The organism is Klebsiella sp. GFKo11 (assembly GCF_056490265.1).
Genome location: NZ_CM151369.1, coordinates 1,606,723 through 1,835,423 on the forward strand (window position 1 = coordinate 1,606,723; position 228,701 = coordinate 1,835,423).

General features: G+C 52.9%; 211 protein-coding genes, 7 tRNA genes, 1 other RNA gene and 7 pseudogenes (2 of these 226 only partly in view). 152 read left to right on the top strand and 74 right to left on the bottom strand.

What is annotated here, in order from left to right; genetic code table 11:
• Positions 1-1,045 carry the 5' portion of an ROK family transcriptional regulator gene (locus tag AC07P6_RS07835; RefSeq protein WP_181485314.1) on the bottom strand. The gene continues 149 nt to the left of window position 1, outside the view, so only the first 1,045 of its 1,194 coding nucleotides appear in the window; its start codon is at positions 1,043-1,045; its stop codon lies off the left edge, out of view.
• A gap of 115 nt (positions 1,046-1,160) precedes the next feature.
• On the opposite strand from AC07P6_RS07835, the gene AC07P6_RS07840 reads away from it, so the two are divergent.
• The 7 genes from AC07P6_RS07840 to AC07P6_RS07870 all read left to right on the top strand — a co-directional run bounded on the left by AC07P6_RS07840 (position 1,161) and on the right by AC07P6_RS07870 (position 11,335).
• Positions 1,161-4,442 carry a DUF5107 domain-containing protein gene (locus AC07P6_RS07840; RefSeq protein ID WP_478315973.1) on the top strand — a complete coding sequence of 1,094 codons (3,282 nt, stop codon included), beginning with the start codon at positions 1,161-1,163 and terminating at the stop codon, positions 4,440-4,442.
• A gap of 140 nt (positions 4,443-4,582) precedes the next feature.
• On the top strand, positions 4,583-5,566 hold the full coding sequence (locus AC07P6_RS07845; protein ID WP_182240427.1) for a substrate-binding domain-containing protein: 984 nt from the start codon (positions 4,583-4,585) through the stop codon (positions 5,564-5,566).
• Between the two features lie 33 nt (positions 5,567-5,599).
• Positions 5,600-7,114 (top strand): sugar ABC transporter ATP-binding protein, encoded by a 1,515-nt coding sequence (locus AC07P6_RS07850; protein WP_182207561.1) that lies wholly within the window; start codon positions 5,600-5,602, stop codon positions 7,112-7,114.
• A gap of 27 nt (positions 7,115-7,141) precedes the next feature.
• Entirely contained in the window at positions 7,142-8,140 is a 999-nt protein-coding gene (locus AC07P6_RS07855; protein ID WP_181485318.1) for an ABC transporter permease, read from the top strand.
• Positions 8,141-8,157: 17 nt separating this feature from the next.
• Positions 8,158-9,219: a zinc-dependent alcohol dehydrogenase family protein gene (locus tag AC07P6_RS07860; protein ID WP_181485319.1), complete on the top strand. Its 1,062-nt coding sequence runs from the start codon at positions 8,158-8,160 to the stop codon at positions 9,217-9,219.
• A gap of 9 nt (positions 9,220-9,228) precedes the next feature.
• Entirely contained in the window at positions 9,229-10,110 is an 882-nt protein-coding gene (locus AC07P6_RS07865) for an aldose 1-epimerase (RefSeq protein WP_434662071.1), read from the top strand.
• Between the two features lie 91 nt (positions 10,111-10,201).
• Entirely contained in the window at positions 10,202-11,335 is a 1,134-nt protein-coding gene (locus AC07P6_RS07870; RefSeq protein ID WP_181485321.1) for a 3-phenylpropionate MFS transporter, read from the top strand.
• On the opposite strand, the gene csiE is transcribed toward AC07P6_RS07870, so the two are convergent.
• Complete coding sequence (gene csiE, locus AC07P6_RS07875; RefSeq protein WP_182207558.1) at positions 11,332-12,609, bottom strand: stationary phase inducible protein CsiE; 1,278 nt, start codon at positions 12,607-12,609, stop codon at positions 11,332-11,334. The genes AC07P6_RS07870 and csiE overlap by 4 nt on opposite strands.
• Before the next feature lie 124 nt (positions 12,610-12,733).
• Here csiE and AC07P6_RS07880 point away from each other — a divergent pair, with 124 nt between their 5' ends.
• The gene (locus tag AC07P6_RS07880) at positions 12,734-13,372 is read left to right on the top strand and encodes a DUF1007 family protein (RefSeq protein WP_434662072.1); all 639 of its coding nucleotides are present in this window, start codon (positions 12,734-12,736) and stop codon (positions 13,370-13,372) included.
• The gene (locus AC07P6_RS07885) at positions 13,363-14,343 is read left to right on the top strand and encodes a nickel/cobalt transporter (protein ID WP_478315974.1); all 981 of its coding nucleotides are present in this window, start codon (positions 13,363-13,365) and stop codon (positions 14,341-14,343) included. Before AC07P6_RS07880 ends, AC07P6_RS07885 begins: the two co-directional genes overlap by 10 nt.
• Positions 14,344-14,399: 56 nt before the next feature.
• Here AC07P6_RS07885 and AC07P6_RS07890 read toward each other — a convergent pair whose 3' ends face one another.
• Positions 14,400-15,284: an alpha/beta hydrolase gene (locus AC07P6_RS07890; protein ID WP_478315975.1), complete on the bottom strand. Its 885-nt coding sequence runs from the start codon at positions 15,282-15,284 to the stop codon at positions 14,400-14,402.
• Positions 15,285-15,459: 175 nt separating this feature from the next.
• Positions 15,460-16,263 (bottom strand): inositol-1-monophosphatase, encoded by an 804-nt coding sequence (suhB, locus tag AC07P6_RS07895; protein WP_182207554.1) that lies wholly within the window; start codon positions 16,261-16,263, stop codon positions 15,460-15,462.
• 120 nt (positions 16,264-16,383) lie between these two features.
• On the opposite strand from suhB, the gene trmJ reads away from it, so the two are divergent.
• The 11 genes from trmJ (at position 16,384) to sseB (ending at position 25,278) form a co-directional block, all read left to right on the top strand.
• Complete coding sequence (trmJ, locus tag AC07P6_RS07900) at positions 16,384-17,121, top strand: tRNA (cytosine(32)/uridine(32)-2'-O)-methyltransferase TrmJ (RefSeq protein ID WP_110272089.1); 738 nt, start codon at positions 16,384-16,386, stop codon at positions 17,119-17,121.
• A gap of 206 nt (positions 17,122-17,327) precedes the next feature.
• Positions 17,328-17,819, top strand: a complete 492-nt coding sequence (gene iscR / locus AC07P6_RS07905) for a Fe-S cluster assembly transcriptional regulator IscR (RefSeq protein ID WP_112215455.1) — start codon at positions 17,328-17,330, stop codon at positions 17,817-17,819.
• A gap of 178 nt (positions 17,820-17,997) precedes the next feature.
• Complete coding sequence (gene iscS, locus AC07P6_RS07910) at positions 17,998-19,212, top strand: cysteine desulfurase (protein WP_142513083.1); 1,215 nt, start codon at positions 17,998-18,000, stop codon at positions 19,210-19,212.
• A gap of 26 nt (positions 19,213-19,238) precedes the next feature.
• Entirely contained in the window at positions 19,239-19,625 is a 387-nt protein-coding gene (gene iscU, locus AC07P6_RS07915) for a Fe-S cluster assembly scaffold IscU (protein ID WP_005120408.1), read from the top strand.
• Positions 19,626-19,640: 15 nt separating this feature from the next.
• The gene (gene iscA / locus AC07P6_RS07920) at positions 19,641-19,964 is read left to right on the top strand and encodes an iron-sulfur cluster assembly protein IscA (protein ID WP_110272092.1); all 324 of its coding nucleotides are present in this window, start codon (positions 19,641-19,643) and stop codon (positions 19,962-19,964) included.
• Positions 19,965-20,037: 73 nt separating this feature from the next.
• Positions 20,038-20,553, top strand: coding sequence for a co-chaperone HscB (gene hscB / locus AC07P6_RS07925; RefSeq protein ID WP_181485330.1), 516 nt, complete (start codon positions 20,038-20,040; stop codon positions 20,551-20,553).
• Positions 20,554-20,568: 15 nt separating this feature from the next.
• Positions 20,569-22,419, top strand: a complete 1,851-nt coding sequence (gene hscA / locus AC07P6_RS07930; protein ID WP_478315976.1) for a Fe-S protein assembly chaperone HscA — start codon at positions 20,569-20,571, stop codon at positions 22,417-22,419.
• A 1-nt stretch (position 22,420) separates the two neighbouring features.
• Positions 22,421-22,756: an ISC system 2Fe-2S type ferredoxin gene (gene fdx, locus AC07P6_RS07935; protein WP_110272096.1), complete on the top strand. Its 336-nt coding sequence runs from the start codon at positions 22,421-22,423 to the stop codon at positions 22,754-22,756.
• Position 22,757: 1 nt separating this feature from the next.
• On the top strand, positions 22,758-22,958 hold the full coding sequence (gene iscX, locus AC07P6_RS07940) for a Fe-S cluster assembly protein IscX (protein WP_110272097.1): 201 nt from the start codon (positions 22,758-22,760) through the stop codon (positions 22,956-22,958).
• A 104-nt stretch (positions 22,959-23,062) separates the two neighbouring features.
• Positions 23,063-24,349 (top strand): aminopeptidase PepB, encoded by a 1,287-nt coding sequence (pepB, locus tag AC07P6_RS07945; RefSeq protein ID WP_478315977.1) that lies wholly within the window; start codon positions 23,063-23,065, stop codon positions 24,347-24,349.
• A 152-nt stretch (positions 24,350-24,501) separates the two neighbouring features.
• Positions 24,502-25,278, top strand: coding sequence for an enhanced serine sensitivity protein SseB (sseB, locus tag AC07P6_RS07950; protein WP_304252790.1), 777 nt, complete (start codon positions 24,502-24,504; stop codon positions 25,276-25,278).
• A gap of 39 nt (positions 25,279-25,317) precedes the next feature.
• Here the strand turns inward: sseB and AC07P6_RS07955 are convergent, their stop codons facing one another.
• The 6 genes from AC07P6_RS07955 to AC07P6_RS07980 all read right to left on the bottom strand — a co-directional run bounded on the left by AC07P6_RS07955 (position 25,318) and on the right by AC07P6_RS07980 (position 31,737).
• Positions 25,318-26,289, bottom strand: a complete 972-nt coding sequence (locus AC07P6_RS07955; RefSeq protein ID WP_478315978.1) for a tetratricopeptide repeat protein — start codon at positions 26,287-26,289, stop codon at positions 25,318-25,320.
• 214 nt (positions 26,290-26,503) lie between these two features.
• On the bottom strand, positions 26,504-27,331 hold the full coding sequence (locus tag AC07P6_RS07960; RefSeq protein WP_478315979.1) for a hypothetical protein: 828 nt from the start codon (positions 27,329-27,331) through the stop codon (positions 26,504-26,506).
• Positions 27,332-27,524: 193 nt separating this feature from the next.
• Positions 27,525-28,169: a DUF5066 family protein gene (locus AC07P6_RS07965; protein WP_478315980.1), complete on the bottom strand. Its 645-nt coding sequence runs from the start codon at positions 28,167-28,169 to the stop codon at positions 27,525-27,527.
• Between the two features lie 166 nt (positions 28,170-28,335).
• Entirely contained in the window at positions 28,336-29,181 is an 846-nt protein-coding gene (gene sseA, locus AC07P6_RS07970) for a 3-mercaptopyruvate sulfurtransferase (protein ID WP_478315981.1), read from the bottom strand.
• A 124-nt stretch (positions 29,182-29,305) separates the two neighbouring features.
• Positions 29,306-30,490 carry an amidohydrolase gene (locus AC07P6_RS07975; protein ID WP_478315982.1) on the bottom strand — a complete coding sequence of 395 codons (1,185 nt, stop codon included), beginning with the start codon at positions 30,488-30,490 and terminating at the stop codon, positions 29,306-29,308.
• Between the two features lie 35 nt (positions 30,491-30,525).
• Positions 30,526-31,737: a hypothetical protein gene (locus tag AC07P6_RS07980; protein ID WP_478315983.1), complete on the bottom strand. Its 1,212-nt coding sequence runs from the start codon at positions 31,735-31,737 to the stop codon at positions 30,526-30,528.
• A gap of 403 nt (positions 31,738-32,140) precedes the next feature.
• On the opposite strand from AC07P6_RS07980, the gene AC07P6_RS07985 reads away from it, so the two are divergent.
• The 17 genes and pseudogenes from AC07P6_RS07985 to AC07P6_RS08065 form a co-directional block, all read left to right on the top strand.
• Entirely contained in the window at positions 32,141-37,087 is a 4,947-nt protein-coding gene (locus AC07P6_RS07985; RefSeq protein ID WP_478315984.1) for an alpha-2-macroglobulin family protein, read from the top strand.
• Entirely contained in the window at positions 37,088-39,412 is a 2,325-nt protein-coding gene (gene pbpC, locus AC07P6_RS07990) for a peptidoglycan glycosyltransferase PbpC (RefSeq protein WP_478315985.1), read from the top strand. It abuts the gene before it with no gap.
• A gap of 160 nt (positions 39,413-39,572) precedes the next feature.
• The gene (ndk, locus tag AC07P6_RS07995) at positions 39,573-40,004 is read left to right on the top strand and encodes a nucleoside-diphosphate kinase (RefSeq protein ID WP_478315986.1); all 432 of its coding nucleotides are present in this window, start codon (positions 39,573-39,575) and stop codon (positions 40,002-40,004) included.
• Between the two features lie 288 nt (positions 40,005-40,292).
• On the top strand, positions 40,293-41,459 hold the full coding sequence (gene rlmN, locus AC07P6_RS08000) for a dual-specificity RNA methyltransferase RlmN (protein ID WP_112215468.1): 1,167 nt from the start codon (positions 40,293-40,295) through the stop codon (positions 41,457-41,459).
• Positions 41,460-41,733: 274 nt separating this feature from the next.
• Positions 41,734-42,723: a cytoskeleton protein RodZ gene (gene rodZ, locus AC07P6_RS08005; protein ID WP_182240395.1), complete on the top strand. Its 990-nt coding sequence runs from the start codon at positions 41,734-41,736 to the stop codon at positions 42,721-42,723.
• 26 nt (positions 42,724-42,749) lie between these two features.
• Positions 42,750-43,871: a flavodoxin-dependent (E)-4-hydroxy-3-methylbut-2-enyl-diphosphate synthase gene (ispG, locus tag AC07P6_RS08010; RefSeq protein ID WP_142513075.1), complete on the top strand. Its 1,122-nt coding sequence runs from the start codon at positions 42,750-42,752 to the stop codon at positions 43,869-43,871.
• 91 nt (positions 43,872-43,962) lie between these two features.
• Entirely contained in the window at positions 43,963-45,237 is a 1,275-nt protein-coding gene (gene hisS / locus AC07P6_RS08015) for a histidine--tRNA ligase (RefSeq protein WP_182207542.1), read from the top strand.
• Positions 45,238-45,271: 34 nt separating this feature from the next.
• Entirely contained in the window at positions 45,272-45,892 is a 621-nt protein-coding gene (locus AC07P6_RS08020) for a YfgM family protein (RefSeq protein ID WP_112215472.1), read from the top strand.
• 10 nt (positions 45,893-45,902) lie between these two features.
• The gene (bamB, locus tag AC07P6_RS08025; protein WP_110272112.1) at positions 45,903-47,081 is read left to right on the top strand and encodes an outer membrane protein assembly factor BamB; all 1,179 of its coding nucleotides are present in this window, start codon (positions 45,903-45,905) and stop codon (positions 47,079-47,081) included.
• Between the two features lie 115 nt (positions 47,082-47,196).
• A complete protein-coding gene (gene der, locus AC07P6_RS08030) occupies positions 47,197-48,675 on the top strand; it encodes a ribosome biogenesis GTPase Der (RefSeq protein ID WP_182207541.1) in 1,479 nt (492 codons plus the stop codon).
• A 228-nt stretch (positions 48,676-48,903) separates the two neighbouring features.
• Positions 48,904-50,157 carry a tyrosine-type recombinase/integrase gene (locus AC07P6_RS08035; RefSeq protein WP_478315987.1) on the top strand — a complete coding sequence of 418 codons (1,254 nt, stop codon included), beginning with the start codon at positions 48,904-48,906 and terminating at the stop codon, positions 50,155-50,157.
• A gap of 24 nt (positions 50,158-50,181) precedes the next feature.
• Entirely contained in the window at positions 50,182-51,150 is a 969-nt protein-coding gene (locus AC07P6_RS08040; RefSeq protein ID WP_478315988.1) for a hypothetical protein, read from the top strand.
• A 117-nt stretch (positions 51,151-51,267) separates the two neighbouring features.
• Positions 51,268-51,486: a helix-turn-helix transcriptional regulator gene (locus tag AC07P6_RS08045; RefSeq protein ID WP_478315989.1), complete on the top strand. Its 219-nt coding sequence runs from the start codon at positions 51,268-51,270 to the stop codon at positions 51,484-51,486.
• Positions 51,486-51,902, top strand: a complete 417-nt coding sequence (locus AC07P6_RS08050) for a hypothetical protein (protein ID WP_478315990.1) — start codon at positions 51,486-51,488, stop codon at positions 51,900-51,902. Before AC07P6_RS08045 ends, AC07P6_RS08050 begins: the two co-directional genes overlap by 1 nt.
• A pseudogene (locus AC07P6_RS08055) lies at positions 51,892-52,260 on the top strand (DNA primase); the annotation flags it as partial. The gene AC07P6_RS08050 and the pseudogene AC07P6_RS08055, both read left to right, overlap by 11 nt.
• A 181-nt stretch (positions 52,261-52,441) precedes the next feature.
• Positions 52,442-52,885, top strand: a complete 444-nt coding sequence (locus AC07P6_RS08060) for a single-stranded DNA-binding protein (RefSeq protein WP_087847302.1) — start codon at positions 52,442-52,444, stop codon at positions 52,883-52,885.
• Positions 52,886-52,921: 36 nt separating this feature from the next.
• Positions 52,922-53,232 (top strand): annotated as a pseudogene (locus AC07P6_RS08065) (phage portal protein); the annotation flags it as partial.
• Between the two features lie 33 nt (positions 53,233-53,265).
• Here the strand turns inward: AC07P6_RS08065 and AC07P6_RS08070 are convergent.
• The 3 genes from AC07P6_RS08070 to AC07P6_RS08080 form a co-directional block, all read right to left on the bottom strand.
• Positions 53,266-53,874: a hypothetical protein gene (locus AC07P6_RS08070; RefSeq protein ID WP_478315991.1), complete on the bottom strand. Its 609-nt coding sequence runs from the start codon at positions 53,872-53,874 to the stop codon at positions 53,266-53,268.
• Positions 53,864-55,192: an AAA family ATPase gene (locus AC07P6_RS08075; protein WP_478315992.1), complete on the bottom strand. Its 1,329-nt coding sequence runs from the start codon at positions 55,190-55,192 to the stop codon at positions 53,864-53,866. Before AC07P6_RS08075 ends, AC07P6_RS08070 begins: the two co-directional genes overlap by 11 nt.
• Before the next feature lie 471 nt (positions 55,193-55,663).
• A complete protein-coding gene (locus AC07P6_RS08080; RefSeq protein WP_478315993.1) occupies positions 55,664-56,209 on the bottom strand; it encodes a hypothetical protein in 546 nt (181 codons plus the stop codon).
• Positions 56,210-56,351: 142 nt separating this feature from the next.
• Here AC07P6_RS08080 and AC07P6_RS08085 point away from each other — a divergent pair, with 142 nt between their 5' ends.
• From AC07P6_RS08085 to AC07P6_RS08125, 9 genes are all read left to right on the top strand, one after another.
• The gene (locus AC07P6_RS08085; protein WP_478316957.1) at positions 56,352-56,504 is read left to right on the top strand and encodes a PerC family transcriptional regulator; all 153 of its coding nucleotides are present in this window, start codon (positions 56,352-56,354) and stop codon (positions 56,502-56,504) included.
• 63 nt (positions 56,505-56,567) lie between these two features.
• A complete protein-coding gene (locus AC07P6_RS08090; protein ID WP_478315994.1) occupies positions 56,568-57,014 on the top strand; it encodes a hypothetical protein in 447 nt (148 codons plus the stop codon).
• Between the two features lie 163 nt (positions 57,015-57,177).
• Entirely contained in the window at positions 57,178-57,348 is a 171-nt protein-coding gene (locus tag AC07P6_RS08095) for a hypothetical protein (RefSeq protein ID WP_042934036.1), read from the top strand.
• Positions 57,348-57,674: a hypothetical protein gene (locus AC07P6_RS08100; protein ID WP_004213174.1), complete on the top strand. Its 327-nt coding sequence runs from the start codon at positions 57,348-57,350 to the stop codon at positions 57,672-57,674. Before AC07P6_RS08095 ends, AC07P6_RS08100 begins: the two co-directional genes overlap by 1 nt.
• Positions 57,675-57,681: 7 nt before the next feature.
• Entirely contained in the window at positions 57,682-57,906 is a 225-nt protein-coding gene (locus tag AC07P6_RS08105) for a hypothetical protein (protein WP_478315995.1), read from the top strand.
• Between the two features lie 35 nt (positions 57,907-57,941).
• On the top strand, positions 57,942-59,369 hold the full coding sequence (locus AC07P6_RS08110) for a hypothetical protein (protein WP_478315996.1): 1,428 nt from the start codon (positions 57,942-57,944) through the stop codon (positions 59,367-59,369).
• A 216-nt stretch (positions 59,370-59,585) separates the two neighbouring features.
• Complete coding sequence (locus tag AC07P6_RS08115) at positions 59,586-59,741, top strand: HGGxSTG domain-containing protein (RefSeq protein ID WP_478315997.1); 156 nt, start codon at positions 59,586-59,588, stop codon at positions 59,739-59,741.
• A 204-nt stretch (positions 59,742-59,945) separates the two neighbouring features.
• Positions 59,946-60,317, top strand: coding sequence for a hypothetical protein (locus AC07P6_RS08120; RefSeq protein WP_478315998.1), 372 nt, complete (start codon positions 59,946-59,948; stop codon positions 60,315-60,317).
• A 158-nt stretch (positions 60,318-60,475) separates the two neighbouring features.
• Entirely contained in the window at positions 60,476-60,667 is a 192-nt protein-coding gene (locus AC07P6_RS08125) for a hypothetical protein (RefSeq protein WP_478315999.1), read from the top strand.
• Between the two features lie 7 nt (positions 60,668-60,674).
• Here the strand turns inward: AC07P6_RS08125 and AC07P6_RS08130 are convergent, their stop codons facing one another.
• Complete coding sequence (locus AC07P6_RS08130; RefSeq protein WP_478316000.1) at positions 60,675-61,106, bottom strand: hypothetical protein; 432 nt, start codon at positions 61,104-61,106, stop codon at positions 60,675-60,677.
• 464 nt (positions 61,107-61,570) lie between these two features.
• A complete protein-coding gene (gene xisR, locus AC07P6_RS08135; RefSeq protein ID WP_478316958.1) occupies positions 61,571-61,813 on the bottom strand; it encodes an excisionase family protein in 243 nt (80 codons plus the stop codon).
• 661 nt (positions 61,814-62,474) lie between these two features.
• Here xisR and AC07P6_RS08140 point away from each other — a divergent pair.
• Positions 62,475-62,642 (top strand): annotated as a pseudogene (locus tag AC07P6_RS08140) (lysis system i-spanin subunit Rz); the annotation flags it as partial.
• A gap of 13 nt (positions 62,643-62,655) precedes the next feature.
• Here AC07P6_RS08140 and AC07P6_RS08145 read toward each other — a convergent pair.
• The gene (locus tag AC07P6_RS08145) at positions 62,656-62,904 is read right to left on the bottom strand and encodes a hypothetical protein (protein WP_478316001.1); all 249 of its coding nucleotides are present in this window, start codon (positions 62,902-62,904) and stop codon (positions 62,656-62,658) included.
• Between the two features lie 63 nt (positions 62,905-62,967).
• On the opposite strand from AC07P6_RS08145, the pseudogene AC07P6_RS08150 reads away from it, so the two are divergent.
• Positions 62,968-63,291, top strand: a pseudogene (locus tag AC07P6_RS08150) (hypothetical protein); the annotation flags it as partial.
• 18 nt (positions 63,292-63,309) lie between these two features.
• On the opposite strand, the gene AC07P6_RS08155 reads toward AC07P6_RS08150, so the two are convergent.
• On the bottom strand, positions 63,310-63,537 hold the full coding sequence (locus AC07P6_RS08155; RefSeq protein WP_478316959.1) for a hypothetical protein: 228 nt from the start codon (positions 63,535-63,537) through the stop codon (positions 63,310-63,312).
• Positions 63,538-63,642: 105 nt separating this feature from the next.
• On the opposite strand from AC07P6_RS08155, the gene AC07P6_RS08160 reads away from it, so the two are divergent.
• The 5 genes from AC07P6_RS08160 to AC07P6_RS08180 all read left to right on the top strand — a co-directional run bounded on the left by AC07P6_RS08160 (position 63,643) and on the right by AC07P6_RS08180 (position 65,763).
• On the top strand, positions 63,643-63,732 hold the full coding sequence (locus tag AC07P6_RS08160) for a DUF2280 domain-containing protein (RefSeq protein ID WP_478316002.1): 90 nt from the start codon (positions 63,643-63,645) through the stop codon (positions 63,730-63,732).
• A 73-nt stretch (positions 63,733-63,805) separates the two neighbouring features.
• Positions 63,806-64,234 (top strand): hypothetical protein, encoded by a 429-nt coding sequence (locus AC07P6_RS08165; RefSeq protein WP_478316003.1) that lies wholly within the window; start codon positions 63,806-63,808, stop codon positions 64,232-64,234.
• A 342-nt stretch (positions 64,235-64,576) separates the two neighbouring features.
• The gene (locus tag AC07P6_RS08170) at positions 64,577-64,954 is read left to right on the top strand and encodes a TonB family protein (RefSeq protein ID WP_478316004.1); all 378 of its coding nucleotides are present in this window, start codon (positions 64,577-64,579) and stop codon (positions 64,952-64,954) included.
• 62 nt (positions 64,955-65,016) lie between these two features.
• Positions 65,017-65,406: a cell envelope integrity TolA C-terminal domain-containing protein gene (locus tag AC07P6_RS08175; RefSeq protein WP_478316005.1), complete on the top strand. Its 390-nt coding sequence runs from the start codon at positions 65,017-65,019 to the stop codon at positions 65,404-65,406.
• A gap of 138 nt (positions 65,407-65,544) precedes the next feature.
• Positions 65,545-65,763, top strand: a complete 219-nt coding sequence (locus tag AC07P6_RS08180) for a zinc ribbon domain-containing protein (RefSeq protein WP_304252759.1) — start codon at positions 65,545-65,547, stop codon at positions 65,761-65,763.
• A 6-nt stretch (positions 65,764-65,769) separates the two neighbouring features.
• Here the strand turns inward: AC07P6_RS08180 and xseA are convergent, their stop codons facing one another.
• Entirely contained in the window at positions 65,770-67,140 is a 1,371-nt protein-coding gene (gene xseA / locus AC07P6_RS08185; RefSeq protein ID WP_478316006.1) for an exodeoxyribonuclease VII large subunit, read from the bottom strand.
• Between the two features lie 158 nt (positions 67,141-67,298).
• On the opposite strand from xseA, the gene guaB reads away from it, so the two are divergent.
• The 4 genes from guaB to AC07P6_RS08205 all read left to right on the top strand — a co-directional run bounded on the left by guaB (position 67,299) and on the right by AC07P6_RS08205 (position 74,004).
• Positions 67,299-68,765: an IMP dehydrogenase gene (gene guaB, locus AC07P6_RS08190; protein ID WP_110272117.1), complete on the top strand. Its 1,467-nt coding sequence runs from the start codon at positions 67,299-67,301 to the stop codon at positions 68,763-68,765.
• Between the two features lie 68 nt (positions 68,766-68,833).
• Positions 68,834-70,411, top strand: a complete 1,578-nt coding sequence (guaA, locus tag AC07P6_RS08195) for a glutamine-hydrolyzing GMP synthase (protein ID WP_110272118.1) — start codon at positions 68,834-68,836, stop codon at positions 70,409-70,411.
• 308 nt (positions 70,412-70,719) lie between these two features.
• The gene (locus tag AC07P6_RS08200) at positions 70,720-71,928 is read left to right on the top strand and encodes a tyrosine-type recombinase/integrase (RefSeq protein ID WP_166707648.1); all 1,209 of its coding nucleotides are present in this window, start codon (positions 70,720-70,722) and stop codon (positions 71,926-71,928) included.
• A 102-nt stretch (positions 71,929-72,030) separates the two neighbouring features.
• Positions 72,031-74,004, top strand: coding sequence for a tetratricopeptide repeat protein (locus AC07P6_RS08205; RefSeq protein WP_181737355.1), 1,974 nt, complete (start codon positions 72,031-72,033; stop codon positions 74,002-74,004).
• Between the two features lie 143 nt (positions 74,005-74,147).
• On the opposite strand, the gene AC07P6_RS08210 is transcribed toward AC07P6_RS08205, so the two are convergent.
• Entirely contained in the window at positions 74,148-75,158 is a 1,011-nt protein-coding gene (locus tag AC07P6_RS08210) for a LuxR family transcriptional regulator (RefSeq protein ID WP_243846771.1), read from the bottom strand.
• A 128-nt stretch (positions 75,159-75,286) separates the two neighbouring features.
• Here AC07P6_RS08210 and AC07P6_RS08215 point away from each other — a divergent pair, with 128 nt between their 5' ends.
• The 9 genes from AC07P6_RS08215 to AC07P6_RS08255 all read left to right on the top strand — a co-directional run bounded on the left by AC07P6_RS08215 (position 75,287) and on the right by AC07P6_RS08255 (position 81,491).
• Positions 75,287-75,466 (top strand): helix-turn-helix transcriptional regulator, encoded by a 180-nt coding sequence (locus tag AC07P6_RS08215; RefSeq protein ID WP_431739768.1) that lies wholly within the window; start codon positions 75,287-75,289, stop codon positions 75,464-75,466.
• 19 nt (positions 75,467-75,485) lie between these two features.
• Positions 75,486-76,325, top strand: a complete 840-nt coding sequence (locus AC07P6_RS08220) for a helicase RepA family protein (RefSeq protein ID WP_431739769.1) — start codon at positions 75,486-75,488, stop codon at positions 76,323-76,325.
• Positions 76,315-77,223 (top strand): replication protein C, IncQ-type, encoded by a 909-nt coding sequence (repC, locus tag AC07P6_RS08225; RefSeq protein WP_166708961.1) that lies wholly within the window; start codon positions 76,315-76,317, stop codon positions 77,221-77,223. Before AC07P6_RS08220 ends, repC begins: the two co-directional genes overlap by 11 nt.
• Positions 77,224-78,379: 1,156 nt before the next feature.
• The gene (gene trbJ, locus AC07P6_RS08230; RefSeq protein ID WP_181737362.1) at positions 78,380-79,156 is read left to right on the top strand and encodes a P-type conjugative transfer protein TrbJ; all 777 of its coding nucleotides are present in this window, start codon (positions 78,380-78,382) and stop codon (positions 79,154-79,156) included.
• 2 nt (positions 79,157-79,158) lie between these two features.
• Positions 79,159-79,356: a hypothetical protein gene (locus AC07P6_RS08235; protein WP_000790452.1), complete on the top strand. Its 198-nt coding sequence runs from the start codon at positions 79,159-79,161 to the stop codon at positions 79,354-79,356.
• A gap of 2 nt (positions 79,357-79,358) precedes the next feature.
• Positions 79,359-80,654 carry a P-type conjugative transfer protein TrbL gene (trbL, locus tag AC07P6_RS08240; protein ID WP_166707652.1) on the top strand — a complete coding sequence of 432 codons (1,296 nt, stop codon included), beginning with the start codon at positions 79,359-79,361 and terminating at the stop codon, positions 80,652-80,654.
• Between the two features lie 55 nt (positions 80,655-80,709).
• Positions 80,710-80,907: a hypothetical protein gene (locus AC07P6_RS08245; RefSeq protein ID WP_001076797.1), complete on the top strand. Its 198-nt coding sequence runs from the start codon at positions 80,710-80,712 to the stop codon at positions 80,905-80,907.
• Positions 80,908-80,927: 20 nt separating this feature from the next.
• Entirely contained in the window at positions 80,928-81,182 is a 255-nt protein-coding gene (locus tag AC07P6_RS08250; RefSeq protein ID WP_166707654.1) for a hypothetical protein, read from the top strand.
• A gap of 72 nt (positions 81,183-81,254) precedes the next feature.
• Entirely contained in the window at positions 81,255-81,491 is a 237-nt protein-coding gene (locus tag AC07P6_RS08255; RefSeq protein ID WP_166707655.1) for a type I toxin-antitoxin system ptaRNA1 family toxin, read from the top strand.
• A 51-nt stretch (positions 81,492-81,542) separates the two neighbouring features.
• Here the strand turns inward: AC07P6_RS08255 and AC07P6_RS08260 are convergent, their stop codons facing one another.
• Positions 81,543-84,128, bottom strand: a complete 2,586-nt coding sequence (locus AC07P6_RS08260) for an AAA family ATPase (protein ID WP_166707656.1) — start codon at positions 84,126-84,128, stop codon at positions 81,543-81,545.
• 619 nt (positions 84,129-84,747) lie between these two features.
• Positions 84,748-85,944: an MFS transporter gene (locus AC07P6_RS08265; protein WP_478316962.1), complete on the bottom strand. Its 1,197-nt coding sequence runs from the start codon at positions 85,942-85,944 to the stop codon at positions 84,748-84,750.
• A gap of 72 nt (positions 85,945-86,016) precedes the next feature.
• Between AC07P6_RS08265 and AC07P6_RS08270 the strand changes: the two are divergent.
• A pseudogene (locus AC07P6_RS08270) lies at positions 86,017-86,933 on the top strand (LysR family transcriptional regulator).
• On the opposite strand, the gene AC07P6_RS08275 reads toward AC07P6_RS08270, so the two are convergent.
• Positions 86,930-87,832, bottom strand: a complete 903-nt coding sequence (locus AC07P6_RS08275) for a LysR substrate-binding domain-containing protein (protein ID WP_478316007.1) — start codon at positions 87,830-87,832, stop codon at positions 86,930-86,932. The pseudogene AC07P6_RS08270 and the gene AC07P6_RS08275 overlap by 4 nt on opposite strands.
• Before the next feature lie 111 nt (positions 87,833-87,943).
• Here AC07P6_RS08275 and AC07P6_RS08280 point away from each other — a divergent pair, with 111 nt between their 5' ends.
• Positions 87,944-88,768: an alpha/beta fold hydrolase gene (locus AC07P6_RS08280; RefSeq protein WP_478316008.1), complete on the top strand. Its 825-nt coding sequence runs from the start codon at positions 87,944-87,946 to the stop codon at positions 88,766-88,768.
• Entirely contained in the window at positions 88,761-89,657 is an 897-nt protein-coding gene (locus tag AC07P6_RS08285; protein WP_478316009.1) for a DMT family transporter, read from the top strand. Before AC07P6_RS08280 ends, AC07P6_RS08285 begins: the two co-directional genes overlap by 8 nt.
• A 13-nt stretch (positions 89,658-89,670) precedes the next feature.
• Here the strand turns inward: AC07P6_RS08285 and AC07P6_RS08290 are convergent, their stop codons facing one another.
• Positions 89,671-89,862, bottom strand: a complete 192-nt coding sequence (locus AC07P6_RS08290) for a YfgG family protein (RefSeq protein WP_182207662.1) — start codon at positions 89,860-89,862, stop codon at positions 89,671-89,673.
• Between the two features lie 369 nt (positions 89,863-90,231).
• On the opposite strand from AC07P6_RS08290, the pseudogene AC07P6_RS08295 reads away from it, so the two are divergent.
• A pseudogene (locus tag AC07P6_RS08295) lies at positions 90,232-92,451 on the top strand (sensor domain-containing phosphodiesterase).
• Positions 92,452-92,494: 43 nt separating this feature from the next.
• Here AC07P6_RS08295 and ppx read toward each other — a convergent pair.
• The 4 genes from ppx to purM form a co-directional block, all read right to left on the bottom strand.
• Positions 92,495-94,042 carry an exopolyphosphatase gene (gene ppx / locus AC07P6_RS08300; RefSeq protein ID WP_478316010.1) on the bottom strand — a complete coding sequence of 516 codons (1,548 nt, stop codon included), beginning with the start codon at positions 94,040-94,042 and terminating at the stop codon, positions 92,495-92,497.
• A 3-nt stretch (positions 94,043-94,045) separates the two neighbouring features.
• A complete protein-coding gene (ppk1, locus tag AC07P6_RS08305) occupies positions 94,046-96,106 on the bottom strand; it encodes a polyphosphate kinase 1 (protein WP_110272135.1) in 2,061 nt (686 codons plus the stop codon).
• 179 nt (positions 96,107-96,285) lie between these two features.
• Positions 96,286-96,927, bottom strand: coding sequence for a phosphoribosylglycinamide formyltransferase (purN, locus tag AC07P6_RS08310; RefSeq protein ID WP_478316011.1), 642 nt, complete (start codon positions 96,925-96,927; stop codon positions 96,286-96,288).
• A complete protein-coding gene (gene purM, locus AC07P6_RS08315) occupies positions 96,924-97,961 on the bottom strand; it encodes a phosphoribosylformylglycinamidine cyclo-ligase (RefSeq protein WP_478316012.1) in 1,038 nt (345 codons plus the stop codon). Before purM ends, purN begins: the two co-directional genes overlap by 4 nt.
• Positions 97,962-98,225: 264 nt before the next feature.
• Here purM and bglK point away from each other — a divergent pair, with 264 nt between their 5' ends.
• From bglK to AC07P6_RS08340, 5 genes are all read left to right on the top strand, one after another.
• Positions 98,226-99,119 (top strand): beta-glucoside kinase BglK, encoded by an 894-nt coding sequence (bglK, locus tag AC07P6_RS08320; RefSeq protein WP_478316013.1) that lies wholly within the window; start codon positions 98,226-98,228, stop codon positions 99,117-99,119.
• A 13-nt stretch (positions 99,120-99,132) separates the two neighbouring features.
• Entirely contained in the window at positions 99,133-100,563 is a 1,431-nt protein-coding gene (locus AC07P6_RS08325) for a 6-phospho-beta-glucosidase (protein WP_434662126.1), read from the top strand.
• Between the two features lie 182 nt (positions 100,564-100,745).
• Complete coding sequence (gene upp, locus AC07P6_RS08330; protein WP_110272141.1) at positions 100,746-101,372, top strand: uracil phosphoribosyltransferase; 627 nt, start codon at positions 100,746-100,748, stop codon at positions 101,370-101,372.
• Between the two features lie 95 nt (positions 101,373-101,467).
• Positions 101,468-102,757, top strand: a complete 1,290-nt coding sequence (uraA, locus tag AC07P6_RS08335; RefSeq protein ID WP_110272142.1) for a uracil permease — start codon at positions 101,468-101,470, stop codon at positions 102,755-102,757.
• A 95-nt stretch (positions 102,758-102,852) separates the two neighbouring features.
• Positions 102,853-103,554, top strand: coding sequence for a DnaA inactivator Hda (locus AC07P6_RS08340; protein ID WP_220022280.1), 702 nt, complete (start codon positions 102,853-102,855; stop codon positions 103,552-103,554).
• Between the two features lie 42 nt (positions 103,555-103,596).
• Here the strand turns inward: AC07P6_RS08340 and arsC are convergent, their stop codons facing one another.
• Entirely contained in the window at positions 103,597-103,956 is a 360-nt protein-coding gene (gene arsC / locus AC07P6_RS08345; protein ID WP_110272144.1) for an arsenate reductase (glutaredoxin), read from the bottom strand.
• Between the two features lie 9 nt (positions 103,957-103,965).
• On the bottom strand, positions 103,966-105,429 hold the full coding sequence (bepA, locus tag AC07P6_RS08350; RefSeq protein WP_478316014.1) for a beta-barrel assembly-enhancing protease: 1,464 nt from the start codon (positions 105,427-105,429) through the stop codon (positions 103,966-103,968).
• Positions 105,430-105,658: 229 nt separating this feature from the next.
• Between bepA and AC07P6_RS08355 the strand changes: the two genes are divergently transcribed.
• Complete coding sequence (locus AC07P6_RS08355; protein ID WP_434662131.1) at positions 105,659-106,735, top strand: AI-2E family transporter; 1,077 nt, start codon at positions 105,659-105,661, stop codon at positions 106,733-106,735.
• Between the two features lie 79 nt (positions 106,736-106,814).
• Here AC07P6_RS08355 and bcp read toward each other — a convergent pair whose 3' ends face one another.
• On the bottom strand, positions 106,815-107,285 hold the full coding sequence (gene bcp / locus AC07P6_RS08360) for a thioredoxin-dependent thiol peroxidase (protein WP_112215491.1): 471 nt from the start codon (positions 107,283-107,285) through the stop codon (positions 106,815-106,817).
• A gap of 3 nt (positions 107,286-107,288) precedes the next feature.
• Complete coding sequence (locus tag AC07P6_RS08365) at positions 107,289-107,858, bottom strand: glycine cleavage system transcriptional repressor (RefSeq protein ID WP_478316015.1); 570 nt, start codon at positions 107,856-107,858, stop codon at positions 107,289-107,291.
• Positions 107,859-108,011: 153 nt separating this feature from the next.
• On the opposite strand from AC07P6_RS08365, the gene dapA reads away from it, so the two are divergent.
• From dapA to ypfH, 6 genes are all read left to right on the top strand, one after another.
• The gene (dapA, locus tag AC07P6_RS08370) at positions 108,012-108,890 is read left to right on the top strand and encodes a 4-hydroxy-tetrahydrodipicolinate synthase (RefSeq protein ID WP_112215492.1); all 879 of its coding nucleotides are present in this window, start codon (positions 108,012-108,014) and stop codon (positions 108,888-108,890) included.
• Positions 108,891-108,906: 16 nt separating this feature from the next.
• Complete coding sequence (bamC, locus tag AC07P6_RS08375; RefSeq protein ID WP_478316016.1) at positions 108,907-109,941, top strand: outer membrane protein assembly factor BamC; 1,035 nt, start codon at positions 108,907-108,909, stop codon at positions 109,939-109,941.
• Between the two features lie 108 nt (positions 109,942-110,049).
• Positions 110,050-110,763, top strand: coding sequence for a phosphoribosylaminoimidazolesuccinocarboxamide synthase (purC, locus tag AC07P6_RS08380; protein ID WP_110272150.1), 714 nt, complete (start codon positions 110,050-110,052; stop codon positions 110,761-110,763).
• Between the two features lie 119 nt (positions 110,764-110,882).
• A complete protein-coding gene (gene ypfJ, locus AC07P6_RS08385; protein WP_478316017.1) occupies positions 110,883-111,752 on the top strand; it encodes a KPN_02809 family neutral zinc metallopeptidase in 870 nt (289 codons plus the stop codon).
• Positions 111,753-111,764: 12 nt separating this feature from the next.
• Complete coding sequence (locus AC07P6_RS08390; protein WP_478316018.1) at positions 111,765-113,768, top strand: tRNA(Met) cytidine acetyltransferase TmcA; 2,004 nt, start codon at positions 111,765-111,767, stop codon at positions 113,766-113,768.
• Between the two features lie 77 nt (positions 113,769-113,845).
• Positions 113,846-114,544 (top strand): esterase, encoded by a 699-nt coding sequence (ypfH, locus tag AC07P6_RS08395; protein WP_182240287.1) that lies wholly within the window; start codon positions 113,846-113,848, stop codon positions 114,542-114,544.
• A 204-nt stretch (positions 114,545-114,748) separates the two neighbouring features.
• Here the strand turns inward: ypfH and AC07P6_RS08400 are convergent, their stop codons facing one another.
• The 3 genes from AC07P6_RS08400 to AC07P6_RS08410 are packed head-to-tail and all read right to left on the bottom strand — an operon-like array spanning position 114,749 to position 116,464.
• A complete protein-coding gene (locus tag AC07P6_RS08400; protein WP_110272153.1) occupies positions 114,749-114,952 on the bottom strand; it encodes a YpfN family protein in 204 nt (67 codons plus the stop codon).
• Between the two features lie 27 nt (positions 114,953-114,979).
• Positions 114,980-116,107: a succinyl-diaminopimelate desuccinylase gene (gene dapE / locus AC07P6_RS08405; RefSeq protein ID WP_478316019.1), complete on the bottom strand. Its 1,128-nt coding sequence runs from the start codon at positions 116,105-116,107 to the stop codon at positions 114,980-114,982.
• 3 nt (positions 116,108-116,110) lie between these two features.
• Positions 116,111-116,464 (bottom strand): ArsC family reductase, encoded by a 354-nt coding sequence (locus tag AC07P6_RS08410; protein ID WP_110272155.1) that lies wholly within the window; start codon positions 116,462-116,464, stop codon positions 116,111-116,113.
• A 384-nt stretch (positions 116,465-116,848) separates the two neighbouring features.
• Between AC07P6_RS08410 and ypfM the strand changes: the two genes are divergently transcribed.
• Positions 116,849-116,908: a protein YpfM gene (ypfM, locus tag AC07P6_RS08415; RefSeq protein ID WP_100181659.1), complete on the top strand. Its 60-nt coding sequence runs from the start codon at positions 116,849-116,851 to the stop codon at positions 116,906-116,908.
• A gap of 137 nt (positions 116,909-117,045) precedes the next feature.
• Here the strand turns inward: ypfM and acrD are convergent, their stop codons facing one another.
• Positions 117,046-120,159 (bottom strand): multidrug efflux RND transporter permease AcrD, encoded by a 3,114-nt coding sequence (acrD, locus tag AC07P6_RS08420; protein WP_478316020.1) that lies wholly within the window; start codon positions 120,157-120,159, stop codon positions 117,046-117,048.
• Between the two features lie 382 nt (positions 120,160-120,541).
• On the opposite strand from acrD, the gene aegA reads away from it, so the two are divergent.
• The 3 genes and pseudogenes from aegA (at position 120,542) to AC07P6_RS08435 (ending at position 124,313) form a co-directional block, all read left to right on the top strand.
• Complete coding sequence (gene aegA / locus AC07P6_RS08425) at positions 120,542-122,524, top strand: formate-dependent uric acid utilization protein AegA (protein ID WP_478316021.1); 1,983 nt, start codon at positions 120,542-120,544, stop codon at positions 122,522-122,524.
• 58 nt (positions 122,525-122,582) lie between these two features.
• Positions 122,583-123,180, top strand: a pseudogene (gene nudK / locus AC07P6_RS08430) (GDP-mannose pyrophosphatase NudK).
• A 65-nt stretch (positions 123,181-123,245) separates the two neighbouring features.
• Positions 123,246-124,313, top strand: a complete 1,068-nt coding sequence (locus AC07P6_RS08435; RefSeq protein WP_478316022.1) for a DUF1176 domain-containing protein — start codon at positions 123,246-123,248, stop codon at positions 124,311-124,313.
• An 8-nt stretch (positions 124,314-124,321) separates the two neighbouring features.
• On the opposite strand, the gene tkt is transcribed toward AC07P6_RS08435, so the two are convergent.
• Positions 124,322-126,325 (bottom strand): transketolase, encoded by a 2,004-nt coding sequence (tkt, locus tag AC07P6_RS08440; protein ID WP_478316023.1) that lies wholly within the window; start codon positions 126,323-126,325, stop codon positions 124,322-124,324.
• A gap of 288 nt (positions 126,326-126,613) precedes the next feature.
• On the opposite strand from tkt, the gene maeB reads away from it, so the two are divergent.
• Positions 126,614-128,893: an NADP-dependent oxaloacetate-decarboxylating malate dehydrogenase gene (gene maeB / locus AC07P6_RS08445; protein ID WP_110272161.1), complete on the top strand. Its 2,280-nt coding sequence runs from the start codon at positions 126,614-126,616 to the stop codon at positions 128,891-128,893.
• 622 nt (positions 128,894-129,515) lie between these two features.
• Positions 129,516-131,168, top strand: a complete 1,653-nt coding sequence (locus AC07P6_RS08450; protein WP_478316024.1) for a sulfatase-like hydrolase/transferase — start codon at positions 129,516-129,518, stop codon at positions 131,166-131,168.
• A 43-nt stretch (positions 131,169-131,211) separates the two neighbouring features.
• Here the strand turns inward: AC07P6_RS08450 and AC07P6_RS08455 are convergent, their stop codons facing one another.
• Positions 131,212-132,453, bottom strand: coding sequence for an anaerobic sulfatase maturase (locus AC07P6_RS08455; RefSeq protein WP_478316025.1), 1,242 nt, complete (start codon positions 132,451-132,453; stop codon positions 131,212-131,214).
• Positions 132,454-132,857: 404 nt separating this feature from the next.
• Between AC07P6_RS08455 and AC07P6_RS08460 the strand changes: the two genes are divergently transcribed.
• From AC07P6_RS08460 to eutR, 21 genes are all read left to right on the top strand, one after another.
• Positions 132,858-133,133 (top strand): YtcA family lipoprotein, encoded by a 276-nt coding sequence (locus AC07P6_RS08460; protein WP_478316026.1) that lies wholly within the window; start codon positions 132,858-132,860, stop codon positions 133,131-133,133.
• 19 nt (positions 133,134-133,152) lie between these two features.
• Positions 133,153-134,184 (top strand): multidrug transporter subunit MdtN, encoded by a 1,032-nt coding sequence (gene mdtN, locus AC07P6_RS08465; RefSeq protein ID WP_182240267.1) that lies wholly within the window; start codon positions 133,153-133,155, stop codon positions 134,182-134,184.
• The gene (mdtO, locus tag AC07P6_RS08470) at positions 134,184-136,232 is read left to right on the top strand and encodes a multidrug efflux transporter permease subunit MdtO (RefSeq protein WP_478316027.1); all 2,049 of its coding nucleotides are present in this window, start codon (positions 134,184-134,186) and stop codon (positions 136,230-136,232) included. The genes mdtN and mdtO overlap by 1 nt, the downstream gene beginning before the upstream one ends.
• Positions 136,229-137,689 (top strand): MdtP family multidrug efflux transporter outer membrane subunit, encoded by a 1,461-nt coding sequence (locus tag AC07P6_RS08475; protein ID WP_478316028.1) that lies wholly within the window; start codon positions 136,229-136,231, stop codon positions 137,687-137,689. Before mdtO ends, AC07P6_RS08475 begins: the two co-directional genes overlap by 4 nt.
• 223 nt (positions 137,690-137,912) lie before the next feature.
• Positions 137,913-138,248, top strand: coding sequence for an ethanolamine utilization microcompartment protein EutS (gene eutS, locus AC07P6_RS08480; protein WP_110272167.1), 336 nt, complete (start codon positions 137,913-137,915; stop codon positions 138,246-138,248).
• 12 nt (positions 138,249-138,260) lie between these two features.
• Positions 138,261-138,740, top strand: coding sequence for an ethanolamine utilization acetate kinase EutP (gene eutP, locus AC07P6_RS08485; RefSeq protein WP_110272168.1), 480 nt, complete (start codon positions 138,261-138,263; stop codon positions 138,738-138,740).
• Positions 138,718-139,410, top strand: a complete 693-nt coding sequence (eutQ, locus tag AC07P6_RS08490; protein ID WP_142513059.1) for an ethanolamine utilization acetate kinase EutQ — start codon at positions 138,718-138,720, stop codon at positions 139,408-139,410. Before eutP ends, eutQ begins: the two co-directional genes overlap by 23 nt.
• Positions 139,407-140,210, top strand: a complete 804-nt coding sequence (eutT, locus tag AC07P6_RS08495) for an ethanolamine utilization cob(I)yrinic acid a,c-diamide adenosyltransferase EutT (protein ID WP_182207516.1) — start codon at positions 139,407-139,409, stop codon at positions 140,208-140,210. The genes eutQ and eutT overlap by 4 nt, the downstream gene beginning before the upstream one ends.
• Positions 140,207-141,223, top strand: a complete 1,017-nt coding sequence (pta, locus tag AC07P6_RS08500) for a phosphate acetyltransferase (protein ID WP_181485373.1) — start codon at positions 140,207-140,209, stop codon at positions 141,221-141,223. The genes eutT and pta overlap by 4 nt, the downstream gene beginning before the upstream one ends.
• Before the next feature lie 39 nt (positions 141,224-141,262).
• Complete coding sequence (gene eutM, locus AC07P6_RS08505) at positions 141,263-141,556, top strand: ethanolamine utilization microcompartment protein EutM (protein WP_110272172.1); 294 nt, start codon at positions 141,263-141,265, stop codon at positions 141,554-141,556.
• A 106-nt stretch (positions 141,557-141,662) separates the two neighbouring features.
• The gene (gene eutN / locus AC07P6_RS08510; protein WP_110272173.1) at positions 141,663-141,950 is read left to right on the top strand and encodes an ethanolamine utilization microcompartment protein EutN; all 288 of its coding nucleotides are present in this window, start codon (positions 141,663-141,665) and stop codon (positions 141,948-141,950) included.
• Between the two features lie 11 nt (positions 141,951-141,961).
• Positions 141,962-143,365, top strand: coding sequence for an aldehyde dehydrogenase family protein (locus tag AC07P6_RS08515; RefSeq protein ID WP_478316029.1), 1,404 nt, complete (start codon positions 141,962-141,964; stop codon positions 143,363-143,365).
• Between the two features lie 12 nt (positions 143,366-143,377).
• On the top strand, positions 143,378-144,217 hold the full coding sequence (eutJ, locus tag AC07P6_RS08520) for an ethanolamine utilization protein EutJ (RefSeq protein WP_478316030.1): 840 nt from the start codon (positions 143,378-143,380) through the stop codon (positions 144,215-144,217).
• Positions 144,207-145,394, top strand: a complete 1,188-nt coding sequence (gene eutG, locus AC07P6_RS08525; RefSeq protein ID WP_478316031.1) for an ethanolamine utilization ethanol dehydrogenase EutG — start codon at positions 144,207-144,209, stop codon at positions 145,392-145,394. Before eutJ ends, eutG begins: the two co-directional genes overlap by 11 nt.
• Positions 145,395-145,588: 194 nt before the next feature.
• Complete coding sequence (gene eutH, locus AC07P6_RS08530; RefSeq protein WP_478316032.1) at positions 145,589-146,821, top strand: ethanolamine utilization protein EutH; 1,233 nt, start codon at positions 145,589-145,591, stop codon at positions 146,819-146,821.
• Positions 146,818-148,221, top strand: a complete 1,404-nt coding sequence (gene eutA / locus AC07P6_RS08535) for an ethanolamine ammonia-lyase reactivating factor EutA (RefSeq protein ID WP_478316033.1) — start codon at positions 146,818-146,820, stop codon at positions 148,219-148,221. Before eutH ends, eutA begins: the two co-directional genes overlap by 4 nt.
• Before the next feature lie 11 nt (positions 148,222-148,232).
• A complete protein-coding gene (eutB, locus tag AC07P6_RS08540) occupies positions 148,233-149,594 on the top strand; it encodes an ethanolamine ammonia-lyase subunit alpha (RefSeq protein ID WP_112212898.1) in 1,362 nt (453 codons plus the stop codon).
• 20 nt (positions 149,595-149,614) lie between these two features.
• Positions 149,615-150,508 (top strand): ethanolamine ammonia-lyase subunit EutC, encoded by an 894-nt coding sequence (gene eutC / locus AC07P6_RS08545; RefSeq protein ID WP_182240877.1) that lies wholly within the window; start codon positions 149,615-149,617, stop codon positions 150,506-150,508.
• A gap of 9 nt (positions 150,509-150,517) precedes the next feature.
• The gene (gene eutL / locus AC07P6_RS08550; RefSeq protein WP_478316034.1) at positions 150,518-151,177 is read left to right on the top strand and encodes an ethanolamine utilization microcompartment protein EutL; all 660 of its coding nucleotides are present in this window, start codon (positions 150,518-150,520) and stop codon (positions 151,175-151,177) included.
• Positions 151,178-151,187: 10 nt separating this feature from the next.
• Positions 151,188-151,670 carry an ethanolamine utilization microcompartment protein EutK gene (gene eutK / locus AC07P6_RS08555; protein WP_110272181.1) on the top strand — a complete coding sequence of 161 codons (483 nt, stop codon included), beginning with the start codon at positions 151,188-151,190 and terminating at the stop codon, positions 151,668-151,670.
• 48 nt (positions 151,671-151,718) lie between these two features.
• Entirely contained in the window at positions 151,719-152,771 is a 1,053-nt protein-coding gene (eutR, locus tag AC07P6_RS08560) for an HTH-type transcriptional regulator EutR (RefSeq protein WP_181485382.1), read from the top strand.
• 290 nt (positions 152,772-153,061) lie between these two features.
• Here the strand turns inward: eutR and AC07P6_RS08565 are convergent, their stop codons facing one another.
• From AC07P6_RS08565 to amiA, 3 genes are all read right to left on the bottom strand, one after another.
• Positions 153,062-154,333, bottom strand: a complete 1,272-nt coding sequence (locus tag AC07P6_RS08565) for a DUF1963 domain-containing protein (RefSeq protein ID WP_478316035.1) — start codon at positions 154,331-154,333, stop codon at positions 153,062-153,064.
• Positions 154,334-154,507: 174 nt separating this feature from the next.
• Entirely contained in the window at positions 154,508-155,407 is a 900-nt protein-coding gene (gene hemF / locus AC07P6_RS08570; protein ID WP_478316036.1) for an oxygen-dependent coproporphyrinogen oxidase, read from the bottom strand.
• Entirely contained in the window at positions 155,407-156,279 is an 873-nt protein-coding gene (amiA, locus tag AC07P6_RS08575) for an N-acetylmuramoyl-L-alanine amidase AmiA (RefSeq protein WP_182240247.1), read from the bottom strand. Before amiA ends, hemF begins: the two co-directional genes overlap by 1 nt.
• 211 nt (positions 156,280-156,490) lie before the next feature.
• Between amiA and AC07P6_RS08580 the strand changes: the two genes are divergently transcribed.
• The 4 genes from AC07P6_RS08580 to AC07P6_RS08595 all read left to right on the top strand — a co-directional run bounded on the left by AC07P6_RS08580 (position 156,491) and on the right by AC07P6_RS08595 (position 158,983).
• Complete coding sequence (locus AC07P6_RS08580; protein ID WP_004104360.1) at positions 156,491-156,916, top strand: GNAT family acetyltransferase; 426 nt, start codon at positions 156,491-156,493, stop codon at positions 156,914-156,916.
• A complete protein-coding gene (locus AC07P6_RS08585) occupies positions 156,903-157,352 on the top strand; it encodes a DUF2919 domain-containing protein (RefSeq protein ID WP_182240245.1) in 450 nt (149 codons plus the stop codon). Before AC07P6_RS08580 ends, AC07P6_RS08585 begins: the two co-directional genes overlap by 14 nt.
• A gap of 61 nt (positions 157,353-157,413) precedes the next feature.
• Positions 157,414-157,989, top strand: coding sequence for an RpoE-regulated lipoprotein (locus AC07P6_RS08590; RefSeq protein ID WP_478316037.1), 576 nt, complete (start codon positions 157,414-157,416; stop codon positions 157,987-157,989).
• Positions 157,990-158,083: 94 nt separating this feature from the next.
• Positions 158,084-158,983 (top strand): Dyp-type peroxidase, encoded by a 900-nt coding sequence (locus tag AC07P6_RS08595; protein WP_478316038.1) that lies wholly within the window; start codon positions 158,084-158,086, stop codon positions 158,981-158,983.
• 161 nt (positions 158,984-159,144) lie between these two features.
• Here the strand turns inward: AC07P6_RS08595 and AC07P6_RS08600 are convergent, their stop codons facing one another.
• A complete protein-coding gene (locus AC07P6_RS08600) occupies positions 159,145-160,509 on the bottom strand; it encodes an IS4 family transposase (protein WP_478314718.1) in 1,365 nt (454 codons plus the stop codon).
• Positions 160,510-160,721: 212 nt separating this feature from the next.
• Between AC07P6_RS08600 and AC07P6_RS08605 the strand changes: the two genes are divergently transcribed.
• Together AC07P6_RS08605 and AC07P6_RS08610 are read left to right on the top strand one after the other, a co-directional pair.
• Positions 160,722-161,021, top strand: a complete 300-nt coding sequence (locus AC07P6_RS08605; protein WP_478316039.1) for a transposase — start codon at positions 160,722-160,724, stop codon at positions 161,019-161,021.
• A gap of 11 nt (positions 161,022-161,032) precedes the next feature.
• Positions 161,033-161,866 carry an IS3 family transposase gene (locus AC07P6_RS08610; RefSeq protein WP_478316965.1) on the top strand — a complete coding sequence of 278 codons (834 nt, stop codon included), beginning with the start codon at positions 161,033-161,035 and terminating at the stop codon, positions 161,864-161,866.
• A 7-nt stretch (positions 161,867-161,873) separates the two neighbouring features.
• Here AC07P6_RS08610 and AC07P6_RS08615 read toward each other — a convergent pair whose 3' ends face one another.
• The gene (locus AC07P6_RS08615; protein ID WP_478316040.1) at positions 161,874-162,227 is read right to left on the bottom strand and encodes an endonuclease domain-containing protein; all 354 of its coding nucleotides are present in this window, start codon (positions 162,225-162,227) and stop codon (positions 161,874-161,876) included.
• A gap of 199 nt (positions 162,228-162,426) precedes the next feature.
• On the opposite strand from AC07P6_RS08615, the gene cysP reads away from it, so the two are divergent.
• From cysP to cysM, 5 genes are all read left to right on the top strand, one after another.
• The gene (cysP, locus tag AC07P6_RS08620; protein ID WP_181485390.1) at positions 162,427-163,443 is read left to right on the top strand and encodes a thiosulfate/sulfate ABC transporter substrate-binding protein CysP; all 1,017 of its coding nucleotides are present in this window, start codon (positions 162,427-162,429) and stop codon (positions 163,441-163,443) included.
• The gene (gene cysT / locus AC07P6_RS08625) at positions 163,443-164,276 is read left to right on the top strand and encodes a sulfate/thiosulfate ABC transporter permease CysT (RefSeq protein WP_434662167.1); all 834 of its coding nucleotides are present in this window, start codon (positions 163,443-163,445) and stop codon (positions 164,274-164,276) included. Before cysP ends, cysT begins: the two co-directional genes overlap by 1 nt.
• Positions 164,276-165,151: a sulfate/thiosulfate ABC transporter permease CysW gene (cysW, locus tag AC07P6_RS08630; RefSeq protein WP_110272190.1), complete on the top strand. Its 876-nt coding sequence runs from the start codon at positions 164,276-164,278 to the stop codon at positions 165,149-165,151. The genes cysT and cysW overlap by 1 nt, the downstream gene beginning before the upstream one ends.
• On the top strand, positions 165,141-166,235 hold the full coding sequence (cysA, locus tag AC07P6_RS08635; RefSeq protein WP_478316041.1) for a sulfate/thiosulfate ABC transporter ATP-binding protein CysA: 1,095 nt from the start codon (positions 165,141-165,143) through the stop codon (positions 166,233-166,235). The genes cysW and cysA overlap by 11 nt, the downstream gene beginning before the upstream one ends.
• A 136-nt stretch (positions 166,236-166,371) precedes the next feature.
• Positions 166,372-167,283 (top strand): cysteine synthase CysM, encoded by a 912-nt coding sequence (gene cysM, locus AC07P6_RS08640; protein WP_110272192.1) that lies wholly within the window; start codon positions 166,372-166,374, stop codon positions 167,281-167,283.
• Here the strand turns inward: cysM and AC07P6_RS08645 are convergent.
• The 4 genes from AC07P6_RS08645 to ptsJ form a co-directional block, all read right to left on the bottom strand.
• Positions 167,280-167,687, bottom strand: a complete 408-nt coding sequence (locus AC07P6_RS08645) for a YybH family protein (RefSeq protein ID WP_112212906.1) — start codon at positions 167,685-167,687, stop codon at positions 167,280-167,282. The genes cysM and AC07P6_RS08645 overlap by 4 nt on opposite strands.
• Positions 167,688-167,709: 22 nt before the next feature.
• Positions 167,710-168,084 carry a YfeK family protein gene (locus AC07P6_RS08650; protein WP_478316042.1) on the bottom strand — a complete coding sequence of 125 codons (375 nt, stop codon included), beginning with the start codon at positions 168,082-168,084 and terminating at the stop codon, positions 167,710-167,712.
• Between the two features lie 91 nt (positions 168,085-168,175).
• A complete protein-coding gene (locus AC07P6_RS08655; protein ID WP_478316043.1) occupies positions 168,176-168,883 on the bottom strand; it encodes a type 1 glutamine amidotransferase in 708 nt (235 codons plus the stop codon).
• A gap of 14 nt (positions 168,884-168,897) precedes the next feature.
• Positions 168,898-170,196, bottom strand: coding sequence for a MocR-like B6 salvage transcription factor PtsJ (gene ptsJ / locus AC07P6_RS08660; RefSeq protein ID WP_478316044.1), 1,299 nt, complete (start codon positions 170,194-170,196; stop codon positions 168,898-168,900).
• Between the two features lie 82 nt (positions 170,197-170,278).
• Between ptsJ and pdxK the strand changes: the two genes are divergently transcribed.
• Together pdxK and AC07P6_RS08670 are read left to right on the top strand one after the other, a co-directional pair.
• Positions 170,279-171,145 carry a pyridoxine/pyridoxal/pyridoxamine kinase gene (pdxK, locus tag AC07P6_RS08665; protein WP_287858931.1) on the top strand — a complete coding sequence of 289 codons (867 nt, stop codon included), beginning with the start codon at positions 170,279-170,281 and terminating at the stop codon, positions 171,143-171,145.
• Positions 171,142-171,381 (top strand): cytoplasmic protein, encoded by a 240-nt coding sequence (locus tag AC07P6_RS08670; RefSeq protein WP_478316045.1) that lies wholly within the window; start codon positions 171,142-171,144, stop codon positions 171,379-171,381. Before pdxK ends, AC07P6_RS08670 begins: the two co-directional genes overlap by 4 nt.
• A gap of 42 nt (positions 171,382-171,423) precedes the next feature.
• On the opposite strand, the gene crr is transcribed toward AC07P6_RS08670, so the two are convergent.
• The 5 genes from crr to cysZ all read right to left on the bottom strand — a co-directional run bounded on the left by crr (position 171,424) and on the right by cysZ (position 176,285).
• On the bottom strand, positions 171,424-171,933 hold the full coding sequence (gene crr / locus AC07P6_RS08675) for a PTS glucose transporter subunit IIA (protein ID WP_000522253.1): 510 nt from the start codon (positions 171,931-171,933) through the stop codon (positions 171,424-171,426).
• Between the two features lie 42 nt (positions 171,934-171,975).
• Positions 171,976-173,703 carry a phosphoenolpyruvate-protein phosphotransferase PtsI gene (ptsI, locus tag AC07P6_RS08680; RefSeq protein ID WP_181485397.1) on the bottom strand — a complete coding sequence of 576 codons (1,728 nt, stop codon included), beginning with the start codon at positions 173,701-173,703 and terminating at the stop codon, positions 171,976-171,978.
• A 44-nt stretch (positions 173,704-173,747) separates the two neighbouring features.
• On the bottom strand, positions 173,748-174,005 hold the full coding sequence (ptsH, locus tag AC07P6_RS08685) for a phosphocarrier protein Hpr (RefSeq protein WP_002913505.1): 258 nt from the start codon (positions 174,003-174,005) through the stop codon (positions 173,748-173,750).
• A gap of 381 nt (positions 174,006-174,386) precedes the next feature.
• A complete protein-coding gene (gene cysK, locus AC07P6_RS08690; RefSeq protein WP_181485398.1) occupies positions 174,387-175,358 on the bottom strand; it encodes a cysteine synthase A in 972 nt (323 codons plus the stop codon).
• 165 nt (positions 175,359-175,523) lie between these two features.
• A complete protein-coding gene (cysZ, locus tag AC07P6_RS08695; RefSeq protein WP_112212915.1) occupies positions 175,524-176,285 on the bottom strand; it encodes a sulfate transporter CysZ in 762 nt (253 codons plus the stop codon).
• Positions 176,286-176,515: 230 nt separating this feature from the next.
• Here cysZ and zipA point away from each other — a divergent pair, with 230 nt between their 5' ends.
• The 3 genes from zipA to AC07P6_RS08710 all read left to right on the top strand — a co-directional run bounded on the left by zipA (position 176,516) and on the right by AC07P6_RS08710 (position 179,836).
• Positions 176,516-177,526: a cell division protein ZipA gene (zipA, locus tag AC07P6_RS08700; protein ID WP_478316046.1), complete on the top strand. Its 1,011-nt coding sequence runs from the start codon at positions 176,516-176,518 to the stop codon at positions 177,524-177,526.
• A gap of 74 nt (positions 177,527-177,600) precedes the next feature.
• Positions 177,601-179,625, top strand: coding sequence for an NAD-dependent DNA ligase LigA (gene ligA, locus AC07P6_RS08705; RefSeq protein WP_434662187.1), 2,025 nt, complete (start codon positions 177,601-177,603; stop codon positions 179,623-179,625).
• Positions 179,618-179,836 (top strand): DUF3820 family protein, encoded by a 219-nt coding sequence (locus tag AC07P6_RS08710; RefSeq protein WP_110272204.1) that lies wholly within the window; start codon positions 179,618-179,620, stop codon positions 179,834-179,836. Before ligA ends, AC07P6_RS08710 begins: the two co-directional genes overlap by 8 nt.
• Here the strand turns inward: AC07P6_RS08710 and AC07P6_RS08715 are convergent.
• Complete coding sequence (locus tag AC07P6_RS08715; RefSeq protein WP_181485402.1) at positions 179,833-180,831, bottom strand: bile acid:sodium symporter family protein; 999 nt, start codon at positions 180,829-180,831, stop codon at positions 179,833-179,835. The two genes, AC07P6_RS08710 and AC07P6_RS08715, sit on opposite strands and share 4 nt — an antisense overlap.
• 89 nt (positions 180,832-180,920) lie before the next feature.
• Between AC07P6_RS08715 and AC07P6_RS08720 the strand changes: the two genes are divergently transcribed.
• Entirely contained in the window at positions 180,921-181,847 is a 927-nt protein-coding gene (locus AC07P6_RS08720) for a LysR family transcriptional regulator (protein WP_434662188.1), read from the top strand.
• Positions 181,848-181,878: 31 nt separating this feature from the next.
• Here AC07P6_RS08720 and AC07P6_RS08725 read toward each other — a convergent pair whose 3' ends face one another.
• Positions 181,879-182,643: a nucleoside-specific channel-forming Tsx family protein gene (locus AC07P6_RS08725; protein WP_182240215.1), complete on the bottom strand. Its 765-nt coding sequence runs from the start codon at positions 182,641-182,643 to the stop codon at positions 181,879-181,881.
• 274 nt (positions 182,644-182,917) lie between these two features.
• Between AC07P6_RS08725 and xapA the strand changes: the two genes are divergently transcribed.
• The 3 genes from xapA to AC07P6_RS08740 all read left to right on the top strand — a co-directional run bounded on the left by xapA (position 182,918) and on the right by AC07P6_RS08740 (position 186,062).
• Positions 182,918-183,751, top strand: coding sequence for a xanthosine phosphorylase (gene xapA / locus AC07P6_RS08730; protein WP_112212920.1), 834 nt, complete (start codon positions 182,918-182,920; stop codon positions 183,749-183,751).
• Positions 183,752-183,821: 70 nt separating this feature from the next.
• Positions 183,822-185,078: a nucleoside permease gene (locus tag AC07P6_RS08735; protein ID WP_304252550.1), complete on the top strand. Its 1,257-nt coding sequence runs from the start codon at positions 183,822-183,824 to the stop codon at positions 185,076-185,078.
• 99 nt (positions 185,079-185,177) lie between these two features.
• Positions 185,178-186,062 (top strand): LysR family transcriptional regulator, encoded by an 885-nt coding sequence (locus AC07P6_RS08740; RefSeq protein ID WP_304252548.1) that lies wholly within the window; start codon positions 185,178-185,180, stop codon positions 186,060-186,062.
• 139 nt (positions 186,063-186,201) lie between these two features.
• On the opposite strand, the gene AC07P6_RS08745 is transcribed toward AC07P6_RS08740, so the two are convergent.
• From AC07P6_RS08745 to AC07P6_RS08765, 5 genes are all read right to left on the bottom strand, one after another.
• A non-coding RNA gene (locus tag AC07P6_RS08745) (RtT sRNA) lies at positions 186,202-186,327 on the bottom strand.
• A 29-nt stretch (positions 186,328-186,356) separates the two neighbouring features.
• Positions 186,357-186,432 (bottom strand) — tRNA-Lys (locus AC07P6_RS08750).
• A gap of 4 nt (positions 186,433-186,436) precedes the next feature.
• Positions 186,437-186,512, bottom strand: a tRNA-Val gene (locus tag AC07P6_RS08755).
• 46 nt (positions 186,513-186,558) lie between these two features.
• Positions 186,559-186,634: transfer RNA gene (locus tag AC07P6_RS08760), tRNA-Val, on the bottom strand.
• A 43-nt stretch (positions 186,635-186,677) separates the two neighbouring features.
• Positions 186,678-186,753, bottom strand: a tRNA-Val gene (locus AC07P6_RS08765).
• A 259-nt stretch (positions 186,754-187,012) separates the two neighbouring features.
• Here AC07P6_RS08765 and gltX point away from each other — a divergent pair.
• Positions 187,013-188,431, top strand: a complete 1,419-nt coding sequence (gene gltX, locus AC07P6_RS08770) for a glutamate--tRNA ligase (protein ID WP_182240207.1) — start codon at positions 187,013-187,015, stop codon at positions 188,429-188,431.
• 54 nt (positions 188,432-188,485) lie between these two features.
• On the opposite strand, the gene AC07P6_RS08775 is transcribed toward gltX, so the two are convergent.
• Positions 188,486-188,881: a YfeC-like transcriptional regulator gene (locus tag AC07P6_RS08775; RefSeq protein ID WP_304252544.1), complete on the bottom strand. Its 396-nt coding sequence runs from the start codon at positions 188,879-188,881 to the stop codon at positions 188,486-188,488.
• Positions 188,882-188,885: 4 nt separating this feature from the next.
• On the bottom strand, positions 188,886-189,239 hold the full coding sequence (locus AC07P6_RS08780; RefSeq protein WP_110272213.1) for a YfeC-like transcriptional regulator: 354 nt from the start codon (positions 189,237-189,239) through the stop codon (positions 188,886-188,888).
• 216 nt (positions 189,240-189,455) lie between these two features.
• Here AC07P6_RS08780 and AC07P6_RS08785 point away from each other — a divergent pair.
• The 3 genes from AC07P6_RS08785 to AC07P6_RS08795 all read left to right on the top strand — a co-directional run bounded on the left by AC07P6_RS08785 (position 189,456) and on the right by AC07P6_RS08795 (position 192,035).
• Positions 189,456-189,531: transfer RNA gene (locus tag AC07P6_RS08785), tRNA-Ala, on the top strand.
• A 39-nt stretch (positions 189,532-189,570) separates the two neighbouring features.
• Positions 189,571-189,646, top strand: a tRNA-Ala gene (locus AC07P6_RS08790).
• A 208-nt stretch (positions 189,647-189,854) separates the two neighbouring features.
• Positions 189,855-192,035: an EAL domain-containing protein gene (locus AC07P6_RS08795; protein WP_478316047.1), complete on the top strand. Its 2,181-nt coding sequence runs from the start codon at positions 189,855-189,857 to the stop codon at positions 192,033-192,035.
• Between the two features lie 42 nt (positions 192,036-192,077).
• On the opposite strand, the gene AC07P6_RS08800 is transcribed toward AC07P6_RS08795, so the two are convergent.
• Positions 192,078-193,280 (bottom strand): NupC/NupG family nucleoside CNT transporter, encoded by a 1,203-nt coding sequence (locus tag AC07P6_RS08800; protein WP_110272215.1) that lies wholly within the window; start codon positions 193,278-193,280, stop codon positions 192,078-192,080.
• Between the two features lie 345 nt (positions 193,281-193,625).
• On the opposite strand from AC07P6_RS08800, the gene AC07P6_RS08805 reads away from it, so the two are divergent.
• Entirely contained in the window at positions 193,626-194,861 is a 1,236-nt protein-coding gene (locus AC07P6_RS08805) for an Nramp family divalent metal transporter (RefSeq protein WP_478316048.1), read from the top strand.
• 40 nt (positions 194,862-194,901) lie between these two features.
• Here AC07P6_RS08805 and AC07P6_RS08810 read toward each other — a convergent pair whose 3' ends face one another.
• Both AC07P6_RS08810 and mgrA read right to left on the bottom strand, forming a co-directional pair.
• Positions 194,902-195,252: a DUF2502 domain-containing protein gene (locus AC07P6_RS08810; protein ID WP_181485411.1), complete on the bottom strand. Its 351-nt coding sequence runs from the start codon at positions 195,250-195,252 to the stop codon at positions 194,902-194,904.
• Between the two features lie 130 nt (positions 195,253-195,382).
• Entirely contained in the window at positions 195,383-196,375 is a 993-nt protein-coding gene (gene mgrA / locus AC07P6_RS08815) for an L-glyceraldehyde 3-phosphate reductase (protein ID WP_182240199.1), read from the bottom strand.
• Between the two features lie 175 nt (positions 196,376-196,550).
• On the opposite strand from mgrA, the gene AC07P6_RS08820 reads away from it, so the two are divergent.
• Positions 196,551-198,212, top strand: a complete 1,662-nt coding sequence (locus AC07P6_RS08820) for an alpha-keto acid decarboxylase family protein (protein ID WP_478316967.1) — start codon at positions 196,551-196,553, stop codon at positions 198,210-198,212.
• On the opposite strand, the gene AC07P6_RS08825 is transcribed toward AC07P6_RS08820, so the two are convergent.
• Positions 198,209-199,444 (bottom strand): ion channel protein, encoded by a 1,236-nt coding sequence (locus AC07P6_RS08825; protein ID WP_434662196.1) that lies wholly within the window; start codon positions 199,442-199,444, stop codon positions 198,209-198,211. The two genes, AC07P6_RS08820 and AC07P6_RS08825, sit on opposite strands and share 4 nt — an antisense overlap.
• A gap of 263 nt (positions 199,445-199,707) precedes the next feature.
• Here AC07P6_RS08825 and glk point away from each other — a divergent pair, with 263 nt between their 5' ends.
• Entirely contained in the window at positions 199,708-200,673 is a 966-nt protein-coding gene (glk, locus tag AC07P6_RS08830; RefSeq protein ID WP_478316049.1) for a glucokinase, read from the top strand.
• Positions 200,674-200,714: 41 nt separating this feature from the next.
• Here the strand turns inward: glk and AC07P6_RS08835 are convergent, their stop codons facing one another.
• The gene (locus AC07P6_RS08835; RefSeq protein ID WP_182240875.1) at positions 200,715-201,455 is read right to left on the bottom strand and encodes a LytR/AlgR family response regulator transcription factor; all 741 of its coding nucleotides are present in this window, start codon (positions 201,453-201,455) and stop codon (positions 200,715-200,717) included.
• 11 nt (positions 201,456-201,466) lie between these two features.
• A complete protein-coding gene (locus AC07P6_RS08840; protein ID WP_478316050.1) occupies positions 201,467-203,164 on the bottom strand; it encodes a LytS/YhcK type 5TM receptor domain-containing protein in 1,698 nt (565 codons plus the stop codon).
• A gap of 380 nt (positions 203,165-203,544) precedes the next feature.
• Between AC07P6_RS08840 and alaC the strand changes: the two genes are divergently transcribed.
• The gene (gene alaC, locus AC07P6_RS08845; RefSeq protein ID WP_181485415.1) at positions 203,545-204,783 is read left to right on the top strand and encodes an alanine transaminase; all 1,239 of its coding nucleotides are present in this window, start codon (positions 203,545-203,547) and stop codon (positions 204,781-204,783) included.
• Between the two features lie 45 nt (positions 204,784-204,828).
• On the opposite strand, the gene ypdK is transcribed toward alaC, so the two are convergent.
• The 4 genes from ypdK to AC07P6_RS08865 all read right to left on the bottom strand — a co-directional run bounded on the left by ypdK (position 204,829) and on the right by AC07P6_RS08865 (position 208,067).
• The gene (gene ypdK / locus AC07P6_RS08850) at positions 204,829-204,900 is read right to left on the bottom strand and encodes a membrane protein YpdK (protein ID WP_077777854.1); all 72 of its coding nucleotides are present in this window, start codon (positions 204,898-204,900) and stop codon (positions 204,829-204,831) included.
• An 801-nt stretch (positions 204,901-205,701) separates the two neighbouring features.
• Positions 205,702-206,565, bottom strand: a complete 864-nt coding sequence (locus AC07P6_RS08855) for a hypothetical protein (protein ID WP_434662198.1) — start codon at positions 206,563-206,565, stop codon at positions 205,702-205,704.
• A gap of 462 nt (positions 206,566-207,027) precedes the next feature.
• Positions 207,028-207,099: transfer RNA gene (locus AC07P6_RS08860), tRNA-Arg, on the bottom strand.
• 74 nt (positions 207,100-207,173) lie between these two features.
• Complete coding sequence (locus tag AC07P6_RS08865; RefSeq protein WP_478316051.1) at positions 207,174-208,067, bottom strand: formate/nitrite transporter family protein; 894 nt, start codon at positions 208,065-208,067, stop codon at positions 207,174-207,176.
• 257 nt (positions 208,068-208,324) lie between these two features.
• Between AC07P6_RS08865 and mlaA the strand changes: the two genes are divergently transcribed.
• Positions 208,325-209,086, top strand: a complete 762-nt coding sequence (mlaA, locus tag AC07P6_RS08870; RefSeq protein WP_110272228.1) for a phospholipid-binding lipoprotein MlaA — start codon at positions 208,325-208,327, stop codon at positions 209,084-209,086.
• Positions 209,087-209,147: 61 nt separating this feature from the next.
• Here mlaA and fadL read toward each other — a convergent pair whose 3' ends face one another.
• A complete protein-coding gene (gene fadL, locus AC07P6_RS08875) occupies positions 209,148-210,512 on the bottom strand; it encodes a long-chain fatty acid transporter FadL (RefSeq protein WP_304252530.1) in 1,365 nt (454 codons plus the stop codon).
• Between the two features lie 371 nt (positions 210,513-210,883).
• Between fadL and AC07P6_RS08880 the strand changes: the two genes are divergently transcribed.
• The 4 genes from AC07P6_RS08880 to sixA all read left to right on the top strand — a co-directional run bounded on the left by AC07P6_RS08880 (position 210,884) and on the right by sixA (position 215,477).
• Positions 210,884-211,168 (top strand): YfcZ/YiiS family protein, encoded by a 285-nt coding sequence (locus AC07P6_RS08880; RefSeq protein ID WP_304252529.1) that lies wholly within the window; start codon positions 210,884-210,886, stop codon positions 211,166-211,168.
• Between the two features lie 159 nt (positions 211,169-211,327).
• Positions 211,328-212,638 (top strand): acetyl-CoA C-acyltransferase FadI, encoded by a 1,311-nt coding sequence (gene fadI, locus AC07P6_RS08885; protein WP_478316052.1) that lies wholly within the window; start codon positions 211,328-211,330, stop codon positions 212,636-212,638.
• On the top strand, positions 212,638-214,782 hold the full coding sequence (fadJ, locus tag AC07P6_RS08890; protein ID WP_478316053.1) for a fatty acid oxidation complex subunit alpha FadJ: 2,145 nt from the start codon (positions 212,638-212,640) through the stop codon (positions 214,780-214,782). Before fadI ends, fadJ begins: the two co-directional genes overlap by 1 nt.
• A gap of 209 nt (positions 214,783-214,991) precedes the next feature.
• Positions 214,992-215,477 (top strand): phosphohistidine phosphatase SixA, encoded by a 486-nt coding sequence (sixA, locus tag AC07P6_RS08895; protein ID WP_110272233.1) that lies wholly within the window; start codon positions 214,992-214,994, stop codon positions 215,475-215,477.
• Between the two features lie 20 nt (positions 215,478-215,497).
• Here the strand turns inward: sixA and smrB are convergent, their stop codons facing one another.
• Positions 215,498-216,049 carry an endonuclease SmrB gene (gene smrB, locus AC07P6_RS08900; RefSeq protein WP_112212942.1) on the bottom strand — a complete coding sequence of 184 codons (552 nt, stop codon included), beginning with the start codon at positions 216,047-216,049 and terminating at the stop codon, positions 215,498-215,500.
• Between the two features lie 167 nt (positions 216,050-216,216).
• On the opposite strand from smrB, the gene prmB reads away from it, so the two are divergent.
• The 6 genes from prmB to AC07P6_RS08930 are packed head-to-tail and all read left to right on the top strand — an operon-like array spanning position 216,217 to position 220,771.
• Positions 216,217-217,149, top strand: a complete 933-nt coding sequence (gene prmB / locus AC07P6_RS08905; RefSeq protein WP_478316054.1) for a 50S ribosomal protein L3 N(5)-glutamine methyltransferase — start codon at positions 216,217-216,219, stop codon at positions 217,147-217,149.
• A gap of 41 nt (positions 217,150-217,190) precedes the next feature.
• A complete protein-coding gene (gene aroC, locus AC07P6_RS08910) occupies positions 217,191-218,276 on the top strand; it encodes a chorismate synthase (RefSeq protein ID WP_478316055.1) in 1,086 nt (361 codons plus the stop codon).
• A gap of 3 nt (positions 218,277-218,279) precedes the next feature.
• Positions 218,280-219,104, top strand: a complete 825-nt coding sequence (gene mepA, locus AC07P6_RS08915) for a penicillin-insensitive murein endopeptidase (protein ID WP_478316056.1) — start codon at positions 218,280-218,282, stop codon at positions 219,102-219,104.
• Positions 219,104-219,913: a sulfite exporter TauE/SafE family protein gene (locus tag AC07P6_RS08920; RefSeq protein ID WP_182240169.1), complete on the top strand. Its 810-nt coding sequence runs from the start codon at positions 219,104-219,106 to the stop codon at positions 219,911-219,913. The genes mepA and AC07P6_RS08920 overlap by 1 nt, the downstream gene beginning before the upstream one ends.
• Complete coding sequence (locus AC07P6_RS08925) at positions 219,913-220,461, top strand: elongation factor P hydroxylase (RefSeq protein WP_112212946.1); 549 nt, start codon at positions 219,913-219,915, stop codon at positions 220,459-220,461. Before AC07P6_RS08920 ends, AC07P6_RS08925 begins: the two co-directional genes overlap by 1 nt.
• A gap of 31 nt (positions 220,462-220,492) precedes the next feature.
• Positions 220,493-220,771 carry a YfcL family protein gene (locus tag AC07P6_RS08930; RefSeq protein WP_110272239.1) on the top strand — a complete coding sequence of 93 codons (279 nt, stop codon included), beginning with the start codon at positions 220,493-220,495 and terminating at the stop codon, positions 220,769-220,771.
• Positions 220,772-220,824: 53 nt separating this feature from the next.
• Here the strand turns inward: AC07P6_RS08930 and mnmC are convergent, their stop codons facing one another.
• Positions 220,825-222,813 carry a bifunctional tRNA (5-methylaminomethyl-2-thiouridine)(34)-methyltransferase MnmC2/FAD-dependent 5-carboxymethylaminomethyl-2-thiouridine(34) oxidoreductase MnmC1 gene (gene mnmC / locus AC07P6_RS08935; RefSeq protein ID WP_478316057.1) on the bottom strand — a complete coding sequence of 663 codons (1,989 nt, stop codon included), beginning with the start codon at positions 222,811-222,813 and terminating at the stop codon, positions 220,825-220,827.
• Positions 222,814-222,971: 158 nt separating this feature from the next.
• On the opposite strand from mnmC, the gene fabB reads away from it, so the two are divergent.
• Complete coding sequence (fabB, locus tag AC07P6_RS08940) at positions 222,972-224,189, top strand: beta-ketoacyl-ACP synthase I (protein WP_110272240.1); 1,218 nt, start codon at positions 222,972-222,974, stop codon at positions 224,187-224,189.
• A 207-nt stretch (positions 224,190-224,396) separates the two neighbouring features.
• Positions 224,397-225,572, top strand: coding sequence for an MFS transporter (locus tag AC07P6_RS08945; protein WP_434662214.1), 1,176 nt, complete (start codon positions 224,397-224,399; stop codon positions 225,570-225,572).
• A 46-nt stretch (positions 225,573-225,618) separates the two neighbouring features.
• Here the strand turns inward: AC07P6_RS08945 and flk are convergent, their stop codons facing one another.
• On the bottom strand, positions 225,619-226,578 hold the full coding sequence (gene flk / locus AC07P6_RS08950) for a flagella biosynthesis regulator Flk (protein WP_478316058.1): 960 nt from the start codon (positions 226,576-226,578) through the stop codon (positions 225,619-225,621).
• A gap of 99 nt (positions 226,579-226,677) precedes the next feature.
• Between flk and pdxB the strand changes: the two genes are divergently transcribed.
• Positions 226,678-227,814 carry a 4-phosphoerythronate dehydrogenase PdxB gene (pdxB, locus tag AC07P6_RS08955; protein ID WP_478316059.1) on the top strand — a complete coding sequence of 379 codons (1,137 nt, stop codon included), beginning with the start codon at positions 226,678-226,680 and terminating at the stop codon, positions 227,812-227,814.
• A gap of 62 nt (positions 227,815-227,876) precedes the next feature.
• Positions 227,877-228,701, top strand: the 5' portion of a protein-coding gene (locus AC07P6_RS08960; RefSeq protein ID WP_478316060.1) for an aspartate-semialdehyde dehydrogenase. The gene runs 189 nt beyond the window's last position; the window shows 825 of its 1,014 coding nt (coding positions 1-825); it begins with the start codon at positions 227,877-227,879; its stop codon lies off the right edge, out of view.

Here is a 228,701-nt window from a genome sequence, read left to right on the forward strand (position 1 = left end):
TGATGGTATTTAGCCATTCCTCGCCAAAGCCGCAGCTGCGACCGTACAATAAGATATTGTTTATATTTAATATATTGAGGAAGTTGTAGAGGCTAAGCCCGATGGCATTTGCCGAGTCCTCAACCCATGTATGCAGCCGGGAATCACCCTGCTGCCATTTTTCAATTAAGGCATCGATGGTGAGCGCTTCCGGATTATCCGCGAGGTCGGGCTGTGTTTTAAGCCACATCCTTGCCTGTTTTTTTAAGGCGCTGAGGGAGGCCACGGTCTCCAGGCAGCCGTATCGCCCGCAGTCGCAGGCCACACCATCAGGATTGATAATCGTGTGGCCGATTTGTCCACTGCCGTAAAGGCTACCGCGCCAGACCTGGTCGTTGATAACGAATGAGGAGCCAATACCGTAATCAACGTTGATCACGCAAAAATCCCGGTACTGCCCGTCGTTTTGCCATTTTTCCGCCAGCGCCAGCATCACGCAGTCGTTATCGACCATGACGCGCACATTGAGCTTTTCCTCCAGCAGATATTTCATCTCCACGGGCTGCTTCCAGGGAGCCTGCGGCATGGTTTGTGAGACTCCCGTTCCCGCATCAACCTGTCCATGAACCGCCAGCGCCAGATTGATTTTGCGATTTGGCCAATGCTTACGGAACTGATGCCAGCATTTCTCAATGGCAGCCAACAATGCCTGAGGGGTAGGGGCATCAATGGCATGGTATTCCACATCACCTTTCGCGCTCAGGCAGGCGTTACCAAGCTGACACTCGATGCTGGTTGGCGTGATGTTCATGCACAAGGTCCAGTCGCCATCGGGTGCGATAAGCCAGGCTCCGCTGCTATGCCCGCGCGACAGACGATCGTCCTGTACGTTAACGACGCGTCCTTCCTCCTCCAGCTCCTGGAGAATATTGCTGACCGCAGGGATAGAGATTTGCGCCAGCCGTGCGAGTGTCGATTTACTAGCCCGTTTCTTGCGATACAGGTATTCCAGTAGTACGCCTTTGTTGTAATGACGAATCTGCTGATTGTTAATACAGGCTTTCATAAACTAAACCTTGTTAACTGAATTGCGTGATTATTGTGCGTAAAAGCCGTGATTCTGTCTATTAAACTGCTCTCATTATTTCACTTCAGTATGTCTTGTTAACTTTGAGGGCATTATGAGTTCAGTAAACGTTTGGCAGGAAACGGTACAGATTCCAACCTATGAAACGGGGGCACAGGATACTCACCCCATGTTTCTGGAGAATCGGGTTTATCAAGGGTCTTCCGGGGCAGTGTATCCCTATGGTGTGACGGATACGCTGAGCGAGGATAAAACGCTGAAGGCCTGGCAGGCCGTATGGCTGGAAAACGACTATATCAAGGTTATGATCCTGCCCCAATTAGGGGGGCGCGTACATCGTGCCTGGGATAAGGTCAGACAGCGCGATTTCGTTTATCACAATGATGTCATCAAACCTGCTCTGGTGGGACTGCTTGGTCCATGGATCTCAGGGGGAATAGAGTTCAACTGGCCGCAGCACCATCGTCCGACGACCTATATGCCGGTGGACTTTACCATTAGCGAAAATGATGATGGTTCAAAAACCGTTTGGGTTGGCGAGACCGAGCCAATGCATGGGCTGCAGGTCATGACCGGATTTACGCTGCGCCCGGAGCGTGCGGCGCTGGAAATTGGCAGCCGGGTCTACAACAGCAATGCTACCCCGCGCCATTTCTTATGGTGGGCGAATCCAGCTGTAAAAGGCGGCGACGGGCATCAAAGCGTATTCCCGCCGGATGTGACTGCGGTATTTGATCACGGCAAACGTGCGGTTTCAGCCTTCCCGATCGCCACCGGCACTTATTACAAGGTGGACTACTCGGCTGGCGTCGATATCTCACGCTATAAGAACGTCCCGGTCCCGACCTCCTACATGGCTGAAAAATCAGAGTACGATTTTGTCGGTGCCTGGTGCCATGATGAAAATGGCGGGCTGCTGCACGTTGCGGATCATCACATTGCGCCGGGGAAAAAGCAGTGGAGCTGGGGCTATAGCGAATTCGGCCAGGCATGGGACAAAAATCTGACCGATGAGAACGGGCCGTATATCGAACTGATGACCGGTATTTTTGCCGACAACCAGCCTGACTTTACCTGGCTCGATCCGTTTGAAGAAAAACGCTTCGAGCAATATTTCCTGCCTTATCATTCACTGGGTATGGTGCAGAACGCTTCGCGTGATGCGGTGATTAAGCTGCAACGCGAAGACGGCGGCATTGCATGGGGGGTCTACGCCATTTCTCCCCTTACCGCACATCGCCTGACCCTTCGTGAAGAGGGCAATTCGCATCCGCTGCTGGATGAAATGATTGAGCTGATGCCATGCACCGCCGTTCAGGGCGCGCTAGCCGGTATCGATCCTGCTCGCCTGACGATGGAATTGCTCGATAGTCATGGCAAGTGCGTTTTGCGTTATCAGGAGCATCAACCGCAGGAATTACCGTTGCCAGAAGTGGCGATAACGCCGTTAAACGCGGGCGAGATAAACAGCGTCGATGAGGCGTGGTTTATTGGTCAGCACCTGGAGCAGTATCACCACGCCAGCCGTTCACCTTTCGACTATTACCTTCGCGGCATTGAACTGGATCCACAGGATTACCGCTGCAACCTGGCGCTGGCGATGCTGGAATATAATCGCGCAGACTACCCACGAACTATCGATTATGCGACTCGGGCGCTGACGCGTGCCCATCAATTGAATAAAAACCCCCAGTGCGGCCAGGCCAGCATGATCCGCGCTAGTGCCAGAGAGCGTCTACAGCAATGGCACGATGCACAAGAGGATTTTTGGCGTGCGGTGTGGAGCGGCAACAGCAAAGCGGGTGGATATTATGGGCTTGCCAGGCTGGCTACGCGAAACGTGCGTTATGACGATGCGTTGAGTTTCTGTCGGCAAAGCCTGCTGGCGTGCCCGACTAACCAGGACGTGCTGTCTCTGGAAACCTTGTTACTGCATCTCACTGGGCGTCGCCGCGAGGCACAGCAGCAAGTCGAGGAACTGCTGCGCGATTATCCTCTGAATCCCACGCTCTGGTGGATAAAGGCGACGCTATCAGAAGCGGAGCCGGATTACGCGCAATGGGTTGGCGTCTGCCAGTCGCGGGATATTAACGCCCTGCAAACTGCCGGATTATTGCTGAGCTGGGGAATGGCCAACCGGGCGAAGGCCGTGCTGGCCAGGCTTAACTGTCAGAAAACGTTGCCGCTCTATTTACAAGCCAGCTTGAGCGAGGGGAATGAGCGCACTGCGCTGATAAATCGCGCTCGCGAGGTATTTCCTGACTTTGTGCGTTTCCCCAATTTGCTGGTGGAAGTGGCGGCGCTGGAGAATATCACCGAGTGCTATTTTGCTCAGCACCTGCTCGCCTGCTTCCACTATAGTCGCCGTAACTACGAGAAAGCGACTCATCTATGGCATCGCTGCGTTGAAATGGCCCCTGATTTTGCCGATGCATGGCGAGGGCTGGCAATTCATGCATGGAATAAGCAAGGTGATGCTGAACTGGCGGCAGAGTATCTGGATAAAGCCTGTACTCATCAGCCAGAAGACGCTCGTTTGCTTTTTGAACGCGATCTGCTGGATAAGTTGACCGCTGCGGAGCCGGAAAAACGTCTTTCCCGGCTGGAAGCCCATCTCGCAACGGCGTTGAAGCGTGACGATTTAACCGCGGAGTTGCTGCATCTTTGGCATCTTACCGGGAAAACTGAGCAGGCAGCCAGCGTGCTCTCCTCGCGTAAATTTCACCCCTGGGAAGGCGGTGAAGGAAAAGTAACCAGTCAGTTTGTTATCAACCAACTATTGCGTGCCTGGCAGCATATTCATCAGCAGCAACCGCGGCAGGCAGAAGCGCTGCTGTTATCGGCACTGCACTATCCGGATAACCTTAGCGAAGGGCGACTACCGGGACAGACCGATAACGATATCTGGTTTTGGCTGGGAGTCTGCGCCAGACAGCAGGGGATGGAAGAGCGCGCAGTCGAATGTTTCCACAAGGCGGCGTTGGGTGACCGGACGATCAATATTCATAGCTATTACAACGATCAGCCGGTGGACTATCTCTTCTGGCAAGGCGTAGCTCTGCGGATGCTCGGCGATCCCCAGGCCAGTGAAAAGCTTTTTACTGAAATGTTGCAGTGGGCTCAGCATATGGAAACGGCGCAAATCGAGGCCGATTTCTTTGCGGTATCCCAGCCGGACCTGCTGGCGTTATATGCCGATATCCAAAAACAACATCAGGAGAAGTGTCTGTTTGTGCGCACTCTGGCAACGGCAGGATTAGGGGGCGGATCGCAATACGAACAGGCGCTTTCCGAACTAGAAATGCTGGATCCAGCCTGGGCAAAAGCAGCGTTGTTCCGAAAGGCAATGCCGTTTGTACTGCACCTCATTAACTAAAGAGTGTTTACTGTAATCTTTGAGCGGCCTGACCCGCCGCTTTTCCTGAGATGTTTAGAATATGTGAAATCGTTCGGCGGTATGCCCATCTGCCGCCGGAATTAAACAACAATAAATGCCTGACCCTACAGGAGGCACGTATGTCTAAAAACAAAGTAGTCTCATTTTTTTCATGTTTACTGTTAACGTTGTTGAGTATTTCATTCCCAGGTTTTAGCGCAGAAAAAGAGATCACCGTTGGGGCCATCTACCTTGATACGCAGGGCTATTATGCAGGCGTCCGGCAGGGCGTTCAGGATTCAGCAAAAAGCACCGAGTCGAAAATCCAACTGATTGAAACCAACGCCCAGGGCGATATCTCTAAAGAGAGTTCATTTATCGATACGCTGGTTGCGCGTAATGTAGATGCCATCATTCTTTCCGCTGTCTCAGAAAACGGCAGTAGCCGTGCAGTTCGCCGGGCCAGTGAAGCCGGTATTCCGGTGATTTGTTACAACACCTGCATCAATGAGAAAGGCGTAGATAAATATGTCTCTGCCTATCTGGTCGGCGACCCGCTAGAGTTCGGTAAAAAACTTGGTGATGCCGCAGCCGATTATTTCATTGCCAATAAAATCAGCGCGCCGAAAATTGCGGTCATCAACTGTGAAGCATTTGAAGTATGCGTACAGCGGCGGAAAGGCTTTGAAGCGGCGCTGAAGGCACGCGTTCCGGATATGCAGATCGTCGCGAATCAGGAAGGCACCGTTCTTGATAAAGCCATCTCAGTTGGCGAGAAATTGATTATCTCCACCTCTGACCTCGACGCCATTATGGGTGAGTCTGGCGGTGCGACGCTGGGGGCCGTCAAAGCGGTTCGTAATCAGGGTAAAGTGGGTAAGATCGCCGTGTTTGGCTCTGATATGACGACGGAGATCGCTCAGGAGCTGCAAAGCTATCAGGTGCTGAAAGCCGTCGTGGATATTTCCGGCAAGAAAATGGGCAATGCCGTTTTCGCGCAAACCATGAATGTCATTAACAAAACCCCGCCAGCCAACAAAATTATTCCAGTAGATATCGATACCTACGTTAAATCTGAAGACGGTAAGCAGTGGCTGGCTACGCACGTCGACGGTCTGCCTTGATAACCCCTGTCAGTTAACTGAGGTAGAGATGTCATGACGGTAATAGAAAAAACGTCGACGCCGGTTGCGAAGATCGTCGGGGGGAATAAGCGTTACCCTGGGGTTGTGGCGCTGGATAACGTTGATTTTACGCTCTCAAAAGGTGAGGTTCGGGCGCTATTGGGAAAGAATGGTGCAGGAAAATCCACTTTAATCCGCATGTTGACCGGCAGCGAAAGCCCGGATAGCGGCGAAATTTGGTTGAACGGAACCCGGCTTGAGGGTAACGATGCAACGCTGACGCGGCGCGCAGCAGAGTTAGGGGTCAGAGCCGTATATCAGGAGCTGAGCCTGGTTGAAGGATTAACGGTTGCGGAGAATCTCTGCCTTGGCCAGTGGCCGCGCCGTAATGGCATGATTGACCAGGGCATCATGGCCCGCCAGGCCAGGGAAGCGTTGGCGGCGCTCGGTGTTGACGTCCCAGCGGATGCGCTGGTCGACACGCTTAGCCCGGCGCAAAAGCAGCTTGTTGAAATTGCTCGCGTGATGAAAGGTCAGCCGCAGGTCGTCATTCTTGATGAGCCGACCAGTTCACTGGCGAATGCGGAGGTCGAACTGGTGATCAACGCGGTGAAGCAAATGTCTGCGCTGGGCGTTGCCGTGGTTTATGTCAGCCATCGCATGGAGGAGATCCGCCGCATTGCTTCATGCGCCACGATTATGCGCGATGGTCAGGTTGCTGGCGATGTCACGCTGGAGAGTACGACAACGCAGGAAATCGTATCGCTGATGCTGGGAAGGGAGCATGTTGATCTTCCACTCGTGAAATCTGCAGAACTGCTGACAACCCCGGTTCTACAGGTAGCTCAGTTGCGTCATCCGCCCAAGCTTCACAATATCAATTTTACATTGCACCGTGGTGAAGTGCTGGGTATTGCCGGACTGCTGGGCTCGGGCCGTAGTGAGTTACTCAAGGCTATCATCGGCTTAGAAACGTTTTCTGATGGAAAAATCACGCTGAATGGTGCCAACATTTCACATCCGCAATATACCGCGATGCTCAAGAGCGGCGTGGGTTATACCCCGGAAAACCGTAAGGAGGCGGGAATTATTCCGCTGCTGGGCGTGGATGAAAATACGGTGATGACCAACCGGCACAAAGTTAGCCGACGTGGCGTATTGAACTGGCAGCGGATTCAGGAGTTGACCGCGGCGGTCATGAGTCGCATGACGGTCAAAGCCGCAAATACCGAGACCGCAATCGGGACATTATCGGGCGGTAATCAGCAAAAAGTGGTGATTGGTCGCTGGGTTTACGCTGAAAGCGAAATTTTGCTACTTGACGAGCCGACGCGCGGAGTCGATATCGAAGCCAAGCAGCAGATATACCGTATCGTGCGGGAACTGGCCGCCGAAGGTAAAAGCGTCATATTCATTTCCAGTGAAATAGAAGAGCTGCCTTTAGTCTGCGATCGTATTTTGCTGCTGCAAAACGGCGAGTTTACCCGCGAGCTTTTAGCCCCTGTAAATGTCGATGAATTAATGTCGGCAATTTTATCCACGCATTAGTCATTACGTTTATTGAGGAATTAAAAGATGTCTGCCTCATCACTAACGCTGCCGCAAGGCAAAAATGCCACACCCAAGCAGTTCATCAGCCGCCATATTAATGAAATTGGTCTGCTGGTGGTGATTGCTATCTTATATCTGGTCTTTTCTTTTAACGCACCAGGATTTATTTCTTTAAACAATCAAATGAACGTGCTGCGCGATGCTGCGACGATTGGTATTGCTGCATGGGCCATGACGCTGATTATTATCTCCGGCGAGATTGATGTCAGCGTGGGTCCAATGGTGGCGTTTATCTCTGTCTGCCTGGCCTTCCTGTTGCAGTTTCAGGTACCGCTTAGCATTGCCTGCCTGCTGGTGTTAATACTGGGCGCTGCGTTGGGCACGCTCGCCGGGGTTTTGCGCGGCGTATTCAGCGTTCCTAGCTTTGTCGCGACGTTAGGTTTATGGAGCGCATTGCGTGGTATGGGATTATTCATGACCAACGCGCTGCCGGTCCCCATCGATGAAAATGAAGTACTGGACTGGCTTGGTGGGCAGCTCTTTGGCATCCCAATATCGGCATTAATTATGCTGATTCTGTTTGTTCTCTTTGTCTTTATCAGTCGTAAGACCGCTTTTGGCCGCTCTGTTTTTGCCACTGGCGGCAACGCTACTGCAGCGCAACTTTGCGGGATTAACGTCAAGCGAGTGCGTATTTTGATTTTTACGCTTTCAGGCTTGCTGGCTGCGATTACCGGTATTCTCCTGGCGGCGCGGCTTGGCTCGGGTAATGCGGGTGCTGCAAACGGTCTGGAGTTTGACGTTATTGCCGCCGTGGTGGTCGGCGGAACCGCACTGTCCGGTGGGCGAGGTTCGCTATTCGGCACTTTATTAGGCGTACTGGTTATCACCCTTATTGGTAATGGATTAGTGCTTCTGGGAATTAACTCATTCTTCCAGCAGGTCGTTCGTGGATTAATTATTGTGGTGGCTGTCCTGGCAAATATATTGCTGACCCAACGCAACAGTAAACTTAAACATTAATTTGTATAGAGGGAATTATGAAAACAATGTTGGCTGCTTATTTACCAGGAAACTCAACCGTTGAACTTCGGGAAGTTCCTGTACCCACGCCGGGGATTAACCAGGTCCTGATTAAAATGAAGTCTTCAGGAATTTGCGGTAGCGATGTCCATTATATTTATCATCAACATCGCGGCACCGCTGCAGCACCGGACAAACCACTGTATCAGGGTTTTATTAATGGTCATGAGCCTTGCGGGCAAATTGTTGAGACGGGCGCAGGGTGTCGCCACTTTAAAGCGGGTGACCGGGTGCTGGTTTACCATATTTCCGGCTGTGGTTTCTGCTCCAACTGTCGCCGTGGTTTTCCTATCTCCTGTACCGGAGAGGGCAAGGCGGCCTATGGTTGGCAGCGCGATGGTGGACACGCGGAGTATTTGTTGGCGGAAGAAAAAGACCTGATTCATCTGCCGGATGCGTTGAGCTATGAAGACGGCGCGTTTATTAGCTGCGGCGTGGGGACGGCGTACGAAGGTATTCTGCGCGGTGAAGTTTCCGGAAGCGACAACGTGCTGGTTGTCGGGTTAGGGCCTGTTGGCATGATGGCTATGATGCTGGCAAAAGGCCGCGGTGCGAAACGCGTTATTGGCGTGGATATGCTGCCGGATCGCCTGGCGACGGCAAAGCAGCTGGGTGTGATGGATAATGGTTTCCTGGCGACAACGGAGAATCTTCCGGCGCTGATTGCCGAACTGACTCACGGAGGGGCAGATGTGGCGCTGGATTGTTCCGGTAATGCGGCAGGTCGTTTGTTGGCATTGCAGTCTACAGCGGATTGGGGAAGGGTGGTTTACATCGGGGAAACCGGAAAAGTTGAGTTTGAAGTCAGCGCCGATCTGATGCACCACCAGCGACGCATTATCGGTTCCTGGGTGACCAGCCTGTTCCATATGGAAAAATGCGCCCGCGACCTGACCGACTGGAAGCTGTGGCCACATAGCGCCATTACCCATCGTTTTTCTCTTGATCAAGTAGGGGAGGCTTACGCGCTGATGGCGAGCGGTAAGTGTGGCAAAGTGGTCGTTAACTTTCCCGATTAAGGAGGCCTGATGACGCTTTATACGCTGGAAAATGAAGATCTGCGGCTTCAGGTTACGGATCAGGGCGGCGCGATTGAGGGGCTATGGTGGCAGCATCAGGGGAAAATGATCCCTGTGCTGCGCCCGGGCCTGAACAGCGGGGTGGCGGTGGAGTCTTCATGCTTCCCGCTGGTACCGTTTGGTAATCGGGTGAGCGGTAATCGGTTTCAATCGCCAGCAGGAGAGCATCAGCTACAGCCCAACGTTGAATGGGACAGTCATTACCTTCATGGTGACGGCTGGCTGAATCTCTGGCGCTGCGTTGAGCAATCGCCCGCACAGCTTAAGTTAGAGTATGTCCACCGCCAGGGCATCTATCATTATACCGTGCAGCAGATCTTTACCTTAAGCGAAAGCGGGGTTGAGGTGGAGTTGGTCGTGACTAATGATGGCGATGCGTTGCCGTTTGGTCTCGGCTGGCACCCTTATTTTCCGCTGTCGCCGGAAACTCGGGTACAGGCGCATACCACCGGCTACTGGCTTGAGAGAGAAGGCTGGCTAACCGGGGAGTATCAGGAGCGTTTGCCGCAGGCGCTGGACTTCAATCAGTCCGCGCCGTTACCTGAGCATTGGGTGAATAATGGCTTCTCCGGTTGGGATGGTGTAGCGACGATCCAACAGCCAGGGCTTGGCTATCAGCTCTCTATGACGACGGAGCCTCCTGCACCCTGTTATTTTGTTTTCGTTTCCGATCCGGCATTTGATAAGGGCTATGAGTTTGATTTCTTCTGTTTCGAGCCAATGAGCCATGCGCCGGACGATCATCATCGCCCGGCCTTTGGTCAGTTGACCATGCTGTCATGTGGTGAAAGCATACGGCAAAAAATGGTGCTGAAAATCCGTTCTGTTTAAACCTGACCTGCCCGGAGACGGGCAGGGATAACTTCATCTTGCACCCGCCCCGCTTTATCGCCAGACTGTCGCCTCCATTCGGGAGGAAATCATGGTCTTGCACTCCACGCGCTGGCTGGCGCTTAGTTATTTCACCTATTTTTTTAGCTACGGCATCTTCCTGCCATTCTGGAGCGTCTGGCTCTCCGGGCAGGGTCTGACGCCGGAAACGATCGGCATGCTGCTTGGCGCCGGACTGGTGGCGCGTTTTCTTGGCAGCTTGCTGATTGCGCCACGGGTCAGCGACCCCTCCCGGCTGATTTCGGCGCTGCGTATTCTGGCGCTGCTGACGCTTCTCTTCGCTATCGCCTTTTGGGCCGGAAACCGCGTGGCCTGGCTGATGGTGGTGATGGTCGGTTTTAACCTCTTTTTCTCACCGCTGGTACCGCTGACCGACGCGCTGGCGAATACCTGGCAAAAACAGATAACGATGGACTACGGGCGCGTGCGCTTGTGGGGGTCGATAGCCTTTGTGATTGGCTCGGCGCTGACCGGCAAACTGGTCAGCCTGTATGACTCGCGGATGATTCTGGTGATGCTCAGCCTTGGTATTGCTTCAATGCTGCTCGGCATGCTGATTAAACCCTCGGTGCAGCCGCAGGGGGAATCCCGCCAGCAGGAAGCGGCGGGGCTGTCGGCCTGGCTCGCGCTGGTGCGGCAGAGCTGGCGCTTCCTCGCCTGCGTCTGTTTGTTGCAGGGGGCGCACGCCGCCTACTATGGCTTTAGCGCTATCTACTGGCAGGAGGCGGGGTATTCGGCCTCTGCCGTGGGCTATTTATGGTCGCTGGGCGTGGTGGCGGAAGTGGTGATTTTCGCATTGAGTAAAAAGGTGTTCCGTCGCTTCAGCGCCCGCGATTTGCTGCTGCTTTCTGCGGTGTGCGGGCTGATCCGCTGGACGCTCATGGGCTGGACCACGGCGCTGCCGTGGCTGATTGTCGCGCAAATCCTGCATTGTGGGACCTTTACAGTGTGCCACCTGGCGGCGATGCGCTATATCGCCGCTCGTCAGGGTAGCGAGGTGATCCGTCTCCAGGCGGTTTACTCCGCCGTGGCGATGGGCGGCAGCATTGCGGTCATGACGGTATTTTCCGGTTTTCTCTATCAGCACCTGCACCAGGGCGTTTTCTGGGTCATGGCGCTGGTGGCTTTACCGGCGCTGGTGCTGCGGCCAAAAGCAGTGTCTTAACCCTCCAGCATTTTGCAAATCTGCTGCCGCTGATGATCGCTGAACGTCTCTTCAGCATGAAACAGCGGTGGCGAAAACAGCGGCAGCGCCGTGGTATAGGGCGTGACGATAAGTGTTATCCCCTTCGGCGCGCCCTCCTTCTGAAAAGTCCTTACGCTCAAATATTTAATATTGAGCGGTAGCAGGGTCAGCTCGCGCAGCTGTTGTTCCAGCGACTGTTCAAGACCTGGATCATCATCGGTAAGCAGGACCACCTGTTTCTCCTGCAAGTCGCCTTTTTGCATCAGCCATGCACCGAAAATTACCGCGATTAATCCGACTTCATCCTGACTAAAATGCACCTGCCAGGCAGCTTCAAAATCTTCCAGCGCAGTCTGAGTCGTGCGCATTAATCGTGGATAAAGACGGCCGATCTCCTCCGGTAGCGCGTTATCGATGCCGATAGCAAACACGCTGCGGTGCAATGCCTGAGATAGGTGGATATAGAGCTGATCGCTCAGCCCCTGCTCGTCGCTAAACGGGCGGCCCGCCAGGTTCTGGAAGCGATGAATTAATCCCGAGATCGCCAGATGCAGGCGACGGTCCTGCTGATGACCATCGCGGATCGGGTCGGGCGTTTTCAGCAGCATAAACAGCAGGGCCAGAAACAGCTGTTCCCCCGCATGCGGTGAGGCGGCAACCCGCCGCTGCCAGTGGCGGACAATCTCTTCGGCGAGAGAGAACTCGGCGGCGGTTTGCGCCCAGCGCTGTTGCTCAAGGGTAAAAGAGGGAGTCTGTCCAAGATGGTGTTGCAGCAGGCAATACTGTAAATAGAGACGCAGAAAATGCACATCGCGGCAATCAAACTGGCGGTTCATGGTCCGTGCGCAGCGGTTAACCAGCGCCTGAAGGTTGGTGTCGTCGTACAGCGTGCGTGCGATACCCTGCTGTTTAAGCTGCGTTTTTAATGCCGGGGTAAAATGATGGCTAATAAAATGCGGGCACAAGCGCAGCCCGCGGCGTAAGCCTTGCAGCAGACACAGGCGTTGATCGAGCGCGGCACCTTCCATCCGATAGCTGCCGTCCGCCTGTGACGCAAGGGTCAAGCGGTGATAACGCTGAATTTCGCGTCCTGTCTCCGCGATGTCCTGCCTGGCGGTATCCTCATCAACCTGAGTGAGGCTACCCAGCCATTCGGGCGTCACGCTTTGCCCTGGCAGATAAAACATCAGGAGCACCTGGCTACGGCGCTGTGGACTGGAAAGCACAGATGGTGGTTCAATCACTGTCATCATCCGGTTAGTTCCAGTTAGGGTTTTCGTTAAGAGTAGTTAATGTATTTAGGGTGAGCAGGGCAGTCCCGCGTCTTTACATCAGGATTGCTGGCGAGGTTCACAGAATTTTTCACGTGAGGAACAGATGAAGAGAGTGAAACAATGCGTCAGCGCGGCGTTTTTCATGTTTTTATCGCTATCAGCGGCGGCGCATCCGCACAGTTTCATCAGTTTGCAAACGGAGGCCGTGGCGGAAAACGGTCTGCTCACCGGATTTAAAATGCGCTGGACGATGGATGAAATCACCTCCGCTGACCTGCTTTACGATGCCGGTAACGCCAAACCCGGTAGTGAAATCTGGAAAAAGCTGGCGGCGGAAGTGATGGCGAACGTGCTGGGTCAGCACTATTTTAGCGAGTTGTGGCATAACGGTCAGCGGGTCAAGTTTGATAATCGCCCGGACGGCTATGGGCTTGAGCGTAGCGGTCTTCAGGCGGTGCTAACCTTCACTCTGCCGTTGGCGAAGCCGCAGCCTCTGGCTGGGCAAACCTTCACCTTCTCGACATACGATCCCACTTATTATGTTGATATGTATTACGACAAAGATTCTGACTTCGCCCTGCCAGTTGCGATAAAGGCGACGTGCGCGGCGAAAGTCATGACGCCGAAGCCCAACGAAAAAATGCTGTCCTACGCCCAGTCGCTGGATAAAGCGGATGCGCCGCCGGAAGATATGGAACTGGGGAACTACTTCGCGCAAAAGGTCACGCTGCAATGTCACTAATTTTCGCTCAAACCGGCCGTTCCTCGCGATGGCGTCAGCTGTGGCCGTTGGTGCTTTTTATCCTGCTGGCCGCAGGCATGGGCTTCTGGCTATGGTGGGCCTGGCCTGAGGTGCTGCTGCAAAGCACCGTCTGGCAGCGGGCATTAAATCTTGAACTGAGCCGTCTGCTGCAGGCGGTGGCGGAGAACCCGTCAGCCGCGGGACTCTCGCTGCTGGGGTTTAGCTTTGCTTACGGTATTCTGCACGCACTGGGGCCAGGGCACGGCAAGGTGGTGATTACCACCTGGCTGGCGACCCATCCCTCGAAGCTGAAATCGAGTATTGGCCTGACTCTGGCGGCTTCACTGTTGCAGGGGATGGTCGCTATCGCTCTGGTAGTGGTGGTGCTCACGTTGCTACAGCTTCCGGCAAGGCAGCTGCATCAGAGTAGCTTCTGGCTGGAGAAGGGGAGCTACCTGCTGGTCGGTGCGTTGGGATTGCTGCTGTGCTGGCGGGCGCTGAAAAAGCTGCGGGCGCTGCTGCGACGGCCGAAATTTACCGCGTTTACCCCGCACCATGTACATGATGCTAACTGCGGCTGCGGGCATCAACATATGCCGGGGCCGGAGCAGATGCAAAGCGGCGACGACTGGCGCGCGCGGCTGGTGATTGTACTGTCGATGGGGATGCGACCCTGCTCAGGGGCGATTATGGTGCTGCTGTTCAGTAAGGTCATCGGCGTATTTAGCTGGGGGATGGCGGCGGCGCTGGCGATGGCGGCGGGAACCTCGCTGACGATTAGCGCTCTGGCGCTGCTGGTCCACGGTTTTCGTCAACTGGCGGTCAGGTTGAGCGCCAGGCAGGCTCCGGCGCTGTGGAAGCAGGTTGGCTGGGCAACGCTGGCGCTCGCTGGCGGCGTGATATTACTGACGGCGGCGGTAGTGATGTGGAGCAGCGCGGTGCCGGTGGGGCGGGGGTTAAGGCCATTTTAATCGGCTTTACCGGGCTGAAACCTGAAAATATCGGTGGGTGATTGTGTCATCCTTGCTTAATTCTTAGCATCCTGCAGCGCGTTTTGCATAAAGCTCACCATCGCATCCCGGTAGCGCTCGCCGTGGCGTTCGGAGAATGCATCAATATGCTCGCCATCCGGAATAAGGATTTCTTGTTTCGGCTGAGCGGCCAACTGGTAGAGTTTTTCACTGTGTTCCCAGGGAATAACGTGGTCCGCTTTACCATGAATAATCAGCACCGGGACAGGGCTGATAGAGGCGATATTACGGTCTGCGCTATAGCTATCATTGAGCAAAAAACCGCTGCCGGGGATCATTTTATTGGCGATAGCCGAATAGGAGGAAAAGGTTGAGTCGAGAATAACGGCGCGGATACCTGAGCGATCCGCTGTACGTTCGTTGACGCAATCCATGCAGGAGCCAATCGCGGCAAGGATGTTATTGCCTCCCAAGCTTTGCCCCAGCAGCACCAGACGTTGCGGGTTCACATCGCTGCGGTGGCGCACATAGTTGATGGCGCTTTTCGTATCGTCATATAAGCCCTGCTGCGAAGGCGTGCCTTGCGATTCACCAAATCCGCGATAGTCGAACATGAAAAGATTGTAATTGCGTTCTGGTAGCCAGCCGACTAACGGCCAGTGTGCCGACATATTTCCCGCGTTGCCATGGGCATGTATCACCGTAGCTACCGCGTTCTCTGCGGGGCCGGTGGTTGAGGGAATAAACCAGCCGTGCAGGCGGGTGCCATCTTTAGTGGTAAAAGTAACGGATTCGGCAGGCCAGGGATCCGGGCCATAGACTTTGTTATCCGGATAGTAAAAAGCATTGATGGCGACGCGAGGCAGCAGATAAACGCATACCACCGCAATACACAGGATGAAAACGTATTTGGCGCCGTGCTTGCCGCCGGGAAAAGTCATGAGTGTTTCCTTACCGCTTCCCGCTAACAGCCGTGTGGGAAAGTCGCAGTTCAATCCGTTGATAAAAGAGGAACAATCGTGTGAGAGGGAGATGCGAAAGTAAAGCGTCTGGGATCAATTTCAGAAAAGGACAGGGAAAATAACGGGTAAGCGTGCGCCTACCCGTTGAGAGGAATTAACGCTTCAGCGCTTCGCTCAGTTGTTCGCGCATATTCGCCAGCATGGCTTTTACGACGCGCGGGTTGCCTGCAACGATGTTGCCGGACATCAGATAGTTATGGCCGCCGGTAAAGTCGCAAACGATCGCGCCTGCTTCACGGGCGATCAGTTCGCCTGCCGCGAAATCCCACGGTTTCAGCGCGATTTCAAAGTAGCCATCAACGCGCCCTGCGGCAACGTAGGCCAGATCCAGAGCCGCGGAACCGGTACGGCGGAAGTCCGCACATTCGGTAAACATGTTGCCGAGGATATTCATGTAAGAGGCTGCGTGCTGCTTCGCTTTGAACGGGAAGCCGGTGGCGATGATGGTGCCATCCAGATCGCGAGCGCTGCTGCCGCGCAGACGGTAGCCGTTCAGCTGTGCGCCCTGACCGCGGGTTGCGGTGAACAGTTCGTTACGCATTGGATCGTAAACCACAGCCACTTCAGTACGGCCTTTAATGCGTACGGCGATGGATACGGAGAAGTGTGGCAGACGTTTTACGAAGTTGGTGGTGCCATCCAGTGGATCGATAACCCATTGAACATCCTTATCTTCACCCTCGTGTTCACCGCTTTCTTCGGTGATGATGGTGTGCTGCGGGTAAGATTTGCGAATGGTTTCGATAATAATCGCTTCAGCGGCTTTATCGACGTTAGTCACAAAATCATTGCTGCCTTTCTGGCTGGTTTCTACGGAGTCAGGGGTTTCGTAGTGTTTGGCAATTAAATTACCCGCTTTGCGCGCTGCGCGCACGGCGATGGTCAGCATCGGATGCATCGGTCTCTCTCACTGGATGTTAAAGAACGGGAAAAAACGGCGCATATAGTAACAGTGAAATCTGCCTATGTCTCCGTTTTATGATAGCATGCATGAATAATCTTTAGCCGAAGAACCATAATGCTGCAAAATATTCGAATCGTACTGGTAGAAACCTCACACACCGGCAATATGGGCTCCGTCGCCCGCGCAATGAAAACCATGGGGTTAACCAACCTCTGGCTGGTCAACCCGCTTGTTAAACCCGATTCCCAGGCCATCGCCCTGGCGGCCGGTGCCAGCGATGTGATTGGCAACGCAAACATCGTTGATACCCTTGATGAAGCGCTGGCGGGCTGTAGCCTGGTGGTCGGTACCAGTGCGCGCTCCCGCACGCTGCCGTGGCCGATGCTCGACCCGCGTGAATGTGGCCTGAAAAGCGTCTCTGAGGCACAGCATGCGCCAGTCGCGCTGGTATTTGGTCGCGAGCGCGTTGGCCTGACTAACGATGAGTTACAGAAATGCCACTACCACGTAGCGATTGCGGCGAACCCGGAATACAGCTCGCTGAACCTGGCGATGGCGGTGCAGGTTATCTCCTACGAAGTGCGTATGGCCTGGCTGGCGGCGCAGGAACAAGACGAACCCGTCGTTGAGCACGAAGAGACCCCGTACCCGCTGGTGGATGATTTAGAGCGCTTCTACGGCCACCTCGAGCAGACGCTGCTGGCGACCGGTTTTATCCGCGCCAATCATCCGGGACAGGTGATGAATAAGCTGCGTCGTTTGTTTACCCGTGCGCGCCCGGAAAGCCAGGAGCTGAACATCCTGCGCGGGATGCTGGCGTCGATTGAGCAGCAGCAAAAGAATAAAGAGTGATCTCCCTCCTTCTCCCTGTGGGAGAGGGCCGGGGTGAGGGCATCAGGCCGCGCTGAGGTATAACGGCACTGAAAGCCAAATACTTGACTAAAACAGTCAAGTAAATAGTTGACCAATTTACTCGGGAATGTCAGACTTGCCCTTGCTATGCAATACCCATATTAATAAAAAGCCCGGGCAGGGGCGAGTTTGAGGTTAAGTAAGACATGAGACTGACATCTAAAGGGCGTTATGCCGTGACCGCGATGCTTGACGTTGCGCTCAACTCTGAATCGGGTCCGGTTCCGTTGGCTGATATTTCAGAGCGTCAGGGAATTTCGCTCTCCTATCTGGAACAGCTGTTCTCTCGCCTGCGCAAAAACGGCCTGGTATCCAGCGTCCGTGGCCCAGGCGGCGGTTATCTGTTAGGTAAAGAAGCGGGTAGCATCGCGGTTGGCGAAGTTATCAGCGCAGTAGACGAATCCGTTGACGCCACCCGTTGTCAGGGTAAAGGCGGCTGCCAGGGTGGCGATAAGTGCCTCACTCACGCGCTGTGGCGCGATCTGAGCGAGCGGCTGACCAGTTTTCTGAATAACATCACGCTGGGCGAACTGGTGAATAACCAGGAAATCCTTGATGTTTCCGGTCGTCAGCATAGTCATGAATCCCAGCGTAATACCCGTGTTCAGGACGCTATCGACGTTAAACTGCGCGCGTAGTCCTCACTTCGTTTCATCTTGCGGCTACCTGGCTGCAAGCTGAAACAGGCAGGGGAAAAGATTATAAAAAAGATTTTCGAATCAGGCCGGGATGTTTCGATATCCCGTCTACTCGGTCGTACATCCAACCGGTAGCCTGGTTCATTGCATTGAAGCGATGTACGGAGTTTATAGAGCAATGAAATTACCGATCTATCTCGATTACTCCGCAACCACGCCGGTGGACCCGCGTGTTGCCGAGAAAATGATGCAGTGTTTAACCCTGGACGGAAACTTTGGTAACCCGGCCTCCCGTTCACACCGTTTTGGCTGGCATGCTGAAGAGGCGGTAGATATCGCCCGTAATCAGATTGCCGATCTGGTCGGTGCTGACCCGCGTGAAATCGTCTTTACCTCCGGTGCGACTGAGTCCGACAACCTGGCGATTAAAGGTGCAGCCAACTTTTATCAGAAAAAAGGCAAGCACATCATCACCAGCAAAACCGAACACAAAGCCGTGCTGGACACCTGTCGTCAGCTCGAGCGCGAAGGGTTTGAAGTGACTTACCTCGCTCCGCAGCCTAACGGCATTATCGATCTGAAAGAACTCGAAGCGGCGATGCGTGATGACACCATCCTGGTCTCCATCATGCACGTTAACAACGAAATCGGCGTAGTGCAGGATATTGCGACCATCGGCGAACTGTGCCGTGCCCGCGGTATCATCTATCACGTTGATGCGACTCAGAGCGTGGGCAAACTGCCTATCGATCTGAGCCAGCTGAAAGTTGACCTGATGTCCTTCTCTGGTCACAAAATTTATGGTCCGAAAGGCATCGGCGCGCTGTACGTGCGTCGCAAACCGCGTATCCGTATCGAAGCTCAGATGCACGGCGGCGGTCACGAGCGCGGCATGCGTTCCGGTACTCTGCCTGTCCACCAGATCGTCGGTATGGGTGAAGCTTACCGTATCGCGAAAGAAGAGATGGAAACCGAGATGGCGCGTCTGCGCGGTCTGCGTAACCGTCTGTGGGAAGGCGTGAAAGATATGGAAGAGGTGTATCTGAACGGTGACCTCGAGCAGGGCGCGCCGAACATTCTCAACGTCAGCTTTAACTACGTTGAAGGCGAGTCGCTGATTATGGCGCTGAAAGACCTGGCGGTTTCCTCCGGTTCTGCCTGTACGTCTGCAAGCCTTGAGCCATCCTACGTGCTGCGCGCGCTGGGCATGACTGATGAGCTGGCGCACAGCTCCATTCGTTTCTCTTTAGGTCGTTTCACTACCGAAGAAGAGATTGACTACACCATCAAGCTGGTTCGTAACTCCATCGGCCGTCTGCGCGATCTTTCTCCGTTGTGGGAAATGTTCAAACAGGGCGTGGATATCAACAGCATTGAATGGTCACATCACTAATTCGGCACCAATAAGGAGAATTCATCATGGCTTACAGCGAAAAAGTAATCGATCATTACGAAAATCCACGTAACGTGGGTTCTTTCGATAACAGCGACGAAAGCGTCGGTAGTGGCATGGTCGGTGCACCGGCATGCGGCGACGTGATGAAGTTGCAGATTAAAGTCAACAATGAAGGTATCATTGAAGACGCGCGTTTCAAGACCTACGGCTGCGGTTCCGCCATTGCCTCCAGCTCCCTGGTCACCGAGTGGGTGAAAGGGAAATCACTGGACGAAGCACAGGCGATTAAAAACACCGATATTGCAGACGAGCTTGAACTGCCACCGGTGAAAATTCACTGCTCTATCCTGGCGGAAGACGCGATTAAAGCCGCGATTGCGGATTACAAAAGCAAACGTGAAGCGAAATAATTAAGAGGTTATTGTATGTCGATTACTCTTAGCGACAGCGCAGCGTCGCGAGTTAATACCTTCCTGGCCAACCGTGGCAAAGGCTTTGGCCTGCGTTTAGGTGTTCGCACCTCGGGCTGTTCAGGCATGGCCTACGTGCTGGAATTTGTTGACGAGCCGGCGGCAGAAGACACCGTGTTTGAAGATAAAGGTGTCAAGGTAGTGATCGACGGCAAAAGCCTGCAGTTCCTTGACGGCACTCAGCTGGACTTCGTCAAAGAAGGTCTGAACGAAGGGTTTAAGTTCACCAACCCTAATGTGAAAGACGAGTGCGGCTGCGGCGAAAGCTTTAACGTGTAATCGGTTATCCCTGACCCCACCGTAGCCTTGCTATGCGTGGGGTTTGCTTTATCTCGTTAACCCTGAGGTTGCTATGGACTATTTTACCCTCTTCGGGTTACCGGCCAGCTATACCCTTTCATTAGAACCCCTGGCTGCCCGGTATCAGGATTTACAGCGCCAGTACCACCCCGATAAATTCGCCAACGGCAGCGCAGCTGAACAGCTTGCCGCGGTGCAGCAATCTGCGACTATCAACCAGGCATGGCAAACCCTTCGCCATCCGTTGACCCGCGCCGAATATCTCCTTTCGCTTCACGGTTTTGATCTCGCCAGCGAGCAGCACACCGTGCGTGATACCGCGTTCCTGATGGAACAACTGGAACTTCGCGAAGAGCTCGATGAGATAGGCAAGGCGCAAGATGAAGCGCGTCTGGAAAGTTTTATCAAGCGGGTAAAAGCGCTGTTTGATACCCGCCATCAGCTGATGGTTGAACAACTGAATAACGAGGCGTGGGATGCGGCAGCGGATACTGTACGCAAGCTACGTTTTCTCGATAAACTGCGAAGCAGTGCGGAACAACTCGAAGAAAAACTGCTCGATTTTTAATTTTCGGAAGCAATTATGGCCTTATTACAAATTAGTGAGCCTGGTCTGAGTGCCGCGCCGCACCAGCGTCGTCTGGCGGCGGGTATTGACCTTGGCACCACCAATTCACTGGTTGCTACCGTGCGTAGCGGCCAGGCTGAAACGTTGGCCGATAATCAAGGGCGCTATCTTCTGCCGTCGGTTGTTAACTATCAGGCCTCAGGTTTGACGGTAGGCTATGACGCGCGACAAAACGCGGCCCAGGACCCGGTCAACACCGTCAGCTCCGTCAAACGCATGATGGGGCGTTCTCTTAGCGATATTCAGGCGCGCTACCCACATCTGCCTTATCAGCTGCAGGCAAGTGAAAACGGCCTGCCGATGATTCAGACCGCTGGCGGCCTGCTCAACCCGATTCGCGTTTCAGCCGATATCCTGAAGGCACTTGCCGAACGCGCTACCGAAGCGCTGGCGGGCGAGCTTGACGGGGTGGTGATTACCGTTCCGGCCTACTTCGACGATGCCCAGCGTCAGGGGACTAAAGACGCGGCGCGTCTGGCGGGCCTGCACGTGTTGCGTCTGCTGAACGAACCGACCGCGGCGGCGATTGCCTACGGCCTGGACTCCGGTCAGGAAGGGGTGATTGCGGTTTACGACCTCGGCGGCGGCACTTTTGATATCTCCGTGCTGCGCTTAAGCCGCGGCGTGTTTGAAGTGCTGGCGACCGGCGGCGATTCCGCGCTCGGCGGCGACGATTTTGATCACCTGTTGGCCGATCATATCCGCGAACAGGCGGGTATTGCCGATCGTAGCGACAACCGCCTGCAGCGTGAACTGCTCGATGCGGCTATCGCTGCGAAGATTGCCCTAAGCAATGCCGATGTGGCGCGCGTGGACGTTGGCGGCTGGCAGGGCGAAATTACCCGCAACCAGTTTAACGATCTCATCTCCGCTCTGGTGAAACGCACTTTGCTGGCCTGCCGTCGCGCATTGAAAGATGCGGGCGTTGAGGCGCAAGAGGTGCTGGAAGTGGTGATGGTTGGCGGTTCAACCCGCGTACCGCTGGTCCGTGAACGCGTGGGCGAGTTCTTTGGCCGCACGCCGCTGACCTCTATTGACCCGGACAAAGTCGTTGCCATCGGCGCGGCGATTCAGGCGGATATCCTGGTCGGCAATAAGCCGGACAGTGAACTGCTGCTGCTTGACGTTATCCCGCTCTCTCTTGGGCTGGAAACTATGGGCGGCCTGGTGGAGAAAGTCATCCCGCGCAATACCACCATTCCGGTGGCGCGCGCGCAGGAGTTCACCACCTTCAAAGATGGCCAGACGGCGATGTCTATCCACGTGATGCAGGGGGAGCGCGAGCTGGTGCAGGACTGCCGCTCCCTGGCGCGCTTTGCGCTACGTGGGATCCCGGCGCTACCGGCGGGCGGGGCGCATATTCGCGTCACCTTCCAGGTGGATGCTGACGGCCTGCTGAGCGTGACGGCGATGGAAAAATCGACCGGCGTTGAGGCCTCCATCCAGGTGAAACCGTCCTACGGTCTGACCGATGGCGAGATCGCCAACATGATTAAAGATTCGATGAGCTACGCCGAGCAGGACGTTCAGGCGCGTATGCTGGCTGAGCAAAAAGTCGAAGCCGCGCGCGTTCTGGAAAGTCTGGTAAGCGCGCTGGCCGTCGACGCCGCGCTGTTAAGCGCCGCAGAGCGTCAGGCTATCGATGACGCCGCGGAGCAGGTTCGTTCCGCAGCGGTAGGCGATGACGCCGATGCTATTAAAGAAGCGATTAAAAATATCGACACACAAACCCAGGAATTTGCCGCTCGCCGTATGGACCAATCGGTCCGTACCGCGCTGAAAGGCCAATCCGTGGACGAGGTTTAAAATGCCAAAAATTGTTTTTCTGCCCCACCAGGACCTGTGTCCGGATGGCGTAGTTGTGGAAGCTAAGATCGGTGAGACTATCCTTGATGCTGCCCTGCGTAGCGGTATCGAGATTGAACACGCCTGCGAAAAATCCTGTGCCTGCACCACCTGCCACTGTATCGTGCGTGAAGGCTTTGACTCGCTGGCTGAAAGTACCGAAGATGAAGACGACATGCTGGATAAGGCCTGGGGGCTTGAGCCCGACAGCCGTCTGAGCTGCCAGGCGCGCGTGACTGATGACGATTTGGTCGTCGAAATTCCGCGCTACACCATCAACCACGCACGCGAGCATTAATATGGGACTGAAATGGACCGATAGTCGTGAAATCGGCGAAGCGCTGTACGACGCTTTCCCGGATCTCGACCCGAAAACCGTTCGCTTCACCGATCTGCATCAGTGGATTTGCGAGCTGGAAGAGTTTAATGACGATCCAAACGCATCCAATGAAAAAATTCTGGAGGCGATTCTGCTAGTCTGGTTAGACGAAGCAGAATAATTTTCGCGTCATGATTTATGCGGCTTTAAGTCGGATGAATCAATGAGCGAAAGAACTTTACGGGCTGCCATACGGTGGCCCGTTTGCTAAGAAGGATAATGATAATGACCGAAGCTATGAAGATTACGCTGACCGCTCAGCCAGCCGATGCGCGCTGGGGAGAAAAAGCGTCTTACAGCATTAATAACGACGGCATCACCCTGCACCTGAACGGCAAAGACGACCTGGGTTTGATCCAGCGCGCGGCGCGTAAAATTGACGGCATGGGCATCAAACACGTCGCGCTCGATGGCGAAGGCTGGAATACAGACCGCGCGTGGGCGTTCTGGGCGGGTTATAAAGGTCCGAAAGGCAGCCGTAAAGTTGAGTGGCCAACTCTGGACGACGCGCAGAAAAGCGAGCTGGATAGCCGCCTGAGCATTATCGACTGGGTGCGCGACACCATTAATGCCCCGGCTGAAGAGTTAGGGCCGGAGCAACTGGCGCAGCGCGCGGTTGACCTGCTGTGCAGCGTCGGTTGTGACAACGTTTCTTATCGTATCACCAAAGGCGAAGACCTGCGCGAGCAGAACTACCTCGGTCTGCACACCGTTGGTCGCGGCTCCGAGCGTCCGCCAGTCCTGCTGGCGCTGGACTATAACCCAACCGGTGATAAAGCCGCTCTGGTTTACGCCTGCCTGGTGGGCAAAGGCATCACTTTCGATTCCGGCGGCTACAGCATCAAGCAAAGCGCCTTTATGGACTCAATGAAGTCCGATATGGGGGGTGCGGCGACGGTAACCGGCGCGCTGGCGTTTGCTATTACTCGCGGCCTGAACAAACGCGTGAAGCTGTACCTGTGCTGTGCTGATAACCTGATTAGCGGCAACGCCTTCAAGCTTGGCGACATTATTCGCTATCGCAACGGCAAAACCGTTGAAATCATGAATACTGATGCCGAAGGTCGTCTGGTGCTGGCGGATGGCCTGATTGATGCTTGTGCACAGAAACCTGAGCTGATTATCGATGCTGCTACCCTCACTGGTGCCGCAAAAACCGCGCTGGGCAATGATTATCATGCGCTATTCAGCTTTGATGACAATCTGGCGAATCGTCTGCTGGCAAGCGCTCAGGCTGAGAACGAAGCGTTCTGGCGTCTACCGCTGGCAGAGTTCCACCGTGGCCAGCTGCCGTCGAACTTTGCGGAACTGAACAATACTGGCAGCGCGGCCTATCCGGCGGGTGCCAGCACGGCGGCAGGTTTCCTGTCCCACTTTGTCGAGAACTATCATGAAGGCTGGCTGCATATCGACTGCTCAGCGACCTACCGCAAATCTGCCGTTGAGCAGTGGTCGGCGGGCGCGACAGGCCTCGGCGTGCGCACCATTGCGAATTTGCTGACTGCGGAATAACCTTTTCCCCTCACCCTAACCCTCTCCCCAAGGGGAGAGGGGACTGTCCGGTTTTCTCCCCCATATCGCGGATTGGGGGACTGTCCGGTTTTATCCCTCGCCCCTTGAGGAAAGGGCCGGGGTGAGGAGGGATCCACCGATCTGGAACCACTATGTCTGAAATCAAAAACGAACTCGAAACTCTGCTGGAGAAGGCGGCCACCGAGCCAGGCCATCGTCCGGCGTTTTTCCGCACGCTGCTGGAAGCCACCGTCTGGGTGCCTGGCGCAGGCGCGCCGGGCGAGCAGGTCGTCGAAGACAGCGTGCTGGATTTGCAGCACTGGGAAAAAGATGACGGCACGTCGGTTATTCCTTTTTTCACCTCGCTGGAAGCGCTGCAACAGGCCGTGGAAGACGAGCAGTCTTTTGTGGTGATGCCGGTGCGCACGCTGTTCGCTATGACCCTCGGCGAGACGCTGTATCTCAATGCCAAACTGCCGACCGGCAAAGAGTTTGCGCCGCGTGAGATTAGCCACCTGCTGGGCGAAGAAGGTAGCCCGTTGAGTACCCAGACCGTGCTCGAAGGCGGCGCGCCGCTGCTGTTGTCCGAAGTTGCTGAACCGCCTGCGCAGATGGTTGATTCGCTGACTACGCTGTTCAAGACGCTGAAAACGGTGAAACGCGCGTTTTTATGCTCGATTAAAGACAGCGCCGATGCGCCAGCTAACCTGCTGATTGGTATTGAAGCGGAAGGCGACATCGAGGAGATCATTCAGGCAACCGGCAGCGTAGCGACCGATACGCTTCCCGGCGACGAACCAATTGATATCTGCCAGGTGGTGGAGGGCGAAAAGGGCATCAGCCACTTTATGATTGCCCACATCACGCCGTTCTATGAAAAGCGCTGGGGCAGCTTCCTGCGCGACTTTAAGCAGAATCGTATTATCTGAACTGCACGGGGCTTGCGCCCCGTTTTCGAACCAACAGCGCTAATTCTTCATATAGGGAGCCATGCTCTCAACCATATATTGCGATGCACCATCGCCTTGCGCCGCCGAACGTTTATACAGTTCGTAAGCTTTTTGATAATCAGGTTTCATGCCCTTACCTTTTTCATACATAAAGGCCAGCGCGCGGATAGCAACGGTATAATCCTGATCTGCTGCCTTTTCGTACCAGAATTTTGCTTTAACATAATCGACATGTTTATCGCCACCATCATCATAAGAAGCGGCTAACTCGTATTGTTCACCGGCGTCCACAGGATTAGCGAGATCTGGCGCAGGGGCCAGGGCGCGTTTTGCTTCCGGGGTTTGCAGCGCGCTCTGGCAGGTGGGATCGTTTTGGATTTCTTCCACTCCCCGTAGAGCTTTCGATGTCGCGGATTTTTGATACAACTTGATTGCCTGCAGGCAGTCTTTATCGACCCCTGTACCGGTGTGGTACATACTAGCTAGCTTGTCTTCGGCAGAGTCATAACCTTGGGTGGCAGCCTTTTTAAGCCAGCTTAAAGCATTCTGATTATCGTTTTTGTTAAGATATCGCAAGGCAAGGATGTATTGTGATTTCGGATAATTATGCTGTGCCGATTTTTCAATCCAACGTTCTGATTCCTGAGCATCTTTTGCAACGCCAATACCTTCGGCGTAAAACCCGGAGATTTCATATTCTAATTGCGCATTTCCTTCCTGGTAATGCGACATAATAAAACTGAACGCTTCCTTCGCTTCCGGTCCGTCATATTTCAGATTGTCACCGCTGGTGCTGATAATCGCACGATAGCGCCAGGCTAAATCATTTAAAGCATCAATATCACCCTGACGAGCCTTCTCTTTGAGTGGTTCAATTTTTGTTTTAAAAAGTGTTTCATAATCATTGGCATAACAGTGGGAGGTGCTAAATATACTGAGCACAGAGAAAAGCGATGCGCAGATTAAACTGCGCATTGTTAAATATTTCATATAATTTCCTTATAATAAAAATCCATTGTTTAAATACAAAGAAGGCTGCCATTAATGGCAGCCTTCTATTGAGAAACTGTCTGAACGAAACGAATAATTATCTACTGCGCCGGTTCTTCATGGCTTACCAGCACGTTTGATCACCAGCGGATCGAAACGGCCGTCAAAATCATCTTCAGTTTTTAGGCCCGGCAAAAATACGAGCATATGCCATTTATTTCAAGTAATACGATACAAGGCCAAATACAGCTTTTCCCGTCACACTCAAAATAACCACACCGTTAAACAGCGCAAACTGCCCGCGCCACGCCCGGCAATTTTCGTCGCCCAGAATCCGGCGCACTCCCCAGGCCAGTACGGCGGTCAGTAAAAAAGCCAGCAAAACGCCGACCATCAGCGCGGCGGTAATGCACCATCCCTCTGGCATAAGATCAAAACCACGTGCGGTGAGTAAGGTGATTTGTACAGGCCAGAAGAGCTGAAATCCTAATATCAGTACCACTGGCAGACGCAGATTGCTCAACGGCGCGTCAGGAGAGCCCGCTAGCCGCCAGGCATCGCGCACCAACAATCCGCCTAATACAACAGACGCCAGAATGCTAACGTGCTGAAGAATAAAGCTATACATGCTTAGTGTGGTGTTAGAGACATAGTGTAAAAATAACACGTTGCAGAAAACAGTTACCAGCAGGCCGCACTTTAGCACCCAGGCGCGCAGTATCCAGTTAAAAAACGTTCTACCCGACGGGTGGTTATGTAACATCAAGGCGGCAATCGGTAGTTTACCGTAGTTGGGAAATAGAAATATCAGGAGAAAGCCAAAAAGGACCAGCTTGCCGTATACTGCTAGCGGAATCTCTGCTAGGTCAATATCCTTAACCGTCATATACGGCGACATCTCCTCAGGGAGGTTACCAGGCCACCAGTGAGTCCACTCTGACCAGTAATAGAGCATCGTCAAACCGACCGCCAGACCAACAATCCCGCCGAACCATGGAAAACCTTGCCCCTCAACGCGGCTATTTCCTGATACTATCGCCATTATTACTCCTTGTAGTAATACATTCCTGAATCAATAACTAATTAAATACTAGCCAGGTATAATAATATTTAATCATCAAAATACAACCCGATATATCGATTTACCTGGGCCAGCCGGTAAAGTCTCTATTGTTTCCGACAAATGCGTATTATCTAAAACCATCGGCGCGATTTTCGCGCCGTTATTAAGCAATTTAGTCGGCGAAATCTTCCAGTTTGTCGAAGAGATCGTGGTGGATATACTCTAGCTCCAGTAGTGCTCCATCGCGTATTTCGTTGGCTTTTTTCCGTGCTTCCCACTCAGGCCGAGTTTTTCGCTCGTTAGAAAATATCCCATGTAGATACTCAACCAGCGATGATTCCGCGAGCCATAGTTCATGGTCATCCTGACGAACAATTGGGTATTCACCATTTTCATCACGTTCAGTGATATAAATAAAGACGCCCTGGTCGCCAATATGGTCGATGCGAATCAACGCCGGAAGGCAAGGGTCGTTATTCCAGATAGGGCTGCATTCCTCAATTGATTTTCCCGACTCATCCATGCCGAGGCGGTAGTATATGTCTTCGTCGATATAATCAGAATGCAATACGCCGTCATCATCAATCTCCATTTGCAGTGATTCAATGACGGGCTGACTATGAGGGCTAATAAGCTGGCGATCGTAAGCTAGCAATGCTTTCAAGCTTTCCGGTAGTTCAACGGTTTCTTCATTCTGCGGGTTGCGGTATTTTCTGACGCGCAGCTGAGAGATTTCATTTTCAGGCATCGGGTTAGGGGATTTATTCCGATTGTTTTTTTCAACTAATTCCATTAAGTCTTTTAATGAATATTCCATTTGTATTTCCATATTAAATACTTATCGATAATAAAAGAGACATTAACTTATCAACTGACAAAATAATTCACCAGATGATATCCCGGATAAATGAACAGAAAAATCAGAGTTTATGCAATCATTGCGGAGTACAGGGCTCCGCAATGATTATTATCAGGTCGTTTTATTACTGCGCCGGTTCAATCGGCAAATCCGTCCGTGCGCCCCATTCGCTCCATGAGCCGTCATACAGGCAAACGCCGTTGACGCCCAGGGTCGTTAGTGCCAGTACAACTACGGATGCCGTCACGCCGGAGCCGCAGCTGGCAATGATGGGGCGTTCAAAATCCACGCCCTGACGCGCAAAGATCTCATTTAGCTCATCGACGGTTTTCAGCTCGCCGTTTATTACCAATTCTGTCCACGGCACGTTTAATGCACCGGGGATATGCCCGCTGCGCAAACCAGCGCGGGGTTCAGCCACGAGACCATTAAAGCGCCCTGCCGGGCGAGCATCAACGATCTGCGCCGATCCTTCATGGCTTACCAGCAGCACATCGGTCAGACGCTTGATCACCAGCGGATCGAAGCGGCCGTCAAAATCACCTTCCGGCAATTCAGGAAGACTTTGCTCCAGCGGTAGCTCATCGCGACGCCAGCCTTCGAGGCCACCCGCAAGTATCGAAACTTTTTCGACACCGAAAGTACGCAACATCCACCATGCGCGCGGTGCGGAGAAGAGATTACCTTCATCGTATACCACCAGATGCCTATCACTGTTGACGCCAAGTTCACGCATTGCAACGGCAAAAGCCTCCGGGCGCGGCATCATGTGCGGTAGCGGGCTGGTGTGGTCTGACAGGGCTTCAATATCGAAAAAAACGGCGCCAGGAACATGGCCTGCCAGGTACTCGGCGTTAAGGTCCCGATCCTCCTGCCCCGGCGGCGCCATGCGCGCATCGATAATTTGGATTTCCGGGTCATCAATATGTTCCGCCAGCCAATCGGCAGCGACAAAAAACGAGGTAGACATAGGTGCCTCCGTGTCATCAACAATAGAGTGATTGTTGTTGTTTTTAACGATATCGACAAGGCATTTTCAAGAGGATACGGCGGGAATGTGATATTCCCCCGAACGGCGTCGGGGGAGTAGCCTGTTAAAACTGGGTTTGCTGCAGGTAGCGCCAGGCGTACTGTGCATACAGCTCAGCGCCGTTTTTCATCACCTGCTCATCAATATTAAAGCAGCCATGATGGTGCGCATAATCGCTGCCTTTCTCTTTGTTACCTGAGCCGAGCAGCGCGAAAGCACCGGGGATATTCTCCATATAAAAACTGAAGTCCTCGCCGCCGGTGGTGGGCTTTTCGTTGAAAAGAACCTTGTCGCCAAACGCATCGCGGATAACCGACTGCGCCAGCAGCGCGCTGCGCTCCTCGTTGATCACCGGCAGCGTACCGTAGCAGTAGTCAACCTGAGCGGTCGCGCCGTAGACTGCGGCGGTATGCTCTGCATAGCGGGTAATTGCCGCCTCCAGACGCTGACGCGCTTCAATGCTAAAGCAGCGCACTGTACCGTCTAAAACGGCGTTTTCGGCGATGACGTTAAAGCGCGTGCCGACGTCCATTCTGCCGATGGTTACCACGGCGGACTCCAGCGGCGAGGTCTCGCGCGCCACGATAGCCTGGAGGTTCATCACGAAAGCGGAAGCGACAACCGCCGCATCGACGCACGCTTCCGGCATCGAGCCGTGACCACCGCGGCCGCGAAACGTCACCTTGAGTAAATCCGCGGAGGCAAATGACGAACCTACGTTGCATGAGACTTTACCGGATGGCGTGCCCGACCAGATATGCATCCCAAAAACGTTGTCCACGTTGTCGATGGCTCCCTGCTGGATCATTGCTTTGGCCCCTTCAGCAATCTCTTCCGCAGGCTGAAAAATCAAGCGTACGTTGCCCGTAAGCTGCTCGCGGATTTCATACAGCGCGTGGGCAGCGGTCAGCAGCATGGCGGTGTGGGCGTCATGGCCGCAAGCGTGCATTTTACCTGTGGTTTGTGATTTGTAGCTGAGCTGGTTGTTGAGTTCCAGCACCGGCAAGGCGTCCATGTCGGCGCGCAGAGCCACGGTTTTACCCGGCTGACCGCCAATAATATCGGCGATAATTCCGGTGGGTTGGGTGCGACGAAAGGGGATGCCGATGGCTTCCAGTTCAGCGGCGACGCGATCGGTGGTGCGCTTCTCCTCCCACGGCAGTTCCGGATGGGCGTGCAGGTCGCGACGAAAAGCGATCATTGCCGGTTCTTCTCTGGCAATAATCTCGGTAATGGCAGGGTTAATCATCAATGACTCCATAAATAGCTAATAATTCAACGCGCTCAACCGGCAACCGGCGTCAGGTAGCCGACCAATATTCCGGCTAATACCACCGAAACCATGGTGACGGAGACGAACCCACCGACCAGCATTGGGCCCAGCATATGGTGAGTCAGCATCTGGCGCTCTTTTTCATCATGGGTGAGGGCGTTGATGGCCTCGTTGGTAATAATGTAGTCCGCAGGAAAACCATAAAGCGCGGTCAGGGAGATGGCGAATGACATCGGGCCGCTGACGCCAAGCAGTTTCCCAACCAGCCAGGAGACGATAAACATGCCGACAACCGCCGTGGCGATGAGCACCACCATCGGGAAAAGCAGGCGCAGCAGCATCTCCGGAGTCGCTTTATTCAGGGTATCAAAAATGAATAGCATTAATGCCATGATCGCGAAACCAAAACCGTTAGCTTTATGCAGGGTGTGCTTTTCGAGGAAGCCTAAGGAGGTAAAGACCACGCCAAAAAACAGGCACAGTACAAACGGGCTGATATTGACTATCGGCTTGGCAAGGTCAGCAACAAACCAGGCCAGACAGCCGACCAGCGCCAGTCGCAGGAATTTAAAGTAGTTGCTGTTATAGCTGCCGGGGATTTTGCTGAACAGGCGCGGCATTTTCTCTTCCCCGACCGCCAGCATCGCGTGTTCATCCGGGATGTCATCAGCACGGTGCTCTCCGCTGCGGTAGCGGGCAAGCAGCGTTTTGCCTTCGCGTTGCAGCATAATGGCGGTCAGCGGATACCCGGCAAACCCCTGCATCACGTAGATCAAAATGGCAAATACCGACAGATCGACCAGACCGGCGTTGCTTGCGCCTTGCGACATAATCAGCGAGGAAACAATGCCGCCAACCAGCGGAGGAATGGTAACCAGCGCGGTATTGCGGTCAAACATCACCATGCATACCGCAAAAACGGCGGCCGTGATCCCGGCAATACCGGCGAGAGAAATGACCACGGTTTTCCACTGTTGCACTAATTCTTTAAGCGACAGCAGAGTACCCATATTGGTGATTAACAGATACATCAGCATTATGGCAACCGGCGTACCGATTCCGGCCCGGCTGATAATATCCGCAGGAAAAAATGTCCAGTAGCCAACCAGAAACAGAACTGCGCAGACAAATACCGAGGGAATCCAGGCTTTTGTGCGGGTAGAAACAACGTCGCCGATATAAAGAATAAAAACAATAATCGACAGTGCGACCATTTGTGACATAAATAACTTCCATATTATTTATCCCATATATGTTTATGGGACGGGTGGATGTTGTGTTATCAGGTAACTGCGGAACGTGCAGATAATATCTTCGCCATGAGGTCATTTATGCTTTAGAGGCGTTGATATATATCAAATAATTGAAAATGCGAGAGTTGTCAATTTATATAGATTTGCTTTTGAGGAATGCTCAAAATAACAAGACAGCAATAAATTCCTTTTTCAGAGGAAGTAAGAAAAATCCTGGTTAATGCTATTTGATTAATTTATGAGTTCTGATACTCAGTCCTAATGTATCTTTTGCCGGACATTGTTAACGAGCGCGCTATTGGTAATTCTGCCGTTCACGCATAATAATGTGTTCACTGAATGTATCTGGCTCTCGGGCCGAGGGGTTAGAAGGATGAAACCATTTCGTTTAGCGGCGCTATCTCTGGCGCTACTTACTGCGTTATCGTTGACCGGCTGTGACGACAGCGGCAAACCACAGGCGGCTGCCCCAGCGGCCTCCACGGCGGCGGATAAAGACAATGCGAAACCGGATAGCGCCCAGTTGGCGGCGCTGGCGGAAAAAAGCAAAGGCAAGGCGCTAACGCTGCTGGATGCCTCGGAAGTGCAGCTTGACGGCGCGGCGACGCTGGTGCTGACCTTTTCTATCCCTTTACAGCCGGATCAGGATTTCTCCCGCAGTGTACATCTGGTCGACAAAAAGAGCGGCAAAGTGGACGGTGCCTGGGAGCTGGCGCCAAATCTTAAAGAGCTACGGTTGCGCCATCTGGAGCCAAAACGTGAGCTGATTGTTTCGGTTGACCCAACCCTTGCGGCGCTGAATAAAGCGACTTTTGACAGCAGCTTCGAAAAAACCATTACCACCCGCGATATTGCCCCAAGCATTGGTTTTGCCAGCCGCGGCTCGCTGCTGCCGGGGAAAGTCGTTGCCGGACTACCGGTGATGGCACTGAATGTTGATAACGTCGACGTGAACTTTTTCCGCATCAAGCCGGAATCACTCTCCGCTTTTGTCAGCCAGTGGGAATACCGCAATTCGCTGAGCAACTGGGAGTCGGATGAGCTACTGAAGATGGCCGATCTGGTCTATACCGGCCGTTTCGACCTCAACCCGGCGCGCAATACTCGCGAAAAATTGCTGCTGCCGCTGGCGGATATCAAGCCTCTGCAAGAGCCGGGCGTCTATATTGCGGTGATGAATCAGGCAGGCCACTACAGCTACAGCAACGCCGCGACGCTGTTCACCCTTAGTGATATCGGCGTATCCGCACACCGTTACCACAACCGGCTGGATGTCTTTACCCAGAGCCTCGAAAACGGTGCTGCGCAGTCCGACATTGACGTTCAGCTGCTGAATGCCAAAGGGCAAACCCTGGCGCAAGCGAAGAGCGATGCTCAGGGACACGTCACGCTGCAAACTGATAAAGACGCGGCGCTGCTGCTCGCGCGCAAGGACGGACAAACTACCCTGTTGGACCTCAAACTCCCGGCGCTGGATCTGGCGGAGTTTTCGATTGCCGGAGCGCCGGGCTTCACTAAGCAACTGTTTATGTTCGGCCCGCGCGATCTCTATCGACCGGGCGAAACGGTGGTTCTCAACGCGTTACTGCGCGATAGCGATGGCAAACCGCTGGCCGAGCAGCCGGTGAAGCTGGAAGTGGTGCAGCCGGACGGCCAGGTGATTCGTTCGACGGTAAGCAAGCCCGTTAACGGTCTGTACCAGTTTACGTATCCGCTCGATAGCGGCGCGGCAACCGGGATGTGGCATATCCGCGCCAGCACTGGCGACAACCAGCCGCGCGAGTGGGATTTCCACGTTGAAGATTTTATGCCCGAGCGCATGGCGCTGAACCTGACGCCGCAAAATTCGCCGATTGCTCCCGCTACTGATGTCAGTTTTGCCGTGACCGGCGCTTATCTGTACGGCGCGCCGGCCAGCGGCAACCAGCTACAGGGCAAGCTGTTCCTTCGCCCGCTGCGCGATGCAGTGCCAGCGCTGCCGGGCTTCCAGTTTGGCGATATTGCCGAAGAGAACCTTTCCCGCAGCCTGGATGAAGTACAGGCCACGCTCGATGAGCAAGGTCATGCGCAAGTGACCACCGCCAGCCAGTGGCAGGAGAGCCACTCGCCGCTGCAGGTAATTTTGCAGGCCAGCCTGCTGGAATCTGGTGGCCGCCCGGTGACCCGTACTGTCCGGCAGCCTATCTGGCCTGCCGACGCGCTGCCGGGCATTCGTCCGGAGTTTGCCCTGAAAGAGATTTACGACTATCGCACCGACAGCACCATCAAGCAGCCGGTGGTGGATGAAAACGGCAACGCCGCGTTTGAGATCGTCTATGCCGACGCCAAAGGCGAGAAGAGGGCGGTCTCCGGGCTACAGGTCAGGTTGATCCGCGAGCGCCGCGACTACTATTGGAACTGGTCGGATAGCGAAGGCTGGCAGTCGCAGTTCGATCAAAAAGATCTTCAGGAAGGAGAGGAGTCGCTGGATCTGCCCGCTGGGCAGACGGCGAAAGTGAGCTTCCCGGTTGAGTGGGGCCCTTATCGACTGGAGGTCAGAGGGCCGGACGATGTTGTCAGCAGCGTGCGTTTCTGGGCCGGATACAGCTGGCAGGATAACAGCGATGGTCAGGGGGCCGCGCGTCCGGACCGCGTTACCATGAAGCTGGATAAACCAGCCTATAAACCGGGTGACACTATCAAGCTGCACATTGCCGCGCCGGCAGCCGGTAAAGGCTATGCGCTGGTGGAATCAAGCGAAGGGCCGCTGTGGTGGCAGGAAATTGACGTTCCGGCGGAAGGCATGGATTTGTCGATTCCGGTGGATAAAGCCTGGAATCGCCACGACCTGTATCTCAGCACCCTGGTGATTCGTCCGGGGGATAAATCACGCTCCGCGACGCCAAAACGGGCAGTGGGTCTGTTGCATCTGCCGCTTGGTGATGAAAATCGCCGTCTGAATCTGGCGCTGGAAGCGCCGGATAAAATGCGCCCGAACCAGCCGCTGACGGTTAAAGTTAAAGCCAGCGTCAAAGAAGGCGAGACGCCGAAGCAGGTTAACGTCCTGCTCTCCGCCGTCGATAGCGGCGTTTTGAATATTACCGACTACGCGACGCCGGATCCGTGGAACGCTTTCTTTGGTCAGAAGCGCTACGGTGCGGATATTTACGATATCTACGGTCAGGCCATTGAAGGACAGGGGAGGCTCGCCAGCCTGCGCTTCGGCGGCGATGGTGATGAACTCAAGCGCGGCGGTAAACCGCCGGTCAATCATGTGACGATTATCGCCCAGCAGGCGCAGCCGGTGGTGCTGGATGAGAAAGGCGAAGGCACGGTAACGTTGCCGATTGGCGATTTTAACGGCGAACTGCGGGTGATGGCCCAGGCGTGGAGCGCTGATGATTTCGGCAGTAGTGAAGATAAAGTGATCGTTGCAGCGCCGGTAATTGCCGAGCTGAACATGCCGCGCTTCCTCGCCAGCGGAGATACTACTCGCCTGGCGCTGGATCTCAGCAATCTGACCGACAAGCCGCAAACGCTCAATGTTGCGCTGAACGCCAGCGGTCTGCTCCAGCTTGAAGGCGGGGAAGTACCGCCGGTACAGCTGGCTCCTGGCGCGCGCAGCACTTTGTTTGTGTCCGTTCGCGCGCAGGACGGTTTTGGCGACGGCCAGGTGAACGCCACTATCAGCGGTCTGAACCTGCCTGGCGAAACCTTCACCCCGATGCAAAAACAGTGGACGCTGGGCGTGCGTCCGGCGTTTCCGGCACAAACCGTGAATTCCGGCGCGGTATTACAGCCCGGTGAAAGCTGGCAGGCTCCGGTGACGCAAAGCCAGGGTTTCTCGCCCGCCACGCTGCAAGGGCAACTGGTATTCAGCGGTAAGCCGCCGCTGAATCTGGCGCGCTATATTCGTGACCTCAAAGCTTATCCCTACGGCTGCCTGGAGCAGACCACCAGCGGGCTGTTCCCGTCGCTCTATACCAACGCCGTCCAGCTAAAAGCGTTGGGGATCAGCGGAGACAGCGATGAAAAACGGCGCGCGGCGGTGGATATCGGCATTTCGCGCCTGCTGCAAATGCAGCGCGATGATGGCGGTTTCGCCCTGTGGGATAAACAAGGACCGGAAGAGTACTGGCTGACTGCTTACGCGATGGACTTCCTCGTGCGAGCGGGAGAGCAGGGCTATAGCGTGCCGACGAATGCTATTAACAACGGCAACCAGCGCCTGCTGCGTTATTTACAGGAACCGGGGCTGATGACCGTTCGCTATAGCGATGATGCCCAGGCCAGCCGCTTTGCTGCTCAGGCCTATGCTGCGCTGGTGCTGGCGCGGCAGCAAAAAGCGCCGCTCGGCGCGCTGCGCGAAATCTGGAATCGCCACGAGCAGGCGCGTTCTGGTCTGCCGTTGTTGCAGTTAGGCGTTGCGCTGAAAGCGATGGGCGATGCGCCTCGCGGTGACGAAGCTTTGAAGCTGGCAATGTCTACGCCGCGTCAGGACGCAAATCGCTGGCTTGGCGACTACGGTAGCGAGCTGCGCGACGATGCGCTGAAGCTGGCGCTGCTGGAAGAGAACAAGCTGCTGCCGGAGGCGCAAAACAGGCTGCTAAGCAACCTGGCGGAAGAGGCTTATGGTCAGCGCTGGCTCTCAACGCAGGAGACCAACGCGCTATTCCTTGCCGGGCGCTCGTTGCAGGATGTTCCTGGCAACTGGCAGGTACAAACCTCGCTGCAGGCCGAACCGCTCTCCGGTGACAAAGCGCAAACTCGCAACCTGACCGGCGACCAGTTGGCGGCGCTGCAGGTGACCAACACCGGTCAACAGCCGCTGTGGCTACGTCTCGACAGCAGCGGGTATCCGCAGAGCGCTCCACAGCCTGGCGGTAACGTGCTGGGTATCGAACGGCAAATTTTCGATACTCAGGGTCAGCAGAAATCGCTCTCTTCACTGCGCAGCGGCGAGCTGGTACTGGTGAAGCTGGAAGTCACAGCCAAACGCAACGTACCGGACGCGCTGGTGGTCGATTTACTTCCGGCAGGGCTGGAGCTGGAAAACCAGAATCTGGCCAACAGCAGCGCTAGCCTGCAGGAGAATGGCGAGGTGGTGCAGAATCTGCTCAACCAGATGCAGCAGGCGGATATCCAGCACATTGAATTTCGCGACGATCGTTTTGTCGCTGCGGTGGCTATCAACGAAGGACAGCCTGTGACCCTGGTTTATCTGGCGCGGGCGGTGACGCCGGGGACTTATCAGGTTCCGCAGCCGCAGGTGGAGTCGATGTATGTGCCGCAATGGCGGGCAACCGGCGCGGCCAGCGGCCCGCTAACCGTCACCCCGTAAATGCGCGGATTGAGTGGTATAAAACGCCGCTGGCGCTGGCTGGCGGCGTTCTTTTTTCTGCTGTGGCTTGCGGTGCTGGCGGCTGACAGACTATGGCCGCTGCCGCTGCATGAGGTTACGCCCGCAAGGGTTGTGGTGGCGGAAGACGGGACGCCGTTGTGGCGCTTTGCCGATGCGCAGGGCGTCTGGCGCTATCCGGTGACGCTCGGTGACGTCTCACCGCGCTATTTGCAGGCGCTGATCCAGTACGAAGATCGCTGGTTCTGGGATCATCCCGGCGTCAATCCCTTTTCTATCGCGCGTGCCGCCTGGCAGGATCTGACCTCCGGTCGGGTGATCTCCGGAGGCAGTACGCTGACCATGCAGGTGGCGCGTCTACTCGATCCTCATCCGCGTACTTTTGGCGGCAAGCTGCGCCAGCTATGGCGGGCGCTACAGCTGGAGTGGCATCTGTCGAAAAGCGATATTCTCACGCTATACCTCAACCGGGCGCCGTTTGGCGGCACGTTACAGGGCATTGGTGCGGCGAGCTGGGCCTACCTGGGTAAACCGCCCGCGCAGTTGAGTTACGGCGAAGCGGCGCTGCTGGCGGTACTGCCGCAGGCACCAAGCCGTCTGCGTCCCGATCGTTGGCCCGAGCGGGCTCAGGCAGCGCGCGATAAAGTGCTGCTGCGGATGCAGAGCCAGGGCGTGTGGCCTGAAAAACCGGTGCGTGAAGCTATCGAAGAACCAGTGTGGCTCTTTCCACGCCAGATGCCGCAGCTGGCGCCGCTTTTTTCCCGCCGCGCTCTGGCGAGCAGCCGTGAAGATAAGGTAGTGACGACGCTGGATGCCGGACTACAGCGGCAGCTGGAAGATCTGGCGTTAAACTGGAAATCGCGCCTGCCGCCGCGCAGCTCGCTGGCGATAGTCGTGGTCGATCATACTAATATGAAGGTGCGCGGCTGGGTGGGATCGGCGGATATTACCGATGATAGTCGCTTTGGTCACATTGATATGGTGGCGGCGATTCGCTCACCTGGTTCAGTACTTAAACCATTTGTTTATGGCATGGCGCTGGATGAGGGGCTGATTCATCCGGCTTCTTTACTGCAGGACGTGCCGCGTCGTTTTAGCGACTACCGGCCGGGCAATTTTGACAGCGGTTTTCATGGGCCGGTGAGCGCCAGCGAAGCGCTGGTTCGTTCGCTGAACCTTCCGGCGGTGCAGGTACTGGAGGCCTACGGGCCGAAGCGGTTTGCCGCTAACCTGCGCAACGCTGGTCTGCCGCTGATGCTGCCAGCGGGCGCGGAGCCGAATCTGTCGCTGATCCTTGGCGGCGCCGGGGCGAGGCTGGAGGATATCGTGGCGGCGTATAGCGCATTTGCCCGTCACGGCAAGGCCGGGCGATTGCGTATCACCCCTGACGCTCCGCTAGTGGAAAGACCGCTACTGTCGCCGGGCTCAGCCTGGATTGTGCGGCGTATTCTTGCTGGTGAAGCGCAGCCTGTTCCTGATGCATCGCTGGTGCAGGTGGTACCGCTGGCGTGGAAAACCGGCACCAGCTACGGCTATCGCGATGCCTGGGCGATCGGCGTTAATGCCCGCTATCTGATCGGCATCTGGACCGGGCGACCCGATGGCACGCCGGTGGTCGGGCAGTTTGGCTTCGCCAGCGCGGTGCCGTTGCTTAATCAGGTGAATAATATGCTGCTGGCGCGACCCGCGATGGGCCGCGGCGGATTGCCGACCGACCTGCGTCCACCGTCGGTCAGCGCCGGGAACATTTGCTGGCCCGGCGGGCAGCATCTAGCGTCAGGAGATGCGAACTGTCGCCGACGGTTGGCAACCTGGCTGCTGGATGAGAGCCAGCCGCCGACGCTGCTGCTGCCCGGTCAGGAAGGGATTCGCGGTATTCGTTTCCCGGTATGGATGAATGACAAAGGGCTGCGGGTGGCGGCAGATTGCCCCGGCGCGGTGGAAAAAAATATCGACGTCTGGCCGCTGCCGCTCGAACCCTGGCTCCCCGTTGGCGAACGGCGTCGCGCCAGACTGCCTGCAGTATCGGCTGATTGTCCGCCAGTACAAACCGCGGACCCCGCGCCGCTGGTGCTATCCGGCATTCGCGAGGGATCGGTGATTAAACGCCTGCCCGGTGAGCAGAAGGTTATGCTACCGCTGCAAACGACCGGCGGGGAAGGGCGGCGCTGGTGGTTTCTGAACGGCGAACCACTGGTGGTGGAAGGCGTTAACGCAACCCTCAGCCTGGAACGCCTCGAAAATTATCAACTGGTGGTGATGGATGAGGCCGGGCAAATTGTTGCCGCGAATTTCACCGTACAATAAGCGGAGCTGTCATAGATTGGTCGGATTTGTTGTTTAAAGTCGCTTTTTTTTAAAAAAATGTTACCTAAACACATAGGCAACCGCTGTAGATGATGATTATAATTCGCGCCGTATTTATCTGCTCATCTGCAAAACAGAACAACACATATAAGAGGTTATCATGGCTATTGAACGTACTTTTTCCATCATCAAACCAAACGCGGTGGCAAAAAACGTTATTGGCGGCATCTTTTCTCGCTTTGAAGCTGCAGGGTTCAAAATTGTCGGCACCAAAATGCTGCACCTGACCGTTGAGCAGGCTCGCGGTTTTTATGCTGAGCACGAAGGTCGCCCATTCTTCGACGGCCTGGTTGAATTTATGACTTCCGGCCCGATTGTCGTATCCGTGCTGGAAGGCGAAAATGCGGTTCAGCGTCACCGTGACCTGCTGGGCGCAACCAACCCGGCGAACGCGCTGGCAGGTACCCTGCGCGCTGACTACGCTGACAGCTTCACCGAGAACGGCACCCACGGTTCTGATTCTGCTGAATCTGCTGCGCGCGAAATCGCGTTCTTCTTTGCGGAAGGCGAGGTTTGCCCGCGCACCCGCTAATCCTCGTCGTCTTTTCGACCGTCGCGGTGTTGGCTGCGCGCGTTCACCCCGGTCACATAGTTATCTATGCTCCCGGGGCTTCACTTGCTTGCCGCCTTGCGACAATCGAAAAGCCATAGAGGATTAAGTATGTGGTTACGATTTTTTTATCATTGACTGCGTGCAAGCGTGGTATTGATGCGCCAGACTTTGTAGAATACAGCGCCCCGGACGAGCAGTTGCTCCCGGGGCGTTTCTTTTTCAACCCTCCAGGGGCCATAACGTGTAATAACGAGGCCGGGATCAATTATGTCTGAACAAATAGTCACACCTGATAGCGCCGCTCTGACGGTGCCGAACAAAGATGCCAAAATCAACCTGCTGGATCTGAACCGTCAGCAGATGCGCGAGTTTTTCAAAGATATGGGCGAAAAGCCTTTCCGCGCCGATCAGGTGATGAAATGGATGTATCACTACTGCTGCGATAACTTTGATGAGATGACCGACATCAACAAAGTCCTGCGCGGCAAACTGAAGGAAATCGCGGAGATCCGCGCACCCGAAGTTGTTGAAGAGCAGCGCTCCAGTGATGGCACTATCAAATGGGCGATTGCCGTTGGCGATCAGCGCGTTGAAACCGTGTATATCCCGGAAGACGATCGCGCCACCCTGTGCGTCTCTTCCCAGGTTGGCTGTGCGCTGGAGTGCAAATTTTGCTCTACGGCGCAGCAGGGCTTTAACCGTAATCTGCGGGTATCGGAAATTATCGGCCAGGTCTGGCGTGCGGCGAAAATTGTCGGCGCGGTGAAGGCAACGGGCGTGCGTCCGATCACCAACGTGGTAATGATGGGGATGGGCGAACCGCTGCTGAACCTGACCAACGTGGTTCCGGCGATGGAAATCATGCTCGACGACTTCGGCTTTGGCCTGTCCAAACGTCGCGTGACCCTGTCGACTTCAGGTGTGGTACCGGCGCTGGATAAGCTTGGCGATATGATTGACGTTGCGCTGGCGATCTCCTTGCACGCGCCGAACGACACCATTCGTGACGAAATCGTACCGATCAACAAGAAATACAATATCGAGACCTTTCTGAACTCGGTGCGTGGCTACATTTCGAAGTCCAACGCCAACCAGGGCCGCGTGACTATCGAATACGTTATGCTGGATCACGTCAATGATGGTACCGAGCATGCGCATGAGCTGGCCGAGTTGTTGAAAGATACACCATGTAAGATCAACCTGATCCCATGGAACCCCTTCCCGGGCGCGCCGTATGGCCGTAGCTCCAACAGCCGTATCGACCGTTTCTCCAAAGTGTTGATGGAGTACGGTTTTACCACGATTGTGCGTAAAACCCGTGGCGATGACATTGATGCTGCCTGCGGCCAGCTGGCGGGTGATGTCATCGACCGCACCAAGCGCACGCTGCGTAAGCGTATGCAGGGTGAAGCGATCGACGTTAAGGCAATCTGATAAATGATGCAGCGCGCAACCAGGGTTGTGCGTTGCATATTTATGTTGAATAGCCGGGCGAAATACACTGGTTTGGTTAATAATTACGGTGCGTTTTTGTCGACTTTGAGGCAGTATGTAGCGGTACAACAACCGCTTAGCATTCAATATTGATAAGTCTCTGTGATAGTACGTCATACGGCCTTATACTGTTTGTCTGACGTTGAGCAGATGTCTCGCGGCGCGGGGTTACCGGCGCTGAACTTTAAATTTCACGTACCAGTAATTGTAGCGAATGAATACTGAAGCCACTCAAGACCATCAAGAAGCAAACACCACGGGCGCGCGTCTGCGTACGGCCCGCGAACAACTCGGACTCAGCCAGCAAGCGGTGGCAGAGCGCTTATGCCTGAAGGTTTCCACGGTTCGTGATATTGAAGACGATAAGGCCCCAGCCGATCTTGCTTCAACCTTCCTGCGCGGCTATATCCGTTCTTATGCTCGCCTTGTGCACATTCCCGAAGAAGAACTGCTGCCAATGATGGCGAAACAGGCTCCCATTCGCGCGGCAAAAGTTGCGCCGATGCAGAGTTTCTCGCTGGGCAAACGTCGTAAAAAGCGTGATGGCTGGCTGATGAGCTTTACCTGGCTGGTCCTGTTTGTGGTGATCGGACTCAGCGGCGCCTGGTGGTGGCAAGACCACAAAGCGCAGCAGGACGAGATCTCCACCATGGCCGATCAATCCACCGCTGAGCTGAATTCTGGCGATAATAATAGCCAAAACATTCCTCTGGATAATGATTCGGCGAATTCTGCACCGGACGCTGTTGCTAACAGCGCGCCGGTAGAGACTTCTACTGCGCCAGCGGCGTCAACCCCGGCTCCGGCCCCGGTAGATAACAACGCCGTTGTTGCGCCTTCTCAGGCGAATGTCGACACTGCGGCAACTCCAGCGCCTGCAGCGGTAAATCCAACCTCTCCACTACCTACCGATCAGGCAAACGTGGCCGCTACGGCGGCTTCAGCTCAGGATCTGGTGCTGAACTTCTCCGCTGATTGCTGGCTGGAAGTGAGTGATGCTACCGGTAAAAAGCTGTTCAGCGGTTTGCAACGTAAAGGTGGTAACCTGAATCTGAGCGGTCAGGCACCTTATAAGCTGAAAATTGGTGCACCGGCAGCAGTACAGATTCAGTATCTGGGTAAACCCGTCGATTTGAGTCGTTTTATCAGAACTAACCAGGTTGCGCGTCTGACCCTTAATGCCGAACAATCACCGGCGCAGTAATAGACGGGTAACGCGGGAGATTTTTCATGCATAACCAGGCTCCGATTCAACGTAGAAAATCTAAACGAATTTACGTTGGGAATGTGCCGATTGGCGATGGTGCACCTATCGCCGTACAGTCGATGACCAATACTCGCACCACTGACGTGGCGGCGACAGTCAATCAAATTAAAGCGTTAGAACGCGTTGGCGCAGACATTGTCCGTGTTTCCGTGCCGACAATGGACGCGGCTGAAGCATTCAAGCTTATCAAACAGCAGGTTAATGTCCCGCTGGTTGCCGATATCCACTTTGATTACCGTATTGCGCTGAAGGTTGCGGAATACGGCGTCGATTGCCTGCGTATTAACCCAGGTAATATCGGTAATGAAGAGCGTATTCGCATGGTAGTGGACTGTGCTCGCGATAAAAATATTCCCATTCGTATCGGGGTGAACGCCGGTTCTCTGGAAAAAGATCTCCAGGAAAAATATGGTGAACCGACGCCGCAGGCGCTGCTGGAATCTGCCATGCGTCATGTCGATCATCTCGATCGTTTGAACTTTGATCAGTTCAAAGTCAGCGTAAAAGCTTCCGATGTATTCCTGGCTGTTGAATCCTATCGTCTGCTGGCGAAGCAGATCGATCAGCCTCTGCACCTGGGGATCACCGAAGCCGGTGGCGCCCGCAGCGGTGCGGTGAAATCGGCTATTGGCCTCGGTTTGCTGCTTAATGAAGGCATTGGCGACACCCTGCGTGTTTCGCTGGCGGCGGATCCGGTTGAAGAGATCAAAGTCGGATTCGACATTCTGAAGTCTCTGCGCATTCGCGCGCGCGGCATTAACTTTATTGCTTGCCCAACCTGCTCGCGTCAGGAGTTTGACGTTATCGGCACCGTTAATGCGCTGGAGCAGCGTCTGGAAGATATCATTACGCCGATGGATATTTCGATCATTGGCTGCGTGGTAAACGGTCCTGGTGAGGCGCTGGTATCTACGCTCGGCGTAACCGGCGGCAATAAGAAAAGTGGCCTGTACGAAGATGGCGTACGTAAAGACAGGCTGGATAACGACGATATGATCGATCAGTTAGAAGCGCGTATCCGTGCCAAAGCATCGATGCTTGATGAAGCGCGTCGTATCGATATTCAACAGGTTGAAGCAAAATAACGTGTTGGGAAGCGATACGCTTCCCGTGTATGATTGAACCTGCGGGCGCGAGGCGCCGGGGTTCATTTTTGTATATATAAAGAGAATAAACGTGGCAAAGAACATTCAAGCCATCCGCGGCATGAACGATTATCTGCCGGGCGAAACCGCTCTCTGGCAGCGCATTGAAGGCACACTGAAGCAGGTGCTCGGTAGCTACGGTTACAGCGAAATCCGTATGCCGATTGTAGAGCAGACCCCGTTATTCAAACGCGCGATCGGTGAAGTCACCGACGTGGTTGAAAAAGAGATGTACACCTTTGAGGACCGCAATGGCGATAGCCTGACGCTGCGTCCGGAAGGTACGGCTGGCTGCGTACGCGCCGGTATCGAACATGGTCTCCTGTACAATCAAGAACAGCGCCTGTGGTACATCGGGCCGATGTTCCGCCATGAGCGTCCGCAAAAAGGGCGCTATCGCCAGTTCCACCAGATTGGCGCGGAAGCGTTCGGTCTGCAGGGGCCGGATATTGATGCCGAACTGATTATGCTGACCGCTCGCTGGTGGCGTGAGCTCGGTATCTCCAGCCATGTTGCGCTGGAGCTGAACTCCATCGGTTCGCTGGAGGCTCGCGCCAACTATCGCGATGCGCTGGTGGCTTACCTTGAGCAGTTTAAAGATAAGCTTGATGAAGACTGTAAACGCCGCATGTACACCAACCCGCTGCGCGTACTGGATTCCAAAAACCCGGACGTACAGGCGCTGCTGAACGACGCGCCAGCGCTTGGTGACTATCTTGACGAAGAGTCTAAAGAGCACTTCGCTGGGTTGTGCGCTCTGCTGGATGCCGCCGGTATCAGCTATACCGTGAACCAGCGCCTGGTGCGTGGTCTCGACTATTACAACCGCACTGTGTTTGAGTGGGTAACGACCAGCCTTGGTTCACAGGGCACTGTTTGTGCCGGGGGCCGTTATGATGGTCTGGTTGAGCAACTTGGTGGTCGCGCAACCCCTGGCGTGGGTTTTGCTATGGGGCTGGAACGTCTGGTTTTACTGGTCCAGGCAGTAAATCCGGAATTTAAAGCAGATCCTGTTGTCGATATATACCTGGTAGCCTCCGGAACCGATACCCAGTTTGCTGCTATGCGTCTGGCTGAACAGGTTCGCGATGCGTTACCCGGCGTTAAGCTGATGACCAACCACGGCGGCGGCAACTTCAAGAAGCAGTTTGCCCGTGCGGATAAATGGGGCGCTCGTATTGCTCTGGTGGTGGGTGAGTCAGAAGTCGCTGACGGAAACGTGGTAGTGAAAGATTTACGCTCAGGTGAGCAAACTACCGTAACGCAGGATAGCGTTGCCGCGCATTTGCGCACACTTCTGGGTTAATCTCCCGGGAATCATTAGTCAGGAGAAGGACTGCGTGGAAACTTACGATAACGAAAACGATCAGGTCGATGCGCTGAAGCGTTTCTTTGCCGAAAATGGCAAAGCGCTGGCCGTCGGAGTGGTTTTGGGCGTTGGCGCACTGGTTGGCTGGCGCTACTGGACATCCCATCAGTTGGACACTGCCAGAGGTTCGTCTCTGGCCTATGAGAATGCGATTTCCGCGCTTAAATCGGATAAGCCAGAAGCACTGAACGCGGCGCAGAAATTTGCCGCTGACAGTAAAAACACCTATGGTGCGTTTGCGTCTCTTGAGCTGGCGCAGCAGTTTGTCGATAAGAACGACCTGCAGAACGCTGAAAAGCAGCTTCAGCAGGGGCTGACAGCCGCTTCTGATGATAACCTGAAATCGGTTATCAATATGCGTCTTGCTCGCGTTCAGCTGCAGCTAAAGCAGCCTGATGCCGCGTTAAAAACCCTTGATGCCGTTAAAGGCGAAGGTTGGACCTCAATTGTCGCTGATTTGCGCGGTGAGATCCTGCTGAGTAAAGGCGATAAGCAAGGGGCTAAAGCGGCCTGGGAAGCGGGCGAGAAAAGTGATGCTTCACCAGCGCTCAGCGAAATGATGCGTATGAAAATAAATAATTTGTCCATCTGAGAGGGACTCGATGCAATTGCGTAAATTACTTTTGCCAGGGCTGCTTTCCGTTACTTTATTGAGCGGTTGTTCGCTGTTTAATAGCGAAGAAGATGTGGTGAAAATGTCACCATTGCCGACGGTGGAAAACCAGTTTACGCCGTCCACGTCCTGGAGCACCTCAGTTGGCGGCGGTATCGGCGAATTTTACTCTAATCTTCACCCGGCGTTTGCCGATGGCGTTGTCTATGCCGCCGATCGGAAAGGCACCGTTAAAGCTCTGAATTCAGGTGACGGTAAAGAAGTATGGTCGGTTAACCTGGCAGAGAAAGACGGCTGGTTCTCCCGCGCGCCTGCACTGCTTTCCGGCGGCGTGACCGTTTCTGGCGGTCATGTTTATATCGGTAGTGAAAAAGCCAAAGTCTTTGCGCTGAATACCAGCGATGGCACCGTCGCGTGGGAAGCTAGCGTGGCGGGTGAAGCCATTTCTCGTCCGGTGGTGAGCGACGGCATGGTTCTGATTCATACGACCAACGGTCAGTTGCAGGCTCTGAACGAGGCTGATGGTGCAGTAAAATGGACCGTCAACCTTGATATGCCAGCGCTCTCCCTGCGTGGTGAATCCGCTCCCGCTACCGCCTACGGTGCTGCCGTTGTTGGTGGTGACAACGGTCGCGTAAGCGCTGTGCTGATGCAGCAGGGCCAGATGATTTGGCAGCAGCGTATCTCTACCGCGACCGGCCCGACTGAAATCGACCGCCTTAACGACGTCGATACAACTCCGGTTATCGTTAACGGCGTCATTTATGCGCTGGCCTATAACGGCAACCTGACGGCGCTGGATCTGCGTAGCGGCCAGATTATGTGGAAACGCGAGCTGGGTTCAGTGAACGATTTCATTGTTGATGGCAACCGTATTTACCTGGTTGACCAGAATGACCGTGTGCTGGCGCTGACCACTGACGGTGGCGTGACGCTGTGGACGCAAAGCGATCTACTGCATCGCCTGTTAACTGCGCCGGTGTTGTATAATGGAAATCTGGTCGTCGGCGATAGCGAAGGCTATATGCACTGGCTCAACCCGGAAGATGGTCACTTTGTGGCCCAGCAGAAAATGGATAGCTCCGGCTTCCTGACCGACCCGGTAGTTGCCGACGGTAAACTGCTGATTCAGGCCAAAGACGGCACGCTGTACGCAGTTACGCGTTAAGTACAGCAGTAGTTTGTTTTTGAGAAACGGCCCCTGGCAGACAGGGGCCGTTTTGACTTTTTTAGAAACGTCGTGAAAAGCGACGTTGTATCGATTTTTGTAAGAGGCATTTAACATGATACCTGTGGTCGCGCTTGTCGGGCGCCCTAATGTTGGAAAATCCACGCTTTTCAACCGTTTAACGCGCACTCGTGATGCGTTGGTCGCGGATTTTCCGGGGCTGACTCGTGACCGTAAGTACGGTCGTGCTGAAGTAGAAGGTCGCGAATTTATCTGTGTCGATACCGGCGGGATCGACGGTAACGAAGAGGGTGTAGAAACGCGGATGGCAGAACAATCGCTGCTGGCGATTGAAGAAGCGGACGTGGTGTTGTTTATGGTCGATGCGCGCGCGGGCTTGATGCCTGCGGATTCAGCAATCGCCAAGCATCTGCGCTCTCGCGAAAAACCGACTTTCCTGGTGGCGAACAAAACTGACGGTATCGATGCCGATCAGGCAGTTGCTGATTTCTGGTCATTGGGTTTGGGTGAAATTTATCCGATTGCTGCTTCGCATGGTCGCGGTGTGACCAGTTTGCTGGAGCACGTCCTGCTGCCGTGGGTTGACGAAGTAAACCCGCCAGAAGAAGTGGACGAAGACGCAGAATATTGGGCAAAGTTTGAAGCTGAGCAGAACGGCGAAGAAATTGAAGAGCCGGAAGATGACTTTAACCCGCAGGATCTGCCGATCAAGCTGGCAATTGTTGGTCGCCCGAACGTCGGTAAGTCAACGCTCACCAACCGCATTCTGGGTGAAGACCGCGTGGTGGTCTACGATATGCCCGGCACCACTCGCGACAGCATTTATATCCCGATGCAGCGCGATGAGCGTGAATACGTACTCATCGATACCGCGGGCGTGCGTAAGCGCGGCAAAATCACTGATGTCGTAGAGAAATTCTCAGTTATCAAAACCCTCCAGGCGATTGAAGACGCCAACGTGGTGATGTTGGTGATTGATGCCCGCGAAGGTATTTCCGATCAGGATCTGTCCCTGCTGGGCTTTATTCTCAACAGCGGCCGTTCGCTGGTGATTGTCGTCAACAAATGGGATGGTCTGAGCCAGGAAGTCAGAGAGCAGGTTAAAGAAACTCTGGACTTCCGTCTGGGCTTTATCGACTTTGCTCGCGTGCACTTTATCTCCGCACTGCACGGTAGCGGCGTAGGCAACCTGTTTGAATCCGTACGCGAAGCGTATGACAGCGCAACCCGTCGTGTGGGTACCGCGATGCTGACCCGTATTATGACCATGGCGGCAGAGGATCATCAGCCGCCGCTGGTACGCGGTCGTCGTGTGAAGCTGAAATATGCTCATGCCGGTGGTTATAATCCGCCAATTGTGGTCATCCATGGTAACCAGGTTAAAGACCTGCCGGATTCTTACAAACGCTATCTGATGAACTACTTCCGCAAATCGCTGGAAGTGATGGGCACGCCGATTCGTATCCAGTTCAAAGAAGGGGAAAACCCGTTTGCTAATAAACGTAATACCCTGACGCCGAACCAGATGCGTAAGCGCAAGCGCCTAATCAAGCACATCAAGAAAAGCAAATAAGCTATCAGGACGATTCACCCACCAGCACGAACCCCCCAAAGCCCGCATATGTCGGGCTTTTTTGTTATCATGGGCTATCATAAAGACGCAACAAAGCGCATGATTGGCGTGTACACAGAGGTGTGCCCATAATGAAAATCTGTGATTTTGGGTATACCTCCAATCATTTTGGGTACCTTTCACTGTGTACCCAGCCGGATAACAGTAAGGTTTTTCAGGTGTCGGCACATGACAAAACTCACAGACATGCAGATCCGCGCGTGGATTAAAAGCGACGAACGATTCGAGGGGCGGGCCGATGGCGACGGCCTATATCTGAGGTTTCGAAAAGAGGATAAAACTCCTTTTTGGCGGTATCGGTACAAGCTGGTGGGGAAGGCCCGCACCATGATGATCGGTTCTTATTCCGATTTCTCACTGGCAAAAGCCCGAGATATAGCGAAAGAGCTATCCGCACGGGTTGCGCTCGGGTATGACGTAGCCGCAGAGAAGCAGGAACGCAAAGCTGAGGCAATAGCGAAGATTGAGGCCGAGAAGAACGCCATACACGTTTCAGAGCTCGCAGCTGAGTATTACGCCCGCCAGATAGAAACCACCTACAAACACCCGGAGCTTTTCCGCAGCAGCCTGCAAAAAAATATCGTTGCGCTCATCGGAAAGATGAAGGTAGAGGACGTTCGCCCGCGGCACGTTGATAGCGTCCTGCAGGATGTTTTAGAGCGGGGATCTCCCACTGTAGCCAATGATGTACTTCGTATGCTCAAACGCTTGTTTGATTACGCCGTAGTGCGCGGGATGATTGAAGTGAACCCAGCCATATCATTTGGCTCGAAAGACGCTGGTGGGAAAGAGCAGGGGCGAAAACGCGCATTAAGCCGTGATGAGCTGGTTATGTTCTTCAAGGCGCTACGCCGTGGCCGCGGAATCAGTAGAGAGAATGAGCTGACGTTCAAGATTATTCTGGCGCTTGGGGTGCGTAAAATGGAGTTGTGCGCCGCCGAATGGTCGGAGTTCGACCTTGATAATGAGGTATGGCGCCTCCCTGGCTCGCGGGCAAAGAATGGCGATGACATCGATATTCCGCTGCCGGCGCCAGTGATCGAATGGATTAAAGAGATTCGACTTTTTGCCGGTGATAGCCGCTGGTTAATCCCGGCCAGACGAGCCAGAACAACGGCGCATGTTAGCCGGGCCACGCTGAATATGGTTATGCCGTCCGTTCTGAAAGAGATGGCTGACGTAGAGCCGTTCAGTATCCACGACCTGCGGCGAACCATGCGCACCCAGATGGCCGCGATAGGCATTGACCCGGTGATAGCCGAACGTTGCCTTAACCACAAAATACCCGGGATAGAGGGCATCTATAACAGGCATCAATACTTTGACGAGCGCAAAGCTGCGCTGGCGAAATGGGCCGATCTGCTTGTTGCCCTAGAAAGCGGAGAAGAATACAACGTTACTCCTATTCATCGCGCTAAATAGTCATAACACTTAGTGGGAAAGCGAATGAACACATCCGAGAAAAAAACTAAATATCTCCCTCTTGAATTCTGCCATGTTGATAAAGCGGCTTCTATGTTGGGTTGCGGTATCGATGACATTTTCCATTGGGCTGAGGTCGGCTCGATTCGACTTAGCGTGCGGCTTGAATACTTCCCTAGCTTCCTTTCATTCAAATCATTAACTGAAATTTCAAGCGAGAATTTATTCGATTCTTTGCTGACCAGTGAGAATGAGGTGAGACTCAGTGGATCTCGTAGGGTTACTTACTTTTACCCTGACCGCTTGGAAACTGAAATATATAGGGATGATAGCAAGTTGTATGTTAAGGGGTGGGCATGTGGTTTGTGGGCTATTCCCAAAAAGGATGTAAGCAAATTGTATATGAAGGGAGAGATCGAAATTGACTCCCTGCTTTACCCTGATGAACATAGGGAATTATATTTAAATAATGGAATTCTGGCCTTTCTTAGACCACATGAGGTTTTTAAAGAAAAAACACTCCCCATGGTTGTTAAGGCAAAAGAATTGACTCCAGAGGAGATCGTGAATGCTCTTAATAAAAAATTAACATATCAATCAATTACTGTTGCCGATGTTTATGTTTCCAGGTATTGGTTAGGGAAGCTATACAACCATATTGAGAACGGGGCTGAACTAATAAACTCCAACGATCTTGGCAATATCTTGGATGACGTAGATGAGGCCGATAGCATGAAAGGCGCTGAAGAAATTAAGCCCCACGGCAATATAGAAGTGTCGGCAAGGAAGAGGGAGGAAGTCTATAAAGCAGCCATCTACTGGCTGCTTAAAGACCCTGAATCATGCAAAGGTAAAAGAGGGGATGTTACTCAAGTGGCATGGGCTAAACGGATAGTGGAAGGTAGGAATGAGAAATCAGTATCCTTAGGGGAGGACAAGATTGTTAAATGCCTTCGAGATGCTATGAACGGAACAAACTCTGAAGAGAGTTAGGTAGATAAAATAGAAACCTACAAAAACAATTTTCAGACACTTACCCATCATTATACCTGCTGTATAGCATAAGCCCTGTAACGACGCATAAACCGAAACAGAGGGGTTACAGGGCATATGCAAGAGCAAGAAACACATAGCGTAACAATTCCATCCAGTGGTTATATTCGACGCTTCCGCTTGGCTCAGCACCTCGGCATTCACGTAGCCACGCTGGATCGCTGGGTTCGCGATAAGCACATTCCATCTCCCGTTAAGTTGGGGGAAAAAATCACTGCTTTTAATGCGGTAGAGATTAACAACTGGCTGGCAGAGCGCCGCGGGAAGGTGGTCTGATGCAAAAAGAAAACCGCCCATTACAGGCGGCTAACACAGATACTCGCGGATCTGATGTTACGCCACCAGCCTGCACCGTTCAAGTCTCAAAGCGCATTCCGAAGAAACACCGTGCCCGTACCTACATGCTGCGCTGTGGGGCTGGTGGGTGGACAGAAAATGATATCCTGCGTTACTGCCGGCTCTCATCTGGCCGCAACTATGCGAGCGAGCTTGAGCGCGAGCTTGATATCTGTCTGGAACGCCTGGAAGAGAAAAACCCTGATGGTATCGGTGCGCACATGCGTTACCGGTTTGCGTGTCGTGGTGACGTACTGAAGGTGATTCAGTTTGTGAACCACATGGCCGCAGTCAACCAACACTACGGGCTTTCTAAGCAGGATGTCGCCGACATTCTGAACCTCTACCGGCAATAAAGAGCATCAGCAGATTATCGAGCAGACCGAGGCATTTCTGAACGCCTACGGCATGAGCCGCTTTGCACCGTTCCCGTATGACCCAACCAGTCTGCCCATCTCCAACATGGCGGGATACCGGCAGAAAGGCGGCCATGATGCCGACCCAATGGTGTTCTACACCTTCCCGGCAGCCTTCGAAGGGGAGATAGCCCGCGGCTTTAACTCCCGCCAGTTTGCAGAGGTACTGAAGAAAGCCGGCATGCTGACACCGCCGACTTCAGGCCGGGGGTTCCAGAGGAAGTCACCACGCATTGATGGGCGACAGATTCGGGTTTATGTCCTGCAGTATCTGCCGGACGACGACCAGCCAGAGTAAAAGCATTCTTCCATGTGTGTAGTTTAGGTGTTGGTTCAGTTGGTTCAGTTGCCTCAGTAGTTATATATATCTGTTTAATAAGATTTCATGTTTAAAAAATGAACCAACATTGAGGCAACAAACTACCATTTTGAACCAACACTGAATCAGGTACAGGGCATCAGAAGAGAGGATCACAGCGATGACAGCTCAAATTTCAGCATACGGCCGGCTGGTGGCCGACCCGCAGACCAGAACAACGGGTAAAGGTACGAACATGGCTATGGCCCGCCTGGCGGTAGCTCTGCCCTGTAATGCGGCAGACAACGGAGAGGCTACTTTCTGGCTGGGTGTCATTGCCTTTGGTAAGCAGGCTGATGCGTTGGCCAAACATCGTAAAGGCGATCTTGTCAGCGTGGCGGGCAATATGCAGCTCAATCAGTGGACTGGTCAGGATGGCGGTACACAGCAAGGCTATCAGGTTATTGCGGACAGTGTACTCAGTGCCAGAACGGTACGCCCAGGCGGTAAAGCAGGTCAACAAGGACAGGCTACTGATGCCCTACGTCGGGCCCATGAGCAGCAACCGCCCGCGACCGGGTATGAAGGATACGACCAGACGCCGCCGTATGACGATGATTTTTAGATAGTAAGCTGAATGCTAGGCACTTGAGTGCTCCCTGACTTTCGCAACTTGTTTATGTACTCGTCCAATGGCAAAAGACAGCATTCAGATCATCCCATTGTAGGAGGTTACGGCAAAGGATGAGTTTTCGAACATCAAGAACGTGAGCCGCGATGACATGATGGCGGCGCACCGCATTCCGCCGCAGATGATGGGGATTATGCCGAGTAATGTTGGGGGGGGATGTGGAGAAGGCAGCTAATGTATTTGTAAGGAATGAGTTACTACCATTACAGAAACGACTGGAAGAAATGAACAGTTGGTTTGGAGAGAAACTAATAAGATTCGACGCGTATTTATTGAACTAAAAGTAAAGGCTGTGAAAATCCACAGCCTCAACTTCACATAGTAAAATCGTTCACGCAACTATTATCAGCAGAGCTAATCTGTATACGCACCACTCTTCCGCAAGTAACTTTATGTAAGAATTCAAGAATCCTTTGAGGAGAATCTTTCACCAATGCTTTAGTTACCAAGAAGCCTTCGATATTCTTCAAATTGAACTTGTTAGATATTGCTTCTAGATCTTGTAAAAAGCCTTCTCGGCCTTTTGCTCGGAAATCACGCATGATGACAGTGTAACGAATATCCAATTTAAAGAATTCGTCGCGAGAAATATCAGGAAGATGCTTCAAAACAAAGCAAAATAACGTCGTTATACCTTCGTGAATCTTCATGCGAATATCATCTTTTTTAGGCTTACCTTCTTTGAACTCAACAAAATAAAGAATATCATCGACCAAAAAAAGACAATCTGGAGATTTTTCCTTTCTGCCATCCGGATGGCACGCAGACAAGTTATAGACCTTGTCAAAATTAAACCCAACTTCTTCAGAGATGATAAAATGTTTATTACCATCCGAATTAAAACTCAAACTAGAAACATCTTCCAATGCACCAGGATACACTTCACACAACTTATTATAAATTCTTTGAGAATTAGAAATCATCGAAGTCATCCTTGCTAAGAACCCTCAATGGTTCAGCTAACAAATCAATCGCATGAGATATATCATCGCTAATATTAACGAAAGTTGTCAGATGTTCACCAGGATATTTAGTTGCCAGATAGAAACTATTTTCAATTCTCTTTTTATCTGCATAATGCTTAAGAGCATCGATTACATATGGGCTATGGGTTGTAATTATAACATCCACACCCGAATACACTAAATCACAAATTAACTCACAATATAAAACCTGCCATTTTGGATGGAGGTTAACCTCTGGTTCATCAAGTATTAAAAGCTGATTACTCTCGGCATGCCCACCTTTCAGCAGCATATCAAGAATCCCCAAAGACTTAACACCAGAAGCGACATTTGATGAAGATACCGTATAGTTTTCTCTAGTTAAAAGGAAATCATATTTTTCACTATCGTAAGTAATTTCACCATCAAATGCATTATTTATACGCGTAGAGATAGTACTATGAATGTCAGGTTCAATTTCAAAAAGATCGTTGAAAGCATAAAGATTATATATCGAATCACTCAACTTATTACTCAAGTCCTTAATGTGAAGAGGCACTGTTGCCCTTCCATTAACCCCTTCTTTAATTTCGAATAGGGTTTTCGACATTTGAGCTAAATTATGATACTGAATGATGGCTGGAGATTCAACATAAGTCGCGTCGCTATATCCTAATTCATCATTGAAATCAAACTTGAACTTGGTGTCGCTTATCCAATTAATGCCTATTAACGGCGTTGCACCATCTTTTACCCTAACTACTGGTTTAAGTGAATCACTATTTCCCCTCGGCACAATTTCACCTCGAAATTCCGAAAAGAAAGCCTTGCTGATAGCTCTATTCATAACAGAAAGACGATCATCTGGCTCTTCGATAAGCTGCCTCATTTCTTCAAGTTTAGAACTCGCACTTGAATACATTAATTCAGAGATATCATTTCTATCCATCAACTCATTTAAAACATTGTATCTTTCTTTTAATGCCGATATTGGATCTACTTTTATGTGAGTTATGAATTTTTTCGGATGAAACAAATCTCTAACGTGAGGATTTACTGTAATATTAATAGTTCTTCGAATAATCGAAAAGTACAACGTCTCTGCTAAGGAAAGTAATCTGGCATCCTTATCTTCTTCTAAATCAAATTCATAACGAGCAATAGCTTTAACTATAGAAAAAAGGATTTTCCCTATAGTACTCTTGCCCGTATCGTTTTCGCCAGTAATAACGGTCAATCCACCTATGTGTACATGTGCATCGGCAATAGTACCAAAATTCTTAACCTCAATATCCATAAGTAGCTCTTATTTAGTTTAATAATCCTTTGATTCTACCATCACTCAATGTGTGTTTGGTAGTTCGCGATACTATCTCATTCTCAAAAGAGCAAAAATGATGCATAGGGTTTCGTTAACATAGTGTAGCGCGCGCTCGTATCCCCGCCACGCCTGCCCGCTTTATGTAGAGGTTTTTTTGGCAATCAGAATGCGAACTAAGTGTAAAAGACTACCGGTTCGTGTCCTACCTGACGGCAATTGCTACCTGGCCAGTCACGCTGACGCTGATTGGTCTCTCTGCAGGAGTGTCTCTCTATACGAAGTGCAGGGGGCTGGGTGTTGTCCCTATCATTCTGTTCATGCTGGTGGCCGTTGCTGCGTGGAAGTTTGAACGCTACATGTAAAATCATACCTCCCCATGAAATGCCTATATCTTATTTATAGGCAGAAGTGACGTGTTTTGCCCATGAGTGTTGGTATCTCTTAGTGTTAACCAGCTGCGCTGGGAGGGGTCGGGTATCTCAGGTCGATTTGTGGCGCATCACTTAGAAGCCGGCCAGATCTTGCCATCAGGTATCCGGCGATTTCTTCAGGCGTCAAATCTACATGGAGCATATCTTCATTCTGGAACCATTCATTAGGCCAGTAGATGAGATCGGACGGATTGGCATCAAAGTTTTTCTCCAACAATCCCAGCGCGTAGCTTTGTTCCGATTCCTTGCCTTCAGCATTGCACACGAAACTAATTATCTGAACTAGCTCATCCCAGGTTAAATCCGCAACGTATTTCTCCTGATTAAATGCCATCTGGGTAAAGTTCTTGGCGTCGGTCCATGAGGAAAAATCACGGAAATCAGAGAATTCATACGGATTAACGACCTGCCTGTTCCAGTCATCAATTATTGCTTTTAGCTCTTCATCATCTTCGTCAGCGCCGTTATCAATTTGCGACAGTATCTCTTTGGCCATATCCGCCAGTTCCTTAAGTTTCTGACGGCTGATTTTGGCTGGTTTCATGCGTTCAGGTAATGGCATCGGGGTCTTCCTTGTTAGGTTGAGGCATGGCTGCGGCAGATCGTTAGACAATCTTCGCCAAAGGTTCATCCAAAGTCCATAAACAATCGATTCCATTTCTGATAACGATCGGGAGTGGTTAAAGTGACGTTGTGATGAATGCCTGGAGAAGGTAAAACGCCCACTAGCCCGTGCAGAAGATTTTGGTGGGCTTCACAAGGCAGCGAAAGAGACACAGCACCGCATGGGGATAGCGCAGCCAAATGGTGAGGCTTTCAGAATCAAGGAGAAGAAAGTTGAGCATTCAGATAGGTAGTTTGCGTTTTGCTGGAATATTAGGTGATAGGATGTTTTCTATTCGGGGATGAAGGGAAAAATAATGAGATACCTAGCGGGGTTCTTGGTCTTATCGGCTCTGGTCGTAGCAGGATGTGGTGACCCTCCGGACGAGAAGATTATCAGCGATGTTAAAGCGAAAATTACGGATTATTTCGAAATTAACAAAGGGAGGTGCGACGCATGGCGCTTCATGAGCGATGCTAAAGACCCTCATTTTAGAAACGCATATTTCATAGAGTGTGATACGCGAATTAGTCCTATCGATCTGACATTCTCAGACGTGAAAGTGTACAAAAATGGCGGCATAACGGCTGTTTGTGGTGTTGTTTCAGGGCATACCGATATTAGCCGTCAGGGTATGCGTTTTGTTCAACTATGGAACAAAAAGGACTGGGTATATCTTAGGTCTCGATATAGTGGAGGAAAGCAGCCACCTGGCGAAGCGATGTCATTCTGGAACTTCCATAATAAATATTGCAAAAAATAAGACAACTAACCCGCCAAGGCCCCGTTATTCGGGGTTTTTTATTTTCTGAAGATAAGAGAAATCGATCCTGATGATAAAGTAATCGTTTCATATTTTGCATTAGATGTGATGAGTGTTGATAAAATTGCAAGTATAATTACTGTATAAATATCAGGGGTGCGCAATGGCAACACCATCCGTAAAACCCGTTCTTCTCAGCCTGGAGCAGATCGAGAAACTCCGGACGCTGCAGGAAAATGAACGGAAGAAATCACCGCTGGGCATTGCTCCCACCATCCACGTTATCGCGCGTCAGTTGATGGAACGCGCTTTAAGCACACAAATGGAGGCGTAATGGAACAACTACAACGACTGGCAGAGGCTATTGCTGAAACCTACATCCGCGATCTGCGCCGGGAAACAGGAGATAATGTCATTACCGTTGATGGCGTCAGCGGCAATGTTGAAACGCACCTTTTAGCCGCGGGGCTGGTGGATAACTCAGTTTCAGCAGCCAAAAACCAATACGGGGCGACATTTGAACGTGAGGCATATCAAATGTTACTGCGGTTAATTTCACTCGATGGCCCGGAGTATCGTCTGACTGAACATGGTGCTTACGTCATTACCTTCATGACGACTAAGGCTTTAAAAAAACAGTCTTCCACGACAGTACACTGAGGTGCGTATGAGTAATAATTTTGGCAATTATTACATTGAAATTGACGCTGATGTCTTACCGTTCCTCAAGGGGATGGACAAGGTACAGAGTACTCTTGATGCTCTTTCGGCTGATTCGAAAAATGGAAGTAAAGCCTTCGATAATTTGAGCTCGTCCGCATCGAGTGCCGGAACCTCATTTAATGAACTTGCTGGCTACGCCCGCTCAATGGATGGCTCACTGAGCTGGTGAGAGTCGCAGGAGAAGCACAGATTAATCTTGCCGCTATGAAAAAAGAGGTAGATAACCTAACTTCTGGCCAGAAGAATCTCATCAAACAGTCTGAACGTAATTTAGCACTGTCTAAGTTACAGGGTGAAGCGCGCGCGAGGCTACAGGCGCAATATGCCGCCGAGGATGCAGGGTTTGATAAAGACGATCCGTACGCCAGGAAGATGGAAGATGATGCCGCCGCAACGTACAAAAACACGCAGGCGCAGAAGGCTATACAGTCTGAGCATAAAAAAGGTTCAAATCAGGCCGAGTCTATCGCCCAGAAGCTCGCCAACCTGAAACAGCAATCGGAACTGGCGGCTGACTCAACTAAAGAGCTAAGCAGAGAGCAAGCCATTCTGACTGCGCAACAGTCACTCGGCAAAGGTGCAACGCAGGAGCAGATCGCACTGGCCGGGAAATATGCAGCGGCCACCTGGGACTCAGCAAACGCTCTGAAAGCGAAGCAGCAGGCAGAGCAAGGAACGAAGTTTGCAAAGCAGGAGATAGCCTCTGCGCAGTCCACGATTGATCCGGCAACCGGGCAGGCTGTTGACCCTGTGGCTCAGGTAAACCTGCAGGAACAACAAAAACTGGAGGCTCTCGCTAAATATCAGGAGATTGATAAGCAGAACACGCAGCTTTATGAGGATGCAAAGACGGCGATTACTCAAAGTGCCTCTATGCAGCGCCGACAAATCCAGGACGAAGAGAGCGACAGGCAACAACAGAACATGTCGCAATTACTCGGATCTTCATCTCAGTTTTTCGGCGAAATGGCTGGGCTGGTTGGTGACTACGCCGGGGAATCCAGCGCCGCTTACAAAACACTCTTTGCGGTCAGCAAGGCGTTCTCTATCGCTCAGGCGACCATGAATATGGTCATGGCAATCAGTAACGCAGCAGCCCTGCCGTGGCCCGCCAACATTCCGGCAATAGCGGTTGCCGCCGCTCAGGGGGCTAACCTCATAAGCCAAATAAGGGGTTCCAATTACGGCGGTGGTCGGGAACATGGCGGACCTATGACTTCTGGTGTCATGTACCGGGTTGGTGAAGGTAACAAGCCTGAGCTTATGCAGACCTCCAAAGGCATGTTTATGGTGCCCGGTGAAAAAGGTCGAATGTTCAGCAATAAGGAAGTTACCGGCGGCGCCCAGACCATCAAAAAGGCATCGACAGGTAGTGAATACCTTAGCCAGAGAAGCAGCACTGGAGCCAACAATAATGACCTTAAAGCAGGCGGAAACGGAAGCTCCTCTCCGAACATTCAGATCATTATTCAGAATAATAACGGAAGTGATGTAAGGGCGTCAGCTTCTAAGGGGCTCTCTGGTGAGGACGTGATTAACATCATTGTCAATGACGCTTATAACTCCGGCCCTGCGACACGAGCCATTGCCGCCAGAACCGGTAACAGACTTATGGCTACTGGCGATTACTAAGCAAGAGGGAAACAAAACATGGGGGATGGCGAAAGATTAGCCTACCCCATGAGAATGTGACAAAAGCTGACATTGAAAGGCGGTTCCGTGACTAACGACGAAAAGCGAAAACTATACCGTGCGTGGGCTGATGATATCGGCGGCGGAACACCTTTCCCGGAAGCCTGCAGGGATATGAAGTGCGGAGCGACGACGAGGAAAGGGACACCCTGCAAAATGACAGCCCTGTACGCTTCTGGCCGCTGTAAGTTACATGGCGGCATGAGCACCGGCGCAAAGACGCCAGAGGGTAAGGCGCGGCAGTTAGAGGGATTCCGCCGCTGGCTGGAGAGAAAGCGGCAGTCCACCAGCCAAGATGATGGTTCGCATTGAGGTTCGCACCGAAAACGGCCTTAAAATATTGGACTGTACTGGACGGATTTAAAACGCGGGCATACTTAAACTCGCGCCAGTAGCGGGCTAAGAACAACAATGAGAATTGAGCCGTCAAAGTTTTTAGGTTCGCAGTACGCAGCACGGTACGCAGCAAAATGAAGGTTTTTTCAGTGCGTACCAGACAAAGATAAGAGGTGATAAATGGGCATCAAAGGCAGGGGAATGAACAAAATCCGGAGCAACATGAATGCGCTGGTGAGGGACATTACCGGGCGGCGCTTACCGCGTGCAATGACAGCTGCTCTGTATGAAGGCGGGCTGGTAGCCGCTATCTATACGCCAGTTGATACCAGCACCCTGATTAACTCGCAGTTTAAAGAGGTTATTACTAACGGGACGCGCATCACTGGCCGTATCGGATATTCAGCGAATTACGCAATCTATGTAGCAGATCCGAATATCCCGCAGAAGTTTACTCTCCCCAGAGCCAGGAAAGAGTTTTTGCAGCATGGTGTTGCTGATGCAAAACCGCAGATGGATGCTGCTTTCCTGCGGGAGTTATCAAAGGCATAATTGCGCAGAAAACGAAACCGATATATGCACAGAAGCCGCTTACCCCATGAGCGCACTAATATTGCCCTAATGCCTACCCCATGAGTGGGGCAAGATTGCGGCAAGATTGACTCCGGCACTGAGCCAGCCGGTTGAGAGCTATGAACAGGAGCGTTTCCATGTTAGACCGTCACAAGCTTGAATTAACGTTGCTCGAGATGACCAGGCAGAGCGGTGGAGGAGTGGACGGTCACACTCTTTACACCATTCGCAACGGCGTGGCGCAGGTGCTGCAGGCCAAAGAGCGCCACCGCTGCAGGATGAATGTGCCAGCCTACCAGTGGAAGAAGCCCGCCGCGCCGCGCAGATAAACCAGAGCTACGATTGTAGCGTTGCCGATAGCTTCTCAGCGTTGCGCCCCTGACGCTTCCAGGCGCTGTCGATGTCCTTATCCCACGCCTTGCCTGTTTTCGTCTGATAACCGGCCTCATTGAGCCGCTCAGCGATAATTCGGCCATTGTCGAACCCTTCCCTGATAGTGTCAGCAACAATCCCGATTACAGCTGCTTCATTGTACAGGGTTGGCGGAATCCCCTGCTTACCACCCGCCAGCGCAGCAGACGCCACTTCCATTCGCTCCACCAGCTCAAGCATGCGCAGCTGAGGGTTGCTCTCTGGCTGGTTCAGTTTGCTGCGTAGGGCGTCGAGAAACCATGCTGTTTTGTCTCCACCGGCCGCCGCTACAGCCTGATTAAATGCGTCATGCAATTCCGTCGGAACGCGGAATGCTACCAGATTGGATTTGCTCATGAGGGGCCGCCATATCAGTGTTTTCGGTCTATACAGTATACCACTGTATAACACTGTTATACGGATGAGGTTTCGTATTACTGACTGTTTTCTCCATCCATCCTCGCTTTTGGTGTGAGGCGCTGGTGGTCATAAATTTTGGAATACTTTGGAAATTTGGGAGGTATCGACGGCTGAAGGAACCGCGCTGCCGATAGTCTGAAGTTGAAATATTTACCAGGGTCATCCAAAAAAGATGCGTGTTAAATTTATACTGTTTGATACGGATTTGGATTGCGCTGATTGGCAAACATGCGTCCTGGTTGGCGCTGCATACTATAGGGGCGATCGGTCGTATTAAATTTGCCGGGACCACACATACGGGAATATCCCGTATGTAGAACCGACTCACTAGCTTCGCGAGACAGTATCCAAACGTGAGGTATCCCGGCTGGTATCCACCGAAAAACTAACTTTTCGGAGACTTATCTATATCGCCGGGGCCGAGCAATGGACTGTAGTTCAATCCATCGATCAATTTCGTCAATGTTATAAAAGCATGGGCTGTTGTCCCAGGGTTCGCAGTCGAAAGACACGTGACGGTATTCCTTCCCTTCGAGAAAGGTGTTTTCACGAGCTTTCTTCAGCGTCCCTTTTTTGATTCCCTTCAGTGCTATTAACTGCTCCTCCGCGACCCATTTCCCAGGGTAGGCGATTAAATTTATGATTTGTGGCTCTGAGTCTTTTCCCACAGATATCTCCTGTTTTAAATGCTTTCTTGAGTGTTTATGTAAGGTTCATCGTTGACCTACCTTTTGTAACAGGGCGCAGCATGCCGTTGTGCAAGATCAATATTGACCAATGTTTCAATGAATACCTTCGTTGTTCATCTACATCTCAGAGATGGTCAAAGAATGGCATCAACAGAATCTGTAACGGTAATGACCGGCTGAATTTGTGATTTTGATATTTGAATCACAGCGAATGTTGGTTCATCCAGCTAAATGTTGGTTCAAAATCAGGTGGTGTTGGTTCACTTTTTTGAAAAATAATCAAACAAAACAATGGTCTTTACGTTTTGAGGCAACTGAACCAACCGAACCAACACATTTTGCATGTATATAGAGAAAATTTTCCGCACATAAATTTGGGCGTGATTTTGTACCGGTGGATATTACCGACATGTGAGAAGGTACCCTGAGCCCCAAATTGCACGATAAATAGTCAATTCTCATCCGCAGAAAAATATATGGGGGCACATTTAGGGGTATGTATGATTTTCGTAACCTACATAGTTAAATAAAATCAGTTCGTTATGTGTTTATATCGAATCCTGTACAGGCTCAAATTTCAGCATACGGCCGGCTGGTAGCCGACCCGCAGACCAGAACAACGGGGAAAGGTACGACCGGCGCCGGCGACGTGGGCGATGTTTCCAGCCCCCGACTTACTGACTCCGCTGAGCGGGATTATTGGAGTCTCCGTGCCGGAATCGCCACCATCACAGGGCAAGTGAGCTACCTGCAGGAATACATCCGCACGCAGTGTATAAAATAGTTACTTTAGGTAACTATTTCTTGCCTAATAGATGAATGGCCTGAGTCTTTAGTTCATTAAAGTAATCCTCGTCATGGTGAAATTCCGCATTAAATTTAAGACTGCTTTCAACTTCACTGGACATCAACTCCGGGACCTTCACAATGCCATCGTTGATTACTGTTGAAATGGTGACAATTGCTACTTGAAGAGCATGGATATCAAGACGCATTTTTTCATTTTCAATTTCTAGCTCTTTAATTCTTTTCTCTAAATCAGACATTAGCTTCCTCCTTGTCGTTGAAAGATTAATGTATCACAAAGTTAAATTTGTAGTGAGGCAGCCATGATAAAGCCCGACCGGGAGGCCATCGAAACGGCGTACCGGGCTGGGGTGATGTCCCTCCGTGAAATTGCATCGCAGCACAGCATCAGCCACGTATTCATTAACAAGCGGGCAAAGAAAGAAGGGTGGGAGAAAGACCTATCCGCAAAAGTGAAAGCAAAGGCTGATACGCTGGTTAACAAAAGAGAGGTTAACAGCAAAACAGCCTCTCAGAATCTGTTAACCGAGAGGCAGCTAATTGAGGCAACAGCCGAGGCTATCGCTAATGTCCGCATGGAACATCGCGGTGACATTAGGCGGGCTAGGGAGTTAACGCACTGGCTCCACACATAGCCGCGGCATTCAGCCAACCCGCACGCACGCGCCTGATATCGAATTATCAGCGCCACTGGTATCACGTATTACCCGGCACCATCCCGGAAGACCATAGCGCACAACGTTACACCAGACCACGGGAGAATCCGCGTTACTCTGCGTGGTGTTTTGCCGTTGCTCGTACACCGTCACCCTTTCCAGGTTATCCGGCTCAAAGTAGCTGAGTATCGTCTTTTTACGGTTGGTCGGGCCTATGCAAAACGGGATCTGCAAAGGATTAAGAAGCGCAGTGTTCCGGGGGCGTGATTTGCTGGCTGGTGGTTGCGAGAATTTAGGACAGGTTAGGACGGATGGTGAAGTATGGCGGCATTAAAACCAGAGGTTAAAGCTTTCATAATTCAATATGTTGCGTGTTACGAAACACCTAGCAAGTCGCTGATGCCGTCCTAAATGGCACGCTGTCCCGGTAGACCGTAGCGCAGGTTTCTGCTAAAGCTAATGATTTGAGGGAGGTATACGACAAATGGGCGAACCGATTCAAATTGAAGGGACTACCCTTACGTTCGGTCTACCGTATATTCTGGTTGTCAAAAAGCTGCATAAATCAGTGTCTAACAACCGGCGGCGATTCAGTTACTCCTTGCGATATGCAAATCATGATCTCGCATGGATAGGACCGGAAGTGTTGATTCGAGAGAAGGATTTCAAAATTCTGCTGGAGAATTCCCAACGTTTCCCCTCGCATGATATCAGTGGAATGAAGTTTCGCTTCTGGTTGTACCACTCGGAAAATCATACCTACTACTGGGATCTGCTAAAGATGGTTGCGGAATTTGAGTGTATTTGCTTAGCGAGCAATCAAATAGATTATCGTGATACGGCGGGAGTAATGGAAAGCACAACATACTATTACTACAAAACCGGAGTAATAACCGGTTCTGCCGGGGAGTGATTTTAATCACTGATAGGCATTGTATTGAGTAGCGACCATTGACTGATAATCGCACAGAGCAGATGAGCACATTTGTTTTTCGTGTACACAAGGGTGTGCACAAGTTTTTTATATAAATAAAAAATTACTTATAAATCAAGAAAATTATCCTTTATTTGTTATTCATATCAAGAAAAGCAAATAAGCTATTCGCCTGAATGAAGACCCTAAAGCCCGCATCTGTCGGGCTTTTTTATTTCTCGGGATCGCCAAATCGCTGATTAACAATAAACCTACTTGAGGCCGGCGTATAAATGTGCGAAAAATTAATCAGGATTAATACTTCTATGACATGAGGTCAAAATGAAAAGATTTTTAGCTCTCCTGATATTGTTTATTATCCCCATAACGTATGCCGCTGAATCACAACCCATTGAGCCTCGTATTAAGCCTGTTTATCCAGCTAAAGCTGAGAGAAAAGGGATCTCAGGTCAGATTAAGGCGCAATTTGATGTAGACGATAATGGCCTTGTCACTAACGTTCAATTGTTAAGCGCCGACCCTTCCGGAATGTTTGATAACGAGGTCAGGGCCGCCATGAAAAAATGGCGATATGTTAAAGGCAAGCCCTCCAGGAATAATATTATTACCATTAACTTCAGGCCGGGGCCGTCTTCCATAGAAGTACCAGCGCCAAACCAGCCGGGTAGCATTCAAAGCCGAGGAGTCCCCTTTAGATAAAAATAATGTACCCGAAATAATGTTTGGAGAATCATTTAAAAGAAGGAATCAGGAACAGGGATATGAAAAAGATAATAATGGGTATTTTGGTCACCTTTACCAGCGGCTGTGCGCCGCTTCATCCTGCGGATTGCCATAAAACAACAGCGCTTGGGGACTGCAGTTCCGGGCGTTTCACTGACAAAGATGAGTATGGCAGGCAGGCGAGGGCGATTAAAGAGTCTATAGAGTCCCAGCTACCCGATCGCTACGGATGGACGGGCAAAAAATGCAGGATACACGTGAGTTTTAGCTACGATGGACAACTGAATAGCATCAGAACAAGTGAAGGTAACAAACAATATTGTGCCGCGCTGGTTGATGCCGCTAAACGGGCCACTTTTGCGCCGTTTACCAATGAGAAAATCTATGATGCGTTTTCTCAGTCGCGATTCAGCATGCAGGGTGAATAAAACGAAACTCGGTAGCTCGGCGGTGGACGGATAGCCTGTTTGTTATTAATGATCCTCAAGTTGCAACAACAGCTGCTCGGTCCCCACTCGCTGCAAACGTGATAAAATGGTGGAATATAAACGTCGTCAGGAGTCACTATGGAATTTAATTGCCCCGTTTGCCATACGCCGCTTGATGTACAAGCCAGTATCGCGCACTGCGATCGTTGTGCTAAAGATTTTATTGTGGAAGCACGCTGCCCGGACTGCCACAAGCCGCTGGAAGTTTTAAAAGCTTGTGGCGCGGTAGATTATTTTTGCCAGAACGGACACGGACTCATTTCGAAAAAACGCGTGGAGTGGGTGGCTGTAGAGTAATCGATGTTACTTTTTCTTCGCCCGGGTTTTCTTCACGGATGTCACCGTTTTTACCTCGCTCTCTACCCAGCCGTCGTTGAGGCGGGTAGTGAGTAAATCCCCCTCTTGTACCTGTTTGGTTTGCTTCAGGACTTTGCCGTCGCTGGAGGACGTTACGCTATAGCCGCGAGCAAGAGTGGCCAGTGGGCTGACGGCTTCCAGGTGAGTCACCATATTACCGAAGCGCTCGCGCTGATCGCTTAAACGGGCGCGGATGTTTTCCGTCAGCCGGTATTCCAGTTGCTGAATACGGCTCTGGGTGCGATGAATACGCGGCTGTGGGTTTTGTTGATTCAGGCGTTGCGTGGCACGCTGCTGGCGCTGGTCGGCGCGTTTTATCTGCGCCTCAAGAGCGAAACGCATGCGCTGACGCAATCTTTCCAGCTCTGTTTGCTGACGGGCCAGGCGTAGCTGGGGATGCTGTTGCTGCAAGCGATGAAAAATCTGGGTAAAGCGACGATGCCGGTTGGCAAGGAAGTAGTCCATCGCCATCTCCAGACGTTGCTGTCCGGATTGTAGCTGGCGCAGTAGCTCCTGCTGATTACGGCTGACAATCTCTGCGGCTGCGGAAGGCGTTGGCGCGCGCAGATCGGCGACAAAATCAGCAATGGTCACATCGGTTTCATGACCCACAGCGCTTACTACTGGAAGACGACTGGCAAAAATAGCCCGGGCTACCCGCTCGTCGTTAAAGCTCCACAAATCTTCCAGTGAACCGCCGCCGCGCCCGACAATTAACACATCGCATTCATTACGTGCGTTGGCAAGCTCAATGGCTCGAACGATTTGCCCCGGAGCGTCCTCGCCCTGAACGGCGGTCGGGTAGATAATCACCGGCAGGGAAGGGTCGCGACGTTTGAGCACGTGTAAAATATCGTGCAGCGCGGCCCCGGTTTTCGACGTAATGACGCCGACACAGTGTGCTGGAGCGGGGAGTGCTTGTTTATGCTGTTGATCGAACAGTCCTTCCTCAGCCAATGCTGCCTTAAGCTGTTCATATTTCTGCTGAAGCAGGCCTTCACCCGCAGGCTGCATGCTTTCGACAATGATTTGATAATCACCGCGCGGTTCATACAACGTAATGTTGGCGCGAACCAACACCTGTTGCCCATGCTGCGGACGAAACGTCACGCGGCGGTTGCTGTTGCGGAACATCGCGCAGCGAACCTGGGCGTTATCGTCTTTTAAAGTGAAGTACCAGTGACCTGAAGAGGGCTGGCTGAAATTCGAGATCTCGCCGCTAATCCACACCTGACCCATTTCACGTTCCAGCACCAAACGAACCGACTGGTTTAGGCGGCTAACCGTGTAAATTGAGGGGGATTGAGATGGCAACATGTGAGCAAGATCAAATTCTAAATCAGCAGGTTATTCAGTCGATAGTAACCTGCTGAGAGGGGAGCGCAAGTATTATTTGCAAAAAAGGGTAGATGCAATCGGTTACGCTCTGTATAATGCCACGGCAATATTTATCCACCCAGGTCGAGATATTGCCCATGCTACGTATCGCTAAAGAAGCCCTGACGTTTGACGACGTCCTCCTCGTTCCAGCACATTCAACCGTTTTGCCAAATACCGCCGATCTCAGCACTCAACTGACGAAAACCATTCGTCTGAACATTCCTATGCTTTCCGCTGCAATGGATACCGTGACTGAAGCGCGTCTGGCGATTGCCCTGGCACAGGAAGGCGGCATCGGCTTTATTCATAAAAACATGTCCATTGAGCGCCAGGCTGAAGAAGTTAAGCGCGTGAAAAAACATGAATCCGGCGTGGTTTCCGACCCGCAGACTGTCCTGCCGACGACCACTCTGCGTGAAGTCAAAGAGCTGACCGAACGCAACGGTTTTGCCGGTTATCCGGTAGTAACTGAAGACAATGAATTGGTTGGTATCATCACCGGTCGTGACGTGCGTTTCGTTACTGACATGAACCAGCCAGTCAGCGTTTATATGACGCCGAAAGAGCGCCTGGTCACCGTGCGTGAAGGTGAAACCCGCGAAGTAGTGCTTGCCAAAATGCACGAAAAGCGTGTTGAGAAAGCGCTGGTTGTGGACGATAGCTTCCATCTGCGCGGCATGATCACCGTTAAAGACTTCCAGAAAGCAGAACGTAAGCCAAACTCCTGTAAAGATGAGCATGGTCGCCTGCGCGTAGGCGCGGCGGTTGGTGCGGGTGCAGGCAACGAAGAGCGTGTTGATGCGCTGGTTGCCGCGGGCGTTGACATTCTGCTGATCGACTCTTCCCATGGTCATTCTGAAGGCGTGCTGCAGCGTATCCGTGATACGCGTGCCAAATATCCTGACCTGCAAATCATCGGCGGTAACGTGGCTACCGGCGCAGGCGCACGTGCCCTGGCGGAAGCGGGCTGCAGCGCGGTCAAAGTGGGTATCGGCCCAGGTTCCATCTGTACGACTCGTATCGTGACCGGCGTGGGCGTTCCGCAGATTACCGCCGTTTCTGACGCGGTTGAAGCGCTGGAAGGCACCGGTATTCCGGTTATTGCTGACGGCGGAATCCGTTTCTCTGGCGATATCGCCAAAGCGATTGCCGCAGGCGCTGCTGCCGTGATGGTTGGCTCCATGTTGGCCGGTACCGAAGAGTCTCCGGGCGAAATCGAACTCTATCAGGGTCGTTCCTACAAATCTTACCGCGGTATGGGTTCCCTTGGCGCGATGTCCAAAGGGTCTTCCGACCGCTACTTCCAGACCGATAACGCCGCCGACAAACTGGTACCGGAAGGTATCGAAGGTCGCGTCGCTTATAAAGGTCGCCTGAAAGAGATCATTCACCAGCAGATGGGCGGCTTGCGCTCCTGTATGGGTCTGACCGGTTGTGGTACCATCGACACCCTACGGACCAAAGCGGAATTCGTGCGCATCAGCGGCGCGGGTATCCAGGAGAGCCACGTTCACGACGTGACGATCACCAAGGAATCGCCTAACTACCGCATGGGCTCCTGATTTTCTTCGCCCGGCCATGCGCCGGGCGATTTATTTAACCTGTATCACTTGCCTCGGAATTATCGTCAATGACGGATAACATTCATAAACATCGTATTCTTATTCTGGACTTCGGTTCTCAGTACACCCAACTGGTGGCGCGTCGCGTTCGTGAATTAGGTGTCTATTGCGAACTGTGGGCATGGGACGTCACTGAAGCTCAAATTCGTGAGTTCAACCCTAACGGCATTATTCTTTCCGGCGGCCCGGAAAGTACCACTGAAAATAACAGTCCGCGCGCGCCGCAGTATGTGTTTGAAGCTGGCGTACCGGTATTTGGCGTGTGCTACGGCATGCAGACCATGGCGATGCAGCTGGGCGGCCACGTTGAAGCCTCTAATGAGCGCGAATTTGGCTATGCGCAGGTTGAAGTTCAGACCGATAGCGCGCTGATCCACGGCATTGAAGATGCGCTGAGCGCAGATGGCAAGGCTATGCTGGACGTCTGGATGAGCCACGGCGATAAAGTGACCGCCATCCCGTCTGACTTCGTCACCGTTGCCAGCACCGAAACCTGCCCGTTTGCCATTATGGCTAACGAAGAGAAGCGTTTCTACGGCGTTCAGTTCCACCCGGAAGTGACTCACACCCGTCAGGGTTTGCGTATGCTTGAGCGCTTTGTGCTTGAGATCTGCCAGTGTGAAGCGCTGTGGACGTCGGCAAAAATTATCGAAGATGCCATCGAGCGCATCCGTCAGCAGGTTGGCGACGATAAAGTGATCCTCGGTCTGTCTGGTGGTGTGGACTCTTCTGTCACCGCGATGCTGCTGCACCGCGCGATCGGTAAAAACCTGACCTGCGTATTCGTTGATAACGGCCTGCTGCGCCTGAACGAAGCCCAGCAGGTGATGGACATGTTCGGCGATCGTTTCGGCCTGAACATCGTTCATGTTGAAGGCGAAGAACGTTTCCTGAGTGCGCTGAAAGGCGAAAATGACCCGGAAGCAAAACGTAAAATCATCGGACGCGTGTTCGTTGAAGTGTTCGACGAAGAAGCGCTGAAGCTGGAAGATGTGAAGTGGCTGGCACAGGGGACTATCTACCCTGACGTCATCGAGTCTGCCGCATCTGCAACCGGTAAAGCACACGTCATTAAATCCCACCACAACGTGGGTGGCCTGCCGAAAGAGATGAAGATGGGCCTCGTTGAACCGCTGCGTGAGCTGTTCAAAGATGAAGTACGTAAGATTGGTCTCGAACTGGGCCTGCCGTACGACATGCTGTATCGCCACCCGTTCCCGGGACCAGGCCTTGGCGTGCGCGTGCTGGGCGAAGTGAAGAAAGAGTACTGCGACCTGCTGCGCCGCGCTGATGCCATCTTCATCGAAGAGCTGCACAAAGCTGACCTGTACAACAAAGTAAGCCAGGCATTCACCGTGTTTCTACCGGTTCGTTCCGTCGGCGTCATGGGTGATGGCCGTAAGTACGACTGGGTGGTTTCCCTGCGTGCTGTCGAAACTATCGACTTTATGACCGCGCACTGGGCGCATCTGCCGTACGATTTCTTAGGCCGCGTGTCTAACCGTATCATCAATGAAGTCAACGGCATTTCCCGCGTGGTGTATGACATCAGCGGTAAACCGCCAGCGACCATTGAGTGGGAATGATCACACGTTAGGCATTAGCTGGTACTAACTGGCATTAAATGATACTTAAGCCCATGTTTTCATGGGCTTTTTTATATTTATGTCTGGCAGTGTTTGGCAACTGATGGCAGCGGGAAGCACCGCTTGAGCGTGGTATCCAAGGTGGTATTATCGAGACATGATGCCATGAGTGATAGCCGATACCATGCTGCTTGATCTTGTGTGTTCATGGTATCGAAATTGTTTAACTAACTGTTTTTATTGGTTTTATGGCCTGATTTTCGGGTGATCTTCCAGCATGGTATTGGAATCGAAGAAGGATAAGACTCTTGCTGACCGATACCAAGCTGCGCAACCTCAAGCCGAGGGATAAACTCTACAAAGTGAATGACCGGGATGGCCTCTACGTGGCCGTCACTCCTGCCGGTTCTATCTCATTCCGTTACAACTACTCGATCAATGGCAGGCAAGAGACAATCACCTTTGGCCGCTATGGCGTTGGGGGTATCACTCTGGCAGAAGCCCGTGAGCGGCTTGGTGAAGCCAAGCGGATGGTCGCCGATGGAAAGTCGCCAGCGAAGGAGAAGGCCCGAGACAAGGCGCGTGTTAAAGGGGCTGAAACCTTTGGTGCCTGGGCGGAAAAGTGGCTACGTGGCTATCAGATGGCCGATTCTACCCGTGATATGCGCCGCTCGGTTTATACGAGAGAGCTAGAAACGAAATTCGGCAATCAGAAGCTGACCGAAATCACCCACGAGGACTTGCGAGCATTAACCGACGCCATCGTAGAGCGCGGTGCACCTGCTACGGCGGTTCATGCGCGTGAGATTGTACTCCAGGTATACCGCTGGGCGACTGAGCGAGGCCAGAAGGTTGAGAACCCGGCAGACCTGGTGAGGCCCGCAAGCATTGCCAGGTTTGAGCCGAGAGATCGAACCCTGACGCCCGAAGAAATCAGGATCATGTACCAGTACATGGGGCGTATTGGTACATCACCATCGATCCGGGCAGCGGTAAAGCTACTGTTGTTGACGATGGTGCGTAAAAGCGAGCTGACGAATACCACTTGGAGTGAGATCAACTTCAGCGAAGCGCTCTGGACGATCCCCAAAGAACGGATGAAGCGGCGAAACCCTCACCTGGTGTTTCTATCCAGGCAGGCCATGGACATCCTCATCGCTTTGAAGACGTTCTCCGGAGGATCGGAGTATGTTCTGCCGTCACGCTACGATTCTGACGTCCCTATGAGTAGTGCCACGCTGAACCGGGTAATGACGATGACTTACAAGCTGGCTCAGAAAGAGGGGCAACCGCTTGCCAAATTCGGCCCGCACGACCTGAGACGAACAGCCAGTACCTTGCTCCATGAAGCCGGTTACAACACCGATTGGATAGAGAAATGCCTGGCACATGAGCAAAAAGGTGTGAGGGCGATATATAACAAAGCCGAGTATCGTGATCAGCGTACATCTATGTTGCAGGACTGGGCTGATATGATTGACGAATGGACTGCTAAAGATGCTTGCGGACCCATTTAGCTAAACGCATAGGTATTCGGGCACATGCTTAAAATATATTGTCGAAGGTAATTGGCAACTTACAGCATGGAATTTTTACCTCATTGAGGACAATAAACAGAAATGGCTGACGATATGGAATGCTTTGATGACCTTCCAGAGCGAGCCTCCAATCATGTCACGGAGGAGAAGGCAGAGACGGCATTTCAGAAATGCCTAACAGAGAGTGGTCTTTTTATCCTTCAGCGTGCTGACCGAAAGGACTATGGTACAGACTGCGAGATCGAAGTTGTCGAGGATGGGAGAGCCACCAACATTAGGATTCACGTTCAGCTTAAGGGCACTGAGCGTGCACTGAATGCGGACGGCTCTCTAAGCGTTGAAATTAGTCGCACAAACCTGAATTATCTACTGATGCATCCGCATAGTTTTTATGCTGCCTACCACGTCCCAACGGCGACGCTACGCATCTGCCTCGCTGAGACCGTTCTCCGTAAATATGAGCATGCTGGAAAGAACTGGACCCAGCAGCAATCACTTACAGTTAACTTCACGGAAGATCTGACGACAGAGCGGTTGGGCCGACTTGCTGAATTGTCCAGTTCTGCAACTCGAGCGGCACGTAATCGTCGCGTCGAACAGTCCCGGGCAGCACCAGGAGATTTGATTGGTCTCCTTCGCCGAGCTGTACCGGAAGTTCATGTTCCTGATGATCCAGACTCAGCTCGACAACTCTTGGAACACTTATATGACCAAGATGCTGATGAGGAAATTAGTGCCGCCTTTGACCGATTCATGGCCGTGCTTGGACCAGAAGACGATGCCATGGGCTGCGCTTATATGTCAGAAATTAACTTGGGCATGTCTGAGAGAAGCCGGTTTCCTGATCGGATCGAAGCAGCAGTGATCCATTTTAAGAGGCAGCTTAGTAGTGGGCGCTACGAGCAGGGAAGCCTGCATTACACAATCGGTAATGCCTACTCGGCGCTCGGCCGGGAGGATTGCGCCACAGAGGCTTATAAGGCAGCGTTGCTCGAACCTGCATTCGCAAATTCGTCAAGTCTGGCATCCCAAGGCCATAAGAATCTCGGGACGAGCTTTGAGCGGCTCGGAGATGAGGTGCGAGCAGTTAACCACTATCGTGAAGCCTTGCGAATGAATCCTCTCCTTCCTGAAGCCCATTATGCCTTAGCCCAATTCTACGTGCGTAAGGGCGAGTGGAAGAGCGCTCTTGAGCATCTGGATCAGGCCGTCTTCACAGATCCTATATATGCTAAAGCAGCTGGAGTTGCGGGTTGGCGAGCTAACGTTCTTTTCAACATGGGTGAGGGGATTGCTGCGTTCCGCGAAATTAACAATGTTCTTGCCCAGGCCGACCGCGAGCCATGGGTTTGGCCGTTTTTTGCGCGGCTAGTAGCTAGTTTCGGTCGGGCTACGGCTGAAAATGCGCGTCAGGCGCAAGGGTTCTGGCATCGCTATGTAGACGCTCATCCTGATACATCTGGAGGTCGTCGCGAGATGTTATTGGCTACCTTATATTTACGGGCGGAAGGCCAAGATATAGGCCAAACCTACATGGAGTTTCTGGATAAGTTTGTTAGGCATATAAAGCACATTGATAATACGGAAGAAGCCGCGTTTTTGTGGGATCGCCTTGGACACTGGGCACAGGATGAGGGCAACTGGCTAGAAGCGGAGCGCTGTTTTCGGATGGCCTACGATCTCGCAGGAGGGCACTACGGATACTGTCTAGGAACCGCTCTTAACTTTCTTGGAAGGTTTGAAGATAGTTTGCCGATCCTGCTTGAACAGGCAGAGCATATCCAGCCTGATGCAATGAGCTGGTTTCAGCTTGGTGCAGCGTACGGTGACCTTGGCCAATCAGAGCAAGCTATTAAATCCTATGAGAAAGCGTTAAATCTTGATCCAGAATACGACTTGGCGATGTTCAATCTAGGTGGTGTCTATTGGAATAGAGGGAGCATAGTCGAGGCTTTGGATATTTGGAGAAGGGCGATTGAGCGTTTTCCAGATCATGAGCTTACTGCCAAACTTCAACGGGATTTTCCGCAGTTCTTTCCTCGGGATATCGACTAGCAGCATGAAAACCTGATTTTGATGTTGTTGGTTTACCTGTTTAGCATTAGTAATTTGGTGTCGTAAGTCGGGTATGGTAATGGAGTCGGTTTCAAGCCCCGCATTTTAGCGGCTAAAATTTCTCTTGATAGCTTTCTAGGTTCTTAGGTTCCTAGCAGGAACTCCTTTCGAACTGACGCCAACGCTTTAGACACGGCTTGGCGTGTCATTGGCTGCTGCTTGGCGTTCAGTATTTGCTTTCCGATTTCTGTCTGGTTAAATCCGTCTCGCTTGAGTACCAGCATTTTTTTCTTGGTATCTGATAGCTTAGAGTCCACCATCCTTCGGGCTAGATTGCGTAATTCGGCCTTGTCTGCTGGTTGTAAAGTTTTGCCTAGCATCAAGTAAAGGAAGTATTGATCGACCAGTGTATCGCCAGACATTAAAGGTCTAGAGCGATTGGCGCATTGTTTGTTTATTCTTTCTAATTCAATGTCAAACTGCGCGATAGAGCGTGTTGCCTGCTTATATAAAGGATTCCAAGCTCCATTTGGTAATTTTGGTTGGTGATTTGTGCAGTACAAGTTGCTTAGACGTAGAACGTCATTGCTACCACGCAATTGGGATTTGTTATCCGAGAATGATGTTAGCGTAGTCGGAGAACCACAGAAACGACAAAAGCTGTGGCGGCGCTTGTCATTTAGCCCTCTAGATGTTCCGTTGATGCATCGCATTGAAGACTTTACCGGTTGCTTGCATGCACAGTCCTGAACTAATTCAATCAGTGATTCATGTGTTGCGATAAACCTTTGATCTGTCTTGGTCTGTTGGTCTTTTGTTTTTATGAACGCTCTTAGCAGGTGGCGTTGTAGGCGGACCGCTGCATCAAACCCGACCAGCTGAGCCATCTCGCTGAAAGATACCTCTGTTGAACCTGGCATGTGTACCAGGTAGTCAGGCGGGAGTGTTTCCCTGTATGCGGTTACAGCAGGGTCTATCAGCTCATGTATTAGCCGATGAATGGGGTAGCGCCGGGATGCTGCGGAATATGGTTTCCAGCTATCTCGGAACTGGCGGATGGCGCTGGCAATATCTGGATCACAACCATTCCAGATAGCTATATAGTAATTGCCAAGTCGCTTCTTTGCTTGCTCTTCACTTTCCATGTCAACCATTTTATCCAATTTATAGGCTTAATCAAGTGGCATTGCTGGGCACCATAGAGCTTTCATAAGTAAGTGGAGGCACAAGTATGCAAGCAATGGCAAACAAGACACTGATCAATCGAAAAGTGCTATTGGAGATGATTCCGCTCTCCTCACGGACAATTTATAACTTGGAGAAGCGGGGTGAGTTCCCTCGCCGAATTGCACTTACCAGCAGAAACGTCGCGTGGGACCTGTCGGAAGTAGAGCAGTGGATTGAGGAGCGTAAGTCTTCAGGAAACCAGGCTACTCGGCCTGGCAACACCATAGGGGCCTAACATTATGGCCCTTGATCTTATGGCGGCCTTTTCGGAAACGCCGCCGCCTCTTGATTATGTTTTACCTAACATGGTTTCCGGTACGGTAGGGGCCTTGGTTTCACCAGGTGGTGCCGGAAAATCCATGCTGGCCTTACAGCTTGCCACGCAGATCGCTGGAGGCCCAGACTTGCTGGAAGTCGGAGAATTTCCTGTTGGGCCAGTTATCTATCTTCCTGCAGAAGATCCTCCCGCTGCTATCCATCACCGATTACATGCGCTTGGAGCGCATCTCACCGCCGAGCAGCGGCAAGCTGTTGCTGAAGGCTTGCTGATTGAGCCGCTGATAGGAAGGTGCCCCAACATTATGTGTCTCGATTGGTTCGATGGCCTTAAGCGAGCGGCTGCGGGTCGCCGCCTTATGATCCTGGATACCTTACGTCGTTTCCACATCGAAGATGAAAACGTTAGCGGTCCTATGGCGCAAGTGATCGGACGTATGGAAGCCATCGCCGCCGATACAGGGTGCTCTATCGTATATTTGCACCATGCCAGTAAGAGCGCCGCCATGATTGGTGCGGGTGACCAGCAACAGGCCAGCCGTGGGTCGTCTGTTCTGGTCGATAACATTCGCTGGCAATCGTACCTGTCTGGCATGACGCAAACCGAGGCTGAGGAATGGGGTGTTGATGATAGTCAGCGTGGGTACTTCGTTCGCTATGGCGTGAGCAAGGCGAATTATGGCTCTCCTTTCGCAGAGCGTTGGTTCCGGCGTCACGAGGGCGGTGTGCTCAAACCTGCCGTGCTGGAGAGGCAGCGCGTAGCCAATGGCGTGCTGCCATTCAAGAAATCTAAGGTGAGGTCACGTGATGAGCTTTGATCTTACCCATGTTCGACATGATCCAGCTCACTGCCTGGCTCCTGGCTTGTTCCGTAGTCTGAAGCGTGGAGAGCGAAAGCGGCTCAAGCTGGACGTAACCTATACCCATGGCGAGGATTCGATACGTTTCTGGGGGCCTGAGCCTCTAGGTGTTGATGATCTTCGCATCCTACAAGGGCTTGTGGCTATGGCCGCAATTTCTGGTGATGGGGGACGCGGGATTGTACTGCGAAACGAAACAGAGTCAGAAGTTGGGCAGCAATTGCGTCTCTTACTAGACCTGAAGTGGGACGCGGTTGAGAAGGATACAATGGTTGCCAAGGGCAGCTTTCGACAACTGGCCCGAGAACTTGGGTATGCCGACGATGGAGGCAGCCAGTTCAAAACTATCCGCGATAGCATCGAGCGCCTATGGGCAGTATCGGTCATTGTGGAGCGTAACGGGCAGCGTCAGGGTTTCCGCATCTTGTCCGATTACGTCAGCGACGACCGGGAAGGTAAACTGTTTGTCAGCCTAAACCCTCGATTAGCAGAGGCTGTAATGGGAGAACGTCCACATACTCGGCTCGACATGACTGAGGTTCGAGCGTTACAGACCGATCCTGCTCGATTAATACATCAGCGATTATCGGGCTGGATTGATGCCGGTAAATCTGGACGGGTAGAACTGAATACCCTTTGCAACTACGTCTGGCCGGACGAAACGAAGAACCCCAACACCTTGAAAAAGCGCCGTCAGACGGCCCGGAAAGCGTTGGCTGAACTTATTTCAGTGGGCTGGACTGTACATGAATACGCCAAGGGGAAATGGGAGATTAGGCGGCCAGGGGCCAACCAAGCCAACCCCCGGCGTGACAGCACCCATCCCCGGCATAATAGTACCCGCCCCCCGGCATAACAGTATCCCATCCCCGGCATAACGGTATCCTCTTCAATCGCGCAAACGCTTGCAGGGCAAGGCTTTCCGGCCTGTTTTGGAAATCGATCCAAGATATTCCAAAGAATATCCATCATACGCGGCATGGCCCGCGCCTGAATGGCGCGTTCATGCCTTGCCAACTCAATCGGCCTCCGGCCGATGTTTTAACGCCAAGAGGGTGGCCGATTCTGCTTCCTCGCCAAGGGATATCACCTTTTCTTGGCGTTCAATCCGTCCGAAGGACGACCAAAGCCGCCTTGTAAGCCCCAGGAGCGTCGTTCAGAGGCCGACTAGGGGTAGCGGGGGGGCGATGCCTGAAGCGCCTCTTTGGGCGGCTCAGGAAGCCGTATTCCATACATCAAGATGAATAGCCACTTACGCCGGTAGTAGGCTGAAAATGTGTGCGGTTTGTAGGTTGTAGTATGTAGTAGCACCATACAACATACTACAACACTACATTTCCTATCCGCACTGACGTTGTGCCCGAAAAGCTGTCCGAAGTTGGGCGCTAGCGGCTCGACACGCACTGAGTGTTGGTAGCGATCCTTCCTGACCGTATGACCCAACCGATACCAATCTGAAACTGTCAAAGAAAAGGCCGTCAAGAGTGTCTGGAATGTTTGAAAGTCATTGTAATACAGGGTTTTACATCGGGTGTATTCCTAACGCTCGCACGTTTCATTGACACTTGAGGGGCGAAACTCCTCCTGAATTGGCAAAGCTGTGTATTGCTGTGTTTTTTGGCTGTGTAATCCACCGCGTTAGCGTAGTAATTGCCTGATATTGCGCTTTTATTTTGTGCTTCTGTTCTAGCAAGAAGGTGAACAAGCGATTTTATATGGTTTGCACAAAAAAACAGATTTTCGCAGCAACACTTTCCTTGGCGTAAACAACGCTGAATGGCGGGCAGGATAGGTGAAGTTAGCTAATCGGCGGAGCCAATTAACTATCTTCACTTTCCCTTATTCGCGCCGGGGCGCTCAACGGGGAATCCTGCTCTGCGAGGCTACCGGCTACCGCCGTAGGAGTTATTGGCTTAAATATCTCCATGTCAACTTTTATGTCCAATTATTGAGCTTATACGTTATGCATTGAAAGGCACGATAAAGCATTCATTGGTAATGGAGATCAACGTATGCAAAAAGTTAAAAGAAAAAATTTAGCCGCTAAAATTGCTCTGGCTATCGCTATGACGACCTGCACCTTGCAGCCCGTTTACGCCGGTATTCCAGTAGTTGATGGCACCAACCTATCGCAGAACATCATGTCCGCGATGGAAGCCGTAGCGCAGACACTCAAGCAGATTCAGGAATACCAAACCCAACTCCAGCAGTATGAAAACCAACTGCAAAACACAATGGCCCCGGCGGCTCATATTTGGGACCAGGCGCAGCGCACCATCAACGATCTGAACCAGGCGACCAACACACTCGCCTATTACCAAAACCAGCTTGGTAGCCTCGATGCTTACCTAGGCAAGTTCCAGGACGTGGCCTATTACCGCAGCTCGCCTTGTTTCTCGTCGGCGGGATGCAGCGATGCCGAACGGGCCGCTATGGCCGAGAACCGCCGCCTGGCGTCTGAATCGCAGAAGAAGGCCAACGACGCGCTGTTTAAGGGCCTAGAGCAGCAGCAAGACAACTTGCAGGCCGACGCTCGACAGCTCCAGCGTCTGCAATCTGCCGCCCAGGGCGCGGACGGCCAACTGGCCGCCATTGGTTACGCTAACCAGCTCGCTAGCAACCAGGCCAACCAGCTCCTGCAAATCCGAAGCCTGTTGATTGCCCAGCAGAATGCCGTTGGCACTCGAATGCAGGCGGATGCTGACCGCGAAGCTCAATATCAAGCGTCCCGTGAAAGGTTGTTTGATATGGGCGAGCCAACCGACCGTTCAGAAAACAGGGGGTTTTAATCATGAAGAATATCACCCGAGTTTTTATCGTTAGCGCGTTGGCCTCTTTTGTTCTGGTGGGGTGCGGTGAAGATGACGGGCCAAAGCCTGCAACGATCAACTGTGACAACCCGAACCTGACGAAAGAGCAGAGGGAAGAAGGGAACTGTCTTTGGGATATGGGCGAACCCACGGATCGCTCCAAGAACAAGGGGTTCTAATCATGAGCAAGATATTCATTCGACTTGTGATGCTCCTGGCAGTTGTACTGACTTCACAAACTGCGTCAGCGGCCATTGAGCCTAATGGTGTCTTGGATGAAGTGGCAGTGCGTTTCATGACGGCCAGTGCTACTTGGGGCACGGTAATTACAAACTATGCCGCCTGGCTGTTCTGGACGCTGGGTACTATATCCCTTGTGTGGACTGGCGGGACCTTAATCCTTAAACAAGCGGATATAAGGGAGTTCTTTGCTGAGTTCGTGCGCTTCATCCTGACGTTTGGTTTCTTTCTCTGGTTGCTCAGAAACGGTCCAGACTTTGCGACGTCAATCATCGACTCGTTGAGAATGATCGGTGCTCAAGCCGGTGGCCTTCCGAGAGACCTAACCCCGTCAGAGCCTATTAGTATTGCGTTCGACATTATTGTGAAAGCTGGTGAGTCCTACAGCATCACAAGCCCGATAGATAACTTGTCTATCTTCTTAATCACGCTGGCAATTTTGGCATGTATGGCGGTAGTGGCGGCCAATGTGTTGTTGGCCTTGGTGACGGCTTGGATATTGATCTATGCCGGTGTCTTCGTGCTGGGTTTTGGTGGTTCGCGCTGGACTTCAGATATAGCAATCAACTACTTCAAAAGCGTATTGGGCGTTGCTTTGAAGTTGATGACAATGACGTTGCTCATTGGCATTGCCATGTCGATCATGGACGGTTTCTATGCCGATCTATCCAATGATGCCCCTATGCGTGAACTGCTGGTGATCTTTGTCGTTTCACTGGTTCTCGTGATGCTCATTCACTCGGTTCCCAATGTGGTCGCCAGCCTGGTTCCTGGAGGCGGCGCAGCGGCAGGTGCAGGCAGTATCAGTGCCGGAGCGATGGCCGGAGCGGCTGTTGCCACTGGTGGTATGGCTGCCGGTGCAGCAATGGCTACCGCCGGCGGTGCGTCTGCTATTCAGGCTGCATTTGCAAAAGCAGGTGAGAACGTAGCGAACAATACTGACGTTATGTCGAGCCTGGGCGAAGCATTTAGCGGTGGCGGCGATTCGGATGAAGCTGGCTCCTTTTCCCAAGCCTCTGGCCAATCCTCTAGCGGTGGCGAATCTTCTGGCGGCGGCTTTAAAGGCAGCGCTGTAAAAGCGGGTCGTATTGCAGCGGATACCGGTGCGAATTTGATGAAGGGAATGAGTGATATGGCCGGGGATCGAATTGGCCGCACTGCTGGAGGTCGTTTAGCTAGCTCGATCCGAAATAGTACGAAAGATGACGGGGATGACGACGACAAGGAGGGCGACTGACGACGCTTCCCCTGCATTTGACAGCGATAGCTTAGGCGGCGTCGGCACTGGCTGGATGAATCAAACCGGCGGCTTTGATGGCCTGTCCAGTGAGGACCAGGAAGAAGCCCGCCAAGCACACGCAGAATGGCAAGAGCGCGACCCGGAAAAGCACACCTTCGACGTTGAGGACTACGTGTCGTATGCCCAGGAACGCCAGCAGGAGCGCAACGAAGAGGTTGCCAGTTTTGTTAAAAAGGGTCGCATGGCCTAACTAGATAAGGATTACTGATTATGGAGTTTAGCTTTCCACCTCAAAACCTTGCGGAGGTATTTGGTTTCTTCGCAGTGATGTTCATTGTGATGCTGGCCTTCTATTTTTTGGGGCAGTGGCTGCACAACACCGGACACGGCCCGAAGATGAAAGCCATTGCCGTTAAAATGGAGGTATTCCAAAACAGGTTGGCCGGGCGTGCTTACAAGGACATGAGGAGATCGGTCGATCAAATCGACAAAATGAGACGCTGGCCGTTTGGCCGACGCAAGTAGTTAGAAAGCACACGGGCCGGTGATGGTGCACCGGCCCGCATTTTCACATACCACCTGACAGAGAGGTGACACATGACAACCACACATAATATCGAAGTTCAGCAAGCAATTCATCAGGCTGCGATCAAGCTGGCCGCCCTGGAGTTCATCGACCAGGAAACCGCCCGGCAGGTTTTGCCAGTCGCGGAGGCGGTCGCCAATATGTTCACGATCCTGTACTACCAGGCTGAAACTGGCCGAGTGACGACGGAGGACTTCCAGAAGGCGTTAGCCATTGTGCGGCAAGCTGCATTAAAAGAGTTACGATGAACGAAAACAAAGGCGGCTGTGGGCCGCCTTTTTGGAGAGGTATTGAACTGATCAGGTCCTCTTACGGCTTCCCTGTAATTCATCTAGAAAATCTTTGATGTTTTTCAGGTCATCTTCAATTTCTTCGATTGTCGGATACGGATCACCTACTGCCGGAGCGCTGTCATGTCCTGTGAAATAGGTGCTGCATTTCCCCATTGCATTATCTACTTTAGCTGTATCATCGTCTGAAATGTCAACAAGGCGAGATAGGCGTTGTGTGTAAACCCCTCTTTCAAACCTGCTTACTACCTTATTGAGCAATTTTTCCTCAACTAATCGTTCCCAAGTTTCTCTGAGTAAGCCGTAAAATGCCCGGGATGCTTGACGAAAATCAGCTTCAGTTCCATCTCTATCCAACTTCCTTAAATCTTGTAATTTTGTATTTAGATGTTTTATGCGCTTTGATGTTGTTAGTGCTTCCCATGGAGCACTATCTCTTACTAGCCCAGCGAATTTTCTAGAACGCTCCAATGCGACGCTTGCATGCTGGGCTCCTTGGAGTTCGGCTTGCTCTAGTAAAAGCTTGAAGAAAACTATGTCATGAGTAAATACGACGACTTGCCGAGAAAGTGATTCTGAAATAAGTCTGGCGGCTACTTTGCTACTCCACTGATGACTTAGTGAGTTCACAGGGTCATCGAATATGACAGCAGACAGTCTATTATCTGCTTTCATCTCTGCTAAAAAAGCTGCAATTGCAATGCATCTTTGCTCCCCCTCGCTAGCAACTTTAGCAACTATTGGTTCGCCAGCATTTGCGATTGCTAACTTAAATTGTTGTTGTCCTCCGGTGTTTCTTGTTTGAACATCCACCGAGAAGCGCGTGAATCCAAATTTTTTAAGTTCGTCCCTGAAAGCAGAGGTAAGAGGTTCTATGACTCCTTGCTGGTAAATTTTTGAAGAAAGATCGGAGACTTTGCGAGTGTTGCATTCACTCTTTATTGCTTCCATCTTTCTGATGACTTTATAACGGCGTATATTTTTTATTATTGATTCATAGTTATCATTGATATGTTTTTTGTCTAATAGGCCCTGTAAATTTTTTTCTTTCCTTTTGATGAGCTCAGCTAAGTCTTGGTTGGTTTTAACTAATTCTATTTGTTCATCAATATTTTTTAATATTGCGTTTATGTCAACTGAAGATGAAATATCTAGTGTGGATTGAAGATCGGGTAATTTTGAGGAGGTGGTAAATATCTTTTGACGCTCGGCTAATATTTCAAACAGAGCTATGATCTTTTCGTTTATACCGGGCTTTAGCTTGTTGGATTCTTCTAGTGCAGCCTTATAGTTTTCCAAGCTAAGGTCTTGTGATGAAATCATTCTTATAGCATTGCTCAATAGGTCATGAGCCTTTTTTGCTTCTGTAGCAGCATTGTCGGCCAAGAAACTATTTAATGAGGCCAGCCGATTACTACTGTTCTCTGAGATTTCCTGGAGGCATAGAGGGCAATTTTCACCTTGGATAGGTGGGAAGTTGTGAGAATTCGGCTCGTTTTCAATGAAGGTTTTTGCTGCACTCCATAGGCTTTGCCAGTTTATACCTGCAACAGTTTCTAGAGGTAGGCCTTGTAGAGTGGCCTGCATTATTTTGTCGGCAGTCCTCTGCTTTGTGTTGTAATCTTCTTGCAGTTCTTTAAGCCTGTCAAAAGCTTTATCGCTTAGAGGTTTTAAAGCGTTATTAATAAATCTTTGCAGCGGTGTTATTATTTGCTTTTGTTGATTGAGATTGGCTTTTAAACTTTCTGGGGTTTGTAGCTTATCTTTTGCAATTTCTTGTCTTAGAGGTTCTATATGCTCAAGATCCTCTGTTGTAGCTCTATGAGTTTGCACATCTTCTTCTTTAGTGTCGGCAGATATTCCGTTGAAGAATCGTGCTGTATTGGTTTCGGAAGTTATTGGTTTTAAGGATATAAGGCCGTTTCCTGGCATTATATCTTCTTCAACAATAGCTTTGACTTGGTTGATGGCTCTAGTCAGCTCTGTTAATAAGTTTAAGCCAGAAGGCTTGAAACCTAGAGCATCCTCTTTGTTAACGTAATGATGAGCTGAATCTGTATCGAAAACCCTAATTGCCTTCAGGGGGGCAATGCTTGAAGAGTTCAAGCTCCAAGGGTGAGTTTCGTCCTTCCCGTCTACTAAGATTTTGATCGTTGCGCTAGGCGAAGGATTGGTTTGTTCAAATACATTCCCTAATATTTTGGGGCACGAACCGCGTGTTAGGCAAGCATTTTTCATTATGCTGGAGTAGCTGGATTTTCCTGCTCCATTGTCACCATAAACTATGAAGATGCCATCTCTGGAAAATGTTAGAACTTGTTTTTCAATGAGAGCACCAACACCATACACTTCGGATAATGATAGTAGATTGACTTTACCTTGCTCGCTAGTATGTCCGGTGAAGTCTAAATCTTGGCTGCTAGAAGTAGAGCATTCTTCTGAGTGGACTAGTTGGTGTTCAACACGAGCAATATAGTAGATTTCATCGAGGTCACTCTGATCTAATTCTCCGTGTTCAAGTGCTAGTTTAATGCTGTGTTTCCACCATATAGGTTTATCTTCAATCCATGTCTGTATTTGTTCTATTGGTGTCATTTTATTTCCCTGTTTTTGATGCGCCGACGAAGTATATTGTTGACTTGCTATTAGATGGTTTTAAAGATAACGTTGATGCTATTATGCCTGATTAGATTTCATCGTTAAGTCGAGTTAGTTATACTTTTTGCCAAAAGAGTTACTTTGGTAGTACACAGACACAGTATGGCACCACATTCTGATGTCTCAAGGGCAGGCGTCGGTATAAACCGATAGATAGAAATCGCGATGAGGCATTACATATCTGCGTTTAATGATCGTGAAATCGCCACTTTTTGGCCAAGGCGAGTTCGCAGCATGGTACCCTCAGACAGTAACAAAGGAGTGGTGAACAGTGCGTCGATTGACCCCCGATGAGATAGAGCACCTTCGCCGGGATATGGCAGAAGCATCAGCATGGGCTAAGGCAGAGTTAAAGCGGCGACGAGCAGCAAAAAATCAAAAAAACTCTGCGCATGGTATAGATGATGGTATCGAGAAAGCTCGCCTTTCTAACTAGTTGTTATTTAAATTGTTTTTCCTCTCGTTGATATTAGAGTGGGAATAATTTCTCCTCGTAATAGCTAAATTTTTGCTAACTAAAACCCTCTTTGAAAAGAGGGTTTTTTATCCCCGCTGTTCAGGATCGCTTGCCAGCCGTTAGCGGCAATTTTATATGTTGGTTGAATGCCATCGATACTGCCAACCCTACCACTATCAACGTTAGCGCAGCGGAAACCGCTAAGCTTCCCTGAATCCCGAGATAATGATTAAGCCACGCATAGGCAAACGGCGATATGGCTGCCAGCACCTGGGCGGGAATCAATAGAATGCCAGTACGATGGGCGTAATCCTCGGCGGCAAAAAGCTGTAGCGGTAGCGTGGCTTTAAATACGGTTGTCAGACCGTTGATTGCGCCATAGCCCAGTACGAACCCACCGGCCGCCCAGGACAAATAAGGTCCGCTCAGGCCAAGTACAAAGCAGAGCGGCATCAGCATAGTGGTCAATAGTGTTAGCCTCAATGGCGTTAATGCTGAACCGGATGCCACTTCAAGAAAGCGAGCACCGGTTTGCCCAATCCCCCACAGCATTCCCACAGCAACAGGAAGTCCGTAGCTGGCAATAAACTCCGGTAAGTGTGTTGAAGTGCCGTTGGAGACAAAGGTGACCAGCGCAATGAGAGATGCATACAGCAGTGCCGGGCGCCGATCGTGGCGGGAAATCGGATTGTGTGGTTTTTTCCGTATTGGCGAGGGGAGTTTATGATTCGGCATAGTCCACAACAGCACGGCACTAACCAGACCAAAAAGGGCGTAGATCTGCAGAGCATGCCGCCAGTCCATCTGCGTCAGTAGCCATGTTCCGAATGGCCAGAAAAGAGCCGAGGCCAATCCTCCGGCCAGAGTCACGCGTGAGATAGTTAGCCTGGCACGCTGTCCGTAAAGATTCACCAGCGCAGCGAACATCGTGTCGTACAGCGCCAGTCGCATGCCGATACCTGTCAATATCCAGGCGGCGAACCAGCTCGTCAGGCCGTGAATTTTTGCCATGATGAGGCAACCCGTTGAGATCATCAACGTGCCGGAGATAACCACCCGTTGGCCGCCAAAGCGGGCCAGTAGTCGGGCGATAAACGGAGAGGTTAGCGCCATCATCAACATCGCAATAGTCAGGCCCAGGTAGATTTGCGTTGCGGCCCAGTTGGTGTCCAGGGCAATAGCTCTGGCGAAAGTCCCGGGCATATAAAACGATATCCCCCAGTTGATCAGTAGATTGCATCCGGCGGCAAGGGTGACAAAGCCTGGCGCGGAGAGTGATTCTTCAGGTGTTTTCATCATCTTCCATTCTGTTACGCTGTTGTCGGCAGCATACCCTGCAAGCCATTGTGCAGGCAGGCCACTTCGTTTATGACCTCTATAAGAGAAACTTTGTGATGATGACGCTCAATCTGGGAAACCTGGCGACGTTTCGCCTGGTCGTACAGCGCGGGAGCTTCTCCGCCGCTGCTGACGTGCTGGGATTATCGCAGCCCGCGGTAAGCCTGCAGGTGCGTCAGCTGGAGCAGTTTCTACAGACGCGATTGATTGAACGAACCGGGCGCGGCATTAAAGCGACGGCGGCCGGAATTGCCTTGCTGGCGCACAGCGAGAAGATTGAGCTGGCGGTGAGCGCGGCGGTGCAATCGGTGAGCGAGTTCAATCGTGAAGTTAGCGGCTCGATAACGCTGGGTACCGGAGCAACCGCCTGTATTCATCTTTTACCTTCGCTGTTGCTAACACTACGCGAGCGACATCCTCTGCTGACCGTCGGCGTGACCACCGGTAATACGCTGGATATTGTGCGGGCCGTCGAAGAAAATCGGCTTGATTTAGGGTTGGTTACGCTCCCGGCAATCGGGCGTAACCTGGCGGTGACGCCAGTTATGGATGAAGAATTTGTCTGTATTTTTGCCAGTAATCAGGAGGCGTTACCGCCAGCCGTTACGCCGGAGGTTCTGCAAACTCTGCCGTTAATTGCATTTGAATCGGGCAGCGGAACCCGGGATTTGATTAACGGTTGGTTCCTGGCTGATGGGCGGGCAATCGCGCCAGTGATGCAGTTAGGCAGCATTGAGGCGATTAAGCGCATGGTGCGTGCAGGGCTAGGGTTCAGCATTGTTCCGCGAATGGCGGTGGAACATCCGCAGGATCGTATTGGCTTAAATGTTCAATCACTGGCTCCGCTGCTGTATCGTCAGTTAGGCATAATCATGCGGCAGGATAAAATTATCAGTAAAGGTATTGCTGAGATCCTGCGTTTACTGCAGAAGTTGGAGGCGGCTTAAGCGTAGCGCGTTTTCAACAAAGCAATGGTCGAATCAACCAGCGGGTGGTGTCGCTTGCTGTTCCACGCCGCCGCAGCGGTAACAACCATCTGCTTCTCTTCCAGCGTTTTTATCACCACATTAGCCGGTGCCAGTTTTCGGGTGGAAGCGGGAACCAGCGCGATACCCTGGCCGCAGCTGACAAACGCAATCTGCGAACTGACCGAGCGAACTTCATGCAGGATGCGGGGAGTGAAACCGTGGGTTCGGCATAGCGAGGTGAGTAGATCAAACCAGGCCGGGCTGACCTGGCGTGCTGACATTATCATCGGTTCCTTTGCCAATGCACGCAGGCTGACGCGATGCTGTGAGGCCAGCGGATGATCGGTCGGTAGTGCGACGGCCAGGCGTGACTCTTCCAGCGGCAAAGTAATGATATGGCCTCCCACCTCACTTTCCAGACGCACGAAAGCCAGGTCCAGTTCACCATTCTCCAGCGCGGGGATCGCATCAACGCTATCGATTTCCCGAATAAATATCGTTAGCCCAGGCGTGGCGCGCTTAAGTTCCTCCAGCAACGGGGGCAAGGTCTCCAGCATGGCCGAGGTTATTGCCCCGATATTCAATACCGCCGAGTGGCCTGCGGCTATTTCATCGATGGTTCTGTCCAACTGGCTGAGCTGGTCGGCGAACTGGCGTACCACGGGCAGTAGTGCGGATCCGGCCGGGCTCAGGCGGGTCCCGCGCCGTGAACGCTCGAACAGCTGGAGTTTCAGCCCGTGCTCCAGGAGCTTGATTTGTTCCGTTAGTGGCGGTTGCGACATCCCCAGACGCAGCGCCGCGCGGCCAAAGTGTTCCTCTTCCGCGACAGCGAGAAACATCCATAGTTGCTTGATACGACGAAAATCAATATTGCTCATAGGCGATATTCTGTTAATAAATTCGTATCACAGAGTTTATTTTATAAGAATTTACATATCAATATGGCTAGTTATTATCTCTGCCCGGAAATGATGAGCAATGAGGTTATGATGAGCATGCAGTCGGAGTTTACCCAGCAGCGTTTGCCTATGACGGTACAGGGCGTTGAGCTTGATATCGCGTCCATTAGCCGCGAAGGAGCAGGGGAGCCGGTGGTTTTTCTTCACGGTTTTGGCTCCAGCAAGGAAGATTACGTTGATTTCGTGCGCCATCAAGCCTTTGAGGGTCAGCCGTTTATTGCCTGGGATGCACCCGGCTGTGGTGAGAGTCAATGCGCCGATTACAGCAAGATGGGGTTACCCTTTCTGCTTGAGACGGCGTTGAAGGTGATTTCCCATACGGGGTTTACGCATTTTCACTTGGTCGGGCATTCAATGGGAGGATTAACGTCGCTTCTGCTGGCGCACGCTTTTCCCGAGCGAGTGCTAAGTTTTGTGAATATTGAGGGCAATATCGCGCCGGAAGACTGCTTTTTGAGCCGACAAATTGTGCAATATGCTGAGTTGGACGCGGAACGTTTCTTCGCGCGTTTTATTGAACGCACTCGCCACTCGCCAGCCTGGGCCAGCGCGCTCTACGCCAGCAACCTGCGGCAGAAGGTTCGCACTGAGGCGGTGCCGGGGATTTTCTCTTCGATGGTGGATTATTCTGACCACGGTGAGCTAATGGCGAAATTCCTCAATTTACCGTGTCCAAAAATGTTTATGTACGGCGACCAGAATGCCAGCCTGAGCTATTTATCTTCTATTGCCCGCCGTGGTGTAACGCTGGCAGAAATTCCGCATTGCGGACATTTCCCAATGTATTCAAACTCGCTGGAGATGTGGCGACAGATAGCTTTATTGCAACAGGTCGCACGGTATCAGGATGAATAAAACGCCATCTTCACAACTGGTCGGCGTGCTATTTTCCGTGTGCGCGGCTTTTGGTTTCTCGTTTAAGGCAATATTTGTCAAGCTTGCCTACGAGCAGGCAACGGTCGATGCCATCACTTTGCTCATGCTGCGGATGACCCTATCGTTACCTTTCGTTATCCTGATTGCTCTACGGGGGCTGCGTAGCGGCAGTCCTCTACAGCGTCGTGATTATCTACTGCTAATGTTGCTGGGAATAGTGGGATATTACGGTTCGGCGATCCTGGATTTTATGGGGCTGCGCTATATTACTGCCGGGCTTGAACGTCTGATCTTATTTACCTACCCGGCGCTCACTATTCTGATGGGAGTCCTGTTTTTGGGTAAGCGTTTTGAAAAAAAGGTACTCCTGGCCTTAGCGCTTTCCTGGTCGGGAATTCTGCTGGCGTTTGTCCACGATCTGCAGATTAGTGGCGATATGCATAGCCTGGCTCTCGGTGGCGGTCTGGTTGCCGCCGCGGCCCTACTGTATGCCATTTATAATGCCGGGTCAGAGGTGGCAATCAGGCGTATGGGGTCGATGAAATTCTCTGTTCTTGCCTTGCTGGTTTCATCCCTTGCCACGCAAACCCATTTTTATATTGCGCAACCGTTATCCGTGCTTAACCTACCGTGGCAGGTATACCTATGGTGTGGCGCGATGGCGCTCTTCTCAACCGTATTACCGATCTTCTGGCAGTCGGCGGCCGTGCAGCGCATTGGTGCCGAGCGCGCCGTCCTGATCGGTCTTCTGGGACCGATGCTGACAATATTCTTTAGCTGGTGGTTACTGGGGGAACCCATTTCGCTGGCGCAAATAGCGGGCACGCTGTTGGTGATGGCGGGTGTACTGGTCGTGATTCGTCACTAGGGATGTTGAGTGTTTACTTTTGCTCAGGCGCTTTTGCTGAACCTGAAGGCTCAACGGTGATGGTCGATTGCTGCGATTGTTTCTTGTCCTGATGATGATGCCAGGCGCCGATAGAGGAGTAGACAAAACGTCCAAAAAAGAAGATAAAGCTGATTAGCAGTACGATACGGGTCATGCGACGGTTAAATCGATGTCGTTTACGCATACTGGGTGCCTGACTCACAAAAGGTTCCTTGAAGTATACCCGTAGGGCGGGCGATATGCGTATTAAGGCACAGGAAAGCGGTGGGGTCAATTGATGCGGATGTAAAAATCCGACGGTCAAAACATTAATTAATGTTATATAAGATGATTGTCGTATTTACATGCTTTCTGTTTATGGCGTTTGAGTGCTAAAAAATAAGCTTTATTAATATTTGCTGCGTGATTTTTTGATTTATATCAATCGCCTGTTCTCACTGATAACTAAAATCTCCAGCCAGTTCCGCGTTATTATTTTGGCGCGATTATGATGGTTGGTCGGATGCCTGCCTGAATATACCCTGCAGGATTTAGGGTTATCTGTTGAGCATCTATGAGCTTAATTAAACTTTACAGGCAATATCGGGATAAATGGTGGGCGCTACCGCTCGTCCTACCCACGTTTTTGCTTCCTATATCAAGATGGGCCAATACCGTTGCTGTGCTGAATGGTAATGATGTCTCTCTCTACTATTTACCCTTGGGATTAGTCCTCAGCCTGATGCTTTTTTTTGGCTGGGCTGCGTTGCCGGGGATCGTGCTTGGTCTGCTACTTTCCATTACGTATGGTATGACGCCGGAAGATTCCATTGGCGTCATTTTCCACTTCCTCATTCCGACCGTGCTGTGCTGGGGCGGTTATCGTATTTTTGTGCCGCGCAGGCAGCAAATCTCTCACGGCAACGTCGGACTGATGCCTCACCGATTGTTCTGGCAGATGCTGCTACCATCGCTGATTTTTCTGGTTCTCTCTCAACTTGCCGAATACCTTGGTATTCATCCTCGTGCCACGGGGCTGTTGGGCATAAATCCCTTTAGTTTACGTACGTTAATCACTTTTCAGGCATTGATGGTGGGGTGTTTGACCGGTATACCGTTGTGCTATTTTTTGATTCGAGTTATCCGAAATCCACTCTATATCCGTGGATTTATTTCTCAGGTTCGCCTGCAAATTGATCCGAAAATAAAATGCCTTGAGATCATTTTATGGGCAGCAGTATTGTTAGTATTATTAGTCTTACTATTAATGCCATTGAACAGTTCTAGTACTATTTTTAGCACAAACTATACGTTGTCATTACTTATGCCGGTGATGTTATGGGGGGCGATGCGCTTTGGTTATCGGTTCATTTCATTGATTTGGCCGCCGGTTTTGATTGTTATAATTCATTTTCATTATCAATATTTACCGCTTTCTCCGATTTATAACAATCAGCTGGCTATTACCTCCTCTAGTTATCTGGTTTTCTCTTTTATTATCGCCTACATGGCGATGTTGGCGACTCAGCAGAGGGCTATCTACGCTCGCGTGCGCCGAATGGCTTTTCTCGATCCGGTTGTTCACTTGCCCAATTTGCGCGCGTTGAGCCGCGCGTTGAATCATTCATCCTGGTCAGTGCTGTGCCTCTTACGTATTCCTGAGCTGGAAATATTAGGCCGCCATTATGGCGTTCTGTTGCGTATTCAATACAAGCAGCAGCTGGCAGAGTCACTTGGCGGGTTTTTGATGCCGGGGGAGGATGTCTATCAGATGGCCGGGCATGAGCTGGTGGTCCGCCTCAACAGTGAAGACCACCAGCAGCGGATTCCCCTGTTGCATGAGCATCTCAAAAAGTTTCGTTTTGTCTGGAATGGTATGCCACTGCAGCCACCGGTGGGGTTTAGCTATTGCAACGTTCGCTCCCCGGTGGTTCATCTGCATTTACTGCTTGGCGAGCTCAATAGCGTTGCCGACCTTTCGCTGGCGACCGGGAGTCCGGAAAACTTGCAGCGCCGCGGCGCTATCAATTTGCAGCAAGAGTTGAAAGACAAGGTCACGATAATGAACCAGCTGGTGAAGGCGTTAGAACAGGATTGATTCCTTCTGATGGCGCAACCGATCGTTGGCATTCGTGGTGATAGTTATCATGAAGTCTTACTCCGAATGCTGGATGACAGCGATAAGATAATCATGCCGGACGTTTTTTTACCGGTAGCGCATGAGTTTGGCCTCTCGGCGCGCATTGATAGCTGGGTTCTGGAGCATACGCTCATCTTTATGGACAAGCAGCGCAAGAAGCTGCCGGGGATGCGCCTGGCAATTAATATCTCGCCTTTTTCAGTGAGTAATAGCCATTTTCATCATCAGGTAAAAGCGCTGCTGGAACGTTATGACATCGAACCCTGGCAGATTATTTTTGAGTTGACCGAGAACCATTCGCTGACCAATCCTGAGCAGGCGCGACAAACCCTGGCGCACTTGCAGGATATGGGCTGTCGCGTGGCCATTGATGACTTTGGTACCGGTTATGCCAGCTATGCGCGGCTGAAAACAATGAATGCTGATCTGCTGAAAATAGACGGTAGCTTTATTCGTAATCTGGTGACCAGTAGCCTGGACTATCAGGCTGTCGCATCTATTTGTCTTCTGGCGCGAATGAAAAATATGCAGGTAGTGGCGGAATATGTTGAAACAGCGGAAATTCGCCAGGCGGTGATTTCGCTGGGAATCGATTATATGCAGGGCTACGATATCGGTAAACCCGCACCGCTTGAGCGACTCGCCGACGATTGATCATCATTGAATGGGCCGGTTAGTCCGGCCCATATCAGGTGGATTAAGGCACTATATCAGGCTGTTCTTCTTCGCTTTCGCTAATCTTCAGCCACCAGTCCGGAACGCCTTCCCAGTACTCCTGCTCTTTTTCCAGATCGAGCAGCACCAGCGCATTTTGACTGAACCAGTCATGGGGGAAAACCAGCGTCCAGTGGTTAGCTTCGGTCTTCAGCGTTAAGGTCGGCGGCGTTGTCGTCGCCTGACGCTGATTATTCAGCAGCACGCCGAGGCGCAGGAGCTGGATCAGCGGCAGAAACTGCTTTTTCTTAAACAGCGTAAAACGCGGCAAATCATCCAGCTTAATCGCTTTGCGGTGATAGCGAACCAGCGTTGCCATCAGCATTTGCTGTTCCTGATTAAAACCCGGCAGGTCGCTGTTTTGCAGGATATAAGCCGAGTGACGATGCATGCCGCTATGGTTAATGTTTAAGCCAACTTCGTGCAGCATGGTTGCCCACTTCAGTAGCGCCGCGAGATGTGGATTGGCAAGCTTAGGGTTCTGCTCCTGCCACTGCTCAAACATATGCGTGGTTGTCTCCAGCACCCGACGCGCCTGTTCGCGGTCGATATTGTACTGGTTAGCCAGACTTTGCGCGGTGCGGCTACGAATATCCTGATGGCGGAAACGTCCTTCCATTTCGTACAGGACGCCTTCGCGCAGCGCACCGTCGGACAGGCGCAGTTCCTTAATCGCCAGCGCATCGAACACGCCGCAGAGAATAGCCAGGCCTGGCGCGAAAACGGCTTTTCGGTCTTCAGAAAGCCCCGGCAGGCTAAGAGAGTCGAAATTTTTATATTTCAGCAGCTCTTCGACCAGCATTTCGAGGCGTTCAGGGGTAATAAAGCCATCTTTCTCGCCCATAGCGACCAGCACTTCATGAGCAGCTTTAATGGTGCCGGAGGCACCGAGGGCGACGTTCCAGCCCTGAATGCGGAACTGCCAGGCCAGCGTTTCCAGTTTCTGTACCGCCGACAGGCGCGCGCGCTGGAAATTCTCTTTGCTGATAATACCGCCAGGGAAATAGACCTGGGAAAAGCTGACACAGCCCATGCGACGGCTTTCCACCAGGCGAGGTTCGAAATCCTCGCCAATAACTAGCTCGGTAGAGCCGCCGCCGATATCGATAACCAGTTTACGGCCTCGCTCTGGCTGCGTGTGCTCAACACCCATAAAAATCAGGCGCGCTTCTTCGTTGCCTGGGATTATCTCTATCGGATAGGGGATAACCTTTTCTGCGCGCTTGAGGAACTCAGCTGCGTTTACTGCCTGGCGTAACGTGTGCGTCCCGACGATGCAGACGCTGGAGGGGGAAAAACCCTGCAGGCGTTCAGCAAATAGCGACAGGCAGTTCAGCCCGCGCGTAATGGCTTCTTCGCTCAGCACAGAGTTTTCATCCAGACCATCGGCCAGATGCACCCGCTGTTTAAGGCGACCGATGATCTGCATTGCCCCGTCAACGACGCGGGCGATCACCATATGAAAACTGTTCGAACCAAGGTCGACCGCAGCAAACTCCTGTGGCCGAGGGGTTTTTTCGTTTATTGGCATAGGTTAGTCGGGCTGTTCGAGTGATTTGAGATAGTCGTAAATCGCCGTTTGCGCGCGTACTTTACGGCGATTGCCGCGCGGCACGTAGCGATTACTCAGTTCTTTATCAAGATAGCGTGCTTTGACCGTATCGTTGAACAAGAGATCGAAAATATCCAGCACGCGCTGTTTCAGTCTTGGGTCCAGCAGCGGCGCGGCGACCTCAATACGATAATCGATATTACGCGTCATCCAGTCCGCAGACGATAACCAAACCTGCTTATCGCCGCCATTTTCAAAGAAATAGACGCGGTCATGCTCAAGGAAGCGGTCAACGATACTGGTTACGCGAATATTGTCGCTGATGCCTTCCAGTCCAGGGATCAGAGAACACATGCCGCGAATCAGCAGATTAACCGGCACGCCGGAGCTTGACGCAGCGTACAGGCGATCGACCAGGCCTTTATCGACCAGGTTGTTCAGCTTCAGGGAAATTCCGCAAGGCAGACCATTCTGCGCGTTAGCGATTTCACGGTCGATCATTTCATACAGCAGGCGGCGGGAGTTCTGCGGTGAAACCAACAGATAATCGAAGCTGACCGGACGGTATGGGTTTTCGATAAAGTTAAATACCCGACGAACTTCATTGGTGATGCGCGCATCGGCGGTCAGTAAGGAATAGTCGGTGTAAAGACGCGCAGTTTTTTCGTTGAAGTTGCCGGTACCGATATGCGCATAGCGCACAACTTCATCACCCTCTTTACGGGAAACGAGGAACAGTTTGGCGTGAATTTTCAGCCCTGGCGCCGAGAAGATAACGTGCACGCCGGCTTCGGTCAGACGTTTGGCCCAATGAATATTGGCCGCTTCGTCGAAACGTGCCTGCAGTTCTACCACCACGGTGACTTTCTTGCCGTTGTGAGCGGCATGGATCATGGAATCAATAATCCGCGAATCTTTAGCCACGCGGTAAATGTTGATTTTGATAGCCAATACGTTCGGGTCGAAAGAGGCCTGACGCAGCAGTTCGAGCACGTGTTCAAAGGTGTGGTACGGATAATAGAGCAGCACGTCGCGTTCGCGAATCGCGTCAAATCCGTTGCGGAACTTATCGAACCACAAATGACGCAGGCGCGGCATCGGCTTGTTGACCAGATTGGCTTTGCCAACATTTGGGAAGCCGATAAAGTCTTTAAAGTTGTGGTAGCGTCCACCCGGCAGCATGGAGTCGTAGTTGGAGATAGAGAGCTTATCGCGCAACATTTCGACCATTGCGTCAGGCATATCGCGCTGATAGACAAAACGTACCGGTTCTGCGGTCAGGCGCTGCTTCAGACTGGAGGACATCAGTTCCATCAGGCTCGATTCCATCTCGTGCACCAAATCATATTCGGCATCACGGGTCATTTTCATCGAGTAGGCATTCAGCGCGTCGTAATCGAAGAAGCCTTTAAAGATATCATCCAGGCAGTAGCGCAGAATGTTATCCAGCAGGATCATTGGTTTACGGCGGCGAGGCGCTTCCGGCGGCAGGTTCACAAAACGGGGAACCTTATCTGACGGAATTTCCAACAGCGCGTAATTGATAGTATCCCCGCGGATGATCTCTACCGCCAGATAGGTGTAATCATCTTTCAGAAATTGCACCAAATCCGTTTCACGATTAATCAGGATCGGCGAAATGTGCTGGCGAAGATAGAGTTTGAAGTAATTTCGCAGCCAGGACTGCTGGTTGACGGAGAGTTGACGCTCGTTAATCAGAAAAATCTGGTTACGCGCCATTTCCAGCAGCAGCTCGTTATACAGACCATCAAATTCCTGATCGGCCTTTAGTACACGAGCCTGGATTTTGCCTAGCAGGTGACGAGAGTGGGCGGTACTGCCTTGCTCTTCGCTGATGATGATGCGGCGCTTTAGCTCGGCGAACCGCACTTTATAAAATTCATCGAGGTTGTTGGAGTAGATTCCCAAAAAACGCATGCGCTCAATCAGCGGGTTGCTTTTGTCCGCCGCTTCCTGAAGTACGCGCTCGTTAAAGGACAACCAGCTGAGTTCTTTTTCGATGTATAGCTTTTCCTGGCCCATTACAGCTCACACTCCGTTTTACTCACAGGACATAGACTATTATGACGAAATTTTCCGCATAGCGATTCACTGTGTCACAACAATATGACAGTAAGAAGAACTATTTCTTCGACATGATTGATTGTTAAACGATTTTAATCAAAAAAAAGCCCCGCATGGATAAAACGCAGGGCGATGGGTTATTCTTCAGCGGCGTAGCCCTGGGGCGGTAGCTTTATTTCGTCGAGCCAGGCTTCTTTGCCATCGGTACGCAGACGACCATCGACAAACCAACTGACCACCAGCGGATAGATATCGTGTTCCTGAGCCTGGACGCGAGCGGTGATGTCGTCCTCGGTATCTTCGGCGAAAACCGGCACCTTAGCCTGTAAAACGACCGGCCCGCCGTCCAGTTCGTCGGTAACGAAATGCACCGATGTCCCATGTTCCTCGTCGCCATTTTCCAGCGCCTGGCGATGAGTGTGCAGGCCCGGATATTTTGGCAGCAGGGAAGGGTGGATATTCAGCAGGCGCCCATGATAGTGAGCGACAAACGCCGGGCTGAGAATGCGCATATAGCCAGCCAGTACCACCAGATCCGGCGCATAAGCGTCAATCTCGTGCATCAGTTCGCGATCGAAAGCTTCACGATTAGCGAACTCGCTGGCGGTGAGCGCATGAGCCGGAATATTGGCCTCACGCGCGCGCTCAAGGCCGAACGCATCGGCCTTGTTGCTGAAGACTGCTCGCAGGGTGCCGTTGATTTTTTTCCGGGCGCAGGCGTCAATAATGGCCTGTAGATTACTGCCGTTGCCGGAAATCAGCACCACGATGTTTTTCATTCAATGACCACACGCTGTTCGGAATCAGAGGCTTTGATATAACCCATTTTCCACGCCTTTTCACCTTTCTCATTCAGGAAGGCGATGGCTTTGTCCGCAGCTTCAGCAGGGAGGGCGATAACCATGCCCACGCCGCAGTTAAAGGTACGATACATCTCATGGCTGCTGACGTTACCGGCAGTTTGCAGCCAGTTGAACACTTCCGGCCACTGCCATGAAGACTCATCGATGACTGCCTGAGTGTTGTCCGGCAGAACGCGCGGGATATTTTCCCAGAAACCGCCGCCAGTCAGGTGGGCGATGGCGTGAACGTCAACGTTAGCAATTAGGTCGAGAATGGATTTCACATAGATGCGGGTCGGGGCCAGCAGGTGATCCGCCAGTGACTTACCGTTGAGATCGGTAGTTTGCGGGTCAACGCCGCTCACTTCGATAATTTTACGCACCAGAGAGTAACCGTTAGAGTGCGGGCCACTGGAGGCCAGAGCCACCAGCACATCGCCATCGGCCACTTTGCTGCCGTCGATAATTTCTGATTTTTCTACCACGCCGACGCAGAAACCCGCCACGTCGTAATCTTCGCCATGATACATACCCGGCATTTCCGCCGTTTCGCCGCCGACCAGCGAGCATCCGGACTGTAAGCAACCTTCGGCGATACCGCTGATCACGCTGGCTGCGGTATCCACATCCAGTTTCCCGGTCGCGTAGTAATCCAGGAAGAACAGCGGCTCAGCGCCCTGAACGACCAGGTCATTCACGCACATGGCGACCAGATCGATACCGATGGTGTCGTGACGCTTTAGATCCATAGCCAGACGCAGCTTGGTGCCGACGCCGTCAGTACCAGAAACCAGCACCGGCTCGCGGTACTTCTGCGGCAATGCGCACAGTGCGCCGAATCCGCCCAGTCCACCCATCACTTCCGGGCGACGGGTTTTCTTCACCACGCCCTTAATACGGTCGACGAGAGCGTTGCCTGCATCAATATCTACGCCGGCATCTTTATAGCTGAGAGAGGTTTTATCGGTCACTGCGAAGTCTCCACGCGTTTGCGGTAGCAATAAAAAACGGCGCAATTCTAACAGGGAAAGCAAACGTTTGCGAGCCTGCTTTGCAGTGGACGTAAAACAGTTGCTATGTGCGCAAATTTGATACTGTTCACGAAAATGAAACCGGGTACATTCTTCTGCTTGCCACTGGGCCAGGGAATCACCATCATGCTAATGAAACCGGTTTCTTTTTTATCAATAACAGATAAACCGTGAGTTGGGTGGGATTTAGTAAGGGAGTCGAGGATGAAAATTGCCGCATTTGATATTGGTGGCACGGCGTTAAAAATGGGCGTAATGACCCGAGAAGGCGCGCTGTTGGATAAAGGTAAACAGTCAATAAGCGACAGCGCTGGCGACCAGATTCTGCAGGCGATGCTGGCGTGGATTGCTGCTCATCCAGAATGTGAAGGGGTGGCTATCAGCGCTCCCGGTTATGTGAATCCGCACACTGGCTTTATCGAAATGGGCGGCGCCATCCGTAAATTTGATAATTTCGCCATTAAAACCTGGCTCGAAGAGCAAGTGCGTTTGCCGGTCGCCATTGAAAATGACGCTAACTGTGTGCTGCTGGCCGAGCGCTGGCAGGGCAAAGCCGCAGAAATGGCTAATTTCCTGGTTCTGACCATTGGCACCGGTATCGGCGGAGCGATTTTCTGTAATAACCAACTGGTGCATGGCGCGCGTTTTCGCGCCGGTGAATTTGGCTATATGCAAACGGCGCGTCCCGGTACCCGAGATGTGCGGCGCTACTCGATGAATGAAAACTGCACACTGCGCGTTCTGCGCCATCGCTATGCTGAACATATCGGTAAAGCGCTGGATGAAGTGACCGGTGAAGAAATTTTTGACCGCTACGATGCCGGCGACGCCACCTGTCGGCGTCTGGTTTCCGAATTTTTTAACGGTCTCGGCACCGGGCTTTATAACCTCGTCAACGTGTTCGACCCGCAAACAATTTTAATCGGCGGCGGGATCGTTGAACGGCCGGGCTTTCTGGCGCTGCTGCGCGAACATCTGGCCTGGTTTGGCATTGCGGACTATATCGACACCGTCAGCCACGGCAACGACGCCGGGCTGGTCGGCGCTGTTTACCATTTCAATCAGCAATATCGGTCGCATAGCGGCGACTGCGCATAGATAGGGAGAGAACATGTCTGGATTCAAAGAAGGTTTTCTGTGGGGCGGTGCGGTCGCAGCGCATCAGCTGGAAGGCGGCTGGAAAGAGGGCGGTAAAGGCGCCAGCGTCGCCGATGTGATGACCGCAGGCGCGCACGGCGTGCCGCGTGAAATCACCGATGGCGTGCAGCCGGGGAAAAACTACCCTAATCATGAGGCGATTGATTTTTACCATCGCTATAAAGATGACATTCAGCTGTTTGCCGAAATGGGCTTTAAATGCTTCCGTACCTCAATTGCCTGGACGCGTATCTTCCCGCTGGGCGATGAGCTGGAACCGAACGAAGCTGGACTGCAGTTTTACGACGATCTCTTTGATGAGTGCCTAAAGCACGGCATCGAACCGGTCATTACGCTCTCTCACTTCGAAATGCCGTACCACCTGGTGACGGAATATGGCGGCTGGCGTAACCGTAAGCTGATTGATTTCTTCGTTCGCTTTGCGCAGGTCGTGTTTACCCGCTATCAGCATAAAGTGAAGTACTGGATGACCTTTAACGAGATCAACAACCAGGCGAACTTCCACGAAGATTTTGCGCCATTTACTAACTCCGGACTGAAATATCTACCCGGCGAAGACCGCGAGCCGGTCATGTATCAGGCGGCGCACTATGAGCTGGTCGCCAGCGCCCTGGCGGTTAAAGTGGCTCGCGAAATTAACCCGACATTGCAGATTGGCTGCATGATCGCCATGTGCCCGATTTACCCGCTGAGCTGTGCGCCCAACGATATGATGATGGCGATGAACGCCATGCATCGTCGCTACTGGTTCACTGATGTTCACGTGCGCGGCAAATATCCTCAGCACCTGCTGAACTACTTCGAGCGTCGCGGTTTTGCGCTGGATATTACCGAAGAAGATCGCGTGGCGCTGACTCAGGGCTGCGTCGACTATATCGGCTTTAGTTACTATATGTCGTTCGCCACCAAAGCGACCGAGGATAATCCGCAGTTGGATTACGATGAAACCACCAGCCTGGTTTCCAATCCGTACGTGCAGAAGTCGGACTGGGGCTGGCAGATTGACCCGGTCGGGCTGCGCTACTCCCTGAACTGGTTCTGGGATCACTACCAGCTGCCGCTGTTTATCGTCGAGAACGGTTTTGGCGCTATCGACGTGCGCGAGGCTGATGGCTCGGTGGATGACCAATATCGTATCGACTACCTCTCTGCGCATATTGCCGAGATGAAAAAAGCAGTTGTTGAAGACGGCGTTGACCTGATGGGTTACACCCCGTGGGGCTGTATCGACCTGGTCTCGGCGGGCACTGGCGAGATGAAAAAACGCTATGGCTTTATCTATGTTGATAAAGACAATGAAGGCAACGGTACGCTTGAGCGTAGCCGCAAGAAATCTTTTGCCTGGTATCAGCAAGTTATCGGCAGCAACGGCGAAAAGCTGTAAATTGCCGCAAAGCCCCATCCAGCCCCGCGTTCGCGGGTTTTTTTTATTTTGTCTTATACTGGCTCAGGCACCGTAAAGCATTTTGGTTGATCCCGGTCAAACATATCGGCTATGGCGTAAAAGGTAAAAGGCGGTATAATCCGGCGATTTTTTTTGTGGCTGCCCCTCAGAGGAGAAAGAGAATGAAGATCGTGGAAGTGAAACACCCACTCGTCAAACACAAGCTGGGCCTGATGCGCGAGCACGACATCAGCACCAAACGCTTCCGTGAACTCGCCTCAGAAGTGGGCAGCTTACTGACTTATGAAGCCACTGCCGATCTGGCGACCGAGAAAGTCACTATCGAAGGCTGGAACGGTCCGGTAGAAGTCGAGCAAATCAAAGGTAAGAAAATTACCGTTGTGCCGATCCTGCGCGCAGGTCTGGGAATGATGGAAGGCGTGCTTGAGCACGTGCCGAGCGCACGTATCAGCGTCGTGGGCATCTATCGTGACGAAGAAACCCTCGAGCCGGTTCCTTACTTCCAGAAGCTGGTGTCCAATATTGACGAACGTATGGCGCTGGTAGTTGACCCGATGCTGGCAACCGGCGGTTCAATGATCGCCACTATCGACCTGCTGAAAAAAGCGGGCTGCACCAGCATTAAGGTGCTGGTTCTGGTGGCAGCGCCGGAAGGTATCGCCGCGCTGGAGAAAGCGCATCCGGATGTGGAAATGTACACCGCATCAATTGACCAGGGGCTTAACGAGCACGGATACATTATTCCGGGGCTCGGCGATGCCGGCGATAAGATTTTTGGTACGAAATAAATGATGAAGTAGAAAAAGCCGACTTTGATAGTCGGCTTTTTTTTGAATAAAACACACCAACAACAACCAACAAACGACTCTCAGAGGAAAATGCCATGACGCGCCGTGCTATCGGGGTGAGTGAAAGACCGCCGCTTTTACAGACAATCCCGCTTAGTTTGCAACATCTGTTCGCCATGTTTGGCGCAACGGTACTGGTGCCCGTTCTGTTTCATATCAACCCGGCCACGGTACTGCTGTTTAACGGCATCGGAACGCTGTTATATCTTTTCATCTGCAAAGGCAAAATCCCGGCTTACCTTGGATCGAGCTTTGCCTTTATTTCCCCGGTACTGCTGTTGTTGCCGCTGGGCTACGAAGTTGCCCTCGGCGGCTTTATCATGTGCGGCGTGCTGTTTTGCATCGTCTCTTTTATTGTCAAAAAAGCCGGTACCGGCTGGCTGGATGTGATGTTTCCCCCGGCGGCGATGGGCGCGATTGTTGCGGTTATCGGGCTGGAACTGGCGGGCGTTGCGGCGAACATGGCCGGACTGCTGCCTGCGGACGGGCAAGCTCCAGATACCAGGACTATTATCATTTCGATGGTGACGCTGGGCGTGACGGTATTCGGTTCGGTACTGTTCCGCGGTTTCCTGGCGATTATCCCGATTTTGATCGGCGTGCTGGTGGGCTACGCGCTCTCTTTTGTAATGGGCGCGGTCGATACCACGCCAATCGCCGAGGCTCACTGGTTCGCGCTGCCGACCTTCTACACGCCGCGCTTTGAATGGTTTGCGATTTTCACCATTCTGCCTGCCGCGCTGGTCGTCATCGCCGAGCACGTTGGGCATTTAGTCGTGACGGCGAATATCGTCAAAAAAGATCTGCTCCGCGATCCGGGCCTGCATCGTTCAATGTTTGCTAACGGGTTTTCGACCGTTATATCCGGCTTTTTTGGCTCGACGCCAAACACCACCTACGGTGAGAATATCGGCGTGATGGCGATTACCCGCGTTTACAGCACCTGGGTTATCGGCGGGGCGGCTATTATTGCGATTCTGCTCTCCTGCGTTGGTAAGCTGGCGGCAGCAATCCAGATCATTCCGCTACCGGTCATGGGCGGCGTGTCTCTGCTGCTGTACGGCGTGATCGGCGCGTCGGGTATTCGCGTGCTGATTGAATCAAAAGTGGATTACAACAAAGCGCAGAACCTGATTCTGACCTCCGTTATCCTGATCATCGGCGTTAGCGGTGCGAAGGTGCATATTGGTGCCGCAGAATTGAAAGGTATGGCGCTGGCGACCATCGTGGGTATCTGCCTGAGCCTGATCTTCAAACTGATCAGCGTTCTGCGCCCGGAAGAGGTTGTTCTCGACGCGGCGGACAGCGAAGAAGCAAAACATTGATCCTTATACCGGGCGGCGATCCCGCCCGGTTCTCTCCTTACCTATTTGTGTGCTAAACTCTTCGCGTTTTTCTGAAAGCCTATGTTGAGGTCCATCTGAACGCACCGGCACAGCTCTCTTTGCCACTGTATCTTCCCGATGATGAAACTTTCGCGAGTTTCTGGCCGGGCGATAATCCTTCTCTTCTTGCTGCCCTTCAGAACGTGCTGCGGCAGGAACATAGCGGATACATCTATATCTGGTCACGCGAAGGGGCGGGGCGCAGCCATTTATTGCACGCCGCCTGCGCGGAACTTTCCCAACGTGGCGACGCGGTGGGCTACGTTCCTTTGGATAAACGGACGTGGTTTGTGCCAGAAGTGCTGGACGGAATGGAGCAGCTATCGCTGGTTTGCATCGATAATATTGAATGCGTGGCGGGCGATGAACTGTGGGAAATGGCGATCTTCGATCTCTATAACCGGATCCTTGAATCGGGCAAAACCCGGTTGTTGATTACCGGCGATCGGCCTCCGCGCCAGCTCAAACTGGGGCTGGCGGATTTGGCATCGCGCCTCGATTGGGGGCAAATCTACAAGCTGCAGCCGCTATCAGATGAAGATAAGCTTCAGGCACTGCAGCTGCGTGCCAGATTGCGCGGCTTCGAGATGCCGGAAGATGTGTGTCGTTTTCTACTTAAGCGGCTGGATCGCGAAATGCGCTCGCTGTTCATGACTCTCGATCAGCTCGATCACGCCTCGATTACCGCTCAGCGCAAATTGACGATCCCGTTCGTGAAAGAAATCCTGAAGCTTTAGGCTGTGCGCCGCAACGTTCAAACCCGTTACGGCGCGTTGCTTTTAGCTCACAATTTCCAAAACTTGCTCAGGTGGGCGGCCGATTCTTGCTTCGCCGTGGCTCACTACGATAGGCCGTTCAATCAGCTTTGGATTGTCGATCATCGCCTGGATTAGCGCATCTTCGCTAAGCTGTGGGTTAGCGAGATCCAGCGATTTATACAGATCTTCTTTCTGGCGCATCAATTCACGAGCGCTGGCCATCCCCAACATCTTCAGCAGCTGACGCAGCGTGGCGGCGTCCGGCGGCGTCTCCAGATAGAGCACTACCTCAGGATCGATGCCGTTGGCTTTCAGCAGGCTTAATGTGTCGCGACTTTTGGAGCAGCGAGGGTTGTGATAGATTTTGACCGTATCGGACATGAGATCTCCTTACATTTTCTGGTACGGTTTGAAGCGTTCTTGCAACTGACGCAGCTGATCGATGCGCGCATCGTAGCGAGCCTGTTGCAAACTGCCTAATTTCACCTGCGAGCTGGCGCTGCTGAGCAGCGTAATGGCCTGATCGAGTCGGCCAACCAGCGCCATGCCTTCAGCCCGTGCCGCCAGCTCCTGATCGCGATTGCCCAGCTTGGCTTCTGCTTGCGCCAGTAAATCCCAACCGTTGACATCATCTTTATAATTAAAAGTGTAGCGATTTAGGATATTCGCCGCTTCTGCCGGTTGCCCGCCTTCCAACAAGGCGTTGGCAAGGTTTAATTGCAGCACCGGATTGGTTCGCAGTTCACGGGCACTTTTCAGGCGATTAATCGCCTCCGTCGCTTTCTTCTGCCCAAGGTCAATATCGGTTGCCAGGTCAAGATACCAGGCATTTTGCGAATCGGCACTCAGCAGCGGCTGCAGCGTTTTGCGCGCCAGATCGTAATTGTTATTGCCCATCGCCAACAGGGCGCGACCGTATTGTGCAGCATGTTGTTCGCGGATATTACCTTTCTCCCAGCTGCTTAGCAGATCATTGCCTAGCTTGTTGTCGCCGGAGGTGTACATGCCAAGCGTACGGGCTTTCGCCAGATAGAAGTCAGCTGAGGACTGGACGACGACCGGGCGCATTTGGTTTGCGCGGTTGCGGGCGTCGGACAGACGGCTTTCCGGCAGGGGGTGCGTCAGCAGCATTTCCGGCGGACGAGTAGAGTAGCGCGATTCATCAAGCAGCTTGCCCATAAACGCTGGCATTGCCTGCGGATCGAAACCAGAACGCTGAAGAACCTGAATACCAATGCGGTCGGCCTCTTCTTCGTTTTGCCGGGTAAAGCTGATCATTCCCTGCTGGGTTCCCGCCAGGGTCCCGGTGAGCGCCGCCATCCCGGCTTGCGGACTTGCCATCGCCAGAAGAATCGATCCCAGCGCGCCGACCCAGGTCAGCGGAGCGTTACGCTTTTGATCTTCCATCGCGCGGGCAAGGTGGCGCTGGGTGACGTGAGAAATTTCGTGCGCCATGACCGACGCCAGCTCGCTTTCGTTATCGGAATAGCGGAAAAGGGCCGAGTGCAGCACAACGTTACCGCCGAAGAAGGCAAAGGCGTTAATTTGATCGTTATTGATCAGATAAAAGTGGAACGGCGTTCGCACTGAATTGGCGTGCGAAACCAGACGCATACCTAAGCCGTTAATGTATTGCACCAGCAGTGGGTCATTGATCAGCGGTGCGCTGCCGCGCAGCTGGCGTACGTAGTAATCCCCCATCTGCATTTCCTGGCCAATGGAGAGCGTGCTTCCTGCGGAGGTGCCCATGTCCGGCAGGGTGTCTGCGGAGTCGGCAAAAGCAGGTAATATCGAACCCAGCGTCAGCGACGCTATGACGGTTGCCACCAGCGTTTTCTTCAACTGCCTGAACATAACCTCAATCCTGTAATGTAGGTGTGCCAGTTTGACCGATTGTGCGGCGTAATGTTCCCTGACCGCAAGCAAGTTCAGCGAGTTTAGCCGTCGTTAGCGGCGTTGCAAATATCATATTCACCCGGTCATTAATGTTTGTGGTTTTACCCATAAAAAGCGAAGTCTTTTTTGTGACATTTCGATACAATTCCCGAGATTGTTACAGCTTTGCTCTTCAGGGAAGGGTTTTATGCTTCAGATGTTAATGCAGTGGTACCGCCGTCGGTTCAGCGATCCGGAGGCGATAGCGCTGCTGGTCATTTTGCTGGCCGGTTTCGGCATTATGTTTTTCTTCAGCGGCCTGCTGGCACCTCTATTAGTGTCCATCGTGCTGGCCTATCTGCTTGAATGGCCAACGGTCAGGCTGGAGCGTATCGGTTTTTCTCGTACCTGGGCCACCTCGGTGGTCCTGATTCTGTTCGTCGGCATTCTGCTATTGATGGCGTTTGTGGTGATGCCGGTTGCCTGGCAGCAGGGCATTTATCTGATTCGTGATATGCCGGGGATGCTGAACAAACTTTCTGATTTTGCCGCGACGGTGCCGCGCCGCTATCCGGCCTTAATGGATGCCGGAATTATCGACGCCATGGCGGAGAATATGCGCGGGCGGATGTTAACCGTCGGTGATTCGGTAGTGAAATATTCGCTTGCCTCGCTGGTCGGGCTGCTGACTTTGGCGGTCTATCTGGTATTGGTGCCGCTGATGGTTTTCTTTCTGCTGAAAGACAAAGAGCAGATGCTTAACGCCGTGCGCCGTGTGCTGCCGCGCAATCGCGGACTGGCAGGGCAGGTGTGGAAAGAGATGAACCAGCAAATTACCAACTATATTCGCGGTAAGGTGCTGGAGATGATCGTCGTCGGCGTGGCGACGTGGATTGGTTTTATCCTTTTCGGGCTTAACTATTCATTGTTGTTGGCGGTGCTGGTTGGGTTTTCAGTACTGATTCCCTACATTGGTGCTTTTGTGGTTACCATTCCAGTGGTCGGCGTGGCGCTGTTTCAGTTTGGCGCGGGCACCGAATTCTGGAGCCTGTTCGCGGTTTACCTGATTATTCAGGGGCTGGATGGCAACCTGCTGGTGCCGGTGCTGTTCTCCGAAGCCGTTAACCTGCACCCGCTGGTGATTATTCTGTCGGTGGTTATCTTCGGCGGCCTGTGGGGATTCTGGGGCGTGTTCTTCGCGATTCCACTGGCGACGCTAATCAAAGCGGTGGTGCATGCCTGGCCGGATGGCCTGATAGTGGAAGACACAGAAGAAGAGAATTAGCGCAACGCTTACTGATGAGCGGCAAAAAAAGACGCCGGGTGGTTTGAAACCGACCCGGCGTCTTGCGTTTGTCTGTGCGTCAGGCGTTTTCTTTCAGCCAGTTCAGCACCACGTCGTGGTGATTGCTGGTTTTGAAATCATCAAACACATGTTCGATTTTGCCGTCGGCATCGATGAGGAAGCTCGTACGGTGAATACCGTCGTAGGTTTTCCCCATAAACGTTTTTTCACCCCAGATGCCAAACTGTTCGCATACCTGATGATTCTCGTCAGACAGCAAAGTAAAGTTCAGCAGCTCCTTTTCGGCGAAGCGGGAGAGTTTTTCTGGTTTATCAGTACTGATACCCAGTACTTCAACGCCTGCTTTTTTCAGGTCGTCCATATTATCGCGTAAACCGCACGCTTGTACGGTGCAGCCCGGGGTCATGGCTTTCGGGTAAAAATAAACCAGAACACGCTGTCCCTGGAAGTCGGTCAAATTTACTTCCTCGCCGTCCTGGTCTGGTAAGCTAAATTTCGGTGCAATGTCACCGGCTTTCAGTGGGTTCATTACTCAAACTCCATCCTGTTCATCATGCTGTGAATAATTAACGATGTTAATACTGCCTTGTGCATTCAGTTCTGTACATAGGGCTTTGAACGCTTGTTCGATATTTGATGCATTTTGCGTAGTCGGGCTATGGGCGGTGATTTGGATAAAAAGCTGCGCTGAATCGTCGTTCGCTCCCGGGTGGGTGCGGGAAACCAGCTCGGCAATGTTCATTTTCCACGTATCGCACAGGGCAGTAAATCGCTCAATAATATGCGGCGAATCCGGCACCTCAACCTGAACCCAGACGGTGTTTTGCATCGCCTGATGCGGCCTTGCGGTTGTACGCTTCATTACGATCAGCAGATCAAGCTCGGCACCTTTCAGCGGCAGAGTCGATTCAATCAGGTTAATCGCATTCCACGAGCCGGAGAGCAGCATGATAAACGTAAACTCGTCACCAAGCATGGCCAGCCGGCTGTCTTCGATATTACAGCCGCAGCTGCTGACGTGGCGAGTGATTGTATTCACGATGCCAGGGCGATCAGCACCCAACGCGGTAATAACCAGATAGTGTTGTAATGAGGCTGTCAAACCTGTTCTTCCTTTAAAAAGGTGAGGTAACATTAGGAAAGCATAAAAAAAACCGGCATACAACATCCCTGATGGCATCGGGTCTCTTGCTTTTATTGCAGCACCAAACGTAACATTGAGAATCTTGTCCCACTTCTGCTCTGAGGATGGCCCATGTTTACGGGAAGTATTGTAGCGCTTATCACGCCGATGGATGAAAACGGTAACGTCTGCCGGTCAAGCCTGAAAAAACTGATTGATTACCATGTCGCCAGCGGTACCTCGGCGATCGTTTCGGTAGGCACTACCGGAGAGTCCGCAACATTGAGCCATGAAGAGCATGGTGATGTAGTTATGCAGACGCTGGAGCTGGCTGACGGACGCATCCCGGTTATCGCGGGTACCGGTGCAAATGCAACCGCAGAGGCGATTAGCCTGACCAAGCGGTTCAACAATAGCGGTGTGGTTGGCTGCCTGACGGTTACGCCTTATTACAACCGTCCGACCCAGGAAGGCCTGTTCCAACACTTTAAAGCTATTGCAGAACATACTGACCTGCCGCAAATCCTGTATAATGTGCCGTCCCGTACCGGCTGCGATATGTTGCCGGAAACCGTCGGTCGTCTGGCGGAAGTTAAAAATATTATCGGTATTAAGGAAGCGACGGGGAACTTAAGTCGAGTTCATCAGATCAAAGAGCTGGTTTCAGATGACTTTATTCTGCTGAGCGGCGATGACGCGACCGGAATGGACTTTATGCAGCTTGGCGGTCACGGCGTGATTTCCGTAACCACAAACGTTGCGGCGCGCGAAATGGCTGAAATGTGCCGATTGGCTCTGGCTGGCCAATTCGCCGAAGCTCGGGCGATTAATCAGCGTCTGATGCCGTTGCATACAAAATTATTTGTCGAACCCAACCCTATCCCGGTCAAATGGGCATGTAAGGCGTTGGGTCTTGTGGCGACCGATACGCTACGCCTGCCGATGACCCCGATTACCGAAAACGGTACTAAGGTTGTCACCGCAGCGTTGAAGCATGCCGGTTTGCTGTAAAGTTTAGGGAGATTTGATGGCTTACTCAGTACAGAAGTCGCGCCTGGCGAAGGTTGCGGGTGTTTCGCTGGTTCTACTCCTCGCGGCCTGTAGTTCTGACTCGCGCTATAAGCGTCAGGTGAGCGGCGACGAGGCCTATTTGCAGGCAACGCCGCTTAGTGAACTTCACGCGCCAGCAGGGATGATCCTGCCGGTTCAGGTGGGTGATTATAATATTCCGGTTGCGACCAGCACCGGTAACACAGGCAAGGCTCTGGATATCCGTCCTCCGGCTCAGCCTCTGGCGCTGGTTAGCGGCGCGCGCACTCAGTTTAACGGTGATACCGCGACGCTGATGGTGGAGAACGGTCGCAGCGGTTCGCTGTGGGCGCAGGTGGCAAGCATCGTGCAGTCGAAAAACTACACTATCGCGAAACGCGACGATGCCAGCCAGACGCTGAATACCGACTGGGTCGAATGGAATCGCCTCGATGAAGACCAGCAGTACCGTGGTCGCTATCAAATCTCAGTTAAACAGCAGGGCTATCAGCAAGCAGTGGTCGTGAAGCTGGTGAATCTGGAGCAGGCGGGTAAACCGGTTGCCGATCCGGCTTCGCTGCAGCGCTACAGTACTGCCATGCTGAACGTCATTTCCGAAGGTCTGGATCTGAACGCTACCAGCGCTCAGAATGCCGCGCAGAAAAATGCCGGGGCGACCTTCGACGTGCAGAGCGGTGCGGATGATACCGGCCTGCCGATGCTGGTCGTTCGCGCACCGTTTAACCTGGTGTGGCAACGCCTGCCGGGCGCGCTGGAAAAAGTGGGTATGAAGGTAACCGATAGCTCCCGTTCTCAGGGTAGCTTCTCCGTGACCTACAAACCGCTATCCGACAGCGGCTGGACCGATCTGGGCGCTCGCGACCCGCAGTTGGTATCCGGCGATTATAAACTGCAGGTCGGGGACCTCGATAACCGCAGCAGTCTGCAGTTCATCGACCCGAAAGGACATACCCTGACGCAGTCGCAAAATGACGCCCTGGTTGCCGTATTCCAGGCCGCATTAAGTAAGTAATAAACAGGGCTGGAGTAATCCGGCCCTTTTTAATGTATAGTGACGCAAACGTGTGCGTCAGCAGAAAAGCACAAATTTTTATCGTTAATCATCACTGGAGTGACAAAGATGCAAAAGCTAGCTGAGTTGTATCGTGGTAAAGCGAAGACCGTTTACAGCACCGAAAACCCGGATCTGCTGGTACTCGAATTCCGTAACGATACGTCAGCAGGTGACGGTGCTCGCATTGAGCAGTTCGATCGTAAAGGCATGGTGAACAACAAGTTCAACTATTTCATTATGAGCAAACTGGCGCAAGCGGGTATCCCGACCCAGATGGAAGCGCTGTTGTCCGATACCGAATGTCTGGTGAAAAAGCTGGATATGGTGCCGGTGGAGTGCGTTGTGCGTAACCGCGCTGCCGGTTCGCTGGTGAAACGTTTAGGGATTGAAGAGGGCATCGAGCTGAACCCGCCGCTCTTTGACCTGTTCCTGAAAAACGACGCCATGCACGACCCGATGGTCAACGAATCCTACTGCGAAACTTTCGGCTGGGTGAGCAAAGAGAACCTGGCGCGTATGCAGGAACTGACCTACAAAGCTAACGACGTGCTGAAAAAGCTGTTTGACGATGCGGGCCTGATCCTCGTGGACTTCAAGCTGGAGTTTGGTCTGTTTAAAGGCGAAGTGGTGCTAGGCGACGAGTTCTCTCCGGACGGTAGCCGTCTGTGGGACAAAAAGACCATGGATAAAATGGACAAAGACCGTTTCCGCCAGAGCCTCGGCGGCCTGATTGAAGCCTATGAAGAAGTTGCCCGCCGTCTGGGCGTAGAACTGGACTAATCCCCCGACGCCAGAGGAAACCCTCTTCTTCTGGCGCTCTTCTTGCTGTTTCCTGTGGTAATCCTCCGTTGAACCGCCTACGATCTCATACATTGGTTTTATGATGAATTGAGGTGCTTATGCGTTGGCAAGGGCGTCGCGAAAGCGACAATGTTGAAGATCGCCGTGGTCAATCCGGTTCACCGATGGGCGGAGGTGGCGGTTTTCGTCTCCCCAGCGGGAAAGGCGGTATCGTGCTGCTGATTATCATTGTGGTGGCGGGATATTACGGCGTTGATTTAACCGGCATGTTAACCGGTGAACCGGTGTCACAACAGCAAACCACCACTCAACGCTCTATTAGTCCACAGGATGAAGAAGCCGCGAAGTTCACTAAAGTGGTTCTGGCGGATACGGAAGATACCTGGGGCACGATTTTTAAAGACATGGGTCGTCAGTATCCGCAGCCTAAGCTGGTGATGTATCGCGGCGCGACGCGAACCGCCTGTGGTACCGGCCAGTCGGTGATGGGACCGTTCTACTGTCCGGCGGATAGCACAGTGTACATCGACCTGTCATTTTACGATGAGATGAAAACTAAGCTCGGCGCGGGCGGCGACTTCGCTCAGGGTTACGTTATCGCCCATGAAGTCGGCCATCATGTACAAAAGCTGCTGGGTATTGAGTCGAAAGTGCGCCAGCTACAGCAGAATGCTTCACCAGCGGAAGCGAACCGCCTGTCAGTGAAAATGGAGCTACAGGCGGACTGCTTCGCGGGCGTCTGGGGCTACAATATGCAGAAGCAGGACGTGATGGAGGTTGGCGACCTGCAAGAGGCGCTGAACACCGCAGAGGCGATTGGTGATGACCGCTTGCAGCAGCAGAGCCAGGGACGCGTGGTGCCGGACAGCTTTACTCACGGTACATCGCAGCAGCGCTATACCTGGTTTAAACGCGGCTTCGATAGCGGCGACCCGGCGCAGTGCAACACCTTTGGCAACGTGCTGTAATTGCCGTCTGTCATGGATGAACTGCTTCACCTGACGGCGCAAATGGCGCGTGAGGGCATCCGTCGTCTGCTGGTGCTCAGCGGCGATGATGCCTGGACTTTCAACCAGGCACAAAATCTGCGTACTCTGTTGGCTGGAGATGGGCTGTGGGTTGGCCCGCAGCCGGTGCCGGAGCCGTATACGCCTCCCGGTGCACTGAAGATCCTGCTGGGCCGGGAATTCCAGCATGCTTTTTTCGATGCGCGTGAGGGGTTTGACGTCGCGGCATTTGCGGCGTTAGCCGGTACGCTGCGCGCAGGAAGCTGGCTGATCTTGCTGATCCCCGATTTTTCCCAATGGTCGACCCGGCCTGACGCAGACTCTCTGCGCTGGAGCGACACTCCCGAGCCGGTCCCCACGCCAAATTTTGTCTATCGTTTCTGCCAGCAAATTATTGCCGATAATGATTCTGTCCTCTGGCGGCAGGGGAATGAGCTGACATTACCCGCTTTCCCGTTTCGTGAATCCTGGCATCCCGCTGATGGTCAGCCGCAGGCGGAGCAGGCCGCCGTTCTTGCCGAATTGGCTGACTTCCCTCCCGGTATCGCCGCCTTAACCGCCGAGCGCGGACGAGGTAAATCCGCTCTGGCGGGAATGCTTATTCGCCAGCTGGCAGGCGATGCTATCGTTACGGCACCGGCGCGTGGAGCCACAGATGTGATGGCGGCTTTTGCAGGTGAAGGCTTTCGCTTTATGGCTCCCGATGCGTTACTGGCATCAGAGCGCAACGCTTCGTGGCTGATTGTTGATGAGGCCGCCGCCATTCCGGGGCCGCTGTTGCGCCAGCTGGTTGAGCGTTTTCCGCGTACTCTGCTCACGACTACTGTTCAGGGCTACGAAGGCACCGGGCGCGGTTTTCTGCTTAAGTTTTGCGCCGGTTTTGCCCATTTGCGGCAGTTTAGTTTGACGACGCCCATCCGCTGGGCATTGGGCTGCCCGCTGGAGGCGGCTATCGCGCAGTTGCTGTTGTTTAGCGATGAGACCTTCCAGCATGCGCCTGCTGGCGACACGGTACTGGAAAACATCAGTCAGACCAGTTGGCAGCAGCAGCCCGCTTTACCGGAGGCGATGTATCAACTGCTCTCCGGGGCGCACTATCGCACTTCTCCTCTCGATTTACGCCGCATGATGGATGCGCCGGGGCAGCACTTTACCTGCGCCCGCAGCGGTGAGCACATCGCTGGTGCGCTGTGGCTGGTGGAAGAGGGCGGTCTTGAGCCATCGCTCAGCCAGGCTGTGTGGGCTGGATATCGCCGCCCGCGTGGTAATCTGGTGGCGCAATCCCTCGCGGCGCACGGCGGAAGCCCGCTGGCGGCGACGCTCATGGGGCTACGTATCAGTCGTATTGCCGTACACCCGGTGCGCCAGCGCGAGGGGCTTGGGCAACGGCTGGTCGATTGGGCGGCGTCTCAGGCGTCGGAGCGGGACTATCTCTCGGTCAGTTTTGGCTACACACCCGAACTGTGGCGTTTCTGGGATAGCTGCGGTTTTATGCTGGTGCGCCTGGGGACTCATCGGGAAGCCAGCAGCGGCTGTTATACCGCGATGGCGCTCTATCCCATCAGCGCGGCTGGTCGACATCTGGCTCAGCAGGAAATCCGCCGGTTACTGCGCGATGAACACTGGCTTTGCGACTGGCGAAATGAGTCGTTGCCGCTGACTAGACTGGAAGAAGCGGCTATCTTTACTGAAGAGGATTGGCTGGAGGCTGCGGGCTTTGCGTTTGCCCATCGCCCGCTGCTGGCGGCGGTTGGTAGCCTCAATCGGCTGCTCATGCAGGTGAATTTACCGCTACCCGCTTTGCGTGCACGCCTGCAACGCCAGGATGAAGCGGAACTTTGCCGCACGTTACAACTCTGCGGGCGAAAAGCGCTGCTGGTCAGGCTGCGCGAAGAGGCGGCGCTGGCATTATCTACTCTCAATGCAACCCGCGCTGATGCTCTGCGCCAGCAGGTCAAAATGCTGCAATTTTTTTAACTAACTCCTTCAGTTAAATGGCATGGTCATATTTCACATGCGGCGTAAACTTCCTTGCAGACATTAAGGAGACAGCCATGAAACACGATCATTTTGTTGTTCAAAGCCCCGCGACCCCTGCACAGCAACTGCTGCTGCTGTTTCATGGCGTCGGCGATAACCCGGTTGCCATGGGGCAAATCGGCAGCTGGTTTGCGCCGCTCTTTCCCGATGCGCTGATTGTCAGCATCGGCGGCGCGGAGCCGTGCGGACCGCCTCCGGGACGCCAGTGGTTCTCCGTGCAAGGTGTTACCGAAGAAAACCGCCAGCAGCGCGTGGATGCCATTATGCCGACCTTTATCGAAGCCGTTCGCTACTGGCAGCAGCAGAGCGGCGTTAGTCCGCAGGCGACGGCGCTGATCGGCTTCTCGCAGGGGGCGATTATGTCGCTGGAGAGCATTAAGGCGCAGCCGGGGCTGGCATCGCGGGTGATTGCGTTTAACGGCCGCTATGCAACTCTGCCGGAGAAGGCGACCACGGCGACAACAGTCCATCTGATTCACGGCGGTGAGGATCGTGTTATCGATCTGGCGTGGGCAGTCGCCGGGCAAGAAGCGCTCCAGCAGGCCGGTGGGGATGTGACGCTGGATATCGTTGAAGACTTGGGACACGCGATTGACGATCGCAGCATGCAGTTTGCCCTCGATCATTTGCGTTTTACCGTGCCGAAACACTATTTTGATGAAGCGCTCAGCGGCAGCACGCCGAAAGATGACGATCTAATCGAACTGCTGTAAATAGAAAACCCGGAGGCGATGCTACGCATCTGTCCGGGCTACCAGACCCACATACGGCAGTGAACCCGTAGCCCGGGCAAGGCGCGTCAAGCGCCGCCCCCGGGAAAATAGCGGCATACTGTGTTAATTTCCCGAAGGCGATGCTGGGCATCTGTTCGGACTACCGGATCTGCAGGACCCGTAGACATAACTGAAGTAAGACGCTTACTTTTTCTTCGACTGGCCGTTCTTAGGCCAGTCATCCTCATCGTCCCACTTATCGTTGCAATCGCGATGCGGAGGCAGCTCCGGCTTATTGTTGAGAAATTTTTTGTGGTCAACGCGACTCAGATCCTTAATCACGTTAATCATCACGCCCACTAAAAATACCAACACCAGAATCCACCAGTATTTCGTTAGCCAATCCATGCGCGCTACCTCTTATCTATGATGCCGTCAGGCGACCAGCTGTTCCATGATGCGTTGGTACATCCGCGCCAGTAGCTGGAGATCGGCGGCATTAACACATTCGTTGATTTTATGAATAGTGGCATTCACTGGCCCCAGTTCAACCACCTGCGCACCCATGCGTGCGATAAAACGCCCGTCGGAGGTACCGCCATTGGTCAGGAGCTGCGGTTTAATTTCATTATAGTGCTCAATGGCGTTCACCACCGCATCAACCAGTTTACCGCGGCCGGTCAGGAACGGCTGGCCTGAAAGCCACCAGTCAACGCTGTAGCGCAGTTCGTATTTTTCCAGCAGAGCTACAACGCGCACTTTGATCATTTCGTCAGTCAATTCTGTGCTAAAGCGGAAGTTGAACTGTACGAACATATCGCCGGGAATCACGTTGTTGCTGCCGGTTCCGGCCTGCACGTTAGCGATTTGCATGCTGGTTGGCGGGAAGAAATCGTTACCTTTATCCCATTCAATATTCACCAGCTCTGCCAGCATCGGCGCGGCGCGGTGGACCGGGTTATCCGCGAGGTGGGGATAGGCCACGTGCCCCTGCACGCCGTGAATGGTCAGGTTGCAGGTCAGGGAGCCGCGACGGCCATTTTTGACGACGTCGCCGACAACTTCGGTGCTGGAGGGTTCTCCGACCAGACAGTAATCCAGGCGCTCATTACGCGCCATTAGCGCTTCCACGACTTTAACGGTGCCGTTTTTGGCGCTGGCTTCTTCATCTGAGGTGATCAGAAATGCCAGGCGACCTTGATGGTTCGGATACTGGGCGACAAAGCGTTCAGCGGCAACCACCATCGCAGCGAGAGAGCCTTTCATGTCTGCCGCGCCGCGGCCAAACAGCATTCCGTCGCGAATAGTAGGCTCGAAAGGCGGGTTAATCCAGCGGTCGGCATCGCCAGAAGGGACAACATCAGTATGACCGGCGAAAGCCAGCGTTTCCCCGCGCCCGCGCCAGGCCCAGAAGTTTTGAGTATCGCCGAAATCCATCGGTTCAACGGTAAAGCCAATCGCACGCAGACGTTCAATCATTAACGCCTGGCATCCCGCATCATCGGGGCTGAGGGAAGGGCGGCGAATAAGCTGCTGAGCCAGCTCAATGACCGGGCAAGACATAGACTACACCTCGTTAAACTGCTGATAACTAGATTCACTGAAACCCAGCAGCATAGGCTGACCGGGCGCGCAGAGCAATGGGCGTTTGATGATTGCCGGCATTTCCAGCATCAGTTTTGCCGCAGCATCGGCGTTATCGATACCTGCGCGGACCGTTTCGTCTAGCTTGCGCCAGGTGGTGCCGCGGGTATTGAGCAGCGCTTCCCAGCCGAGTTCATCTATAAAGGTATCTAATAATTCGCGGTCCAGACCATCAACCCGATAATCATGAAAACGATATTCTATCTGCTGGGCTTCCAGCCAGCGGCGGGCCTTTTTTATGGTATCGCAATTTTTTATCCCGTACATGGTGAGCATGATTAAACCTTTTCCATTGAATTAAACGTTTGACCAGGAATGTTCCGAATATATAAGTCGTTAATAAATAATACGTGAATTACGTTAATAAATATCGTTTTTTACCCGTGATATATCCTGAACGTTATCTGTTGGTTGCTTTTTGACCTGCTTTTGCGCTGTGACTTGTCACAAGCCGAGTGAGGGCGGATTGTGCTGATGAACAAATGTTGCTGAATGTTGCTGTTGGTCACATTAAACGGGTTAAATTCGGCTCATAGTACTTACGAATGAAAGGGCTTTTTCTGGAGGCGGTAATTAAAGTAATCAGAGCGATAGCGTAAACACACTTTTCACCATCAACGAATTTGCATAAAATCACCCATAATAATAAGAGAGGCTATTATGATTGAGCATGAACTAGGGAACTGGAAAGATTTTATTGAAGGTATGCTTCGTAAATAAATTTCCATAATGTAAGCAGGGCGATTCCACGGGCAGAATAATAATGCAGTCGAAACGACCAATTATGAAAAAGGCGACACTTTCGGTCGCCTTTTCTGTTATTAATCCCGGTAAAATAAAGCAGACTTATCTCTTTGTTATTGCGGCCGTTCCTTAAGCGGGAAGCGACGGCGCACCAGCACGAAGAACAGCGGTACGAAGAAGATTGCCAGCACGGTAGCGGAGATCATACCGCCCATCACGCCAGTCCCCACCGCATGCTGGCTGCCGGAACCAGCCCCGGTGCTGGTCGCCATCGGCAGCACGCCGAAGATAAATGCCAGCGAAGTCATCAGGATTGGCCGCAGTCGCTGGCGACAGGCCGATAGCGTCGCGATAAGCAGGTCTTCACCTTTCTGGTTTAACTCATTGGCAAACTCGACGATAAGAATGGCGTTTTTCGCCGATAAACCGATAACCGTTAACAGACCCACCTGGAAATAAACGTCGTTTTCCAGACCGCGCATCCAGGTCGCCAGCAGCGCGCCGATAACCCCCAGTGGTACCACCAGCATCACTGAGAACGGCACCGACCAGCTTTCATACAGAGCCGCCAGACACAAGAACACAACCAGCAGCGAAATGGCGTATAGCGCCGGGGCCTGCGCGCCGGAGAGGCGTTCCTGATAAGACATCGCCGTCCACTCCACGCCAAATCCATTCGGTAGCTGCTGGGCCAATTCTTCCATGATTGTCATGGCGGTACCGGTACTGACGCCCGGGGCGGCTTCACCGACGATCTCCACCGCCGAGTAGCCGTTGTAGCGCTCCAGACGCGGTGAGCCGGTCTCCCAGCGCGAGGTGGCGAAGGCGGAGAAGGGCACCATCGTGCCGCTGTTGTTGCGTACATACCAAAGATTGATATCGTCCGGCAGCATGCGATATGGCGCTGCGGCCTGAACATAAACCTTCTTCACGCGACCCCGGTCCATAAAGTCATTGACGTAGCTCGAGCCCCAGGCGGTTTGCAGCGTGTCGTTGATATCGTCGATGGACACGCCCAGCGCCTGCGCTTTACGCTGATCGATGTCGACCTGCAACTGCGGGCTATCGTCAAGGCCGTTATGGCGAACACGGGTCAATTGGTCATTTTTGGCAGCCAGCTCCAGCAGGGTATCACGGGCGGCCATCAGCGCTTCGTGTCCGTTACCGGCGTGGTCCTCCAGCTCCATATCGAAACCGGCGGAGCTGCCCAGCCCGCTAATAGCCGGTGGGCTGCTGGCGAATACGCGCGCTTCTTTAATTTTGTTAAACGCCCTGGTTGCGCGTTCGATGATGGCAAAGGATGAACCGGTTGTCGGATCGCGCTCGTCCCAATCCTTCAGACGCACGAACATGCGCGCTACGTTCTGCCCGTTGCCGCCGGGGCCGGAGCCGATGGTGGCGAATACCGATTCGACGTTCTGTTTCTCCTGTTTCAGGAAGTAATCTTCCGCCTGCTGTACTACTTTTAGCGTCTGCTGCTGGGTCGCGCCGCTGGGCAATTGCACCGACGTGGTAAACATGCCGCGGTCTTCCAGCGGCAGGAATGACGTAGGAAGATGCAGGAACAGAAATACCATCCCGCCCAGCAGGAGGACGTAGAGCATTATCCAGCGCAGCGAACGGTGAAGAATTTTGGCGACGACGGATTCGTAGCGGTCGGCATTACGGTTAAACATGCGGTTAAACCAGCCGAAGAAGCCCCGTTGTCCGTGGGATTCTCCTTTATGAATCGGTTTGAGCAAGGTGGCGCACAGCGCTGGCGTCAGGATCATCGCCACCAGGACGGATAGCACCATCGCTGAGACAATTGTTATTGAGAACTGACGATAGATAGCGCCGGTGGTGCCGCCGAAGAAGGCCATCGGCACAAATACTGCCGAGAGCACCATGGCAATGCCGACCAGCGCCCCCTGGATCTGCCCCATCGATTTTCGCGTCGCCTCTCGCGGCGAAAGACCTTCCTCGCTCATGATGCGCTCGACGTTTTCCACCACCACGATGGCATCATCCACCAGCAGGCCGATCGCCAGCACCACGGCGAACATGGTTAAGGTGTTGATGCTGTAGCCACAGATGTAGAGGACGGCGAAGGTTCCCATCAGTACCACCGGAACGGCGATGGTGGGGATCAGCGTGGCACGGAAGTTCTGCAAGAACAGGTACATCACGAGGAACACCAGCGCGATGGCTTCCAGCAGCGTTTTCGCTACGTCGGTAATTGATGCTTTCACGAAAGAGGTGGTTTCGTAGGCAACTTTGTATTCAAGACCGTGCGGGAAGTATTGCGATAGCTCGTTCAGGCGGTCGATAACGCGTTCGGCGGTCGCCATTTCGTTGGCGCCGGATGCCAGTTTTATCCCCAGACCGGAAGCGGCCTGACGGTTGTAGCGGCTAAGATAATCGTATTTTTCCGCCCCCATCTCGACGGTGGCGACGTCGCCGAGAGTGACCTCGGAACCATCCTGATTAACCCGCAGGGTGATATCGCGAAACTGCTCTGGGGTTTGTAACAGCGACTGTGAATTAATGGTGGCGTTCAATGCCTGTTTATCCACCGACGGCGTGCCGCCCAGTTGGCCGACAGCAATCTGGGCGTTCTGTGACGAAATCGCATCGGTAACGTCTTTCGCCGTCATCTGAAAACTATTGAGCTTGGCCGGGTCGAGCCAGATGCGCATTGAGTACTGGGAGCCGTACGCGTCGATGTCGCCGACGCCGTTTACGCGGCTCAGCGGGTCCTGAATATTACTGGCGACGTAGTCGGAGATATCCTGTTTATCCATGCTGCCATCGGTAGAGACAAAGGCGATGGTCAGGATATTGGTATCCCCGGTTTTGCGCACCGTCACACCCTGGTTTTGTACGGCCTGCGGGAGTTTACGCATTGCTGATTGCAGCTGGTTCTGCACCTGCTGAACGGCTTCGTCCGGGTCGGTCCCGGCGGTAAAGCTCAGCGTCACGCTTGCCTGACCTGTGCCGCTACTCTGTGATGACATGTACATCAGGTTGTCGAGTCCGGTCATGTTTTGTTCGATGACCTGGGTAACGGTATTCTCCAGCGTTTGTGCAGAGGCACCGGGATAGTTCGCTGTGATTCGCACGTTGGGCGGTGCTAATTCGGGGTATTGCTCCACGGGAAGCGACAAAATCGCGAGCGTTCCGGTCAGGCATAAAAGGATTGCCAGAACCCACGCAAAAATGGGGCGATCGATAAAGAAATTCGCCATCAGAATTGGGACCTCATTTTGCTCATCTTTTTGTTATTGCATAGCCTGTGACACTTTAGCGGCAAGCCCTCAGGCAATCGTGGAGAAATTAAGGAGATAGTGTAATTTATCATGTGCCTTTTATGGCAGCGTAAAGAACTGTCCTGCTATCTCCACCAATCTTCTGCTTTTCTGCGCATCGTCGCCTGACCTCTAACGTAACCAATTATTACTTAGCTAAATAAAACGTAATTTCATTTAAGTCAAAAAAATTGATCCACCTCGGGTTATCACCAAAAAATCGGCAACCTGTGCAAATGCACATTGTCCCTGCACCGTTTTGTCGGGTAATAGATAAGCATGCGAATTGAGGGGTTATTCACCAATAAGACTGAAGGATGTCATGAACCACTTTATTTTAAGCGATAGTCATAAGTGCATCGGATGCCAGGCTTGTGAAGTTGCCTGCGTCATGGCGCACAACGATGAGCAGCATGTATTGACCCCGCAGCGTTTCTTGCCGCGTATTACGGTTATCAAAAGCGAGCAAAAACGTAACGCAGTAACATGTCACCATTGTGAAGGAGCTCCTTGCGCCCGGAGCTGTCCAAATGGCGCAATCAGTCAGCTTAACGGCAGCGTGCAGGTTAATCAGGAGAAATGCATCGGTTGCAAATCCTGCATGGTTGCCTGCCCGTTTGGCGTGATGCAAATTGTTCTCACCCCAGTACAGGAGGGAAAATTTAAAGCGACGGCGCACAAATGCGATTTGTGTAATGGTCGTGAAGAGGGACCCGCCTGCGTGCAAAACTGCCCGGCACAAGCATTACAGCTGGCGACGGACAACACGCTGTTAAATCTGGCAAGACAGCGGCGTCAGCGCGCAGCGCGTCTGGAAGCGCAGCCGTGGCATAGCCACCCGGGCGCAGTAGCATCGCCGTGTTCGGGCGGAAAGGTTGCCCAGATGGCCGCCACGCCATCGCGCGGTGAGCCTGACAAGCTGTCCGCTGAAGCGCGCAAAGCCAACTTTTCTGAGATCTATCTGCCGTTCAGCGCCGGCCAGGCCAACCGCGAGGCAGAACGCTGCCTGAAGTGCGGAGAAAACAGTATTTGCGAATGGACCTGTCCGCTGCATAACCATATTCCGCAGTGGATTGAGCGAGTGAAAGAGGGCGATATCTCAGCAGCCGTGGAGCTTTCTCATCAAACCAACTGCCTGCCGGAAATCACTGGCCGCGTTTGTCCGCAAGATCGCCTGTGCGAAGGGGCCTGTACGCTGCGCGATGAGCACGGTTCGGTCACTATCGGCAATATTGAGCGCTATATTTCCGATCAGGCGCTGGCCAGCGGCTGGCGACCGGATCTCTCGCAGGTCGTCGAAAGCGGCAAGCGGGTGGCGATTATTGGTGCCGGTCCTGCGGGGCTTGCTTGTGCCGACCGCCTGGTGCGCAACGGCGTGCAGCCGGTAGTGTTTGACCGCCATCCGGAAATCGGCGGCCTGCTAACCTTTGGTATTCCTGCATTTAAGCTGGATAAATCACTCCTTGCCCGGCGGCGCGAAATCTTTACCCAGATGGGCGTACGCTTTGAGCTGAACTGCGAGATAGGCAAGGATATCCCGCTGACCACGCTGCTTGAGGACTATGATGCGGTGTTTATTGGTGCCGGAACCTACCGTTCAATGAAGGCGGATCTGCCCAATGAAGACGCCCCCGGCGTGTACGATGCGCTGCCGTTCCTGATCGCCAACACCAAGCAGGTGATGGGGCTTCTGGAGCTGCCGGAAGAGCCTTACGTCAACACAGAAGGCCTGAACGTGGTCGTGCTGGGTGGTGGCGATACGGCGATGGACTGCGTGCGTACCGCACTACGTCACGGTGCGAAACAGGTGACCTGCGCCTATCGTCGCGATGAAGCCAACATGCCTGGCTCGAAAAAAGAGGTCAAAAACGCGCGCGAAGAGGGTGCGATGTTTGAGTTCAACGTTCAGCCGGTGACGCTGGAACTGGATGCTGAGGGTAACGTCAACGGCGTGCGCTTCCTGCGTACCCAGCTTGGCGCACCGGATGCCCAGGGGCGCCGTAGCCCGTCGCCGATCCCAGGGAGTGAATTCGTCATGCCCGCTGATGCGGTAATTATGGCTTTTGGTTTCCATCCGCACGGCATGCCGTGGCTGGAGTCGGTCGGCGTACAGCTCGACAGTCGCGGACGAATCAAAGCTAATGTCGAAAGCCGCTATCGTTACCAGACCACCCATCGCAAGGTGTTTGCTGGCGGTGATGCGGTGCGCGGTGCCGACCTGGTGGTGACCGCGATGGCCGAAGGCCGCCACGCGGCGCAGGGGATCATGGATTTCCTCGACGTTAAATCGATACCTCTTCACTAACGACAAAGCAGGTCCCACGGCGTAGTATGGCGACGTTATTTCATGCCGTGGGGCCCGTATGTCACTCAATATCAACGTTATCAAAGATAAAATTCTCTCCGAAAACTGGTTCGTGTTACGCAATATGACCTACGAGCTGACGCGTAGCGACGGCAGCGTGGTTCGCCATAAGCGTGAGGTCTATGACCGCGGCAACGGTGCTACCATCATGCTCTATAACCGCCGCAAGCAGAGCGTGGTCCTGGTGCGCCAGTTTCGCGTCGCGACCTGGGTAAACGGCAACGAAGACGGCATGTTGATTGAGACCTGCGCTGGGCTGTTGGATAACGACGAGCCAGAAGTGTGCGTGCGCAAAGAAGCTATCGAAGAGACCGGCTTTGAGGTCGGCGAAGTTCGTAAACTGTTCGAGCTGTATATGTCCCCCGGTGGCGTCACCGAGCTTATCCACTTCTTTATCGCTGAATACAGCGATGCCCAGCGGGCTACCGATGGCGGCGGGGTTGATGATGAAGAGATTGACGTGCTTGAGCTGCCTTTCAGCCAGGCGCTGGAGATGGTGGCGAATGGGGAAATACGTGATGGCAAAGCGGTGATCCTCCTGCAATATTTGCAAACTTCCGGGCTGATGACGCGGGATATCTGATAAATCCGATTGAGTAAAAGCTCGCCTCTGGTGAACATAACCGCTGTTAATCGTGTTCTCACCGGGGTCGTGCCGCTCATGTTGTATCGGGTTATTTTGTTCCTGCTTTTCGGTTTGCTACCGACTTCGTTGGCGTGGGCGGCGCCGGCGCAACAGCTCTTTAGCGACTGGATGGTAACCTGCAATAATCAAAACTTCTGCGTCGCCCGCAACGTTGGGTTACATCATGGGCTGGTAATGACCCTCACTCGCAGCGCCGGAGCGGCCACCAACGCCAGCCTGCGCATCGAACTTGGCGGCGTGGGCAATCCGGTTGCTACCCTGGCGCCGATTGCGCCTCGTCTTCTCCTCGACGGTCAGTCCCTGACGTTGGGCGATGAACACTGGCAGATTGCCGATAAGCTCCTTAAAACCGACGATAGCGTCACCATTGATGCCTTCCTGCAACAAGTGCAGGAAGCGCAGGCGATTACCCTCGAAAATGGCCTGCAGAAGATTTCTCTGCAGGGGCTGAAGGCCGCTTTGTTGTTTATTGATAACCGACAAAAGCGGGTGGGTAGCGAAACGGCGTGGATTGGTAAGGGAGAAGAGCCGCCGCTCAGCGTTCCGCCAGCGCCTGCGCTGCGGACGGTAGCGAAAGTGGATATGACGCAATCGCCCCTCAGCCGTGATGAGCTTAACGATCTGATGGATTACGGTAACGAACGAATGAATAACAGCGCCTGTTCACTGGACCCGTTTCGCCGCGAGGTTCGGGTTGCCGCGCTGACCGACGATAAAGTTCTGCTGATGACCAGTTGTGAAGCGGGCGCTTACAATACCATCTGGTTGGCCTGGCTGGTGTCGCGCCAGCGTCCATTTATTGCCCGCCCGCTACGCCTGACGCTGCCTTTCCAGCCCCCCGGCGATGCGCCCCGCGCGATTGAACTAGTTAACGCCAGCTATGACGATCGGCACCAGGAGCTGGTGACGCTGGATAAAGGGCGTGCGCCCGGCGACTGCGGGACGCAAACGCGCTGGCGCTATGACGGCCAGCGGTTTAGCCTTGTGCGCTACGCCCGGCAGCCGCAATGCGATAACTGGCAGGGGCCAGACGCCTGGCCCACTTTATGGGTTACCCGTTCAGTTGCGCAGCCGCCACGCTGACAAGATGCTCAACGGTGAAACCCGTTCTGTAATTCATCTCCCACGCTGACGATATGATCAACGGTAAAGCCGAAGAACGGGAAGAGGTCATCCGCCGGAGCCGACTCGCCAAAGCCGGTCATACCGACAACCTTGCCTTTCAAACCAACGTATTTATACCAGTAGTCGGCGATCCCAGCCTCGACGGCGACGCGAGCTTCTACGCCCGATGGCAGGACCGATTCCCGATACGCCTCGTCCTGGGCATCAAACACATCGGTTGACGGCAGGGAGACGACACGAACGTTCACCCCGTTGGCGAGCAGCTTCTCCGCTGCCAGGACAGTTATCTCCACTTCCGAACCGGTGGCTATCAGGATCAGATCCGGCTTGCCGCCTGCGTCCTTCAGTACGTAGCCGCCGCGGGCGATGTTCTGCACCTGCTCCGGCGTACGCGCCATTTGCGCCAGATTTTGTCGTGAGAGAATGAGCGCAGTTGGTCCGTTGTGACGCTCTACCGCCAGTTTCCACGCTACTGCGGCTTCCACCTGATCGCACGGTCTCCAGGTGCTGAAATTCGGCGTCAGGCGCAGGCTGGCAAGCTGTTCCACCGCCTGGTGAGTTGGGCCATCCTCACCAAGTCCAATAGAATCGTGGGTATAAACCATGATTTGCCGCGCTTTCATCAACGCCGCCATCCGCGCCGCGTTGCGGGCATATTCGACAAACATCAGGAAGGTAGCGGTATAGGGGACAAACCCACCATGATGCGCGATGCCGTTGGCAATCGCCGTCATGCCGAATTCGCGCACCCCGTAGTGAATGTAGTTGCCCGCCAGATCTTCTTTTAGCGAGGTAGAACCTTTCCAGATGGTCAGGTTACTTGGCGCGAGATCCGCCGAACCACCGAGCAGTTCCGGCAGCAGCGGACCGTAAATATTTAGGGTGTTTTGTGATGCTTTACGGGTGGCGATTTTTGCCGGATTGGCCTGTAGGTCGGCAATATATTTCTGCGTAGTTTCATTCCAGGAGTCAGGCAGACCGCCGCTCATGCGACGCGTAAACTCGGCCGCCAGGTCCGGCCAGGATTTTTGGTATGCGGCAAACTTCTCTTGCCAGTTTTTCTGCGCCTTTTCGCCTTTTTCGCGGGCGTCCCAGGCACGGTAAATTTCTTTGGGGATTTCAAAAGCGGGATGGTGCCAACCCAGCTTCTGCCGCGCCAGCGCCACTTCCTGTTCGCCCAGCGCCGCGCCGTGGGCCTCTTCTTTGCCGGCTTTATTTGGCGAACCAAAGCCAATCACCGTCCGGCAGATAATCAGCGACGGTTTATCTTTCACGCTCTGGGCTTCCAGAATAGCTTTTTTCACCGCTTCCGGATCGTGGCCGTCGATTTCATGCACCACATGCCAGTGGTAGGCTTCGAAGCGTTTTGCTGTGTCATCGGTAAACCAGCCTTTAACTTCGCCATCAATGGAGATGCCGTTGTGATCGTAGAAGCCGATCAGCTTGCCTAACCCCAGCGTGCCTGCCAGCGAACACACCTCGTGGGAGATCCCCTCCATCAGGCAACCATCTCCCATAAAAACATAAGTGAAGTGATCGACAATCTCGTGTCCTGGCTGATTAAACTGGGCGGCCAGCGTGCGCTCGGCGATCGCCAGACCAACGGCATTCGCCAGCCCCTGACCCAGCGGCCCGGTGGTGGTTTCAACGCCTGGGGTATAGCCAATTTCCGGATGGCCTGGGGTTTTTGAGTGCAGTTGACGGAAGTTTTTCAACTCCGCAATGGGTAAGTCATAGCCCGTCAGATGCAACAGGCTGTAGAGCAGCATCGAAGCGTGACCGTTGGAGAGGATAAAGCGATCGCGATCGTACCAGTGGGGGTTCTCAGGGTTGTGCTTAAGAAAATCGTTCCACAGCACCTCTGCGATATCGGCCATGCCCATCGGCGCGCCGGGGTGGCCGGAGTTGGCTTTCTGGACAGCATCCATACTCAGGGCGCGGATGGCGTTGGCAAGTTCTCTACGGGACATAATGTGCTCCTGAAACAATACGTTGCATGAGTTTTTATTGGCTTAGGATAGAGAGGTTGATGAGTTGCATAACTAAAAAGCATAGCAGATGGGGCTATCATTGCTTCCGAATCTAAGTTACATAAACATTATAAATCGATAACAAATATAACTTTGTTTTGGCGAGAGTTTGGCGGTGTTCAAAGTTTACGAAGCCGTCAGGCGAGATACTAGGTGGCCCTTTAGGGTGAACATCCGATACGCCATTACGCTTCACCCCTACGATCGATATGTGAAAGGAAAGATAAAATGGATGAGCAGTTAAAACAAAGCGCCCTCGACTTCCATGAATTCCCTGTTCCCGGAAAAATCCAGGTTTCCCCAACTAAACCGCTCGCGACTCAGCGTGACCTGGCTCTGGCCTACTCGCCGGGCGTTGCCGCCCCGTGTCTGGAAATCGAAAAAGATCCGCTGGCGGCCTACAAATATACCGCGCGTGGCAACCTTGTTGCGGTGGTCTCTAACGGCACGGCGGTTCTGGGACTTGGCAATATCGGTGCACTGGCCGGCAAGCCGGTGATGGAAGGCAAAGGCGTTCTGTTTAAAAAATTCGCCGGTATCGATGTTTTCGATATTGAGGTCGATGAACTGGACCCGGACAAATTTATCAACGTCGTTGCGGCTCTGGAGCCGACCTTTGGCGGCATTAACCTGGAAGATATCAAAGCGCCGGAGTGCTTCTACATCGAGCAAAAACTGCGCGAGCGCATGAATATTCCCGTCTTCCATGACGATCAGCACGGCACGGCGATTATCAGTACCGCCGCAATCCTTAACGGCCTGCGGGTGGTAGAGAAAAACATCTCCGATGTGCGGATGGTGGTTTCCGGCGCAGGCGCGGCGGCGATTGCCTGTATGAACCTGCTGGTGGCGCTGGGGATGCAGAAGCACAACATTGTGGTGTGCGACTCGAAAGGGGTTATCTACAAAGGCCGCGAGCCGAACATGGCGGAAACCAAAGCGGCTTACGCGGTGGAAGACAGCGGTAAACGCACGCTGGATGACGTGATTGAGGAGGCGGATATTTTCCTTGGCTGCTCGGGTCCGAAAGTGCTGACTCAGGAGATGGTCAAGAAGATGGCCCGCGCGCCGATGATTCTGGCGCTGGCTAATCCGGAGCCGGAAATTCTGCCGCCGCTGGCGAAAGAGGTGCGCTCCGACGCCATTATCTGCACCGGTCGCTCCGACTATCCGAACCAGGTTAACAACGTATTGTGCTTCCCGTTCATCTTCCGCGGGGCGTTGGACGTCGGTGCGACGGCAATTAACGAAGAGATGAAGCTGGCGGCGGTGAACGCGATTGCCGAGCTGGCTCATGCCGAACAGAGCGAAGTTGTCGCTTCAGCCTACGGCGATCAGGATTTGAGCTTCGGTGCGGAATACATCATTCCGAAACCGTTCGACCCGCGCCTGATCGTCAAGATCGCGCCAGCGGTGGCGAAAGCAGCGATGGACTCCGGCGTTGCCACGCGTCCGATTGCCGATTTTGATGCCTACGTCGAGAAGCTGAGCGAGTTCGTCTACAAAACCAACCTGTTTATGAAGCCGATTTTCTCGCAGGCGCGTAAAGAGCCGAAGCGTATCGTGCTGGCGGAAGGGGAAGATAACCGCGTGCTGCATGCGACGCAGGAGCTGGTGACGCTGGGGCTGGCAAAGCCAATTCTGATTGGTCGTCCGAGCGTCATTGAGATGCGCGTTCAGAAGCTGGGCCTGCAGATTAAACCGGGCGTCGATTTTGAAATCGTCAACAACGAGTCCGATCCGCGTTTTAAAGAGTACTGGCAGGAATACTACGGCCTGATGAAACGCAACGGTATTACGCAAGAGCAGGCGCAGCGTGAGATGATCAGCAACACCACCGCCATCGGCGCAATTATGGTACAGCGTGGAGAAGCGGACGGAATGATTTGTGGCACCATTGGTGATTACCACGAGCATTTCCACGTCATTAAGCCGTTGTTTGGCTACCGTGATGGTGTCCATACCGCCGGAGCGATGAACGCGCTGCTGTTGCCGAGCGGCAACACTTTTATCGCCGATACCTATGTTAACCACGACCCGTCGCCAGAGCAGATTGCTGAAATTGCGCTGATGGCGGCAGAGAGCGTACGTCGTTTTGGTATCGAACCGCGGGTGGCGCTGCTGTCGCACTCGAACTTCGGTTCGTCGGATTGCCCATCCGCCAGCAAAATGCGCCAGGCGCTGGAGCTGGTGAAAGCGCGTGCGCCGGATTTGATGATCGATGGTGAAATGCATGGTGATGCTGCGCTGGTGGAAAGCATTCGTAACGACCGGATGCCGGACAGCCCGCTGAAAGGCTCGGCGAATATCCTGGTCATGCCGAATATGGAAGCGGCGCGTATTAGTTACAACCTACTTCGCGTCTCCAGCTCCGAAGGCGTCACAGTCGGTCCGGTGTTAATGGGCGTGGCGAAGCCGGTGCATATTCTGACACCTATTGCCTCGGTACGCCGCATTGTGAATATGGTCGCACTGGCGGTTGTCGAAGCACAAACTCAGCCGCTGTAATATATACAGGTGCGGGAACTCTCCCGCACCTGTACTTCACTTCTCGTTTCCTTTGATTTTATCATTATTCAAATCTTGATTTTATCAATGCGCGATATTAATCATCCCGTCTTTTATTCATTAGATAACACGAAATTCATCTCTTTAATTTATTTTTCATTTTTTGTGAAATGGTCTTTTATCGGATTATTTGTAAGGAAATTTTAATAATATATTCATCGATTATATTATTTTTGTATTTTATATGAAATGCGTAGGTTATGGTTGGTGATGGAATTCATTTAAATACAATTAATTATATGGCGATTGTTAAAATTCGGCAGATCGGTTCTGTAGAGGGTGAAATGATTTTATTCACAGCGTTGATGCTTGTATTGATGGCCAGAAGGAATTGCTAACTTAATAGCATTTACAAAGGTGATATCGGGGTAGTATTGAAATGGTGTAACTGAAATCATGATGATTTCCAACGTTTTGCCAGTAATTTTAAATGTAACTGGTACCGTTACATTGAATTCAAAAATAACCAGCGAGTCATGACGTAGGTATGGCTAAAGTTACTATTTAGCATGGCTATTGTCTCATCCCCATTGGGGAATAAAAAATTAGGGAGCTTATCTTTATGGAATTAGCATTTTCTCCGAGGCTGCTTGCAATAGCTATTGCCGCAGCGATCCCATTTACCGCCAGCGCGGCAGATACCCCTGCCGTTGCGACTTCCCAAAATGGACATGCAGGTTACGACCATCCCAATCAATATCTTGTTACGCCAGCGACAAGAATTGCTGACAACTTGATGCCGGTCATGTCCCACCCTGCGCAGGATAAAGATACGCGGCAGAAGCTGGCCGAGTTAGAAAAGAAAACGGGCAAAAAGCCTAATATTGTGGTGTTCATTCTTGATGATGTCGGCTGGATGGATGTCGGTTTTAACGGAGGAGGGGAGGCCGTGGGTAACCCGACGCCGGATATCGATGCCGTCGCGAATCAGGGATTAGTCCTGACGTCGGCCTATTCGCAGCCGAGTTCCTCTCCAACTCGTGCGACGATCATGACCGGGCAATACTCCGTTCACCACGGAATTTTAATGCCGCCGATGTACGGTATGCCTGGCGGTCTTGAGGGATTGACCACGCTGCCGCAACTGCTGCACGATCAAGGCTATATCACTCAGGCCATCGGTAAATGGCACATGGGCGAGAATACCGGTTCGCAGCCGCAAAACGTCGGTTTTGACGATTTTCGCGGTTTTAACTCCGTTTCCGATATGTACACCGAATGGCGCGATCCGAATGTGAACCCGGAAGTGGCGCTAAGTCCTGCCCGTAGCCAGTATATTCAGAATCTGCCGTTCGATAAAAATGATGTCCATGCGGTACGCGGAGGCAAGCAGGAAGCTGTAGCCGAAATCACGCCGAAGTATATGGAAGATCTGGACCAGCGTTGGATGAAGTACGGCGTTGAGTTTATCAACAGCATGGCGAAAAAAGATAAGCCGTTCTTCTTGTATTACGGAACGCGCGGCTGCCATTTTGACAACTATCCGAATGCCCATTATGCCGGGCGCTCGCCAGCGCGTACTTCCTACAGCGATTGTATGGTGGAGATGAATGACGTCTTTGCCAACCTGTACAAAGCGCTGGAGACCAGCGGGCAACTGGATAATACGCTGATCGTCTTCACCTCCGATAACGGCCCGGAAGCGGAAGTGCCGCCACATGGTCGCACGCCGTTCCGTGGCGCGAAAGGCTCAACGTGGGAGGGCGGGGTGCGCGTGCCGACGTTTGTTTACTGGAAGGGAATGATCCAACCGCGTAGATCCGACGGGATTGTGGATTTGGCGGATTTGTTCCCGACCAGTCTTTCACTGGCAGGCCATCCGGGCGCGGAGCTGGCGAAGCTGGTGCCTGAAAAAACCTTTATTGATGGTGTTGACCAGGCATCTTTCTTTATCGGTAAAGACGGACAGTCAAACCGTAAAGCAGAACACTACTTCCTCAATGGCGAGCTTTCGGCGGTTCGTATCGATGAATTTAAATATCATCTGCTTATCCAGCAGCCTTTCGCCTTCACGCAAACCGGCTATCAGGGCGGGTTTACCGGCGCAATTATGAAAACGGCGGGGACCATGATATTTAACCTCTATACCAATCCGCAGGAAGATGAAAGCGTCGGCGTACGCCATATTCCGATGGGGGTACCTTTGCAGGATGAAGTCCATAACTACATGGAAATTCTGAAAAAATACCCGCCTAAAGTGCAGATTAAACTCTAAGTTGTATTCAGTGGATAATCGGCTTCTTATGAAGCCGGTTATTTTATTTCTCTGTTCTGCGATGGTGTAAATGGGCATGCATAATATCGCTGGCCGGGCGGCCCATCGCCATCAGATCGGCCATCGCCTTCAGGTATGGCGGTAAGTGCTGGAAATAGCGGCGAAACCCGGCACACAAATAATTCAATCCCGGTTTGCCTTCCTCGGTTAACGCAAAACGATGCTTTGGACATCCGCCCCAGCAGGCTTTTAGCACCGAACACTGTCGGCACTGATTGGGCAGAGTGGCGTATTTATCTTTACCGAAATCAACCTGTTTTGCCGAGTCCAACATTGTTGCAAAGGTTTGCTCGCAGATATTGCCTAAATGATATTGCGGGTAGACGTAATGATCGCAGGCATAAACGTCGCCATTATGCTCGACAACCACGGAACGGCCGCAGGTTGGCTGGTGATGGCAGACCGCACCGGGCGCGCCGACAAAGCTGGCGAATGCCCACTCAATATTCATGACATAAATTTTACCTACATCACGCTTAACCCAGCGGTCAAAAACGTGACAAAGAAATGCACCATAATCGTCAGGTTGTACCGACCATGCTGTCAACGTCCCGCAGGCTTCGCCGGGCGAGCGTAGCGTCAGGCCGGACTGCTGCGCTGACGCATCGGCCAGACGCTCGACGACGGGGATGAACTGAATAAACTCGATGCCGCTGGAGACGAGGAATTCGTACACTTTCTCCGGCTGCTGGGCGCTGTGGTGATTCACGCAGGCCAGCACGTTATACTGCACTCCATGCTGCTGAAGCCGCGCTAAAGCACGCATCACTAGCTTGTGCGTCGGGCGGCCACCCTTCGTCAGGCGGTATTCGTTATGAATATCCTCAGGCCCGTCCAGCGATAAGCCAATCAGGAAATTATGGCGTACAAAAAACTCGCACCACTCATCATCTAACAGCACGCCGTTGGTTTGAAAACTATTGCTGATCTGCCGTCCGGCACCATATTGGACCTGAAGGGCGACAGCGCGGCGGTAAAAATCCAGTCCCAGTAGCGTCGGCTCGCCACCTTGCCAGGTGAATGCCACCTCTGACTTTGGATCGCATGAGGCAATATAATCGCGGACATAATGCTCCAGCATTGCATCATTCATACGAGGTTGTGGAACATCGTCATATAACGCGTGTTTTTCGAGATAGAAGCAGTAAGCGCAGTTCAGGTTGCAGTCCGACCCGCTGGGTTTCGCCATAGCATGAAAAGCACGGGTTGATATATTTTGAGACATATTACGCTGACCCTTAAAAACTATTTCCAATGCTCTGCGCCACATCATTTGGAGCTGGCGGCAGGCAATGCGTCTATTGGTAGTAATAACATTCAACCATATCACCTGAGAGTTTATTGAGGCCGAAACGTAAATTCAGAATAATACATGCCGATATTGTCCATTATGGCACTATAGGGCGGTAATATCATGGGGAGAGAAGTTGGCTGTGAGTTGTTTAAAATATTTAATCATTTGGTTGTTGAATGTTTTTGATTAAATAATAGATGGAAAATATAAGTTATGAATGCGGTGAGTTGATAAAAGAGTTTACTATCAGTAATGGATAGCGATACTTTTACCTTCTTAAGATATTTTTATATTCACTCAGGATATTGTTCGCAATAAACAGGATGTATTTCATTATGCAAACATTTAAATCCCGTATTGTGACGCAAATAGAAAGATTTTTCTGGCTTACGCCAGCGATATTATTAACAGGATGTACTCTGTCGCCCGCTATTCCCGTTATCGGCGCCTATTATCCTGGTTGGCTATTTTGCATTATTATGGGCGTTCTTCTGACATTGCTCACCCGGCGATTGGTTACTTACAGAAATATACGGCCGGGATTCCCCGCTATTGTGTATACCAGCCTTTTTGTCCTCTACTCCATGCTGTTCTGGCTGGTATTTTTTTAATTCATGTTGAGATGCCCTCATGGAAAGTTCACTGAAAAAATCGCCGGGTAAAAAAATTCCGGCCTTGATTCTGGTACTACTGACGTTGGTCGTGTTGGTGTTTGTGATTTGGCGAGTGGACAGTTCGCCGTCAACAAATGATGCCTATGCCGCTGCGGATACCATTGACGTTGTACCCGAAGTCAGTGGGCGCATTGTCGAGCTGGCGGTAAAAGATAACCAGCCGGTCAAGCAGGGGGATCTGCTTTTCCGCATCGATCCGCGCCAGTATCAAGCCAATCTGGCGAAGGCGGAAGCCGCGCTTGCCGCGCTTGATAAGCAGATTATGCTGACCCAGCGCAGCGTCGATGCACAAAAATACGGTGCTGATTCCGTTCAGGCGGCAGTTGCAAAAGCGCGCGCCGCGGCAAAACAGGCGGGCGATACATTGCGCCGCACCGAGCCTTTGTTATCGGAAGGCTTTGTCTCGGCGGAAGATGTTGACCGCGCCAGAACGGCGCAGCGGGCCGCCGCGGCCGATCTCAATGCTATTTTACTCCAGGCACAGCAGGCGGCCAGCGCCGTGAGCGGAGTTGACGCACTGGTAGCCCAGCGTGAGGTTGTACAGGCTGATATCGCCCTGACTAAGCTCTATCTGGATATGACGATTGTTCGTGCACCTTTTGATGGACGGATTGTTTCTCTGAAAACGTCCGTAGGCCAGTTTGCTTCAGCAATGAAGCCCGTATTTACCCTGATCGACACACGCCAGTGGTATGTCATCGCTAATTTTCGCGAGACGGACCTAAAAAATATTCGTCCGGGCGTTCCCGCGACTATTCATTTGATGAGCGATTCTGGCAGAACCTTCCAGGGGAAAGTGGATTCGATTGGCTACGGGGTGCTGCCCGATGATGGCGGCATTGTGCTGGGAGGATTACCGCACGTATCCCGCTCAATTAACTGGGTCCGCGTGGCACAGCGTTTTCCGGTGAAAATTATGGTGGATAAACCGGACGCAGAGATGTTTCGTATTGGCGCTTCGGCTGTCGCAACGCTCGAGCCGCAATAATGCGCGCCCTCAATTATTTACCGATGTCATGGGTTCGGCTGCTGGCATTCTTTCATGAGGAGCTAAGCGAGCGGCGTCCGGGGCGGACCCATCAGACGATGCTGCTATGGGTGAATTGCCTGGTGGTGGTGGTGGTTTCAATGACCTTTGAAATCCCATTCCTGGCAATATCGCTGGCGGTGCTGTTTTACGGTATTCAGTCCAACGCCTTTTATACCAAATTTGTGGCGATTCTGTTTGTGGTCGCCACCGTGCTTGAAATTTGCAGCCTGCTGCTGATCTACAAATGGACCTACAGCTATCCGTTACTACGCATGGGTATTGCCAGCCTGATTGTGTTGGGAAGCATGTTTATGATGCGCACCCATCGCCTGGGCCTGGTCTTTTTCGCCGTTGCCATTGTGGCGGTATATGGCCAAACCTTTCCGGGGATGCTCGATTATCCGGATATCGTACTGCGTTTAACGCTGTGGTGTATCGTGGTTGGCCTCTATCCCACCTTGCTGATGGTGCTGACCGGCGTTTTGTGGTTTCCCAGCCGGGCGGTTCAGCAGATGCGCACGGCGCTTTGTGAGAGGCTGGATGACGCGGTTAGCCATTTGACGTCCTCTGTTCCGCCTCTGGCAGAAAAAAACATTGAGAAAGAAGCGCTGGCTCTGCAAAAGCTTAACGTCTTTTGCATGGCTGATGATGCTGACTGGCGCGCAAGAAGCGCCTGGTGGCAGACATGTGTCACAACGGTGACCTGGATATATGCCACGCTTAACCGCTTTGATATTTCGGCCATCCCCGGCAACAAGGCAACTGGCGAGTTAATCAGTAAGCTGCGCGGTGAAATTGCCGGGCTGCAAAATGTGATTGCTCAGGGTGAACCCTGGCGTAGTGAATGGCATCTCAGCGCTGACGAGAGTGCCGTCGCGCAGGCGTGTGGTCTGCAAACGCTCTGCCAGATGTTGCTACAGCTGGGACATATGGATCCCGACACGCCGCCAACCCCGCCAGCGAAGCAGCCGTCAATGGCTGCCGATGCGTTTACCAACCCGGTCTATATCCGCTATGCCCTGAAAACGCTGCTGGCATGCATGATTTGCTATGTCTTTTATTCCGGCGTCGATTGGGAAGGCATCCACACCTGTATGCTGACCTGCATTATTGTGGCGAACGCCAGTATTGCTTCGTCGTATCAGAAAATGGTGTTGCGCTTTGGCGGCGCGCTATGTGGAGCAATGTTAGCGCTGCTGGTGACGATTTTTATCATGCCCTGGCTAGACGGTATTGTTGAATTATTGTGCGTTCTGACACCGATATTTCTGCTTGGCGCGTGGATTGCCACCGGCTCGGAACGCTCGTCCTACATCGGTACGCAGATGGTCGTCACTTTCGCACTGGCAACGCTTGAGAACGCATTCGGTCCGATCTACGACCTGGTTGAAGTACGCGATCGTGCTATCGGGATCCTGATTGGTACTGCGGTTTCAGCCGTTGTCTACACCTTCATCTGGCCAGAAAGCGAAGCGGGCGTGCTGCCGAAAAAGCTGGCGGGTGCGCTGGGGATACTCAGTAAGCTGATGCGTATTCCGCGCCCGCAGGATGCGGCGGCTCAGCGCAACTATTTGCAACTGCGCATCGGTTTTCTGGCCACCATCAGCGGCTGCGAGGAAATCTGCGAGCGGGTGGCATTAGAGCGTCATCTGGATGCCGATGAGCGCATCAGGCTGGTTAATTACGGCCAGCAGGTTATTCACCAGGGGCGAGAAATTCTTTATGCCTGGGAAACGAGCTGGGAGCATGCCGGAATGCTGGACGATGAAGCGCAGCAGGCGAGAGCGGCCCGTTTTGCCGATGCGTTAGAAAAATATGCGCAGGGCCTGACGAGCGGCACGAGTTCACCTCCTGATATCACGCTCTCATCCTCCTCTTTGGAAAAATTATCCGGGTTAGACAAACAGGAGCAATGCGTCATGCAGCAGATGATCCGTTTACCCGACTGGACCCACACGGATCACTCGCCAGCCAGAGAGCCGGTGCAAGGAGTCTCTCAACTATGACCAGTAACCTTCCGCGATTACTACTTTGCGGCATTCTTGCCAGCACCACAGCGCTCACCGGTTGCGCGCTGATACGCAAAGATTCTGCCCAGCATCAGTCTATTCAGCCCGATCAAATCAAACTGGCCGATGACATTCATCTCGCCAGCCAGGGGTGGCCGCAGGCGCAATGGTGGCGTCAGTTTAACGATCCGCAGCTGGACAATCTTATTCAGCGCACGCTTTCCGGCTCGCATACGCTGGCTGAGGCGAAACTGCGCGAAGAGCAGGCACAATCGCAGGCCGATCTGTTAGAGGCCGGATCGCGGCTCCAGGTTGCCGCATTAGGGATGGTCAACCGGCAACGGGTTTCGGCCAACGGCTTCCTTAGCCCTTATGCGATGGATGCGCCAAAGCTCGGTATGGATGGCCCTTACTACACTGAAGCGACGGTGGGGTTGTTTGCCGGTCTGGATCTTGATCTGTGGGGCGTGCATCGTTCAGCCGTTGCGGCGGCCATCGGCGCGCAAAACGCCGCGCTTGCTGAGACGGCGGCGGTTGAGCTGTCTCTCAGCGCTGGCGTAGCGCAGCTTTATTACAGCATGCAGGCCAGCTATCAGATGCTTGATCTGCTGCAACAAACTCGTGACGTTATTGATTTCGCGGTGAAAGCTCACCAGAGCAAAGTCGCCCACGGGCTGGAAGCGAAGGTGCCGTACCACGGCGCCAGAGCGCAGATGCTGGCGGTGGACAAACAGATCGCGGCGGTAAAAGGGCAAATCAAAGAAACGCGTGAGTCGCTGCGGGCGCTGATCGGTGCCGGTGCCAGCGATTTACCTGATATTAAGCCGATTGCTTTGCCGCAGATACAAACCGGTCTTCCACCAACGCTCTCGTATGAATTGCTCGCCAGACGTCCTGATTTACAGGCAATGCGCTGGTACGTGCAGGCATCGCTAAGCCAGGTGGATGCCGCTCGCGCGTTGTTCTATCCGAGTTTCGATATCAAAGCGTTCTTTGGCCTGGATGCAATTCATCTCGACCAGCTGTTTAAAAGTACCAGCAAGCAGATTAACTTCATTCCTGGCTTGCGCCTGCCGCTGTTCGATGGCGGGCGTCTCAATGCCAACCTGCAGCACACCCGGGCCGCCAGTAACATGATGATTGAACGCTATAATCAACAGGTGCTCGACGCCGTGCGCGATGTTGCGATTAACGGTACGCGTTTGCAGACGCTGAATGAAGAACGTGGGATGCAACTGGACCGGGTTGAGGCGATGCGCTATACGCAGGCTGCCGCTGAGGCCGCCTTTAAACGTGGTCTGGGAAGCCGCTTACAGGCAACCGAAGCCCGACTTCCCGTTCTGGCGGAAGAGATATCGCTGCTTATCCTGGACACCCAGCGGGTTATCCAGAATATTCAGCTAATGAAATCACTGGGGGGCGGCTATCAGGCTCCTGCGGTGACAAAAGAATAGTTTGAAAAATAATGATAATGCCGCGTGAAGTCCTTCATGCGGCATTTTTTATACGCGCACTCTCCCCGCATTAATTAATCACCTCACCCTGATTTTTAGCCCTTATTTTTATTTTATTTTCTTAGTGATCTACCTCACCTTTTAAATCAGCTTGCCGAATTTTGTTATTTACTCCAGCAAAATCTTGTCACCATGAGCCCAGATTTTAGCGGAGCAGTGAGCCATGGATAAAGAACGCATCATTCAGGAGTTTGTACCAGGAAAGCAGGTTACGCTGGCGCATCTGATTGCGCACCCTGGCGAGGAACTGGCGAAAAAGATCGGCGTTCCCGAATCCGGCGCTATCGGCATTATGACCTTAACCCCTGGAGAAACCGCCATGATCGCTGGTGATTTGGCGATGAAGGCCGCCGATGTGCATATCGGTTTTCTCGACAGATTTAGCGGCGCGCTGGTTATCTATGGTTCGGTTGGCGCGGTAGAAGAGGCGCTACTGCAGACGGTTAGCGGACTGGGCAGATTATTAAATTATACCCTCTGCGAGTTAACAAAAAGCTAATTAGAGGCGGCGATGAAACGTATTGCATTTGTCGGTACGGTGGGAGCGGGGAAAACAACGCTATTTAACGCGTTGCAGGGGAATTATTCCCTCGCCAGGAAAACGCAGGCCGTGGAATTTAATGAAAGTGGCGATATCGACACGCCAGGGGAATATTTCAGTCATCCGCGCTGGTATCACGCGTTAATTACCACGCTACAGGATGTGGATACGCTGATTTATGTCCATGCAGCCAATGACAAAGAGAGTCGCTTACCTGCCGGGCTGTTGGATATCGGCACCAGTAAACGACAAATCGCCGCAATCAGCAAAACGGATATGCCGGATGCCGACGTTGCCGCAACGCGGCGGTTACTTCACGCAATGGGGTTTCAGGAGCCGATTTTTGAACTCAACGGCCACGACCCGCAAAGCGTACAGCACCTAGTGGATTATCTGACAGAGCTCAGCCAAAAGGAGGAAGGGGCAGGTGAAGAAACTCATCACAGCTAACGATATTCGTGCGGCCCACGCACGTGGTGAACAGAAGATATCGATTGTTCTGCGCGCCAGCATCATCACCCCGGAGGCCCGCGAAGTTGCGGATCTGCTGGGCGTCGCCATTACCGAATGCGATGAATCCACACCTGCGGTGGCGGCACCGGTGGCAGAGGAGAAAACCGAAAGCCAGCGCATTCGTGAAACCATCATCGCGCAGCTGCCGGAAGGACAGTTTACCGAAAGTCTGGTCGCGCAGTTGATGGACAAGGTGATGAAGGAGAAACAGTCGCTGGCGCAGGGCGATATGCAGCCCAGCTTTAAATCGGTCACCGGCAAAGGTGGCGTAAAAGTCATTGACGGCAGCAGCGTCAAGTTTGGCCGCTTCGACGGTGCTGAACCGCACTGCGTCGGCTTAACGGACTTAGTCACCGACCAGGACGGCAGCAGCATGGCCGCCGGGTTTATGCAGTGGGAAAATGCTTTTTTCCCGTGGACGCTGAATTACGACGAGGTTGACATGGTGCTGGAGGGCGAGCTGCACGTGCGCCATGAAGGCGAAACCATGATTGCCAAAGCCGGTGACGTGATGTTCATCCCGAAAGGTTCGAGCATCGAGTTTGGCACTCCGTCGAGCGTGCGCTTCCTGTACGTTGCCTGGCCTGCGAACTGGCAATCGCTATGAAAGATTTCATCACCGAAGCCTGGCTCAGAGCAAACCACACGCTCAGCGAAGGAGCAGAGATTCATCTGCCCGCCGATGCTCGCCTGACGCCATCAGCTCGGGAACTGCTGGAAAGCCGCCGTCTGCGCATCAAGTTTATCGACGAGCAGGGAAGCCTGTTTGTTGATGATGAGCAACAGCAGCCGCAGCCGGTACATGGCTTAACCAGCAGCGAAACGCACCCGCAGGCGTGCTGCGAGCTGTGTCGCCAGCCGGTGGTGAAAAAGCCCGACACGCTGACCCATCTGACGGCAGACAAGATGGTCGCCAAAAGCGACCCGCGTTTGGGCTTTCGCGCGGTGCTCGATAGCACTATCGCACTGGCAGTGTGGCTGCAAATCGAACTGGCGGAACCGTGGCAGCCGTGGCTGGCGGATATTCGCTCGCGTCTGGGCAACATTATGCGCGCCGACGCCATGGATGAACCGCTGGCGGCGCAGTCCATCGTCGGCTTGAACGAGGATGAGCTGCACCGGCTTTCTCATCAGCCGCTGCGCTATCTCGACCACGATCATCTGGTGCCGGAAGCCAGCCACGGGCGGGATGCCGCGCTGCTGAATCTGTTGCGTACCAAGGTGCGTGAGGCTGAAACGGTTGCCGCCCAGGTCTTTATTAGCCGCAGTTTTGAGGTATTGCGCCCGGACATTCTGCAAGCGCTAAACCGCCTCTCCAGTACCGTCTACGTGATGATGATTCTGTGCGTCACGAAGCATCCGCTCACCGTTAGCCAAATACAACAACGCCTGGGAGGGGAGCAATGATTATTGAACGTGCTCGCCAACTTGCATTGCATTCACCCGCTCGGGTGGTCTTTCCGGACGCGCTGGATGTTCGCGTGCTGAAGGCCGCGCACTACCTGCAACAGCAGGGGCTGGCAAGGCCGATTCTGGTCGCCAGTCCGTTTGCTCTGCGCCAGTTTGCGCTCAGCCACCGCGTGCCGATGGACGGTATTCAGGTCATCGACCCGCACAGCAATCTGTCCATGCGCGAAGCGTTTGCCGAGCGCTGGCTGGCCCGTGCCGGAGAGAAAACGCCGCCGGATGCGCTGGAAAAACTCAATGACCCGCTGATGTTCGCCGCCGCGATGGTCAGCGCGGGTAAGGCCGATGTGTGCATTGCTGGCAATCTTTCGTCAACGGCGAACGTGCTGCGCGCCGGATTGCGGATTATTGGCCTGCTGCCGGGTTGCAAAACGCTGTCGTCGATTTTCCTGATGCTGCCGCAGTACATCGGACCGGCATTAGGCTTCGCCGATTGCAGCGTAGTGCCGCAACCGACGGCGGCGCAGCTGGCGGATATCGCTATCGCCAGCGCCGACACCTGGCGAGCCATTACCGGCGAGGAGCCGCGCGTCGCGATGCTGTCTTTCTCAAGCAACGGCAGCGCCCGCCACCCTAATGTTGCCAACGTACAGCAGGCGACCGAGATCGTCCGCCAGCGTGCGCCGCAGCTGATGGTGGACGGCGAACTGCAGTTTGATGCCGCTTTCGTGCCGGATGTCGCCGCGCAAAAAGCGCCCGCCAGCCCGCTTGAAGGCAATGCGAACGTGATGGTCTTCCCATCGCTGGAGGCGGGCAATATTGGCTACAAAATCGCCCAGCGGCTGGGCGGCTATCGCGCCGTTGGGCCGCTCATTCAGGGACTTGCCGCGCCGCTTCACGACCTCTCCCGAGGCTGTAGCGTGCAGGAAATTATCGAACTGGCGTTAGTGGCAGCCGTGCCGCGCCAGACTGACGCGAATCGGGTAAACGACTCGCAAACACTCGTTGTATAGGTCCCGTTCTGGACCCCCTTTGATTAAGAGGAAAACACAATGGAAGCATTAGGAATGATTGAAACCCGGGGCCTGGTTGCGCTGATTGAGGCTTCTGACGCAATGGTTAAAGCCGCACGCGTGAAGCTGGTTGGCGTGAAGCAGATCGGTGGCGGCCTGTGTACTGCCATGGTGCGTGGCGATGTGGCGGCGTGTAAAGCCGCGACGGATGCCGGTGCTGCCGCGGCACAGCGCATTGGCGAGCTGGTCTCGGTACACGTTATTCCGCGTCCGCATGGCGATCTGGAAGAAGTGTTTCCTATCAGCTTTAAAGGCGACAGCAGCAACCTGTAACCGCTCTCTGTGACGTCACCTGCTGGCGTCACATTCTCCCTTTTGCAAATGGCTCTCTACGGAGGGCAGGGAACTGCTTTACCTGAAATAAGCCACGGAGGCGGATATGAAACTGGCAATCGTCACAGGACAAATTGTTTGTACCGTCCGCCATCAGGGACTGGCGCACGACAAATTGCTGATGGTGGAAATGATTGACGCCCAGGGTAATCCCGACGGGCAGAGCGCCGTCGCTATCGACAATATTGGCGCGGGGCCCGGTGAGTGGGTGCTGTTGGTTAGCGGTAGCTCAGCCCGCCAGGCGCATGCGCGTGAATCCTCTCCCGTCGACCTGTGCGTGATTGGCATCGTCGATGAAGCGGTGGCTGGTGGTCAGGTGATCTTTCACAAATAGGGCATAAGAAAATGAATCAACAGGATATTGAACAGGTCATCAAAGCGGTACTGCTGAAGATGAAAGACAGCAGTCAGCCTGCTGGCGCCGTTCATGAAATGGGCGTCTTTGCCTCCCTGGATGACGCCGTTGCGGCAGCGAAAGTTGCCCAACAGGGGCTGAAGAGCGTGGCGATGCGCCAGCTTGCCATTCATGCCATTCGTGAAGCGGGCGAAAAACACGCCCAGGAATTAGCGGAACTTGCCGTGACTGAAACCGGCATGGGACGCGTTGACGATAAATTTGCCAAAAACGTCGCTCAGGCGCGCGGTACGCCGGGCGTGGAGTGTCTCTCCCCGCAGGTGTTGACCGGCGATAACGGCCTGACGCTGATTGAAAACGCGCCGTGGGGCGTGGTGGCTTCGGTAACACCGTCCACCAACCCGGCCGCGACCGTCATTAACAACGCCATCAGCCTGATTGCCGCTGGCAACAGCGTAGTCTTTGCGCCGCATCCGGCAGCGAAAGGTGTTTCTCAGCGCGCGATCGGCCTGCTTAATCAGGCGGTGGTTGCGGCGGGCGGCCCGGCAAACCTGCTGGTCACCGTGGCGAACCCGGATATCGAAACTGCCCAGCGGCTGTTTAAGTACCCCGGCATCGGCCTGCTGGTCGTCACCGGCGGCGAAGCGGTGGTGGAATCCGCGCGCAAGCATACCAACAAACGCCTGATTGCTGCCGGAGCCGGTAACCCACCGGTGGTGGTTGATGAGACCGCCGACCTGGCGCGCGCCGCGCAGTCCATCGTCAAAGGCGCGTCGTTTGATAACAACATCATCTGCGCCGATGAAAAAGTGCTGATTGTGGTTGATAGCGTCGCCGATGAGCTGATGCGCCTGATGGAAGGCCAACATGCGGTGAAACTGACTCCCGCTCAGGCCGAGCAGCTCCAGCCGGTGCTGCTGAAAAATGTCGATGAGCGCGGCAAAGGCACCGTCAGCCGTGATTGGGTCGGGCGCGATGCGGGCAAGATTGCCGCGGCCATCGGTCTGAACGTCCCGGAGCAAACGCGCCTGCTGTTCGTTGAAACCTCAGCCAGCCATCCGTTTGCGGTGACCGAAATGATGATGCCGGTGCTGCCTGTGGTGCGGGTCGCCAACGTCGAAGAGGCCATCGCCCTGGCGGTCCAGCTTGAAGGTGGCTGCCATCACACGGCGGCGATGCACTCGCGCAATATCGACAACATGAACCAGATGGCTAATGCCATCGACACCAGCATTTTCGTCAAAAACGGACCGTGTATTGCCGGGCTTGGACTGGGCGGTGAAGGCTGGACCACCATGACCATCACCACGCCAACCGGGGAAGGGGTGACCAGTGCGCGTACCTTTGTTCGCCTGCGGCGCTGTGTGCTGGTGGATGCGTTCCGCATCGTATAAGGAGTGAAAGAGATGGCGCACGACGAACAACTTTGGCTCACCCCCAGACTGCAAAAAGCGGCAGCCCTGTGTAATCAGACGCCTGCCGCCAGTGAATCACCGCTGTGGCTGGGCGTGGATTTAGGCACCTGCGACGTGGTGTCGATGGTTGTCGACAGCGAAGGGCAGCCGGTGGCGGTGTGCCTGGACTGGGCTGACGTCGTGCGTGACGGCATCGTCTGGGATTTCTTCGGTGCCGTCACCATCGTGCGCCGCCATCTCGACACCCTCGAACAGCAGCTTGGCTGCCGCTTTACCCACGCGGCGACCTCGTTTCCGCCGGGCACCGATCCGCGTATTTCGATCAATGTGCTGGAGTCCGCAGGGCTGGAAGTCAGCCATGTGCTGGATGAACCGACCGCGGTGGCGGATCTGCTGCAACTGGATAACGCGGGCGTGGTGGATATCGGCGGCGGTACCACCGGCATCGCTATCGTCAAACGAGGCGAGGTGACGTACTCCGCCGACGAAGCCACCGGTGGTCATCACATCTCCCTGACGCTTGCCGGAAACCGCCGTATTCAACTGGAAGAAGCGGAGCAGTACAAGCGCAGCAACGCTCAGGAGATCTGGCCGGTGGTGAAGCCGGTATACGAAAAGATGGCCGAGATTGTTGCTCACCATATTGAAGGGCAGGGAATTGCTGATTTATGGCTGGCGGGCGGCTCCTGTATGCAGCCGGGCGTGGATGTGCTTTTTCGCAAGCGCTTCCCGGAATTGCAGGTGCATTTGCCTCAGCACAGCCTGTTTATGACCCCGCTGGCAATTGCCAGCAGCGGGAGAGAGAAAGCGGAGGGAATCTATGCAAGCTGAATTGCAGACGGCGCTCTTTCAGGCATTCGATACCCTGAATCTGCAACGCGTAAAAACCTTTAGCGTACCGCCGGTCACGCTGTGCGGCCTCGGCGCGCTCAGCACCTGCGGGCAGGAAGCGCAAACTCGCGGTTTGAGCCATCTGTTCGTGATGGTTGATAGTTTTTTGCATCAAGCGGGAATGACCGCCGGGCTTGAACGCAGTCTGGCGATGAAAGGCGTGGCGATGACCGTCTGGCCGTGTCCGTTGGGTGAGCCGTGCATTACCGACGTTTGTGCAGCGGTGGCGCAACTGCGCGAATCGCAGTGCGACGGCGTAGTGGCTTTTGGCGGCGGTTCAGTGCTGGATGCGGCAAAAGCGGTCGCGCTGCTGGCGACCAACCCTGATCAGACGCTGAGCGCCATGACCGAAACCAGCGTATTGCGCCCGCGCCTGGCGCTGATTGCGGTGCCGACAACGGCCGGAACCGGCTCCGAAACCACCAACGTGACGGTGATTATCGATGCGGTAAGCGGACGTAAGCAGGTGCTGGCGCATGCTTCTCTGATGCCGGACGTGGCGATTCTTGACGCTGCGCTGACTGAAGGTGTTCCTCCTCACGTGACGGCGATGACCGGTATCGATGCGCTGACTCATGCCATAGAAGCTTACAGCGCGCTCAACGCGACGCCGTTCACCGACAGCCTGGCGATTGGCGCGATTGCGATGATTGCCCAGTCGCTGCCGAAAGCGGTGGGCTACGGCCACGATCTCGCTGCGCGCGAAAGCATGTTGCTTGCCTCGTGCATGGCCGGGATGGCTTTTTCCAGCGCCGGTCTGGGCTTATGCCACGCGATGGCGCACCAGCCTGGCGCGGCGCTGCACATTCCGCACGGCCAGGCCAACGCCATGCTGCTGCCGACGGTGATGGAATTTAACCGCATGGTGTGCCGCGAACGCTTTAGCCATATCGGCCGGGCGCTAACCGGCAAGAAAACCGATCACCACGACGCAATTGCTGCCGTACGCGAGCTGATTGCCGAGGTGGGCCTGACCAAACGGCTTTCGGATGCCGGAGCGTTACCTGAACACTTCAGTGGATGGGCGCAGGCGGCGCTGGGGGATATTTGTTTGCGTACTAACCCGCGAACCGCCAACCAGGAGCAGATTATCCAGCTGTATACGGCGGCGCAATGATGCGATTTCCCGGAGTACAGGATTGCGGTGACCCCGTAGCCCGGTCAGCGAAGCGCCACCGGGAATGATGCGGGCTGGAGGGTTATCCCGGAGGCGGCGCGTAGCGCCTGTCCGGGCTACAACACCGGTATATCACTCAAGAGTTCCAGGTGTTCACAGTATCTACAAATCATAAATGACAGGGAGTAAGGGCTATGGGAATTAACGAAATCATCATGTACATCATGATGTTCTTTATGCTGATTGCCGCCGTGGACAGGATCCTGTCGCAGTTCGGCGGCTCGGCGCGCTTCCTCGGTAAGATAGGTAAAAGTATCGAGGGATCCGGCAGTCAGTTCGAAGAAGGCTTTATGGCGATGGGCGCGCTGGGCCTGGCGATGGTCGGTATGACCGCGCTGGCTCCGGTACTGGCGCATCTGCTCGGGCCGGTGATTATTCCGCTGTATGAAATGCTCGGTGCAAACCCATCGATGTTCGCCGGGACGCTGCTGGCCTGTGATATGGGTGGCTTCTTCCTCGCCAAAGAGCTGGCGGGCGGCGACATTGCGGCATGGATGTACTCCGGCCTGATTCTGGGTTCCATGATGGGGCCAACCATTGTGTTCTCCATACCGGTCGCGCTCGGCATTATCGAGCCCTCCGATCGTCGTTATCTGGCGCTGGGCGTACTGGCAGGGATTGTCACCATTCCGATCGGCTGTATTGCGGGTGGCCTGATTGCGATGTACTCCGGTGTTGAGGTTAACGGCCAGCCGGTTGAGTTCACCTTCGCGCTGATCCTGATGAACATGATCCCGGTGTTGATTGTCGCTGCGCTGGTGGCGCTGGGGCTGAAGTTTATTCCGGAAAAAATGATCAACGGCTTCCAGATCTTCGCCAAGTTCCTCGTGGCGCTGATCACCATCGGACTTGCCGCTGCGGTGATCAAATTCCTGCTTGGCTGGGATCTGATCCCCGGTCTTGACCCTATCTTTATGGCGGTCGACGACAAGCCAGGCGAAGTGATGCGCGCCATTGAAGTTATCGGATCCATCTCCTGCGTACTGCTCGGTGCCTATCCGATGGTATTGCTGCTGACCCGCTGGTTTGAAAAACCGCTAATGCGCGTCGGCAATCTGCTGAAAGTTAACAATATCGCTGCTGCTGGTATGGTCGCGACGCTGGCCAACAACATCCCGATGTTCGGCATGATGAAGCTCATGGATACTCGCGGCAAAGTCATCAACTGCGCGTTTTCGGTCTCCGCTGCTTTTGCGCTGGGCGACCACTTAGGCTTCGCCGCCGCCAATATGAACGCCATGATCTTCCCGATGATTGTCGGCAAGCTGATCGGCGGCGTGACGGCAATTGGCGTGGCGATGATGTTGGTGCCGAAAGATGAAAACGTTTCTACACCAGCAGAAACCGAAGCGGAGGCGCAATCGTGAACACGCGCCAGCTGCTGAGCGTCGGTATCGATATCGGCACCACCACCACCCAGGTGATCTTTTCGCGCCTTGAGCTGGTGAACCGTGCGGCGGTGTCGCAGGTGCCGCGCTACGAATTCATCAAACGCGAAATTAGCTGGCAAAGCCCGGTCTTCTTTACCCCTGTCGATAAGCAAGGCGGTCTGAAGGAGGCTGAACTTAAGGCGCTGATTCTGGCCCAGTATCAGGCCGCAGGCATTGCGCCTGAATCGGTGGACTCCGGGGCAATCATCATCACCGGTGAGAGTGCGAAAACCCGCAATGCTCGTCCGGCGGTGATGGCGCTGTCGCAGTCGCTGGGGGACTTTGTGGTGGCCAGCGCCGGTCCGCATCTGGAGTCGGTGATTGCCGGTCACGGCGCCGGGGCGCAAACCCTGTCAGAACAGCGCCTGTGTCGGGTGCTGAACATCGACATCGGTGGTGGTACCTCGAACTACGCCCTGTTTGATGCCGGAAAAGTCAGCGGTACCGCCTGCCTGAACGTCGGTGGTCGTCTACTGGAAACCGATGGGCAAGGGCGCGTGGTTCATGCTCATCAGCCGGGGCAAAGGATTGTCGATGAGGTTTTCGGCGCTGGCACCGATGCCCGTTCGCTTAATGCAACCCAGCTGATTCAGGTGGCGCGACGGATGGCGGCGCTTATCGTCGAGGTTATCGACGGCACGCTCTCTCCACTGGCGCAAAAGCTGATGCAAACCGGATTGCTGCCCGCCGATAAGAAGCCAGATGTGATTACCCTTTCCGGCGGGGTGGGAGAGTGCTACCGCAACCAGCCCGCCGATCCATTCTGTTTTTCTGATATTGGGCCGCTGTTGGCGACGGCGCTGCATGAGCATCCGCGCCTGCGCGAAATGAACGTGCAGTTTCCAGCGCAAACCGTACGCGCCACGGTGATTGGCGCGGGAGCGCACACGCTGTCGCTCTCCGGCAGCACTATCTGGCTGGACGATGTCGCGTTGCCGATTCGTAACCTGCCGGTGGCGATCCCGCTTGAGTCTGCTGACCTCGTGACGGCCTGGCAGCAGGCGCTGGTACAGCTCGATCTGGATCCTCAAACCGATGCTTACGTGCTGGCGCTTCCCGCATCGCTTCCGGTGCGCTACGCCGCATTACTCACGGTTGTTGATGCGCTTGTCGCCTTTATCGCGCGTTTTCCCAATCCGCATCCCCTGCTGGTGGTAGCCGAGCAGGATTTTGGCAAGGCGCTGGGCATGCTGCTGCGCCCGCAGTTACAACAACTCCCGCTGGCGGTCATCGATGAGGTGAGCGTCCGGGCGGGGGACTATATCGACATTGGTACGCCTCTTTTTGGCGGATCGGTTGTGCCGGTGACGGTGAAATCACTCGCATTTCCTTCCTGAGGGAACGACTTATGAAACTAAAGACCACATTGTTCGGCAATGTTTATCAGTTTAAGGATGTAAAAGAGGTGCTGGCTAAAGCCAACGAACTGCGTTCGGGGGATGTGCTGGCGGGCGTGGCAGCGGAGAGTTCGCAGCAGCGCGTGGCGGCGAAGCAGGTGCTCTCCGATATGACGGTCGCCGATATTCGTAATAACCCGGTGATCCCTTACGAGGAAGACTGCGTGACGCGCCTGATTCAGGACGATGTCAACGAAACCGCCTATAACCGTATTAAGAACTGGACCATCAGCGACCTGCGCGAATACGTGCTGAACGACGAAGTGACCAGCGACGATATCGCGTTTGTGCGCAAAGGGCTGACCTCCGAAGTGGTGGCGGCGGTGGCGAAGATCAGTTCCAACGCTGACCTGATCTACGGCGCGAAGAAAATGCCGGTGATCAAAAAAGCCAACACGACCATCGGCCTGCCGGGCACCTTTAGCTGCCGCCTGCAGCCGAACGATACCCGTGACGATGTGCAGAGTATTGCCGCGCAAATCTACGAAGGGCTCTCCTTCGGCGCGGGCGATGCGGTGATTGGCGTTAACCCGGTCACCGACGACGTGGAGAACCTGACCCGCGTGCTCGATACCGTTTACGGCGTTATCGACAAATTCAATATCCCGACCCAGGGCTGCGTACTGGCGCACGTCACCACCCAGATCGAAGCGATTCGTCGCGGCGCGCCGGGCGGGTTGATTTTCCAGAGTATCTGCGGCAGTGAGAAGGGCTTAAAAGAGTTCGGCGTGGAGCTGGCGATGCTCGATGAAGCGCGCGCGGTTGGCGCGGAGTTCAACCGTATCGCCGGGGAAAACTGCCTGTACTTTGAAACCGGGCAGGGCTCGGCGCTGTCGGCTGGCGCGAATTTCGGTGCCGATCAGGTGACGATGGAAGCACGTAACTACGGTCTGGCGCGGCACTACGATCCGTTCCTCGTTAACACCGTGGTGGGCTTTATCGGGCCAGAGTATCTCTACAACGACCGGCAGATTATCCGCGCGGGTCTGGAAGATCACTTTATGGGCAAGCTGAGCGGCATCTCGATGGGCTGCGACTGCTGCTACACCAACCACGCTGACGCCGACCAGAACCTCAACGAAAATCTGATGATTCTGCTCGCCACCGCCGGTTGCAACTACATCATGGGCATGCCGCTCGGCGACGACATCATGCTCAACTATCAGACCACCGCGTTTCACGATACCGCCACCGTCCGTCAGTTGCTGAATTTACGGCCGTCGCCGGAGTTCGAACGCTGGCTGGAAACCATGGGCATTATGGCAAACGGTCGCCTGACCAAACGGGCGGGCGATCCGTCACTGTTCTTTTGATGACGCGGGGATGACACATGATGGATCAAAAGCAGATTGAAGAAATTGTACGTAGCGTGATGGCGTCAATGGGACAACCGCAAACCACGGCGGCAGCGCCGCAGGCGGCGGTGACGAAGTGCGCCAGCCAGTGTGAAGTTGCCGCGGAGAGTTGCGAACTGGATTTAGGTTCGCCTGAAGCCAAGGCCTGGATTGGCGTGCAGCAGCCGCATCGTGCGGAAGTGCTGGCCGAGCTCAAGCGCAGCACCGTGGCGCGCGTTTGTACCGGTCGTGCCGGTCCACGTCCGCGCACCCTCGCGCTGTTGCGCTTTCTTGCCGACCATTCGCGTTCCAAAGATACGGTATTGAAAGAGGTGCCGGAAGAGTGGGTGAAAACCCAGGGCCTGCTGGAGGTGCGTTCAGAAATTAGCGACAAAAACCTCTACCTGACGCGCCCGGATATGGGCCGCCGTCTGAGTGCTGAAGCGATTGAAGCGCTTAAAACGCAGTGCGTCATGAGCCCGGATGTGCAGGTGGTGGTTTCCGATGGCCTCTCGACCGACGCGATCACCGTCAACTATGAAGAGATCCTGCCGCCGCTGTTGTCGGGCCTGAAACAAGCTGGATTGAAGGTCGGCACGCCGTTCTTTGTGCGCTACGGGCGCGTCAAAATCGAAGATCAAATTGGCGAAATTCTCGGTGCGAAAGTCGTTGTCCTGTTGGTGGGTGAGCGTCCGGGGCTAGGGCAGTCGGAAAGCCTCTCCTGCTACGCCGTTTACTCTCCGCGCGTGGCGACTACCGTCGAAGCGGATCGTACCTGCATTTCGAATATTCACCAGGGCGGTACGCCGCCGGTAGAAGCGGCCGCGGTGATTGTCGATTTGGCCAAACGCATGCTGGAGCAGAAGGCTTCCGGCATCAACATGACTCGTTAAGGAGGCATCATGCCTGCATTAGATTTAATTCGCCCCTCGGTGACGGCCATGCGCGTGATTGCTTCGGTGAATGACGGTTTCGCGCGCGAACTTAAATTACCGCCACATATACGTAGCCTCGGACTCATCACGGCAGATTCTGATGACGTGACTTATATTGCCGCTGACGAAGCGACAAAACAGGCAATGGTTGAAGTGGTTTATGGCCGTTCTCTGTACGCCGGGGCGGCTCACGGTCCTTCGCCGACGGCGGGGGAAGTGCTGATTATGCTGGGCGGCCCTAACCCGGCGGAGGTTCGCGCCGGTCTGGATGCTATGGTCGCGCATATTGAAGGCGGTGCGGCGTTTCAGTGGGCGAACGACGCTGAAGATACCGCATTCCTCGCACATGTAGTTTCGCGCACCGGCTCGTATCTCTCGTTGACTTCAGGCATCGCGCTGGGCGACCCATTGGCTTATCTGGTCGCGCCGCCTTTGGAAGCGACGTTTGGTATCGATGCGGCGTTGAAATCAGCGGACGTCCAGTTGGTGACCTACGTACCACCGCCGTCAGAAACCAACTATTCGGCGGCGTTTTTGACCGGGAGCCAGGCTGCCTGTAAAGCCGCCTGCAACGCCTTTACCGATGCCGTTCTGGATATAGCCCGCCATCCAATCCAGCGCGCGTAAGGGGGCTGTGATGATCAACGCGCTGGGATTACTGGAAGTGGATGGCATGGTTGCCGCCGTTGACGCAGCGGATGCCATGCTGAAAGCGGCCAACGTGCGTCTACTCAGCCATGAAGTTCTCGACCCCGGGAGGCTGACGTTGGTGATTGAAGGCGATCTGGCGGCGTGCCGTGCGGCGCTGGATGCCGGAAGCGCTGCTGCACAGCGCACGGGCCGTGTTATTAGCCGCCGGGAAATTGGCCGACCGGAAGAGGATACCCAGCGGCTGATTAGCGGCTTTCAACGCCAGCAGGAAACGCCGGAGGCACCTGCAACGACGGAGTCATCAGAAGCTCTGGTGGCGCTGCTGACATCGGTGCGTCAGGGAATGACGGCAGGGGAGGTGGCCGCGCATTTCGGCTGGTCGCTTGAAGAAGCCAGAAAGGCGCTGGAGCAGCTCTTTTCTGCCGGGGCGTTGCGTAAACGCAGTAGTCGCTATCGCTTAAAAAATTAACCAGTCGGAGGTGCCGGGAGCGCGACAGGGTTCCCGGCTCAAAAGATCATGAAAAAGAAAAAACCGGCAAACCTGCACCATCTTTATCATGAAGCATTACCCGAAGACGTTAAACTTACGCCGATGGTGGAGGTGGATAATATTCACCAGCGGCGAACTACCGATGTTTATGAGCACGCTCTGACGATTACCGCCTGGCAGCAGATTTACGATCAGCTGCATCCGGGGCAATTCCACGGCGAGTTCACTGAGATTCTGCTCGATGATATTCAGGTGTTCCGTGAGTATACCGGTCTGGCGCTGCGCCAATCCTGCCTGGTGTGGCCGAATTCCTTCTGGTTCGGAATTCCGGCAACGCGCGGTGAGCAGGGCTTTATCGGTTCGCAGTGTATTGGTAGCGCTGAAATCGCCACCCGGCCCGGCGGAACGGAATTCGAATTAAGTACGCCGGATGACTACACCATTCTGGGGGTGGTTATCTCCGAGGATGTGATTTCCCGTCAGGCCAGCTTCCTGCATCACCCGGAAAGAGTGCTGCATATGCTGCGAAACCAGTCGGCGCTGGAGGTGAAAGAGCAGCATAAAGCCGCGCTGTGGGGCTTTGTGCAGCAGGCGCTGGCGACATTTAGCGAGAGTCCGGACAATCTTCATCAGCCTGCGGTGCGCAAAGTTCTGGGCGATAATCTGCTGTTGGCGATGGGGGCGATGCTGGAAGAGGCGCAGCCGATGGTCACCGCCGAGAGCATCAGCCATCAAAGCTATCGACGGCTACTATCCCGGGCGCGAGAGTATGTGCTGGAGAATATGTCGGAGCCGCTGACCGTTCTCGACTTATGTAATCAGCTGCATGTTAGCCGCCGCACGCTGCAAAATGCTTTTCACGCCATTCTGGGGATTGGCCCGAACGCGTGGCTGAAGCGCATTCGTTTAAACGCGGTACGTCGGGAGCTTATTAGCCCGTGGTCGCAAAGCGCGACGGTCAAAGATGCCGCGATGCAGTGGGGATTCTGGCATTTGGGACAGTTCGCCACCGATTATCAACAGCTATTTGCCGAGAAACCGTCGCTGACGCTGCATCAAAGGATGCGCCAGTGCGTTTGATGTTGGTGGGCAGGCTCTCCGGTTGCTGACAACGTGCGCGTTTCGGCAATTGCCCGGTGGCGGCTAGCGCCTTACCGGGCCTACGAGATCCGCGTATGACATCAAGCCCGTAGCCAGTAAGGGCAATATACCGTGAACGTTTGTCTATTTTTAGTCAGCAACCCGCAGGCGGCTATTGGCTTGCAGACGGCTGTGAATCCGTAGGCCGGGCAAGGCATCAGCCGCCGCCCGGCAGAAACGCGAGCACAATATTCAAAACAGTTTTGTCATCAGACTCTAAGATTGAGCGTTTATGTTTGCTGATAAGATGTCGCCGTTGTACGGCAAGTGGGGCAGATAAACCCGTAAAGCATCCCGTCGGCGTATTCCTCAATATCTTCATAACTTATCTGCGCGAGGAACATCATCGTTTGCGCGCATGTTGGACATTTTGGATATTCCGCATCCTGAACCCAGGCCGGATGACCGCCGAGCTGTGAAAAGGTCGTGGGTAAATTGGGATCGGCGGCGAACAGCGGCAAGCGCGTTTCGGCAGGATGCAGTATATCAAGCGGGAGCGTTATCCAGTCGGCGGAGTTCTTCACCGCCAGCGCCGAGATCGCATTTTTTTCGAACCATCGCGGCTGACCCTGGGGATCCAGCGTCGCGAAAACGGTGTCATATACCGTACAGCACTGGCAGATCAGAATACGAATTTTCTCTGGCCAGCAATCCGCGCTGAGACCGACGGCGCCCGGCGCAACCTCAAACAGATTGATCAGCGGCAGGGAGCAGTGCGGGCAGTTCTCACCATATTCTGTGACGGCGCGAAAAACGGCAGGTTGTTTAGGCGCCTGTTTTACCAGATGGGTACATTGCGAGAAGTAAAGATCGCGCCTGCTACCATTTTCAGCGAGCTCCCATCCTGCCTGGTGAGCATAGTGATGAGGGAGGACATAAAGTGAAGCACTCCACGAAGGTGGTTCCTGACGCCATCGGTTAAAACGCTCAACGACAACCTCATCGCCAATCCAGGCCAGTGCGCAAAGAATGCCGTCACGGTTTTCGGCATCGGTTTCAACCTTCTGCAAAAGCGCATCGCGTACGTCAGGCGGCGCGCAGTGAAAAGGCAGGGGGGAAGCTAGCTCCAGTTCCTCTTCATTTATTACCAGGCGTAAGACATTATCCAGATTTGCCTGGGTAAATGCCGCCAGGCACAGAGCAATTTCCTGTGCATCATCCTCGTAACCAGAATCAAATAAATCTTCTGCATAATCGGCCATGTAGCGGCATTCATCAGCGGAGAGCTTTTTGTAAAGCTCATCGGTTGGAATGGGGCAGGGGACCCATTCGATTAACGGATCGTGTTCCCGGGGCTCATGAACGAGTTTAAGCATTTCAACAGGGTCGCTAATACCGCTGAACGCATCGATCGTTTTTCTGTTTTTCCGGATATATTCTTCCTGCTCTTGCCGATAGCGCGCATTGACGCAGGGCATGCAATAACCCTCCGTGCGGGCAGCCGTCGCTGGCAGAATGTGATGTGAGCATTGCGGGTTTTTGCAGGGAATTCGCTCGTCCATGCGGTAAATATTCCATATCAGATATGTCGAACGCCTACTGTACCGCGGTGAAAGCTTAACAGCAGCAGGCTGTTATCCGATTTTTTCCGTGTAAGTAGTCACGATAAATATCGTCAACTTTTCCACTTGGCTATTTTTTCGGGGACGGAGGGTTTTAATAAACAGCTCGGTAAATTAAACCCAGTCTCTTACCTGAATAAATTCGCTGAGCGCCGCCTCCGGGCTGCCCGCTTCCGGCTGATAATCATATTCCCAGCGGACTAGCGGAGGCATCGACATCAGGATGGATTCGGTGCGTCCGCCGGTTTGCAGGCCGAACAGGGTGCCGCGATCCCACACCAGATTGAACTCCACGTAGCGCCCGCGACGGTAGAGCTGAAAATCGCGCTCGCGCTCGCCCCAGAGCATCTCTTTACGTCGCTCGACAATCGGTAAATATGCGTTGGTATAGCCGTTGCCAACCGCCTGCATAAAGTCGAAACAATGGTCGAAATTCGGGGAATTTAAATCATCGAAAAACAGTCCGCCGATGCCGCGCTGCTCATTACGATGTTTGAGGAAGAAATAATCGTCACACCATTTTTTGTAGCGCGGATAAACCTCTTCGCCGAATGGGCGGCATAAATCACGGGCGGTACGATGCCAGTGAACGGCATCTTCTTCAAAACCGTAATAGGGGGTTAAATCGAAGCCGCCACCGAACCACCACACTGGGTCCGCGCACGGTTTTTGCGCAATAAAGAAGCGCACGTTGGCATGGCTGGTGGGAATGTACGGACTGCGCGGATGCACCACCAGCGACACGCCCATGGCTTCGAAGCTGCGGCCCGCCAGCTCAGGGCGATGAGCGGTAGCAGAAGCTGGCATCGCATCGCCGTGTACATGCGAGAAGTTCACGCCTGCCTGCTCAAAGATACCGCCGTCGCGCAGCACCCGGCTGCGCCCGCCGCCGCCGGCTTCCCGCTGCCAGCTATCCTCAACGAAATCGCTGCCGTCAACGGCGTTCAGCTTTTGGCAGATAGTGTCCTGCAACTGAAGAAGGAATGCTTTTACCTGCTGCGCGTCGGGTTTCATTAACGTCTCGTCGAATGGGCTTTCTGGTTATCGAACCAGTGGAAATAACTAATAATGCCGTTAGCAATCGCCGTGGCGATTTTCTGCCGGAACGCGGTAGTGCCCAGCAGTTTTTCTTCATTCGGATTGGTGATAAACGAGGTTTCCACCAGCACCGACGGAATCGATGGCGACTTTAGCACCACGAACGCCGCCTGTTCAGTATTACGGCTGTGCAGCTTATGCACCGGCTTTATCTTTTTCAGGATATGCGAGCCGAGCGTCAGGCTGTTTTTGATGGTATCAGTTTGCACCAGGTCGAAGAGCACTTGCTGCAATAGGTGGTCTTTATCCGTCGCTTTCTTGCCAGCGACTTCATCCGCACGGTTTTCACGATCGGAGAGGTATTTTGCCATGGCGCTACTGGCGCCGCGGTTGGAAAGGGCGAACACGGAGGCCCCGGCTGCGCTCGGATTGGTGAAACCGTCGGCGTGAATCGACATGAAGAGGTCGGCACCGTGCTGGTGGGCTATCTCTACGCGGTCGTATAGCGGAATAAAGGTATCGCCGCTGCGCGTCAGTCGCGCATCGATGCCGTTGTTGCGCAGAATGCTGCGCACGTTTTTAGCGATCGCCAGGACAACGTGTTTCTCTTTTGAGCCGTTATGGCCAATTGCGCCGGTATCAATGCCGCCATGGCCCGGGTCGAGCATGACGACGCGTTTAGCGCCTTTTTTCTTCGCGGCGGGTTTGCTGTGACCGTTAGATGTTTTCAACGGTTGTTCTTTCGCGCTGGCCTGTGAGGCGATCCCTGAAAGGGTGATTGCTGCCAGCCCGGCTTTCAGCACCTGGCGGCGCGAAGAAAGTATTTTTAAGGGTTTAAAAGTGCTCATTCGGCCTGAATTGCAAACAAGTGGTAACCAATGTTATATCGTATCGTGTTTTCTGATACGACCATTCAAAATAAGAATTGTTTTACTTTTCATTTCAATACATGACAAAGTCATATTATGCCATTTTTTGCGGCTCATTGCGCCTGATATTGGCTATCGCGCGCAATCGCGCCATAATCACTGTTTTTAACCGTTAATGGTGGGGAATACCATGGAGATACGCGTTTTTCGCCAACAAGATTTCGAAGAGGTGATTACCCTGTGGGAGCGTTGCGATCTCCTGCGGCCATGGAACGATCCGGAAATGGATATTGAACGTAAGCTGAACCACGATGCCAGCTTGTTCCTGGTTGCCGAGGTTAATGGCGAAGTCGTCGGCACGGTAATGGGTGGTTATGACGGCCATCGCGGGTCGGCTTATTACCTTGGCGTGCACCCTGAATATCGTGGTCGCGGCATTGCGAATGCGTTGCTTAACCGGCTGGAGAAAAAGCTGATTGCCCGCGGCTGTCCAAAAATCAACATAATGATACGTGAAGATAACGACGTGGTTCAGGGGATGTACGAGCGGCTCGGCTATGAGCATTCGGACGTGCTGTGCCTCGGTAAACGCTTAATTGAAGATGAAGAATACTGAATTTATCCCCTCCGATTTTGATAGCCATGGTCGCCTGCGTTTGCCGTTCCTTTTTTGGTGCGTGCTGCTGTTGCAGGCGCGGACGTGGGTGCTGTTTCTTATGGCAGGCGCGTCGCGTCAACAAGGCGATGCGCTGCTGAATCTGTTTTATCCGAATCATGATAATTTTTGGCTGGGGTTGCTGCCCGGTATTCCGGCAGTGCTGGCGTTTGTCGTCAGCGGACACCGTCAAAAATTTCCTCGGCTTTGGCCGCTGATGCGCTGGCTGCTGGTCTTCTCGCAAATATTGCTGCTGGTCTGGCAGCCGTTACTGTGGCTGAGCGGTGAATCACCTTCGGCGGTGACCATTGCCCTGTTGGCGGCGGATCTTTACGCGCTCTGGTGGCTATTGAGCAGTCGTCGGCTGAAAGCCTGTTTTCGTGACGAACAGCTTTAAGGGCACTTTTTGCCGATCGCGTACTCCAACATGCGTTGAATTAATAAGAAAGGACTGAGTCATGAAATCGCGACGTTTACTTCTCTGCGCATTACCGCTGGTCTTAACCGGTTGCTCAACAATGAGCGCGGTCAACTGGTCAGCGGCCTATCCGTGGAACTGGTTTGGTTCCTCAACGGAGGTTACCGAGCAGGGCGTGGGCAACCTGACCGCCGCGACGCCGATGAGCGAGCAGGCCATTAGCGATGCGCTTGGCAGCAGCTATCGCCTGCGCAGCGGCATGAAAACCGCCAATGGCAACATCGTGCGCTATTTCGAAGCGTTAAAAGATGACAAGGTCGCGCTGACCATCAACGGTGAGAGCGACACCATCAGCCGTATCAACGTGCGCGATAGCAATATCGAAGCCGCCAGCGGCGTGAAAATAGGCACACCGTTTAGCGACATCTACAGTAAAGCTTTCGGCAACTGCCAGAAAGGCCATCATGACAGCGGCACGGTTGTGGAATGTAAAGCCAAAGGCAGCCAGCACATCAGCTATGTATTCACTGGTAACTGGAGCGGGCCTGAAGAGCTGATGCCTTCTGACGACACGCTGAAGAACTGGCCGGTGAGCGAGATTATCTGGCGTCGCTAATTTGATCTGAAGTGATTCGACGTCCTGAAAAAGCGAGTACAATAGCACCTTAAAAAGGCCACAGCGTTGTGGCTGTATAATTTCAGGAGGAGCGATGTCTCAGGTTCAGAGCGGCATTTTGCCGGAACATTGCCGTGCGGCGATTTGGATTGAAGCGAATGTTAAAGGCGACGTTGATGCACTGCGTGAAGCCAGCAAGGTTTTTGCCGATAAGTTAGCTACTTTTGAGGCGAAATATCCGGATGCTAAGCTGGGGGCGGTGGTTGCTTTTGGCCATAACGTCTGGCGTCAGCTGAGCGGCGGCGTGGGCGCGGAAGAGTTAAAAGACTTCCCGGTCTATGGTAAAGGTCTGGCGCCGTCAACTCAGTATGATGTGCTGATCCACATTTTGTCCGCGCGGCATGAGGTGAACTTCTCTGTTGCCCAGGCTGCAATGGCTGCGTTTGGTAACATCATTGACGTTAAAGAAGAGATTCACGGCTTCCGCTGGATTGAAGAGCGCGACCTGAGCGGCTTTGTTGATGGCACCGAAAACCCGGCGGGTGAAGAGACGCGCCGTGAAGTCGCCGTTATCAAAGATGGCGTTGATGCAGGCGGCAGCTACGTTTTCGTTCAGCGCTGGGAACATAACCTCAAACAGCTTAACCGCATGAGCGTTTCAGACCAGGAAATGATGATTGGTCGGACCAAAGAAGCCAACGAAGAGATTGACGGCGACGATCGTCCGGAAACCTCCCACCTTAGCCGCGTTGATCTGAAGGAAGATGGTAAAGGCCTGAAGATTGTGCGCCAGAGCCTGCCGTACGGCACCGCCAGCGGCGTTCATGGTCTCTACTTCTGTGCCTACTGCGCGCGCCTGTACAACATTGAGCAGCAGTTGCTGAGTATGTTCGGCGATACCGATGGTAAGCGCGATGCGATGCTGCGCTTTACTAAACCGGTGACCGGCGGGTACTACTTCGCGCCGTCGCTGGAGAGGTTGCAGGCGCTGTAAACTTTTCCCCTCACCCTAACCCTCTCCCCACAGGGGAGAGGGGATCGATCGGCGTTGTGGGTGAGTACAGTTTTTCCTCGGCGCGGCAGACGGAACGATCGGCGTTGTTGGTGAGCTCGAGCGCCGACTGCCTTTCTCCCTCTCCCTCAGCTGTCTCTTGATCAGATCTTCTGCTCAAGAGACAGGGCCAGTCTGTAACCCTCAACCATTTCCTGGAGCCTGAACCAGCCATCCCATATCACTATCCAGCCGGGTCTTCCTGTTCGTTTACTGTCATACCATCGGCCCAGTTTTGCCAGAGACAGACAGGCCCATTTCAGCGTCGGCGGCCTTTCCGGCAGCGCTTTTCCTTCCTGCTTCACCCACAACAACTTCCATTCCACCGGACTCAGTACCGACTCACAGCTTTCATTCTGCGTTTCCTCACTTACACCTCCCTGCCGTAACGCCAGCACCCTCACCGCCACGAAGGCCAGGATTGTCACCATTCGTTCCAGATTGTCCCGCGTCTGCATCCGCAACGCTTCCACCTGTGCGCCGCCGCTTTTCCAGGCCTTATGGTATTCCTCTATCAGCCAGCGCCGTTCGTAGTGGCTCACCACCGTTCTCGCCTCCGCTGAGTTCTCCACTTTTTCTGACGTCAGAAGATGCCAGCAGGCCCCTTCCGGCTCGTCTTCGCGGCAGCAGATATAGGTTAATGACAGCGTCCCTTTCTCTGATTTCAGTTGTATTTCACTGTAGCTGACCTTCATCTGTGCCTGCCTGGCCGCCCGGCCTCCCTTCTGCACCACATTCAGTCTGTGGCTCCCGGCTTCTGTCAGAGACTCCGGCAGGCTGAACAGTTTGCCGGGTGCCTCTGCCAGCAGACGATTCTGTGCCGCCCGCACAACGAACCGCTGCCCGTGGCTGAGTTTATAGCTAAGGTAATGCCAGATATCCGCCTCCCGGTCGCAGACCGAGATAACCCGTGACTGGGTTTCACCCAACCGTTGCGCCATATGCTCAGAAGCCCGTTGCCATTTATAGCTCTCTTTCTCTTCATAAGGACGCTGACTGCGCTGATGTTTTTTGCCATAGCTGGCTGGCGCACGGCACCAGCGTTGCTGGTCAATGAGACCCACCATACGGGCACTGTCTGGTGCACAGAGCAGGACAGAGTGGGCCAGCAGCCCATAAGTGCGCTGACTGGTGCCAATATTACCCAGCTCGTCAGTGACAGAGCTGTGGCCAAAACTCAGGGCGGTGGTGTCTTCCAGTGCGAGCAGAAGCGAGTATTCAGCAGCGGCTCTGGCCGTCGCGGTGAAACCAGCATCGGCGATGTCATCAGGTGAAACTGCGGGGTTACGCATCAGGCGGTAGGCACCTTCAACTTCGGCAGGAGAACGGGAGGATTGCACAATAGAAAGTCCGGTATGTTGAGCCAGTGAAGAGGCCAGAGTGACAAGCCGCCGGGTACGGCGTAAATCCCCTAATTCAGCGGATCCAAAAATGTCGTTAGCCCATGAATAACAATCAGAAAGCACCATAGCAGAACACCAGAAGTCGGGGGAGTATTAAACAGAGATCAATAAACAGGGAAAAGATTCAAAAAATCCTCCGGCAATGTTGTCGGAGGATTTGTGTATAAGAGACAGCTCCCTCAGGGAGAGGGCCGGGGTGAGGGTATCGGCGACTTGTTCTGGTCTAATAATCGGTGACACCGACTTAAGGGGATATAATCCCTGAAACGGAGGTGCCTATGACCAGAACTACACGCAAAAATTACAGCAAAGAATTCAAGATCGAAGCCGCCAAACTTGTTTGTGAACAAGGGTTTTCATGTGTTGAAGTTGCCCGTCAGCTCAACGTCGCCGATCAGAATATCAGTCGTTGGGTCGTTGCTTATGAGCAATCCCTGCAAACTGAGCTATCGGGGGAAAGACCTCGCAGCGAACTTGAAGCCGAATTACGTCGGCTGCGCGCTGAAAATGAAGAGCTCAGGCAGCAGAAGGAAATCCTAAAAAAGGCCACAGCCTTCTTTGCAAAAGAGCAACGCTGAGGTTCGCTTTTATCGATGAGCAGCGCCTCACCTGGTCAGTGGCGCTGCTTTGTCGAACCATGTCGGTGAGCCGCAACGGATTTTATCGCTGGCTTCAGGCAAAGCATCGTCCTGAGACATCATCAAATGCCGAACGGAATGCCTATGCGTTAGCCTGCTGGAAGGCGAGTCGCGGCAGTCTTGGGAGCAGAACACTGAGCATGGTGTTACGCAAAGAAGGCTTTAATCTCGGACGATATGCGACCCGTAGTCTGATGAAAAAGCTGGGGCTATCGGGCCGCCAGCGCCGACGTAAGTATGTATATGCCTGCGATATAAGCGCCGCAATGCCTAACCATCTCGGTCGGGAATTTAGCGTTGAAGCACCAAATAAAAAATGGGTGACTGACATTACTTATATCCCGACACGTCAGGGCTGGTGCTATCTGGCTGCAGTTGTCGATCTTTACTCGCGTAAAGTCGTGGGTTGGGATGTAGCAAAAACAATGACGGCGGGGTTAGCGCTGAGGGCATTGCACCTGGCGAAACTGTTGCGACAACCGAAAGGCAGCGTGTTGGTTCATTCAGATCAGGGGAGGCAATATACCAGCAGCGAGTGGCGGGCTTATGCTGCAAGTAATGGTGTGGAACTAAGCCAAAGTCGGCGTGGAAATTGCTGGGATAATGCAGTTATGGAACGTTTTTTTGGCAGTCTGAAATCAGAGTGGGTGAAAGAGCGCTGCTATCAGGATGCGGAAAGTGCCAGGCGGGACATCAGTAAATACATCATTGAATACTACAATATGTGGCGACCTCATACCCATCTTGGTGGTCTTTCGCCAAACGAATATGAGGTTGCCGCTTAAAGGGGTGTCAACTTTTACTAGACCAGAACAACTCAAGCGCTTCAAGTATCCTCTCCATCACCGCCTCCTCATGATGTTCAAACTCATTATTCCAGAAACGTAAAACCTGCCATCCCTGACCCTGCAACCAACGGGTGCGAGGGGCATCGTAAACACTCCTCTCATCGTGTTGCCCGCCATCCAGCTCAATCGCCAGCCGTACTGAGAAGCAGGCAAAATCGAGAATATAGGGGCCTACTGGATGCTGGCGGCGAAACTTATAGCGAGCAAAGCGACGGTCGCGGAGTAAATACCACAGTCGACGTTCCGCGGGCGTTAAGCTACGTCTGAGCTGGCGAGCTAATATCTGTGCATTTTTCATGTCAGCACAGTGCCCGCTTACCCACGGTTTGTCATAATGACACTTCGATTCTGGAAGCCGAATTCAGAAATGCTTTCCCATGTCCTTATTCTCTTTTCGACTTCCAAATCGCCAAACGGTATATAAAACCGTTACTCCTTTCATCACCGTTATAAATATGATGATCACCAGAAAGTCATCAAATTGATAAGGGTGCGCAATGGCCGTTAAATCACTGAAAAAAGGATATCTGGCGCTGGCAGCTTCTGTGCTGTTGGTTGCGCAGGCGCAGGCGACGGAACTGCTGAACAGTTCCTACGATGTTTCCCGCGAGCTGTTTGCCGCCCTTAACCCGCCGTTTGAACAGCAGTGGGCGAAAGATAACGCTGGCGATAAGCTGACGATTAAACAATCTCATGCCGGGTCATCAAAACAGGCGCTGGCGATTCTGCAAGGCCTGAAGGCCGACGTGGTGACCTATAACCAGGTGACCGACGTGCAGATCCTGCACGACAAAGGCAAGCTGATTCCGGCCGACTGGCAAAGCCGTTTGCCGAATAACAGCTCGCCGTTTTACTCCACCATGGGATTCCTGGTGCGCAAAGGTAATCCGAAAAATATTCACGACTGGAATGACCTGGTGCGCTCCGATGTGAAACTGATTTTCCCGAACCCGAAAACCTCAGGCAACGCGCGTTATACCTATTTAGCCGCGTGGGGCGCCGCGGACAAAGCTGACGGTGGCGATAAAGCCAAAACCGAGCAGTTTATGACCCAATTTCTGAAGAACGTCGAAGTGTTTGATACCGGTGGTCGCGGTGCTACTACCACCTTTGCGGAACGCGGGTTGGGCGATGTACTGATTAGTTTTGAATCGGAAGTGAATAACATCCGCAAACAGTACGAAGATCAGGGATTCGAGGTGGTTATTCCTAAAACCAATATCCTGGCTGAATTCCCTGTGGCCTGGGTGGATAAAAACGTCAAAGCCAACGGTACGGAAAAGGCGGCGAAGGCCTACCTGACCTGGCTCTACAGCCCACAAGCGCAGACAATTATTACCGACTATTACTATCGCGTGAACAACCCGAAAGTGATGGATGGATTGAAAGATAAATTCCCGCAAACTGAACTGTTCCGCGTAGAAGACCAGTTTGGATCATGGCCGGAAGTGATGAAAACCCACTTTGTCAGCGGCGGTGAGCTGGACAAACTGCTGGCGGCGGGGCGTAAGTAATGTTTGCTGTTGCATCAAAGCGCGTGCTGCCGGGCTTTACCCTGAGCCTCGGCACCAGCCTGCTGTTTGTTTGCTTGATTCTGCTGCTGCCGTTGAGCGCGCTGGTGATGCAGCTCTCTGAGATGACCTGGGCTCAGTACTGGGATGTGGTCACTAATCCCCAGGTGGTGGCGGCCTATAAAGTCACCCTGCTGTCGGCCTTTGTAGCGTCGATTTTCAACGGCATATTTGGTCTCCTGATGGCGTGGATCCTTACGCGCTACCGTTTTCCGGGCCGTACTCTGCTGGATGCGTTGATGGATCTGCCGTTTGCCCTGCCGACGGCAGTAGCGGGTCTGACGCTGGCGTCGCTATTCTCGGTCAACGGTTTTTACGGCGAGTGGCTGGCGAAGTTTGATATCAAAGTGACCTATACCTGGCTGGGTATCGCAGTAGCCATGGCCTTTACCAGCATCCCGTTTGTGGTTCGTACGGTGCAGCCGGTGCTCGAAGAGCTGGGTCCGGAGTATGAAGAAGCTGCGGAAACGCTGGGCGCGACGCGTCTGCAGAGCTTTCGCAAAGTGGTGTTGCCGGAGCTGTCTCCGGCGCTGCTGGCTGGGATTGCGTTGTCGTTTACCCGTAGCCTCGGCGAGTTCGGTGCGGTGATTTTTATCGCCGGTAACATCGCGTGGAAAACGGAAGTGACCTCGCTGATGATTTTCGTTCGTTTGCAGGAGTTTGATTACCCTGCCGCCAGCGCGATTGCTTCGGTGATCCTCGCGGCATCGTTACTGCTACTGTTCTCAATTAACACCCTGCAAAGTCGCTTTGGTCGACGTGTGGTAGGTCATTAATGGCGATCGTTGCTCAATTGAAGCGTTATGACGCGCCCCGTATTAACTGGGGAAAATGGTTTCTGATTGGTACCGGGATGCTGGTTTCCGCCTTCATTCTGATTGTGCCGATGGTCTATATCTTCGTGCAGGCGTTTAGCAAAGGCCTGATGCCGGTGCTGCAAAACCTTGCCGATCCGGACATGCTGCATGCTATCTGGCTGACGGTGATGATTGCTTTGATTACCGTGCCGGTAAACCTGGTGTTCGGTGTGCTGCTTGCCTGGCTGGTGACGCGCTTTACTTTTCCGGGCCGCCAGCTGCTGCTGACGCTGCTGGATATTCCGTTTGCCGTCTCGCCGGTGGTGGCGGGGCTGGTTTATTTGCTGTTTTACGGTTCTAACGGCCCGCTGGGCGGTTGGCTCGATGAGCACAACCTGCAGATCATGTTCGCCTGGCCGGGTATGGTGCTGGCGACCATCTTTGTGACCTGCCCGTTTGTGGTTCGCGAGCTGGTGCCGGTGATGATGAGCCAGGGTAGCCATGAAGATGAGGCGGCGATTTTACTCGGCGCTTCGGGCTGGCAGATGTTCCGTCGCGTTACCTTGCCAAACATCCGCTGGGCGCTGCTCTACGGCGTGGTGCTGACCAACGCCCGCGCCATCGGTGAATTCGGCGCCGTGTCGGTAGTTTCCGGCTCGATTCGCGGCGAAACTTTATCGCTGCCGCTGCAAATTGAATTACTGGAGCAGGATTACAACACCGTCGGTTCGTTTACCGCCGCCGCCCTGCTGACGTTAATGGCTATTTTGACCTTGTTTTTGAAGAGTATGGTGCAATGGCGTTTGGCCAATCAGGAAAAACGCGCGCAACTGGAGGGAAATCATGAGCATTGAGATTGCCAATATTAAGAAGTCTTTTGGTCGCACCCAGGTGCTGAATGATATCTCACTGGATATCCCCTCCGGACAGATGGTTGCGCTGCTGGGGCCGTCCGGTTCCGGGAAAACTACGCTGCTGCGTATTATTGCCGGGCTGGAGAATCAGTCCAGCGGGCATATCCGTTTTCACGGCACCGACGTGAGCCGCGTGCATGCGCGCGATCGCAAAGTTGGATTCGTGTTCCAGCATTACGCGCTGTTTCGCCATATGACGGTGTTCGACAACATTGCTTTTGGCCTGACGGTGCTGCCTAGGCGCGAACGGCCAGATGCGGCCGGTATTAAAGCAAAAGTGACCAAACTGCTGGAAATGGTGCAGCTGGCGCATCTGGCCGATCGCTATCCGGCTCAGCTCTCCGGCGGGCAAAAGCAGCGCGTGGCTTTGGCTCGTGCGCTGGCGGTTGAACCGCAAATCCTGCTGCTGGATGAACCTTTCGGCGCGCTGGATGCTCAGGTGCGTAAAGAACTGCGGCGCTGGCTACGTCAGCTGCATGAAGAGCTGAAATTCACTAGCGTATTTGTAACGCACGATCAGGAAGAAGCCACTGAAGTGGCGGATCGCGTGGTAGTGATGAGCCAGGGCAATATCGAACAGGCCGATGCGCCTGACCTGGTGTGGCGTGAGCCTGCCACCCGCTTTGTGCTGGAGTTTATGGGCGAAGTTAACCGCCTGAAAGGCACCATTCGCGGCGGTCAGTTCCACGTCGGCGCGCATCGCTGGCCGTTGGGCTATACCCCGGCATATCAGGGGCCGGTCGATCTGTTCCTGCGTCCGTGGGAAGTGGATATCAGCCGTCGCACCAGCCTTGATTCGCCGCTGCCGGTACAGGTACTGGAAGCCAGCCCCAAAGGCCACTACACCCAATTAGTTGTTCAGCCCCTTGGGTGGTATGACGAACCGTTGACCGTGGTACTGCAGGGAGAAGACGCGCCGTATCGCGGGGAGCGCCTGTTTGTCGGCTTGCAAAATGCACGCCTGTACAACGGCAATGAACGCATCGAGCCGTGCGGGGAGCTTGCTCTGGCTGAATCGGCCTGATAGCTTAATCCGCAAGTTTATCGCCGTTTTCGCAACGGCAGGATTTGGTAGCCCGGGTTAGACGCAATGCGTCGCCATCCGGGAACGTTTGCAGGCCGGGTAAACTCTCACCCGGCCTTTTTATTGGGCAAAAACCGTGAATACATTAGAACAAACAATTGGCAATACGCCTCTGGTGAAATTACAACGCCTTGCGCCTGACAACGGCAGCGAAATCTGGGTCAAGCTGGAAGGGAACAACCCTGCGGGGTCGGTGAAAGATCGCGCTGCGCTGTCGATGATTGTTGAAGCCGAAAAGCGCGGCGAGATTAAGCCCGGCGATGTGCTGATTGAAGCGACCAGCGGCAATACCGGCATCGCGCTGGCAATGATTGCTGCGCTCAAAGGCTATCAGATGAAGCTGCTGATGCCGGATAACATGAGTCAGGAGCGTCGTGCCGCTATGCGCGCCTACGGTGCCGAACTGATTCTGGTCACCAAAGAGCAGGGGATGGAAGGCGCGCGCGATCTGGCGCTGGAGATGGCCCAACGCGGCGAAGGTAAGCTTTTGGATCAGTTCAATAATCCGGATAACCCTTACGCGCACTACACCACCACCGGGCCGGAGATCTGGCAGCAGACTGACGGACGAATCACCCATTTTGTCTCCAGTATGGGCACGACCGGGACCATTACCGGTGTCTCACGCTTTCTGCGCGAGCAAGATAAAGCGGTGAGCATTGTTGGGCTGCAGCCAGAAGAGGGGAGCAGTATTCCGGGGATTCGCCGCTGGCCAGCCGAATATATGCCGGGCATTTTTAACGCACAGCTGGTGGATGAGGTGCTGGATATTCATCAGCAGGATGCGGAAAACATCATGCGAATGTTGGCGGTGCGGGAAGGTATTTTCTGCGGCGTCAGTTCAGGCGGCGCGGTGGCTGGCGCATTACGTATCGCCCGTGAAAACCCTGGCTCGGTGGTGGTGGCGATCGTCTGCGATCGTGGCGATCGCTACCTCTCTACCGGGGTCTTTGGCGAAGAGCACTTCGCCCAGGGCGCGGGGATTTAAACCTCGGGAGCGTCGAGCAGGTCAGTACCGTAGGAGTTATCTACGGTACATAGCCAGCGCTCACCCTGCTGGCGAAAGACATAGGTTGCGCGCCGCGTGACCTGTGTCGTGCCGCCTTCCGCCGTCGGGATATCCAGCCGGGTTTCCATAATCACCAGCGCATTGCCGCCGCCTTCAATAATCTCCATCTTCCCCTGCGTCACCACCAGCCGGTGCTGAAAATAATCGGCGATGGCGATAAACGCTTTGCGGATATTCTCTTTGCCCCTGACTACCATTCCTGGCTTAACCACCAGCGCGGCGTCTTCAGCGTAATACTCCATCAGGCTGGCGTAATCCTCCTGAGAGATGGCGCGATCGCAGGCTTCAATGGCGGCTTTTAACTGCGGGTTGGGATTGTGCATCTCTGATGGCCCTTTTTGTGAGCTATTGATTTTCCGCCGTGACCGTTTTATCCGTCTCAGCGATCAGGGTGTGCAGGTACGGCTGCGCGTTTTCGTCGCTTTTTCCAGGGATCCTGACAATATAGGGCTTCCCAGTAATAGACGACGATGATGCTACCTTATCAATAAATTGCTCGGCGGTATCGATGCGGTTACGGGTATTACCAAGTTTTAACCGCAGATGTGATACTGCTTCCTCGCAGGTATGGGCATCGTCATTGCGCACGAAGATCAGATCCTTTTTTTGCCCCAGGGCGTCGAGCATCGCGTTAATGCGCGCTTCTTGATAAGCGTTGAGTTTGGCAAAGGCGGGAAGTGTAAGAAATAATGCCATTACCGCGCAGAGAATGTTCTTCATCTTGAGTCCCTTCCATAGTGGTTTGTTCGCGATAAAGTTTACTCTTTCCGCAGTGAGGGGATTTAGCTTTAAGAAAAACGATCGCTTTTGGTTAATTCATCGTCAGTTTGTCGAGAAACGTCCACAGTTTCTGATTCATCTCACGGTAGTCCCAGCCGCGCATTTCTTGTTCGCTGCGGATGAAACGTCTGCCTCTGGCGGCGCTGAGCTCTGGCTGCGAATGAGCAATCAGCAGCTCAATGACCTCAGCATCAAATTCCATATGGCATTGGAAACCATATACCCGGTCGCTATATTTCACTATCTGCCGCGGGCAGCCTTCGCTGGAGGCCATCACTTCCGCTTCCGGGGTCAGTCCCGGCATGTCGTTATGCCAATGGCCAACCTCCAATGAAGGGCCAAAGTGGGAGAGTTTGCTATCCTGCAGGCCCGCAGTGGTTAGCGTTATCGGATAATGACCAACCTCTTTTTCCGGGCTTTGCATCACCGGCGCGCCCAGCGCTTCGCCAATCAGCTGCGAGCCGAGGCAAATGCCAATGACCGTTCGCCCGGCAGCAATCGCCCGGGCGATTAAGCGCTGCTCGGCATGGGTATCAAAATAAGGGCATTCAGATAGCGTCGTGCGCGGCGATTGCGGGCCGCCCAGCACAACCAGCATATCAAAGTCATCCGCATTTTCTGGCAGTGCATCGCCTGCGTAAACGCGTGACCAACTGGTAGCGTAGCCGCGCGCCTGCGCCCAATGCAGATACGCTCCCGGCGCTTCAAAGACTTCATGGACAATAAAGTGGATCTGCATAGCGTTAACTCCTGTCAATGTTGTTGTAATACCTGGCATAAATCATCGGCGAGCTTATTGATTTCATCATCGTTCAGCGTGGCGAGCGAAAGGCGAAGTCCGTGCGACGGTGTGCTAACACCGAACGTTTCTCCTTCGCGAACCAGCCAACCCGCGTGCGCCAGACGTAGGGCAATCGGCTGACTGGGTTTCTCCAGGGGAAGCCAAAAGTTAAGACCGTCTCCAGGTGTAAAATGGGTGAGTCCACGCAAAGAGAGCGCGGTGACCAGTTTTTCATGTTGTTGGCGATAGTGGCGTTGGCTCTGCGTTAAAGATGCCATAAAGGCGCTATCATTCAGGCAGGCCAGCACCAGATCCTGCAGCAGATGGCTGACCCATTGGCTGCCGGAGTTCAGGCGCAGGCGCAGCGCCGCCGATGTGTCTGGATCGCTGGCGACAATGGCCAGGCGCATATCCGGTCCCAGCGTTTTTGACAGCGACCGTACCAGCGCCCAGCGCTGAGTTTCCGCGGGAAGCGGGGAGTACCAGGGCGTCGCAGACAACAACGCAAAATGGTCATCGACAATCACCAGCACCTGCGGGTAGCGGGCAAGTATTTCACGTATCGCCCGGGCGCGTGTTTCGCTGAGGCTACAGCCAGTAGGGTTGTGCGCGCGGGGGGTAATAATGACCGCCCGCGCGCCGTTGCGTAGCGCTTCTTCAAGCGCTGCGGGCTGCATCCCTTCACTATCCACCGGCACTGGCGAAGGGTTAAAACCGGCATAGCGCAGCATGTTGATACTGCTGAGAAAGCAGGGGTCTTCGATAGCTACGCTATCGCCGGGCAACAGCAGGGCGCAGAGCAGACGCTCAAGCGCATCGATAGCGCCGCTGGCCAGGTTAATCTCGGCGTCTATGCCCAAGTCTTTATTCACCCAGGTGCGGGCCCAGGCGGCAAGCTGCGGTTCAACTGCCGCATCGCCGTAGAGACGTGGGGTGGCTGCGATAGCGCTGAAGTAGCGTTTAATGTCGGCCAGACGATTAGGGTCAGGATTGCCGCTGGAAATATCTTTCAACAGCGAAGAGGGATCGCCCCCTTCAAGCTCGGGGAGAGTATTGTGTGTCTTGATGACCGTACCATTACGCCCCTGGCTGATGGCTAATCCAGAGGTGACTAACCGCTTATAGGCTGAAGCGACGGTGTTGCGGTTAACCGAGAGATTGGTAGCCAGCTCGCGAACCGGCGGCAGAACATCGCCTGGTTTTAATACGCCGCTTTGTACCAGATGACGGACGTTATCGAAGATCTCACTAGCGGTTTTTCCGACAAACATTATTGACCTATGACAAAATGAATTTTAGCATAGGACGAATGATAATCAGAGTATGACCCGCTGTCCAGCGGGAGGAGAAAGGATGGGCCAGCAAGACGAAATACAATCGGTGCTCTTCAACGATAAAAGCCGGGCGCTACAGGTCGATATTGTGGCCGTGCAATCGCAAGTGGTCTACGGCAGCGTCGGAAATAGCATTGCGATACCGGCGATAAAGCAGCACGGCCTGCGGGTGATGGCAGTGCCGACGGTGCTGTTCAGCAATACCCCGCATTATGATACGTACTATGGCGGCGTCATTCCGGAAGAGTGGTTTGTCGGGTATTTAAAGGCGCTGGAGGAGCGTGACGCACTCCGTGAACTGCGAGCAGTAACCACCGGTTATATGGGCAGCGCAGTGCAGATTGAACGGTTAGCGCAATGGTTGTGCCGCATCCGCGAGCATCATCCAGATCTTTGCATTCTGGTCGACCCGGTCATTGGCGATGTGGATAGCGGCATCTACGTCAAGGCGGAGATTCCCGAAGCATATCGCATCCATCTGCTGCCCCTGGCGCAGGTTATCACGCCTAACCTGTTTGAGCTGGAGACGCTAAGCGGCCTACCTTGCCACAATCAGCAGGAGGCGATTATCGCTGCACGCAGCCTGTTATCTGATTCGCTGAAATGGGTAGTGATTACCAGCGCGCCGGGAATAGATAACTCCTCGATCAACGTGTTGGTGGTTAGCGCAGAGTCAGTTGAGATGGTGGAACATCCGCGTGTTGAAACGGATCTGAAGGGCACAGGAGACCTTTTTTGCGCCGAGCTGGTTAGCGGTTTAGTTTGCGGGATGCCGCTGAGCGATGCCGCGCGTGCCGCTGCGCAGCGGGTACTGACGGTGATGACCTGGACTGATGAGCAGGGTTGTGATGAGTTAATTCTTCCACCTCCAGAGGAGGGAGTATGAAGAGCTACCGTTTAGTGGTTCGTCAGCTGGGAAGAGTTGTTGGGCATTTTGATACCTCAGGTAGTGAGGCGCTGGAAGATGCCTGCGAAGTCAGCTCGCTGTTTGGGGCGATTGGCGGATATCAGTGTGATTTGCTGGTCTCTGACAGCGAGAAGCGGATTCTGGAAAGCTCCCCGGAGGGCATGAAGGTGTTGTCGAGGGAGAAATGCTATCGACCGCTTAAAGTGATGATATAAAAAAATGGCGCCCTTAGAGGCGCCATTCTTCTGCGGCAAGAATTACTTCTTGATGCGGATAACCGGGGTTTCACCCACGGTTACGCTACCGGACAGTTTGATCAGCTCTTTGATCTCGTCCATGTTGGAGATAACAACCGGAGTCAGGGTAGACTTGGCTTTTTCTTCCAGCAGCGGCAGATCGAATTCGATAACCGGGTCGCCGACTTTCACACGTTGGCCTTCTTCAGCGATACGTTTGAAACCTTCGCCTTTCAGTTCAACGGTATCAATACCGAAGTGAACGAACAGCTCAATGCCGCTATCAGATTCGATAGAGAACGCATGATTGGTTTCAAAAATTTTACCGATGGTACCATCTACCGGCGCAACCATTTTGTTGCCAGTAGGTTTGATGGCAATGCCATCACCCACAATTTTCTCCGCAAAAACGACATCCGGCACGTCTTCGATGTTGACGATCTCGCCAGAGAGCGGGGCAACAATCTCAATAGTTCCGGTGTCTTTTTTGTCATCAGAAACCAGAGATTTCAATTTATCGAACAAACCCATGATCTTCTCCTAAGCAGTAATTTGGGCCGCGCATCTCGTGGATTAGCAGATTGTTTTTTCTTCAATGAACTTGTTAACCAGCGTCATTAACTCGTCCGTTGTCGGTTGAGCAAGAGCCTGCTCTGCTAATACTTTCGCATCTTCGAAGTTCGTGTTACGAATAATCTTCTTGATGCGCGGGATGGAAATGGCGCTCATAGAGAATTCGTCCAGCCCCATACCCAGCAACAGAAGTGTAGCACGTTCATCGCCCGCAAGCTCACCACACATGCCAGTCCATTTACCTTCAGCATGAGAAGCATCAATAACTTGCTTAATCAGCGTCAGGACGGACGGTGACATTGGCTGGTAAAGATGTGAAATCATATCATTACCACGGTCAACTGCCAGAGTATACTGCGTTAAATCATTGGTACCGATACTAAAGAAATCAACTTCTTTGGCTAAGTGACGAGCGATTGTCGCGGCGGCAGGGGTTTCTACCATTACGCCAATTTCAATGGCTTCATCAAAAGCTTTACCTTCGTCACGCAGTTCCTGTTTGTAGATCTCGATCTCTTTGCGCAGCGCGCGAACTTCTTCAACAGAGATGATCATCGGGAACATAATGCGCAGTTTACCGAAAGCAGAAGCACGCAGGATGGCGCGTACCTGGTCACGCAGGATCTCTTTACGATCCATTGCGATACGGATAGCACGCCAGCCGAGGAACGGGTTCTCTTCTTTCGGGAAGTTCATGTACGGCAGCTCTTTGTCGCCGCCAATATCCATGGTACGAACGATAACGGCCTGAGAGCCGCACGCTTCGGCAACCGCTTTGTAAGCTGCAAACTGTTCTTCTTCAGTCGGCAGCGAGTCGCGGTCCATGAACAAGAATTCAGTACGATACAAACCTACGCCTTCCGCGCCGTTGCGCTCAGCGCCTTCGACGTCACGGACGGTGCCGATGTTAGCGCAGACTTCAACCTGATGGCCGTCCAGCGTAATTGCCGGCAGGTCTTTCAGTTTAGCCAGTTCCGCTTTCTCTTCAGCAACCTGAGCCTGCAGATTACGCAGTTCTTCGATTTGTTCGTTTGTTGGGTTAACCAGAACCTGGTTATTCACCGCGTCGAGGACCAGATAATCGCCGTTTTTCACCTGAGCGGTAACGCTACCGGTGCCCACGATGGCAGGCAGTTCAAGGGAACGCGCCATGATAGAGGTGTGGGAAGTACGACCACCAGCATCAGTAATAAAGCCCAGTACTTTGTCCAGGTTCAACTGTGCCGTTTCAGACGGGGTGAGGTCAGCAGCAACCAGGATAACTTCATCCTGAATCGCGCCCAGATCAATGATGGCCAGGCCGAGGATGTTGCGCAGTAGACGTTTACCGATATCGCGTACGTCAGCCGCACGCTCTTTCAGGTATTCATCATCCAGCTCTTCCAGTGCAATAGCCTGACCTTCGATAACTTCATTGGCTGCCGCGTCGGCAGTCATGTGCTTATCTTTAATCAGGGCTATGATTTCCTGCTCAAGCTCCTCATCTTCCAGCAGCATGATGTGCCCTTCGAAGATGGCTTCTTTTTCTTCACCGAAAGTTTCACCAGCTTTGGTTTTGATGACCTCCAGCTGGGCGGAGGCCTTGGTGCGGCCGCTCAGAAAACGTTCAACTTCCTGATCAACCTTATCGGCAGAAATTTTCTTCCGGTCGATGACTACTTCATCTTCTTTCAGCAGGAGTGCCTTGCCAAAAGCGATACCCGGGGATGCTAAAATGCCTGAAATCATAACCCTACCTTACTTGTGACTGATATTAAAAAGAACCCGTGAACTTACTCGAGTTCAGCCATCAGTTTAACCAGATGCTCAACTGCTTTTTGCTCATCTTCGCCTTCGGCAGAAAGAGTCACAACGGTACCCTGAGTCAGACCCAGAGTTTGCAGTTTGAACAGGCTTTTGGCGCTGGCGCTTTTGCCGTTGGAGGTAACAGTGATCTCAGAAGTGAAGCCTTTCGCTTCTTTAACAAACTGAGCAGCAGGGCGGGTGTGCAGACCGTTCGGAGCGGTAATAGTAACTTCTTGCTGGAACATTATATTTCCCCAACTTATAGGTTTAGTGTTGTGGACCTAAAGTTTAGCCTAACGGCCAAACTTTAGCCTGTATCGTTAGCGCCGGCATTACGTGTCCGGCTCCGGCACCAGCAGCAGTGAATCGCCGCGTGAACCTTCAGGCCGTTGACGTCTACCACGTCATTAAACATTATGCCGTGAAAGGAAGACTTGAACCAAATCATAAAATCGATTCAGCTTATGGAAATCCAAATCCGAATAATTTCGCGCATCAAAATAAATGTGCTGGTTAAATACCAGACCCAACGAAGTGAATCAATGCCAGGAGGGGTAAAAATTTGAACTGTGCCACAAAAAAGCACCTGAAAAGGTGCTTTTTTACACGATGTTAACAGGCTGGCACTACTGTTGCAGTTCTTTCTCTGTGAAGAGATCGGCAAACAAAGCAGTGCTTAAATAGCGTTCACCTGAAGAGGGTAGGATAACCACAATATTCTTATTGGTAAAGGCTTCATCTTCCTGAAGCTTCAGCGCAGCAGCAACGGCTGCACCGGAAGAGATACCGGCCAGAATACCTTCCTCTTCCATCAGGCGACGTGCGGTTGAAATGGCTTCTTCGTTGGTGATAGCAACGACTTTATCAACCAGCTTCAAATCCAGGTTGCCCGGAATAAAGCCAGCGCCGATGCCTTGAATTTTGTGCGGGCCGGGTTTTAGCTCCTCACCTGCCAGCGCCTGGGCGATAACCGGGGAGTCGGTGGGTTCAACCGCGACGGTAATCAGATCTTTTTTACCTTTGGTGCCTTTGATGTAACGACTTACGCCGGTTAGCGTACCGCCGGTACCGACTCCGGAGATGAAGACATCAACCTGACCGTCAGTATCTTCCCAGATTTCTGGGCCGGTGGTTTTTTCATGAATTTCCGGGTTGGCCGGGTTGCTGAACTGCTGGAGCAGTAAGAATTTCTCTGGGTTGCCCGCGACGATTTCTTCGGCTTTCTGGATTGCACCCTTCATGCCTTTCGCACCTTCGGTTAATACCAGATTAGCACCTAACGCTTTTAGCAGTTTGCGGCGCTCAATACTCATAGTTTCTGGCATTGTCAGCGTCAGCTTATAGCCACGTGCCGCTGCGACGTAGGCAAGTGCAATACCGGTGTTACCGCTGGTCGGTTCTACCAACTCAACGCCTGGTTTTAGTACACCGCGTTTTTCGGCATCCCAAATCATATTGGCACCGATACGGCATTTCACGCTAAAGCTCGGGTTACGCGATTCTACCTTTGCCAGGATGCGCCCGTTACCGATTCGGTTCAGTCGTACTAGCGGCGTATGACCGATAGTCAGGGAGTTGTCTTCAAAAATCTTACTCATGGCCCGTCCTTAACTGTATGAAATTTGGGAGTACGGCTTCAGCATACCCGCTTAAAGAATATGCGGAAGTAAGGATTTAGCATATCTATATTCGCAAGAGAAATAATGGCAAGCCAGAAGTAATAAGGAGCGGCATAAGCCGCTCCGTAAGAAGAGAGGAGGGGATTACTTCCACATGGCGTGTTTGTCGCGATAGCAATCGACCCACATCGCCGTTGCACCGCAAATGGCCACTGGCAGAATGACCAGATTCAGCACCGGAATCATGGTAAACAGGCTGGTCAGGGCACCAAATTGCATATTGGTTACTTTGCGGGTACGCAGCGCCTCACGCATGGTTTTAAACGGCACTTTATGGTTATCAAAAGGGTAATCGCAGTACTGAATTGCCAGCATCCAGGCACTGAACAGGAACCACAGCACGGGAGCAACGGTCTGGCCGATGCCGGGGATGAAATAGAGAATCAAAAGCACGATTGCCCGCGGGAGATACCAGGCAAACTTCTGCCATTCACGCTTCATAATGCGCGGCACATCTTTCATTATGCCGAAAACCCCGACATCCGGAGGCGTTGCGCCGGTGAGGCGCGCTTCAAGCTGCTCAGCCAGTAGTCCGCTAAAAGGAGCGGCAATCCAGTTGGCAATCGTCGAGAAGAAGTAGCCGAAGACCAGTAGAATGGAGATAACCACTATCGGCCACAGCAAATAGTTAAGCCACTGCAGCCATTCCGGTACATGACTCATCAGCGAGGGGAGCCAGCTACCCAGGCGAGTGAATAACCACCAGAAGGCTCCACCCATCAAAATGATGTTGACGAGTAAAGGGAGGAATACGTATCGACGGATCCCCGGTAGCCCGATCAGTTTCCAGCCCTGCGAAAAATAATAGACGCCACTACGCGGGGTCGTTGCGGATGATGAAACCATAGTCAGGCAATGCTCCTTTTTTGACATCCAGACTGAATGCCGGGATATTTTATCGGGTTAGCAGACAATAACCAGTTAGGAAATGTTCGAAAAAACAGCAAAAAGCACGATTTAGTTCATCTTTATGTAGTGAAAGCCCCAGACGCACTTGCACTTGATGTAATCGACAAATACTCTTAGTGAGTAAATGTTTGCCGTGGTGGCAAGGTGTTAGAACAACAGAGAATATAATGATGCAGGATTTGCGTCTGATATTAATCATTGTTGGCGCGATCGCCATAATCGCTTTACTGGTGCACGGTTTTTGGACCAGCCGTAAAGAACGTTCTTCGATGTTTCGCGATCGCCCACTAAAACGTATGAAGTCTCGCGACGATGAAGAGTCGGAAGGCGATGACTTTGATGGCGATGTTGAAGGCGTTGGTGAAGTCCGGGTTCATCGGGTTAATCACGCGCCGAATGGGGCTCATGGGGAGCATGAAGCACCTCATCAGGCACCGCAACACCAGTATCAGCCGCCTTATGAGCGTCAGGCGCAACAGCCTGTGCATCCGGAGGAGCCTGCTCGTGCGCCGCAGCCATCTCATCAGCCGCAGCCACATCAGCAGCCGGTTCATACACAGGCTCCGGTTCAGCAACCGCATCACGTTGCGCCGACACAGCAGCCCGTGCCGCCGCAGCCCCAGCAACCTGTTCAACATGTGCAGCAGCCAGTTCAGCATGCGCCGCAATCGGTTCAACAACCTGCAGTCGCTCCGCAGCCGGTACCTGAACCTCAGGCCGCTCCTGAACCGCAGCCGGCACCGCAGCCTAAAGAGCGTAAAGAAACGGTCATTGTGATGAACGTTGCCGCGCACCATGGTTCGCAGCTTAATGGTGAGCTATTAATCAACAGCATCCAGCAAGCGGGCTTCAAATTCGGCGATATGAATATTTTCCATCGCCACCTCAGTCCTGACGGTAGCGGCCAGGTCTTGTTCAGCCTGGCGAATATGGTAAAACCAGGCACATTCAATCCGGATAGCATGGCGGATATGATGACGCCAGGGATCACTATCTTTATGCAGGTTCCGTCCTTTGGCGATGAGCTGCAAAACTTTAAGTTGATGCTGCAATCCGCGCAGTACATTGCCGATGAAGTTGGTGGTGTCGTGCTGGACGATCAGCGTCGTATGATGACGCCGCAAAAATTGCGTGAATACCAGGACCGCATTCGCGAAGTGAAAGAGGCCAACGCCTGATTCATCTTCCTGAGTTTCGTCTACTTATCCTGAACCCCCGCCCGTCGGGGGTTTTTTATCATTGATGGTGTGATATGGAATCGAACGAACAAAAACTGACTGAACTGCGAACCACGCTTCGCCATCATGAATATCTGTACCATGTCATGGATACACCGGAAATTCCTGATGCGGAATACGATCGGTTGATGCGTGAATTACGTGAACTGGAAGCCCAACATCCTGAACTGATTACGCCTGATTCACCCACTCAGCGCGTTGGCGCTGCGCCTCTGGCCTCATTTAGCCAGATTCGCCATGAAGTGCCAATGCTGTCGTTGGATAACGTTTTTGATGAAGAGAGCTTCCTTGCGTTTAATAAGCGCGTTCAGGACCGTCTGAAAAATACTGATGATCTGACTTACTGTTGTGAACTGAAGCTGGATGGCCTGGCGGTTAGCATCCTGTATGAAAACGGCGTTCTGGTGCAGGCGGCGACCCGAGGCGATGGGACCACCGGAGAAGATATTACCTCCAACGTACGCACCATTCGCGCCATTCCCCTGAAGCTGCGTGGTGACGATATTCCGCAGCGGCTGGAAGTTCGCGGCGAGGTATTTCTCCCGCAGGCCGGGTTTGAAAAAATTAATGATGAGGCGCGTCGCACCGGTGGGAAAGTGTTTGCTAACCCGCGTAACGCGGCCGCCGGTTCTTTGCGCCAGCTCGATCCGCGAATTACGGCGAAGCGACCGCTTACTTTCTTTTGCTACGGCGTGGGTGTGCTGGAAGGCGGTGAGCTGCCGGAGAGCCACTCTGCGCGTTTACAGCAGTTTAAGGCCTGGGGGCTGCCGGTCAGCGAGCGCGTAAAACTCTGCCATACGCCAGAGGAAGTGCTTACTTACTATCGCAAAGTTGAGGAAGATCGTCCGAACCTGGGCTTTGATATCGACGGCGTGGTCATCAAAGTTGATTCTCTGGCGTTACAAGAGCAACTAGGCTTCGTGGCCCGCGCTCCGCGTTGGGCGGTGGCGTTTAAGTTTCCGGCGCAAGAGCAGATGACCTTTGTACGCGATGTCGAGTTTCAGGTCGGGCGTACCGGTGCCATCACGCCAGTTGCCCGTCTGGAGCCGGTCCATGTTGCAGGAGTGCTGGTCAGCAACGCGACGCTGCACAATGCGGATGAAATCGACCGCCTGGGGTTGCGTATCGGCGATAAGGTGGTCATTCGCCGTGCTGGAGATGTTATTCCCCAAGTGGTGAACGTGGTCCTTTCAGAGCGTCCGGAAGAGACCCGTGAAATCGTGTTCCCCACGCATTGCCCGGTCTGCCATTCCGATGTAGAACGCGTGGAAGGTGAAGTTGTCACGCGCTGTACTGGCGGCCTGATTTGCGGCGCTCAGCGTAAAGAAGCGCTCAAACATTTCGTTTCTCGTCGCGCGTTAGATGTCGAGGGAATGGGCGATAAAATCATCGACCAGCTGGTTGAGAAAGAGTACGTCCATACGCCAGCCGATCTTTTCCAGTTGACGCCGGGTAAACTCACTGGACTGGACCGCATGGGGCCAAAATCAGCGCAGAACGTGGTGGATGCTCTGGAAAAATCGAAAGAAACGACCTTTGCTCGTTTCCTTTATGCGTTAGGGATCCGCGAAGTCGGTGAGGCTACTGCGGCAGGTTTAGCCGCTCACTTTGGCACCATTGAGGCACTGGAGCAGGCATCGATTGAAGATCTGCAAAAAGTGCCGGATGTTGGGATTGTCGTCGCGACGCATGTGCGTAATTTCTTTGCTGAAGAGAGTAATCGCGAAGTGATCGCTCAGCTTCGCAAGGAAGGCGTTCGCTGGCCCGCGCCGGTAGTGGTCAATGCCGAAGAGATTGATAGCCCATTTGCCGGGAAAACGGTGGTTCTGACCGGTAGCCTGAGCCAGCTCTCGCGCGATGACGCTAAAGCGCAGCTGGTCGCGCTGGGCGCGAAGGTTGCGGGCAGCGTATCGAAGAAAACCGATCTGGTGATTGCCGGAGAAGCGGCAGGTTCCAAACTGGCTAAAGCGCAGGAACTGGGCATTGCGGTGATAGATGAAGCTGAAATGGTGCGTCTGCTCGGAGAATCCCGTGGATAAAGACCAGCTTATAGAAATTGCCAATACGGAAATGCCGTTTGGCAAATATAAAGGGCGTCGTTTGATCGATGTGCCGGAAGAGTATTTGCTGTGGTTTGCCCGTAAAGATCAATTTCCTGCCGGGCATCTTGGTGAGCTGATGGCGCTAACCTTGTTGATTAAAACCGAGGGGCTAACCGATCTGGTTCAGCCCCTTAAGCGCCCGCGTTAAGCTTCAGAGGCGCGGGTCTTTTCCTGCGCCTGTAATGCTTCGGCCTGGCGCTTATAACGACGCGCCAGCACGGCGCACACCATCAGCTGAATCTGATGGAAGATCATTAGCGGTAGCACCATTATCCCCAGTATTGAGGTCGGGAAGAGAATGTTGGCCATCGGGATTCCGTTGGCCAGGCTCTTTTTCGATCCGCAGAAGACAATCGTAATCTCATCCGCTTTATTGAAGCCGCACTTGCGCGCCACAAAGACGTTAATAGCAATCACAATCGCCAGCAGAACAATGCTAACTACGACGATAAACAGTAGCGATCCGACGCCCACTTTGTGCCAGATGCCGTTCACAACCGCCTCACTGAACGCGGAGTAAACGACCAGCAAGATTGAAGTCTGATCGGTTTTTGAGATCCACTTTTTATGTTTTGCCACCCAATTGCCAATCCATGGGCGAGAAAGATGCCCCAGTACAAACGGCAGCAGCAGTTGCAGCATGATCTTGCCAACTTGCTCAAGGCTTCCGCCCGCGCCATGCAAATTCATCAGCAGGCCAACCAGCAGCGGTGAAATAAAAATCCCCAGAAGACTTGAGGCTGATGCCGAGCACACTGCCGCAGCGACGTTGCCGCCCGCCAGCGAGGTAAACGCGATGGCGGACTGTACGGTGGCTGGCAGAATGCAGAGATAAATAAAGCCGGTGTACAGCGCTGGATCGACGTTTATTGGCGCCCACCATGCGAACAGTACGCCGAGGACGGGGAAGACGATAAAGGTGCTGCACATCACCCAGAGGTGTAAACGCCAGTGGCTACCTCCGGCAACGATCGCTTCGCGGGAGAGTTTCGCCCCGTGCATAAAGAACAGCAGGGCGATGGCGGCGGTGGTTAAATGTTCAAAGAATGGGACAAACCCACCGCGTGCCGGAAAAAAGGAGGCCAGCAGGACGACGGTGACTAAGGTGAGAGTAAATGGATCAAGAATGCGGAAAAATTTCATAAACGCTCCTGAAAATCGATGCGGCTATTGTGCTTTCTTTAGTTTGAGAAATAAAATCGATTTATTGCATCTATTCATGAAAAAAAGAGATGAATTACTCGCTACGTCAGTTAAAGGTGTTTGTGACAGTCGCTCGTGCCAGGAGCTTTAGCCGGGCAGGGGAGAATATCGGGCTAAGCCAGTCGGCGGTGAGCCATAGCGTCAAAGAGCTGGAACATCAAACCGGTGTGCGTCTGCTCGATCGAACTACCCGGGAAGTGGTGCTCACGGAGGCGGGCCAACAGTTGGCAGCCAGGTTGGAGCGTCTGCTGGATGAATTGAATAGCACGCTGCGTGAGGCCGGACGCGTCGGGCAGCAGCTTACTGGAACTGTCAGAGTTGCCGCCAGTCAGACCATTTCTGCCCACCTGATCCCGCAGTGCATTGCATACGCTAATCGACGCTATCCTGAGATCGATTTTGTTCTCCACGACCGCCCTCAGCAATGGGTGCTGGAGAGTATCCGTCAGGGAGAAGTGGATTTTGGCATCGTTATCGATCCTGGAGCCGCCACCGATTTAGAGTGCGAGACGGTACTGGCGGAGCCGTTTTTGTTGCTTTGCCGCCATGATCACTCTTTTGCCCAACGAGATTCAGTGGGCTGGCTGGAACTACAGCAGCAGCGGCTGGTGTTACAGGATTATGCGTCCGGTAGCCGTCCGCTTATCGATGCGGCGCTCGCTGGATTTTCCGTTGAAGCGAAGATTGTGCAGGAGATTGGCCATCCGGCGACATTATTTCCGATGGTTGAAGCGGGAATTGGCATCAGTATATTACCGGCGTTAGCCCTGCCGCTTCCTCAGGGAAGCCATTTGCAGGTGAAGCGGTTAACGCCGGTAGTTGAACGGCAACTGATGTTGGCGCGGCGCAAAAACCGGTCGTTATCAACTGCTGCAGAGGCGTTGTGGGAGGTCGTCAGGTCCCAGGCCAGCGAGTTGACCGCATGCCGTGCGGCAGATCCTCTCTATCAAATATAGTCGGCCTGCCGCTTCAGGCAGGCGCAAAAGATTAAAATTGATATTTGAGGGAGTAAATAATGCCGTCCTGAAGAAAAGTTTCCCCAAGCTTATTCTTCGCGTAGCGATACTGAACGCCTGCTGTCAGATGAGGTGTCGCATTCCACCACAGCGCCACAGCGCCGTTAAGACCATCTTTACCACCGTTGCCCGCAGCATAGGTTGCAGCGCGGTCAAATTCATATTCATTCCAGTTGGTCAGGGTGAATTTTTCACTACCCAGCATAAAGCTATATCCGGCTACCCAGCCCAGCACATAACCATTGTCGCCGCTATAATACGTTTGGTCGGTATAGCGTTTGGCGATGAAGGGCTTAAACCAGTAGCCATTGCCGGTGAAATTATATCCGAGACCATAGAGAAACATATCATCATGGAAATTCACTCGATCGGGCGAACCGTAGGTACCGTATGCGTGTAAATAGAGGTTTAATCCGGTGTCGCCCAAATAAATACGGTTGGTATTTTTAAACGTATAGCGCTGTTCGCTACCGGGTTTGTCATGACGGCCATTGTAGAAATTTTCCCAATCAAAAAATCCATACATTTCCCCCCAGCTAAAGTTTGCACCGCCTTCAAGTTCCAGATAGCCGAAATCATCTTTGTGGGATTTGTTGCCAGACTTCTCTGTCGTGCGTGATGTCCAGTCAAGGTAATGCAGACCAAGATTGGCGAAGCCACCTTTAAATTCAGCCTGTACGGTATGAGGTAAAACCAATGCGGCGGCAAAACTTAAATTTATAAGCGTTTTATTCATGGGGTGTTCCATCTACCAGAAATATACAAATGTAGGTGTTTATTTTATTTTGCTGTGGGCCCCAGCAGACGACATCTTATTCAAAAAGGAGATGGTGAAACCAATATTTAATTATTGATAATCGATAGGTAAACGATCTGAATGAGGTTTATGCCATCAATATAGAAAGGATATCAATCATTACGGGAAAGTGTATTGGTAAACGATTGTCTTCTCTCGTTATAAACAAGAGGTACGCAACACTTTTCCGATTATTCAGCCTTAAGGATCTATCATGAGCCACTCCCTTTTGTCACAGAATCCCTGGTATAGCGCAGATATCATTCGTGGTTATAAGCCTGATTTTACGCCGCGCGTGGCGTTTATTCTTGGTTCAGGTTTAGGTGCCCTGGCGGAACAAATTGAAGATGCAGTGGCTATTTCTTACGAGAAACTGCCGGGTTTCCCGGTCAGCACCGTTCATGGACATGCCGGAGAGCTGGTGCTTGGTCATCTGGCTGGCGTTCCGGTCGCCTGCATGAAAGGTCGGGGACATTTTTATGAAGGCCGTGGCATGACCATCATGACCGATGCCATTCGAACCTTAAAGCTGTTGGGCTGTGAACTGCTGTTTTGCACCAATGCGGCGGGTTCTCTGCGTCCTGAAGTGGGGCCAGGCAGCCTGGTGGCGCTAAACGACCACATTAACACCATGCCGGGCACGCCGATGGTCGGGTTGAATGATGAACGCTTTGGCGACCGTTTTTTCTCTCTGGCTAATGCCTATGATGCGGATTACCGCGCCGTACTGCAGACCGTTGCGAAAGAAGAGGGCTTTCCGCTTACTGAGGGCGTGTTTGTTTCCTATCCTGGGCCGAACTTTGAAACGGCGGCAGAAATTCGCATGATGCAGATTATCGGCGGTGATGTAGTGGGAATGTCGGTGGTGCCGGAAGTGATTACTGCACGCCATTGCGGCCTGAAAGTGGTCGCGGTCTCTGCTATCACCAACCTGGCTGAAGGCCTGGGCGATGTGAAATTATCCCACGCGCAAACCCTGGCTGCGGCTGAACTTTCTCGTCAGAATTTTATCAACCTTATCTGCGGTTTCTTACGTAAGCTGGCCTGAAATTCATAATAAAAATGACCCCGTACACGGGGTCTTTCTCTTACCCTATCTCTACGGCAAGGAACGAAAAATGGGTATTGCGTCCCGATTAAAGGTCATGTCGTTTTTGCAATATTTTATCTGGGGAAGCTGGCTGGTGACCCTGGGTTCTTACATGATAAACACTCTCGACTTTACTGGTGCAAACGTCGGGATGGTTTATAGCTCCAAAGGGTTGGCAGCCATTATTATGCCCGGCATTATGGGGATTATTGCCGATAAATGGTTACGCGCCGAACGCGCTTATATGCTTTGTCATCTGGTCTGCGCCGGGGTGCTGCTGTATGCCACCACCGTCACCGACCCGGATACGATGTTCTGGGTGATGCTGATTAACGCAATGGCCTATATGCCGACGATAGCGTTGTCTAACAGCGTCTCTTATTCCTGCCTTGCGCAATCTGGACAGGATCCAGTTACCGCCTTCCCGCCGATTCGCGTGTTTGGCACCATTGGCTTTATTGTCGCCATGTGGACGGTGAGTCTCATGGGGTTGGAATTGAGCAGTGCGCAGCTGTATATCGCATCAGGCGCTTCGCTGGCGCTGGCGATGTATGCGTTCACGCTACCGAAGATTCCGGTGGCTGAGAAGAAGGAGGCAACAACGCTTGCCAGTAAACTAGGATTGGATGCATTTGTCCTGTTTAAAAATCCGCGCATGGCGATCTTCTTTCTGTTTGCGATGATGCTCGGGGCCGTGCTGCAAATTACCAACGTCTTTGGTAACCCGTTCCTGCACGATTTTGCCCGTAACCCGGAATTTGCCAACAGCTTTGTCGTCAGGTATCCCTCCATTTTGCTTTCTGTGTCGCAAATGGCGGAAGTCGGTTTTATCCTTACCATACCGTTCTTCCTTAAACGCTTTGGCATCAAAACGGTGATGCTGATGAGCATGCTGGCGTGGACGCTGCGCTTTGGTTTCTTTGCCTTTGGCGATCCGTCTCCGTTTGGTTTTGTACTGTTGCTGATGTCGATGATTGTTTACGGTTGTGCATTCGACTTCTTCAATATTTCAGGGTCGGTGTTCGTTGAGCAGGAGGTGAGCTCCAACATTCGCGCCAGTGCGCAAGGGCTGTTTATGACGATGGTGAACGGTGTTGGCGCATGGGTTGGATCGATCTTAAGCGGTATGGCGGTGGATTACTTCTCTGTTGACGGAGTGAAAGACTGGCAAACCATCTGGCTACTGTTCGCGGCTTATTCGTTGGTACTAGCGGTTATTTTTGCGCTGTTCTTCAGGTACAAACATGAGCCTGAAAAGCTGGCGCAGAGATCGCTGGCCCACTAACCCTCTACAACGGCGGGAACTCTGTGCCCGCCGTTTCATTTTCTGCGATACAGTGTGGTAACTTTGCGTACTATCCTTCGCTTCAGGAGCGCATTATTGATGGAACGCACATATCGTACCGATCTGAAGTTACTGCGTTATTTTCTTGCCGTCGCAGAAGAACTGCACTTTGGACGCGCTGCTGCTCGCCTGAATATGTCGCAACCTCCGCTGAGTATTCACATTAAAGAACTGGAACAGCAGCTTGGTACGTTACTGTTTGTTCGTCACTCCCGCAGCGTAGTGTTAACACATGCAGGTAAGATCCTGATGGAAGAGTCTCGCCGTCTGCTGGCTAGTGCCAATCAGGCGCTGGCAAGGGTTGAGCAAATTGGACGCGGTGAAGCAGGGCGTATTGAGCTTGGCGTAGTGGGGACGGCAATGTGGGGGAAAATGCGCCCCGTGATGCACCGTTTTTTAAAGGATAATCCGAATGTCGAGGTGCTGTTTCGCGAAAAAATGCCTGCGATGCAGATGGCGCTACTAGAACGGCGAGAGCTGGATGCGGGAATCTGGCGGATGGCCACCGAGCCAACGGAAGGGTTTACCAGTTTACGTTTGCATGAATCGTCTTTTCTGGTCGCTATGCCGGAAGAACACCACCTGACTACCTATGATGTGGTTCCCCTGGAGGCATTGCGAAATGAATATTTTGTCACCATGCCCTCGATCCATACCGACTGGGCATTTTTGCAACGCGTTTGCCAGACTGCTGGATTTTCGCCGATGATTGTTCGTGAAGTGATGGAACCACAAACGGTTCTGGCAATGATCAGCATGGGGATTGGTATTACGCTAATCGCGGATAGCTATGCGCAGATGAATTGGCCTGGCGTTGTATTTCGTCCGCTGGAGGAGCGTATTCCCGCTGATTTATATATCGTCTATGAAGAGTCTCAGGCGACGCTTGCGCTGACGAAGCTAGTAGAAGCGTTGACGGGGTAATTAAGTCGTCGATGGTGGTGCGAACGTGTTATCGGGTCTACAACGTACCGGAGGCCTGATAAGCGTAGCACCATCATATAGGTTCAAATCTTGTATATCGCAGATAGCAAAAAAGCGCCTTTAGGGCGCTTTTTTACATTGGTGGGTCGTGCAGGATGACTCGCTTCGCTCGCCCTTCGGGCCGTCGCCGCAGGCGGCTCCGTTGTCTCTCTTCGTTCGACTCGAACCTGCAGCAGGTTCGAATCTTGTATATTGCAGATAGCAAAAAAGCGCCTTTAGGGCGCTTTTTTGCATTGGTGGGTCGTGCAGGATTCGAACCTGCGACCAATTGATTAAAAGTCAACTGCTCTACCAACTGAGCTAACGACCCGAAGTGGTGGGTGATGACGGGATCGAACCGCCGACCCCCTCCTTGTAAGGGAGGTGCTCTCCCAGCTGAGCTAATCACCCACTTCGGTACTTCATTTTATTGCAAGAAATCCAGCTGGCGAGAAAGTGGTGGGTGATGACGGGATCGAACCGCCGACCCCCTCCTTGTAAGGGAGGTGCTCTCCCAGCTGAGCTAATCACCCACTTCTCAATTTCTTGCTACACGGCGGAGACTACGTTAAGTAGTGGTGGGTGATGACGGGTTCGAACCGCCGACCCCCTCCTTGTAAGGGAGGTGCTCTCCCAGCTGAGCTAATCACCCCCGCTGTGTGGAGTCGCATTATAGGGAGAGTTGAAAATGAGTCAACGCCTTTTCTAAATAATTTGTTTGTTCGTCGTAAAATTAAACAAAACGATCGCGAACTCATCTATGGCGCATGATTTATAAACAAAAAGAGCAAAGCGTGACGTTGAAACACCAACAACATTGAGGAATCAGCCCACAGTGTTAGAATATTGCCCTATAAAATCCAACGAACACTGCCGCCTGTCGGCATCTTTATCAAACGTAAGGCCAATTCATGAAAATCAAAACTCGCTTCGCGCCAAGCCCAACAGGCTATCTGCACGTTGGCGGTGCGCGTACTGCTCTCTATTCCTGGCTTTTTGCACGTAACCACGGCGGTGAGTTTGTGCTGCGTATTGAAGACACCGATCTTGAACGCTCCACGCCGGAAGCTATTGAAGCCATCATGGATGGCATGAACTGGCTGAGCCTGGAGTGGGACGAGGGTCCGTACTTCCAGACCAAACGTTTTGATCGCTATAACGCCGTGATTGATGAAATGCTGGAAGCGGGCACGGCCTATAAATGCTATTGCTCTAAAGAGCGTCTGGAAGCCCTGCGTGAAGAGCAGATGGCAAAAGGCGATAAGCCGCGTTATGACGGCCGCTGCCGCCATGGTCACGAACATCACGCAGATGACGAGCCTTGCGTAGTGCGTTTTGCCAACCCGGAGGAAGGTTCTGTTGTTTTTGATGACCAGATCCGCGGTCCTATCGAATTCAGCAACCTGGAGCTGGACGACCTGATTATCCGCCGTACCGATGGTTCTCCGACCTACAACTTCTGTGTAGTCGTTGATGACTGGGATATGGAAATCACCCACGTGATTCGCGGTGAAGACCATATCAACAATACCCCGCGCCAGATTAACATTCTGAAAGCGCTGAACGCGCCGGTGCCGATTTATGCGCACGTCTCTATGATCAATGGTGATGATGGCAAGAAACTCTCCAAGCGTCACGGTGCGGTCAGCGTTATGCAGTATCGCGACGATGGCTATCTGCCGGAAGCGCTGCTGAATTACCTGGTGCGCCTCGGCTGGTCCAGCGGCGACCAGGAGATTTTCTCTCGTGAAGAGATGATCAAGCTGTTTAGTCTGGGGGCGGTGAGCAAATCTGCCAGCGCGTTTAACACCGAAAAACTGCAGTGGCTGAACCATCACTATATCAACTCACTGGCTCCGGAATATGTCGCGACGCATTTACAGTGGCACATTGAGCAAGAAAATATCGATACCCGTAACGGCCCGCAGCTGTCTGAGCTGGTGAAACTGCTGGGCGAGCGTTGTAAGACTTTGAAAGAGATGGCGGCGAGCTGTCGTTACTTCTATGAAGACTTTGCTGAGTTTGATGCTGATGCTGCGAAAAAACATCTGCGCCCGGTTGCCCGTCAACCGCTTGAAGTGGTGCGCGATAAGTTAACGGCCATCAGCGACTGGACGGCAGAAAACGTTCACCACGCAATTCAGGCAACGGCTGATGAACTGGAAGTTGGCATGGGTAAAGTGGGGATGCCGCTGCGCGTTGCTGTGACCGGTGCGGGGCAGTCGCCAGCACTGGATGTCACCGTACATGCAATCGGTAAATCACGCAGTGTAGAACGCATCAATAAAGCACTGGCTTTTATTGCCGAGCGTGAAAGCCAACAATCCTGATTTTGATTGCAGGATGAGTAAAACGGCAGGTGATTAACTCTGCCGTTTTTTTGCTTATTTCTCAGCGTCAGTGATGCCTAGCCGGGATAAAAATCCACTAATCCCTTCGCGTGCGAGAAGATCCCTCAGATGTAACTGCTCTGCCGGAGTCATAAGATGGAGCGTTTCGACGATTTGACGCCAGATAGCGTCAGCGTCATTAACGAAGTAGTTGCCTGGCTGTTCCGCTAGCTGATATTCCATGGTCAGATGCCGCAGCGCGGGGATATTCACCAGGAAATCGACGACCGGCTTGTCGATAACGATAAGGCGAGCACGCCCACCTTTGACGCCGGGTATGACTTCCGTTCGCCATTTTTGTTCTCGGGCCCAGCGATTAATAGTCTGTCTGGCGAGGTTTAGGCACTCAGCGAGCTCCGCTGGGGTCATTTTGTCTTTGAGTTTCATCATGATTTTACTGGTCGCGGATGCCCAGACGATTGAGTAGCCCGATGATCCCTTCGCGTAACAGCAGTGACATAAACTGCTTTTGTTCGCCCGTTGTCATCTCTTTGCTCAGCGTGAGCAGTAGAGATTCCAGATCGTTATCGGTTGCGGAATAGGGGACTGGATTTTCAGCCACACGCTGTGCGCTGCGAATAAACTCGCGAACTTGCTCGTTAACATGTACGAGACGCGCTTTACCGCCCTGTACACCAGGACGCGGGGACGTCTGCCATCCTTCTTTACGTACCCATTTGTTGATCGTTTGCCGACTGAAGCCAGTCAGATGTGCTATTTCTTCAGGTGTCATTCGTTCCTTGAGCATACTATTTCCTGAGTGAATATGGGGGAATTAGTTGTCCATGTTATAGCATCCTTTTAAGCGAAAGGGTGACATGTTTAGCTTCTCGCTGCGATAAGGCTCGCAATGTCAGCCGTTTGTCTGCTTTTTCAGCGATCAAATGGAGGGGATTCATTTTGCCGTTGACACCTGACGAAGGAATTCATATTATGCCGCCCGTCAACACGACAGCTTTACGTTGGGGCTATAGCTCAGCTGGGAGAGCGCCTGCATGGCATGCAGGAGGTCAGCGGTTCGATCCCGCTTAGCTCCACCAAATCCTGTTCCCATCAGGTTTTGGAACGTAAAACACTGTGGGGCTATAGCTCAGCTGGGAGAGCGCTTGCATGGCATGCAAGAGGTCAGCGGTTCGATCCCGCTTAGCTCCACCAAATTCAGAACCCTCGCTACGGCGGGGGTTTTTGTTTTTCATCGCGCTAACGTAAAGTAGCTTCTGAATAAGTCAGTAAGTATCCAGCAATCTTAGCGAAGAGTAATTTCAGAATTTTTCACGATTTAAAATCTTGCCTGTCATTATTAAGCGACATAACATTTACGCCTTAAATGTATTTAGCGCGGTGGGAGTTTTAATTAACAATAATGATTGATCATCTTAACATTAAGATCAAAAAAACTCTGCTGGCTATATTGATCTGTTTTATCGCGATTCCTCTATCCAGATTTATTTCCCCGCAAACGCTCATTGATGGAAATCAAATTTATCTGGCGTGGTTGCCGATGAGTGTAATGTATTCGGTACTTTTTATTTTTGGCCGATATGCCGTTGCGCCATTGATTATTACGTTTGCGGTGACTAATACCTGGATTATCGACCTGACGCTACCGCAGGCGGCAATCCTGCTGTTTTGTCAGCTTTTCTCGGTCTTTGTTGCGTGTGCTATTGTCCGCCTTCAGCTTGGAAAACGCTGGCGTGCAGGGTTGACGGCAAAGCATATGGGGGTGAGGGTGTTTTGGGGCGGTTTTTTTGCTCCCATTCTGCTGAAGATCACCATGTACATGGCAGGACAATTTTTTTCATTTCCGTTGGCAATCTCCAGCTATTTCGGCAATATGTCGGTTATCTACACGATTATTGATATCCAAAGCCTAATTAGTGCAGCATTAATTTTTACAACATTCTTTTATTATCCGTTGCGGATGATTATCAGTCCGCAGTATGCGCGTGCATTCTGGCGCAATCTTTCTCGATCGTGGCGCACGCGCGAGCAGCGGGTATTTACGCTATATTGGTTTGCGGCGTTGGTGACTATATTACTTATACTCTGTTCACCTTATGATTCTGATTTCATTGCAGGTTATTTAGTCCCTCTTATATTCATCCTACACTTCATTGGGATTAGTCGCCTGGATCATATGCTAATTCGCATCTCATGGTCTGTTTCGGCATTTTTACTCGTAGCGTACAACCAGAATTTTTTACATGGTGTGCAGACTGAATATTCACTCTCGTTTGTCCTCTCCGTGCTGATTTCTTTCACCATCTGTTTGTTTTATATGGTAGATATTTATGCTCGTAGCGAGAGGATAAAGCTAAGATGGCGAGACCAGGCTGAGGAAGACCCGCTAACCGGTTTACCTAATTTGCGTGCACTGGAGAGCTATCTGCACCGTAATCCGACGGTCGTTATCAGCAGCTTACGGATTCAAAATCTGGATTTCCTCAGTCGTCATTACGGCATGATGATGAGAGTCGATAGCAAACGACAAATTGTCCGTAAAATGCAGCCGTTACTCAGTCAGGGTGAGAAGATTTTTCAGCTACCCGGCAGCGAGTTGTTACTCGTACTGAATGGTCCGGAGCCTGCGGCACGCCTCAGTCATATTGTCTCAACACTTAATCACAAAAAATACAGTTGGCATAATCAGACGTTGGATCTTGAATTTGGCGCGTCCTGGGGTCGCTATAACGGCATAGAATCGGAACTTCATCCAATGTTGGGTCAGCTAAGCTGGCTGTCGGAGCAAGCGGGAGCGGCTCGTCGAGTATTAGCGTTAGATATAGCTCAAGAGCAAATATCCGATCAAACTACTGACCAGGTACGGTTGTTAGCCCAGGTTAAACAGGCGCTAAACAACCGCGAGATTGTGTTGTATGCCCAGCCTATTCAGGATGCTTCAGGAAACGGTTATTACGAAATACTTAGCCGTATGCGTTGTGGTAACAGCATCATTACTCCCGATCGGTTTATTCCTCTGATTGCGCAGTTCAACCTGAGTCAGCGTTTTGATATGCAGGTTCTGGAAACGCTATTCAGTACGGCGCATCAATATCCAGGGATGCATTTCTCCGTCAATTTAATGCCTTACACGTTGATGCAAAACGATAGCGCAGCACAAATTATCTCACTGTTTAAGCGCTATAACTTGTCACCAGAGGTCATAACCATCGAAGTGACTGAAGAGCAGGCATTTTCTGATGTTGAAACCAGTCTGCATAATATCCACCTGCTACGAAATTTTGGCTGTAGTATCGCCATTGATGACTTTGGTACCGGCTACGCTAACTATGAACGCCTGAAAAGTTTACAGGCTGATATCGTTAAAATAGACGGTTGCTTTGTGCGTGACATTGAGACCGATCCGCTAGATACCATCATGATCAAATCGATTATTGAAATGGCGAAGGTAAAGAATATGAAGGTGGTTGCAGAGTATGTTGAAACTCAGGAACAGAGGGAAAAGCTTCTACAGCTAGGGGTCGACTATTTACAGGGCTATTTGATTGGCAAGCCGCAGCCACTGAACGAGCTGCAGGCATGAAAAAGCCGGGACGCGCCCGGCTTTTTCAATACAAGTTACAGATTACAATACCAGTGCAGCGATAGATGCAGAAAGCACACTCACCAGAGTAGAACCGTAAAGCAGCTTCAGGCCGAAGCGGGAAACCACGTTACCTTGCTCTTCATTCAGCCCTTTAATCGCGCCGGCGATGATACCGATTGAGGAGAAGTTGGCAAAGGACACCAGGAAGATGGAGATGATGCCTTCCGCACGTGGAGATAGGGTTGAGGCCACTTTCTGCAGATCCATCATGGCGACGAATTCGTTAGAAACCAGTTTGGTGGCCATAATGCTTCCCACTTGCAACGCTTCGCCCGCCGGTACGCCCATTATCCATGCGACCGGATAGAAGATGTAGCCGAGGATCCCCTGGAAGGAAATGCTATAGCCGAACCAGCCGGTAACGGTGGCAAACAGGGCATTCAGCGCAGAAATCAGTGCGATAAAACCGATCAGCATCGCGGCAACGATAATCGCTACCTTAAAGCCCGCAAGGATGTATTCCCCCAGCATTTCGAAGAAGCTTTGTCCTTCATGCAGGTTAGACATCTGCAGATTTTCTTCACTTTCATCAACGCGATACGGGTTAATTAATGACAGCACAATAAAGGTGCTGAACATGTTAAGTACCAGTGCCGCAACAACGTATTTCGGCTGCAGCATGGTCATGTATGCGCCCACGATAGACATGGATACGGTAGACATCGCCGTTGCCGCCATAGTGTACATGCGGTTGCGGGACATTTTGCCGAGGATATCTTTATAGGCGATGAAGTTTTCGGACTGGCCCAGAATCAGCGAGCTGACTGCGTTAAAGGATTCCAGTTTGCCCATGCCGTTAATTTTGGACAGCACGGTACCGATGGCGCGAATGACGATAGGCAGAATACGGATATGCTGCAAAATACCGATCAGCGCAGAGATGAAGACGATTGGGCACAACACTTTCAGGAAGAAGAAAGCCAAGCCTTTGTCGTTCATGCTGCCGAAGACGAAGTCTGTCCCTTCATTGGCGAATCCGAGGAGTTTTTCGAACATCTCGGAGAATCCTTTCACAAAACCCAGACCAATGTCAGAGTTCAGGAAGAACCAGGCCAGCAGAACTTCAATGACAAGCAGTTGAATGACATAACGAATACGAATCTGCTTACGGTTGTGGCTAGCCAACAGGGCCAGAATAGCAACCACTACGATCGCGAGAATAAAGTGCAAGACGCGGTCCATATTTGCTCCAAATATGAGGCAGGTTAAATTTCTTTGCACATTCTATGTAACGAGAGCAAAGAAAACGAGAGCTAGCACACACTATTGCAAGCATATGTGACTAATGGCAAAAATAGTGATCAACCATGCATTTTTGTTATGTTGCGTAAAGGTTTTAAAAGTTGCATCGTTGTACTATTCTGAAGGTCGTATAAATACAATTTATCAGCTGCAGTTTTCAGTTGCCGACCCGCTATCGTTCCCTTCTATCACAGCAATTATTATCACCTTTTTAAATGAGCTTGATAATCATTCGCATTTTGATAGCATAAAACATAGCAAAGGCTATATTTCCAGAGGCAGAAAATGACAAGCAGTCGCGTTGAGAATAGCAGCGGTCGCGCAGCGCGCAAGATTAAGCTCGCTTTGATGGGGCCTGCGTTCATTGCTGCCATTGGCTATATCGACCCGGGTAATTTCGCCACCAACATTCAGGCCGGGGCCAGCTTTGGCTACCAATTGCTGTGGGTTGTGGTTTGGGCGAACCTGATGGCGATGCTGATTCAGGTGATGTCGGCGAAGCTGGGCATTGCTACTGGCAAAAATTTGGCGGAACAGATTCGCGACCATTATCCGCGTCCGGTGGTGTGGTTTTATTGGGTACAGGCTGAGATCATCGCTATGGCGACCGATCTTGCTGAATTCATCGGCGCGGCCATCGGCTTTAAGTTGATTCTTGGCGTCTCCTTACTGCAAGGGGCGGTACTGACCGGTGTGGCAACCTTCTTGATTTTGATGCTTCAGAGTCGTGGACAAAAACCGCTGGAGAAAGTGATTGGTGGCTTGCTGCTGTTTGTCGCCGTGGCGTACGTTGTTGAGTTGATATTCTCCCAGCCGGCGTTGGCACCGCTGGCAAAAGGGATGCTCATTCTATCGTTACCCACCAGCGAAGCGGTATTTCTTGCCGCCGGTGTGCTGGGGGCGACCATTATGCCCCACGTCATCTACTTACATTCTTCACTAACTCAGCATCTACACGGTGGGACACGTAAAGAGCGCTATAACGCGACGCGCTGGGATGTGGCGATTGCCATGACTATTGCAGGCTTTGTGAACCTGGCGATGATGGCGACCGCCGCCGCAGCTTTTCATTTTAATGGTCATACGGGGATTGCTGACCTGGATCAGGCTTACCTGACGTTGGAACCGTTGTTGAGCCATGCGGCGGCGACTATTTTTGGCCTTAGTCTGGTGGCTGCGGGATTGTCATCTACGGTTGTGGGTACGCTGGCGGGGCAGGTGGTAATGCAAGGTTTTATCCGCTTTCATATTCCACTTTGGGTTCGCCGGACGATTACCATGTTGCCGTCATTCATTGTTATTTTGATGGGGCTGGATCCCACTCGCATTTTGGTCATGAGTCAGGTCTTGCTGAGCTTTGGTATTGCACTGGCGCTGGTGCCGCTGCTGATCTTCACCAGTAATCCGCAGCTGATGGGTGATTTAGTTAATGCCCGATGGGTGAAATTGCTGGGATGGGCGATAGTCGCGATTGTGGTAGTTCTGAACGGTTGGCTGATCGTCGGGACGATATTTGGTTAATCCTTAAATAAAATGGGGAGCCATCTGGCTCCCCATGCTGTTAGTGATGCCCGTGGCCATGCCCGCGGCCACCGCCTGGCCCACGTCCCCGGCCGCCGTGTCGGTCATCGCGATCGTTCCAGCCTTCGCGATAGCCGCGCTCGTAAGCCTTACGCTTATCCCAGCCGCGATGCCAGCCGTTATCGTGACGATGCCAGCGGTTATCGCGCCATTCATAGTTTTTGCGCCAGTAGTCTCGGTTGCGCCAGCCGCCACCGTCCCAGTAGTTACCGTAATTGTCGCGATCGCCAATTTGTAATTTTATTGATGGCAACAGGGTGATTTCACCAGCATTAGCGACCAATGGCGCTGTAGCCAGTAGTACTGCAGCCAGAATCAGTGACCTGAACATACTCTTCTCCTTCACGATCGGGGCCGTTGTCGGCCTGTTAACCTGATATTACGGGGCGGTAAAGTCCCATCGCATCGGCTGAACTCCTAAATCGCAAGGGAGAGCACTTTTTGCTAAAGTAAAAATGAGTTTACACCGCAAGGATCGCGTCAATGGCTGCATTTTCTTCGGTGCTGAAATGGCGATTTCCCAGCATGCCAACCGCGTCATCCAATTGGGAGGTTTTGCTTGCGCCAATCAGCACTGAGGTCACTTTCTCCTCGCGCAGTACCCAGGCCAGCGCCATCTGCGAGAGCTTCTGCCCACGAGATTCGGCCAGCGCATTCAGTTGACGAACTTTCTCCAGTTTGTCATCAGTGAGCTGATCCGGTTGTAGAAAACGGCTGCCGCTGGCGGCGCGCGAGTCCGCTGGGATCCCATGTAGATAACGGTTGGTCAACTGACCGCCCGCCAGCGGTGAAAACGCTATGCTTCCCACCCCCGAGGTTTGCAGGAAATCCAGAAGCCCATCTTCAACCCAGCGTTCAAACATCGAATATTTGGGTTGATGAATCAGACACGGCGTGCCGAGATCGTTGAGGATGCTGACGGCTTCCCGGGCTTGTTCGAGCGGGTAGTTAGATAACCCGATGTACAGGGCTTTACCCTGGCGAACAATATGATCCAGCGCGCGCATCGTTTCCTGAAGCGGTGTCTCGGGATCCGGGCGATGATGGTAGAAAATATCGACATATTCCAGCCCCATTCGCTTCAGGCTTTGATCGAGGCTGGCAACCAGATACTTGCGTGAGCCCCAATCGCCATAAGGCCCGTCCCACATGGTGTAGCCGGCTTTACTGGAGATGATCAGTTCGTCACGATAAGGCAAGAAATCTTCCCTCAGGATCCGACCGAAATTGCTCTCCGCAGAACCCGGAGGCGGCCCGTAGTTGTTCGCTAAATCGAAATGAGTAATGCCGAGATCGAATGCATGGCGCAGAAGCTGACGGCTATTTTCCACCAAAGTTTCATCGCCAAAATTGTGCCAAAGTCCAAGAGATATAGCCGGTAGCTTCAATCCGCTATGACCGCAACGGCGGTATTCCATCGTCTGATATCGCGTCGCATTTGCCTGGTAAACCATACTTCCTCCGCAGATAAAACAGGGTGTGTATACGTTTACACTAAAGAATGTTTGCCGCTGAGTACACTCCCCAAACACGTAAATTTTGCTTTCCACCACATTTGTCATGCGGAATCTGGACAGTGCACCTGTGTATTCAATACTCAACTTACCTGCACGAGAAGAGAGTATGGATATGCAACCGACTTACACTATTGGCGATTACCTACTGGATCGTCTCGTAGATTGCGGCATTGACCGCTTGTTTGGCGTCCCTGGAGATTACAATTTACAGTTCCTCGACAGCGTGATTGCGCATCAGGACTTAGGGTGGGTCGGTTGTGCTAATGAGTTAAACGCGGCCTATGCCGCCGATGGCTATGCGCGTATCAAAGGCGCTGGTGCGCTACTGACTACTTTTGGCGTCGGTGAGCTGAGCGCACTTAACGGTATTGCCGGGAGCTATGCAGAGCATATTCCAGTCCTGCATATCGTGGGAGCCCCCTGTACCGGCGCGCAGCAGCGAGGTGAATTGCTGCACCATACGCTCGGTGATGGTGACTTTAGCCATTTCTCGCGTATGAGTGAGCACATTACCTGCTCTCAAGCTGTGCTGGCGACGGGAAATGCCTGCCATGAGATCGATCGCGTATTGAGCGAGATGCTAACTCACCATCGTCCTGGCTATCTGATGCTACCCGCCGATGTTGCAAAAGCAAAGGCTACGCCGCCAGCCAGCCGTTTGCTTATAGAAAGCTTGCCTGCTGATGAGAACCAACTGATCGGCTTTCGTGAGCATGCGGAGTTGATGCTAAGAAGCAGCCGTCGCGTATCGCTGCTGGCTGATTTCCTCGCCCAGCGTTATGGGTTGCAAAACACGCTCAGAGAGTGGGTGGCGAAAACGCCGATTTCTTATGCCACGATGCTGATGGGGAAAGGGCTTTTTGATGAACAGCAGCCGGGTTTTGTCGGAACCTACAGCGGGATCGCCAGCGCTGATAAAACTCGTGAAGCGATTGAAAATGCCGATACGATAATCTGCGTGGGGACGAGATTTACCGATACCATCACCTCTGGTTTCACTCAGCATCTTCCTCAGGAAAAAACAATTGAAATCCAGCCGTTTGCCGTCCGAGTCGGCGACCATTGGTTTAGCCGGGTTCCGATGGTTAAGGCGCTTGATATCCTTATTAATCTTGCCGCAAACCTGGCTGCAAAGTGGCTGCCCCCACAGGTTTCGGCTTTCGGTGTGGATAATGCAGCGGGCGATAGTCTGACGCAAAAAAACTTCTGGAGCGCGGTACAGAAACAACTACGTACTGGAGATATTATTCTTGCCGATCAGGGGACCGCAGCTTTTGGTGCCGCCGCACTCAAGCTTCCCGCCAACACAACGCTGATTGTCCAGCCGTTATGGGGATCGATTGGCTTTACCCTCCCGGCGGCCTACGGGGCGCAAATAGCGGCGGCGGACAGAAGAGTGGTGCTGATTATTGGCGATGGCGCCGCGCAGCTTACTATTCAGGAGATGGGATCGATGCTGCGTGATAAGCAACGTCCGCTGATTTTACTGCTTAATAATGAGGGATATACGGTTGAGCGTGCGATTCACGGCCCCGAGCAACGGTATAACGATATTGCGCTTTGGGACTGGAATCGCCTGCCGGAAGCTTTCGCCCCTGATATTCCTTCCCGCTGTTGGCGAGTCGCGCGTATGCAGGAACTGGAGGAGGCGATGGCCAGCAGCGTTACCTCAGACCGGCTGACGCTGGTGGAGGTGATGCTGCCAAAAATGGATATCCCTGATTTTCTGCGTGCGGTTACTCAAGCTCTGGAGGAGCGAAACAGCCGCGTTTAATCGCCGCGCTTCCTGGCGATCATTAGCGGTTTTCCGGCTAACATTAGCCAGGCCGGTAGCATAACGATACACAGCAGCGGCAACAAGGTAGAGTCCGGGACCACAACCGCGGCCATAAACAGGCTCAGCCAGCCATCCCGTGTTACGACCAGCGTTAGCCCGAGAATGGCGCAGGAGATGGTTATGGCTGCCGGGACGGCGGGAACGTGTGCATGCAGCATCAGCCCAAGCGCTACGCCGACGAATACTGCCGGGAAAATTCTCCCGCCGCGAAAGCCGCTGGCGGCGGCCAGCACCAGCGCCGCCAGCTTCACCAGTGCAATAAGCATGTAATCATTAGCGGTGAGGGTGAGGCTAAGCGCCAGTTGTTGCATCTCATCCAGACCTTTAAACAGCGTAACATGCCCGCCGATGATGCCCAGCACCCCTAATAAAAAGCCGCCAATCCCCAGGGTTAATACCGGACTTTTCAGGCTTTGCATCAGCGTATGCAGGCGCGGCAGGCACCAAACGGCAACCATACCGACGGCAATCGCGATAAGTGACACGATGGCACCGCTAATAATATCCACAAAGCGCAATTCAGGAAGATACGGAAGCGGTAGCGAAAATTGGGGATGAAAAAACAGGCTGGTGGTCAGTGAACCGGCAGCTGCCGCAAGCAGCGGTGCGAATAGCCGATCCCACAATGGGACATCGTTGCTGCTATTGAGCGTTTGCGAAAAGATGAGCGCAGCCGCAACCGGAGTACCGAATAGCGCGCCAATGGTGCCTGAGGCGGCAAGAATCGTCCAGTCCAGGGCACTGACTCGCGGGAATAATCGGGTACCAAGCGCGGCTGCCAGGGCAATATTCATTACCATAATGGGATACTCAGGCCCAAGACTAACGCCGCCAGCCAGACCTAAGATCAGTGCGGTGAGCAGGCCCGGCAGCGCGCTGATGCTGACAGGTGCGCCAATTAATGACTCTGTCGCAGGATCTGGCCCGGCGTGACCCGGGCTAAAGCGTACCACCAGTCCGACGGCGATACCGGTGCAGGTAAGAAGAGCGATAGTCCAGACCGGGCCGCTGGCATTAATGCCAAAACTCGCTGGCAGGCGAGTCCAAAGGATATTTTGCAAAATAGCTGCAACTTTCATCGCCACAATCAATACGAGGCTGGATGCGATACCAATGATGATCGCGGGTATCGATAATAACAGCATCGTTCTGGCGCGTGGGTGCAGCATGAATAGTATCCTTTTAAGTATCCTGGAGCGCTCATTGCCTTGGCGTTTTATGGGCGTCGATGCAAATGATGCTGAAACGATCAAGTAAAGATGCAGCCTGACAATTGTAAGATATTCGATTCACAATTTTTCATGAATTACAGTGCAACTGTGACGCAGATCGCTAAACCAGGGGTGCTTATGCGTTGGTCGTTGTTGTTAAGGCGCCATGAATTTACAGTGTGCCAAAAGAATCATTTTGACTTTAGCGGAGCCGTAACGGAATGACAAAATTTGCTTTAGTAGGGGACGTTGGCGGAACGAATGCTCGTCTGGCGTTATGTGATATTGCAAGCGGGGAAATCTCCCGTGCCAAGACCTATTCCGGGCTCGATTATCCAAGTCTTGAGGCCGTTGTTCAGGTCTATCTTGAAGAGCACGATGTCAAGGTGGAAGACGGCTGTATTGCCATTGCTTGCCCAATTACCGGCGACTGGGTGGCGATGACTAACCATACCTGGGCTTTTTCTATTGCCGAGATGAAAAAGAACCTGGGCTTCTCTCATCTGGAAATCATTAATGATTTCACAGCCGTATCGATGGCGATTCCGATGCTGAAAGCTGAGCATCTGATTCAGTTCGGCGGTGTGCAACCGGTGGAAGGCAAACCCATTGCCGTCTATGGCGCAGGTACCGGTCTGGGCGTTGCTCACCTGGTGCATGTTGATAAGCGTTGGGTGAGCCTGCCAGGCGAGGGCGGTCATGTTGACTTCGCACCCAACAGCGAAGAAGAGGGCATTATTCTGGAAGAACTGCGTACCGAGCTGGGGCATGTCTCCGCCGAGCGTGTGCTGTCAGGGCCGGGGCTGGTGAATCTTTACCGGGCGATTGTGAAGTCCGATGGGCGTCTGCCGGAAAACCTACAGCCTAAAGACGTAACTGAACGTGCGTTGGCCGATACTTGCATTGATTGTCGCCGCGCGCTGTCGCTATTTTGCGTCATCATGGGCCGCTTTGGCGGTAACCTGGCGCTAACTTTGGGGACTTTTGGCGGCGTGTATATCGCCGGTGGCATTGTTCCGCGCTTCCTCGACTTCTTTAAAGCCTCCGGTTTTCGCGGTGGATTTGAAGATAAAGGCCGTTTTAAAGCCTTTGTGCAGGATATCCCGGTATATCTGATTGTCCATGACAACCCTGGGCTGCTGGGTTCCGGTGCGCACCTGCGTCAGACTCTCGGTCAGGTTCTCTAAAGACGCCTTTTACCCGGATAAATCGTTTATCCGGGTCATCTCTACAGATGCATTAGCTGGCGAAACTCTTTGACCTTGCTGCGGCTCACCGGGACCTGAAACTCCAGGTCGCGAAGCCGCAGAATATAGGTATTGTTGAACCAGGGTTCAATTTCGCGAATTTTATTCAGATTCACGCAATATGAACGATGGCAGCGGAAGAAGTGTGCTGGCGGCAGCTTGTTACAGAACTCCGTGATATTCATCGGCATCACGAACGACTCCCGACGGGTATAAACGAACGTCATCTTTTCATGCGCTTCGGCGTAGTAGATATCATGGATGCTGGTCACAATGATGCGTTCATCTTTGATTAAATTGATCGTGTCGTTTTCCCGCGTTGGGTTGGATACCGCCCCCGTACCGGTGCTGACTTGCTGCTGTTGCCAGGCGCTGGTCAGCTTTTGCAGCATGTTAATAATGCGCGATTCCTGGTACGGTTTCAGGATGTAATCAAATGCCTCTAGCTCAAAAGCTTCTACTGCATGTTCTTTCCACGCAGTGATAAAGACAATAAAGGGTTTGTGCGCAAACTGGCTGATATTTTGCGCCAGCAGAACGCCATCCAGAGAGGGGATGTTGATATCAAGAAAAATGGCGTCAACTTTGTTGTGTTGTAAAAACTTCAGCACGTCCAGCCCATCATCAAAGGTACCGACAATCTCCATCTGACTGTGGGTGTTAATCAGCCAGGTAAGCTCTTGTTGCGCCAGGAATTCATCTTCAACAATGATGACTTTCATCTTATTTCCACTCATGATAACAGCGACTCCGTCGCCGCCTGGGGCGTATGCTGGGTCGGTATGTAGAAGGCAATTTCGGTGCCCGGCGTCAGGTGTCTAATGTGCAGGCCTTCGCCATATAGTAGCTTCACCCGATGATGAACATTCAGTAAACCGATTTTATTTCCCGGCATTTCATCAGCTTCCACTCTGGCGACTACCGCAGGGTCGATACCATTACCTGTATCCCGAACGCTAATTCGTACCCGATTTCCGCACTCATTAATACCGATGGTGACCACGCCTTTTCCTTTGCACGGTTGGATCCCATGGACGATGGCATTCTCTACCAGCGGTTGGATCAACAGGCTGGGGATCATGAAGCTCACTTCATCATCAATATCATAAATCACCGTTAGCTTATCGCCGAAGCGCGCCTGTTCAATGGCGATGTAATCTTTGATTTGGTAGAGCTCTTTTTTGATATCAATCTGCTCGTCATCTTTTAATTCAATGTTATAGCGTAAATAGCGCGACAAATTAAAAATCAGTTGCCGCGCGGTGTCCGGATTCATGCGAATGGATGATGAAATGGCGTTCAGGGCGTTAAAGAGAAAGTGGGGATTGATTTTGCTTTGTAGCGCACGAAGCTCGGCTTTGTTTGCCATCTCGCGAAGCTGTTCGGCGCGGGAAACCTCCAACTGGGTGGAGATAATCTGCGACAAGCCAATCGCCATTTCCTGCAGCGAAGAGGTGATTCGGTGCGCGTGGCAGTAATAGATTTTTAGCGTGCCGGTAACCACACCTTTCTCCCATAGCGGGATCACCAGCATGGAGTGAATTTCCGGCGTTCGATGAGCTTCATCATTATTTTTAATGATGATTTTTCCATAGCGGATCGCCTGTTGCGTCGTTGGGCTAATAAAGTCGTCGTTATCACGGTAGTTGATTTCTCCCACGCCGACATAAGCCATCACGTGCTGGGTATTGGTAATCGCGACGGCATCGGCATTGATATCGCGGCGGATGATATCGCATACCTGGCGCAGAGATTCGCTGTTTACATGGCGAAACAGCGGTAGCGTTTTGTTGGCGATATCGAGCGCCAGTTTTGCCTGACGAGCGGCGCTGGCTTCTTTCTCACCCTCAACGCTTTGCACCAACAGGACGATAAAACCGATGCAGACGCTGCCGAGGATCATCGGGATCCCAATTTTGGAGACAATGTCCATTCCTAGCGAGAGAGAAGGGGCCCACACCACGACGAGGATCATGGTCAGCGTTTCGCACAGCATCCCGGCAAGAATCCCTGCTTTCCAGCGTTGCGTTTTAGGGATTTTTCGACTGATAAAACCGGAGAGCAGGCCGGCGACAATGCTGGTGATGAAACAGGGGATGGCGGTGACACCATCGATATCGATGAGATAGCGATGCACGCCGGCAATCACGCCCACGATCGCTCCGACCCAAGGGCCAAATAAGATACCGCCGGACATGACTGCGATGATACGCACGTTGACCAGCGATCCCTCTACCGGCACGCCGGACCAGGTACTGAACAAGGCAAACAGGGAAAAAATCGCGGTAACGGCCAGCAGTTCTTTTGGTGTATGCGCGGATTTATGCAGAAGTTCGCGAAACAGGCGCAGACGGATAAGGAAAAAAAGGCAAATCAACATTAATGCCGCGCGGTCAAAAACTGCCAGCAGCATCGTGAATATTTCGTGCATGTGTACGCCGTGTTAATCGCGAGAAAGGAATATGATAGAAAACCTTGCAGCAGAAGGCTAGCCAAAGGCAAGAATAGGGAAAAGTCACACAAATAAAAGGGGATTGATGGCGAATCCTGGAGATTCAATCATCTCCACTCATTGTAGATAAATGAAGTAAATTAAAAGATATCAGTCTGTTAATTTTTATTAGTGAACTCACGTAGTCAGAGATGATTTGTGCCGTGTTTAGTGGCGTTGATGCCCGTTTTATTCACCAGCAATTATTTTTTATCTTCCCTCTCGACAACATGAATTTTTTCGGGTTATTTTCTAAGCGTGCCGCAACTGCGGCAGCGTCGCTCGGACGGTCCGGGCGCTAACGTTAATCTGAGGAATCTATGGCTGAATTCAGTCCTGAACGCCGTTTCACGCGTATCGATCGTCTCCCCCCGTATGTTTTTAATATTACTGCTGAACTGAAGATGGCTGCGCGCCGCCGTGGTGAAGACATTATTGATTTCAGCATGGGTAACCCCGATGGTGCGACCCCGCCGCATATCGTTGAGAAATTATGCACCGTTGCCCAGCGCCCTGATACGCATGGTTATTCCACTTCTCGTGGGATTCCTCGTCTTCGCCGTGCTATTTCACGTTGGTATCAGGAGCGTTATAACGTTGATATCGATCCTGAATCGGAAGCGATTGTCACTATTGGGTCGAAAGAGGGGCTGGCACATTTGATGCTGGCGACACTTGATCATGGCGATACCGTACTGGTACCGAACCCCAGCTACCCAATTCACATTTATGGCGCGGTGATTGCCGGAGCTCAGGTACGTTCAGTGCCGCTAGTGGAAGGTGTGGATTTCTTCAACGAGCTTGAGCGTGCCATTCGGGAAAGCTATCCGAAGCCGAAAATGATGGTCCTTGGCTTTCCGTCTAATCCGACTGCGCAGTGCGTCGAGTTGGAGTTTTTTGAGAAAGTGGTCGCGCTGGCGAAGCGCTATGATGTTTTGGTCGTGCACGATTTGGCCTACGCCGACATTGTTTACGATGGCTGGAAAGCGCCATCTATCATGCAGGTTCCCGGTGCGCGCGATGTTGCCGTTGAATTCTTTACGCTGTCCAAGAGCTACAATATGGCAGGCTGGCGCATTGGTTTTATGGTGGGCAATAAAACGCTGGTCAATGCGTTGGCGCGTATTAAAAGCTATCACGATTACGGGACGTTCACCCCTCTGCAGGTGGCGGCTATTGCTGCACTGGAGGGCGATCAGCAATGTGTACGTGATATTGCCGAGCAGTATAAGCGTCGTCGCGATGTGCTAGTGAAAGGGTTGCATGAGGCGGGTTGGATGGTGGAGTGTCCGAAGGCGTCGATGTATGTGTGGGCTAAAATCCCAGAACAGTACGCGGCGATGGGCTCGCTGGAGTTCGCCAAAAAAATGCTACAGGATGCCAAAGTCTGCGTTTCGCCGGGTATTGGCTTTGGTGATTATGGCGATACGCATGTACGCTTTGCTCTAATTGAAAACCGCGATCGCATTCGCCAGGCCATACGCGGTATCAAATCGATGTTCCGTGCAGACGGCTTACTCCCTGCCTCGACGAAGCTAACGAGCGAAAACCATGAGTAAAAAAGCGGGAGCCAACTGGCTCCCGCTTTTTTAACACCGTTTTGGCTAGATCATCAGGGCGAAAGTACCGGCCCAAACGATGACCATAAAAGAAATGCCCATCAAAAAGTATTTCACGACTCATCACTCCGTGCGCTCTGCGAGACGCCTAAATGAATTTAATTTTCATGGCCTGCTTTAACTATCGCCAACAGCTGCTGGCGTTAGTTGTCAATTCTGTGCTCTAACTGCTCCAGATGGCGCTAATGTACGCCTAAAAAAAGAGAGAGACAAGAGTCATTTTTTTATTAATTTTTAGTTACTTACGACTGTCGTGATTCGGCGACACATTAATTTCACTTGGTATTAAATTCTATTCTGGCGACGGCTGCTAATGACCAATTCCGTACCAGCGTAGCTGCTTGATTTTGAGATTCTTTCAGTTCCAGGTAACTTTGGAGACTCGCCCCCCGTTTTAGATAAACGGGGTTTTTTTAAAGGATTGCTTAAGGCGTTAAAGTACCTGCTGCCCTATGGCAAAAAGTGAAAGAACGGTGAGCTGGTGAAACTTATGGTGACCTGCTTGAGTAGTCATGTTGAATGTTGCAAAGCTCATTAGAAGGTGTGCACTCGTCACCATGTTGGATGTTTGCAACATGGTGACGACAGCGTTTCATACAGCAGCCAGGTTTTACAAAGAAAAAATCAAATTATCGAATGCTAATGTCCATTAAAAGATGATTTCATAATCACACTGATGAGTGTCGCTCAGGTTGATGTAAAATCAGTTATAACTGATTTTAATAATATTTTTAGGGTTCAGTTATGAAGTGAAGTTTGAGTACATGATTTATTTTATGCTTATCTTAAGCATCGCTTCATCGAGTAGGTTTTGCGATGCTGTTTTTATTTTAATATACAGACAAAATGATTTTTTTATCATTTAAAAAGAGTGCCTGAAGTTGGGCTGTCAGTATCTATGTAGTTTGAGATCATCCCTTCTGCACTGAGTTTCTCCATTACCATACTGAATGTTTTACTTTTGACGTTCTCCGTGGCATTCAGAATGTTAGTACTGAATGCTGGGTTGGAACGAATGATGTAATTGATGAATTCAAGTAAAAGCTTGTTCTGTGGGATAAATGAGTTATCGTGAATTATCTTATCCTCAAAAATATTTAATGGTTTTTCTGAAAATTCCAGGGGGCGACTACTGATTGTATGCTCGTAAATTTTTTCAATGGCCTGATTGGTGATGTACAGCTTATTCAACGAGATTGTCGGCTTCTCATCCTCATCAGGAGTAAAGTGGCAAAAGACGACATTCCTTGCTGGAGAGATAATGCTTATTCTTTGTTCTAAAAGGGTATTTTCTGGATTCTCCAGTATTTCCATTAAATTTCTGGAATGGCTGTACCACAGGCCTGAAACAGAAACTTTGAGTTTGAACTGTGTTACAGGAGAGCCGTATTGGGTCTCCAGATTGGGCTCACTTTCATTGAGCGTCAGGATAGTATTTATTTTTGAATGCTGCGACCAGGATCTCTCGCTTCTGCTGACTTCATCAATATTTGAGGAATTATAAAAATAGGGCTTATTACCGCCCATGTCATGTCTAATTGCACTTTTTAATGTCCCATGTGTTTTACCTAACTTAAGACAAAGGTTGATGGCTCCAATATCATGCCAGTGAAGCAAATCTTCTAGTTCACAGTTTAATAATTTTTGTGCACGCGAAATTGAACAGTATTCCAGCGGCGGAAGGTTGTTTAACTTCCATATGTTTCTTTCTTTTTTATTCATGATGGTATTGTTTTGTGAGAATAATGTTGAATTAACTTAAAATGTGTTTTGATGAACCTTTCTCATCTTTTGTGATGTTAACTTCATATTAACGAATTCATTAAAGGCTAACGTTAATCTTGTTTCCCATTGAGTCTAACATGAATGTTATTTAAGGCGTGCATTCTACCAGCTATTTTATAGCGGTTAAATATGTCTATGGTAAAAAACTTCGCTGATATGATAAGTTTAAATTATTATTTGTTATGTGAATTTATTTGGTTTTAATTATCTGCTCCGTGTATTTAATCCGGTCGTCATAGGCAGCAAGTATTTCAGTATGGTGCATTGTCAGGCGTGAAGATGGAGTAATAGGGGCGGGTAAAATGCTAACTTTGCTTGATAAGCACGAGCAACCGTTCAATGGTAAATCGGGCGATACGAGTGAATATATTGAAACGAAAGGGAGGAGGTGCTGGAAAGTGTCCCCTGCAGGAATCGAACCTGCAACTAGCCCTTAGGAGGGGCTCGTTATATCCATTTAACTAAGGGGACGAAGCGCCGGGATTATAGCGTTTTTTTCCTTGCAGGTTAAGCAGGTATGGTCTGACTGCTCAAACTGTCGCCACTTAATGCCCTTTTTTTGCTTTAGCCCGGGCTTTTTTCTCGTGGGCCATGTCGTTACGGATCTGCGCATGGCTAAGTAAGGCAAAAATAAAGGTCCCGCCGCAAATGTTGCCGGCAAGAGTCGGTAAAGCAAAGGGCCAGATGAATTCTTGCCACGGTAGCGTCCCGTTGAACACCAGATAGAAGATTTCGACGCTGCCGACGACAATGTGAGTCGTATCCGCGAGTGCAATGAGCCAGGTCATCAGGATAATGACCACAATCTTTGCAGAGCCTGCCGCAGGAAACATCCACACCATGGTAGCGACCAGCCAGCCGGAAATAATCGCATTCGCGAACATCTCAATGGGCGTATTGCTCATCACTTTTAAACTGATGCTCTGGAAGGCCTCAAGTGTGGGTTCATCAAAAACCGGCATGATATCAAATGCCCATGCGGCAATCGCGGTACCAATTAAATTACCTATCAAAACGACTCCCCAAAGACGCAACAGAAGGCCGATATTGCTCAGCGTGGGCTTATGCATTATGGGCAATACAGCGGTAACGGTGTTTTCGGTAAATAGCTGCTGGCGTGCGAGGATGACAATAACAAAACCAAAAGTGTAGCCCAGATTTTCCAGCAAAAAACCACCGGGAATTTCATCAAGATGTACATGAAAGATGCCTTTCGCTACCAGCGAAGCTCCCATTGAAAGGCCAGCGGCAATGGCTGACCACAGCAGCGCCATGGCATCGCGCTCAAGTTCTTTCTCCCCTTCCTGACGAATCTCTTCATGGGTCGCCATCGCTTGTGAAGGCAATCTCTCTTCATCAATCTCAATTTTCTCACCTTGTTGTTTTTCATCACTTTCTACTTCGATCTCTTCACTTTCATAGTGAGTTTGCGGATTCATGAATTTTCCCCTGCTATTGACCTTAATTATAAGCGTAGAGATGTTTCAGCTATCCGTGTCTGGATAACCTCCTAAATTCTTCACAATGACAAGATTAGCAATACGGACATTGCAAAATATGTATAGAATCGTGGAGCAACAATTATGCCAAAGAAGGCTATGCTGAAAGCAGGCACATGCTTATGGGCGATATCTTAATGGAGGCAGCTGTCCCCGGATAACCCCCAGCGATAGCTAAAATTAACAGGGAGACACCTATGAATTTTCGCCTGTCGGCGCTTGCGCTTGGCGCCACATTGCTGGTCGGATGTGCCAGTTCTAGTTCTGGCGATCAACCGCAGGGGCGTTCAGATCCGCTTGAAGGTTTTAACCGCACGATGTTCAACTTCAACTTCAATGTCGTTGATCCTTATGTTCTTCGTCCTGTTGCAGTAGCGTGGCGTGATTATGTTCCGCAGCCTGCGCGCAATGGGTTGAGTAACTTTACCAGCAACCTTGAAGAACCGGCGATTATGGTGAACTCCTTCTTGAAAGGCGATCCCTATAAAGGAATGGTGCACTTTACGCGTTTCTTCCTGAACACCCTCCTCGGGATGGGCGGTCTGGTTGATGTGGCTGGAATGGCGAACCCGAAACTACAGCGTGTTGAAGCGAGTCGCTTCGGCAGCACCCTTGGTCACTATGGCGTTGGCTATGGCCCGTATGTGCAATTGCCTTTCTATGGCAGCTTTACGATTCGTGACGAAGGCGGTGATATGGCGGACGGACTCTATCCGGTCCTCTCCTGGCTGACATGGCCGATGTCTATCGGTAAATGGATGGTTGAAGGGGTTGAGACTCGTGCACAGCTGCTGGATTCCGACGGTCTGCTCCGTCAGTCTTCCGATCCATACATCTTAATGCGTGAAGCCTATTTCCAGCGTCATGACTTTATCGCCAACGGCGGTAAACTCACTCCGAATGAGAACCCGAACGCTCAGGCGATTGAGGGCGATCTTAAGGATATCGATTCGCAGTAATCTATTTCTGGAAATAAAAAGGGTGAACATGATGTTCACCCTTTTTTGTCCCTTCAGATAATCAGAAGCGGTAGTTGAAATTTGCGCCGTACAGCCAGGCTTTGCCCTCGGACTTAAAGGTATACGGGCCTTCTTTAAATTCGACGTGCTGACCGTGCATATAGGAAACGCCTACATCCACTGATGCATCTTTATTAAAGGCGTAGGTCGTACCGGCGCTGAGCCACAGACGATCCTGGTCCGGAATAGAGATAGAACGATTGGAAGCCGGGACCGGGCTATCATCAAAGGCGATACCGGTACGGAAAGTCCAGTTATCGTCATAGTAATAGGTGGTGCCCAGAGCGATACGATAGGAATCCTTAAAACCTTCATCTTTATAGAACAGCGTTTCGCCACCGCTAGTTTTGGTTGCTTTCAACTCCTGGAACTGGCTCCAACTTGTATAAGCCAGGCTGTAGTGAACGGCCCATTTTGGCGCCACGCGGTTATAGCCTGAGATTTCCCACATTTCTGGCAGGTTCAATGTCAAAGAGCCGCCAATAGTGGAACCACCGGTGCCGTACGGCAGTCCGAGACCCAGTGCTGAATTGATAGGATTAAGTGATGACGGCAAGCTGCTCTTATAATCGCCGTCAAAATCAATTTTGATTTCAGAGCGATAGGTAAAGCCGTAGCGGTTGTTTTTATCGACTTCATATAAAATACCGGCATTCCAGCCGAAGCCCCATTCATCCCCCTTCAGGCGAGCGATTTGAGTATCACGACTGATACCGCCAGCCTGCTGACCAATCGCGGCTGCCTGCGCCGGGGAGAGTTTGCCTTCCTGCACCATGCCGGGCAGCTGCGCACCAATAATTTCCGGTAAATCACCTGCATAGCGCTCCAGCTTGGCTCGGGCATATACGGCGTCGAAGCCCAGGCCAAAACTCCAGTGATCGTTAAGACGATATGCACCGCTCAAATTGAGGTTTAAGGTTTCAAGGTCAGTAGTACCGCCCATTGAGCCTGCGGCAAAATCATTGTTGAACTCTGTGGCTAAACCATAGTTAGAAGTGAGGGAGGCACCCCAACCAAACTGCTCATTAATCGGCGCGACAAAGTGCAGGTTGGGCACCCATGCGGTTGGTGCAATATTGTCCTGGCTGGCATCGTTACCGATAACTGAACTACCGCTCACGTTGACATCAGGATCGACAAAAATAGCGCCACCAGAGAAGGTTGGGCGATCAAACATCATAATTAACGCCGGGTTACGGCTGGCGTTTCCCGCGTCATCAGCAATAGCACCTTCACCGGAATAGGCGCGACCAAGGCCGGATGAAGAGAATTCATTTAGCTGAAAGCCTGCTGACCAGGCCTGTGTTGAAACAATTGCTACAGCCACTGCAAGGGCAGATTGGGTAAAGCGGGTTTTCTGGCTCATGCCCATAACCTCATTGAGTTATTTTTATTTAAACAATGTTACATGCCGTAACAGAAGCGCGAAGTGTAGGGTCTGCTTTACGACAGAGAAATCAGACCAGTGCGCTGAGTATAGGTCTGACCAGATGATATGTTGCAAGTTTGTTTATAAGTTTTTTCAATTGTGATACGAAAAACGCGATCCAGCTGGCAAATTTGCTGTTGTACCTCATGTTCGAAATGGGGGATTTTTGTTTTGGATCATTTTTAAGTGTGATTTCGCTCACTTATCTCATTTGCCACAATTAACGGCTGGAGGCAGTTATTCGCCGGGCGTAAAATAAACAGATTATTTATCTGGCACCTTGAGTGCATATACAGAGGAAATCTACGATGAGTAAATGCAGTGCTGATGAAACCCCGGTTTGCTGCTGTATGGATGTTGGCACCATAATGGACAACTCCGATTGCACCGCCTCTTACAGCCGCGTGTTCGCTAACCGTGCCGAAGCAGAGCAAACGCTCGCCGCATTGAGCGAAAGAGCGCGTAACGTTGAATCCGAGCCGTGCAAAATCAACCCGACCTTTACTGATGTTGATGGTGGCGTACAGCTGGATATCGACTTCATATTCTGCTGTGAAGCTGAAACCCTGATTTTCCAGCTCGGCTTGCGTTAGTCTTTCCCCAAACGCCCCTTTCCGCAGGGGCGTTATCTTTTCTATCCAATGTGTTTTGGCTCCCACTTTTTCTGTTCCCCGATTGGCTTAATGTAAAATATTGGTTAAAACTGTTATCAGGTCAGACCACTTTGTTTTACCGGTTAACAGGGGAGTGTTATGAGTCAGGCATTACCGCTAGTCACCCGCCAGGGCGATCGCATTGCTATCATCAGCGGTTTACGTACTCCGTTTGCCCGACAGGCGACGGCGTTTCACGGCATTCCTGCCGTTGATCTCGGTAAGCTGGTGGTTGGCGAAATGCTGGCCCGCAGCGATATCCCTGTGGAAATAATCGAGCAGCTGGTATTTGGCCAGGTTGTGCAGATGCCGGAAGCGCCAAATATCGCTCGGGAAATTGTTCTGGGAACCGGCATGAGCGTACATACCGATGCATATAGCGTCAGTCGCGCCTGTGCGACCAGTTTTCAGGCGGTGGCCAACGTCGCAGAAAGCCTGATGGCAGGGACTATCCGGGCGGGCATCGCGGGTGGGGCTGACTCCTCGTCCGTGTTACCCATCGGTGTTAGCAAAAAATTCGCCCGCGTCCTGGTTGACGTGAATAAAGCACGTACCCTGAGTCAGCGCCTCAAGCTCTTTTCCCGCCTACGCTTTCGCGATCTTCTTCCTGTGCCGCCAGCGGTCGCCGAATATTCCACCGGCCTGCGGATGGGGGACACCGCTGAACAGATGGCGAAAACCTGGGGTATTACCCGTGAACAGCAGGATCAGCTAGCGCTTCGCTCGCACCAGCTTGCTGCGAAGGCCTGGGAAGAGGGCAAACTATCAGCAGAAGTAATGACGGCATATACCCCGCCTTTCCGTGAACCGCTGGTTCAGGATAATAATATTCGTAAAAATTCAACGCTTGCTGATTACCAAAAGTTACGCCCAGCCTTTGATCGTAAACACGGGACCGTGACCGCCGCTAACAGCACGCCGTTAACCGATGGCGCGGCTGCGGTGATTATGATGACAGAATCCCGGGCTAAAGAGCTGGGGCTTGTCCCGCTGGGCTATCTACGCAGCTACGCTTTCAGCGCCATTGCTGTCCAGCAGGATATGCTGCTGGGACCGGCATGGTCGACGCCGCTGGCGCTGGAAAGGGCAGGACTTACGCTGGCTGATTTAACCCTGATTGACATGCACGAAGCCTTTGCCGCGCAGACGCTGGCCAATTTGCAATGTCTGGCGAGTGACCGCTTTGCTCGTGAAGTGCTTGGGCGTTCACAGGCAACAGGAGAGGTTGATGAGAGCAAGTTCAATGTGCTCGGCGGATCCATAGCCTATGGTCATCCTTTTGCCGCCACGGGCGCGAGAATGATCACCCAAACGTTACACGAACTGCGTCGTCGTGGAGGCGGCTTTGGTCTGGTCACTGCCTGCGCTGCGGGTGGTTTAGGTGCAGCTATGATTCTGGAGGCCGAATAATGGAAACCCTGTCGGCATTTACGCTTGAGATTCGCCCTGACAACATTGCCGTGATTACGATTGATGCTCCCGGCGAAAAAATGAATACCTTGAAAGCCGAGTTTGCCAGTGAAGTACGGGCAATCATCCGTCAGCTTCGCGACAATAAAGACCTGCGCGGTGCGGTGTTCATTTCGGCAAAGCCAGATAATTTTATTGCCGGGGCCGATATCAACATGATTGCCCGCTGCGTTTCAGCCCTCGAGGCTGAAACGTTGGCCCGTCAAGGGCAGCAGATTATGGCGGAGATCCACGGGTTGTCGATTCCGGTTATTGCTGCTATCCACGGCGCATGTCTGGGTGGCGGCCTTGAGCTGGCGCTGGCTTGTCACGGGCGGGTGTGCAGCGGTGATGATAAAACCCGACTTGGTTTGCCTGAAGTTCAATTGGGCCTGCTGCCAGGTTCCGGTGGTACCCAGCGTTTACCAAGATTAATCGGCGTCAGCAGCGCGCTGGATATGATCCTGACCGGCAAGCAGCTTCGCCCGCGTCAGGCCCTGAAAGTGGGACTGGTTGATGAAGTGGTGCCGCAGGCCATTTTGTTGCAAACCGCAGTAGAGTTGGCGTTGAAAGGACGCCCGGTAAGCCGCACTGTTCCGGTACGCGATCGCATCCTCGCCGGACCATTAGGTCGTAGTCTGCTATTTCGCCTGGTGGCGAAAAAGACACATCAAAAAACGCAGGGTAATTATCCAGCGACCAAACGTATTCTACAGGTGATTGAAACCGGGCTGGCGCAGGGTTGCAGTAGTGGTTATGCCGAAGAAGCGCGGGCCTTTGGTGAGCTGGCGATGACGCCGCAATCGCAAGCGTTACGAGCCATTTTCTTCGCCAGTACCGATCTTAAGAAAGATCGCGGTGCGGATGCTGAACCCGGCGCGTTGCGCAGTGTAGGTATTCTTGGCGGCGGGCTGATGGGAGGGGGAATAGCTTACGTCACCGCCTGTAAGGGAGGGTTGCCGGTACGCATTAAAGACATTCAGCCGCGCGGGATCAATCACGCCATGAAGTACAGCTGGGATCTGCTCGACAAACAGGTTCGCCGCCGCTATCTGCGGGCGAGCGAGCGCGATCGTCAGCTGGCGTTGATCTCGGGTTCTACGGATTACCAGGGGTTCGCACATCGTGATGTGGTTATCGAAGCTGTGTTTGAAGACCTTGCTCTCAAGCAAAAAATGGTCAACGAAGTTGAGCAGCACTGTAGCGCTGAGACGATCTTTGCCTCGAATACCTCATCATTACCGATCGGTGAGATCGCGGCACAAGCAAGCAGGCCGCAGCAGGTTATCGGCCTGCACTTCTTCAGTCCGGTAGAGAAAATGCCGCTGGTAGAGGTTATTCCGCATGCGAGTACAAGTCAGCAAACTATCGCGACGGTGGTAAAACTGGCGAAGCAGCAGGGGAAAACACCCATCGTGGTGGCTGACAAAGCGGGCTTTTATGTTAACCGTATTCTGGCCCCATACATTAATGAAGCGATGCGCCTGTTGATAGAAGGAGAACCGATAGAACATATCGATAACTCATTGGTAAAATTCGGTTTTCCGGTTGGACCTATTCAGCTACTTGATGAAGTCGGTATCGATACCGGGACCAAAATTATCCCGGTGCTGGAGGCTGCATGGGGAGAACGTTTTAGCCCGCCTGCAAACATCATCAACGCGATTCTGAATGACGATCGCAAAGGTAGAAAAAATAATCGGGGTTTCTATCTTTATGAGGCGAAAGGGCGTAAAAGCAAAAAACGGCCCGACGCTGCGATTTACTTTTTACTGGGCGTTTCTTCTGCGCGGGAGCAATTGTCCGCGCAGCAGGTGGCGGAACGGTGTGTGATGATGATGCTTAATGAGGCAGCACGCTGCTTCGATGAGCAAATTATCCGCAGTGCGCGCGATGGTGACATCGGTGCCGTGTTTGGTATTGGTTTCCCGCCGTTTCTTGGTGGCCCGTTCCGCTATATAGACAAGCTGGGTGCGGGGGAAGTCGCGGCAATTTTGCAGCGCCTGGCCGCACAGTATGGCCCGCGTTTTACACCATGTGACACTTTATTACACATGGCTGAGCAGGGGGCGACCTTTTGGCCCACTGATGAACGGACGACCTAAGTTGTGGTCAAAGAAGGTAAATCCGGCAATGAATGATGCTGACCATTGGCTGTTTTGTAAGCAATAGTTGACTATACTTACGCCATTGAGGTAAAAAACAGCGTTTCATTCGTTGAATGGATCAGGCACAATGCCCGGCCACCGGGTCACCTGCGTATTGTTTACGTCGGTAAGACTACGGTGCTTCTGGTTAACAAAAGCGGTGCAATATGCAAGTTTTTATTATGCGTCACGGCGACGCTGCCCTCGATGCAGCCAGTGACTCGGTTCGTCCACTAACCGTCTGCGGTTGTGATGAGTCTCGTCAGATGGCAACCTGGCTGAAAGGTCAAAAAGTGGATATTGAGCGGGTTCTTGTGAGTCCCTACCTGCGTGCTGAACAGACGCTGGAGATTGTTGGGGAGTGCATGAATCTGCCGAAAGATGTCGACGTGATGCCGGAACTCACGCCGTGTGGCGATGTTGGTCTGGTCAGCGCTTATCTTCAGGCGCTGGCAAATGAAGGTGTGGCGACGGCATTGGTCGTGTCGCATCTGCCTTTAGTGGGGTACCTCGTCTCAGAGCTGTGCCCGGGGGAAACTCCCCCGATGTTCACCACATCTGCTATTGCCTGCGTCACGCTTGATGCTGAAGGCAAAGGTGAATTCACCTGGCAAATGAGCCCCTGCAATTTGAAGATGGCGAAAGCGATTTAATCTCCTCCGGGGCTGACGAACTACGGAAGCTCCGGTGGTTGCCACTCTTCAACTTCAATCAGTACCAGCAGTGCGGCGTCACCGCCGTACTCTTTTGGTGCCTGATGAAATGCCATGATCTGCGGATGTTGCGCCAGCCATAGCGGCGTTTGCTGCTTAAGAATGTGTTTCCCATGCCCGTGCATCACGCAGGCGCAGAACACATGCTCGCGACGACAGGCGGCAATCAACGCGCCCAGTTCCTGTTTAGCCTGCTGTTGGGTTAAGCCGTGCAGATCAAGGAATAGCTCTGGCGAATAGTCACCTCGCCGCAATTTTTTTAGCTCAAAATGGCTGACGTCCGAACGGACATACTTAACCGAGCCTTCGGTATTTAGCAGCGGCTGAAATTCATCGGAAAAGAAGTGGCTGTTGTCTGCCTGTTCCTGAAGTAACCGTTTTGGCGGCACCTCAGAGATTTTTTTGCGCAGCGGGCGGTGAACGATAGTGTCCTGTTTAATCTGACGCGTGCCGGTCATCAGTTGCCGGAACAATGCCTGATCCTCCTCACTTAGCGATGTTTTCTTTTTCATTACCTGGTCTCATTTTTTCTTTGTCGCTAGTTTACCCGACTCGTCATACATCCAGGCAAGGAAAACGTATATTTCCCCCTTAGCCTGACGTAAGAATGCTGATTTATCCCCGTCTTCGTGGCAAACTAGCCGCCGAATTTATAGCAGAGCGTGTCCTGGAGGATAGCGTGGATAAAATTTTTGTTGATGAGGCTGTTAATGAGCTTCATACCATTCAGGACATGTTGCGTTGGGCGGTAAGCCGCTTTAGCGCTGCAAATATCTGGTACGGACACGGTACTGATAACCCGTGGGATGAAGCGGTGCAACTGGTGATGCCGTCGCTGTATTTGCCGCTGGATATTCCGGAAGATATGCGCACCGCGCGCCTGACTTCCAGTGAAAAACATCGCATCGTTGAGCGCGTGATTCGCCGCATTAATGAGCGTATTCCGGTGGCTTATTTGACCAATAAAGCCTGGTTCTGCGGCCATGAGTTTTACGTTGATGAGCGCGTGCTGGTGCCGCGTTCACCGATTGGCGAGCTTATCAATAATCAGTTTGCTGGCCTGATTGACCATCAACCGCAGCACATCCTCGACATGTGCACCGGTAGCGGCTGCATCGCTATCGCCTGTGCTTATGCCTTCCCGGAAGCGGAAGTTGACGCGGTAGATATCTCCCCGGATGCGCTGGCTGTTACCGAGCAAAACATCGAAGATCACGGTTTAATTCACAACGTAACGCCGATTCGCTCCGATCTGTTCCGCGATCTGTTGAAGGTGCAATACGATCTGATCGTGACTAATCCACCTTATGTGGATGAAGAGGATATGTCCGACCTGCCGGGCGAATATCGCCATGAGCCGGTTCTGGGACTGGCTTCAGGTAGCGATGGTCTGAAGCTGACCCACCGTATTCTGGCCTGCGCGCCAGATTATCTTAACGATGACGGTATCCTGATTTGTGAAGTCGGCAACAGCATGGTACATCTGATGGAACAGTATCCTGACGTTCCATTTACCTGGCTGGAGTTTGACAACGGCGGTGATGGCGTCTTTATGCTGACCAAATCGCAACTGATTGACGCCCGCGCGCATTTCAGCATCTATAAAGACTAAAACAATAAACACGCAAACATAACGACAATAACGGAGCCGTGATGGCAGGAAACACAATTGGACAACTCTTTCGCGTTACTACCTTCGGCGAGTCGCACGGCCTGGCGCTGGGCTGCATCGTTGATGGCGTGCCGCCAGGTATTCCGCTGACCGAAGCTGACCTGCAGCACGACCTCGATCGTCGTCGGCCAGGAACGTCGCGTTATACCACCCAGCGTCGTGAACCGGATCAGGTGAAAATTCTTTCCGGCGTCTTTGAAGGCGTGACCACTGGTACCAGCATTGGTTTGCTGATTGAGAACACCGATCAACGTTCCCAGGACTACGGCGCGATTAAAGACGTTTTCCGCCCGGGTCATGCTGACTATACCTACGAGCAGAAATACGGCCTGCGCGACTATCGCGGCGGCGGTCGTTCTTCCGCGCGTGAAACCGCGATGCGCGTGGCTGCCGGGGCGATTGCCAAGAAATTCCTCCTCGCCAAATTCGGTATTGTCATTCGCGGCTGTTTGACCCAGATGGGCGATATTCCACTAGCGATAAAAGACTGGGATCAGGTTGAGCAAAACCCGTTCTTCTGTCCGGACCCGGATAAAATCGAGGCGCTTGATGAACTGATGCGTGGCCTGAAAAAAGAGGGCGACTCCATCGGGGCCAAAGTGACCGTGGTAGCGGATGGCGTGCCTCCGGGACTGGGTGAGCCGGTATTTGACCGTCTGGATGCGGATATTGCGCACGCGCTGATGAGCATCAACGCGGTAAAAGGTGTGGAAATTGGCGATGGTTTTGAAGTGGTGAAACTTCGCGGTAGCGAAAACCGCGATGAGATTACCAAAGCGGGTTTCCAGAGCAATCATGCCGGCGGCGTGCTGGGCGGTATCAGCAGCGGTCAGCAAATTGTGGCGAATATCGCCCTTAAGCCAACCTCCAGCATTACCGTTCCGGGACACACGATTAACCGCTTTGGCGAAGAAGTCGAGATGATCACCAAAGGGCGTCACGATCCTTGCGTCGGCATTCGTGCGGTTCCGATCGCCGAAGCGATGCTGGCGATCGTATTAATGGACCACTTTATGCGTCAGCGCGCGCAGAACGGCGACGTGACGACATCAATCCCACGCTGGTAATAGATGAAAAAAACCGTTATCGCACTGCTGGCACTTCTTGCCAGCAGTACCAGCCTGGCGGCAACGCCGTGGCAGAAAATATCGCAACCCATTAGCGGCAGTGCGCAGTCCATCGGCGCGTTTGCTAATGGCTGTATCGTTGGTGCGCAGCCGCTGCCGTTGAGCGCCACCGGCTATCAGGTGATGCGCACCGATCAGCGCCGCTATTTCGGCCATCCGGATCTCGTTCAGTTTATTCAGCGCCTGAGCAATCAGGTGCACAACAAAGGAATGGGGACGGTGCTGATTGGTGACATGGGTATGCCGGCTGGTGGTCGATTCAACGGCGGCCACGCCAGCCATCAGTCCGGGCTGGATGTGGATATTTTTCTCCAGCTCCCGCAGGCGCGCTGGAGTTCAGCGCAGCTCATGAAGCCACAGGCTCTGGATCTGGTTGCGCGTGACGGCAAACGCGTAGTGCCGTCACTGTGGAGTCCGCAAATCAGTCATCTGATTAAGATGGCGGCGGAAGATAGCGAAGTCACGCGCATTTTCGTTAACCCGGCGATCAAGCAGCAGTTGTGCCTGGATGCGGGTAACGATCGCGACTGGTTGCGTAAAGTTCGACCATGGTTCCAACATCGAGCGCATATGCATGTGCGCCTGCGCTGTCCTGTGGGGAGTCTTGAGTGTGAAGATCAGGCTCCGCCTCCGGCAGGCGATGGTTGCGGCGCGGAATTACAAAGCTGGTTTGAACCACCGAAACCAGGATCAACCTCTCCTGCGAAGAAGACGCCGCCTCCATTGCCGCCTTCCTGCCAGGCGCTACTGGATGAGCATGTTCTTTAATGGATAGTTTTATCGATCTGTTTATGGTGTCACCGACGGTACTGGTTGTGCTGTTTTTCGTGGCCATTCTGGCGGGATTTATTGATTCCCTGGCGGGTGGCGGTGGGTTGCTAACCGTACCGGCATTGATGGCTGCTGGTCTCCCCCCTGCGCAGGCGCTGGCGACCAACAAACTGCAGGCTTGCGGCGGCTCGCTTTCCGCATCCCTCTATTTCATCCGCCGCAAGGTGGTGAATCTCGCCGATCAGAAGCTGAATATTCTGATGACGTTTGTTGGTTCAACTGGCGGCGCGCTGCTGGTGCAGCACGTCCAGTCCGATATTCTCAAGCAGATTCTGCCAATACTGATTATCGGCATTGGCCTCTATTTTCTGTTGATGCCAAAGCTCGGCGAAGAGGACCGTCAGCGTCGTCTTTACGGTCTGCCGTTTGCTCTGGTGGCTGGCGGCTGCGTTGGTTTTTATGATGGCTTTTTTGGCCCGGGTGCAGGTTCTTTTTATGCGCTGGCTTTTGTGACTCTGGCCGGGTTCAATCTCGCTAAATCGACCGCCCATGCCAAAGTACTGAATGCTACCTCTAACGTTGGCGGCCTGTTGCTGTTTATCATTGGCGGTAAAGTTATCTGGGCCACCGGCTTCGTAATGATGGTAGGACAATTTATTGGTGCCCGCGCCGGTTCGCGACTGGTGCTGAGCAAAGGACAATCACTAATTCGACCGATGATTGTTGTGGTGTCGGCGGTGATGAGTGCAAAACTTCTTTATGACAGCCATGGACAGGAGATCCTCCACTGGTTGGGGATGAACTAATGAACAGTACGCATAATTACGAACAGCTGATTGAAATCTTCGACGGTTGCTTTGCCGACGATTTTAATACCCGTCTGATTAAAGGCGATGACGAACCGATCTATCTTCCGGCTGATGGCGACGCGCCGTACAACCGCATCGTTTTTGCCCACGGCTTTTACGCCAGCGGATTACATGAGATTTCGCACTGGTGCATCGCTGGTAAAGCGCGTCGCGAGCTGGTTGACTTCGGTTACTGGTACTGCCCTGATGGCCGTGATGCGATGACCCAGTCTAAATTTGAAGACGTCGAGGTGAAACCGCAGGCGTTTGACTGGCTGTTTTGCGTGGCGGCGGGCTATCCGTTTAACGTCAGTTGCGACAACCTGGAAGGCGATTTCGAACCTGACCGTATCGTTTTTCAACGCCGAGTACATGCTCAGGTGATGGTCTATCTGGAGCAGGGGATCCCCGAGCGTCCGGCGCGTTTTATCAAAGCATTACAAGAATATTATCAAACGCCGCCTTTGACGGCTGAACAATTCCCGTGGCCGGAAGACCTGCACTAAGGCCACACTTTACATAATATGAGGAAAGAAGATGATCGCGGAGTTTGAATCACGCATTCTGGCGTTGATAGACGGTATGGTAGACCACGCCAGTGATGATGAACTATTTGCAGGCGGTTATCTGCGCGGCCATCTGACGCTGGCGGTGGCTGAACTGGAAGGTGAGGACGAGCATACTGCGCAAGCGGTGAATGATAAGGTTACCCAAAGCCTGACGAAAGCGATCAGCGCTGGCGAACTGTCGCCACCCGATCAGATTCTGGTGCAGGGCATGTGGGATAATTTGTATCAGCAGGCGCTGCAGAAATAATGTTTTTGCCTTATTAGTGGCCCGATTTCACCCTATCGGGCCAGTTTCTTCGACTATTTCACCGCTTTCCCTTTCAGTAACTTTCTTACCCACAAACGATTCGGATTCAGCGCTGCCAGAGTTTCTCTGTCCATCGGTAACGGCTCATTGCTCATTTGTGCCGCCAGAATTTCGGCCATCAGCGGAGCGGAGCATAATCCGCGCGAACCGAGTGCGCCAAGCAAATACAGATTGCGATAAATTGGGGCTTCTATGGCCCGTTCCTGACGTTCGGCCAGCGAGGCGTATTCGCTTAATGTGCGATCATAGTCGGGCACATTGCCTGCCATCGGCAAATGATCGCGTGTTGCACAGCGCACGCCGCTGCGCGCTTTATCGGCGCTGACATCCACCTCCTGCACCCACTTAATCTGCGGCAAGCAGTTAATCAGGCGTTGGCGATTTTGCTGCTGATCTACAGCGCTAAACGCGGTATCCGTTTGCCCACGATGATAGCTGGCACCAATACAGTGCTGTTGATTGTTTGGGTTTTGCGGGGTCAAATAACCGTCATAACACAGCACCTGGCGTAGCTGTGATAGTCCTGGCGTGGTGGGAATATGGCTGACCTGACCAGCAACTGGATACATGGGAAGATGTATGGTCTGACTGAAGTCAGTGACCTGATAACCATTAGCCAGTACCGCGACCTCATGGTACTGCCGCTGGTTTAATTGCCAGCCGTCATTATCAGTACTGATAGTCTCAACAGGATAATCGTAGTGAACATGTAACCCGCGAGTAGCCGCGAGGGCGAACAGTTCGGCAGTTAGCTGCTGTGGACAGAGCCAGCCGCCGGCAGGGTAGGTTATTCCCCCGCAGTCGGTGTCGACGCCGCAGGTTTGTGCAACGGTTTGGGCGTTAACGGCAACAGCGATTTCCGGCGGCAGATTGAGTTCAAGCATCTGGGCGATTTTCTGCGCGCTTTTTTCATCCCAGGCTAGCTGCGTAACGCCGCACCAATCGTGGTCAAACTGCACTGGAAGAGTGTCGTAGAGGCGACGTGCAAAGGTAAATGCCGCCGGGAAAAAGCGGGCGAGGGCCGGATCGTGTTGACTCAATAGAGGGTAAAGAGCTCCCTGACGATTACCGGATGCGCCTTCTGCGGGGGCGCTGTCGGCGCAATATAACGTCACCTGCCAGCCACGGCGCAGCAGCGCCAGAGAGAGCAGGGCGCTGGCGATACCGCCGCCGATAATCGCCACATCGCGCTGCTCCGTTCCGCTACGGGCAAACCACGGAGTGCGCGAGGCGAAGTCGAGCGTTTGCTTCATTTCGCCGACAAGCATTTCGCGTTTGCGGCCAAAACCTTTGCGTTTCTGCATGCTGAAACCAGATTCTTGCAGCCCGCGACGAACAAAACCGGCTGAGGTGAAGGTAGCCAGAGTTCCGCCGGGTCTTGCCAGTCGGGCCATCGCCGAAAAGAGTTCCGGCGTCCACATATCCGGGTTTTTTGCAGGCGCAAAGCCATCGAGAAACCAGGCATCCACCTGCTGATTAAGCGAATCATCAAGCTCGTTAGTGAGTTCATTGATATCGCCAAACCACAAATCCAGCGTTACACGTCCGTCATCCAGTAGCAGACGATGGCAGCCTGCTAACGGTTGCGGCCACTGCGCCTGTAGCTGTTCAGCCCATGGCGTAAGCTCCGGCCAGTGCTGGTGCGCCAGAGAAAGATCGTCGGCCTTCAGCGGAAATTTTTCGAAACTGATGAAATGTAATCTTTGCAGGGTAGCTTCTGGATTATCGCGGTGAAAAACGTCAAACGCCTGCCATAGCGTGAGAAAGTTTAGCCCGGTGCCGAACCCACTTTCAGCAACGATAAATAATGGGCGCGGATGAATGGGGAAACGTTCGTTAAGCTGATTACCGCCGAGGAAAACGTAGCGAGTCTCTTCCAGGCCATTATCATTGGAAAAGTAGACATCGTCGAAATCTCGGGAAACAGGTGTACCCTCAGCATTGAATTCCAGGTTGGCGGGTTGTATGGCGTTTTGTTTCACGTAAGTTACTCGAATCACAAGGCGTAGAACGATCTTAACGATGTGTGCCTGAGGGCGCAAATTTATACACAATTTGGCTGATCGGACTTGTTCGGCGTACAAGTGTACGCTATTGTGCGACTCGAAACTTAAAATAGTGCGACTTACAGAGGTATTGAATGAAACGTGCAGTGATTACTGGCTTGGGCATCGTTTCCAGCATCGGTAACAACCAGCAGGAAGTCCTGGCATCTCTGCGTGAAGGACGCTCCGGGATCACTTTCTCTGAAGAGTTTAAAGATTCGGGAATGCGTAGCCACGTATGGGGTAATGTCAAACTGGACACAACCGGTTTGATTGACCGTAAAGTGGTTCGTTTCATGAACGATGCCTCTATCTATTCCTATCTCTCCATGCAGCAGGCGATTGAAGATGCTGGCCTGAAAGAAGAGGTTTATCAGAACAACCCACGCGTGGGCCTGATTGCCGGTTCTGGCGGTTCTTCTCGTTCTCAGGTTTTTGGCGCTGATGCAATGCGTAGCCCGCGTGGTCTGAAAGCCGTAGGGCCTTATGTGGTAACCAAAGCGATGGCATCTGCGGTGTCCGCTTGCCTCGCCACGCCGTTCAAAATTCACGGTGTAAACTACTCCATCAGCTCCGCATGTGCGACTTCTTCGCACTGCATCGGTAACGCTGTTGAACAAATTCAGTTGGGTAAACAAGACATTGTGTTTGCTGGTGGCGGCGAAGAGCTGTGCTGGGAAATGTCCTGTGAGTTCGACGCGATGGGCGCACTGTCCACCAAATACAACGAAACGCCAGAAAAAGCATCCCGTACCTATGATGCCCATCGTGACGGTTTTGTTATTGCTGGCGGCGGCGGCATGGTTGTGGTTGAGGAGCTGGAACATGCTCTGGCCCGTGGTGCACACATCTATGCAGAAATCGTCGGTTACGGCGCAACGTCCGACGGCGCAGACATGGTTGCTCCATCTGGTGAAGGCGCAGTGCGCTGCATGAAGATGGCGATGCACGGCGTTGATACCCCGATTGACTACCTGAACTCCCATGGTACCTCGACGCCGGTTGGCGATGTGAAGGAACTGGGCGCGATCCGCGAAGTCTTCGGTGATAACAGCCCGGCTATCTCTGCCACTAAAGCGATGACCGGCCACTCCCTGGGCGCGGCTGGCGTGCAGGAAGCTATCTACTCTCTGCTGATGCTGGAGCATGGCTTTATTGCGCCGAGCATCAATATTGAAGAGATGGACGAGCAGGCTGCGGGTCTGAACATCGTGACCGAGACAACAGAACGTGAGCTGACGACGGTTATGTCCAACAGCTTCGGCTTTGGCGGGACTAACGCCACGCTGGTGATGCGCAAATACAGCGCATAACGTGCGAGCTTTGAAAAGGGGAGCCTGACGGCTCCCCTTTTTGTATTCTTGACAGGGCCCGGCGTGAGCAGGCACACTGCGGGCGAAAACATTATTCTCCCCAATAATGCGTAAGCGTTTAACGTCATCCAACGCGCCTTAACCCTGATAATCAGGTGGAGAGGGCGTGGTTATCACCTCGCCTTACTCTGCGAACTGGAGTAAAGCATGTCCGCAGTGACTGAAACAAAAAACACCTCTTCAGCGAATGGATCGCTGTTTCGGATTACTTTCGCCGTTTTTCTTACCTACATGACCGTGGGTCTGCCGCTGCCGGTGATCCCGCTGTTCGTTCATCAGGAACTGGGTTTTGGTAACACCATGGTTGGTGTCGCCGTCGGTATCCAGTTCCTTGCTACCGTGTTAACACGCGGCTATGCCGGTCGCCTGGCGGATCAGTATGGTGCAAAGCGCTCTGTACTTCAGGGCATGCTGGCCTGCGCTCTGGCAGGGGGGGCCTGGCTATGCGCTGCGCTGCTGCCGGTATCCGTTCTTGCGAAGTTTGGCCTGCTGGTACTTGGGCGTTTGATCCTCGGCTTTGGTGAAAGCCAACTGCTTACTGGTAATCTGAGCTGGGGGATGGGGCTTGTTGGCCCTGCACGTTCAGGAAAAGTGATGTCATGGAACGGCATGGCGATATACGGCTCGCTGGCGGCCGGGGCTCCGCTGGGGCTGCTGATTTACAGTCATTATGGTGTAGCGGTGCTGGCCTGCGTCACCATGGCGCTGCCGTTAGTCGCCTGGGCGATTAATGGCACGGTACGTAAAATACCTGCTCACGGCGGTGAGCGCCCGTCGCTATGGAGCGTTGTAGGGATGATCTGGCGCCCCGGTATCGGCCTTGGATTACAGGGCGTCGGCTTCGCGGTGATTGGCACGTTCGTCTCCTTGTATTTCGCCAGCCACGGCTGGGCAATGGCTGGTTTTACGCTGACCGCATTCGGCGGCGCTTTCGTATTGATGCGTATTTTGTTCGGCTGGATGCCGGATCGTTTTGGCGGCGTGAAGGTCGCTATCGTCTCGTTATTGATTGAGGCAATAGGCCTGGCTCTGCTTTGGCAGGCGCCAAATGCCTGGGTAGCCCTGGCGGGAGCGGCGCTGACCGGCTGCGGCTGTTCGCTTATCTTCCCGGCTTTGGGTGTGGAGGTGGTGAAACGCGTGCCGCCGCAGGTGAGAGGAACGGCGCTGGGCGGCTATGCCGCATTTCAGGATATCTCTTACGGCGTCACTGGCCCGCTTACTGGACTATTGGCAACGTCTCTGGGCTACTCTTCTGTTTTCCTCGCCGCAGCGATATGCGCAGTGCTGGGGATCGTGGTCACTCTGATTTCATTGCGTAAATAGATTCACGCTTCGGCCCTCGGTGTGCGAGGGTCGATTCTGTTCTTTCCTAAATCATCAACCACAGCAAGCCAAACACCACAATTAGCGTCAGCGCAATAACCCACGGTTTTTTGCACGCCAGCCTGAGCGAAGAGGGGGGCGCCTGAACCGGCGGGATGACTAGCGTCTCCTGGGCTCTGGCGACCCGCAGTACAAAAATTTTATTGAGCAGCGTTAGCAACTGCGCAGCGCTCAGAGGCGTTTGCGCATTCGCGTGCCAGTTGGTTTGCGCAAAATTGATCACTCTCTGCCACTCCTGAGCCTCAAGCGGTTGTTTCAACGCAGCTTTTAGCGATGTGAGCGTCGGTGCTGCCTGCGAGCTAAGCGTTTGCCGCGCATGGAGCCAATATGAGAGCGGGGTAAAGTGGGTGGCCGGGATCAGTTCACCGGTTTTCACGCCGCTAAGTTCCAGCATGGATTGCCAGATAAGCTTGCTGGATTCGCCGGTGGCAGCGGCAAGTTTTGTCACCTGTTGATTCAGCGTATTGTGCTCTGCTGGCAGCAGTGGACGCCGCGTTGGCGGACGCTGCTGTGGCTGAGGGATCGACAACTGACCGCTTTGCAGTAATTGCAGGACATTTTCCAGCTGCGGGAGGGTTAATGCCTGCAGTGCCGTCTGTCCATCATGCTGGCGGATGTAATCGCTGACCGCCTGGCGATTATTTCCCTGATTCAAAAGCTCGGTTAACTGCGCCAGAATTTGCCGACGGTGATGATTTTGTTGTGCGAGGATTAAGCGCTCGCTCAGGCTGTGCTCGGCGGCCTCAAAATGGCTCGCCAGCAGCGGCGTGTCGTTTTTCAGGCTCAGATCGTGTTTGACGCAGGCCCACACCTCGGCATTCTGCTGCGATGTTAACGCCACCAGACGCGTAATCAGCCGCTCAAGTACGGTACGCTGCTGCGTGGTGAGCGGAGGTTCGCCTGTCCCCGGAGGGCGATCGGACATACCTGAAACGGGTTGTGTCATGACTAATCCTTCTACATAAGGCCGGGGGATGATGTTCCTGGCGGCGAGATTATGGCACACTTCCCCGGTTTACTCTCGCTCTCAGACAGGTACTGAATCGTGAAAATCCTCGTTGATGAAAATATGCCCTATGCGCGTGAGCTTTTTAGTCGCCTGGGGGAAGTGAAGGCCGTTGCTGGTCGTCCTGTTCCGACTGAAGCGCTGAATGACGCCGATGCGCTGATGGTTCGCTCGGTCACCAAAGTTAACGAAACGCTGCTCTCCGGCAAGGCTATCAAATTTGTCGGCACCGCGACTGCGGGTACCGATCATGTCGATCAGGCGTGGCTCCAGCAGGCGGGGATTGGTTTTTCCGCAGCACCAGGCTGCAATGCCATCGCTGTAGTCGAATATGTGTTTTCGGCGCTGTTAATGCTGGCTGAACGTGATGGTTTTGCGCTGACCGATCGCACGGTTGGGATCGTGGGGGTAGGCAACGTCGGTGGGCGTCTGCAAAAACGCCTTGAGGCGCTGGGGATCAAAACCCTGCTCTGCGATCCGCCGCGCGCCGATCGCGGTGATGAAGGCGATTTCCGCACTCTTGATGAACTGGTGCAGGAAGCTGATGTTCTGACTTTCCATACGCCGCTCTATAAAGAAGGGCCGTATAAAACGCTGCACCTGGCGGATGAGACGCTGATTAGCCGCCTTAAGCCGGGGGCGATTTTAATTAACGCCTGCCGTGGGCCGGTGGTTGATAACGCCGCGCTGCTCGGGCGTTTGCAGGACAATCAGGCGCTAAGCGTGGTGCTTGATGTCTGGGAGCCTGAGCCCGATCTCAATACCGAATTGCTTAAGCGGGTTGATATTGGCACCGCGCATATTGCGGGCTATACCCTTGAAGGCAAAGCGCGCGGTACGACGCAGGTTTTTGAGGCTTACAGTGCATTTATCGGTCATCCGCAGCAGGTGGCACTCGACACTTTGTTGCCCGCGCCTGAGTTTGGTCGCATCACTTTACATGGGCCGCTCGATCAGGCAACGCTAAAACGACTGGCGCATTTGGTGTATGATGTGCGCCGCGATGATGCGCCGCTGCGAAAAGTCGCAGGGGTTGCTGGTGAGTTCGACAAGCTGCGCAAAAATTATCAGGAACGCCGTGAATGGTCTTCGTTGTATGTTCAGTGCAGCGACGAACCGGCGGCGACGCTGTTGCGTCAGTTAGGCTTTAATGCCATGCATCATTCCATCCGTTAATATCTTCTTAATGCTCCTGCTGGATAATCCGGCAGGGCCGCTTTTTTCTGGAGTACACCACCATGTCTGAAGGCTGGAATATTGCCGTACTGGGCGCAACGGGCGCCGTAGGCGAAGCCCTGTTCGAAACCCTTGCCGATCGTCAGTTCCCGGTGGGGGATATTTATGCGCTGGCGCGTAATGAAAGCGCCGGTGAGCATCTGCGTTTTTCGGGTAAGTCGGTTATCGTTCAGGATGCTGCTGAATTCGACTGGACTCAGGCCCAGCTGGCCTTTTTTGCCGCTGGTGCAGAAGCGAGCGCCGCGTATATCGAAGACGCCACTAACGCAGGTTGTCTGGTGATTGATTTAAGCGGTCTGTTTGCGCTTGAACCGGACGTGCCGCTGGTGGTGCCGGATGTGAACCCGTTCGTACTGGCGGATTACCGTAATCGCAACGTTATTGCGGTACCGAATAGCCTGACCAGCCAGCTGCTGTCGGCGTTAAAACCGCTGATCGATCAGGGTGGCCTGTCGCGTATTAGCGTGACCAACCTGCTGTCTGCTTCCGCTCACGGTAAAAAAGCCGTCGATGCGCTGGCGGGGCAGAGCGCCAAACTGCTTAACGGCATTCCGGTTGATGAGGACGATTTCTTTGGCCGCCAGCTGGCGTTCAACATGCTGCCGCTATTGCCCGATCGTGAAGGTAGCGTGCGCGAAGAGCGTCGTATCGTCGATGAAGTCCGTAAGATTTTGCAAGATGACGGCCTGATGATCTCCGCAAGCGTGGTGCAGTCCCCGGTATTCTACGGTCATGCACAAATGGTCGGCTTTGAAGCGCAGCGCCCGCTGTCGGCGGAAGAAGCGCGTGATGCCTTTGTCCGTGGTGAAGATATCGAGCTGTCCGAA

Excerpts from the sequence above, each read along its gene's own strand:
- eutP (WP_110272168.1), top strand. The coding sequence starts at position 138,261 with ATGAAACGTATTGCATTTGTCGGTACGGTGGGAGCGGGGAAAACAACG.
- ligA (WP_434662187.1), top strand. The coding sequence starts at position 177,601 with ATGGAATCGAACGAACAAAAACTGACTGAACTGCGAACCACGCTTCGC.
- eutL (WP_478316034.1), top strand. The coding sequence starts at position 150,518 with ATGCCTGCATTAGATTTAATTCGCCCCTCGGTGACGGCCATGCGCGTG.
- AC07P6_RS07890 (WP_478315975.1), bottom strand. The coding sequence starts at position 15,284 with ATGACTTTTCCCGGCGGCAAGCACGGCGCCAAATACGTTTTCATCCTG.
- AC07P6_RS08075 (WP_478315992.1), bottom strand. The coding sequence starts at position 55,192 with ATGGATATTGAGGTTAAGAATTTTGGTACTATTGCCGATGCACATGTA.
- AC07P6_RS08795 (WP_478316047.1), top strand. The coding sequence starts at position 189,855 with ATGATTGATCATCTTAACATTAAGATCAAAAAAACTCTGCTGGCTATA.
- AC07P6_RS08260 (WP_166707656.1), bottom strand. The coding sequence starts at position 84,128 with ATGACACCAATAGAACAAATACAGACATGGATTGAAGATAAACCTATA.
- AC07P6_RS08945 (WP_434662214.1), top strand. The coding sequence starts at position 224,397 with ATGTCCGCAGTGACTGAAACAAAAAACACCTCTTCAGCGAATGGATCG.
- AC07P6_RS08820 (WP_478316967.1), top strand. The coding sequence starts at position 196,551 with ATGCAACCGACTTACACTATTGGCGATTACCTACTGGATCGTCTCGTA.
- AC07P6_RS08090 (WP_478315994.1), top strand. The coding sequence starts at position 56,568 with ATGAGATACCTAGCGGGGTTCTTGGTCTTATCGGCTCTGGTCGTAGCA.
- AC07P6_RS08145 (WP_478316001.1), bottom strand. The coding sequence starts at position 62,904 with ATGTCTGATTTAGAGAAAAGAATTAAAGAGCTAGAAATTGAAAATGAA.
- fadJ (WP_478316053.1), top strand. The coding sequence starts at position 212,638 with ATGGAAACCCTGTCGGCATTTACGCTTGAGATTCGCCCTGACAACATT.
- AC07P6_RS08460 (WP_478316026.1), top strand. The coding sequence starts at position 132,858 with ATGCAAACATTTAAATCCCGTATTGTGACGCAAATAGAAAGATTTTTC.
- AC07P6_RS08265 (WP_478316962.1), bottom strand. The coding sequence starts at position 85,944 with ATGAAAACACCTGAAGAATCACTCTCCGCGCCAGGCTTTGTCACCCTT.
- AC07P6_RS08285 (WP_478316009.1), top strand. The coding sequence starts at position 88,761 with ATGAATAAAACGCCATCTTCACAACTGGTCGGCGTGCTATTTTCCGTG.
- AC07P6_RS08175 (WP_478316005.1), top strand. The coding sequence starts at position 65,017 with ATGAAAAAGATAATAATGGGTATTTTGGTCACCTTTACCAGCGGCTGT.
- der (WP_182207541.1), top strand. The coding sequence starts at position 47,197 with ATGATACCTGTGGTCGCGCTTGTCGGGCGCCCTAATGTTGGAAAATCC.
- eutR (WP_181485382.1), top strand. The coding sequence starts at position 151,719 with ATGAAAAAGAAAAAACCGGCAAACCTGCACCATCTTTATCATGAAGCA.
- AC07P6_RS08715 (WP_181485402.1), bottom strand. The coding sequence starts at position 180,831 with ATGAAATTTTTCCGCATTCTTGATCCATTTACTCTCACCTTAGTCACC.
- AC07P6_RS08060 (WP_087847302.1), top strand. The coding sequence starts at position 52,442 with ATGACAGCTCAAATTTCAGCATACGGCCGGCTGGTGGCCGACCCGCAG.
- AC07P6_RS07855 (WP_181485318.1), top strand. The coding sequence starts at position 7,142 with ATGTCTGCCTCATCACTAACGCTGCCGCAAGGCAAAAATGCCACACCC.
- AC07P6_RS08220 (WP_431739769.1), top strand. The coding sequence starts at position 75,486 with ATGGCGGCCTTTTCGGAAACGCCGCCGCCTCTTGATTATGTTTTACCT.
- bepA (WP_478316014.1), bottom strand. The coding sequence starts at position 105,429 with ATGTTCAGGCAGTTGAAGAAAACGCTGGTGGCAACCGTCATAGCGTCG.
- suhB (WP_182207554.1), bottom strand. The coding sequence starts at position 16,263 with ATGCATCCGATGCTGACCATCGCCGTGCGCGCAGCGCGCAAAGCGGGT.
- zipA (WP_478316046.1), top strand. The coding sequence starts at position 176,516 with ATGATGCAGGATTTGCGTCTGATATTAATCATTGTTGGCGCGATCGCC.
- AC07P6_RS07860 (WP_181485319.1), top strand. The coding sequence starts at position 8,158 with ATGAAAACAATGTTGGCTGCTTATTTACCAGGAAACTCAACCGTTGAA.
- AC07P6_RS08245 (WP_001076797.1), top strand. The coding sequence starts at position 80,710 with ATGAATCAAACCGGCGGCTTTGATGGCCTGTCCAGTGAGGACCAGGAA.
- eutH (WP_478316032.1), top strand. The coding sequence starts at position 145,589 with ATGGGAATTAACGAAATCATCATGTACATCATGATGTTCTTTATGCTG.
- AC07P6_RS08035 (WP_478315987.1), top strand. The coding sequence starts at position 48,904 with ATGACAAAACTCACAGACATGCAGATCCGCGCGTGGATTAAAAGCGAC.
- ypfH (WP_182240287.1), top strand. The coding sequence starts at position 113,846 with ATGAAACACGATCATTTTGTTGTTCAAAGCCCCGCGACCCCTGCACAG.
- AC07P6_RS08095 (WP_042934036.1), top strand. The coding sequence starts at position 57,178 with ATGGCAACACCATCCGTAAAACCCGTTCTTCTCAGCCTGGAGCAGATC.
- eutS (WP_110272167.1), top strand. The coding sequence starts at position 137,913 with ATGGATAAAGAACGCATCATTCAGGAGTTTGTACCAGGAAAGCAGGTT.
- AC07P6_RS08615 (WP_478316040.1), bottom strand. The coding sequence starts at position 162,227 with ATGAAAAATGCACAGATATTAGCTCGCCAGCTCAGACGTAGCTTAACG.
- eutM (WP_110272172.1), top strand. The coding sequence starts at position 141,263 with ATGGAAGCATTAGGAATGATTGAAACCCGGGGCCTGGTTGCGCTGATT.
- bcp (WP_112215491.1), bottom strand. The coding sequence starts at position 107,285 with ATGAACCCACTGAAAGCCGGTGACATTGCACCGAAATTTAGCTTACCA.
- AC07P6_RS08250 (WP_166707654.1), top strand. The coding sequence starts at position 80,928 with ATGGAGTTTAGCTTTCCACCTCAAAACCTTGCGGAGGTATTTGGTTTC.
- AC07P6_RS08595 (WP_478316038.1), top strand. The coding sequence starts at position 158,084 with ATGTCTCAGGTTCAGAGCGGCATTTTGCCGGAACATTGCCGTGCGGCG.
- iscR (WP_112215455.1), top strand. The coding sequence starts at position 17,328 with ATGAGACTGACATCTAAAGGGCGTTATGCCGTGACCGCGATGCTTGAC.
- ypfJ (WP_478316017.1), top strand. The coding sequence starts at position 110,883 with ATGCGTTGGCAAGGGCGTCGCGAAAGCGACAATGTTGAAGATCGCCGT.
- mdtO (WP_478316027.1), top strand. The coding sequence starts at position 134,184 with ATGCGCGCCCTCAATTATTTACCGATGTCATGGGTTCGGCTGCTGGCA.
- AC07P6_RS07960 (WP_478315979.1), bottom strand. The coding sequence starts at position 27,331 with ATGGCGATAGTATCAGGAAATAGCCGCGTTGAGGGGCAAGGTTTTCCA.
- AC07P6_RS08080 (WP_478315993.1), bottom strand. The coding sequence starts at position 56,209 with ATGCCATTACCTGAACGCATGAAACCAGCCAAAATCAGCCGTCAGAAA.
- AC07P6_RS08045 (WP_478315989.1), top strand. The coding sequence starts at position 51,268 with ATGCAAGAGCAAGAAACACATAGCGTAACAATTCCATCCAGTGGTTAT.
- ispG (WP_142513075.1), top strand. The coding sequence starts at position 42,750 with ATGCATAACCAGGCTCCGATTCAACGTAGAAAATCTAAACGAATTTAC.
- hemF (WP_478316036.1), bottom strand. The coding sequence starts at position 155,407 with ATGAAACCCGACGCGCAGCAGGTAAAAGCATTCCTTCTTCAGTTGCAG.
- AC07P6_RS07980 (WP_478315983.1), bottom strand. The coding sequence starts at position 31,737 with ATGTCACAAATGGTCGCACTGTCGATTATTGTTTTTATTCTTTATATC.
- AC07P6_RS08280 (WP_478316008.1), top strand. The coding sequence starts at position 87,944 with ATGAGCATGCAGTCGGAGTTTACCCAGCAGCGTTTGCCTATGACGGTA.
- cysW (WP_110272190.1), top strand. The coding sequence starts at position 164,276 with ATGGCGATCGTTGCTCAATTGAAGCGTTATGACGCGCCCCGTATTAAC.
- cysK (WP_181485398.1), bottom strand. The coding sequence starts at position 175,358 with ATGAGTAAGATTTTTGAAGACAACTCCCTGACTATCGGTCATACGCCG.
- AC07P6_RS08120 (WP_478315998.1), top strand. The coding sequence starts at position 59,946 with ATGGGCATCAAAGGCAGGGGAATGAACAAAATCCGGAGCAACATGAAT.
- AC07P6_RS07975 (WP_478315982.1), bottom strand. The coding sequence starts at position 30,490 with ATGATTAACCCTGCCATTACCGAGATTATTGCCAGAGAAGAACCGGCA.
- AC07P6_RS08740 (WP_304252548.1), top strand. The coding sequence starts at position 185,178 with ATGGAACGCACATATCGTACCGATCTGAAGTTACTGCGTTATTTTCTT.
- guaB (WP_110272117.1), top strand. The coding sequence starts at position 67,299 with ATGCTACGTATCGCTAAAGAAGCCCTGACGTTTGACGACGTCCTCCTC.
- mgrA (WP_182240199.1), bottom strand. The coding sequence starts at position 196,375 with ATGGTTTACCAGGCAAATGCGACGCGATATCAGACGATGGAATACCGC.
- iscS (WP_142513083.1), top strand. The coding sequence starts at position 17,998 with ATGAAATTACCGATCTATCTCGATTACTCCGCAACCACGCCGGTGGAC.
- AC07P6_RS08435 (WP_478316022.1), top strand. The coding sequence starts at position 123,246 with ATGTTGTATCGGGTTATTTTGTTCCTGCTTTTCGGTTTGCTACCGACT.
- dapA (WP_112215492.1), top strand. The coding sequence starts at position 108,012 with ATGTTTACGGGAAGTATTGTAGCGCTTATCACGCCGATGGATGAAAAC.
- arsC (WP_110272144.1), bottom strand. The coding sequence starts at position 103,956 with ATGTCCGATACGGTCAAAATCTATCACAACCCTCGCTGCTCCAAAAGT.
- dapE (WP_478316019.1), bottom strand. The coding sequence starts at position 116,107 with ATGTCTTGCCCGGTCATTGAGCTGGCTCAGCAGCTTATTCGCCGCCCT.
- AC07P6_RS08580 (WP_004104360.1), top strand. The coding sequence starts at position 156,491 with ATGGAGATACGCGTTTTTCGCCAACAAGATTTCGAAGAGGTGATTACC.
- AC07P6_RS08585 (WP_182240245.1), top strand. The coding sequence starts at position 156,903 with ATGAAGAATACTGAATTTATCCCCTCCGATTTTGATAGCCATGGTCGC.
- AC07P6_RS08180 (WP_304252759.1), top strand. The coding sequence starts at position 65,545 with ATGGAATTTAATTGCCCCGTTTGCCATACGCCGCTTGATGTACAAGCC.
- AC07P6_RS08930 (WP_110272239.1), top strand. The coding sequence starts at position 220,493 with ATGATCGCGGAGTTTGAATCACGCATTCTGGCGTTGATAGACGGTATG.
- ppk1 (WP_110272135.1), bottom strand. The coding sequence starts at position 96,106 with ATGGGCCAGGAAAAGCTATACATCGAAAAAGAACTCAGCTGGTTGTCC.
- AC07P6_RS08130 (WP_478316000.1), bottom strand. The coding sequence starts at position 61,106 with ATGAGCAAATCCAATCTGGTAGCATTCCGCGTTCCGACGGAATTGCAT.
- AC07P6_RS07870 (WP_181485321.1), top strand. The coding sequence starts at position 10,202 with ATGGTCTTGCACTCCACGCGCTGGCTGGCGCTTAGTTATTTCACCTAT.
- ndk (WP_478315986.1), top strand. The coding sequence starts at position 39,573 with ATGGCTATTGAACGTACTTTTTCCATCATCAAACCAAACGCGGTGGCA.
- hscB (WP_181485330.1), top strand. The coding sequence starts at position 20,038 with ATGGACTATTTTACCCTCTTCGGGTTACCGGCCAGCTATACCCTTTCA.
- iscA (WP_110272092.1), top strand. The coding sequence starts at position 19,641 with ATGTCGATTACTCTTAGCGACAGCGCAGCGTCGCGAGTTAATACCTTC.
- trbL (WP_166707652.1), top strand. The coding sequence starts at position 79,359 with ATGAGCAAGATATTCATTCGACTTGTGATGCTCCTGGCAGTTGTACTG.
- iscX (WP_110272097.1), top strand. The coding sequence starts at position 22,758 with ATGGGACTGAAATGGACCGATAGTCGTGAAATCGGCGAAGCGCTGTAC.
- bamB (WP_110272112.1), top strand. The coding sequence starts at position 45,903 with ATGCAATTGCGTAAATTACTTTTGCCAGGGCTGCTTTCCGTTACTTTA.
- AC07P6_RS08125 (WP_478315999.1), top strand. The coding sequence starts at position 60,476 with ATGTTAGACCGTCACAAGCTTGAATTAACGTTGCTCGAGATGACCAGG.
- AC07P6_RS08290 (WP_182207662.1), bottom strand. The coding sequence starts at position 89,862 with ATGCGTAAACGACATCGATTTAACCGTCGCATGACCCGTATCGTACTG.
- AC07P6_RS08115 (WP_478315997.1), top strand. The coding sequence starts at position 59,586 with ATGACAGCCCTGTACGCTTCTGGCCGCTGTAAGTTACATGGCGGCATG.
- mdtN (WP_182240267.1), top strand. The coding sequence starts at position 133,153 with ATGGAAAGTTCACTGAAAAAATCGCCGGGTAAAAAAATTCCGGCCTTG.
- AC07P6_RS08855 (WP_434662198.1), bottom strand. The coding sequence starts at position 206,565 with ATGAATAAAAAAGAAAGAAACATATGGAAGTTAAACAACCTTCCGCCG.
- uraA (WP_110272142.1), top strand. The coding sequence starts at position 101,468 with ATGACGCGCCGTGCTATCGGGGTGAGTGAAAGACCGCCGCTTTTACAG.
- trbJ (WP_181737362.1), top strand. The coding sequence starts at position 78,380 with ATGCAAAAAGTTAAAAGAAAAAATTTAGCCGCTAAAATTGCTCTGGCT.
- cysZ (WP_112212915.1), bottom strand. The coding sequence starts at position 176,285 with ATGGTTTCATCATCCGCAACGACCCCGCGTAGTGGCGTCTATTATTTT.
- pdxK (WP_287858931.1), top strand. The coding sequence starts at position 170,279 with ATGGGCCAGCAAGACGAAATACAATCGGTGCTCTTCAACGATAAAAGC.
- hscA (WP_478315976.1), top strand. The coding sequence starts at position 20,569 with ATGGCCTTATTACAAATTAGTGAGCCTGGTCTGAGTGCCGCGCCGCAC.
- bamC (WP_478316016.1), top strand. The coding sequence starts at position 108,907 with ATGGCTTACTCAGTACAGAAGTCGCGCCTGGCGAAGGTTGCGGGTGTT.
- AC07P6_RS08920 (WP_182240169.1), top strand. The coding sequence starts at position 219,104 with ATGGATAGTTTTATCGATCTGTTTATGGTGTCACCGACGGTACTGGTT.
- pepB (WP_478315977.1), top strand. The coding sequence starts at position 23,063 with ATGACCGAAGCTATGAAGATTACGCTGACCGCTCAGCCAGCCGATGCG.
- AC07P6_RS08805 (WP_478316048.1), top strand. The coding sequence starts at position 193,626 with ATGACAAGCAGTCGCGTTGAGAATAGCAGCGGTCGCGCAGCGCGCAAG.
- AC07P6_RS08205 (WP_181737355.1), top strand. The coding sequence starts at position 72,031 with ATGGCTGACGATATGGAATGCTTTGATGACCTTCCAGAGCGAGCCTCC.
- AC07P6_RS08645 (WP_112212906.1), bottom strand. The coding sequence starts at position 167,687 with ATGCACAATCCCAACCCGCAGTTAAAAGCCGCCATTGAAGCCTGCGAT.
- eutJ (WP_478316030.1), top strand. The coding sequence starts at position 143,378 with ATGGCGCACGACGAACAACTTTGGCTCACCCCCAGACTGCAAAAAGCG.
- mlaA (WP_110272228.1), top strand. The coding sequence starts at position 208,325 with ATGAATTTTCGCCTGTCGGCGCTTGCGCTTGGCGCCACATTGCTGGTC.
- tkt (WP_478316023.1), bottom strand. The coding sequence starts at position 126,325 with ATGTCCCGTAGAGAACTTGCCAACGCCATCCGCGCCCTGAGTATGGAT.
- AC07P6_RS08605 (WP_478316039.1), top strand. The coding sequence starts at position 160,722 with ATGACCAGAACTACACGCAAAAATTACAGCAAAGAATTCAAGATCGAA.
- AC07P6_RS08050 (WP_478315990.1), top strand. The coding sequence starts at position 51,486 with ATGCAAAAAGAAAACCGCCCATTACAGGCGGCTAACACAGATACTCGC.
- sseB (WP_304252790.1), top strand. The coding sequence starts at position 24,502 with ATGTCTGAAATCAAAAACGAACTCGAAACTCTGCTGGAGAAGGCGGCC.
- maeB (WP_110272161.1), top strand. The coding sequence starts at position 126,614 with ATGGATGAGCAGTTAAAACAAAGCGCCCTCGACTTCCATGAATTCCCT.
- AC07P6_RS08800 (WP_110272215.1), bottom strand. The coding sequence starts at position 193,280 with ATGGACCGCGTCTTGCACTTTATTCTCGCGATCGTAGTGGTTGCTATT.
- AC07P6_RS08390 (WP_478316018.1), top strand. The coding sequence starts at position 111,765 with ATGGATGAACTGCTTCACCTGACGGCGCAAATGGCGCGTGAGGGCATC.
- AC07P6_RS08450 (WP_478316024.1), top strand. The coding sequence starts at position 129,516 with ATGGAATTAGCATTTTCTCCGAGGCTGCTTGCAATAGCTATTGCCGCA.
- AC07P6_RS08325 (WP_434662126.1), top strand. The coding sequence starts at position 99,133 with ATGTCTGGATTCAAAGAAGGTTTTCTGTGGGGCGGTGCGGTCGCAGCG.
- AC07P6_RS08840 (WP_478316050.1), bottom strand. The coding sequence starts at position 203,164 with ATGCACGAAATATTCACGATGCTGCTGGCAGTTTTTGACCGCGCGGCA.
- AC07P6_RS08455 (WP_478316025.1), bottom strand. The coding sequence starts at position 132,453 with ATGTCTCAAAATATATCAACCCGTGCTTTTCATGCTATGGCGAAACCC.
- AC07P6_RS08775 (WP_304252544.1), bottom strand. The coding sequence starts at position 188,881 with ATGATGAAACTCAAAGACAAAATGACCCCAGCGGAGCTCGCTGAGTGC.
- AC07P6_RS07865 (WP_434662071.1), top strand. The coding sequence starts at position 9,229 with ATGACGCTTTATACGCTGGAAAATGAAGATCTGCGGCTTCAGGTTACG.
- AC07P6_RS08880 (WP_304252529.1), top strand. The coding sequence starts at position 210,884 with ATGAGTAAATGCAGTGCTGATGAAACCCCGGTTTGCTGCTGTATGGAT.
- eutN (WP_110272173.1), top strand. The coding sequence starts at position 141,663 with ATGAAACTGGCAATCGTCACAGGACAAATTGTTTGTACCGTCCGCCAT.
- AC07P6_RS08400 (WP_110272153.1), bottom strand. The coding sequence starts at position 114,952 with ATGGATTGGCTAACGAAATACTGGTGGATTCTGGTGTTGGTATTTTTA.
- AC07P6_RS08105 (WP_478315995.1), top strand. The coding sequence starts at position 57,682 with ATGAGTAATAATTTTGGCAATTATTACATTGAAATTGACGCTGATGTC.
- eutG (WP_478316031.1), top strand. The coding sequence starts at position 144,207 with ATGCAAGCTGAATTGCAGACGGCGCTCTTTCAGGCATTCGATACCCTG.
- AC07P6_RS07840 (WP_478315973.1), top strand. The coding sequence starts at position 1,161 with ATGAGTTCAGTAAACGTTTGGCAGGAAACGGTACAGATTCCAACCTAT.
- AC07P6_RS08170 (WP_478316004.1), top strand. The coding sequence starts at position 64,577 with ATGAAAAGATTTTTAGCTCTCCTGATATTGTTTATTATCCCCATAACG.
- AC07P6_RS07965 (WP_478315980.1), bottom strand. The coding sequence starts at position 28,169 with ATGGAATATTCATTAAAAGACTTAATGGAATTAGTTGAAAAAAACAAT.
- xapA (WP_112212920.1), top strand. The coding sequence starts at position 182,918 with ATGAGCCACTCCCTTTTGTCACAGAATCCCTGGTATAGCGCAGATATC.
- eutB (WP_112212898.1), top strand. The coding sequence starts at position 148,233 with ATGAAACTAAAGACCACATTGTTCGGCAATGTTTATCAGTTTAAGGAT.
- eutC (WP_182240877.1), top strand. The coding sequence starts at position 149,615 with ATGGATCAAAAGCAGATTGAAGAAATTGTACGTAGCGTGATGGCGTCA.
- ptsH (WP_002913505.1), bottom strand. The coding sequence starts at position 174,005 with ATGTTCCAGCAAGAAGTTACTATTACCGCTCCGAACGGTCTGCACACC.
- amiA (WP_182240247.1), bottom strand. The coding sequence starts at position 156,279 with ATGAGCACTTTTAAACCCTTAAAAATACTTTCTTCGCGCCGCCAGGTG.
- AC07P6_RS08070 (WP_478315991.1), bottom strand. The coding sequence starts at position 53,874 with ATGATTTCTAATTCTCAAAGAATTTATAATAAGTTGTGTGAAGTGTAT.
- AC07P6_RS07850 (WP_182207561.1), top strand. The coding sequence starts at position 5,600 with ATGACGGTAATAGAAAAAACGTCGACGCCGGTTGCGAAGATCGTCGGG.
- ppx (WP_478316010.1), bottom strand. The coding sequence starts at position 94,042 with ATGCCAATAAACGAAAAAACCCCTCGGCCACAGGAGTTTGCTGCGGTC.
- AC07P6_RS08725 (WP_182240215.1), bottom strand. The coding sequence starts at position 182,643 with ATGAATAAAACGCTTATAAATTTAAGTTTTGCCGCCGCATTGGTTTTA.
- AC07P6_RS08215 (WP_431739768.1), top strand. The coding sequence starts at position 75,287 with ATGATTCCGCTCTCCTCACGGACAATTTATAACTTGGAGAAGCGGGGT.
- alaC (WP_181485415.1), top strand. The coding sequence starts at position 203,545 with ATGGCTGAATTCAGTCCTGAACGCCGTTTCACGCGTATCGATCGTCTC.
- glk (WP_478316049.1), top strand. The coding sequence starts at position 199,708 with ATGACAAAATTTGCTTTAGTAGGGGACGTTGGCGGAACGAATGCTCGT.
- repC (WP_166708961.1), top strand. The coding sequence starts at position 76,315 with ATGAGCTTTGATCTTACCCATGTTCGACATGATCCAGCTCACTGCCTG.
- AC07P6_RS08600 (WP_478314718.1), bottom strand. The coding sequence starts at position 160,509 with ATGGTGCTTTCTGATTGTTATTCATGGGCTAACGACATTTTTGGATCC.
- mepA (WP_478316056.1), top strand. The coding sequence starts at position 218,280 with ATGAAAAAAACCGTTATCGCACTGCTGGCACTTCTTGCCAGCAGTACC.
- AC07P6_RS08835 (WP_182240875.1), bottom strand. The coding sequence starts at position 201,455 with ATGAAAGTCATCATTGTTGAAGATGAATTCCTGGCGCAACAAGAGCTT.
- AC07P6_RS08810 (WP_181485411.1), bottom strand. The coding sequence starts at position 195,252 with ATGTTCAGGTCACTGATTCTGGCTGCAGTACTACTGGCTACAGCGCCA.
- rodZ (WP_182240395.1), top strand. The coding sequence starts at position 41,734 with ATGAATACTGAAGCCACTCAAGACCATCAAGAAGCAAACACCACGGGC.
- AC07P6_RS08650 (WP_478316042.1), bottom strand. The coding sequence starts at position 168,084 with ATGAAGAACATTCTCTGCGCGGTAATGGCATTATTTCTTACACTTCCC.
- AC07P6_RS07885 (WP_478315974.1), top strand. The coding sequence starts at position 13,363 with ATGTCACTAATTTTCGCTCAAACCGGCCGTTCCTCGCGATGGCGTCAG.
- bglK (WP_478316013.1), top strand. The coding sequence starts at position 98,226 with ATGAAAATTGCCGCATTTGATATTGGTGGCACGGCGTTAAAAATGGGC.
- AC07P6_RS08515 (WP_478316029.1), top strand. The coding sequence starts at position 141,962 with ATGAATCAACAGGATATTGAACAGGTCATCAAAGCGGTACTGCTGAAG.
- AC07P6_RS07955 (WP_478315978.1), bottom strand. The coding sequence starts at position 26,289 with ATGAAATATTTAACAATGCGCAGTTTAATCTGCGCATCGCTTTTCTCT.
- AC07P6_RS08825 (WP_434662196.1), bottom strand. The coding sequence starts at position 199,444 with ATGCTGCACCCACGCGCCAGAACGATGCTGTTATTATCGATACCCGCG.
- AC07P6_RS07845 (WP_182240427.1), top strand. The coding sequence starts at position 4,583 with ATGTCTAAAAACAAAGTAGTCTCATTTTTTTCATGTTTACTGTTAACG.
- guaA (WP_110272118.1), top strand. The coding sequence starts at position 68,834 with ATGACGGATAACATTCATAAACATCGTATTCTTATTCTGGACTTCGGT.
- xseA (WP_478316006.1), bottom strand. The coding sequence starts at position 67,140 with ATGTTGCCATCTCAATCCCCCTCAATTTACACGGTTAGCCGCCTAAAC.
- upp (WP_110272141.1), top strand. The coding sequence starts at position 100,746 with ATGAAGATCGTGGAAGTGAAACACCCACTCGTCAAACACAAGCTGGGC.
- flk (WP_478316058.1), bottom strand. The coding sequence starts at position 226,578 with ATGACACAACCCGTTTCAGGTATGTCCGATCGCCCTCCGGGGACAGGC.
- AC07P6_RS08040 (WP_478315988.1), top strand. The coding sequence starts at position 50,182 with ATGAACACATCCGAGAAAAAAACTAAATATCTCCCTCTTGAATTCTGC.
- AC07P6_RS07985 (WP_478315984.1), top strand. The coding sequence starts at position 32,141 with ATGAAACCATTTCGTTTAGCGGCGCTATCTCTGGCGCTACTTACTGCG.
- AC07P6_RS08110 (WP_478315996.1), top strand. The coding sequence starts at position 57,942 with ATGAAAAAAGAGGTAGATAACCTAACTTCTGGCCAGAAGAATCTCATC.
- fdx (WP_110272096.1), top strand. The coding sequence starts at position 22,421 with ATGCCAAAAATTGTTTTTCTGCCCCACCAGGACCTGTGTCCGGATGGC.
- AC07P6_RS08100 (WP_004213174.1), top strand. The coding sequence starts at position 57,348 with ATGGAACAACTACAACGACTGGCAGAGGCTATTGCTGAAACCTACATC.
- pbpC (WP_478315985.1), top strand. The coding sequence starts at position 37,088 with ATGCGCGGATTGAGTGGTATAAAACGCCGCTGGCGCTGGCTGGCGGCG.
- acrD (WP_478316020.1), bottom strand. The coding sequence starts at position 120,159 with ATGGCGAATTTCTTTATCGATCGCCCCATTTTTGCGTGGGTTCTGGCA.
- fabB (WP_110272240.1), top strand. The coding sequence starts at position 222,972 with ATGAAACGTGCAGTGATTACTGGCTTGGGCATCGTTTCCAGCATCGGT.
- AC07P6_RS08735 (WP_304252550.1), top strand. The coding sequence starts at position 183,822 with ATGGGTATTGCGTCCCGATTAAAGGTCATGTCGTTTTTGCAATATTTT.
- iscU (WP_005120408.1), top strand. The coding sequence starts at position 19,239 with ATGGCTTACAGCGAAAAAGTAATCGATCATTACGAAAATCCACGTAAC.
- fadI (WP_478316052.1), top strand. The coding sequence starts at position 211,328 with ATGAGTCAGGCATTACCGCTAGTCACCCGCCAGGGCGATCGCATTGCT.
- AC07P6_RS07880 (WP_434662072.1), top strand. The coding sequence starts at position 12,734 with ATGAAGAGAGTGAAACAATGCGTCAGCGCGGCGTTTTTCATGTTTTTA.
- cysP (WP_181485390.1), top strand. The coding sequence starts at position 162,427 with ATGGCCGTTAAATCACTGAAAAAAGGATATCTGGCGCTGGCAGCTTCT.
- AC07P6_RS08235 (WP_000790452.1), top strand. The coding sequence starts at position 79,159 with ATGAAGAATATCACCCGAGTTTTTATCGTTAGCGCGTTGGCCTCTTTT.
- aroC (WP_478316055.1), top strand. The coding sequence starts at position 217,191 with ATGGCAGGAAACACAATTGGACAACTCTTTCGCGTTACTACCTTCGGC.
- gltX (WP_182240207.1), top strand. The coding sequence starts at position 187,013 with ATGAAAATCAAAACTCGCTTCGCGCCAAGCCCAACAGGCTATCTGCAC.
- smrB (WP_112212942.1), bottom strand. The coding sequence starts at position 216,049 with ATGAAAAAGAAAACATCGCTAAGTGAGGAGGATCAGGCATTGTTCCGG.
- sseA (WP_478315981.1), bottom strand. The coding sequence starts at position 29,181 with ATGTCTACCTCGTTTTTTGTCGCTGCCGATTGGCTGGCGGAACATATT.
- cysA (WP_478316041.1), top strand. The coding sequence starts at position 165,141 with ATGAGCATTGAGATTGCCAATATTAAGAAGTCTTTTGGTCGCACCCAG.
- purC (WP_110272150.1), top strand. The coding sequence starts at position 110,050 with ATGCAAAAGCTAGCTGAGTTGTATCGTGGTAAAGCGAAGACCGTTTAC.
- AC07P6_RS08925 (WP_112212946.1), top strand. The coding sequence starts at position 219,913 with ATGAACAGTACGCATAATTACGAACAGCTGATTGAAATCTTCGACGGT.
- AC07P6_RS08720 (WP_434662188.1), top strand. The coding sequence starts at position 180,921 with ATGAATTACTCGCTACGTCAGTTAAAGGTGTTTGTGACAGTCGCTCGT.
- pta (WP_181485373.1), top strand. The coding sequence starts at position 140,207 with ATGATTATTGAACGTGCTCGCCAACTTGCATTGCATTCACCCGCTCGG.
- ptsJ (WP_478316044.1), bottom strand. The coding sequence starts at position 170,196 with ATGTTTGTCGGAAAAACCGCTAGTGAGATCTTCGATAACGTCCGTCAT.
- AC07P6_RS08355 (WP_434662131.1), top strand. The coding sequence starts at position 105,659 with ATGCTTCAGATGTTAATGCAGTGGTACCGCCGTCGGTTCAGCGATCCG.
- AC07P6_RS08275 (WP_478316007.1), bottom strand. The coding sequence starts at position 87,832 with ATGAGCAATATTGATTTTCGTCGTATCAAGCAACTATGGATGTTTCTC.
- AC07P6_RS08160 (WP_478316002.1), top strand. The coding sequence starts at position 63,643 with ATGGCGGCATTAAAACCAGAGGTTAAAGCTTTCATAATTCAATATGTT.
- AC07P6_RS08655 (WP_478316043.1), bottom strand. The coding sequence starts at position 168,883 with ATGCAGATCCACTTTATTGTCCATGAAGTCTTTGAAGCGCCGGGAGCG.
- AC07P6_RS08590 (WP_478316037.1), top strand. The coding sequence starts at position 157,414 with ATGAAATCGCGACGTTTACTTCTCTGCGCATTACCGCTGGTCTTAACC.
- AC07P6_RS08165 (WP_478316003.1), top strand. The coding sequence starts at position 63,806 with ATGGGCGAACCGATTCAAATTGAAGGGACTACCCTTACGTTCGGTCTA.
- AC07P6_RS08780 (WP_110272213.1), bottom strand. The coding sequence starts at position 189,239 with ATGCTCAAGGAACGAATGACACCTGAAGAAATAGCACATCTGACTGGC.
- ptsI (WP_181485397.1), bottom strand. The coding sequence starts at position 173,703 with ATGATTTCAGGCATTTTAGCATCCCCGGGTATCGCTTTTGGCAAGGCA.
- AC07P6_RS08865 (WP_478316051.1), bottom strand. The coding sequence starts at position 208,067 with ATGAATCCGCAAACTCACTATGAAAGTGAAGAGATCGAAGTAGAAAGT.
- cysT (WP_434662167.1), top strand. The coding sequence starts at position 163,443 with ATGTTTGCTGTTGCATCAAAGCGCGTGCTGCCGGGCTTTACCCTGAGC.
- fadL (WP_304252530.1), bottom strand. The coding sequence starts at position 210,512 with ATGAGCCAGAAAACCCGCTTTACCCAATCTGCCCTTGCAGTGGCTGTA.
- purN (WP_478316011.1), bottom strand. The coding sequence starts at position 96,927 with ATGAAAAACATCGTGGTGCTGATTTCCGGCAACGGCAGTAATCTACAG.
- AC07P6_RS08255 (WP_166707655.1), top strand. The coding sequence starts at position 81,255 with ATGACAACCACACATAATATCGAAGTTCAGCAAGCAATTCATCAGGCT.
- aegA (WP_478316021.1), top strand. The coding sequence starts at position 120,542 with ATGAACCACTTTATTTTAAGCGATAGTCATAAGTGCATCGGATGCCAG.
- eutT (WP_182207516.1), top strand. The coding sequence starts at position 139,407 with ATGAAAGATTTCATCACCGAAGCCTGGCTCAGAGCAAACCACACGCTC.
- sixA (WP_110272233.1), top strand. The coding sequence starts at position 214,992 with ATGCAAGTTTTTATTATGCGTCACGGCGACGCTGCCCTCGATGCAGCC.
- AC07P6_RS08565 (WP_478316035.1), bottom strand. The coding sequence starts at position 154,333 with ATGGACGAGCGAATTCCCTGCAAAAACCCGCAATGCTCACATCACATT.
- AC07P6_RS08410 (WP_110272155.1), bottom strand. The coding sequence starts at position 116,464 with ATGCTCACCATGTACGGGATAAAAAATTGCGATACCATAAAAAAGGCC.
- csiE (WP_182207558.1), bottom strand. The coding sequence starts at position 12,609 with ATGATGACAGTGATTGAACCACCATCTGTGCTTTCCAGTCCACAGCGC.
- eutK (WP_110272181.1), top strand. The coding sequence starts at position 151,188 with ATGATCAACGCGCTGGGATTACTGGAAGTGGATGGCATGGTTGCCGCC.
- trmJ (WP_110272089.1), top strand. The coding sequence starts at position 16,384 with ATGCTGCAAAATATTCGAATCGTACTGGTAGAAACCTCACACACCGGC.
- crr (WP_000522253.1), bottom strand. The coding sequence starts at position 171,933 with ATGGGTTTGTTCGATAAATTGAAATCTCTGGTTTCTGATGACAAAAAA.
- AC07P6_RS08210 (WP_243846771.1), bottom strand. The coding sequence starts at position 75,158 with ATGGTTGACATGGAAAGTGAAGAGCAAGCAAAGAAGCGACTTGGCAAT.
- AC07P6_RS08670 (WP_478316045.1), top strand. The coding sequence starts at position 171,142 with ATGAAGAGCTACCGTTTAGTGGTTCGTCAGCTGGGAAGAGTTGTTGGG.
- rlmN (WP_112215468.1), top strand. The coding sequence starts at position 40,293 with ATGTCTGAACAAATAGTCACACCTGATAGCGCCGCTCTGACGGTGCCG.
- AC07P6_RS08475 (WP_478316028.1), top strand. The coding sequence starts at position 136,229 with ATGACCAGTAACCTTCCGCGATTACTACTTTGCGGCATTCTTGCCAGC.